This is a genomic window from Halopseudomonas salegens (assembly GCF_900105655.1).
Taxonomy (GTDB): Bacteria; Pseudomonadota; Gammaproteobacteria; order Pseudomonadales; family Pseudomonadaceae; genus Halopseudomonas; species Halopseudomonas salegens.
Window position 1 is genome coordinate 2,643,673 of the sequence record NZ_LT629787.1, and the last position, 228,201, is coordinate 2,871,873.

The 228,201-nt window shown below is 58.1% G+C and carries 212 protein-coding genes, 4 tRNA genes, 1 other RNA gene, 2 pseudogenes and 1 riboswitch (2 of these 220 cut by a window edge); of the genes and pseudogenes, 100 read left to right on the forward strand and 119 right to left on the reverse strand.

Features of this window, described 5'->3' with window-relative positions:
* Positions 1–179: the 3' portion of a type II toxin-antitoxin system VapB family antitoxin gene (locus BLU07_RS12165; protein ID WP_092387315.1), read on the forward strand. The gene continues 16 nt to the left of window position 1, outside the view; 179 of the gene's 195 nt are visible here — the last part of the coding sequence; the start codon falls outside the window, past its left edge; it ends in the stop codon at positions 177–179.
* Positions 176–577: a type II toxin-antitoxin system VapC family toxin gene (gene vapC / locus BLU07_RS12170; RefSeq protein WP_092387317.1), complete on the forward strand. Its 402-nt coding sequence runs from the start codon at positions 176–178 to the stop codon at positions 575–577. The genes BLU07_RS12165 and vapC overlap by 4 nt, the downstream gene beginning before the upstream one ends.
* Before the next feature lie 156 nt (positions 578–733).
* Here vapC and BLU07_RS12175 read toward each other — a convergent pair.
* The 9 genes and pseudogenes from BLU07_RS12175 to BLU07_RS12210 form a co-directional block, all read right to left on the reverse strand.
* Positions 734–2,066: pseudogene (locus tag BLU07_RS12175) on the reverse strand (transposase).
* 127 nt (positions 2,067–2,193) lie between these two features.
* Complete coding sequence (locus tag BLU07_RS12180) at positions 2,194–2,835, reverse strand: Shedu anti-phage system protein SduA domain-containing protein (RefSeq protein WP_092387319.1); 642 nt, start codon at positions 2,833–2,835, stop codon at positions 2,194–2,196.
* A gap of 103 nt (positions 2,836–2,938) precedes the next feature.
* On the reverse strand, positions 2,939–3,289 hold the full coding sequence (locus tag BLU07_RS12185) for a hypothetical protein (RefSeq protein WP_092387321.1): 351 nt from the start codon (positions 3,287–3,289) through the stop codon (positions 2,939–2,941).
* Between the two features lie 118 nt (positions 3,290–3,407).
* Positions 3,408–4,202, reverse strand: coding sequence for a hypothetical protein (locus BLU07_RS12190; RefSeq protein ID WP_157719197.1), 795 nt, complete (start codon positions 4,200–4,202; stop codon positions 3,408–3,410).
* A 1-nt stretch (position 4,203) separates the two neighbouring features.
* Positions 4,204–4,839: a hypothetical protein gene (locus BLU07_RS17625; RefSeq protein ID WP_157719198.1), complete on the reverse strand. Its 636-nt coding sequence runs from the start codon at positions 4,837–4,839 to the stop codon at positions 4,204–4,206.
* Positions 4,840–4,931: 92 nt separating this feature from the next.
* On the reverse strand, positions 4,932–5,177 hold the full coding sequence (locus BLU07_RS12195) for an Imm32 family immunity protein (RefSeq protein ID WP_092387326.1): 246 nt from the start codon (positions 5,175–5,177) through the stop codon (positions 4,932–4,934).
* 96 nt (positions 5,178–5,273) lie between these two features.
* The gene (locus BLU07_RS12200) at positions 5,274–6,167 is read right to left on the reverse strand and encodes a DUF2971 domain-containing protein (RefSeq protein ID WP_092387328.1); all 894 of its coding nucleotides are present in this window, start codon (positions 6,165–6,167) and stop codon (positions 5,274–5,276) included.
* 108 nt (positions 6,168–6,275) lie between these two features.
* Positions 6,276–7,673, reverse strand: a complete 1,398-nt coding sequence (locus BLU07_RS12205) for a nucleotidyltransferase family protein (RefSeq protein WP_092387330.1) — start codon at positions 7,671–7,673, stop codon at positions 6,276–6,278.
* 126 nt (positions 7,674–7,799) lie between these two features.
* A complete protein-coding gene (locus BLU07_RS12210) occupies positions 7,800–8,138 on the reverse strand; it encodes a DUF1493 family protein (protein ID WP_092387332.1) in 339 nt (112 codons plus the stop codon).
* 101 nt (positions 8,139–8,239) lie between these two features.
* Here BLU07_RS12210 and istA point away from each other — a divergent pair, with 101 nt between their 5' ends.
* Both istA and istB read left to right on the forward strand, forming a co-directional pair.
* On the forward strand, positions 8,240–9,259 hold the full coding sequence (gene istA, locus BLU07_RS12215; RefSeq protein WP_092385633.1) for an IS21 family transposase: 1,020 nt from the start codon (positions 8,240–8,242) through the stop codon (positions 9,257–9,259).
* On the forward strand, positions 9,256–10,053 hold the full coding sequence (istB, locus tag BLU07_RS12220; protein WP_092385635.1) for an IS21-like element helper ATPase IstB: 798 nt from the start codon (positions 9,256–9,258) through the stop codon (positions 10,051–10,053). The genes istA and istB overlap by 4 nt, the downstream gene beginning before the upstream one ends.
* A gap of 159 nt (positions 10,054–10,212) precedes the next feature.
* Here the strand turns inward: istB and BLU07_RS12225 are convergent, their stop codons facing one another.
* The 3 genes from BLU07_RS12225 to BLU07_RS12235 all read right to left on the reverse strand — a co-directional run bounded on the left by BLU07_RS12225 (position 10,213) and on the right by BLU07_RS12235 (position 11,526).
* The gene (locus tag BLU07_RS12225) at positions 10,213–10,539 is read right to left on the reverse strand and encodes a DUF6968 family protein (protein ID WP_092387334.1); all 327 of its coding nucleotides are present in this window, start codon (positions 10,537–10,539) and stop codon (positions 10,213–10,215) included.
* A gap of 92 nt (positions 10,540–10,631) precedes the next feature.
* Complete coding sequence (locus BLU07_RS12230) at positions 10,632–11,204, reverse strand: hypothetical protein (RefSeq protein WP_092387336.1); 573 nt, start codon at positions 11,202–11,204, stop codon at positions 10,632–10,634.
* 106 nt (positions 11,205–11,310) lie between these two features.
* Positions 11,311–11,526, reverse strand: coding sequence for a hypothetical protein (locus BLU07_RS12235; protein WP_092387338.1), 216 nt, complete (start codon positions 11,524–11,526; stop codon positions 11,311–11,313).
* A gap of 650 nt (positions 11,527–12,176) precedes the next feature.
* On the opposite strand from BLU07_RS12235, the gene BLU07_RS12240 reads away from it, so the two are divergent.
* A complete protein-coding gene (locus BLU07_RS12240; RefSeq protein WP_092387339.1) occupies positions 12,177–13,142 on the forward strand; it encodes an integron integrase in 966 nt (321 codons plus the stop codon).
* A 354-nt stretch (positions 13,143–13,496) separates the two neighbouring features.
* Here BLU07_RS12240 and purL read toward each other — a convergent pair whose 3' ends face one another.
* Positions 13,497–17,390 (reverse strand): phosphoribosylformylglycinamidine synthase, encoded by a 3,894-nt coding sequence (purL, locus tag BLU07_RS12245; protein ID WP_092387341.1) that lies wholly within the window; start codon positions 17,388–17,390, stop codon positions 13,497–13,499.
* 142 nt (positions 17,391–17,532) lie between these two features.
* On the opposite strand from purL, the gene mltF reads away from it, so the two are divergent.
* Together mltF and BLU07_RS12255 are read left to right on the forward strand one after the other, a co-directional pair.
* Positions 17,533–18,993, forward strand: coding sequence for a membrane-bound lytic murein transglycosylase MltF (gene mltF, locus BLU07_RS12250; RefSeq protein WP_092389819.1), 1,461 nt, complete (start codon positions 17,533–17,535; stop codon positions 18,991–18,993).
* A 25-nt stretch (positions 18,994–19,018) separates the two neighbouring features.
* Complete coding sequence (locus tag BLU07_RS12255; RefSeq protein WP_197675005.1) at positions 19,019–20,524, forward strand: amidase; 1,506 nt, start codon at positions 19,019–19,021, stop codon at positions 20,522–20,524.
* Positions 20,525–20,613: 89 nt separating this feature from the next.
* Here BLU07_RS12255 and tadA read toward each other — a convergent pair whose 3' ends face one another.
* The 5 genes from tadA to BLU07_RS12280 form a co-directional block, all read right to left on the reverse strand.
* On the reverse strand, positions 20,614–21,084 hold the full coding sequence (tadA, locus tag BLU07_RS12260) for a tRNA adenosine(34) deaminase TadA (protein WP_231701633.1): 471 nt from the start codon (positions 21,082–21,084) through the stop codon (positions 20,614–20,616).
* Between the two features lie 55 nt (positions 21,085–21,139).
* Positions 21,140–23,047: a sulfate adenylyltransferase subunit CysN gene (gene cysN, locus BLU07_RS12265; RefSeq protein WP_092387343.1), complete on the reverse strand. Its 1,908-nt coding sequence runs from the start codon at positions 23,045–23,047 to the stop codon at positions 21,140–21,142.
* 27 nt (positions 23,048–23,074) lie between these two features.
* A complete protein-coding gene (gene cysD, locus BLU07_RS12270) occupies positions 23,075–23,992 on the reverse strand; it encodes a sulfate adenylyltransferase subunit CysD (RefSeq protein ID WP_092387344.1) in 918 nt (305 codons plus the stop codon).
* A gap of 160 nt (positions 23,993–24,152) precedes the next feature.
* Positions 24,153–24,878, reverse strand: coding sequence for a TrmH family RNA methyltransferase (locus tag BLU07_RS12275; protein WP_092387345.1), 726 nt, complete (start codon positions 24,876–24,878; stop codon positions 24,153–24,155).
* Positions 24,875–26,521, reverse strand: coding sequence for an NAD(P)/FAD-dependent oxidoreductase (locus BLU07_RS12280; protein WP_092387346.1), 1,647 nt, complete (start codon positions 26,519–26,521; stop codon positions 24,875–24,877). Before BLU07_RS12280 ends, BLU07_RS12275 begins: the two co-directional genes overlap by 4 nt.
* A gap of 160 nt (positions 26,522–26,681) precedes the next feature.
* On the opposite strand from BLU07_RS12280, the gene rlmE reads away from it, so the two are divergent.
* Positions 26,682–27,305 (forward strand): 23S rRNA (uridine(2552)-2'-O)-methyltransferase RlmE, encoded by a 624-nt coding sequence (gene rlmE / locus BLU07_RS12285; RefSeq protein ID WP_092387348.1) that lies wholly within the window; start codon positions 26,682–26,684, stop codon positions 27,303–27,305.
* A 5-nt stretch (positions 27,306–27,310) separates the two neighbouring features.
* On the opposite strand, the gene BLU07_RS12290 is transcribed toward rlmE, so the two are convergent.
* Positions 27,311–28,069 carry a Nif3-like dinuclear metal center hexameric protein gene (locus tag BLU07_RS12290; RefSeq protein ID WP_092387350.1) on the reverse strand — a complete coding sequence of 253 codons (759 nt, stop codon included), beginning with the start codon at positions 28,067–28,069 and terminating at the stop codon, positions 27,311–27,313.
* Between the two features lie 142 nt (positions 28,070–28,211).
* On the opposite strand from BLU07_RS12290, the gene BLU07_RS12295 reads away from it, so the two are divergent.
* Positions 28,212–29,348, forward strand: a complete 1,137-nt coding sequence (locus tag BLU07_RS12295) for a S1C family serine protease (protein ID WP_092387352.1) — start codon at positions 28,212–28,214, stop codon at positions 29,346–29,348.
* A gap of 6 nt (positions 29,349–29,354) precedes the next feature.
* Here BLU07_RS12295 and hisC read toward each other — a convergent pair whose 3' ends face one another.
* The 3 genes from hisC to BLU07_RS12310 all read right to left on the reverse strand — a co-directional run bounded on the left by hisC (position 29,355) and on the right by BLU07_RS12310 (position 34,274).
* Positions 29,355–30,413: a histidinol-phosphate transaminase gene (gene hisC, locus BLU07_RS12300; RefSeq protein WP_092387354.1), complete on the reverse strand. Its 1,059-nt coding sequence runs from the start codon at positions 30,411–30,413 to the stop codon at positions 29,355–29,357.
* Between the two features lie 84 nt (positions 30,414–30,497).
* A complete protein-coding gene (gene secA, locus BLU07_RS12305) occupies positions 30,498–33,245 on the reverse strand; it encodes a preprotein translocase subunit SecA (protein WP_092387356.1) in 2,748 nt (915 codons plus the stop codon).
* Positions 33,246–33,359: 114 nt separating this feature from the next.
* Complete coding sequence (locus tag BLU07_RS12310; RefSeq protein ID WP_092387358.1) at positions 33,360–34,274, reverse strand: M23 family metallopeptidase; 915 nt, start codon at positions 34,272–34,274, stop codon at positions 33,360–33,362.
* Positions 34,275–34,345: 71 nt separating this feature from the next.
* On the opposite strand from BLU07_RS12310, the gene BLU07_RS12315 reads away from it, so the two are divergent.
* Positions 34,346–34,816, forward strand: coding sequence for a DUF721 domain-containing protein (locus BLU07_RS12315; protein WP_092387360.1), 471 nt, complete (start codon positions 34,346–34,348; stop codon positions 34,814–34,816).
* A gap of 45 nt (positions 34,817–34,861) precedes the next feature.
* Here BLU07_RS12315 and lpxC read toward each other — a convergent pair whose 3' ends face one another.
* From lpxC to rnpB, 17 genes are all read right to left on the reverse strand, one after another.
* Entirely contained in the window at positions 34,862–35,773 is a 912-nt protein-coding gene (gene lpxC / locus BLU07_RS12320) for a UDP-3-O-acyl-N-acetylglucosamine deacetylase (RefSeq protein ID WP_092387363.1), read from the reverse strand.
* Positions 35,774–35,883: 110 nt separating this feature from the next.
* Complete coding sequence (gene ftsZ, locus BLU07_RS12325; protein WP_092387365.1) at positions 35,884–37,056, reverse strand: cell division protein FtsZ; 1,173 nt, start codon at positions 37,054–37,056, stop codon at positions 35,884–35,886.
* A gap of 75 nt (positions 37,057–37,131) precedes the next feature.
* Positions 37,132–38,364 carry a cell division protein FtsA gene (gene ftsA, locus BLU07_RS12330; protein WP_092387367.1) on the reverse strand — a complete coding sequence of 411 codons (1,233 nt, stop codon included), beginning with the start codon at positions 38,362–38,364 and terminating at the stop codon, positions 37,132–37,134.
* A 9-nt stretch (positions 38,365–38,373) separates the two neighbouring features.
* Entirely contained in the window at positions 38,374–39,237 is an 864-nt protein-coding gene (locus BLU07_RS12335; RefSeq protein WP_092387369.1) for a cell division protein FtsQ/DivIB, read from the reverse strand.
* 9 nt (positions 39,238–39,246) lie between these two features.
* Positions 39,247–40,164, reverse strand: coding sequence for a D-alanine--D-alanine ligase (locus BLU07_RS12340; protein ID WP_092387371.1), 918 nt, complete (start codon positions 40,162–40,164; stop codon positions 39,247–39,249).
* Positions 40,157–41,566: a UDP-N-acetylmuramate--L-alanine ligase gene (murC, locus tag BLU07_RS12345; RefSeq protein WP_231701745.1), complete on the reverse strand. Its 1,410-nt coding sequence runs from the start codon at positions 41,564–41,566 to the stop codon at positions 40,157–40,159. Before murC ends, BLU07_RS12340 begins: the two co-directional genes overlap by 8 nt.
* 37 nt (positions 41,567–41,603) lie before the next feature.
* Positions 41,604–42,677, reverse strand: coding sequence for an undecaprenyldiphospho-muramoylpentapeptide beta-N-acetylglucosaminyltransferase (gene murG, locus BLU07_RS12350; protein WP_092387373.1), 1,074 nt, complete (start codon positions 42,675–42,677; stop codon positions 41,604–41,606).
* Entirely contained in the window at positions 42,670–43,851 is a 1,182-nt protein-coding gene (gene ftsW / locus BLU07_RS12355; protein WP_092387375.1) for a putative lipid II flippase FtsW, read from the reverse strand. Before ftsW ends, murG begins: the two co-directional genes overlap by 8 nt.
* On the reverse strand, positions 43,845–45,194 hold the full coding sequence (gene murD, locus BLU07_RS12360) for a UDP-N-acetylmuramoyl-L-alanine--D-glutamate ligase (protein WP_092387377.1): 1,350 nt from the start codon (positions 45,192–45,194) through the stop codon (positions 43,845–43,847). Before murD ends, ftsW begins: the two co-directional genes overlap by 7 nt.
* Positions 45,195–45,206: 12 nt before the next feature.
* Entirely contained in the window at positions 45,207–46,289 is a 1,083-nt protein-coding gene (gene mraY / locus BLU07_RS12365; RefSeq protein ID WP_092387379.1) for a phospho-N-acetylmuramoyl-pentapeptide-transferase, read from the reverse strand.
* 1 nt (position 46,290) lies between these two features.
* Positions 46,291–47,667, reverse strand: a complete 1,377-nt coding sequence (locus BLU07_RS12370; RefSeq protein WP_092387381.1) for a UDP-N-acetylmuramoyl-tripeptide--D-alanyl-D-alanine ligase — start codon at positions 47,665–47,667, stop codon at positions 46,291–46,293.
* On the reverse strand, positions 47,660–49,129 hold the full coding sequence (locus BLU07_RS12375; protein WP_092387383.1) for a UDP-N-acetylmuramoyl-L-alanyl-D-glutamate--2,6-diaminopimelate ligase: 1,470 nt from the start codon (positions 49,127–49,129) through the stop codon (positions 47,660–47,662). The genes BLU07_RS12370 and BLU07_RS12375 overlap by 8 nt, the downstream gene beginning before the upstream one ends.
* The gene (locus BLU07_RS12380; RefSeq protein ID WP_092387385.1) at positions 49,126–50,856 is read right to left on the reverse strand and encodes a peptidoglycan D,D-transpeptidase FtsI family protein; all 1,731 of its coding nucleotides are present in this window, start codon (positions 50,854–50,856) and stop codon (positions 49,126–49,128) included. The genes BLU07_RS12375 and BLU07_RS12380 overlap by 4 nt, the downstream gene beginning before the upstream one ends.
* The gene (gene ftsL / locus BLU07_RS12385) at positions 50,853–51,176 is read right to left on the reverse strand and encodes a cell division protein FtsL (RefSeq protein WP_092387387.1); all 324 of its coding nucleotides are present in this window, start codon (positions 51,174–51,176) and stop codon (positions 50,853–50,855) included. Before ftsL ends, BLU07_RS12380 begins: the two co-directional genes overlap by 4 nt.
* Positions 51,173–52,114 carry a 16S rRNA (cytosine(1402)-N(4))-methyltransferase RsmH gene (gene rsmH, locus BLU07_RS12390; RefSeq protein WP_092387389.1) on the reverse strand — a complete coding sequence of 314 codons (942 nt, stop codon included), beginning with the start codon at positions 52,112–52,114 and terminating at the stop codon, positions 51,173–51,175. Before rsmH ends, ftsL begins: the two co-directional genes overlap by 4 nt.
* The gene (gene mraZ / locus BLU07_RS12395) at positions 52,111–52,566 is read right to left on the reverse strand and encodes a division/cell wall cluster transcriptional repressor MraZ (RefSeq protein ID WP_092387391.1); all 456 of its coding nucleotides are present in this window, start codon (positions 52,564–52,566) and stop codon (positions 52,111–52,113) included. Before mraZ ends, rsmH begins: the two co-directional genes overlap by 4 nt.
* Positions 52,567–52,929: 363 nt before the next feature.
* Positions 52,930–53,283, reverse strand: an RNA gene (gene rnpB, locus BLU07_RS12400) — RNase P RNA component class A.
* Positions 53,284–53,556: 273 nt separating this feature from the next.
* A riboswitch (guanidine-I (ykkC/yxkD leader) is annotated at positions 53,557–53,656 on the forward strand.
* A 45-nt stretch (positions 53,657–53,701) separates the two neighbouring features.
* Between rnpB and BLU07_RS12405 the strand changes: the two genes are divergently transcribed.
* The 6 genes from BLU07_RS12405 (at position 53,702) to atzF (ending at position 62,274) form a co-directional block, all read left to right on the forward strand.
* On the forward strand, positions 53,702–54,520 hold the full coding sequence (locus tag BLU07_RS12405) for an ABC transporter permease (RefSeq protein ID WP_092387393.1): 819 nt from the start codon (positions 53,702–53,704) through the stop codon (positions 54,518–54,520).
* 1 nt (position 54,521) lies between these two features.
* Complete coding sequence (locus BLU07_RS12410; protein ID WP_092387395.1) at positions 54,522–55,325, forward strand: ABC transporter ATP-binding protein; 804 nt, start codon at positions 54,522–54,524, stop codon at positions 55,323–55,325.
* A 2-nt stretch (positions 55,326–55,327) separates the two neighbouring features.
* Positions 55,328–56,056 (forward strand): urea amidolyase associated protein UAAP1, encoded by a 729-nt coding sequence (locus BLU07_RS12415; protein WP_092387397.1) that lies wholly within the window; start codon positions 55,328–55,330, stop codon positions 56,054–56,056.
* A gap of 13 nt (positions 56,057–56,069) precedes the next feature.
* The gene (locus tag BLU07_RS12420; protein WP_092387399.1) at positions 56,070–56,705 is read left to right on the forward strand and encodes an urea amidolyase associated protein UAAP2; all 636 of its coding nucleotides are present in this window, start codon (positions 56,070–56,072) and stop codon (positions 56,703–56,705) included.
* Positions 56,706–56,869: 164 nt separating this feature from the next.
* Complete coding sequence (gene uca, locus BLU07_RS12425; protein ID WP_092387401.1) at positions 56,870–60,475, forward strand: urea carboxylase; 3,606 nt, start codon at positions 56,870–56,872, stop codon at positions 60,473–60,475.
* Positions 60,472–62,274 (forward strand): allophanate hydrolase, encoded by a 1,803-nt coding sequence (atzF, locus tag BLU07_RS12430; protein WP_092387402.1) that lies wholly within the window; start codon positions 60,472–60,474, stop codon positions 62,272–62,274. Before uca ends, atzF begins: the two co-directional genes overlap by 4 nt.
* Before the next feature lie 187 nt (positions 62,275–62,461).
* Here atzF and rsmI read toward each other — a convergent pair whose 3' ends face one another.
* On the reverse strand, positions 62,462–63,325 hold the full coding sequence (gene rsmI, locus BLU07_RS12435; protein WP_092387403.1) for a 16S rRNA (cytidine(1402)-2'-O)-methyltransferase: 864 nt from the start codon (positions 63,323–63,325) through the stop codon (positions 62,462–62,464).
* Positions 63,326–63,474: 149 nt separating this feature from the next.
* Here rsmI and BLU07_RS12440 point away from each other — a divergent pair, with 149 nt between their 5' ends.
* From BLU07_RS12440 to BLU07_RS12455, 4 genes are read left to right on the forward strand one after another with little or no spacing between them, the layout of a single operon-like run.
* Complete coding sequence (locus tag BLU07_RS12440) at positions 63,475–65,301, forward strand: penicillin-binding protein activator (protein ID WP_092387405.1); 1,827 nt, start codon at positions 63,475–63,477, stop codon at positions 65,299–65,301.
* Entirely contained in the window at positions 65,298–65,675 is a 378-nt protein-coding gene (locus tag BLU07_RS12445) for a YraN family protein (protein ID WP_092387407.1), read from the forward strand. The genes BLU07_RS12440 and BLU07_RS12445 overlap by 4 nt, the downstream gene beginning before the upstream one ends.
* A gap of 10 nt (positions 65,676–65,685) precedes the next feature.
* Positions 65,686–66,279, forward strand: coding sequence for a phosphoheptose isomerase (locus tag BLU07_RS12450; RefSeq protein ID WP_092387409.1), 594 nt, complete (start codon positions 65,686–65,688; stop codon positions 66,277–66,279).
* Complete coding sequence (locus BLU07_RS12455; protein ID WP_092387411.1) at positions 66,276–66,845, forward strand: BON domain-containing protein; 570 nt, start codon at positions 66,276–66,278, stop codon at positions 66,843–66,845. Before BLU07_RS12450 ends, BLU07_RS12455 begins: the two co-directional genes overlap by 4 nt.
* 142 nt (positions 66,846–66,987) lie before the next feature.
* Here the strand turns inward: BLU07_RS12455 and BLU07_RS12460 are convergent, their stop codons facing one another.
* From BLU07_RS12460 to rplM, 7 genes are all read right to left on the reverse strand, one after another.
* On the reverse strand, positions 66,988–67,374 hold the full coding sequence (locus BLU07_RS12460) for a ClpXP protease specificity-enhancing factor (RefSeq protein ID WP_092389827.1): 387 nt from the start codon (positions 67,372–67,374) through the stop codon (positions 66,988–66,990).
* Between the two features lie 84 nt (positions 67,375–67,458).
* On the reverse strand, positions 67,459–68,088 hold the full coding sequence (locus tag BLU07_RS12465) for a glutathione S-transferase N-terminal domain-containing protein (RefSeq protein ID WP_092387413.1): 630 nt from the start codon (positions 68,086–68,088) through the stop codon (positions 67,459–67,461).
* 155 nt (positions 68,089–68,243) lie between these two features.
* Positions 68,244–69,026 carry a cytochrome c1 gene (locus BLU07_RS12470; protein ID WP_092387415.1) on the reverse strand — a complete coding sequence of 261 codons (783 nt, stop codon included), beginning with the start codon at positions 69,024–69,026 and terminating at the stop codon, positions 68,244–68,246.
* Positions 69,026–70,249 carry a cytochrome b gene (locus BLU07_RS12475; protein ID WP_092387417.1) on the reverse strand — a complete coding sequence of 408 codons (1,224 nt, stop codon included), beginning with the start codon at positions 70,247–70,249 and terminating at the stop codon, positions 69,026–69,028. Before BLU07_RS12475 ends, BLU07_RS12470 begins: the two co-directional genes overlap by 1 nt.
* Entirely contained in the window at positions 70,249–70,842 is a 594-nt protein-coding gene (gene petA / locus BLU07_RS12480) for a ubiquinol-cytochrome c reductase iron-sulfur subunit (RefSeq protein ID WP_092387419.1), read from the reverse strand. The genes BLU07_RS12475 and petA overlap by 1 nt, the downstream gene beginning before the upstream one ends.
* Before the next feature lie 194 nt (positions 70,843–71,036).
* Positions 71,037–71,426: a 30S ribosomal protein S9 gene (rpsI, locus tag BLU07_RS12485; protein ID WP_092387421.1), complete on the reverse strand. Its 390-nt coding sequence runs from the start codon at positions 71,424–71,426 to the stop codon at positions 71,037–71,039.
* 12 nt (positions 71,427–71,438) lie between these two features.
* Entirely contained in the window at positions 71,439–71,867 is a 429-nt protein-coding gene (rplM, locus tag BLU07_RS12490) for a 50S ribosomal protein L13 (protein WP_092387423.1), read from the reverse strand.
* Positions 71,868–72,173: 306 nt separating this feature from the next.
* Here rplM and BLU07_RS12495 point away from each other — a divergent pair, with 306 nt between their 5' ends.
* A complete protein-coding gene (locus BLU07_RS12495) occupies positions 72,174–73,214 on the forward strand; it encodes an NADP(H)-dependent aldo-keto reductase (RefSeq protein ID WP_092387425.1) in 1,041 nt (346 codons plus the stop codon).
* 33 nt (positions 73,215–73,247) lie between these two features.
* On the opposite strand, the gene zapE is transcribed toward BLU07_RS12495, so the two are convergent.
* Both zapE and BLU07_RS12505 read right to left on the reverse strand, forming a co-directional pair.
* Complete coding sequence (gene zapE / locus BLU07_RS12500) at positions 73,248–74,345, reverse strand: cell division protein ZapE (RefSeq protein ID WP_092387427.1); 1,098 nt, start codon at positions 74,343–74,345, stop codon at positions 73,248–73,250.
* Between the two features lie 64 nt (positions 74,346–74,409).
* Complete coding sequence (locus tag BLU07_RS12505; protein ID WP_092387429.1) at positions 74,410–75,042, reverse strand: alpha/beta hydrolase; 633 nt, start codon at positions 75,040–75,042, stop codon at positions 74,410–74,412.
* A gap of 173 nt (positions 75,043–75,215) precedes the next feature.
* Here BLU07_RS12505 and BLU07_RS12510 point away from each other — a divergent pair, with 173 nt between their 5' ends.
* The 5 genes from BLU07_RS12510 to BLU07_RS12530 are packed head-to-tail and all read left to right on the forward strand — an operon-like array spanning position 75,216 to position 79,226.
* Complete coding sequence (locus tag BLU07_RS12510; protein WP_157719199.1) at positions 75,216–75,674, forward strand: YhcB family protein; 459 nt, start codon at positions 75,216–75,218, stop codon at positions 75,672–75,674.
* A 42-nt stretch (positions 75,675–75,716) separates the two neighbouring features.
* A complete protein-coding gene (locus BLU07_RS12515) occupies positions 75,717–76,853 on the forward strand; it encodes an MlaE family ABC transporter permease (protein ID WP_092389829.1) in 1,137 nt (378 codons plus the stop codon).
* Complete coding sequence (locus BLU07_RS12520) at positions 76,850–77,653, forward strand: ABC transporter ATP-binding protein (RefSeq protein WP_231701634.1); 804 nt, start codon at positions 76,850–76,852, stop codon at positions 77,651–77,653. The genes BLU07_RS12515 and BLU07_RS12520 overlap by 4 nt, the downstream gene beginning before the upstream one ends.
* Positions 77,653–78,591 carry an MlaD family protein gene (locus BLU07_RS12525; RefSeq protein WP_092387433.1) on the forward strand — a complete coding sequence of 313 codons (939 nt, stop codon included), beginning with the start codon at positions 77,653–77,655 and terminating at the stop codon, positions 78,589–78,591. The genes BLU07_RS12520 and BLU07_RS12525 overlap by 1 nt, the downstream gene beginning before the upstream one ends.
* Positions 78,588–79,226 carry an ABC-type transport auxiliary lipoprotein family protein gene (locus BLU07_RS12530; RefSeq protein ID WP_092387435.1) on the forward strand — a complete coding sequence of 213 codons (639 nt, stop codon included), beginning with the start codon at positions 78,588–78,590 and terminating at the stop codon, positions 79,224–79,226. The genes BLU07_RS12525 and BLU07_RS12530 overlap by 4 nt, the downstream gene beginning before the upstream one ends.
* 30 nt (positions 79,227–79,256) lie before the next feature.
* Here BLU07_RS12530 and BLU07_RS12535 read toward each other — a convergent pair whose 3' ends face one another.
* On the reverse strand, positions 79,257–80,366 hold the full coding sequence (locus BLU07_RS12535; RefSeq protein WP_197675006.1) for a GGDEF domain-containing protein: 1,110 nt from the start codon (positions 80,364–80,366) through the stop codon (positions 79,257–79,259).
* A 116-nt stretch (positions 80,367–80,482) separates the two neighbouring features.
* Positions 80,483–81,247: a Crp/Fnr family transcriptional regulator gene (locus BLU07_RS12540; protein ID WP_092387439.1), complete on the reverse strand. Its 765-nt coding sequence runs from the start codon at positions 81,245–81,247 to the stop codon at positions 80,483–80,485.
* A gap of 472 nt (positions 81,248–81,719) precedes the next feature.
* Here BLU07_RS12540 and BLU07_RS12545 point away from each other — a divergent pair, with 472 nt between their 5' ends.
* The 5 genes from BLU07_RS12545 (at position 81,720) to BLU07_RS12565 (ending at position 87,584) form a co-directional block, all read left to right on the forward strand.
* Positions 81,720–82,445, forward strand: coding sequence for a peptidase (locus BLU07_RS12545; RefSeq protein ID WP_092387441.1), 726 nt, complete (start codon positions 81,720–81,722; stop codon positions 82,443–82,445).
* Positions 82,446–82,447: 2 nt separating this feature from the next.
* Complete coding sequence (locus BLU07_RS12550; RefSeq protein ID WP_197675007.1) at positions 82,448–83,200, forward strand: N-formylglutamate amidohydrolase; 753 nt, start codon at positions 82,448–82,450, stop codon at positions 83,198–83,200.
* A 38-nt stretch (positions 83,201–83,238) separates the two neighbouring features.
* Positions 83,239–84,087, forward strand: coding sequence for a transglutaminase-like domain-containing protein (locus tag BLU07_RS12555; protein WP_092387443.1), 849 nt, complete (start codon positions 83,239–83,241; stop codon positions 84,085–84,087).
* 287 nt (positions 84,088–84,374) lie between these two features.
* A complete protein-coding gene (locus BLU07_RS12560; protein WP_092387445.1) occupies positions 84,375–84,986 on the forward strand; it encodes a PAS domain-containing protein in 612 nt (203 codons plus the stop codon).
* 12 nt (positions 84,987–84,998) lie between these two features.
* The gene (locus BLU07_RS12565) at positions 84,999–87,584 is read left to right on the forward strand and encodes a chemotaxis protein CheB (protein WP_092387447.1); all 2,586 of its coding nucleotides are present in this window, start codon (positions 84,999–85,001) and stop codon (positions 87,582–87,584) included.
* A gap of 289 nt (positions 87,585–87,873) precedes the next feature.
* Here the strand turns inward: BLU07_RS12565 and BLU07_RS12570 are convergent, their stop codons facing one another.
* The 3 genes from BLU07_RS12570 to BLU07_RS12580 form a co-directional block, all read right to left on the reverse strand.
* Positions 87,874–88,107, reverse strand: coding sequence for a hypothetical protein (locus BLU07_RS12570; protein WP_092387450.1), 234 nt, complete (start codon positions 88,105–88,107; stop codon positions 87,874–87,876).
* A gap of 334 nt (positions 88,108–88,441) precedes the next feature.
* On the reverse strand, positions 88,442–90,559 hold the full coding sequence (locus BLU07_RS12575) for a catalase (RefSeq protein ID WP_197675118.1): 2,118 nt from the start codon (positions 90,557–90,559) through the stop codon (positions 88,442–88,444).
* Between the two features lie 408 nt (positions 90,560–90,967).
* A complete protein-coding gene (locus BLU07_RS12580) occupies positions 90,968–91,516 on the reverse strand; it encodes a porin family protein (protein WP_092387452.1) in 549 nt (182 codons plus the stop codon).
* A gap of 413 nt (positions 91,517–91,929) precedes the next feature.
* Between BLU07_RS12580 and BLU07_RS12585 the strand changes: the two genes are divergently transcribed.
* Positions 91,930–92,109 carry a CsbD family protein gene (locus BLU07_RS12585; RefSeq protein WP_092387454.1) on the forward strand — a complete coding sequence of 60 codons (180 nt, stop codon included), beginning with the start codon at positions 91,930–91,932 and terminating at the stop codon, positions 92,107–92,109.
* Positions 92,106–92,495 (forward strand): PRC-barrel domain-containing protein, encoded by a 390-nt coding sequence (locus BLU07_RS12590; RefSeq protein ID WP_092387456.1) that lies wholly within the window; start codon positions 92,106–92,108, stop codon positions 92,493–92,495. The genes BLU07_RS12585 and BLU07_RS12590 overlap by 4 nt, the downstream gene beginning before the upstream one ends.
* A gap of 80 nt (positions 92,496–92,575) precedes the next feature.
* On the opposite strand, the gene BLU07_RS12595 is transcribed toward BLU07_RS12590, so the two are convergent.
* Both BLU07_RS12595 and BLU07_RS12605 read right to left on the reverse strand, forming a co-directional pair.
* Positions 92,576–92,851, reverse strand: coding sequence for a DUF883 family protein (locus BLU07_RS12595; RefSeq protein WP_092389837.1), 276 nt, complete (start codon positions 92,849–92,851; stop codon positions 92,576–92,578).
* 1,259 nt (positions 92,852–94,110) lie between these two features.
* On the reverse strand, positions 94,111–94,890 hold the full coding sequence (locus tag BLU07_RS12605) for a polymorphic toxin type 44 domain-containing protein (protein ID WP_092387460.1): 780 nt from the start codon (positions 94,888–94,890) through the stop codon (positions 94,111–94,113).
* A 253-nt stretch (positions 94,891–95,143) separates the two neighbouring features.
* On the opposite strand from BLU07_RS12605, the gene BLU07_RS12610 reads away from it, so the two are divergent.
* From BLU07_RS12610 to BLU07_RS12630, 5 genes are read left to right on the forward strand one after another with little or no spacing between them, the layout of a single operon-like run.
* Positions 95,144–96,058 (forward strand): ABC transporter ATP-binding protein, encoded by a 915-nt coding sequence (locus BLU07_RS12610; RefSeq protein ID WP_092387462.1) that lies wholly within the window; start codon positions 95,144–95,146, stop codon positions 96,056–96,058.
* Positions 96,055–97,218 carry an ABC transporter permease gene (locus tag BLU07_RS12615; protein ID WP_092387465.1) on the forward strand — a complete coding sequence of 388 codons (1,164 nt, stop codon included), beginning with the start codon at positions 96,055–96,057 and terminating at the stop codon, positions 97,216–97,218. The genes BLU07_RS12610 and BLU07_RS12615 overlap by 4 nt, the downstream gene beginning before the upstream one ends.
* A complete protein-coding gene (locus tag BLU07_RS12620) occupies positions 97,211–97,477 on the forward strand; it encodes a phosphopantetheine-binding protein (RefSeq protein WP_092387467.1) in 267 nt (88 codons plus the stop codon). The genes BLU07_RS12615 and BLU07_RS12620 overlap by 8 nt, the downstream gene beginning before the upstream one ends.
* Positions 97,477–98,661 carry a beta-ketoacyl synthase N-terminal-like domain-containing protein gene (locus BLU07_RS12625; protein ID WP_092387469.1) on the forward strand — a complete coding sequence of 395 codons (1,185 nt, stop codon included), beginning with the start codon at positions 97,477–97,479 and terminating at the stop codon, positions 98,659–98,661. The genes BLU07_RS12620 and BLU07_RS12625 overlap by 1 nt, the downstream gene beginning before the upstream one ends.
* Positions 98,649–99,545, forward strand: coding sequence for a hypothetical protein (locus BLU07_RS12630; RefSeq protein WP_092387471.1), 897 nt, complete (start codon positions 98,649–98,651; stop codon positions 99,543–99,545). The genes BLU07_RS12625 and BLU07_RS12630 overlap by 13 nt, the downstream gene beginning before the upstream one ends.
* Here the strand turns inward: BLU07_RS12630 and BLU07_RS12635 are convergent.
* From BLU07_RS12635 to BLU07_RS12650, 4 genes are all read right to left on the reverse strand, one after another.
* Positions 99,511–100,509: a BtrH N-terminal domain-containing protein gene (locus tag BLU07_RS12635; protein WP_092387473.1), complete on the reverse strand. Its 999-nt coding sequence runs from the start codon at positions 100,507–100,509 to the stop codon at positions 99,511–99,513. The genes BLU07_RS12630 and BLU07_RS12635 overlap by 35 nt on opposite strands.
* Entirely contained in the window at positions 100,506–100,913 is a 408-nt protein-coding gene (locus tag BLU07_RS12640) for a hypothetical protein (RefSeq protein WP_092387475.1), read from the reverse strand. Before BLU07_RS12640 ends, BLU07_RS12635 begins: the two co-directional genes overlap by 4 nt.
* 91 nt (positions 100,914–101,004) lie before the next feature.
* Complete coding sequence (locus tag BLU07_RS12645) at positions 101,005–102,156, reverse strand: beta-ketoacyl-ACP synthase III (protein ID WP_092387477.1); 1,152 nt, start codon at positions 102,154–102,156, stop codon at positions 101,005–101,007.
* A 22-nt stretch (positions 102,157–102,178) separates the two neighbouring features.
* Complete coding sequence (locus BLU07_RS12650) at positions 102,179–103,117, reverse strand: hypothetical protein (protein ID WP_092387479.1); 939 nt, start codon at positions 103,115–103,117, stop codon at positions 102,179–102,181.
* A gap of 102 nt (positions 103,118–103,219) precedes the next feature.
* Between BLU07_RS12650 and BLU07_RS12655 the strand changes: the two genes are divergently transcribed.
* Positions 103,220–103,678, forward strand: coding sequence for a DUF2141 domain-containing protein (locus BLU07_RS12655; RefSeq protein WP_092387481.1), 459 nt, complete (start codon positions 103,220–103,222; stop codon positions 103,676–103,678).
* Here the strand turns inward: BLU07_RS12655 and BLU07_RS12660 are convergent.
* Positions 103,675–103,983: a hotdog family protein gene (locus BLU07_RS12660; protein ID WP_092387483.1), complete on the reverse strand. Its 309-nt coding sequence runs from the start codon at positions 103,981–103,983 to the stop codon at positions 103,675–103,677. The two genes, BLU07_RS12655 and BLU07_RS12660, sit on opposite strands and share 4 nt — an antisense overlap.
* A 48-nt stretch (positions 103,984–104,031) precedes the next feature.
* On the opposite strand from BLU07_RS12660, the gene BLU07_RS12665 reads away from it, so the two are divergent.
* A complete protein-coding gene (locus tag BLU07_RS12665; RefSeq protein ID WP_092387485.1) occupies positions 104,032–104,496 on the forward strand; it encodes a hypothetical protein in 465 nt (154 codons plus the stop codon).
* Positions 104,497–104,544: 48 nt separating this feature from the next.
* On the opposite strand, the gene BLU07_RS12670 is transcribed toward BLU07_RS12665, so the two are convergent.
* From BLU07_RS12670 to guaB, 5 genes are all read right to left on the reverse strand, one after another.
* On the reverse strand, positions 104,545–105,069 hold the full coding sequence (locus BLU07_RS12670) for a DUF1254 domain-containing protein (RefSeq protein ID WP_092387487.1): 525 nt from the start codon (positions 105,067–105,069) through the stop codon (positions 104,545–104,547).
* Positions 105,066–105,674 (reverse strand): DUF1214 domain-containing protein, encoded by a 609-nt coding sequence (locus BLU07_RS12675; protein ID WP_092387489.1) that lies wholly within the window; start codon positions 105,672–105,674, stop codon positions 105,066–105,068. The genes BLU07_RS12670 and BLU07_RS12675 overlap by 4 nt, the downstream gene beginning before the upstream one ends.
* Before the next feature lie 148 nt (positions 105,675–105,822).
* Positions 105,823–106,395: a methyltransferase family protein gene (locus tag BLU07_RS12680; RefSeq protein WP_092387492.1), complete on the reverse strand. Its 573-nt coding sequence runs from the start codon at positions 106,393–106,395 to the stop codon at positions 105,823–105,825.
* Positions 106,396–106,554: 159 nt separating this feature from the next.
* A complete protein-coding gene (gene guaA / locus BLU07_RS12685; protein WP_092387494.1) occupies positions 106,555–108,132 on the reverse strand; it encodes a glutamine-hydrolyzing GMP synthase in 1,578 nt (525 codons plus the stop codon).
* 122 nt (positions 108,133–108,254) lie between these two features.
* Positions 108,255–109,727, reverse strand: a complete 1,473-nt coding sequence (guaB, locus tag BLU07_RS12690; protein ID WP_092387496.1) for an IMP dehydrogenase — start codon at positions 109,725–109,727, stop codon at positions 108,255–108,257.
* A 91-nt stretch (positions 109,728–109,818) separates the two neighbouring features.
* On the opposite strand from guaB, the gene xseA reads away from it, so the two are divergent.
* From xseA to BLU07_RS12705, 3 genes are all read left to right on the forward strand, one after another.
* A complete protein-coding gene (xseA, locus tag BLU07_RS12695; RefSeq protein ID WP_092387498.1) occupies positions 109,819–111,201 on the forward strand; it encodes an exodeoxyribonuclease VII large subunit in 1,383 nt (460 codons plus the stop codon).
* 260 nt (positions 111,202–111,461) lie between these two features.
* Positions 111,462–113,126 carry a 2-isopropylmalate synthase gene (gene leuA, locus BLU07_RS12700; protein ID WP_092387500.1) on the forward strand — a complete coding sequence of 555 codons (1,665 nt, stop codon included), beginning with the start codon at positions 111,462–111,464 and terminating at the stop codon, positions 113,124–113,126.
* A 180-nt stretch (positions 113,127–113,306) separates the two neighbouring features.
* On the forward strand, positions 113,307–114,419 hold the full coding sequence (locus BLU07_RS12705) for an alkene reductase (protein ID WP_092387502.1): 1,113 nt from the start codon (positions 113,307–113,309) through the stop codon (positions 114,417–114,419).
* A 97-nt stretch (positions 114,420–114,516) separates the two neighbouring features.
* Here BLU07_RS12705 and der read toward each other — a convergent pair whose 3' ends face one another.
* The 12 genes from der to trmJ form a co-directional block, all read right to left on the reverse strand.
* The gene (der, locus tag BLU07_RS12710; protein WP_092387504.1) at positions 114,517–115,941 is read right to left on the reverse strand and encodes a ribosome biogenesis GTPase Der; all 1,425 of its coding nucleotides are present in this window, start codon (positions 115,939–115,941) and stop codon (positions 114,517–114,519) included.
* A 102-nt stretch (positions 115,942–116,043) separates the two neighbouring features.
* Entirely contained in the window at positions 116,044–117,159 is a 1,116-nt protein-coding gene (gene bamB / locus BLU07_RS12715; protein ID WP_092389839.1) for an outer membrane protein assembly factor BamB, read from the reverse strand.
* Between the two features lie 26 nt (positions 117,160–117,185).
* On the reverse strand, positions 117,186–117,827 hold the full coding sequence (locus tag BLU07_RS12720) for a YfgM family protein (protein WP_092387506.1): 642 nt from the start codon (positions 117,825–117,827) through the stop codon (positions 117,186–117,188).
* 41 nt (positions 117,828–117,868) lie between these two features.
* Positions 117,869–119,146 carry a histidine--tRNA ligase gene (hisS, locus tag BLU07_RS12725; RefSeq protein WP_407920076.1) on the reverse strand — a complete coding sequence of 426 codons (1,278 nt, stop codon included), beginning with the start codon at positions 119,144–119,146 and terminating at the stop codon, positions 117,869–117,871.
* 15 nt (positions 119,147–119,161) lie between these two features.
* Positions 119,162–120,274, reverse strand: coding sequence for a flavodoxin-dependent (E)-4-hydroxy-3-methylbut-2-enyl-diphosphate synthase (gene ispG, locus BLU07_RS12730; protein ID WP_092387508.1), 1,113 nt, complete (start codon positions 120,272–120,274; stop codon positions 119,162–119,164).
* Between the two features lie 9 nt (positions 120,275–120,283).
* Positions 120,284–121,237 carry a helix-turn-helix domain-containing protein gene (locus BLU07_RS12735; RefSeq protein ID WP_092387510.1) on the reverse strand — a complete coding sequence of 318 codons (954 nt, stop codon included), beginning with the start codon at positions 121,235–121,237 and terminating at the stop codon, positions 120,284–120,286.
* A complete protein-coding gene (gene pilW / locus BLU07_RS12740; RefSeq protein ID WP_269434157.1) occupies positions 121,234–121,998 on the reverse strand; it encodes a type IV pilus biogenesis/stability protein PilW in 765 nt (254 codons plus the stop codon). The genes BLU07_RS12735 and pilW overlap by 4 nt, the downstream gene beginning before the upstream one ends.
* Before the next feature lie 23 nt (positions 121,999–122,021).
* Positions 122,022–123,173, reverse strand: a complete 1,152-nt coding sequence (gene rlmN / locus BLU07_RS12745; protein WP_092389845.1) for a 23S rRNA (adenine(2503)-C(2))-methyltransferase RlmN — start codon at positions 123,171–123,173, stop codon at positions 122,022–122,024.
* A gap of 35 nt (positions 123,174–123,208) precedes the next feature.
* Positions 123,209–123,640, reverse strand: a complete 432-nt coding sequence (gene ndk / locus BLU07_RS12750) for a nucleoside-diphosphate kinase (protein ID WP_092387512.1) — start codon at positions 123,638–123,640, stop codon at positions 123,209–123,211.
* 130 nt (positions 123,641–123,770) lie between these two features.
* A complete protein-coding gene (locus tag BLU07_RS12755) occupies positions 123,771–124,919 on the reverse strand; it encodes an IscS subfamily cysteine desulfurase (protein WP_092387514.1) in 1,149 nt (382 codons plus the stop codon).
* 5 nt (positions 124,920–124,924) lie between these two features.
* Complete coding sequence (gene cysE / locus BLU07_RS12760) at positions 124,925–125,728, reverse strand: serine O-acetyltransferase (protein WP_092387516.1); 804 nt, start codon at positions 125,726–125,728, stop codon at positions 124,925–124,927.
* A gap of 2 nt (positions 125,729–125,730) precedes the next feature.
* Positions 125,731–126,510 (reverse strand): tRNA (cytosine(32)/uridine(32)-2'-O)-methyltransferase TrmJ, encoded by a 780-nt coding sequence (gene trmJ, locus BLU07_RS12765; RefSeq protein ID WP_231701636.1) that lies wholly within the window; start codon positions 126,508–126,510, stop codon positions 125,731–125,733.
* A gap of 125 nt (positions 126,511–126,635) precedes the next feature.
* Here trmJ and suhB point away from each other — a divergent pair, with 125 nt between their 5' ends.
* Positions 126,636–127,451, forward strand: coding sequence for a type III secretion system regulator SuhB (gene suhB / locus BLU07_RS12770; protein WP_092387520.1), 816 nt, complete (start codon positions 126,636–126,638; stop codon positions 127,449–127,451).
* A gap of 298 nt (positions 127,452–127,749) precedes the next feature.
* On the opposite strand, the gene secF is transcribed toward suhB, so the two are convergent.
* The 5 genes from secF to queA all read right to left on the reverse strand — a co-directional run bounded on the left by secF (position 127,750) and on the right by queA (position 133,168).
* Positions 127,750–128,664 carry a protein translocase subunit SecF gene (secF, locus tag BLU07_RS12775; RefSeq protein WP_092387522.1) on the reverse strand — a complete coding sequence of 305 codons (915 nt, stop codon included), beginning with the start codon at positions 128,662–128,664 and terminating at the stop codon, positions 127,750–127,752.
* A 10-nt stretch (positions 128,665–128,674) separates the two neighbouring features.
* Positions 128,675–130,543 carry a protein translocase subunit SecD gene (gene secD / locus BLU07_RS12780; RefSeq protein WP_092387524.1) on the reverse strand — a complete coding sequence of 623 codons (1,869 nt, stop codon included), beginning with the start codon at positions 130,541–130,543 and terminating at the stop codon, positions 128,675–128,677.
* 62 nt (positions 130,544–130,605) lie between these two features.
* Positions 130,606–130,935: a preprotein translocase subunit YajC gene (gene yajC / locus BLU07_RS12785; RefSeq protein ID WP_092387526.1), complete on the reverse strand. Its 330-nt coding sequence runs from the start codon at positions 130,933–130,935 to the stop codon at positions 130,606–130,608.
* A gap of 59 nt (positions 130,936–130,994) precedes the next feature.
* Positions 130,995–132,113 carry a tRNA guanosine(34) transglycosylase Tgt gene (gene tgt / locus BLU07_RS12790; RefSeq protein ID WP_092389847.1) on the reverse strand — a complete coding sequence of 373 codons (1,119 nt, stop codon included), beginning with the start codon at positions 132,111–132,113 and terminating at the stop codon, positions 130,995–130,997.
* 5 nt (positions 132,114–132,118) lie between these two features.
* Positions 132,119–133,168 (reverse strand): tRNA preQ1(34) S-adenosylmethionine ribosyltransferase-isomerase QueA, encoded by a 1,050-nt coding sequence (queA, locus tag BLU07_RS12795; protein ID WP_092387528.1) that lies wholly within the window; start codon positions 133,166–133,168, stop codon positions 132,119–132,121.
* Positions 133,169–133,291: 123 nt separating this feature from the next.
* On the opposite strand from queA, the gene BLU07_RS12800 reads away from it, so the two are divergent.
* The 21 genes from BLU07_RS12800 to BLU07_RS12900 all read left to right on the forward strand — a co-directional run bounded on the left by BLU07_RS12800 (position 133,292) and on the right by BLU07_RS12900 (position 150,634).
* Positions 133,292–133,378, forward strand: a tRNA-Leu gene (locus BLU07_RS12800).
* Between the two features lie 171 nt (positions 133,379–133,549).
* Positions 133,550–134,218, forward strand: coding sequence for a beta-ketoacyl synthase chain length factor (locus BLU07_RS12805; RefSeq protein WP_092387530.1), 669 nt, complete (start codon positions 133,550–133,552; stop codon positions 134,216–134,218).
* A complete protein-coding gene (locus BLU07_RS12810; protein ID WP_092387532.1) occupies positions 134,215–135,051 on the forward strand; it encodes a lysophospholipid acyltransferase family protein in 837 nt (278 codons plus the stop codon). Before BLU07_RS12805 ends, BLU07_RS12810 begins: the two co-directional genes overlap by 4 nt.
* Positions 134,972–135,241 (forward strand): phosphopantetheine-binding protein, encoded by a 270-nt coding sequence (locus BLU07_RS12815; RefSeq protein WP_092387534.1) that lies wholly within the window; start codon positions 134,972–134,974, stop codon positions 135,239–135,241. The genes BLU07_RS12810 and BLU07_RS12815 overlap by 80 nt, the downstream gene beginning before the upstream one ends.
* A 4-nt stretch (positions 135,242–135,245) precedes the next feature.
* Positions 135,246–135,494 carry an acyl carrier protein gene (locus BLU07_RS12820; protein WP_172830144.1) on the forward strand — a complete coding sequence of 83 codons (249 nt, stop codon included), beginning with the start codon at positions 135,246–135,248 and terminating at the stop codon, positions 135,492–135,494.
* Positions 135,495–135,499: 5 nt separating this feature from the next.
* Entirely contained in the window at positions 135,500–136,033 is a 534-nt protein-coding gene (locus BLU07_RS12825) for a COG4648 family protein (RefSeq protein WP_092387538.1), read from the forward strand.
* Positions 136,030–137,709, forward strand: a complete 1,680-nt coding sequence (locus tag BLU07_RS12830) for an AMP-binding protein (protein WP_092387540.1) — start codon at positions 136,030–136,032, stop codon at positions 137,707–137,709. The genes BLU07_RS12825 and BLU07_RS12830 overlap by 4 nt, the downstream gene beginning before the upstream one ends.
* Positions 137,706–138,455 carry a glycosyltransferase family 2 protein gene (locus tag BLU07_RS12835; RefSeq protein ID WP_092387542.1) on the forward strand — a complete coding sequence of 250 codons (750 nt, stop codon included), beginning with the start codon at positions 137,706–137,708 and terminating at the stop codon, positions 138,453–138,455. The genes BLU07_RS12830 and BLU07_RS12835 overlap by 4 nt, the downstream gene beginning before the upstream one ends.
* Positions 138,452–139,396 carry an LpxL/LpxP family acyltransferase gene (locus tag BLU07_RS12840; RefSeq protein WP_092387544.1) on the forward strand — a complete coding sequence of 315 codons (945 nt, stop codon included), beginning with the start codon at positions 138,452–138,454 and terminating at the stop codon, positions 139,394–139,396. Before BLU07_RS12835 ends, BLU07_RS12840 begins: the two co-directional genes overlap by 4 nt.
* Positions 139,365–140,924 carry an HAL/PAL/TAL family ammonia-lyase gene (locus BLU07_RS12845; protein WP_092387546.1) on the forward strand — a complete coding sequence of 520 codons (1,560 nt, stop codon included), beginning with the start codon at positions 139,365–139,367 and terminating at the stop codon, positions 140,922–140,924. The genes BLU07_RS12840 and BLU07_RS12845 overlap by 32 nt, the downstream gene beginning before the upstream one ends.
* On the forward strand, positions 140,911–141,351 hold the full coding sequence (locus BLU07_RS12850) for an acyl-CoA thioesterase (protein WP_092387548.1): 441 nt from the start codon (positions 140,911–140,913) through the stop codon (positions 141,349–141,351). Before BLU07_RS12845 ends, BLU07_RS12850 begins: the two co-directional genes overlap by 14 nt.
* Positions 141,351–141,842, forward strand: coding sequence for a LolA-like protein (locus BLU07_RS12855; protein WP_092387550.1), 492 nt, complete (start codon positions 141,351–141,353; stop codon positions 141,840–141,842). The genes BLU07_RS12850 and BLU07_RS12855 overlap by 1 nt, the downstream gene beginning before the upstream one ends.
* A gap of 56 nt (positions 141,843–141,898) precedes the next feature.
* On the forward strand, positions 141,899–144,097 hold the full coding sequence (locus BLU07_RS12860) for an MMPL family transporter (protein ID WP_197675008.1): 2,199 nt from the start codon (positions 141,899–141,901) through the stop codon (positions 144,095–144,097).
* Between the two features lie 4 nt (positions 144,098–144,101).
* Complete coding sequence (locus BLU07_RS12865; protein WP_092387554.1) at positions 144,102–145,391, forward strand: NAD(P)/FAD-dependent oxidoreductase; 1,290 nt, start codon at positions 144,102–144,104, stop codon at positions 145,389–145,391.
* Positions 145,392–145,940: a DUF3261 domain-containing protein gene (locus BLU07_RS12870; RefSeq protein WP_092387556.1), complete on the forward strand. Its 549-nt coding sequence runs from the start codon at positions 145,392–145,394 to the stop codon at positions 145,938–145,940. It begins immediately after the preceding gene.
* The gene (locus tag BLU07_RS12875; RefSeq protein ID WP_092387558.1) at positions 145,925–147,115 is read left to right on the forward strand and encodes a beta-ketoacyl-ACP synthase; all 1,191 of its coding nucleotides are present in this window, start codon (positions 145,925–145,927) and stop codon (positions 147,113–147,115) included. Before BLU07_RS12870 ends, BLU07_RS12875 begins: the two co-directional genes overlap by 16 nt.
* Positions 147,112–147,600 (forward strand): ApeP family dehydratase, encoded by a 489-nt coding sequence (locus tag BLU07_RS12880; protein WP_092387560.1) that lies wholly within the window; start codon positions 147,112–147,114, stop codon positions 147,598–147,600. Before BLU07_RS12875 ends, BLU07_RS12880 begins: the two co-directional genes overlap by 4 nt.
* Positions 147,597–148,322 carry a 3-oxoacyl-ACP reductase FabG gene (fabG, locus tag BLU07_RS12885; RefSeq protein WP_092387562.1) on the forward strand — a complete coding sequence of 242 codons (726 nt, stop codon included), beginning with the start codon at positions 147,597–147,599 and terminating at the stop codon, positions 148,320–148,322. Before BLU07_RS12880 ends, fabG begins: the two co-directional genes overlap by 4 nt.
* Complete coding sequence (locus tag BLU07_RS12890; protein ID WP_092387564.1) at positions 148,322–149,575, forward strand: beta-ketoacyl-ACP synthase; 1,254 nt, start codon at positions 148,322–148,324, stop codon at positions 149,573–149,575. The genes fabG and BLU07_RS12890 overlap by 1 nt, the downstream gene beginning before the upstream one ends.
* A gap of 29 nt (positions 149,576–149,604) precedes the next feature.
* The gene (locus tag BLU07_RS12895; RefSeq protein ID WP_197675009.1) at positions 149,605–150,051 is read left to right on the forward strand and encodes a hypothetical protein; all 447 of its coding nucleotides are present in this window, start codon (positions 149,605–149,607) and stop codon (positions 150,049–150,051) included.
* Positions 150,052–150,055: 4 nt separating this feature from the next.
* A complete protein-coding gene (locus BLU07_RS12900; RefSeq protein ID WP_092387566.1) occupies positions 150,056–150,634 on the forward strand; it encodes a 4'-phosphopantetheinyl transferase family protein in 579 nt (192 codons plus the stop codon).
* A 78-nt stretch (positions 150,635–150,712) separates the two neighbouring features.
* Here the strand turns inward: BLU07_RS12900 and trxB are convergent, their stop codons facing one another.
* Positions 150,713–151,660, reverse strand: coding sequence for a thioredoxin-disulfide reductase (gene trxB / locus BLU07_RS12905; RefSeq protein WP_092387568.1), 948 nt, complete (start codon positions 151,658–151,660; stop codon positions 150,713–150,715).
* Between the two features lie 211 nt (positions 151,661–151,871).
* Here trxB and cysZ point away from each other — a divergent pair, with 211 nt between their 5' ends.
* A complete protein-coding gene (gene cysZ, locus BLU07_RS12910) occupies positions 151,872–152,621 on the forward strand; it encodes a sulfate transporter CysZ (protein WP_092387570.1) in 750 nt (249 codons plus the stop codon).
* Here the strand turns inward: cysZ and BLU07_RS12915 are convergent, their stop codons facing one another.
* The 3 genes from BLU07_RS12915 to BLU07_RS12925 form a co-directional block, all read right to left on the reverse strand.
* Positions 152,622–153,731, reverse strand: coding sequence for an NADH:flavin oxidoreductase (locus tag BLU07_RS12915; protein ID WP_092387572.1), 1,110 nt, complete (start codon positions 153,729–153,731; stop codon positions 152,622–152,624).
* Positions 153,732–153,808: 77 nt separating this feature from the next.
* Positions 153,809–154,396, reverse strand: coding sequence for a TetR/AcrR family transcriptional regulator (locus BLU07_RS12920; RefSeq protein ID WP_172830115.1), 588 nt, complete (start codon positions 154,394–154,396; stop codon positions 153,809–153,811).
* A gap of 298 nt (positions 154,397–154,694) precedes the next feature.
* Complete coding sequence (locus BLU07_RS12925) at positions 154,695–155,180, reverse strand: FKBP-type peptidyl-prolyl cis-trans isomerase (RefSeq protein WP_092389853.1); 486 nt, start codon at positions 155,178–155,180, stop codon at positions 154,695–154,697.
* A 169-nt stretch (positions 155,181–155,349) separates the two neighbouring features.
* On the opposite strand from BLU07_RS12925, the gene BLU07_RS12930 reads away from it, so the two are divergent.
* From BLU07_RS12930 to BLU07_RS12940, 3 genes are read left to right on the forward strand one after another with little or no spacing between them, the layout of a single operon-like run.
* Positions 155,350–156,543, forward strand: coding sequence for an acetate kinase (locus BLU07_RS12930; RefSeq protein ID WP_092387574.1), 1,194 nt, complete (start codon positions 155,350–155,352; stop codon positions 156,541–156,543).
* Positions 156,544–156,561: 18 nt separating this feature from the next.
* Positions 156,562–158,709, forward strand: coding sequence for a phosphate acetyltransferase (gene pta / locus BLU07_RS12935; RefSeq protein WP_092387576.1), 2,148 nt, complete (start codon positions 156,562–156,564; stop codon positions 158,707–158,709).
* Between the two features lie 22 nt (positions 158,710–158,731).
* Complete coding sequence (locus tag BLU07_RS12940) at positions 158,732–159,637, forward strand: acyltransferase (RefSeq protein ID WP_092389855.1); 906 nt, start codon at positions 158,732–158,734, stop codon at positions 159,635–159,637.
* Between the two features lie 30 nt (positions 159,638–159,667).
* Here the strand turns inward: BLU07_RS12940 and BLU07_RS12945 are convergent, their stop codons facing one another.
* From BLU07_RS12945 to BLU07_RS12960, 4 genes are all read right to left on the reverse strand, one after another.
* Positions 159,668–160,330, reverse strand: a complete 663-nt coding sequence (locus BLU07_RS12945) for an OmpA family protein (protein WP_092387578.1) — start codon at positions 160,328–160,330, stop codon at positions 159,668–159,670.
* 163 nt (positions 160,331–160,493) lie between these two features.
* Positions 160,494–162,044, reverse strand: a complete 1,551-nt coding sequence (locus tag BLU07_RS12950; RefSeq protein ID WP_092387580.1) for an MFS transporter — start codon at positions 162,042–162,044, stop codon at positions 160,494–160,496.
* Between the two features lie 116 nt (positions 162,045–162,160).
* Entirely contained in the window at positions 162,161–163,510 is a 1,350-nt protein-coding gene (locus tag BLU07_RS12955; protein WP_092387582.1) for a DUF1329 domain-containing protein, read from the reverse strand.
* Positions 163,511–163,737: 227 nt separating this feature from the next.
* The gene (locus BLU07_RS12960; RefSeq protein WP_092387584.1) at positions 163,738–165,420 is read right to left on the reverse strand and encodes a fatty acid--CoA ligase; all 1,683 of its coding nucleotides are present in this window, start codon (positions 165,418–165,420) and stop codon (positions 163,738–163,740) included.
* A gap of 204 nt (positions 165,421–165,624) precedes the next feature.
* Here BLU07_RS12960 and BLU07_RS12965 point away from each other — a divergent pair, with 204 nt between their 5' ends.
* The 3 genes from BLU07_RS12965 to BLU07_RS12975 all read left to right on the forward strand — a co-directional run bounded on the left by BLU07_RS12965 (position 165,625) and on the right by BLU07_RS12975 (position 169,886).
* Positions 165,625–166,806, forward strand: coding sequence for an acetyl-CoA C-acyltransferase (locus tag BLU07_RS12965; protein WP_092387586.1), 1,182 nt, complete (start codon positions 165,625–165,627; stop codon positions 166,804–166,806).
* Between the two features lie 268 nt (positions 166,807–167,074).
* Positions 167,075–168,814, forward strand: a complete 1,740-nt coding sequence (locus BLU07_RS12970) for a Na/Pi cotransporter family protein (protein ID WP_092387588.1) — start codon at positions 167,075–167,077, stop codon at positions 168,812–168,814.
* 166 nt (positions 168,815–168,980) lie between these two features.
* Positions 168,981–169,886, forward strand: coding sequence for an SDR family oxidoreductase (locus tag BLU07_RS12975; RefSeq protein ID WP_092387590.1), 906 nt, complete (start codon positions 168,981–168,983; stop codon positions 169,884–169,886).
* 65 nt (positions 169,887–169,951) lie between these two features.
* Here the strand turns inward: BLU07_RS12975 and BLU07_RS12980 are convergent, their stop codons facing one another.
* The 3 genes from BLU07_RS12980 to BLU07_RS12990 form a co-directional block, all read right to left on the reverse strand.
* Positions 169,952–170,182, reverse strand: a complete 231-nt coding sequence (locus BLU07_RS12980; protein ID WP_092387593.1) for a hypothetical protein — start codon at positions 170,180–170,182, stop codon at positions 169,952–169,954.
* A gap of 3 nt (positions 170,183–170,185) precedes the next feature.
* Positions 170,186–170,935, reverse strand: coding sequence for a hypothetical protein (locus tag BLU07_RS12985; RefSeq protein ID WP_092387595.1), 750 nt, complete (start codon positions 170,933–170,935; stop codon positions 170,186–170,188).
* A 183-nt stretch (positions 170,936–171,118) separates the two neighbouring features.
* Complete coding sequence (locus BLU07_RS12990; protein WP_092387597.1) at positions 171,119–172,282, reverse strand: type III PLP-dependent enzyme; 1,164 nt, start codon at positions 172,280–172,282, stop codon at positions 171,119–171,121.
* A gap of 690 nt (positions 172,283–172,972) precedes the next feature.
* Here BLU07_RS12990 and BLU07_RS17890 point away from each other — a divergent pair.
* From BLU07_RS17890 to urtE, 7 genes and pseudogenes are all read left to right on the forward strand, one after another.
* Positions 172,973–173,089: pseudogene (locus tag BLU07_RS17890) on the forward strand (biotin carboxylase N-terminal domain-containing protein); the annotation flags it as partial.
* A gap of 89 nt (positions 173,090–173,178) precedes the next feature.
* Positions 173,179–173,916: a GntR family transcriptional regulator gene (locus BLU07_RS13000; protein WP_231701637.1), complete on the forward strand. Its 738-nt coding sequence runs from the start codon at positions 173,179–173,181 to the stop codon at positions 173,914–173,916.
* Positions 173,917–174,063: 147 nt separating this feature from the next.
* Positions 174,064–175,362, forward strand: coding sequence for an urea ABC transporter substrate-binding protein (urtA, locus tag BLU07_RS13005; protein ID WP_092387601.1), 1,299 nt, complete (start codon positions 174,064–174,066; stop codon positions 175,360–175,362).
* Between the two features lie 95 nt (positions 175,363–175,457).
* Positions 175,458–177,134: an urea ABC transporter permease subunit UrtB gene (gene urtB / locus BLU07_RS13010; protein WP_092387603.1), complete on the forward strand. Its 1,677-nt coding sequence runs from the start codon at positions 175,458–175,460 to the stop codon at positions 177,132–177,134.
* A 36-nt stretch (positions 177,135–177,170) separates the two neighbouring features.
* Positions 177,171–178,265: an urea ABC transporter permease subunit UrtC gene (gene urtC, locus BLU07_RS13015; protein WP_407920112.1), complete on the forward strand. Its 1,095-nt coding sequence runs from the start codon at positions 177,171–177,173 to the stop codon at positions 178,263–178,265.
* Between the two features lie 53 nt (positions 178,266–178,318).
* A complete protein-coding gene (gene urtD, locus BLU07_RS13020) occupies positions 178,319–179,098 on the forward strand; it encodes an urea ABC transporter ATP-binding protein UrtD (protein ID WP_092389857.1) in 780 nt (259 codons plus the stop codon).
* A 5-nt stretch (positions 179,099–179,103) separates the two neighbouring features.
* Entirely contained in the window at positions 179,104–179,799 is a 696-nt protein-coding gene (gene urtE / locus BLU07_RS13025; RefSeq protein ID WP_092387607.1) for an urea ABC transporter ATP-binding subunit UrtE, read from the forward strand.
* Between the two features lie 184 nt (positions 179,800–179,983).
* On the opposite strand, the gene nhaB is transcribed toward urtE, so the two are convergent.
* Complete coding sequence (gene nhaB / locus BLU07_RS13030; RefSeq protein WP_092387609.1) at positions 179,984–181,489, reverse strand: sodium/proton antiporter NhaB; 1,506 nt, start codon at positions 181,487–181,489, stop codon at positions 179,984–179,986.
* Between the two features lie 552 nt (positions 181,490–182,041).
* On the opposite strand from nhaB, the gene BLU07_RS13035 reads away from it, so the two are divergent.
* From BLU07_RS13035 to BLU07_RS13060, 6 genes are all read left to right on the forward strand, one after another.
* Complete coding sequence (locus tag BLU07_RS13035; RefSeq protein ID WP_092387611.1) at positions 182,042–185,773, forward strand: DUF1631 family protein; 3,732 nt, start codon at positions 182,042–182,044, stop codon at positions 185,771–185,773.
* Between the two features lie 116 nt (positions 185,774–185,889).
* Positions 185,890–187,476 (forward strand): peptide chain release factor 3, encoded by a 1,587-nt coding sequence (locus tag BLU07_RS13040; protein ID WP_092387613.1) that lies wholly within the window; start codon positions 185,890–185,892, stop codon positions 187,474–187,476.
* Between the two features lie 129 nt (positions 187,477–187,605).
* The gene (locus tag BLU07_RS13045) at positions 187,606–188,388 is read left to right on the forward strand and encodes a substrate-binding periplasmic protein (RefSeq protein ID WP_157719200.1); all 783 of its coding nucleotides are present in this window, start codon (positions 187,606–187,608) and stop codon (positions 188,386–188,388) included.
* A 33-nt stretch (positions 188,389–188,421) separates the two neighbouring features.
* Positions 188,422–189,222, forward strand: coding sequence for a TatD family hydrolase (locus BLU07_RS13050; protein WP_172830117.1), 801 nt, complete (start codon positions 188,422–188,424; stop codon positions 189,220–189,222).
* A gap of 53 nt (positions 189,223–189,275) precedes the next feature.
* On the forward strand, positions 189,276–189,737 hold the full coding sequence (locus BLU07_RS13055; protein WP_092387619.1) for a hypothetical protein: 462 nt from the start codon (positions 189,276–189,278) through the stop codon (positions 189,735–189,737).
* 34 nt (positions 189,738–189,771) lie between these two features.
* Positions 189,772–190,599, forward strand: a complete 828-nt coding sequence (locus BLU07_RS13060; protein ID WP_092387621.1) for an SDR family oxidoreductase — start codon at positions 189,772–189,774, stop codon at positions 190,597–190,599.
* Between the two features lie 35 nt (positions 190,600–190,634).
* Here BLU07_RS13060 and BLU07_RS13065 read toward each other — a convergent pair whose 3' ends face one another.
* Genes BLU07_RS13065 through BLU07_RS13075 form a run of 3 tightly spaced genes read right to left on the reverse strand, consistent with a single transcriptional unit; the run spans position 190,635 to position 193,533 of the window.
* Positions 190,635–191,663 (reverse strand): Leu/Phe/Val dehydrogenase, encoded by a 1,029-nt coding sequence (locus BLU07_RS13065; protein WP_092387623.1) that lies wholly within the window; start codon positions 191,661–191,663, stop codon positions 190,635–190,637.
* A gap of 48 nt (positions 191,664–191,711) precedes the next feature.
* Complete coding sequence (locus BLU07_RS13070; RefSeq protein ID WP_092387625.1) at positions 191,712–192,266, reverse strand: response regulator transcription factor; 555 nt, start codon at positions 192,264–192,266, stop codon at positions 191,712–191,714.
* Positions 192,259–193,533: an ATP-binding protein gene (locus BLU07_RS13075; protein WP_092387627.1), complete on the reverse strand. Its 1,275-nt coding sequence runs from the start codon at positions 193,531–193,533 to the stop codon at positions 192,259–192,261. The genes BLU07_RS13070 and BLU07_RS13075 overlap by 8 nt, the downstream gene beginning before the upstream one ends.
* A gap of 152 nt (positions 193,534–193,685) precedes the next feature.
* Between BLU07_RS13075 and BLU07_RS13080 the strand changes: the two genes are divergently transcribed.
* Positions 193,686–194,408, forward strand: a complete 723-nt coding sequence (locus tag BLU07_RS13080; RefSeq protein WP_092387629.1) for an SIMPL domain-containing protein — start codon at positions 193,686–193,688, stop codon at positions 194,406–194,408.
* A 31-nt stretch (positions 194,409–194,439) separates the two neighbouring features.
* Here the strand turns inward: BLU07_RS13080 and BLU07_RS13085 are convergent, their stop codons facing one another.
* Both BLU07_RS13085 and BLU07_RS13090 read right to left on the reverse strand, forming a co-directional pair.
* Complete coding sequence (locus tag BLU07_RS13085; protein WP_092387631.1) at positions 194,440–194,655, reverse strand: hypothetical protein; 216 nt, start codon at positions 194,653–194,655, stop codon at positions 194,440–194,442.
* Positions 194,656–194,733: 78 nt separating this feature from the next.
* Positions 194,734–195,420, reverse strand: coding sequence for an energy-coupling factor ABC transporter permease (locus BLU07_RS13090; protein WP_092389859.1), 687 nt, complete (start codon positions 195,418–195,420; stop codon positions 194,734–194,736).
* A gap of 156 nt (positions 195,421–195,576) precedes the next feature.
* On the opposite strand from BLU07_RS13090, the gene BLU07_RS13095 reads away from it, so the two are divergent.
* Together BLU07_RS13095 and BLU07_RS13100 are read left to right on the forward strand one after the other, a co-directional pair.
* Positions 195,577–195,753: a DUF3094 family protein gene (locus tag BLU07_RS13095; protein WP_092387633.1), complete on the forward strand. Its 177-nt coding sequence runs from the start codon at positions 195,577–195,579 to the stop codon at positions 195,751–195,753.
* Between the two features lie 53 nt (positions 195,754–195,806).
* A complete protein-coding gene (locus BLU07_RS13100) occupies positions 195,807–197,135 on the forward strand; it encodes an NAD(P)/FAD-dependent oxidoreductase (protein WP_092387635.1) in 1,329 nt (442 codons plus the stop codon).
* 160 nt (positions 197,136–197,295) lie between these two features.
* Here BLU07_RS13100 and BLU07_RS13105 read toward each other — a convergent pair.
* The 6 genes from BLU07_RS13105 to BLU07_RS13130 all read right to left on the reverse strand — a co-directional run bounded on the left by BLU07_RS13105 (position 197,296) and on the right by BLU07_RS13130 (position 200,908).
* Positions 197,296–197,371, reverse strand: a tRNA-Lys gene (locus tag BLU07_RS13105).
* 16 nt (positions 197,372–197,387) lie between these two features.
* A tRNA-Pro gene (locus tag BLU07_RS13110) sits at positions 197,388–197,464 on the reverse strand.
* 20 nt (positions 197,465–197,484) lie between these two features.
* Positions 197,485–197,560 (reverse strand) — tRNA-Asn (locus tag BLU07_RS13115).
* 222 nt (positions 197,561–197,782) lie between these two features.
* The gene (locus BLU07_RS13120) at positions 197,783–199,327 is read right to left on the reverse strand and encodes a phosphoenolpyruvate carboxykinase (protein WP_092387637.1); all 1,545 of its coding nucleotides are present in this window, start codon (positions 199,325–199,327) and stop codon (positions 197,783–197,785) included.
* A gap of 212 nt (positions 199,328–199,539) precedes the next feature.
* Positions 199,540–200,427, reverse strand: a complete 888-nt coding sequence (hslO, locus tag BLU07_RS13125) for an Hsp33 family molecular chaperone HslO (RefSeq protein WP_092387639.1) — start codon at positions 200,425–200,427, stop codon at positions 199,540–199,542.
* 70 nt (positions 200,428–200,497) lie between these two features.
* Positions 200,498–200,908, reverse strand: coding sequence for an RNA-binding S4 domain-containing protein (locus BLU07_RS13130; RefSeq protein WP_092387641.1), 411 nt, complete (start codon positions 200,906–200,908; stop codon positions 200,498–200,500).
* 82 nt (positions 200,909–200,990) lie between these two features.
* On the opposite strand from BLU07_RS13130, the gene rimB reads away from it, so the two are divergent.
* A complete protein-coding gene (rimB, locus tag BLU07_RS13135) occupies positions 200,991–201,476 on the forward strand; it encodes a retropepsin-like aspartic endopeptidase RimB (protein WP_092387643.1) in 486 nt (161 codons plus the stop codon).
* Entirely contained in the window at positions 201,473–202,378 is a 906-nt protein-coding gene (gene rimK, locus BLU07_RS13140; RefSeq protein WP_092387645.1) for a 30S ribosomal protein S6--L-glutamate ligase, read from the forward strand. The genes rimB and rimK overlap by 4 nt, the downstream gene beginning before the upstream one ends.
* A gap of 373 nt (positions 202,379–202,751) precedes the next feature.
* On the opposite strand, the gene yrfG is transcribed toward rimK, so the two are convergent.
* A complete protein-coding gene (gene yrfG, locus BLU07_RS13145) occupies positions 202,752–203,420 on the reverse strand; it encodes a GMP/IMP nucleotidase (RefSeq protein ID WP_092387647.1) in 669 nt (222 codons plus the stop codon).
* A 66-nt stretch (positions 203,421–203,486) separates the two neighbouring features.
* On the opposite strand from yrfG, the gene nudE reads away from it, so the two are divergent.
* The 3 genes from nudE to msrA are packed head-to-tail and all read left to right on the forward strand — an operon-like array spanning position 203,487 to position 205,523.
* A complete protein-coding gene (nudE, locus tag BLU07_RS13150) occupies positions 203,487–204,053 on the forward strand; it encodes an ADP compounds hydrolase NudE (protein ID WP_092387649.1) in 567 nt (188 codons plus the stop codon).
* On the forward strand, positions 204,050–204,853 hold the full coding sequence (gene cysQ, locus BLU07_RS13155; protein ID WP_092387651.1) for a 3'(2'),5'-bisphosphate nucleotidase CysQ: 804 nt from the start codon (positions 204,050–204,052) through the stop codon (positions 204,851–204,853). The genes nudE and cysQ overlap by 4 nt, the downstream gene beginning before the upstream one ends.
* Positions 204,854–204,875: 22 nt before the next feature.
* On the forward strand, positions 204,876–205,523 hold the full coding sequence (msrA, locus tag BLU07_RS13160; RefSeq protein ID WP_092387653.1) for a peptide-methionine (S)-S-oxide reductase MsrA: 648 nt from the start codon (positions 204,876–204,878) through the stop codon (positions 205,521–205,523).
* Positions 205,524–205,538: 15 nt separating this feature from the next.
* Here msrA and BLU07_RS13165 read toward each other — a convergent pair whose 3' ends face one another.
* The 4 genes from BLU07_RS13165 to BLU07_RS13180 are packed head-to-tail and all read right to left on the reverse strand — an operon-like array spanning position 205,539 to position 207,721.
* Positions 205,539–206,717, reverse strand: coding sequence for an AI-2E family transporter (locus BLU07_RS13165; protein ID WP_092387655.1), 1,179 nt, complete (start codon positions 206,715–206,717; stop codon positions 205,539–205,541).
* Complete coding sequence (locus BLU07_RS13170) at positions 206,714–206,992, reverse strand: hypothetical protein (RefSeq protein WP_092387657.1); 279 nt, start codon at positions 206,990–206,992, stop codon at positions 206,714–206,716. The genes BLU07_RS13165 and BLU07_RS13170 overlap by 4 nt, the downstream gene beginning before the upstream one ends.
* Positions 206,961–207,431 (reverse strand): hypothetical protein, encoded by a 471-nt coding sequence (locus BLU07_RS13175; RefSeq protein WP_092387659.1) that lies wholly within the window; start codon positions 207,429–207,431, stop codon positions 206,961–206,963. Before BLU07_RS13175 ends, BLU07_RS13170 begins: the two co-directional genes overlap by 32 nt.
* Complete coding sequence (locus BLU07_RS13180; protein WP_092387661.1) at positions 207,428–207,721, reverse strand: hypothetical protein; 294 nt, start codon at positions 207,719–207,721, stop codon at positions 207,428–207,430. The genes BLU07_RS13175 and BLU07_RS13180 overlap by 4 nt, the downstream gene beginning before the upstream one ends.
* Before the next feature lie 245 nt (positions 207,722–207,966).
* Here BLU07_RS13180 and BLU07_RS13185 point away from each other — a divergent pair, with 245 nt between their 5' ends.
* Positions 207,967–209,145 (forward strand): saccharopine dehydrogenase family protein, encoded by a 1,179-nt coding sequence (locus BLU07_RS13185; RefSeq protein ID WP_092387663.1) that lies wholly within the window; start codon positions 207,967–207,969, stop codon positions 209,143–209,145.
* A 67-nt stretch (positions 209,146–209,212) separates the two neighbouring features.
* On the opposite strand, the gene BLU07_RS13190 is transcribed toward BLU07_RS13185, so the two are convergent.
* Together BLU07_RS13190 and argA are read right to left on the reverse strand one after the other, a co-directional pair.
* Positions 209,213–210,508: an OprD family porin gene (locus BLU07_RS13190; RefSeq protein ID WP_092387665.1), complete on the reverse strand. Its 1,296-nt coding sequence runs from the start codon at positions 210,506–210,508 to the stop codon at positions 209,213–209,215.
* A 165-nt stretch (positions 210,509–210,673) separates the two neighbouring features.
* Positions 210,674–211,963, reverse strand: coding sequence for an amino-acid N-acetyltransferase (gene argA, locus BLU07_RS13195; RefSeq protein WP_092387667.1), 1,290 nt, complete (start codon positions 211,961–211,963; stop codon positions 210,674–210,676).
* 111 nt (positions 211,964–212,074) lie between these two features.
* On the opposite strand from argA, the gene amn reads away from it, so the two are divergent.
* Entirely contained in the window at positions 212,075–213,544 is a 1,470-nt protein-coding gene (gene amn, locus BLU07_RS13200; protein WP_092387669.1) for an AMP nucleosidase, read from the forward strand.
* Positions 213,545–213,748: 204 nt separating this feature from the next.
* Here amn and argE read toward each other — a convergent pair whose 3' ends face one another.
* Positions 213,749–214,897 carry an acetylornithine deacetylase gene (gene argE / locus BLU07_RS13205; protein ID WP_092387671.1) on the reverse strand — a complete coding sequence of 383 codons (1,149 nt, stop codon included), beginning with the start codon at positions 214,895–214,897 and terminating at the stop codon, positions 213,749–213,751.
* Between the two features lie 162 nt (positions 214,898–215,059).
* Here argE and BLU07_RS13210 point away from each other — a divergent pair, with 162 nt between their 5' ends.
* The 3 genes from BLU07_RS13210 to BLU07_RS13220 all read left to right on the forward strand — a co-directional run bounded on the left by BLU07_RS13210 (position 215,060) and on the right by BLU07_RS13220 (position 219,240).
* Positions 215,060–216,463, forward strand: coding sequence for a CYTH domain-containing protein (locus tag BLU07_RS13210; RefSeq protein ID WP_157719201.1), 1,404 nt, complete (start codon positions 215,060–215,062; stop codon positions 216,461–216,463).
* A gap of 70 nt (positions 216,464–216,533) precedes the next feature.
* Complete coding sequence (locus BLU07_RS13215; RefSeq protein WP_407920113.1) at positions 216,534–218,327, forward strand: GspE/PulE family protein; 1,794 nt, start codon at positions 216,534–216,536, stop codon at positions 218,325–218,327.
* A gap of 70 nt (positions 218,328–218,397) precedes the next feature.
* Positions 218,398–219,240, forward strand: coding sequence for a 23S rRNA (adenine(2030)-N(6))-methyltransferase RlmJ (locus tag BLU07_RS13220; RefSeq protein ID WP_092387677.1), 843 nt, complete (start codon positions 218,398–218,400; stop codon positions 219,238–219,240).
* A 3-nt stretch (positions 219,241–219,243) separates the two neighbouring features.
* Here BLU07_RS13220 and BLU07_RS13225 read toward each other — a convergent pair whose 3' ends face one another.
* From BLU07_RS13225 to chrA, 3 genes are all read right to left on the reverse strand, one after another.
* Complete coding sequence (locus BLU07_RS13225) at positions 219,244–220,323, reverse strand: AraC family transcriptional regulator (protein ID WP_092387679.1); 1,080 nt, start codon at positions 220,321–220,323, stop codon at positions 219,244–219,246.
* Between the two features lie 93 nt (positions 220,324–220,416).
* Positions 220,417–222,015, reverse strand: coding sequence for a carboxylesterase/lipase family protein (locus tag BLU07_RS13230; RefSeq protein ID WP_092387681.1), 1,599 nt, complete (start codon positions 222,013–222,015; stop codon positions 220,417–220,419).
* A gap of 224 nt (positions 222,016–222,239) precedes the next feature.
* Positions 222,240–223,592 (reverse strand): chromate efflux transporter, encoded by a 1,353-nt coding sequence (chrA, locus tag BLU07_RS13235; protein WP_092387683.1) that lies wholly within the window; start codon positions 223,590–223,592, stop codon positions 222,240–222,242.
* Positions 223,593–223,850: 258 nt separating this feature from the next.
* Between chrA and ilvD the strand changes: the two genes are divergently transcribed.
* Together ilvD and BLU07_RS13245 are read left to right on the forward strand one after the other, a co-directional pair.
* Positions 223,851–225,689 (forward strand): dihydroxy-acid dehydratase, encoded by a 1,839-nt coding sequence (ilvD, locus tag BLU07_RS13240; protein WP_092389861.1) that lies wholly within the window; start codon positions 223,851–223,853, stop codon positions 225,687–225,689.
* Between the two features lie 220 nt (positions 225,690–225,909).
* The gene (locus BLU07_RS13245; RefSeq protein WP_092387685.1) at positions 225,910–227,586 is read left to right on the forward strand and encodes an EAL domain-containing response regulator; all 1,677 of its coding nucleotides are present in this window, start codon (positions 225,910–225,912) and stop codon (positions 227,584–227,586) included.
* Here BLU07_RS13245 and BLU07_RS13250 read toward each other — a convergent pair.
* Complete coding sequence (locus BLU07_RS13250) at positions 227,556–228,077, reverse strand: dihydrofolate reductase (RefSeq protein WP_092387687.1); 522 nt, start codon at positions 228,075–228,077, stop codon at positions 227,556–227,558. The genes BLU07_RS13245 and BLU07_RS13250 overlap by 31 nt on opposite strands.
* Positions 228,074–228,201, reverse strand: the final stretch of a protein-coding gene (locus tag BLU07_RS13255; RefSeq protein ID WP_092387689.1) for a thymidylate synthase. Its footprint extends 667 nt past the window's final position; the window shows 128 of its 795 coding nt (coding positions 668–795); the start codon falls outside the window, past its right edge — the gene reads right to left on this strand; it ends in the stop codon at positions 228,074–228,076. Before BLU07_RS13255 ends, BLU07_RS13250 begins: the two co-directional genes overlap by 4 nt.

The window sequence follows — 228,201 nt, forward strand, 5'->3', positions numbered from 1 at the left end:
TCATTGACGACCAGTTGATGGCCGAAGCCCTCAAAGCCTCTGGCTACGAAACCAAAAAAGAAACCGTTGAGGAAGGCCTGAAACTTCTGGTCCAGTTGAGCAAGCAGCAGGAAATTCGAAAGCTGCGCGGCAAGGTCAAGTGGGAAGGCGACCTGAATAAAATGCGGAGCGCCGGATGATCCTGGTGGATACCAGCGTCTGGATTGACTATTTCAACGGAGTCACTAACCCACATACTGACCTGTTGGATGCCTCGATAGTCCAAGGATCTGTCGCTATCGGGGACCTAATATTTCTGGAAATCCTGCAAGGCATCCGCAACGACAAACAATATCGTCAGACCAAACAAAGCCTGATGGCGCTGGAACAATATGAAGTGTTTGGCAAAGATATGGCAGCCAAGTGCGCCGACAATTATCGAGCCCTTCGTAAAAAGGGCATCACGATCAGAAAGACTGCCGATGTGATCATCGCGACATTTTGCATAGAGAAGGAGCTACCCCTGTTGTTCCTAGATCGCGACTTTATTCCCTTTGTTGATCATCTTGGACTCGAGCCCGCCCTGAGAGAAACATAACGAGGCTGTAGAAAAACCCATTTCGGACTCATCCAGCCGCCGTCTTCCTGTTCATGTGTGACCCCGAATCATCAGGGTTGTGTTTTCTCAGTTGCCGACCAAAAGCTGACTTTATCGCTGTACTGGTGTTCTGGCAGGCTTGGCAACCCAGTGCTATCAGCCATATTGTCCGTAATTCGCCAGCTTCTCAATGTTGTGTATCAGGCAATACAGCTGCCATTGGCCCTGGACCTTTCTACGGCCCCGCAAGCTGAAGCGACTCAGCCGCTTGTTGGTGCCGATATTGCCAAACACAGGTTCCACCACTGACATCCTGTGGCTGAAGATCGCCCTGCCTTCAGGACTATCCACCCGGTGCTTCATCCAGTCGGTGTAACTGGGTGGCCAATTAGCTTCCAAGCGGAATGAAACCTGTCTTCCTGCCCCCTTGCGGTGTTCTGCCGATTGCGGGTTATGCATGCACGCTTCGCGCTTGGGGCAGTGTCGGTATTGCAGCAGTCGGCCTTCGAAGTAAGCGACTGGGATGCCGTTGTCATTTGCACGTACGCCCCGGTGGCTGAGCTGTTGTCCGGCGGGGTAGATGCTGTCGGCGATGCCCAGCTTCTTATAGCGAGCTTCGGCCGTTTCCAGCACTGGTTGCAGGGTGTGGTGCTCCTTGCTCCTGCCCTTCGCCAAAGGCCTGAGCATCGATGATGACCTGGTATTTCTTGTCCACTGTGGCCACGCCGTTATAACCCTGGATCGTGCCCTTGCTGGTGGTCATCTTGGCGCTTTCGTTATCGGTGATGTTGCTCTTCACTTCCTTGCGGCGTTTACCCTGACCCATCCTTGGACTCTGGGTCTTTAAAAAGCGATCGACCTTTTCCATGGCCTGATCCAGCGAGAGGATCATCTTGCCATGACGGATGGCGCGTTCCATCTCAGCCTCCGTCTCGGCGGAGTCGTGCTGACGATGCTCAGCCAAGTGGTGGCGTATCAGTTTGCGTAGCTTGTCGCGCTTGGCCTTCAGTTCCTTGAAGGTGCCTGACCACTCCTTGGCGGCATTGGATGAGGTCTTGCAACCGTCGATAGCAAACAGCTCGTTTCCCAGCAAACCCTGCTGGTGACAGACCAACAGCACCTGCTCAAACACAGCTTCGATAGCTTCTGCATTCTCGCTGACAAAGCTCGCCAGCGTGGTGAAGTGCGGAACCGTATCGCAGGACAGGGCCTTGAACAGAATGTTGGTTTCACAGCACCACTGAATCTGGCGGCTGGAGGTAATGCCCTTGGAGTAGGCGAACAGAACGATCTTCAACAGGATGGCTGGATCGTAGGCCAGGCGGCCAGTGTCGTCATTGCGATAGCGCGGGTGAAATACCGACAGATCCAGCTTGTGTTCAATCAGGTAGTGAACGGCGTACTCGAACGTACCTGGCTGGAGCTGTTCCTGGTAGTTGATCACTACCATGCTGTGCTGGCTGTATTCGTAGGGCTTGAAGCGAGGCATGCAACACTCCTTGTTGGTCTGCCAAAATCCTAGCAAATCAGGGGTTTTTCTACAGCCTCAACGCCCGCCATAAACGGCCGAGTGAAACGAGGTCCGGCGACCGACGGGAGCGAATTTAATGGCTTTGTTAGCTCTTTTCACGAAGCCACGGCTCAGGATCCTGGTACCTTAAATCGACCAAGTCTTTAATTCGATCATAAGTAACTATTTCAATTCCATGCTTCGCTGTATAAGTCGCTTTTCGTTTGTGGGATGCACGACTAATATCGTCACGCCTACCAACTACGATATGAAAACTCTCTTTCAGGTAGCTTTCAGGATCTGCCAAGTAGTCCCCAGACATATTGCTAATGACATCAGGCGAGGAGTAACCAAGAATATCTTTGCTCTTTGCCCACCGCACTAATTCTGACCTGACATGGCTCTTGTGCATATCGAAATATTCAGCCCAATCATCAACTTGCTTAATTGCACCTGCCAAGCGTTTGGACGGAACCCCTTGCTGAGTAAAGACATTGTCGTCAACTGGTTCCATTTCAATGAACATCACCTCCCAAACACCAGAGTATGAATTCAGGATAACGAAATCGGCTTTATACTGGCTTCCAAGGGGAAACTCCTTGAAAAGAAAACGGCAATGCCCGCCCGCTCTGCAGAATGTCCAATATAGAGTTTGAGGCCGATTCGAAAAGAACTCCAACGCCCCACGCTCTCCCGACTGTTCGTCAAGCCAGTTCTTAAAATCATTTGGATGAATATATTCAGTCAAAGCAAAATGTCCAGTTGAGAGCTAACGCGGAGCTTTGCGGCAATTTTGTAGCCGCGGAGCGGTGGAGAAATTGTCCGACAAAAGCGAATTGTTAACTCCTTGGTCAGAACACAAATGCATGATCAATGACGAGCCTCCCGTTTTCCTCTATAAAAACCGCTTCAGCGACGTACTCGTCTGGCGTTTTGGAGCAATACTGCTTCCAGATTACCGCAACAGAGGTTTCTCTCCGGAACAGAGCTACGAACTCTCGCTTCTGGAAAATTCCCCACCTGCTCTGATAATCCTTACAGATCTCCTCTAGCATGCTTGGCGACATTTGGCTCTTTATGCGCGAGGAAAAGTCTCTGGTGTGCTTCTCATAGTCAATTTCGGTGGAGCCTTCCATCAGGTTGTCCATCAAAGGATTCACGGCTTGCAATATCGCCTCATCCGACTTCGCTAACAGCTCCATATTCGGTCCTTAGAGTTAACGCCGCTATAAATTGCGGCTTTGGAGTTGATTGTTTTGTGGTAGCGTAGCGTTAAGCCACAAAACAAGCAACGGAAAAGCCGTCAATTTGATAGCTTTGTTAGCACTTGCTGCTGAGATACTGTTTGCGGCCTTCATAGTCACTCATATTGTTTGGAAATGGTCTTTTGCATCTAGAACATATTGCTCTTTGCGTTTGACCTCGATTGTAAATCAGCCTGAACAGTTTATCTGGCAACCAAGGCTTATCAATCACCTCAGATTCGCTTTCTCCGATATGACCGCACGCTGGGCAGGCGCTCAATTGGAAGAAACGCTCCGGCAACTGCATTTCAAGAAGCTCGATAAACTGAGCCGCCACCCCTTTTATGTATTCATTTTTGTTTTCCGTCGATAAACCGGTATTAAAAATACAGCCGTCGCGGTCGCTTACCATCCAAAGATCTTCACTTAGCTCATCCCAAATACTATAAATTGCTTCATAGTCGGACCTAGAATAAAAGGTTTCTAAAATGCTTACTCCTTTCTCCGGCTCCAAATCACCAGATACAATCTGCTCACAAAGGGCTTTAGCATATCTTCTTAATCCGTCTTTTTCAGACGGCAAAGTTAAATCAAGATCCCTTATAGATTTCAGAAAATATTTCTCTATTTCTTCTGAGTCAGGATCACGTTCGCACCCCATACTTGCCAGAATTGCTACATTTTCCGAATCGACATCTTCATACAATAAAGACTCAGCCCATTCTGTGTAGTCTCTAGAGTAGGCAGTCCCTAGAGCTCGCTTTCCTGTAAGAAGTTCGAATTTCATTTGAGTGCTAACGCCCGCAGCACGGGCAAATTTTAAGCGCAGTGAAAAATTTGTCCCTGTGCCTGCGATTGTTAGGACATTCAAGTTAGCAGCTCCGCTGCACGAATATGGATTTCACAATACGTTCAAACTCAATAATTCGGCGACGTATTTCATGTTCGGATAAATCAAGCTGCGCAGCATGAAAATCTGATTTTCTTTGTCGCCCAGAAAATCTGCGGTCAAGCTTTCTTTTAATCAGTTCGTAGCGTCGCGATGCATGATAAAGCCAATGAATAAAAACAAATTCATCCTCTACCCTCAATATAAAACTACGCCTAAGAGACCATTCTGATTTCAGATTTACTTCTTTTTCTTCCAGCAACTCAACTGAGCTTGGCTTTGAATAGCAAAGCTCATAACTTGTGCTTTCTCTTAGGCTCTCCCAGTGCGCTACGTATTCTGCCCACAAATCCATTTTATCCAGCATATTGAGTTTGAGCGTATGAATGGACTTGAAAAATTCATCAAATTCATTCTGGCTTATGTCATCTTTATGTTTTTGTAGAATTTCAGACAGCCTTTCCGCCCCCTCAAGCCCTGCATCGTATGATCTAGTTCTTATAAGCAGTTCAACGACGAACCCCCACACACTTGAATCGAGTAACTTCCGCAAGTCATCTATAGAGTGAACAGTACTTATTCCTCTTGCGGTCGGCAGCATATCTTGTCGCGTACCCAAGTGGCTCACCCTGTCCTAACGCCCGGCACACGTGCCGCTTTGTAGCCGCGAAGCGGCGGAGAAGCGGTCACCGTGGTGCCGCTTGTTAGCGGTTACTCGCTGAGCTCTGAATTGAAGACTACAAAATGAGGAGAGCCCTCAAACCCAGGTTGCTTGTCAGACAAGTGCTCATGAGTATAAGAGGTTCCCATTCTTTCCATGTTATCGGCAGCGGCCTGGAGAAAGGTTGCGAGCTTTCGGAGCTCTTCTGGGGTTGCCTCCACTCCGACTTCTGCCAGGTCGAAGAACCTTATTTCTTCAATTGGGAGCTCTCCGTTTTCATAACCGTTGATCTTCATGGAACGCTCCTCTTAGAGACCCGCTAACGCCCGCAACAGCGGAAATTTAGGAGCGCTAGCGAGTAAATTTTCCGACTGCTTGCGCTTGTTAACACTTTACAGCGTATGGTTAGCAACACTGCTCAACTTATGCTCTTTTATCATCCAGCGAGCCATTTCGCCAAAATCATTTTCAAGTTCAGAAAATATATGGGCCGTTCTTGGGCTAATCAAAGGATTCATATCAGAAACGGGAAGATTATACTTAATCGGTTCTTTTCTAAATTCGTAACCCCAGTTTGCGATAGCTGCAAGATTCAACGAGATGTTCGTATTTTTGATTTTATTCCAGATATCTCTTTGAATTGCTACAGGCATCCTTTCGCCAAGCGTAACGGACTTTATCGCTTCTAAGGGGATATCCATGACATAAACAGGGAAACCATCATATTCACCAACCGGTTTACAATCGGAAAGATTTCTAACAATTCTATATTCTTTCTCATATTCCCAGTCCTTTGGTTTTACACAAAGCTCGGCAATAGGAATTGGTAATTCACTACTCAAATAAGAACTGATGTCTTTTTTAGGCCTATGCTCTCGATACTCTACATTAAATAGGCCCGTGAAAAATTCATGCTCTTCATCAAACTCAATAACGGCCCCTGAGTATTCACCAGCATAGTGAGACCACATTAGCAGAGATGACTCATTTTTAGATAAGCATAGAATGCCAATGGATCTATTCAGTGAGCTTAAAATATTTCTAGAATTGATGTCATTGCAATGGTCAGATTCAAAGTCAACGGCTAAATCACCAACACTCGGTTGCCTTCTGGGTGCGAGGACGTCAAAGCTGATAGATATGTCTTTAGGTTCGAAATCTACCGGAACATGTAGCTCCGGCACCATTTCAAACGGATCATTGAAAGCCCCCGGCTGAGTAAACCTTACACTACCGTCTAAAACCCTCAAGGTATTTTCAGGTGTCAAATACTTGTATAGAGGCACAGTTTCTCCTTGAGTGTTAACGCGAAGCTTTGCGGCAACTTTGGAGCCGCGCAGCGGTGGAAAAGTTGTCCGACAACAGCGCATTGTTATGCGCGTCCACCTCTTATCTCATGAAGCATAAACCTTAGTTAAATTATCATTCGTAAGTTTCAGCGCTGAAAACTCTTCGGCAGAGCAAATGGTCAAATCTATCTTTTCAGCTTGCTGTCTTAATTCTGATTTTAAAATTCCGGAAACTCGCTCAACCGCATCTTTCGCCTGAAAATTCGAGTAAACGATAACTGCATCAATATCTTCGTATAGCTTTCGCCGTAGGTAAGACCCAAAGAGGTATACTTGGAGGCCTTTTGGCAGACTTGTACGCTCGAGCGGCCGTTTAAAGGAATTTATTCGATTTTCGCGTTCGGATCTAAGCAAATAATTTAAGAAATGTTCGCCAGTCTTCCTTAACGCTCCCATAAACTCCCCAAACATGAAAAGCCCTATTCCATGTTCGATGCATAGCTGCTTGGCACCTTCAGCGTATTGCCCTGCTGGGCAAGAACAAATAATAACTTCTACTTGTGGATCGACAGCCATGACCTTTTCGAGAGTGTATTCAGTAAAATAATAAGTATTTGTCACAAACACCCGCAGCTCCCTGCCATCCTTTAATGTGATGGACATTGTAGCTCGATTAAGCTCTTCCATTTGATCTATAAAGTCATGATTGGCCAAGAACCGGTTTATAAACGTAGAAACTTGGTTGTGGCGGAACTCAAGTTCTTCTTCCCCTCTTCTTTCGAGAGGAGGCATTTCTACGCCTAACTTTGTTTTCACAAAGTGATCAAACTCTACAGGAAATAGCTTATAATCATTAACTCTTTGTCCCAGCAGACAGTTATCTTCAAAAGCATCAACGTGAAGCTTATAATTAAGCATTGCCCTGTAGACATCCCAAGGATACGGAAAATTTCTTTTATTTTTCTCTATTAAATTAACAATGCGGCGATTGTTTGGAAGAATAGTATCAAGGCACCTCCTTCGCCAAATAGTTAAGGCGTCACCAGATTCCCCCTCTAGGACCCTCTGTGAATATGGACCATATTCTCGAAAAATCGCTCCGTTCTCATCTAGAAGCTCACTCACATCAATCAACAATTCGCGCTCATCTGTCACTCTCGGAATATTGAAGAACTGCCTAACTTTCCTCTCATGATCAGATTTCCATATTCGAATTGTCTCTACGCTATATTCCTTCTCCAACTCATCTACGATTTTGTGACATTCAAGGCAGAGCATAATTAAATTGTCGAGACCATCTCGATCTATAAACTCTGCTAGCTCATGGTCACTTCGAGGCCCATTTTCACCATGACCAATAATATGTGCTACGTTGGCCAGACTTACACTATCGTCCCCTACAGTGGCGAATAAGAAGCGGTTACAACTGGGGTTTTGACAATATCCGCCACAACCTGCCCAAAGCTGCCTCGCGACGTTAACAGGTATAGATTTTCTGGCCATTCTAAGGTTTTTCCTATATTTGCTTTGTGCCTAAATTGCTCAGCCTATGGAAACGCATAACGTGTGAACTCATGGGCCGGTTTGTAGCCGCGGAGCGGCGGAGAAGCGGTCCCATGCAGTGACTGGTTATACGTCATATTGCCAAGCCTTCTTTTCGCATGCGCTAACCAACTGCGCGACCGTTATAGGCTCCTTCCTAGCGGCAACGTGCTCATCGCGATATTTAAGCTTGCGCATGAAAAACAGAATCCCCTTGAAGCAAGGTTCACATCTGAAGTGCCTGTCGAATTCAAATGAGGAAATATCGACGCCGAATTTGCTCGGTAATGCCTCAAATACTTCCCGTGCGTCATCTCCGTCTAGACCCAGATCGCCAAGAAGGGTGCTCTCTAAAGTCACGTACTCCTTGCGGATTCCAGACTCCGCTGCAACTAGCTCTATCAAATCGGCTTCAAGTTTAGTCATGACTGTCACCGCCGGAGTAATACTGACCCACCAACGTCGACTTAAAATTGACCCACCTGAAGCAAAATGGCCGCCTAATCAAATGACCAGAGCGGCGGCCGATGTTGACTCAGGAGAGACTCGTGGAAATTCATGTATTACATGGCCAAGGCAACAGCATTCGCGCCATCGCAAAGCAGCTCGGAGTGTCGCGCAATACGGTGCGGAGGTATCTGCGGGATCTGACGGTTGTACCTAGCTATCCGGACCGGGCTGCTCGCCCAGCAAAGCTAGAGCCCTACAAAACCTATCTGTTAGCACGGATCGAGGCGGCCAAACCGCACTGGATACCGGCAACGGTTCTGTTCAGCGAGATTCAGGATCGTGGCTATGCTGGCGGAATCACTCAGCTCAAGAACTATCTCGCCGAGTTCAAGACGGCCGTGCCTGATCCGGTAGTTCGTTTCGAGACGCCTCCAGGCAAGCAAATGCAGGTCGATTTCACGACCATCTCTCGCCACCGGCGCACGATCAAAGCTTTCGTCGCCACGCTGGGATATAGCCGCGCTACCTACGTCCGGTTTTCCGAGCATGAGCGTCAGGATGACTGGCTGCGCGGGATCGAGGAGGCATGCCATTACTTCGGCGGGGTACCCCAGGAGATCCTGTTCGACAACGCCAAGACCATCATGATCGAGCGTGATGCTTACGGCGAAGGCCAGCATCGTTGGAATGCGCAACTGCTGGCGACTGCGCGTGATTATGGCTTTATCGCCCGCGCTTGCCGACCCTACAGAGCTCGCACCAAGGGCAAGGTCGAGCGCTTCAATGGTTACTTGAAAAACAGCTTCATCACGCCCCTGGCAGCCACTCTGAATCAGGCTGGGCTTCGGCTGGATGTGGCCACGGCCAATGCCCATATAGGTCCCTGGCTCGAGCGTGTGGCGCACCAGCGTATCCATGGCACCACCGGCATCAAGCCTCAGATATTGCTGGATCAGGAGCGCTTCCAGCTCAGGCCATTGCCACGGCGGGCAAAACGGGGCTTAGAGCACATACCCGCCGCCGCACGGCCTGTGCCCAGGGAGAGCTTCCAGCATCCGCTGAGCACCTATGATCGGCTGCTGGAGGCACGTCCATGAACCTGCAACATCAGCGTATCCAACACGCCTGCGCGAACCTAAAGCTCGACACGTTAGCCAGCGAATGGTCAGCCATGGCCGACCGTTGCGCCTCGCAAGAAGACACCTTGGCCGACTTCCTTGAGCAGCTATTGCGCTTGGAACTGGACGCACGGTCCCTGCGCTCCCGTGAGACCTTACTCAAGTTTGCCGGCTTCCCTGGGCGCAAGCTCTTCGAGGACTATGACTTTAAATTCGCCAGCGGAGCGCCGCGCAAACAGCTGAACGAACTGACAAGCTTGGCCTTCGTAGAGCGAGCAGAGAATGTCGTACTCCTCGGCCCCAGTGGCGTTGGCAAGAGTCATCTCGCCATCAGCCTAGGTCACAAAGCCGTCGCTCAAGGCATCAAGACACGCTTCATCGCCGCAGCCGATCTGATGCTGCAACTGGCAACAGCCCGCAAACAGGAACGCCTAGAGCAATACTTGAAGCGCAGCGTGCTAGCTCCGCGGCTGCTGATCATCGACGAGATCGGCTATCTGCCGTTTGGCCGCGAAGAAGCCAATCTGTTCTTCAATGTCATCGCCAAGCGGTACGAGCAAGGCAGTGTCATCGTAACCAGTAACCTGCCGTTCTCGCAGTGGTCCCATGCCTTCGCCGATGACACAACCTTGACGGCAGCGCTGTTAGACCGGTTGTTACACCATGCGCATATCGTGCAGATCCGTGGCGAAAGCTACCGCTTGAAGGACAAGAACGCTGCGGGTATCGCGCCGGTCTCGGGCAGCAGCCAAGGTCTATTAACCAACAATTAATCGCCAAGGGTGGGTCAGTTTTAAACCGACGATATCGCCGATAAGTGGGTCAGTTTTGAACCGTCGTTGACACATGACGTATAACGTTTGAGCTCACGGGCCAGTTTGTAGCCGCGGAGCGGTGGAGAACTGGTCCCGTGCAGGGACTTGTTATGCATTTTATACCTGCTTGCTTTTTGGAAAGCAGTGCCCGGGCTCGCCCGAAAAATGGAATATACCTCCACGTTTGCGCTCGAGATATTCCAAGTATGGCGCAATACTTTTGATCGATAATTCTAGCGCTTGAAATGGATCTACGCCGTGAATATTGATGATTTTTTCAAATGTTTCCGACAAGAATTCATGTGCGCAAACATAGCTATCTCTGGTCTCGGCTAACTCCGGCCTTGCTATGCTTACGAGATATGTTTCTTTGGCTCCATCTTTAAGCACAAGCTCGATTTCTCTTGTTGCAATAACATCGCTGAGTTTTGAGACTAGAGCCATGGGTCAATTCCAGCGTATGCATAACGCTTTGCTCACCGGAAAATTGGGAGCGTAGCGAGTAATTTTTCCGCGTGCAGCAATTTGTTAGGCGTCTACTTGGGAATGCTGTTAATCGCTAGCTGCATAACTGCGACATCTAGGATTAACATAATGATTAGTGATGAAAACACGATAGCTCCTTTATTTAAGGCGCCATGTACGGCTTTTGTAAAAATCAACCCATAAACAGTGATCATTAAAAATAATAAAATTGATATTGCGAGGGACGAAAAAGATATGCCTAGAATATTGACTGATTTTCTGAAAAACACAGCTAAGACCGCCATGATTACGCCCAAAGAAGCAACGTTTCCATAATGAGCAAGCATGAAGTCAATATATTTTTTATCTTGCAGTTCCTTTAGGTCGATTATTTTGTTTATGTACTGATGGATGTTTATATTTTTTTCTCTAACAAAATAAAAAGCAAGGCTAAATAGAATAAATATAAACGCAGTAAGTAGAGATATTGATGAGTCTTTTCGTGTCCATTCTTCTGGATTTAGAGTTCCGTATGCCGTGGATAAAAGAAGGTAGGGTGTGCATGCAACCATAGGTACAAAAATAACCACAAAAAGACTAATTAGCCAGTTAGTGCTTTCAGCGTTTTTATCATGTGTTGTCACTTTGTCAGTCCTGGGATAGATGCCTAACGCCCGCCATCACCGGTGGCAAAACCGGAGCAAAGCGGAGGTTTTGGCATCCGGTGGATGGCCTGGTTATGTGTTTTCACTAGTCTTCTGGCTCAGGGTGTACCAAAACCAAAACACCATCATCTACCGTGCAGCTTTCATAATGTTCAAAATGGGCATCCAGTGCCTCAATGACATCATCCGCTAGCGCTGCCTCTGGTAATTTACACCGAGTAACTTTAGCACCTGCCTGAAAATCATCTTTCACTTCAAGCGTTATCGAAAGAATCAGGTCACTTAGTTCGTCATTTGTCATGTCACTTCCTTAATCTGGATTTGGCCGAAGCCATTCGAATTTCAATTTGACACATAACGCCCGGCACACGTGCCGATTTGTAGCCGCGGAGCGGCGGAGAATCGGTCACTGTGCTGCCGATTGTTATGTGTTTAGGTGGCATAAAAATGAAAACCAAAACTAAGAGCTAAGCAAAAAATGGTTGAACCCAAAATCAACCCTGCAGCTTTCGCAGGTACTTCTGCTACTGGGTGCCTATACTTCTGCTGCCGGCCAAACACGGTTGTATGAGTTCGTAACCCGTACGGTGCGAACACCATGAAATAGCCCATAGAACCTACAGCGATCGAAAATCCAAGCCAACCAAAGGAATTCGAAACGGTAACTTCGTTTATGGCACATATAATGGCCACGAAAATCGTCAAAATTAATAGTAGTGCGTAGATGGTACTTTTCATCTGCTTTTACACATAACAGTGATTAGACCGCACGCGGCACTAATACATAATAGTTTGTTCGATATAGCTCCAGCATAGCCGAACTTCTGAAATCTTAGAAGCCAACAAAATCAAGCATTTACTCGACCTGAACAAGCCATCAGGTGTATTGGCTTGACATCTTCTTTTTGCTCAACCAATACTACTGTATAAATAACCAGCCAAGAGGTTTGCATGGACAGCTTACCCCCAAAACCCCGTTTGCGGGAGCAATTCCGTGCCGTCATGCGTGTGCACCGATACAGCATCCGAACTGAAAAAACCTACTGGTACTGGATTCGGTACTTTCTGCGTTTTCATCAATTGCGCCACCCTCTGGAGCTTGGGCCAAGAGAAGTAAACGAGTTTCTCAGTTGGCTAGCGTCTGATCGTCAGGTTGCTGCTTCAACACAAAACCTGGCATTGAATGCAATCGTTTTTCTTTATGCTCGAGTACTTGAGCAACCTTTGGGGGACATTGGCGATACCATCAGGGCCAAGCGTCCGCCTCGGCTACCGACTGTGCTTTCTCATCAAGAGGCCATGGCAATCATTTCTCGCCTTGCTACGCCATACGATTTACTGGCATCACTCATGTATGGCGCGGGGTTGAGAGTCGTCGAGTCAACCCGACTTAGAGTCAAGGATATCGATTTCAACCGCCAGATCATTACTGTCCGCGATGGAAAGGGTGGTAAAGATCGCACCACTCTTCTCCCGGTCAGCATGATTGAACCCCTTCAACTGCGTTTACAAAGGCTGCAAGCCGCCTGGAAAGCTCAGGACCCTTTTTTCAAAACCCCGGTTTCACTGCCTTTCGCCCTGCGGCGCAAATACCCGCGCGCTCCCTATTCACTGGAATGGCAATGGCTTTTTCCTTCCGGCGGCGTTTGCCTGGATGATGAAGGCCAGTGTGTTCGCCACCATGTTCACGTAAGTACTGTTCAGCGCGCGGTAAAAATCGCTGTAGGAAAGGCCGGTATTGCTAAGCCCGCTGGCTGTCATACCTTTCGCCACACCTTTGCTACCGAGTTGCTGCGGCGTGGCAGCGATATTCGCACCGTACAGACTTTGCTCGGGCATGCGGATGTGCGTACTACGCAGATCTACACCCATGTCCTCGGTCAGGGGTTTGCCGGAGTGCAGAGCCCATTGGGCTGACTTTCAGTGGTTCGAAGACGCTACCGCCCTACCCTGTTTACGCGAGCATGCCGGAATGCAGTTACTTGGATTGTGAGCAGGAAGGTGGCCGTCCGTGCCGATAGGCGGGATGTCAGCATTCCTTGCTGTATTGAACATAGCGTGACTTTTGGGTGGATGTAAAGGCGTCTACCTCAGCCCATACCCGCATTTGGTCCACGGCCTTTCGCGGAGCTCAGGGTGTTTGAAAACCTTCCCCCTCTCCCCAACCCCGCCTGCAGCCCCCGGCCCTTCGCAGAGCTCAGGGCGTTCGAGCGGGCGAAGCGGTGCTTCGCTGTTTACCGCCCTCACCCCGCAAGGGGAGAGGGGCTAGATTTAACCTACCCAGGCGCGGGCGTTGCGGAACATGCGCATCCAGCCGCCGTCTTCGTTCCAGTCATCGGGGTGCCAGGAGTTCTGTACGGCGCGGAATACGCGCTCGGGGTGCGGCATCATGATGGTGACACGGCCGTCGCGGGTGGTCAGGCCGGTGATGCCGCGGGGCGAGCCGTTGGGGTTGGCCGGGTAGCGTTCGGTCATGCGGCCACGATTGTCGATATAGCGCAGGGTCACGCTGTTGCTGGCTTCGCAGGCATCAACAGCGGTGCTGCTGCTGAATTCGGCGTGGCCTTCGCCGTGGGCGATGGCGATGGGCAGGCGGGTGCCGACCATGCCATTGAGGAAGATCGACGGTGAGGCTTGCACTTCGACCAGGGCAACGCGGGCTTCGAACTGCTCGGACCGGTTGCGCACAAAGTGCGGCCAGTGCTCGCTGCCGGGTATCAGTTCACGCAGGTTGGATAGCATCTGACAGCCGTTGCACACGCCGAGGGCAAAGGTGTCAGTACGCTGGAAGAACTCACTGAAGGCTTCGCGCGCGTCGGCGTTGAACAGGATGGATTTGGCCCAGCCCTCGCCGGCACCCAGTACGTCACCGTAGGAAAAGCCGCCACAGGCAACCAGGCCACGGAAGTCGGCCAGATCGACACGGCCCGCCAGAATGTCGCTCATATGCACATCGATGGCATTGAAGCCGGCGCGGGTAAAGGCGGCGGCCATTTCAATCTGACCATTGACGCCCTGCTCGCGCAGGATGGCAACTTGTGGTCGCATGCCACTGTTGATGTAGGGTGCGGCGACGTCTTCATCAACGTCATAGCTGAGCAGTACCTGCAGGCCGGGGTTACCGTCATCGGCCAGGCCTTCGAATTCCTGATCGGCGCAATCGGCATTGTCACGCAGGCGCTGGATTTGCCAGCTGGTTTCGCTCCAGGCTTGTTGCCAGGCTGCGCGGGTGCCGCTGAGCAAGACCTCGTCATTGAAACTGAAGTTGAGGACCTGGGCACTCTGTGGCTGGCCGATGACGGCGCTGCAATCACCCAGGCCGGCGCCGGAGAGTTGCGCCAGTACGCTTTCAGTGTCGCTCTGCCGCACCTGAATCACCGCACCCAGCTCTTCGTTGAACAACACGGCAGCCAGTGCGCTGGCATTATCGGCCAGAACGTCCAGGTTGATCGTCAGGCCGCAGTGGCCGGCAAAGGCCATTTCCGCAACGGTGGCGAGCAGCCCGCCATCGGAGCGGTCGTGATAGGCGATCAGTTGCCCATCGTTATTCAGGCCCTGGATCACGGCGAAGAAGGCTTTCAGGTCTTCGGCGTCGTCCAGGTCCGGGCCTTGCTGGCCGAGTTTGTTGTAGACCTGGGCCAGGGCCGAGCCGCCAAGACGGTTCTGGCCACGGCCGAGATCAATCAGGATCAGATCCGTATCACCCTGGTCCATGCGCAGTTGCGGGGTCAGGGTCTGGCGGGCGTTCTGCACCGGGGCAAAGCCGGTGACGATCAGTGACAGCGGCGAGGTGACGCTCTTGTCATCACCGCCATCGTTCCAGCGGGTTTTCATCGACATCGAGTCTTTGCCGACCGGGATGGTAATACCCAGTTCGGGGCAGAGTTCCATACCTACGGCTTTCACCGTATCAAACAGACGCGCATCTTCACCCGGGTGACCGGCAGCGGCCATCCAGTTGGCGGAGAGTTTGATATCGGACAGTTTCTCGATACGCGCAGCGGCCAGGTTGGTAACGGTTTCAGCGACCGCCATGCGACCGGAAGCCGGCGCATCCAGCAGCGCCAGCGGGGTGCGCTCGCCCATGGCCATGGCTTCACCAGTCAGCACATCGAAGCTGCTGGTGGTGACCGCACAATCGGCGACCGGCACTTGCCAGGGGCCGACCATCTGGTCGCGGGCGACCATGCCGGTAATGCTGCGGTCGCCAATGGTAATCAGGAAGTTCTTGCTGGCGACTGCCGGCAGGCGCAGTACGCGCAGGGCGGCTTCTTCCAGCGGCATATCGGCGCTGAAATCATCCTGCGGCGAGGCTTCGCGCGTCACATCCCGATGCATGCGCGGCGGCTTGCCAAGCAGAACCGACAGCGGCATATCCACCGGCTGGTTCTCGAAGTGCTCGTCGTTGAGCAGCAGCAATTGTTCTTCGGTGGCTTCACCGACCACCGCGTGCGGGCAACGCTCGCGCTCGCAAATCGCCTGGAAGCGCTCATAGTCGGCATTGTCCACCGCCATGACGTAACGCTCCTGGGATTCATTCGACCAGATTTCCGCCGGGCTCATGCCGGGTTCGTCATTGGGCACCTTGCGCAGTTCGAAGCGACCACCACGGCCGCCATCATTGACCAGCTCAGGGAAAGCGTTCGACAGCCCGCCGGCACCTACGTCATGAATAAAGGCAATCGGGTTCTTGTCGCCCAGCTGCCAGCAGCGGTCGATGACTTCCTGACAGCGGCGTTCCATTTCCGGGTTTTCGCGTTGCACGGAGGCAAAATCAAGATCTTCGGCACTGGCACCGGTGGCCATGGAAGAGGCCGCGCCGCCGCCCAGACCGATCAGCATTGCCGGGCCGCCGAGTACGATCAGCTTGGCGCCCACGGTAATCTCGGCTTTCTCGACGTGATTGGCGCGGATGTTACCCAGCCCGCCGGCAATCATGATCGGCTTGTGGTAGCCGCGAATTTCCGGGCCACGGGGTGACTGCACCGTGTGCTCGAAGGTACGGAAGTAACCGGTCAGGTTGGGGCGACCAAATTCGTTATTGAAGGCCGCGCCGCCCAGCGGGCCTTCAATCATGATCTGCAGTGGGCTGACGATACGACCGGGTTTGCCGTTGTCTTCTTCCCAGGGCTGCAAAAAGCCGGGAATGCGCAGGTTGGATACGGTAAAACCGGCCAGGCCGGCTTTTGGCTTGCCACCACGCCCGGTAGCGCCTTCGTCACGGATCTCACCGCCGGAGCCGGTCGCAGCGCCGGGGAAAGGGGCAATCGCGGTCGGATGGTTGTGAGTTTCCACCTTCATCAGGATATGCACGGACTCTTCCTGTGCGCGGTATTCACCGCTACCCGGCTGCGGGAAGAAACGCCCGGCGGTAAAGCCTTCGATCACGGCGGCGTTATCCTTGTACGCCGAGAGCACCCCTTCGCCATGCATCTCGTAGGTGTTCTTGATCATGCCGAACAGGCTCTTGTCCTGCGCTTCACCGTCGATATCCCAACTGGCGTTGAAAATCTTGTGTCGGCAGTGCTCGGAGTTGGCCTGGGCAAACATCATCAGCTCGACATCACTGGGGTTGCGCCCCAGATCAGTGAAGCTGGTCAACAGATAATCAATTTCATCATCCGCCAGCGCCAGGCCCAGCTCGGTGTTGGCCTGTTCCAGTGCGGCACGGCCATTGGCCAGAATATCGATGCGCTGGAAGGGTTTCGGCTGGGTATGGGCAAACAGGCCGCTGGCCGCTTCCAGTTCATCCAGCGCCACTTCGGTCATGCGGTCGTGCAGCAGTTGCTTGACCTGCGCCAGCTCCTGGCTACTCATGTCCCCGGTGACGTGCCAGGCAATCCCGCGCTCGAGCCGCAGTACATTGCTCAGCCCGCAGTTGTGGGCGATATCGGTGGCCTTGCTCGACCAGGGAGAGATGGTGCCGAAACGCGGCAACACCAGCACCAAAGTGCCTTCCGGCTCTTCCACATCCACCGAGGGACCGTAGGTCAGCAACCGGCTGAGCACCAGGGCCTGTTCGTCATCCAGCGGCGCATCCAGCTCGGCAAAATGCACGAATTCGGCATACACATGACTGACGCCCGGCGCTTTGGCCTGCAAGCGGGTCAGTTGCTTGAGACGGCGAAAATCGGAAAGGGCTGGGGCTCCACGCAGAATTTGCATGCTGTAACGGCCTCGAGGAAATAATTGGAAAAAAGAAGGCACACAGGATACCTCAACCGCTGCCCTGGGGCCATGCTGACGGGTTATTCGTTATGACGTTTTGGGGATATGGTCAGTGACGGATTTTGCCTATACTGCTGACATGAGACTGACGCCGCACTGCCGACTCCTGACGTTTTTCCTTGCCTGGGCCCTTGCGGCGCTCATGCTGACCGGCTGTAGCCAGGAACCGGAAGACCGCCTGGAGCTGATTCGGGAGCGCGGCAGCCTGATTGCAGTGACCCGCAACACACCGACCACTTTCTATCAGGATCGCCACGGCGATACCGGTCTGGAATTCGAGTTGGCCCAACGCTTTGCCGAGCATCTCGGCGTTGATCTGGATATGCGCATCAACAGTACGCTGGATGAGCTCTACGCCAGCATTGCCGAGCCTGCCGATCAGCTGGACAGCGCCGATCTGGCGGCTGCCGGCCTGGCCCGCAACAGCGCACGCATTGACCAGGTCCGTTACGCGCAACCCTACCTGCATGCCACGCCACAGGTTATCTACCGTCGCGGCAACCGTCAGCCAAGCAGCCTGGAAGATCTGTACGACAAGCGCATCATGGTACTGGCCGGCAGCAGTCTGGTTACCCTGCTGCGTGAACTGCAGGAAAGCCATCCGGAGTTGGTGTTCGAAGAATCCGAGCAGGTCGAAGTGGTCGATCTGTTGCGCCTGGTGAATGACAACGAAATCGACCATGCCGTGGTCTATTCCAATGAACTGGTAGTCAATCAGGCGTTTTATCCGGCCATTCACGTTGGCTTTGATCTGGGCGATGCACGCCCCATCGCCTGGGCGCTACCACGTGGCACAGAGAATGACACGCTGGCCGCGGCGGTTGACGAGTTTTTCCAGGACATTCAGGCCAACGGCACTCTGGATCAACTGATCGAGCGCTTCTATGGCCATGCCGACGTACTGGATTATGTCGGGGCGCGAGCCTTTGCCCGGCACATGCAGCAGCGCCTGCCGCGTTTCGAGTCACTGTTTCGTGAGGCGGGTGACCAGTACGGCCTGGACTGGCGACTGCTGGCGGCCATGGGCTACCAGGAATCGCTCTGGGATCCCGATGCGCGCTCCTTCACCGGCGTCCGCGGGCTGATGATGCTGACCTTGCCGACGGCCCAGTTTGTCGGTGTTACCAACCGGATTGATTCCCGGCAGAGTATTTTTGGCGGTGCCCGTTACCTGATCTGGGTCCGCGACCAGATTTCTGCCGACATTCCCGAACCGGACCGCACCTGGTTTGCCATGGCCGCCTACAATGTCGGCCTCGGCCACCTGAATGATGCCCGCATCCTCACCCGCAACAATGGCCGCGACCCGGACCGCTGGATCGACGTCAAGGATCACCTGCCGTTGCTGGCAAAAAAGGAATGGTACAGCCAGACCCGCCATGGCTATGCCCGTGGCTCGGAGCCGGTGCATTACGTGCAGAACATCCGCCGCTATTACGACATCCTGCAATGGGTGACCCAACCGCCCAGTGAATCGACCCAGCTGCCGTCCGGTGAATATCACTCACCCGGCATTCTCGAACAGCTGCCGCAAATCTGAACAACAATAAAGGCGAGCCCCGACCATGCCCCTGACGCAAAGCGAATACCCGCAACATGACGCCACCGGCCTGGCCGAACGGGTCGCCGCGGGTGACACCAGCGCGAGCGAGCTACTGGAACTGGCCATTGCCCGCTACCACGCTTTGAACCCGGCGCTGAATGCCGTGTGCCAACCCATGTTCGATATTGCCGCCGAGCGGGTAAATCAACCGCTACAAGGCCCACTGGCCGGGGTACCGATACTGATCAAGGACGTGATTCAGGATTACGCCGGACTGGCCTCCAGTCGCGGCAACAAGGTGTACAGCCAGATCAAGGCGAAGCAGCATGCCCACCTGGTTCAGCGCCTGCTGGATGCCGGCGCCGTTATCATGGGCAAGACCAATACCCCGGAACTGGCCCTCAAGGGCGTGACCGATCCTGCCCTGTTTGGCCGCAGCAACAACCCCTGGAATCTGGCGCATACCACCGGTGGCTCCAGTGGTGGTTCGGCTGCGGCGGTAGCAGCCGGCATAGTCCCCATGGCCGGAGCCAACGATGGCGGCGGCTCGATCCGCATTCCCGCTGCCTGCTGCGGACTGTTCGGCTTGCGTCCGAGTCGCGGCCGGGTTTCAGTCGGACCGGCCATCGGAGAAGTCTGGGAAGGCGCCAACAGCGACCTGGTAGTCAGCCGCAGCGTGCGTGACAGCGCTCTGGCGCTGGACATAATGAGCGGCAGCAACCCGGGCGACCCCTTTGTCATCCAGCCTCCCAATGGTAGTTACCGTGAACTGGCGCAACGTGAGCCGGGCAGACTGCGCATCGGTTACAGCACCCGCTCACCGGTGGATACCCCGGTACACCCGGAAGCCGTCACAGCCGTTGAACGCAGTGTGGAACTGCTCCGTAGCCTTGGCCACGAGGTAGAAGAAGCCGCACCGGATTACGACGGCCAGCAACTGGCGCGCTGTTTTCTCGATATGTATTTCGGCCAGACCGCTGCCACCGTCGACGAAGCCCATGCGCTGGGCGCCAAAGACAAGGATTTTGAACTGCTGACACGCACCCTCGCCGCCTTTGGCCGCGCCATGAGCAGCAGCCAGTACATTCGCAGTCATCGACAGTGGAATGATTTCAGCCAGTCGCTGGGGCGCTATTACCAGCAGTATGACCTGTTCATGACCCCCACCATCGCCCACCCACCGATGCGCCACGAGCGCGGCGATATTCCGCGCAAACAGGCGCAGGTACTGGAGTTATTGCTGGCTACCGGGCTACTGCCTTTGATGGCACGCTGGGGCCTGCTGGAAAACATGGTCAATGACATGGCCCGACGCAACCTGACCTACGTGCCCTTCACCCAGCTGGCCAACCTGACCGGCACCCCGGCGATGACCGTGCCCCTGCACTGGACCGAACAGGATTTGCCACTCGGGGTGCAATTCAATGGGCCGTTCGGCAGTGAGGCATTACTGCTGCAACTGGCCAGCCAGCTGGAACAGGCGCAGCCCTGGGCTGGGCGCTGGCCGGCCATGGCGTTATCAGGCTGAGTCAGACACTGCAAACAAGGTCGGCATCCGCTATCCGGTCAATGGCATGAAAGTGCCCGGCCGGCTAGATGATGTTGGCATGCCGCGGTTCAGGATGGATCGGTTTTCGCGCGTCGCGCACGGAAGAACTCGGTCAGCACCGCGCCACATTCGTCGGCCAACACCCCGCCTTCGACCTCAATGCGATGGTTCAGCCAGGGTTGCTGCAGGATCTGGCTGCGGCTGACCACGGCGCCCGAGCGCGGTTCACTGGCGCCGAACACCAGGCGCTGGATACGGCTATGCACCAGCAAGCCGGTACACATGGTGCAGGGTTCGAGGGTTACGTAGAGGGTAGTGCCGGGCAGACGGTAATTGGCCTCTGCCGCTGCGGCCTGGCGCAGGGCAACCATTTCCGCGTGGGCACTGGGGTCGTGGGAACTGATGGGCTGGTTGAAACCACGGCCGATAATCTGGCCAGCACGCACCAGGATCGCACCTACCGGCACTTCACCAGCCGCAGCGCCTTTGCGCGCCTCATCCAGCGCCAGGCGCATAAAGTCGATATCTGCCGGTTTCATAACGTCATCCTCTGCCAGTAGCGGCAGAGGATAAACCATTCACCGGCAATCGGCATCAGACCAGCTTGCGCTCACGCAGCAGGCCAATCACCTTGTCGACACAGGACTCAAGATCGAGGTTGGCAGTATCCAACACCAGATCGGCGTCTGTCGGTGCCTCGTAGGGGTAGGACACCCCCGGAACAGTGCCCGGCACGTTGGCAGCGTAAAGCCCGGACGGATCACGTGACTGACACACATCCAGCGGTGTATCCAGATGCACCATCAGGCAACGATCACCCAGAATATAGCGGGCCGTAGCGCGGCTTTCCTCGGTTGGCGCCACAAAGGCACCCAGCGCAATCAGACCAGCTTCATTCATCTGTCGGGCAATGCGGGCACCCTTGTGCAGGTTTTCGGCGCGACCAGCTGCGTCCTGGGTCAGACCTTTGCTCAGATCCTGACGCAACACCTTGCCATCCAGCACATAGCAGGCACGGCCAGCGTCGAACAGCTTGCGCTCAAGCGCATAAGCCAGGCTGCTCTTGCCCGAGCCGGACAGACCGGTAAACAGAATGGTCACCGGCTCCTGGCCAAAGCGCTCGGCGCGCTCACGCGCACTGACGTGAGCAAAGCGGCCATGCTGACTGCCACTGGTGTTCTGCCCCATCAAGGGTTTGGCGACAATCATGCCGGCAGCGACAGTTGCGTTGGTCATGCGGTCAATAACGATAAAGGAACCCGACGTCGGGTTGCTCAGGTAGGCATCATAAGCAATCGGGCGTTCCAGGCTCAGTTCGACCACACCGATCTCATTGAGCCCCAGCTCGGCGGCGCTTTGCGCCTCCAGCGTATTGACATCAATACGTTGCTGAATACGGGTAAAGGAACCCGGGCTGTAACTGGTTGCACGTTTGATATCGTATTTGCGCCCTGGCTGCATTGGCTGTTCGGCCATCCACACCAGGTTGGCGACAAACTGGTCGCCGACCAGCGGGCGGTTATCCACGTGGGCCAGCATATCGCCACGGGAACAATCGATTTCGTCTTCCAGCGTCAGGGTAACCGCCTGGCCGGGGCCGGCTGCTTCAAGCTCGCCATCAAAGGTAACGATGGATTTGACCCGGCTGCTCTTGCCCGAGGGCAATACCACCAGCTCATCGCCCTTGTGCACGATGCCGGAGGCAATGGTGCCGGCAAAGCCGCGGAAGTTGAGGTTCGGGCGGGTCACCAGCTGCACCGGGAAACGCAGATCCTTGAGATTGCGATCAGCGGCGATTTCCACTGTCTCGAGGATTTCCATCAGTGTCTGGCCTTCATACCACGGGCTCTGTTCGCTGCGGTTGACCACGTTGTCGCCTTTGAGCGCCGACATGGGCACAAAGTGCACACTGTTGCCATCAAGGGTATCCAGCCCGGCAGCGAACTGGCGATAGTCATCGCAGATACGCTCGAACACGGCCTGATCAAAGCCCATCAGATCCATCTTGTTTACCGCGACAACAATGTGTTTGATGCCCAGCAAGGAGGCGATAAAACTGTGCCGCTTGGTTTGCGTCTGCACGCCGTGTCGGGCATCAATCAGGATGATCGCCAGATCACAGGTCGACGCACCGGTTGCCATATTCCGCGTGTACTGCTCATGGCCGGGGGTATCGGCGATGATGAACTTGCGCTTGGCCGTAGAGAAATAGCGGTAAGCCACATCAATGGTGATGCCCTGCTCGCGCTCAGCCTGCAAACCATCCACCAACAAGGCCAGATCAACTTCTTCACCGGTAGTACCGGATTTTTTCGAATCCTTGGTAATGGCTTCCAGATGATCTTCATAAATCATCTTGGAATCGTGCAACAAACGCCCGATCAGCGTGCTCTTGCCGTCATCCACATTGCCACAGGTCAGAAACCGCAACAGTTCCTTGCGCTCGTGCTGGGCGAGGTAGGCCAGGATATCCTGGCCGATCAAATCGGATTGGTGACTCATGTAATTCTCTCCGGCCGCATGCTGCGCTTAGAAGTAGCCTTGACGTTTCTTTTCTTCCATCGAACCCGCCGAGTCATGGTCAATGACACGACCCTGGCGCTCGGAGGTTTTGGCCAGCAGCATTTCCTGAATGATGTCAGGCAGGGTGCTGGCGGTTGATTCGACGGCGCCGGTCAAGGGGTAGCAACCCAGAGTGCGGAAGCGCACCATCTTTTTCTGGATACTGGCCTTCTGTTCCGGGGTCAGGTGCTCGAGGATGCGATCATCATCGATCATCACCTGGGCTCCATTGAGTTCGACGACTTCGCGCTCGGCCGCATAATACAGCGGCACAATCGGGATACTTTCCATGTAGATGTACTGCCAGATATCCAGCTCGGTCCAGTTCGACAGCGGGAAAACACGGATGCTTTCGCCCTTGTGCACCTTGCCGTTATAGATATTCCACAGTTCCGGACGCTGATTCTTCGGGTCCCAGCGGTGATGCTTGTCACGGAAGGAATACACCCGTTCCTTGGCGCGGGATTTTTCCTCATCACGCCGGGCACCACCGAAGGCGGCATCAAAGCCATACTTGTCGAGTGCCTGTTTGAGGCCCTGGGTTTTCATTACATCGGTATGCACCGCGCTGCCATGGGTGAACGGGCCAATGCCCTGGTCCACACCCTCCTGGTTCTTGTGCACCAGCAGATCGAGATCCATTTCCTCGACCATTTTCTCGCGGAAGGCGTACATTTCACGGAATTTCCAGCCGGTGTCCACATGCAACACCGGGAAGGGCAAACGCCCCGGATAAAAAGCCTTGCGGGCCAGGTGCAGCATTACAGCCGAATCCTTGCCGATCGAATACAGCATCACAGGATTCTGAAATTCGGCTGCCACTTCACGAATGATGTGGATGCTTTCAGCTTCCAGCTGCTTGAGATGAGTCAATTTTTCCAGCATGGCACACTCGCGGATTCTAAAAGGGGTGTCCAGCACCCCGAAAACAGGATGCGGGGATTGTAGCAAAGGGTAAAGCTTATAATAAGCGCTCAATCTAGACTCTTGAGGCATAAGCATATTCGGAAGTGATTGGCAGTTCTCGCCGATCAGGCCCTGCCGTTCATCGATTCAACTCATACACCGCCATATTCACGGCGGAAGCCAGATTCAACGACTCCACTGCGGCAGCACCAGGGATAGTGAACCGCCGGGCGTCAAGCCGGGCCAGTGCCTGGTCCGGCACACCGCGAGCCTCGTTGCCAAACAGGTAGCAATCATGCTGCTGAAAGTCTGCACTGGTAATGGCATCACCATCGATATCCAGGCAGGCAATACGCGGATAGCGGCTGGCCAGCCCATCCAGACTGACCTCGGTTTCCAGCGGCACGTGGAAGATCGCACCCATGCTGGCACGCACCACCTTCGGGTTGTACGGGTCGACACTGCCGGGGCTGAGCAGGCAACGAAAGCCACCGAACCAGGCCAACGTGCGCAAGATGGTGCCCAGGTTGCCGGGGTCCTGGACTTCATGCAGGTAGACGGCCCTTTCCCCGGCCAGGGCTGCAGTGCTGGCCGCCGCTGGCAAGGGAGCAACCGCGATAATACCCTGCGGGTTCCTGGTATCGGCCAACTGTGCCATTTGCTTGTCGCTGAGCATTTGCCGGGGCCAGCTACCGGGCCAGTCCTGATAGGCGCTGGTGACAAACAACTGCGCCTGTTGCCAGTACGGGTTGCTGGCAGCGGCTTTTTCCAGCTCCAGCACCAGATGCTCGCCTTCGACCAGAAAATGCCCGAGGGACTGGCGGTATTTCTTCTGCTGCAGTTTTTTTGCGTCATCCAGCTTCACGGGCGCGCTTCCTGCACCTGAGCTGTCAGACCGGCATCGGCCAGCATGGCTTTGGCGACAGCTTCGGCAACCTTGATGCCGTCTACCCCGGCAGACAGGATGCCGCCGGCATAGCCCGCGCCCTCACCGCCCGGATACAGCCCACGGGTGTTCAGGCTTTGCAGGCTCTCGCGATCGCGGGTAATGCGCACCGGTGATGAGGTACGGGTTTCGATGCCGGTCAGTAGCGCATCGGCACGGTCAAAGCCGCGAATTTGCCGGCCGAATGCCGGCAAGGCTTCGCGAATGGCTTCAATGGCGTAATCCGGCAGGGCAGACGCCAGATCACCCAGCAGCACGCCGGGTTTGTAGGAAGGCTCGACCTTGCCGAGTTTTTCCGAGGGCTTGCCGGCAATAAAATCCCCGACCAGTTGCGCAGGTGCGCAGTAATCGCTGCCGCCCAGCTCATAGGCTTTGCTTTCCAGCTGCTCCTGCAGCACAACGCCAGCCAGGGCATCCCCCGGAAAATCCCGCTCGGGATCAATATTCACCACAATGCCGGAGTTGGCATTGCGTTCGTTACGCGAGTATTGACTCATGCCGTTGGTGACCACCCGCCCGGGTTCGGAGGTTGCGGCAACCACGGTACCGCCCGGGCACATGCAGAAGCTGTACACGGCGCGACCATTCTTGGCGTGATAGACCAGTTTGTAGTCAGCCGCGCCCAGCGCCGGGTGCCCGGCATATTTACCCAGCCTCGCGCGGTCGATCAGACCCTGCGGATGCTCGATGCGAAAGCCGATGGCGAAGGGCTTGGCTTCGAGAAATACGCCGCGCTGGTGCAGCATGCGAAAGCTGTCGCGGGCGCTGTGCCCCAACGCCATGACCACATGCCGACTCTCGATCTGCTCGCCATTGGCCAGCTCAACGCCACGCACCTGGCCGTTGTCCAGCAGCAGGTCTGTCACCTTGTGTTCAAAGCGGATCTCGCCGCCGAGGCTGATGATCTCTTCGCGCATGCGCGAGACCACACCGGTCAGGCGGAAGGTACCGATATGCGGTTTGCTGACGAACAGGATTTCTTCCGGCGCGCCGGCCTTGACGAATTCCGCCATGACCTTGCGGCCGTAGAACTTCGGGTCCTTGATCTGGCTATACAGCTTGCCATCGGAAAAAAGACCGGCACCACCTTCACCGAACTGCACGTTGGATTCCGGCGATAGCTGCTTGTTGCGCCACAAGGCCCAGGTGTCCTTGGTCCGCCGGCGCACGTCCTTGCCGCGCTCCAGCACAATCGGACGAAAGCCCATCTGCGCCAGCAACAAGGCCGCAAAGAGCCCGCATGGGCCGAGGCCCACCACAATCGGACGTTCGGTGAAGTCAGCCGGCGCCTGGGCGACCGGATAGTAAGCCGTGTCGGGTGCCGGAAGCACATGCGTATCGTCGGCAAAACGCGCCAGCACCGCCGCCTCATCCTGCACGCTAAGGTCGATGATGTAGACGAACTTGATCTCGCTGTTCTTCTTGCGCGCATCGTAGCTGCGTTTGAACACGGTAAATTGCAGCAACTCCTCATCGCGCAGTTGCAGGCGTTGCAATATCGCCGCGCGCAGCGCTGCTTGCGGATGATCAAGGGGTAATGCCAGTTCGGTAACGCGAATCATGATAGGTCCTGACGCCGCAGCATGGCTCGGCAGGCTGCAAGAAAAAAGTGCGCCTATTGTACTGCCGCGCCGGTTGCCTGTCAGGCGCTCGGGTGCTTTTGCCGCCAGCCGGGTGGCGGCGTACAATGCGGGCTTTCCCGCAGCGAACAGAAGATAGCCCATGGCCCGTTCCAAAAGCAGCAAACGCTGGCTCGACGAGCACGTCAACGATCCCTTTGTGAAGCAGGCCCAGATAGACGGTTACCGCTCCCGCGCCAGCTACAAGCTGATCGAGATCAACGACAAGGACCGTCTGATCCAGCCCAATATGCTGGTGGTCGATCTGGGTTCGGCGCCGGGCGGCTGGTCCCAGGTCGCGGCCAAACTGGTGGGCCACAAGGGCCGCGTGGTGGCTTCGGACATTCTGGAAATGGACACCATCGCCGGAGTCGAATTCATCCAGGGTGATTTCACCGAACAGGCCGTGTTTGACCAGATCATGGCCACCCTGGATGGTGCCCTGGCGGATGTAGTGATCTCGGATATGGCACCCAACATCAGCGGCGTCAATGCGGCTGACCAGGCTGCGTCCATGTATCTGGTCGAGCTGGCCCTGGATATGGCCTGCCAGGTACTCAAGCCCAAAGGCAGCTACGTCGCCAAACTCTTCCATGGCGAAGGCTATGATGAATACGTGAAGCTGGTACGTGAGTCCTTCGACAAAGTATCGGTTCGCAAGCCAGACTCTTCACGCGGCCGGTCGCGCGAAGTCTATCTGGTAGCCAAAGGGTTCCGCGGGGCTTGAGGCAGTCAGACCGGATTATCAATATCGATAAACACGTGTTGCAGTCCAAAGCGCTCCGCCAGATGCTCGCCTAATGCGCGCACGCCGTAACGCTCGGTAGCGTGGTGACCAGCGGCAAAGTAATCAATGCCATTTTCCCGCGCGGCATGCACCGTCGGTTCCGAGATTTCACCGCTGACAAAGGCGTCCACACCCAGGGCAATCGCTTTGTCGATATAGCCCTGGGCAGCACCGGTGCACCAGGCAATGCGTTTGATCGGGCGGTCATGCCCGGCAATATGCAGCGGTGAGCGCTCCAGTACCTGATCCAGTTGCAGCGCCAGTTCGGCTCCGCTGCAGGCATGCAGCAATTCGCCGTGTAAGCCAACCGAACGCGGATTGCCTGGCTCCAGCCCACCGCTGATCTGCCAGCCCATAAGCCGGGCCAGCTGCGTGTTGTTGCCTACCTCAGCATGCACATCCAACGGCAAATGGTAAGCCAGCAGATTAAGTTCGTGACCCAGCAACGCCTTGAGCCGGCGTTGCTTGCTGCCTACGACGGCCGCAGGCTCACCTTTCCAGAAATAGCCGTGATGCACCAGCAGCAGGTCAGCATCGGCGGCAATTGCGGCATCAACCAATGCCTGGCTGGCGGTTACGCCGCTGACGATCTTGTGCACGCTGTCACGTCCTTCAACCTGCAAACCATTCGGGCAGTAATCGGCAAAGGCTTCACTGTCCAGCAGTTGATTGCAGTAGGCGACCAGTTCATTTCGCGCGACCATTCGAGCTTTCTCCCGTGTTGATACCGCCATTGTCCCGACTCGCCGGGCGACTGACAAGCTACGGGCTGCAGACGCTTGACATCGGTCGTATACTACCGCCATGTGGGTGCCAGGCGCCTGAACTTTGACGGACACCAAATTGATGAAAGAGCTTGTGCGCAATCTGGCCTGGCCGGCCCTGTGTGGCTTGCTGCTGGCCATATTGATCATCCAGACACAACCGGGCTGGCTGGGCCTGCCGGACTCACCTGACGGCCAGTATTCATCCGGCGGGCAATTGCTGATGAGTGACGGCCCGGTGTCCTACAGCCGGGGCGTGCAGCGGGCAGCACCAGCCGTGGTCAATATCTACACCAGCACCCAGGTCAGTCAGAGCGAAACCCTGCCCTTTGCCAATCCGACCCTGGGCGACTACGCCGAAACCATCCCCAGTCCTTTGCGTCGCCAATCCAGCCTGGGCTCAGCCGTTATTCTCAGTTCTAACGGCTATCTGCTGACCAACAACCATGTGATTGCCGGAGCAGACGAAATCCTGGTTGCCATGCAGGATGGTCGCGAAGCCCTGGCCGAGCTGATCGGTACCGATCCGGAAACGGATCTGGCCGTTCTGAAAATCGACCTGCCCAATCTACCCAGCGTGTCGATCAGCAACAGCGATCAGCAGCGTACCGGTGATGTGGTCATGGCGATTGGCAATCCCTTTGGCCTGGGACAAACCGTGACCATGGGCATCATCAGCGCCACGGGGCGCAATCAGCTTGGCCTGAATACCTACGAAGACTTTATTCAGACCGATGCAGCGATCAACCAGGGCAACTCCGGCGGGGCATTGATTGATGCGCACGGCCAGCTGATCGGTATCAATACGGCGATCTTTTCCCAGTCGGGCGGCTCGCAAGGCATTGGCTTTGCCATTCCGGCCCGCCTGGCGGTCGAAGTGATGCAGGCTATTATCGAGCATGGCCGGGTAATTCGTGGCTGGCTTGGGGTTGAAGTTCAGCCCCTGACGCCCGAACTGGCTGAGTCCTTCGGGCTGGAAATTCGTCAGGGCATCGTAATTTCCGGTCTGTATCGCAACGGGCCTGCGGCCCAATCCGGCTTGTTGCCCGGCGATGTGATTCTGAGCATCAATAATCAGCGCGTTTCTTCCGGACGCCAGGCAATGAACCAGGTGGCACGCACACACCCCGGTGACCGGATCGACATTCAGATCCTGCGTGATGGTGAGCCACTGCAATTTGAAGCCGAAGTGGGCATTCGCCCCAGCTTCGGCAGCTGAACAGGATCAGTCGAGTAGCTGCTCCAGCGCCGATACCAACGCCTGATTCTGTTCTTCGGTACCGATGGTAATACGCAGAAACTCGCTGATACGCGGCTTGTTGAAGTGACGCACGATGACGCGTTGTTCACGCAACCCCTGAGCCAGCTTGGCACCCTGGTGTAGCGGGTGACGGACAAATACGAAATTGGCGGCCGAGGGCAACACCTCAAAGCCCAGCCGGATCAGTTCAGCCGCCAACCATTCGCGACTGTCGATCACCCGTTGCCGAACGCTGTCAAACCACTCACGATCGGCGAACGAAGCCGCTGCACCGGCAATTGCCAAACGATCCAGCGGATAGGAATTGAAGCTGTTTTTCAAGCGCTCCAGCGCCTCGATCAGCTCCGGATGCCCGACGGCCAGACCAACCCGCAAACCAGCCAGTGAGCGCGATTTGGACAGTGTCTGGGTAACCAGCAGATTGGGGTAGCGATCAACCAGCCCAATGGCGGATTCACCACCAAAATCGACATAGGCCTCATCCACCACCACAACTGAATCCGGATTGGCTTGCAGTATCTCTTCGATCTGCGGCAGGCCGAGCAGAATACCGGTCGGCGCATTCGGGTTGGGGAAGATAATGCCACCATTGGGCTGCTGATAATCCGCTACCCGCAAGGTAAAATCGTCGGCCAATGGCTGCGGACGGGCGTCGATGCCGTAGAGGCCGCAATACACCGGGTAAAAGCTGTAGGTGATATCCGGATAGAGAATCGGTTCAGTGTGGCGGAACAGCCCATTGAATACATGGGCAAGGACTTCATCGGACCCATTGCCGACGAATACCTGAGCGGTCGTGACCTGATAGAAGTCGGCAATGGCTTGTTTCAGCAGATCCGCATCCGGTGCCGGATACAAACGCAAGCGATCATCCACCTGCTGACGTATGGCCTCCAGCACCCGAGGTGAAGGGCCATAGGGACTTTCATTGGTATTCAGTTTGACCAGGTTGTCCAGCTTGGGCTGCTCGCCCGGCACATAGGGCACCAGATCGTGAACAAAAGGACTCCAGAACCGGCTCATGGCCTGACTCCTGCTGGGAGGCTGACAAAACACGACCTGCGCTGGCGCAGGTCGACTCAATACACTACGGCTGGACTGCCCGGTCTAATCGATACGCCCGTGACAATGCTTGTATTTCTTCCCGGAACCACACGGGCAGGGATCGTTGCGCCCGACCTTGGGCCCGTCACGCGTGACCGGAGCGGCATTCGGCGTACCCGCAGCCGGCTGCTCAGGTGCTTCCGATTGACCCAGGGCGTTGGCCTCATCATGCTTGAATTGCATGCGTCGAGCCAGATCTTCGGCTTGCTGGCGCAGACGAGCTTCCTCTTCAGCCGGATCTTCACGACGCACCTGTACATGACTGAGGACACGAATGGTGTCGTGCTTGATCGACTCCAGCATTTCTTCAAACATGTTGAAGGCTTCGCGCTTGTATTCCTGCTTGGGGTTCTTCTGCGCGTAGCCGCGCAAATGAATCCCCTGACGAAGATGATCCATGGTCGCCAGATGCTCTTTCCACAGGTCATCCAGCACCCGCAGCAGCATCTGTTTCTCAAAGGCGCGCAAATTCTCTTTGCCGGCCACTTCTTCCTTGGCTGCGTAGGATTCGATATGGGCATCCAGGATGCGTTGACGCAAACCTTCTTCGTGCAATGCACCATCTGCATCCAGCCACTCGGAAATCGGCAGCTTGAGACCCAGCTCTGAATTCAGGTGGTTCTCCAGACCTTCCACATCCCACTGCTCCGGCATGCTTTGCGGCGGAATATGCTGACTGACAGCATCGCTCACTACGTCTTCGCGAATAGCCTGAATCGTGTCGCTGACATCATCGGCAGCCAGAATTTCGTTGCGCTGCCGGTAGATCACCTTGCGCTGTTCGTTGGCAACGTCATCGTACTCCAGCAACTGCTTGCGAATATCGAAGTTGCGTCCTTCAACCTTGCGCTGAGCTTTTTCGATGGCGTTGGTGACCATGCGGTGTTCGATCGCCTCGCCCTTCTCCATACCCAGCGCTTTCATGAAGTTCTTCACCCGGTCAGAGGCAAAGATGCGCATCAGGCTGTCTTCCAGCGACAGATAGAAACGGCTGGAACCGGGGTCACCCTGACGACCGGCACGACCACGCAACTGGTTGTCAATCCGACGCGATTCGTGACGCTCGCAGGCAATAATGTGCAAGCCACCGGCATCGAGTACGGCCTGATGACGCTGCTGCCATTCAGTATTGATCTGGGCAACCTGCTCGTCAGTCGGGTTCTCCAGCTTGGCGACTTCCGCCTCCCAGCTACCACCCAGAATGATATCGGTACCGCGACCGGCCATATTGGTGGCGATGGTGACGGCACCCGGGCGACCGGCCTGGGCAATAATCTCGGCTTCTTTCTCGTGGAACTTGGCGTTCAGGACCTGGTGCGGAATATTGGCCTTTTTCAGTTCACCGGAAACAATCTCCGATGACTCGATAGACGCAGTACCAACCAGAATCGGACGGCCCTGGGCCATGCTTTCCTTGATGTCGGCGACAATGGCAGCAAATTTCTCTTCGATGGTCAGATAGACCAGATCGTTGTAGTCCTTGCGCGCCATCGGCTTGTTGGTCGGAATCACCACCACGTCGAGACCGTAAATCTGGCGGAACTCGAAAGCCTCGGTGTCGGCTGTACCGGTCATGCCCGAGAGCTTGTTGTACAGACGGAAGTAGTTCTGGAAGGTGGTTGAGGCCAGGGTCTGGCTTTCGGCCTGAATATCCAGACCTTCCTTGGCTTCAATCGCCTGATGCAGGCCCTCGGACAAGCGCCGGCCCGGCATGCTGCGTCCGGTATGCTCGTCAACCAAGATGACCTGATTGTTCTGCACAATATATTCCACATTACGATGAAACAGCGTGTGCGCACGCAAGCCGGAATGCACATGATGCAACAGGCTCAGGTTACTGGCCGAATACAGGCTTTCACCTTCCGGCAACAGGCCTTCCTTGATCAGCAACTCTTCAATGAACTGGTGGCCGCTTTCGTTCAGTTCGACCTGACGGGTTTTCTCGTCAATGTAGTAATGACCGTCTACTTCTTCCTGCTCGCCCTCACCTTCTTCGGCGAGGTAACCACGTGTCAGCCTGGGAATCAGCTTGTTGATTGCCGCATAGAGCTTGGAGCTGTCCTGAGCCGGGCCGGAAATGATCAGCGGCGTACGCGCCTCATCGATCAGAATGGAATCGACCTCATCGACAATGGAGAAATTCAGTTCACGCTGGAATTTGTCCTCGAGACGGAAAGCCATGTTGTCGCGCAGGTAATCAAAACCGAATTCATTATTGGTGCCGTAGGTAATATCACTGCGATAGGCGGCACGCTTTTCTTCCGGATCCTGAAAGGGCACTACGATGCCGACCGTCATGCCGAGAAACTCATACAGCGGGCGCATCCAGTTGGCATCCCGCTTGGCCAGGTAATCATTCACCGTCACCACATGAACGCCGCGACCGGACAAGGCATTCAGATACGCCGGCAAGGTGGCCACCAGGGTCTTGCCTTCACCGGTTTTCATCTCGGCAATCTTGCCTTCGTGCAGGGTGATCCCCCCGATCATCTGGGCATCAAAGTGACGCATACCCATAATGCGCTTGCTCGCCTCACGCACCACTGCAAAAGCTTCAGGCAGAATATCGTCCAGGCTTTTGCCATCTGCCAACTGGGCTTTCAGGGCATCCGTCTTGGCCTTCAGCTGTTCGTCACTGAGCCCGTTCAGGGCTTCCTCGTGCGCATTGATCGCATTGACAACTTTGCCCATGCGCTTCAACTCGCGCTCGTTTTTGCTTCCAAACAGTTTTTTCAATAAAGGCGCAAACATATTCGATTCGGATTTCCGTTTGATGAGAGGACCGGCCAACGACATCCTGGGACCAGGTCAGTGATCGGGCATTCTACTCTGATTCGATGACAGGCATAAACTGCTCTGATCAACTCAACGCAGGGCAATATACCGCGCCGGGTTGACCGCCATGCCATTACGACGAATTTCGAGATGCAAATGGGGGCCGGTGGAACGACCACTGGTGCCAACTGTCGCAATTTCCTCACCTTTCTGCACCAGATCACCGGTCTCGACGACCAGTTGGCGTGCGTGGGCATATCGTGAGGTATAACCGTTGCCGTGAGTGATTTCGACCATATTGCCATAGGCGCCATTACGTCCGGAAAAAGTCACCACGCCGGCGCCTACTGCATATATGGGCGTGCCGTGTGGTGCGGCAAAATCCAGACCGGTATGCATTGCGGTACGGCCACTGATCGGATCAGTGCGACGTCCGTAGCCGGACGACACATAACCTTCATGCACCGGCATGAAATCCAGCAAGGCATTGGCGTCGGTTTGCCGGGTCAGCATCAGCTCTTCCAGCAGCCGCAGCTGCCGGGTGCGATTATCAACCCGGGCAGACAATTGCTCGAGCAGAGACTGCACATCAGGCTGTTCGATGGTCAAATTGCTCTGCGGGCGCTCGGGGCCACCGACCCCGGGCTCCAGATCAAAGTCAAACTCACCATCGGACAGATCGGCCAGCTCGGTCAGCCTCTGGCCCAACGCGTCCAGCCGGCTGAGGCGGGTTTGCAGGCGGGCCAGCTGCTGGGTCATGCGTTCCAGCTGGGCATGCGAACCATCCAGCTCGGCCTGCAGATCCGGCTCGTCACTCACGTCCAGAATGTCGGCTTCGACAATCGCTTCATAACCGGGTGACGGCGCGGACATCACCTTCCAGGTAAAACCCGCGAGCATGACGGGCAGTGTGAGCAGCAAGAAGCCGGCAGCCAGAAGCCAGGGAGCCGTCAGCGTCAACGAACGCGCCGCTCCATGCCGGCCAGTCAGAATAATGATGTTCACTCGTTTCCCCCAACGCGTGCCTGAGACGATTCTGCTAGGATGATCGCACTCGTTCAATATCAGGCAGTCAAATGTCTTTATATCCACTTTCTGCGCGCCAACCAGGCGACTTGCTGCGTACCAGCAGCACGTTGCGCGGCCTGTTTCAGCAGGCACGGCAGCTCGAGCGACTGCAACTTTTGCTGGATAGCCAATTGGAACCAGCGGCCCGTGAACATTGTCGAATTGCCTCGCTGCGCGATGGCGTCATGCGCCTGATTGTCAGTAACGGCCACTGGGCTACCCGGCTGCGTTACCAGCAACGACGCCTGATTCGTCAATTACAGGCTTTTAATGAATTCGCCACCTTAACCAAAATCCACTGCAAGGTACAGCCCGTTAAGCCGCCACGCACTGTGCCGCCGCGCGTTATGCGGCCGTCAAAAGTGGCTGCCGAAAGCTTGCAAACAACTGCCGAGGGCATTGAAGACCCCACGCTGAGGTCTGCGCTTGAGCGCCTGGCGCGCCATCACCGGCAGAACGCCGGGACTGCTGAGGAATAAAAAACGGCCACCGAGGTGGCCGTAAAAAAACGAAACGAGTCAGGGTCAGACGGCGGCAGCCGGGCGCATGAAGGAGATCGGCGCAGTGCCGGAATCCTCGAAAGTCACTATGTCCCAGGCATCCTGATTGGCCAGCAATGAACGCAACAACTTGTTGTTCAGTGCATGACCGGACTTTTCGCCACGGAACTCGCCAACCAGGCTTTTACCCAGCAGATACAAATCACCAATCGCGTCCAGAATCTTGTGTTTGACGAATTCGTCCTCGTAACGCAGGCCGTCTTCATTCAATACACGGTACTCGTCGACCACAATGGCGTTGTCCACACTGCCGCCCAGGGCCAGATTCTGTGAGCGCAGGTATTCGATATCACGCATGAAACCGAAGGTGCGCGCACGACTGACTTCCTTGACGAAAGAGGTGCTGGAAAAGTCGACACTGGCGAACTGGCTGCGGCCACGGAAAACCGGGTGATCGAAGTCAATGGCGAAGGACACCTTGAATCCCTCGAAGGGAACAAAAGTGGCTTTCTTGCCATCTTCTTCAACGCTGACTTCGCGCTTGATGCGAATGAACTGTTTCGGTGCATCCTGCTCCTCGATGCCAGCAGACTGGATCAGGAACACGAAAGGCCCGGCACTGCCATCCATGATTGGCACTTCCGGGGCACTCAGTTCAACGACGGCATTGTCGATACCCAAACCAGCCATGGCTGACAGCAGGTGTTCAACGGTATCGACTTTGGCGCCATCCTTGACCAGGGTGGTAGACATGGTGGTTTCACCGACATTCTCGGCACGCGCCGGAATATCCACCATTGGCTCCAGATCAACTCGTCGGAACACGATTCCGCTATCTACCGGCGCCGGCTTCATGGTGAGATAGACCTTTTCACCGGAGTGCAGCCCAACACCGGTTGCCCGGATGGTGTTCTTCAATGTGCGCTGTCTGATCATAGATACCTGGCCTTCGCTCAATTGCGAATTATTGTCAACAAACGGCGTGCATCATAGCAAAGTCAACCTTGCTTGGATACCAAACCGCCCTATGCCACCGATTGACCCGATCAATCAGCCTGCCGCCGCAGGAACGCCGGAATATCCAGATAATCCAGATCATCCGCCGGTTGATTCTGCCGCTGCACCGCGGCGTTGCCACCGGCCGGCTGGTTGCGCATAACGGTCGGGCGATCCAGGTCACGGTAGTTTGGCGCACTGGCTTCGTTACGCGACGGAGCGGCGGCCTGAGCAGTATTGTCTACCACCTTGACCGGCTTGTCGGACTTGTTGCCAAGCCCCGTGGCCACCACGGTAACGCGCAACTCATCACGCAGTTCCGGATCAATGACGGTGCCAACCACTACTGTAGCGGTTTCCGAGGCAAATTCCTCAACTGTATTACCCACTTCGGAGAACTCGCCCAGCGACAGGTCAGGGCCGGCGGTAATGTTGACCAGAATCCCGCGTGCGCCCATCAGGTTGACGTCTTCCAGCAGCGGGCTGCGGATGGCGGCTTCAGCGGCTTCACGGGCACGGTTCGGACCACTGGCGTGACCGGTACCCATCATTGCCATGCCCATTTCGCTCATGACGGTTTTCACGTCGGCAAAGTCGACGTTGATCATGCCCGGACGCATGATCAGATCAGCAATGCCCTGTACCGCGCCGAGCAATACGTCGTTGGCCTTGCTGAAGGCTGCCAGCAGACTGGCGTCCTTGCCCAGTACGGTGAGCAGTTTCTCGTTCGGAATGGTGATCAGCGAATCCACGTGCTGACTCAGTTCACGAATACCTTCTTCCGCCACCTGCATGCGCTTGCGGCCTTCGAAGGGGAACGGGCGGGTGACGACGGCCACGGTCAGAATACCCATTTCACGCGCCACTTCGGCAACGATGGGTGCTGCACCGGTACCGGTACCACCGCCCATGCCTGCGGTAATGAATACCATGTCGGAGCCCTGCAGAACTTCAGCAATACGCTCGCGATCCTCGATCGCCGCTTCGCGACCGATCAGCGGGTTGGCGCCGGCGCCCAGACCCTTGGTGACCGTAGATCCCAGCTGCAGAACGGTTCGTGCGCTGACATTTTTCAATGCCTGGGCATCGGTATTGGCGCAGATGAAATCGACGCCTTCGACATTGTTGGTCACCATGTGCTGCAGGGCATTACCACCACCACCACCAACACCAATGACTTTGATCACTGCATTTTGCGGTACGTTATCGATCAGTTCGAACATGATCTTTCTCCTTGAGTACAGACTCGTTTCGTTGCGTTTCGTTGTCGTGCATTTGCCTGCTTGACGCAGGTCTGGTTAAAAATTGCCCTTGAACCAACGGGTCAGACGTCCCCACAGTGGATCCTTGGAAGAATCCGGGCCGCCAGCTGAATGACCACCGTGATGCTGGTGGCCGTAATGCAGCAGACCGACACTGGTGGCGTAAATCGGATTACGCACCACATCGACCAGCCCCTTGAACTCCTGCGGCACGCCAAGGCGTACCGGCATATGGAAAATCTCTTCGGCCAGCTCCACCGCGCCTTCCATCTTGGCGGTGCCGCCGGTCATGACGATGCCGGCCGGTATCATGTCTTCGTACCCGGAACGACGCAGCTCAGCCTGAATCAGGGTGAACAGCTCGTCGTAGCGTGGCTCGACCACCTCCGCCAGGGCCTGCCGCGACAGGTCGCGCGGCGGGCGCTCACCCACACTGGGCACCTTGATGGTTTCTTCCGGACCAGCCAGCTTGGCCAGGGCGCAGGCATAGCGAATCTTGATTTCTTCGGCATACTGGGTCGGCGTACGCAGCGCCATGGCAATGTCATTGGTGACCTGATCACCGGCAATCGGGATCACGGCGGTATGCCGGATGGCCCCTTCGGTGAAAATCGCGATGTCCGTGGTACCACCACCGATATCCACCAGACAGACGCCCAGTTCCTTTTCGTCTTCGGTCAGCGAGGCATAGCTTGAGGCCAGTTGCTCGAGGATCACGTCTTCGACTTCCAGACCACAGCGGCGGATGCATTTCTCGATGTTCTGCACCGCGTTCAGGGCGCAGGTCACCACATGAACCTTGGCCTCCAGACGCACGCCGGACATACCCAGGGGCTCGCGAACGCCTTCCTGGTTATCAATCACGTATTCCTGCGGCAACGAATGCAACACTTTCTGATCCGCAGGGATGGCCACCGCCTGACCGGCCTCCAGCACCCGCTCGATATCGGCCGGGGCCACTTCACCATCGCGAATCGCAACGATGCCGTGGGAGTTCTGACTGCGAATATGGCTACCGGCAATGCCGGCATACACTGAGTGGATCTGGCAGCCAGCCATCAGCTCGGCTTCCTCGATCGCGCGCTGAATCGATTGCACGGTGGATTCGATATTCACCACCACGCCTTTTTTCAGACCGCGCGACGGGTGCGAACCGATACCGACAATTTCCAGCTCGCCATCAGCACTGATCTCGCCCACCAGGGCAACCACCTTGGAGGTGCCAATGTCCAGCCCGACAATCATCTTGCTCCCCTGCTTGTTCGCCATAATGCTCCGTTACTCCCCTGCGGTTGTGCTGGTGGGTGAACGCCAGGCCACCGCCATTGCGTTGCTGTAGCGCAGGTCAACCCGCGCAATCTGATCACGCCGCTCACTGAGCAGGCGCTGATCAACCGTCAGAAAACGTTCCAGCTTGTCATTCAGTCGCTCGCGTCCGAGGCTGATCACAATTCCCTCCCGCGTGGTCAGGAACCAGCTGCCTCGTTCACGCAACTCAAGTTCGGCAATGCCGAACCCCTGATCACGCAGCTGCCGGTTGAACTGCTGGTACTGTTGCAAGACGCGTTCTCTCGAGCGCTCCGGACCATTCAGCTGTGGCAAATGGATAAAGCCACTCAGGTCATCCGGGGCGAATGTACGTCCGGCACTGTTCAGCAAGGCGCCCTCGCCCCAACGCGCAATCGGCAACTGCTCTTCCAGGTGAACCACCAGTTGATCCGGCCATACGCGCTGTACCGTCGAGTCCGCCACCCAGGGCATTGCCGCCAGATCCGTGCGCAGTGCATGAACATCCAGACCAAAAAAACTGGCCGTCAGGTACGGCTGAACCACCGCCTGAATTGACGTCTGATCGATGTACTGCAACTCACCCTGCACGCTGACCAAAGCGATCGGCCGATCAGCCAATGGCAACAGTCGTTGACCCAACTCGAACAGGCCGACACCGAGGCCCACCAGTAACAGCGGCCAGACGACCTGTTGCAGTTTCGCCCCCAGCCCGCTGAACGCCGGCAAACGCCAGCGTGGCAATCTGGGCTGCCGCTGCACGGGTGGCGCCACACGCACAGCGCCCCGGCTCGACGCTTTGCGTCGAGTCGAAGCGCCGGCGGCGGCGCGATCGCGAATCAGCGGCCCAAACATGGCTCAGCCTCAGTAGCGGGCACTGGCAAGAATTGCCAATACCAGTTCAGTGAATGTCATCCCGGCGGCCTTGGCTGCCATGGGTACCAGGCTGTGGTCAGTCATGCCGGGCACGGTATTGACCTCCAGCAGTTGAAAATTGCCCGCGCCGTCCTGCATCACGTCTACCCGACCCCAACCCCGGCAGCCGACGGCATCGAAGGCACGCAAACAGAGATCTGCCAGCTGATGCTCCTGCTCGGTGCTCAGGCCACAGGGCAGCAGGTAGCGCGTATCGTTGGCGACATATTTGGCGTGGTAGTCATAAAAGGTATGCGTGGTTTGCAGACCGATGGCCGGCAATGCCTTGCCATCCAGGATGGCCACGGTAAACTCGCGGCCGGTCATCCACTGCTCTACCAGGGCGCAATCGTCATAACGCCTGGCTTCGGTCCAGGCCTGCTCCAGCTCGTCCAGACTGGTGACCTTGGCCATGCCGATGCTCGATCCCTCATGAATCGGCTTGACGATCAGTGGCAAGCCCAGACGCTCGACGATGGCGGCGCAATCACTCCGGTCACGCAGCACGGCATAAGCCGGGGTCGGCAAATCAAGACCCTGCCAGACCAGCTTGGTGCGCAGCTTGTCCATCCCCAGTGCCGACGCCAGTACGCCACTGCCGGTGTAGGGCAGCTTGAGATTTTCCAGCAAGCCCTGCAGGCTGCCATCTTCACCACCACGGCCGTGCAGGGCGATAAATACCCGGTCCGGTTGCTCGGCGATCAGCCGCGCGGCCAGATCACTGCCGGCATCGATACCAAAAGCATCCACGCCGCCCTCTTGCAGCGCCTTGAGCACTTCAGCACCGGATTTCAGGGACACGTCGCGTTCAGCGGAACTGCCACCGAAGAGCACTGCGACACGACCGACATTGATTACCTCAGTCATCGCCGGCCTCCTGTTGCAGGGTGGCCAAAGCAGCGGCAATGCGCGGTGCCAGACCGCCGATATCACCGGCACCCTGCGTCAGCAGGATGTCACCGGGCTGCAGGAGTTTCTGCAGCAAGGGCATGGGGTCGGCATCGCGCTCGATATAGATCGGATCCACCTGTCCGCGCTGTCGAATACTGCCGCACAACTGTTTGCTGTTGGCACCCGGAATCGGTTCTTCGCCTGCCGGATAGACTTCCATCAGCAAGAGGGCATTGTTCTCGCTCAACACCTGCACAAAGTCCTCGTACAGGTCATGGGTACGGCTGTAGCGGTGCGGTTGATAGATCATTACCAGGCGGCTTTCCGGCCAGCCTGCACGCACAGCCTTGATCACTGCCGCCACTTCCCGTGGATGATGCCCGTAATCATCCACCAGCATGACTTCTCCACCGGCTACCGGGTAATGGCCATAGACCTGGAAGCGCCGACCGACACCGGCGAATTCGGTCAAACCCTTGATAATGGCCTGATCGCTGATCATTTCATCAGTGGCTACGGCGATGGTCGCCAGGGCATTCAGCACCATGTGTTCACCCGGCATATTGACGAATACCCGCAAGGGGTCGCGCCCTTCACGCAATACGGTGAAATGCGTTTGCATGCCGGTTTGGCGGATATCAACTGCACGGATATCGGCATCCTCAGCCATCCCGTAGGTAATGACCTGACGGTTGATCTGCGGCAGAATCTCGCGCACCACCGGATCATCAATGCATGCCACGGCAAGCCCATAGAACGGCAGGTTGTGCAGAAACTCGATAAAGGTGCGCTTGAGCTTGTTGAAATCACCGCCATAGGTCGACATATGGTCGGCATCGATATTGGTCACGATTGCGACCATCGGTTGCAGATGCAGGAAAGAAGCATCGCTCTCATCCGCTTCCGCCACCAGATAACGGCTTTCGCCCAGTTGCGCGTTGGTGCCGGCGCTGGTCAGGCGGCCACCGATAACAAAGGTCGGGCTCAGGCCTTCGGCGGCCAGGACCGAGGCAATAAGGCTGGTCGTAGTGGTTTTGCCATGGGTACCCGCTACGGCGATACCGTGGCGATAGCGCATCAGCTCGGCCAGCATCTCCGCCCGTGGTACTACAGGAATACGACGACCCAAGGCAGCCGACACTTCGGGGTTGGCCGTATTGATGGCGCTGGAAACCACCAGCACATCGGCTTCCTGCACATTTTCCGCGCGGTGACCGATATCTACCCGAGCGCCGAAAGTCTCCAGCCGCTCGGTTACCGCGCTGCGCTTGAGGTCGGAGCCGGAAACCTGATAACCCAGATTCATCAGCACTTCAGCGATACCGCACATGCCGGCACCACCAATGCCGACAAAGTGGATACGCCGGATTCGCCGCATCTCCGGCAAGGTAAAAGTAGCCTGGGGCATTTTGCTGTTAGCGCGCACGGGCAACCTCCTGGCAGGCCTTGACCACGTCGTCGGTGGCGTTGGGTTTGGCTTGTTGTCGTGCATTTACGGCCATCTGCTGCAGCATCTCCGGGTGAGAAAACAGGGTCATCAGTCGCTGCGCCATATCGTCAGTGGTCAGACCATGCTGAGGCAGCAGTTCGGCTGCCCCCTGACTGGCGAGATAACGGGCATTGGCGGTCTGGTGATCGTCGATGGCATGCGGCAGCGGTATCAGCAAGGAAGGCCGGCCTGCAGCGGCCAGTTCGGCCACAGTCAGCGCGCCTGCCCGGCAAACCACCAGATCGGCCCATTCGTAGGCGCCGGCCATATCGGCAATAAATGCTTCGACATGCGCATGCACGCCGGCTTCCTGATAGGCCGCACGGGCCTGCTCAAGATGCTGCTTGCCGCACTGATGGACCACTTCCGGGCGTGATTCCGGCGCCAATTGCGCCAACGCCTGCGGCAGCAAGCGATTGAGCGGCAATGCCCCCAGGCTGCCGCCAAGAATCAGCAAGCGCGGCCGCCGCTCACCCTGCCAGCCCATATCCGGAACCAGCAGAATCTCGTCACGCACCGGGTTACCTGTGCTGCGCCGTTTGGCATCGCCAGCAAAGCTGCCCGGAAAGCCTTCGCAGCGGCGTGACGCAAGAAAAGCGAGCAAACGGTTGCTGGTACCTACGACAGCGTTCTGCTCATGAATCACCAGGGGAATCCGTTTCAGCCAGGCTGCCAAACCACCGGGCCCGGTCACATAACCTCCGGCGCCCAGTACCACCTGTGGTTGCAACGTCCCGAGCAAGCGCAATGACTGCCACAGCGCGCGGCTAACCCGCCAGGGCGCCTTCAGCAGGTCCAGCTTGCTCTTGCCACGCAACCCCTGAATATCGATGTAATGAATCGGCAGCCCCGCCTGGGGAACCAGCTCGGCTTCAATGCCCCGGCGTGTACCCAGCCAATGCACTTCGTAGCCCTGTGCCGCCAGGGCACGAGCGCATGCCAGCGCGGGAAACACATGTCCGCCGGTACCACCGGCCATGACCAATACGCGCTTAGGCATGGGTCACCTCCCGCTCGGCTTGACGTCGCTCCCAGTCAATCCGCAACAGAATGCCCAGGCTGATGCAACAGACGATCAACGAACTACCTCCGTAACTCAAAAATGGCAGGGTCAGGCCCTTGGTTGGCAACAGGCCGGTGTTCACCCCGACGTTGATCAGTATCTGTCCGCACCACATGATGGCGATGCCATAAGCCAGATACGCCGCAAACAGCTGATTGCTGCGCTCGGCCCACAGGCCGATGTACAGGCTGCGCAAGGCAACGAACACCAGCAGGGCAAAAGCCGCCAGCGCCCCGATCAGACCCAGCTCTTCAGCCAGTACGGCAAAGACGAAATCGGTATGCGCTTCCGGCAGGTAAAACTGTTTCTGGATGCTGTTACCCAGCCCGGCACCCAACCATTCACCGCGCCCGAAGGCAATCAGTGCCTGGGTCAACTGATAACCGCTACCGTAGGGGTCATCCCAGGGATTGAGGAAGGCGGTAAGCCGCTGCATGCGATAGGGCGCGGCAGCGACCATTGCGGCGCCAGCAGCGGCGATGGCACCGAACAGAACGGTAAAGCGCAGCAAGCCAACGCCGGCGAGAAACAACATGCCGACCGCCGCACCCATGAGAATCACGGTGGCACCAAAGTCCGGCTCAGCCATCAACAGGGCGCCAATCGGAAACAGGATCAGGAACGGCTTGATAAAGCCCATCCAGCCCTCTTCCACTTCATTCTTGCGGTGCACCAGATACCCAGACAGGAAGACCACGGCAAACAGCTTGGCCAGCTCTGAAGGCTGCACATTGATGGGGCCCAAGGCGATCCAGCGCCAGCTGCCGTTTACTTCACGGCCAATGCCGGGAATCAGCACCACAACCAACAGCACAATGGCCAACCCGAGCAGCACAAAACGAAACTGCTCCCAGAACCGCAGCGGTATTGCCAGTGCCGCCAAAGCCGCACTGACAGCCAACACCAGATAGATGAGCTGACGAATCATGTAATGCAGCGGGTTGCCCAGCGTACCGGCGGCAACTTCCATCGAGGCCGAGGACACCATCACCAGTCCAAGACCGAGCAAGACAATCACTGCCAGCAACAGACGCCAGTCAAAATCGAGCCGGCGCGGCCCGATCAGCGGGCCAGCCCAGCTCACAATCAGAGGTCGCAAGCTGATCAACATGGCAGCGCCTCCACGGCATCGGCAAAGCGTTGCCCACGCTCCTCAAAACTACTGAACATATCCAGGCTGGCACAGGCCGGCGACAACAAAACCAGATCGCCGATCTGTGCCAGATCAACCGCAGCAGCAACCGCCTGCTCAATACCGGCGACTTCAATCAATGGCACCCGCCCGTTCAATATCCGGGCCAGCGATGGCGCATCCTTGCCCAACAAAATCACTGCACGGCAGTGCTGACTGATCGGCTCGACCAGAGGCACCAGGTCAGCGCCCTTGGCATCGCCACCGGCAATCAGCACCTGTTTGCCGGAAAAACCGGCGGCAAGACCCTGAATCGCAGCCAGCGCGGCGCCCACATTGGTCGCCTTGGAATCGTTGTACCATTGCACCTGACCACGCTCAGCCACCCATTGGCAGCGATGCGGCAAACCCGTGAAACTCTGGAGTGCAGCCAACATCGCCGACATCGGCAAGCCGGCCGCATGGCCCAGTGCCAGCGCTGCCAGCGCATTGGCCTGGTTATGCGCACCACGCACCTTCAAGGCACTGACTGGCAGCAAGGGCTTGAACTCGAAGGCCAGCCAGGTTTCTTCGTTATGACTGAGCAACCCGAAGCCGCGCAAGTCAGGCCTGGACAGGCCAAAGCTCCAGCGTGGCAGCTGATCGGCCACCAGCGGTTGCGACAAGGCATCATCACGGTTGATCACGATCTGCCTGGCACCCCGGAAAATCCGGTGCTTGGCCTGGTGATAGCTGACCAGATCGACATAACGGTCCATGTGGTCTTCGCTGATATTGAGTACGGTGGCCACTTCGGCGTTCAGCCGCTCGGTAGTCTCCAGCTGAAAGCTGGAGACTTCCAACACATAGAGCTCGGCTTTCTGGTCCAGCAAATCCAGGGCTGGCGTCCCCAGGTTGCCACCAACAGCGACGCGGATACCGGCTGCCTTGGCCATCTCACCAACCAGCGTCGTAACTGTACTTTTGGCGTTGGAGCCGGTGATGGCAACAATTGGGGCTTTGGCTTCACGGGCAAACAGCTCGATATCACCGACCAGACTGACACCCGCTGCCTTGGCTGCCTGCAGGGCCGGGATCGACAAGGCAATGCCCGGGCTGACAATCAACTCGTCAGCCGTGCTCAACAGCGCCGCGTTCAGCTCGCCCAGGTGCAGGTCAGCCATGGGCGCAAAGCGCTTGAGCTGCTCCAGTCCCGGCGGTTGTGAACGGGTGTCGCAAACAGCAAAGGGCACACCCCGGCCGGCCAAATAGCGGGCGACCGCAAGCCCGCTACTACCGAGCCCGACGATGATCCGCTGTTTGTCCGTGCTGATAAGTGCCACAGAACCTTCCTTTTAGCGCAATTTCAGTGAAGCCAGCCCGACCAGCACCAGTACCACGGTGATGATCCAGAAACGCACGATCACGCGCGGTTCCGGCCAGCCTTTGAGTTCAAAATGATGATGAATCGGTGCCATGCGAAAAACCCGGCGCCCGGTCAACTTGAATGACGCCACCTGGACAATCACCGACAGGGTTTCCACAACGAATATCCCGCCCATGATGAAGAGCACGATCTCCTGCCGCACGATCACCGCGATCACGCCCAGGGCAGCGCCCAGTGACAGTGCTCCGACGTCACCCATGAATATCTGGGCCGGGTAGGTGTTGAACCAGAGAAAGCCCAATCCGGCACCAATCAACGCACCACAGAAAATAATCAGCTCACCGGAACCCGGAATATGGGGAATCAGCAGGTACTCGGCAAACTGGACGTTACCCGAGAGGTAAGCAAAGATGCCCAACCCCCCACCGACCATCACCGTCGGCAGAATTGCCAGGCCATCAAGCCCATCCGTCAGGTTTACCGCATTGCTCGACCCGACGATGACAAAATAGGTCAGCACGATGAACAGCAAACCAAGCTGGAATTCCAGCTGCTTGAAAAACGGTACGATCAGGGTGGTTTCCACCGGCGTACTGGCTGACCAATAAAGAACGATGGCGGCAATCAGACCAAACACCGATTGCCACAGATATTTCCAGCGCGAAGGCAGGCCACGCGAGTTTTTCTCGATCACCTTGCGGTAGTCGTCTACCCAGCCTATGGCCCCGAAACTGATGGTGACGCCAAGCACAACCCAGACGTAAAGATTGCTCAAATCAGCCCACAGCAAGGTACTCAGGGCAATCGCAACCAGAATCAGTGCACCGCCCATGGTGGGAGTGCCCTTCTTGGACAAATGCGATTGCGGGCCGTCATTGCGTACCGACTGGCCGATCTGGCGGATCTGCAGGGTACGGATCATCCAGGGGCCGAGAAACAATGCCAGACCCAATGCCGTCAATACGCCGAGAATGCCGCGCAGGGTCAGATACTGGAACACGGCAAAGCCGCTGTGAAACTGTTGCAGGTACTGTGCTAGCCATAACAACATGTCAGCCGGCCCCTTGATGATTGTCTTGTGGGATGAGCAGACCGGCGACTACCTGTTCCATGGCAGCAGTGCGCGACCCCTTGATCAACACCCGGGTATCCGGACCCAGTTCGGGACGCAGCGCGTCCAGCAATGCCTCTTTGTCAGTAAAGGCCTGAGCCCCGGGGCCAAATGCTTCCGCGCTCAGGGCTGCCAGAGGACCGCAGGTAAAGAGTGCCTGCAAGCCACGGTTGCGGGCATAGTCGCCGACTTCACGGTGGCTGCTGACTTCCCACTCGCCCAGCTCGCCCATATCTCCCAGCGCCAGAATACGCTGGCCGGGCAAGCTGGCGAGCAGGTCGATCGCCGCTTTCACTGAAGCCGGATTGGCGTTGTAACTGTCGTCAATCACCAGGGCACCTTGCAGCCCACGCTGCGGAAAGGTGCGGCCAGCCACCGGAGTTACCTGCGCCAGCCCACTTGCAATCTCACCGAGACTGAAGCCCAGCAACAAGGCAGCCGCAGCGGCAGCCAGGGCGTTGGAAACATTGTGCTCACCCAGCAACGCCAATTGCACTGGCTGGCGCTGCCCAAGATGGCAGAGCGTGAAGTATACGCAGCCGTCAGCATTGCAGCCGATAGCTTCAGCACGCAGTTCGGCACTCGGGTTTTCAACGGCAAACACCATTGTCTGCCGCTCACCCAGCGTCTGATACCAGGTTTCAAACCATGGACTGTCGAGGTTGAGTACGGCTTTACCATCCGCTGGCAAGGCGGTCAGGATTTCGCCTTTGGCCTTGGCCAGCTGTTCGGGTCCGCCGAAACGGCCGACATGCGCCATGCCGGCATTGATCAACACACTGATCTGCGGTCGCGCCAGGCTCATGCTGTAAGTCAGGTCACCCGCCTTGGCGGCGCCCATTTCGATCACGGCAAAATCATGCTCGGCGCCCAGCTCCAGTAGCGTCAGTGGCACGCCCAGTTCGTTGTTCAGGTTACCCCGCGTGGCCAATACCCTGCCGCGCTGGCGCAAAACCGCCGCGAGCATTTCTTTCACGGTGGTCTTACCGCTGGAACCGGTGATCGCCACCATTGGCTTCAGGTAATCCTGCCGTGCCAGGGCTGCCAGCTGGCCGAGTGCATAGGCGCTGTCCGCTACCAGAAGCTGCGGCAAAGTATCATCCACCGCGTGCTCGACCAGAGCTGCTGCCGCACCTTGCTCCCGGGCCTGAGCCAGAAAATCGTGGCCATCGACCCGCTCGCCGGGCAAAGCGACGAACAGGCACCCGGGGCCGGCCTGACGCGAGTCAATCACCACCCGATCAAACTGGGCATCAGTATTCAGCAACCGTCCGGACAAGGGTTGCACCAGGCTGCTCAAGGTCATTGCTTCAAGCATGTGCAGCCCTCCATGTCGCCAGTGCACTGGCCGCTTCCTGCAGGTCACTGAAGGGATGACGCACCCCGTCGATCTCCTGATAATCTTCATGCCCCTTGCCGGCCAGCAAAATCACATCGCTGACAGAAGCATGGGCAATGGTTTGTTGAATGGCGATACTGCGCGGTGTGATGGCAGCCGCCTTGTCGGGCTGCTGCAAACCGGCGCGCATATCGGCAATGATTTGCGCGGAAGGTTCCGTGCGCGGGTTGTCATCGGTCAGCACCAGCGCGTCGGCATGCGCTTCTACCGCCTGGGCCATCAATGGACGCTTGCCGCGATCGCGGTCTCCACCACAACCGAAAACACATACCAGACGACCATTGGTGTGATCACGCAGGGCAGTCAACACCTGGGTCAGGGCGTCCGGAGTATGTGCATAGTCCACCACCACCAATGGCTGATCGGTGCCACCGAATCGTTGCATACGACCGGCCGGTGCCTGCAGGCAGGACAGCTGTTCAAGCGCTTGTTCGGGCTCGATCCCCAGTGCCAGCAGGCCGGCACCCACCGCAAGCAGATTGCTCAGATTGAAACGTCCCAGCAATGAACTGTGCAGTGGATAACTCTGATCCTGATAACACAGACGGGCGTGCAGGCCACCGGCATCCTGCCTGACGTCAGCCGCATAGAGTTCTGCCTGGGGGTCCTGCTGGCTGAAGCGAATGACCGGAGCCGAGCAGTCCAGCAGCATGCGCGCAGCAGCCTGATCATCGGCATTGACCACGGCGGTGTGCAGCGGGCGAGCAAACAGCTGCGCCTTCGCGGCTGCATAAGAGGTCATGTCGCCGTGGTAATCCAGATGATCACGGCTCAGGTTGGTAAAAATTGCCACGCTGAAATCGACTGCAGCGACGCGCTCCTGATCCAGCGCATGGGATGAGACTTCCATGCTGACCCAACGCGCCCCATCGGCATGCATCTGCGCCAATTGCTGTTGCACACTGATGGCGTCCGGCGTGGTCATGCCATGTGTCTGCAGCCGGTCCAGCAGACCACTACCCAGCGTACCAATCACTCCGCAGGGTTGGCCCAGGCGAGTCAATGCCTGCGCCAGCATCTGACTGACACTGGTTTTGCCATTGGTACCGGTAATGCCGATGACACCCAAATCGCGATCGGGCTGCTGATAGAAGCGCCCGGCAATGGCAGAGACCTGGCCGGCCAGGCCAGCCACTGGCAGGTACGGGATATCATCAGTTGCCGCGCGTTCCGGCTGAAAACCGTCAGCACACTCATAAGCAACCGCAACGGCGCCCTGCTCAATTGCCCGGGCAATAAAATGCCGCCCGTCATGACGGGCGCCGGGCACAGCAAGAAACAGACAGCCTGGAGCCACCTGACGGCTATCCAGCGTCAGACTGGCAACCGACACATCAGTGCCTTGCCAGGACGGGAACAGGGTGGTCAAGGAGATATTCATCCAGCCTCCCCCGTGGTAACCGGAGGCAATTCCACTTGCTGCAGAGCAGGAAGATCATCCGGAGCGACATTCAGCAAACGCAGGGTGTCGGCCATCACCTGGCCAAAAATCGGAGCAGCAACCAGACCGCCGTAATACTCGCCCGACGTCGGCTCATCAATGACCACCACGGCGGCAAAACGCGGATTGCTTATCGGTGCGATGCCGGTAAAAACCGAGCGATAACGATCACTCGAATACCCACCGCCCGCTGCCGTCTTGTGCACAGTGCCGGTTTTGCCGCCAATCTGATAACCCGGTACACGAGCGCGTGAGCCGGTACCGTTCTCACCATCCACAGCAGCGCGCAGCATAGCTAGTACCTGAGCACTCACTTGCGGGTCAATCACTTGTTGCCCAGCGGGTATTTCATCCACCTTGAGCAACGACAGCGGTACCTTGCGTCCCTGGTTGCCCAGTACGGCATAGGCCTGAGCCAGTTGTGTGGTCGTGACTGCCAGCCCGTAACCATAGGACAGCGTGGCGGTTTCCACCGGCCGCCAGCGCGGGTGATTGGGCAGATTGCCGACACTTTCGCCAGGGAAGCCCAGCCCGGTGTATTCGCCCATCCCCAGATCGCGCAGCAACGTATAAATCTGTTCAGCACCAATATCCAGCGCGATTTTGGCCACACCGACGTTGCTTGACTTGGCCATCACCCCGGTCAGATCAAGCAGGCCGTAGTTCCGGATATCGCGCACCGTCATGGTCGCTACGCGCATAGTCCCGGGGCGAGTATCCATCGTGCTCGCGGGCGTGTAACGGCCGGACATCAGGCCGGCGGTCACGGTAAACGCCTTGATTGGTGAACCCGGCTCGAACACGTCAATCAGGGCGCGATTGCGCATCGTCGAGGGCTCAAGGCGGCTGCGATTGTTCGGGTTATAGCCGGGCTGATTGACCATGGCGAGAATCTCGCCGCTGCGCACATCGACGATCACGACCGATCCGCCGCGCGCTCCATAGCTCTCGACAGCATCGCGCAGCTCACGGTGGGCGACATACTGCACACGCAGATCAATCGACAAGGCCAGGTCATTACCTGGCCGCGCATTGCTGACTACCTGCACATCCTTGATCAATCGACCGCGCCGGTCCTGCAATACCTGTCGGCTGCCGGGCACCCCCTTGAGCCAGTCTTCATAGGCCAACTCAAGGCCTTCCTGACCCACTTCATCCACATTGGTAAACCCGACCAGATGAGCGGCCACCTCCCCCGCAGGGTAGAAACGGCGATATTCTTCCAGCGCGTTCACGCCGGGAACGCGCAAAGCCATGACCGCTTCACCATCCTGCGGAGTCATGTGCCGGCGTAGATAAATGAACTCGCGAGTAGCATTGGCCTGCAGGCGCTCCCCCAGGGTAGCCGTATCGGTACCCAGCGCAGCAGCCAGTTCCGGCCAGCGCTGTGGATGCTCTACCAATTGCTGCGGGTTCGCCCACAGCGTCATGACAGGCGTACTGACGGCCAGAGGCTCGCCGTGGCGATCGGTAATCTGGCCACGGTGGGCGGTGATCGGCAGATGGCGCACGCTACGCTTGTCACCCTGGGTTTTCAGGAAGCCCTCGTCCAGCACATGCAACTCTACGATGCGCCAGCTGATCAATATTGCAGCTACCAGTAGAAATCCCGCCACCAGTCGGAAGCGCCAGGGATAACGGCCGCCAGCTCCCGGAAGCGTGATCATGGCACCACCATAATGATGTCGCTGGCTTGCGGTACGCGCATATCCAGCTCCTGACCAGCCAACGCCTCAACACGTGCATGCGCGGTCCAGGTACTTTGCTCCAGAACCAGCCGCCCCCATTCCGCCTGGGACTTCTCCCGCTGACTGATTTCGGCGGCCAGCTCGTTCAACAGCACGCGGCTCCAGTGGGTGCTGTAGCTGACGGCCAAGCCGGTCGCCAACACCAACAGCCAGACCAGCAACAACCAGCCAGCACTGCGCGGCAACGCGCGCGGGGCGGCTGCGGCTGATGCCTGATTGATCTGGTCCGGCGCGTTCATGCCTGTTTCTCCGCAATGCGCAGCACGGCGCTGCGTGCCCGTGGATTGACCGCCAGTTCGGCAGTACCGGGCTTGATCGCTTTACCGATCAGGGTCAGACGCGTGTGAATATCGCTGTCACGCACTGGCAACCCACGGGGAATCGGTGCTCCTCTGGATTCCAGACGCATGAACTGCTTGACCAGCCGATCCTCCAGCGAATGGAAGCTGATGACAGCCAGGCGTCCGCCAGGCTTGAGAACGTCAACGGCAGCAGTCAGTCCCAGTTTGAGATCATCCAGTTCGCGATTGAGAAATATCCGCATACCCTGAAAAGCGCGCGTGGCCGGATGCTTGTGTTTTTCCCAGGCCGGGTTGGCGTGTCTGATGACTTCGGCCAGATCCAGCGTGCGGGTAAAGGGCTCCTGGGCCCGGCGCGCGACTATGGCCTTGGCCATGCGACGGGAGAAGCGTTCTTCGCCGTATTCATACATGACATTGGCGATGTCTTCTTCCGCTGCGGTATTGATCCATTCGGCCGCACTCTGGCCACTGCCCGGATCCATGCGCATATCCAGTGGGCCATCCTGCATGAAGCTGAATCCACGCTCGGGATCATCCAGTTGCGGCGATGAAACCCCCAGGTCCAGCAATACGCCATCGACTTCGCCGTACAAACCGCGAGCTTTCAGCTCTTCGCCCAGATCGGCAAATGAGCGTTTAACAACGACAAAGCGGCCGTCTTCGGCCGCCAGTGCTGTACCGGCCCGGATGGCTTCCGGGTCCTTGTCGAAGCCGATCAGCCTGCCTGCAGAGCCCAGTCGGGCCAGCACCTCCCGGCTGTGCCCGCCACGACCAAAGGTGCCATCCACATAGAGACCATCCGGCTTTACCGCCAGAGCCTCCAGGGCTTCGTCCAGCAATACGCTGGTGTGTTGATAGGGTGTTGTACTGGTCATAAGCTCAAGTTCTGCAATGCGTCCGGCAAGGCACCGAAATCCTGTTCCTGATCCAGGTAGGCACTGGTCGTGGCTTCCCAGACGTCCTCACTCCACAGCTCGAATTTATCCAGCTGGCCAACCAGAACGACTTTCTTGTCCAGCCCGGCATGCTCGCGCAACATCGGCGGCACAACGAAGCGCCCACTGTTGTCCAGCTCAATTTCGTTGGCATTACCGACCAATAGCCGGTTCAGGCGCTTCACCGCTGGGTTCATGTTGGGGGCGATGCGCAACTGGTCTTCAACCTTGTTCCAGGCCGGCATCGGATAGATCCACAGGCAGCGCTCTTCAAGTGCAATAGTCGCAATCAGTTGCCCCTGGCACAGCTCAAGCACGCGGTCGCGATAACGCGCCGGCATTGCGAGCCGCCCCTTGGCATCCAGATTGATTGCATTTGCTCCACGGAACACGAGTGCGCCTTCCCCTGCTTAGGTGACTATCCTTGCCATTATTTCCCACTTTTTCCCACTTCACACCACTTCGGCACACTATAGGAACACGACCCTACAGCGTCAAGCCGGCAATTGCGGAAAAATCCTTTAATGGCAGGGAGTTACGACGAACGGCAGGGATTCAGGTTGAGCAATGGAGGTAAAAACCGAACAAGATCATCCACCCGAAACACAAAGTTAAAGTGAATTATCAAGAGTAAGATTATTTCGTTCTGAGGGGAGAGGTTTTTGCGCAAAAAATAACCAATAGCGAGCAGTCATGCCACAAGAAGGCGCTTACCGGCCCGAGCCTGACGGCCCGATAGCCGCCAGGATAGAAAAAATCAGAGTTGGCCTGTAAGCCGGGTTCTGTCGAGAACAGTCATTCGTCTACGATTGCCATCACTGACAACCTCTAGCAACCTACCCGAACCCAGTGCGGGCCACACCGATGGGTTCCTATTTGGTCTTGCTCCGAGTGGGGTTTACCGTGCCACGAACTGTTGCCAGTCGCGCGGTGCGCTCTTACCGCACCCTTTCACCCTTACCTGATCCCCTTGCGGGGCCATCGGCGGTCTACTCTCTGCTGCACTTTCCGTAGGCTCGCGCCTCCCAGGCATTACCTGGCACTCCGCCCTGTGGAGCCCGGACTTTCCTCCCTTCCGCAAGCGGAACGGCGACTGTCCAGCCAACTCTGCCACTAGGTTAGCCTGCTGGCAGCCCGCCAGCAAGCACGATTGGCAACCCGAGGACAAAATGCACCACAAACCCGCGACCGGAGCGCAAAACGCACCAAAAACGTGCGCAAGCGGAGCAAGAATCAGTCGTCTGAACGGCTCATGCGCCGACCCATCTTGTATACAAGCTTGTACACCAGGTTGGCACGGCGCCTGCATTAACTCCTGTGCATCGAGATCCAGGCCTTAAGGGTTCTGAGCATGCCGAGCCTTGCGCTCGCACATATGGGTACCAATGGACATCTAGGGTTCCGACCTGCCAGGCAGGTGACTGGACCGAGAGTTGTCGACCTCCAGCGGGGGTTACACGGCGGGATAAAAGCCCGGGAGACACTCAGACGCCTGAGATCTCTTACCTGTAACCATTGGAGACCGCCATGCCCCGACTGATGAACCGGCAACCAGGACGCCCGCTCAAACTGGCACTGGTCCTGCTGCCCTTCGCTCTGCTCCTGTTGCTGTACGTGTACAACTCGCAGGCGCGGCTGGCAGAAAACCCCAATGACAAGCTGCTGCCCAGCTTTTCCCAGATGAGCGACGCCGTTGAACGCATGGCCTTTACCGAGGATCGGCGCAGCGGACGTTATCTGCTGTGGGATGATACCGCCGCCAGCCTCAAACGCCTGGGTACGGGTTTAGGCATCAGTGCAGCCGTCAGCCTGGTGTTCGGCCTGGCCATGCTGATTCCCTTGCTGCGCATGCCTTTCTCACCCTTGATTACCGTCATCTCGATGATCCCGCCCCTCTCCATACTGCCGATTCTGTTTATTGTGTTGGGGCTCGGCGAACTGTCCAAGGTGATGCTGATCGTGATCGGCATCACCCCGGTACTGATACGTGACCTGCAGCAACGGGTCAGCGAGATTCCGACGGAAACCCTGGTCAAAGCGCAAACGCTGGGCGCCAATACCTGGCAAGTGGTCATCCGCGTAGTCTTGCCTCAACTGCTACCACGCCTACTGCTGGGTCTCAGCCTGGCACTGGGCCCGGCCTGGTTGTTCCTGATTGCCGCCGAGGCCATCGCCTCCACCGAAGGCCTGGGCTACCGCATCTTCCTGGTACGTCGCTACCTGGCGATGGACGTGATCCTGCCCTACGTGGCCTGGATAACCCTGCTCGCTTTCATCATGGACCGGATTCTCAAAGGCACCGGCCGTTTGCTGTTCCCCTGGTTCGAACCCAAAGGAGCTCACTGATATGAGTGCCATCGAAATCAAGGGCGTCTGGCAGCAATATGCCGACCTGGTCGTACTGGAAAACATCAACCTTAACGTCGACAGCGGTGAATTCATCACCATGGTCGGCGCCTCCGGCTGCGGCAAGTCCACGTTCCTGCGTCTGCTGTTGGGTCAGGAAGCACCCAGCAAAGGTGAGTTGCTGCTGGACGGCAAACCGCTGGCAAAAGAGCCCGGCCCCGATCGTGGCGTGGTTTTTCAGCGTTACTCGGTATTCCCGCATCTGACTGTGCTCGGCAACGTACTGCTTGGGCTGGAGCTACAGGAATCCCCATTCCTGGGCCGCTTACTCGGTGCCAAGCGCCGCGAAGCACGCGAAAAAGCCGTCGCCATCCTGGAAAAGGTCGGCCTCGGGCATGCCCTGAACAATTACCCACATGCGCTCTCCGGCGGCATGCAGCAACGCCTGGCGATTGCCCAGGCACTGGTCAAAGCGCCGCGCATCCTGCTACTCGACGAGCCATTCGGCGCGCTGGACCCGGGCATTCGCAAGGACATGCACGACCTGCTGCTGGACTTGTGGAAACAGACCGGTCTGACTGTGTTTATGGTCACCCATGATCTGGCCGAGGGTTTCACCCTGGGCACGCGTCTGCTGGTCTTTGACAAGACCCGCGTCGATCCTCAAGCACCCGGCGCCTATGGCGCCCGCATCACCTATGACATCCCGCTGAACAGTGACCGTAAGGCGGCCAAAGCTGCCGTTGACGCTCTGCCTGAAAGCGTCACCCGTTCACTGTCCACTAGCCCAGCGCAAGGAGCCTGAAGATGACTCTGCCTGCACCCGTTCGCCCCACCCTGTACCGGGAAGTTCTACCCGGCGGTGGGCATACCTCTTTCGTACTGAAACGCGGCCAGTTGCTGCGCCTGACCGATATCGAAGGCGGCGCCAACGTCGGCCTGCTGCTGTTCAACGCACAGGAGAAAAGCGAACGCCTGAACCTGCCCGACAGCCTCAAGTGCCAACACACCGCCAAACTGACCGCCGGCCACTGCCTGTACTCGGATATGGGCCGGGTGCTGGCAGCCATCGTCAGCGACAGCTGCGGCTGGAGCGACAGTTTCGGTGGTGTACTGAATGCCGATGAAGTGCAGGAGAAGTATGGCGACGGCAACTATCAACAGCTGCGCAACGGCTTTTACCGCAATGGCGTCGACAACCTGCTGGTGGAAATGGGCAAATGGGACATGCAGCTGCAGGACCTGCTGATGACCCTGAACCTGTTCAGCAAGGTCACCGTGGATGCCAACGGCCAGTTCCAGTTTCACCCCGGCAACAGCAAAGCCGGCGATGTCATCGAACTCTATGCCCCCATGGATACCCTGGTGGTACTGACCGCTCTGCAACACCCGCTGGACCCGAATCCCGAGTATGCACCCAAGCCGGTCAAGCTGAGCTGGCATCGGGTCAGTGAAGACGGCATCACCGTACTGTGTCGCCGCACCCGCGAGGAAAATGTTCGCGGCCTGCACAACACCGACCGTATCTTTCTCTGATGAGGGCCAGACCATGACCTTGACCCACAGCGACAAACAGATCGAGCAGGCCAGCTTCCGCAGCACCATTGCCGCGGGCGAGCCCTTCATGCATGACCTCAAGGCCGGCCAGACCCTGCGTCTGCTCGATCTGGAAGGCAATCAGGCGGTCGATACACTGTTTTTCAGTGCGACCAATCCGCGCGAGCGCTATGACGTGCAACGCACCCTGCGCAAACAGAATGCCGTCTACCTGACCACCGGCAGTGTGCTCTACAGCAACCTGGGCAACCCGATGCTGACGATTACCGCCGATACCTGCGGCCGCCACGACACCCTGGGCGGTGCCTGCGCCCAGGAAAGCAACACCGTGCGCTACGCCCTGAACACCCGCTACATGCACAGCTGCCGCGACAACTTCCTGCGCGCCGCGCTGCACGACGGTCGCCTGCGCAAGGCCGACATCAGCCACAACATCAATTTCTTCATGAATGTGCCGGTGACGCCCGAAGGCGGACTGACGTTTGAAGACGGCATCTCCGGCGCCGGCAAGTACGTTGAACTGGTCGCGCACATGGACACTATAGTCCTGATTTCCAACTGCCCCCAACTCAACAACCCTTGCAACGGCTACAACCCGACGCCGGCGGAATACATCGTTTGGGACTAACCCAAAAAGCCGCTGAAAGCTGGAGGCCGAATGCCGCAAGCAGCCACTCACTGCACGCGCAACCTTCCAGCGTCCAGCCTTGAGCCTCCAGCGTTGTAACGCTCACCGGGACGACCCGACGGGCGACGAAAAAGGAACCGGGACGACCCGGTCGAGGAAAGACCATGTTCAACACCCTGCTGATTGCCAACCGTGGTGCCATTGCCTGCCGCATCCTGCGCACCCTGAGAACCCTGGATGTGCGTGGCGTGTCGGTGTATGCCGAAGCGGATGCCGGCAGCCTGCATGTACAGCAGGCCGACCAGGCAATTGCCCTCGGTGAAGGCGCCGCCTCAACCACTTACCTGAATGTCGACAAGATTCTCGCCGCCGCCCGTGACAGCGGTGCCCAGGCCATCCATCCCGGGTATGGTTTTCTCTCGGAAAATGCCGCCTTCGCCGAAGCCTGCGAAGCCGCCGGGATTGCCTTTGTCGGCCCGACGCCCGAGCAACTGCGCGTATTCGGCCTGAAGCACACTGCCCGCGCGCTGGCGAAAAAACATGGCGTACCCATGCTGGAAGGCACCGAGCTGCTGGATAGCCTGGACGAAGCACTGACCGCCGCCGAAGACGTCGGCTACCCCATCATGCTGAAAAGCACCGCTGGCGGCGGCGGTATCGGCATGCGCGTGTGCCAGTCAGCCAGTGAACTGAGCGAGGCCTTCGAGGCGGTCAAACGTCTGGGACAGAACAACTTCAGTGATGCCGGCGTGTTTATCGAAAAATACATCCAGCGCGCCCGCCATCTGGAAGTGCAGGTCTTTGGTGACGGTCAGGGCGAGGTGTTGGCCCTGGGCGTACGCGACTGCTCGGTACAGCGCCGCAACCAGAAAGTGCTGGAAGAAACCCCCGCGCCCAACCTGCCTGAAGGCATGGCCGAGGCTTTGTGCGAAGCGGCCATTCAATTGGCCAGCGCCATCAACTATCGCAGCGCCGGCACCGTGGAGTTCGTCTATGACAGCGCCGCCGCGCAGTTCTACTTTCTCGAAGTGAATACCCGCCTGCAGGTCGAGCACGGCGTCACCGAGCAGGTCTGGGGTGTGGATATCGTCGACTGGATGGTACGTCTGGCTGCCGGTGACCTGCCCCCGCTCAGCGAGCTCGGCAAGGACCTGCAACCGCGTGGCCACGCCATCCAGGCACGCCTGTATGCCGAAGATCCGGGCCGCGACTTTCAGCCCTGCCCCGGCCTGCTGACCCAGGTCGACTTCCCCGCCGCTGACGGTCAGCAGGTCCGTATCGATACCTGGGTCGAAGCCGGCTGCGAGATTGCCCCCTACTTTGATCCCATGATCGCCAAACTGATCTGCTGGCAGCCCAGCCGCGAGCAGGCCAGTGCCGCACTCGACCAGTTGCTGGCCGACACCCGGCTCTACGGCGTGGAGACCAATCAGGGCTATCTGCGGCAAATTCTCAATGATGCCCCTTTCACCAGCGGTGAACCCTGGACCCGCTGCCTGGAAGACCTGCAGTATCAGGCAACCACCTGCGAAGTGCTGATTGCCGGCACTCAAACTACGGTACAGGATCTGCCTGGCCGTGTTGGCTACTGGGCCGTTGGCGTACCGCCATCCGGCCCGATGGATAGCCGCGCCCTGGCATTGGCTAACCGCCTGCTGGGCAACGCAGCGGACGCTGCCAGCCTGGAAATGACCATGAGCGGCCCGACCCTGACATTCAATACAGCTACCCAGGTGGTGATTACCGGTGCCCCCATGCCGGTCAGCCTGGATGGCGTGGAACAACCCATGCAGCAGGTGCTTGATATTCCCGCCGGCAGCACACTGGGCCTGGGCACCATTGCCGGCGCTGGCGCACGCAGCTATCTTGCCATTCAGGGCGGCTTGCAGGTCCCGGATTACCTGGGCAGCAAGAGCACCTTTACCCTCGGCCAATTTGGCGGCCACGGCGGTCGTGCCCTGCGCGCCGGAGATGTGCTGCGCCTGCTGCCACTGGAACAGGTCGCTTCAGCCAGCCTGCCGGCTGACCTGGTTGCACCCCTCGGCGAGGTGCGCGAGCTAAGGGTCATCTATGGCCCCCATGGCGCGCCGGAATATTTCACGGCTGACTATATCGAGCAGTTTTTCGCCATCGAATGGGAAGTGCATTTCAATTCCAGCCGCACCGGCGTGCGCCTGATCGGTCCCAGGCCGGAGTGGGCGCGCGAGGATGGCGGCGAAGCCGGTCTGCACCCGTCCAACATTCACGACAACCCCTACGCGGTGGGCGCTGTCGACTTTACCGGGGATATGCCGGTGATTCTCGGCCCGGATGGCCCCAGCCTGGGCGGCTTTGTTTGCCCGGTAACCATCATCGAGGCGGACCTGTGGCAGATGGGCCAGCTCAAGGCCGGTGACAAGATCCGCTTTACTCCGGTCAGCATTGAAACTGCCCGCGAACTGGCGCAGCTGCAAAAAACCGAAATCGCTGAACTGCAGCCACACTGCCCCACGCAAAGCCCGGCTATCGCCCTGGCCTCACCGATTATTCTGGATACCGGCAAGGACGATACCCGCCTGGTCGCGCGGCTGTCCGGCGATACTCACTTATTGCTGGAAATCGGCCCGCCGGAGCTGGATCTGGTCCTGCGTTTCCGCGGCCATGCCCTGATGCAGGCACTGGAAGCCGAGCAACTGGATGGCATTATCGACCTGACCCCGGGCATCCGTTCGCTGCAGGTACATTACCAGCCGGAAACCCTGACGCTGGAGAAGCTGCTACGCATCGTCGGCAAGCTGTGGGAACAGGTATGCAGCGCCGAAGATCTGCGCGTGCCCTCACGCATCGTACATCTGCCGTTGTCCTGGGATGACCCGGCCTGCCAGCTGGCGATCGAGAAATACATGACCACGGTGCGCAAGGATGCGCCCTGGTGCCCGAGCAACCTGGAATTTATCCGCCGCATCAATGACCTGCCGGATCTGGAGGCGGTCTACCGCACGGTGTTCGAGGCCAGCTATCTGGTGATGGGCCTGGGTGATGTGTATCTGGGCGCACCGGTAGCCACTCCACTGGACCCGCGCCACCGCCTGGTCACCACCAAGTACAACCCGGCACGCACCTGGACCGCCGAAAACTCGGTGGGTATCGGCGGCGCCTATATGTGCATCTACGGCATGGAAGGCCCAGGCGGTTACCAGTTTGTCGGTCGCACCCTGCAGGTGTGGAATCGCTATCGCGAAGTCGAGGCCTTTGGCGGCAAGCCCTGGTTGCTGCGCTTTTTTGACCAGATCCGCTTTCACCCGGTATCGGCTGACGAGTTGCAACAGATTCGCAGCGACTTTCCGCTTGGTCGCCACTCTGTGCAGATCGAAGACACCGAATTGCGCCTGCAGGACTATCAGGACTTTCTGGATAGCGAAGCCGATGGCATCAGTTCTTTCCGCCAACAGCAGAAAGCCTCTTTTGAAGCCGAACGCCAGCGCTGGATCGCCAACGGCCAGGCCGACTACCAAAGTGAAGAGGCGGTCGCCGAGACCGGTGATGAAGAGCCCTTGCAAGCTGGTCAGCACAGTATCGACAGCCATATCGCCGGCAACCTGTGGCAGGTCCAGGTCAGCGAAGGTGACCAGGTCAACGCCGGCGATGTGCTGGTGATTCTCGAATCCATGAAGATGGAAATACCTTTGACCGCGCCTTGCAGTGGCGTGGTCAGAACCGTTCATGCCCAACCAGGCTCTCCGGTTCGTGCCGGGCAGCGGGTCCTTGTTCTGGAGGAATACCCTCAATGACGCACTTTGTTCATGACTTGCGCTTGCCCCAACTAGCGGCCAGCTACCGATCTGGTGCCCTGACCCCGCGCCAACTGCTGCTGGGGCTGCGTACTCAGGCGGAACAACTCAATGAAAGCAACCCGCTGTTTATTCACTTGCTGACCGAAGCCGAACTGGAGCCATATCTGACCGCGCTGGAGAACAACAATCCGGAAGAGCTGCCGCTCTATGGGGTACCCTTTGCGCTCAAGGACAATATAGACCTGGCCGGTATCCCGACCACCGCCGCCTGCCCGGCTTATGCCTATACCCCGGAAAAGTCAGCAACCCTGGTACAGCAGCTGATTGACCTGGGCGCGGTACCGCTGGGCAAATCCAATCTGGACCAGTTTGCGACCGGACTGAACGGCACCCGCTCACCTTACGGTGCCTGTCACAACGCGACCCATCCGGACTATCCTGCTGGCGGCTCCAGCTCAGGTTCCGCCCTGAGTGTCGCCCTCGGGCTATGCAGTTTTGCTCTGGGTACCGATACTGCAGGCTCCGGCCGGGTGCCGGCAGCACTGAACAATCTGGTCGGGCTCAAACAGACCCGGGGCTTGCTGTCAGTCGCCGGCGTTGTACCCGCCTGCCGCACCCTCGACTGTGTGACCTATTTTGCCGCGACCGCTGCCGAATGCTCAACGCTCCTCGGCCTGACCGCCAAACAGGACAGTGCTGACGACTATAGCCGCACCAATCCGCTATGGAACGCAGCTGATGCCTTCGGCACCCCCCGACCGTTCCGCTTTGGCGTGCCCAAAGCGGTCGAGTTTCTCGGTTGTACCGAAAGCCCCGCCCTGTTTGACCAGGCCATCGAACACCTCAAGGCGATCGGTGGCACCCCGGTAGAGATTGATCTGACGCCTTTTATGGCCGCCGCCAAACTGCTCTATGACGGCCCCTGGGTGGCCGAGCGCTACAGCGTCGCAGGTCCGTTGATCGAGAGCGATCCCGACGCAGTGCTGCCGGTGATCCGCGCCGTGCTGGAAAAAGCGCCCGACTTCACTGCGCAGGACAGCTTTGAAAACCAGTACCGTTTGCAGGCGTTCAAGGTCATTTGCGACCGGGTTCTCTCCGACGTTGACTGCATACTGACCCCGACCATTCCGCGCCCGGTCACCCTGGCCGAACTGGATGCCGAACCCGTAGCCCGCAACAGTGATCTGGGCTATTACACCAACTTCATGAACCTGCTGGACTACACTGCTGTGGCGGTACCCAGTGGTTTTATGGCCAATGGCTTACCCTGGGGCGTGACCCTGTTCAGCCGCGCCTTTACCGATCACTATCTGCTCAGCCTGGCAGCCGCCGTGCAACAGCACAGCGGCTTGCCCTTGAGTGGTGAACGCTCGCTGGATAGCAGCCTGCCGACGACCCCGGCGCGCAACGATATGGCCCGCGTGGTGGTCTGTGGCGCGCATCTGGATGGCTTGCCGCTGAACTGGCAATTGCGCCAGCGCGGCGGGCGTTTGCTGCAAGCCACCAAGAGTTCACCCGATTACAAGTTGTATGCTCTCGCTGGTGGGCCACCCATGCGCCCAGGCATGCTGCGCGTCAGTGAAGGGGGTCAGGCAATCAAGGTGGAAGTCTGGGAATTACCCAGCCGCGAGCTGGGTTCGTTTTTGACTGGAATTCCAGCGCCGCTGGGGCTGGGCAAGGTACAGCTGGCCGATGGGCGCTGGGAAACCGGCTTTATTTGCGACCCCTATGGACTTGAGGGGGCTAGCGATATCACGGAATTTGGTGGCTGGAAGGCTTGGTTGGCCAGTCGTTGAGGTTAATGCGCGGTAATTACAATCTTGAATTGACCGCGCAGGCCTGGAGCGGCTCACAAGCTCATCTGACGCTGACCTGTTGTAGACCGTTAGATGCCAGGGATGGCATCTACGAGCCCCCAGGGAAGGGTTCACGGCGTGTCTACAACAGGTCAGCGTCAGATGGGCGCTCCAACCTTATGCACGACTAATCTGCTTCACCCGATTTAGCATTTTTTACCAAAGCCCACTGATACAAACGGTTCTTCTTCTCACCGGTCAACTTGGCCGCCAGGGCTGCTGCTTGCTTAAGCGGCAACTCTTCCAACAAAATCTCCAGCGTACGCAGCACCTCGGGCGAGAGGGCATCCTCACTATCCGGCACTGGTGCCCCTTCAACCAGCAATACGCACTCACCCCGCTGTTGATCGCTATCCGCTCGCACCCACTCCAGCAATTCGGCCACTGGCGCACCCTTGATGGTTTCGAAGGTCTTGCTCAGCTCGCGGGCGAGTACCACCTGGCGCTCGGGTCCCAGTGCGCTGAGCATGTCCTCGAGGCATTCGAGCAGGCGGTGCGGCGCTTCGTAGATCAGCCAGGTGCGCGACTCATTGGCCAGGGCCTGCAGACGGTCACGCCGGCCCTTGCTCTTGGCCGGTAAAAAGCCTTCGAAGGCAAAGCGGTCTGAGGGCAGGCCGGCGGCACTGAGGGCGGCGATCAGAGCGCAAGGGCCGGCGACAGGACACACTTGCACACCGGCTTCACGGGCCTGGCGCACCAGGTGAAAGCCCGGATCGGAAATCAGCGGTGTGCCGGCATCGGAAATCAGTGCGATGGATTCGCCAGCGAGCAGGCGTTCGACCAGTCGCTGGCTCTTGTCACGTTCGTTGTGATCATGGCAGGCCGTAGTTGCCGTGCTGATGCCGAAGTGCTGCAGCAGGCGTGCGCTGTGGCGGGTGTCTTCGGCTGCAATCAGGTCGACATCGCGCAGGATGGCCAACGCTCGCGGGCTGATATCCTGCAGGTTGCCGATCGGCGTTGCCACCACATAAAGGGTTCCACTGACTGTCATCTGGCCGCTCTCGAAAAAAACTGTGATCTATTGTACATAAGCGGGCCTGCCGTGCGTGTCCGTATAGAGATTGACCGCCCCCTTGGTTACAATGCCAGTCCATTGATTCATGGTTTCGCCGGAAGCCCTGCCGTGTAAGGACAACACCGATGCGCCGCTCCTATTGCCTACCACTGGCCCTGATCAGCTTTGCCCTGGTGCTCAGCGCCTGTGCGCCACGCCCCACCCAGCTGTCAGATCTACCGCGTACACCTCAGGCCAGTGTTGAGCAGATACTCAAAGACGCTGATCGCCGCTCGGGGGTCGAAGCCAATCTGCTGCGGCTGCACGCGGCACAAGCAGCTTTGAATGCTGGCCAACCAGAACGTGTGCAACAGATTCTCGCTCAGATACCACAAAGCGAATTACCTGCCGACCAGCAAATTCGCTTTATCAGCCTGCAAGCGCAAAGCGCCCTGGCACTGGATCAAGTGCGAGTGGCTCTGCAGGCCATTCGACATCCATCGATCCAGCAACTGGACAGTCAACCGTTGGCTGACCAGATTGCCATCCACAAATTACGCGCCAATGTTCTGGAAGCGAGCGGCGATCGTGTGGCAGCAGTACGTGAACGCATATACGTAGACGGCCTCCTCAGCGGCAGCGACCAACGCAACAATCGACTGGCGATCTGGGAAATTCTTGAGCACATGGACAGCGCTGCCCTTCGGCAGGCCGCTGACGACGCGGACGGCGAACTGGCTGGCTGGCTGGAGCTGATACTGGCCAGTCGCGAAGCCGGCAGCCTTGATTTGCAAGTCAGCCGTATACAGCGCTGGCAGCAAGCCAACCCGGATCACCCGGCCAATCAACCCTTGCCCGCAAGCATTCGCCAACGCCTGGAACTCTATGCGCAGCGACCGCAACATATCGGCCTGTTATTGCCTTTCCAGGGTAGCCTGGCAGGTCCGGCTCAGGCACTGCGTGATGGGTTTCTTTCTGCGCAATACCAGATTCAGGAACAGGGACTGCCGCAGCCTCGCGTCAGCCTGTATGACAGCACGCAGTATGCAGACCTGAACCAGTTTTACCGGCAAGCAAAAATTGACGGCGTGCAATGGGTAATCGGCCCGCTGGAACGTGACAAGGTCACCCAGCTGGCACAGATGAAGCCCTTGCCGCTGCCTACACTGGCGCTGAATTATACCGACGTCGATGTATCCGGCCAGGATGACCTGTTCCAGTTCGGCCTGGCGCCGGAAGACGAAGCGCGCTCAGCCGCTCAGGCTGCCTGGCTTCAGGGATACCGCAGCATGGCTGTGGTGCAGTCGCAAGGCGACTGGGCCGAACGCTCTTACGCTGCCTTCGAACAGGCCTGGCAAGAATTGGGCGGGCAACTGCTGGGGCGAGAGGTGATTGACCAACCAGTAGACATGGCGGGCCAAATTGGCAGCCTGTTGCGTATTCGTCAGAGCGAACAACGTGGCCAACGCATTCAACGCCTGCTGGGCAACAGTGTAGTGGTGCAACCGGCACCGCGCGCAGACCTGGATGCCCTGTTTGTGGCCATTACCCCGCAACAGGGCCGTCAACTGAAACCCATTCTTGCCTTCCAGTATGCGGCCGACTTGCCGGTAATGGCGACCTCACACGTCTTTCAGCCCGGCAGCGACCCGGCTGACAATCTCGATCTCGAAGGCGTGCTGGTGGCTGAAACGCCCTGGCTACTGCACCAGACGGATGCGCTGTACCAACCGGTTGTCGACAGCTGGCCTCAAGCCAGCGGCGCTCTGGGTCGCCTGTTTGCCATGGGCGTGGATGCCCAGCGAATATTCACCTTGCTGCCGCAAATGCAGCTGGATCAGAGTACCCGACTTGAAGGCGCCACGGGCGTGCTCACTCTGAAAGCCGACGGACGAATCAGCCGCCAGGTCCCTTGGGGCATAGTGCACGATGGCCAACTCAGCGAATGGAAGCCCTTGACGGTAGAACAATGAAGCAGCCTACTCAACGTCAGGAGAGTGGCAATCTGGCCGAGCGCCAGGCTGAAAAGCTCTTGCTGCGCAGCGGTATGCGCTGCCTGGCACGCAACTTTCGCTGCAAGCGCGGCGAGCTTGATCTGGTCATGCGTGACAGGGATACAGTAGTATTTGTCGAAGTACGCAATCGACGGCACAGCCAGTGGGGCAGTGCCGCCGAAAGTGTAGACTGGCGCAAACAGCAGAAACTTATCGCTGCTGCGCAGTTCTATATTCTCAGTCATCCGCATCTGGCCGACAGCCCCTGTCGCTTTGATGTCGTTGCCGCCGACGGCGATCCGGCGGATCCAGCAAACTACCACTGGATCCGCGAAGCCTTTATCTGCCAGTGAGTCCCTGTTTATGGATATGCAACACCGTATCAAGCAACTCTTTACCGACAGCATCGAAACCAAGACCCGCGCCATGGACGAACTTGGGCCAAGTATCGAACAGGCCAGCCAGGCCATGGTCAACAGCCTGCTCAGCGAAGGCAAAATCCTTGCCTGCGGCAATGGCGGCTCCGCTGGAGATTCACAGCATTTTTCCTCCGAGCTGCTCAATCGCTTCGAGCGTGAACGCCCTAGCCTGCCAGCCATCGCCTTGACGACAGACAGCTCAACCCTGACCTCGATCGCCAACGATTACAGCTACGATGAAGTGTTTTCCAAACAGATCCGCGCTCTGGGTCAGCCGGGCGATGTACTGCTGGCTATCTCCACCAGCGGCAATTCCGGCAACGTGCTGCAGGCAATCCAGGCCGCGCATGACCGTGACATGCTGGTCGTCGCCCTGACCGGTCGTGATGGTGGCGCCATGGCCTCGCTACTTCTCCCGGAAGATGTTGAGATCCGCGTTCCAGCCAGATCTACCGCACGCATTCAGGAAGTCCATCTACTGGCCATCCACTGTCTGTGCGACCTGATTGACCGGCAATTGTTCGGGAGTGAAGAATGAAAGCGCTTACCGCTCTCCTTCTCGGCCTGACGCTCATCAGCGGCTGCAGTACTTTTCTGACCGCGACCCGTGACGGGCCGATTGAAGACAATCAGGGAACCCGGACTCTCGGCAGTGTGGTCGATGACGGGCTGATTGAAACCAAGGTAACCGTCAACGTCAACAAAGCGCATCCGGACATGCAAAGCGAGGCACGCATTCAGGTGACCAGCTTCAACGGCATTGTCCTGATTGTCGGCCAGGTACCCAGCGCCGATATGAAGCCTTTGGCTGAGCAGGCTGCTGCGAATGTGCAGCGCGTCAAGGTCGTTCACAATGAGTTGACCGTCGGTGAGCGCTTGTCAATTCTGGCCCGCAATCAGGACTCGCTGATCACCACCAATGCAAAGACCCGCATGCTCGCCGATAGCAACGTTCCCGGCCGCCGCATCAAGGTCACTACCGAAGCGGGGATCGTTTACCTGCTCGGCCTGGTGACCCGCGCCGAAGCCGACCTGGCCGTTGAGTCAGTCAAGCAGGTCGCTGGCGTGCAACGGATCGTCAAGTTGTTTGAGTATATCGACTAAAGACTTGAAAACGCTGGAGGCTGAAGGCAGGAAGACAGGGCGCCGCGTTAGCGTTGAGCACTGTTCCGGGGATACATGCCTTTGAACACATCAACCAGCCACTCACGCGGGCATTTACCTTGAAGCCTCAAGCCTTCAGCCGTTATTTAACGACCTTCAGACTCGGCTTGCCGCCAGCGGGGGGCGTTGGTGGCGTATCGTCTTCCGGCGGCGGGGAGGCAGGCTCCAACTCGAATACCATGCCCTGACCATTTTCACGTGCGTAGATGGCCATGACCGCACCAATGGGGATCCAGACCTGTTGCGCAACGCCACCAAAGCGACCGTCAAAGCACAACTTGTCGTTGTCCATTTCCAGCGCACGAATCGCGCTGGGTGACAGGTTGAGTACTATCTGGTTGTCCTCGACAAAACCTTCTGGAACCACGGTATCCGGATGGGCGGCATTGACCAGCACATAGGGAGTACAGTCGTTGTCCAGAATCCACTCGTAAAGAGCACGGAGCATGTAGGGACGGCTTGGGCTCATGTCGGCCATAGGGCAAACTCCTTGGCTGGGCTGGGCCCGCACGCTGGCAAAAGCCAGCGGCAGGAAGCGGAAAAACGCTGATGCTTACTGCATATCCTTTTCCTGCGCGGACAGGCTGGCAAGAAAACCCTCACGCTGGAAAATCCGGTCCATGTAATCAAGCAAAGGCTTGGCTGGTTTGGGCAACTCGATACCCAATGTCGGCAGACGCCACAAAATGGGCGCGATGCAGCAATCGACCAGGCTGAACTCCTCGCTCATGAAATAAGGCATCTCGGCAAACACCGGGGCTACGCCGGTCAGGCTTTCACGCAATTCCTTGCGCGCCTGGGTAGCCTGCGCCGCTGTTGTCGACGAGTTGTTCAACAAATCAACCAACTGGCACCAGTCGCGCTGCACGCGGTACATCAAGAGACGGGTATTCGCGCGGGCCACCGGATAGACCGGCAACAACGGCGGATGTGGAAAACGCTCATCGAGATACTCCATCATGATGTTCGGCTCGTAGAGCACGAGATCACGATCAAGCAAGGTGGGTACGCTGTTGTAAGGATTGTTTTCTGCCAGTTCCTGAGGGATTTCCCCCGGCTGGACATTGATAACATCGACAGTTACGCCTTTCTCCGCAAGTACGATACGCACCCGGTGGCAATAATGATCGGCAGGATCAGAGAAAAAAGCCATCGAAGAACGCTTGTTGGCGGTAACGCCCATATATCAGTCCTCACTGTCAGCGATTACCCGGTCAACCAAGCTACGTTGGCCGCAAACGGGCAATCAGCCCTTGCATGCAAAGAAGCATTATACCCCAGAAACAAGCACGCGCCCCAAAAGGGACGCGTGTTTTTTACTGCAAACCAGCTACGGGGTTAGTGAATATCTTTCCAGTATTCCCGCTTGAGCAATACGGCAAAGATAAAGAAGAAGGCCAGATACAGAAGTACGTAGGTACCGATGCGATGGCGCTCCAACTTGATCGGATCAGCCGAGTAGGCCAGGAACGCAGCCAGGTTGCGCACCGTGGTATCGAACTCTTCCGCAGTCTGGGTACCGGTCCCCTCTTCGACATAGAGCACGTCGCACTGCTCTTCCATAACCACTTCACCGGTCAACGGATCCCGCTGTACGCTGCCACCTTCGCGAACCGGAGCCTGGGCACAGCCTTTCAGCTGACGACCTTGCAACTCCATGAGCACATTGGGCATACCAACATTGGCAAATACTGCATTGTTGGCACCCAACGGACGCGACAGATCCTCATAGAAGCTTTTCAGATAGGTATACACCCAATCTTCGCCACGCACGCGGGACACCATGGTCAGGTCAGGTGCCGGAGCACCCAACCAGGCAGCAGCATCCTCACGGCGCATACCGTTTTTCATGTGCTCACCAATCAGAGTGCCGTCGGTAAAGATCAGGTTTTCCACCATCAGCTCTTCCGAGATACCCAGATCGTCAGCCACGCGCTGGTAGCGCTGATGTTCAGCCGAATGACAGCCCATGCAATAGTTCACGAAAGTACGCGCCCCATCCTGCAGCGACGCCTTGTCGCTGAGGTCGATATTGGCTTCTTCCAGCGGGACACCCGCTGGTGCGGCAAGCACCATGCCGGGCATCAGAGCGAATACCAGTGCAGTCAGATATTTTTTCATTAGCCAGTAACCCTCTCCGGAACGGGTTTAGTCTTCTCCATCCGCGTATAGAACGGCATCAGAATAAAGAAGGCGAAATACAGAGCGGTACAGATCTGCGATATCAAGGTACGGACTGGCGTGGACGGAATGGCACCCAGAATCCCCAGAATCACGAAGGATACACAGAACGCCAGCAGGGCGATCTTGCTCAACCAGCCCTTGTAGCGGATTGATCGCACCGGACTACGGTCCAGCCAGGGCAGCACGAACAGCACGGCAATCGCTCCCCCCATGGCCACTACACCCGGGAACGCGGAACCACCGATCGCAGGCACTGCGCGCAGAATCGCGTAGAAGGGCGTGAAATACCAGACCGGAGCAATGTGGTCAGGTGTTTTCAATGGGTTGGCCGGCTCAAAATTCGGGTGCTCGAGGAAGAAACCACCCATTTCCGGGAAAAAGAACACGATGGTCAGGAACACGAAGAAGAAGACGACGACACCGACCAGATCCTTGACCGTGTAATAGGGGTGAAACGCAATGCCATCAAGCGGCTTGCCGTTCTCATCCTTCAACTTCTTGATGTCGACACCATCCGGGTTGTTCGAGCCCACCTCATGCAAGGCAATGATATGCAGCACTACCAGACCAAGCAGCACGATCGGCAGAGCAACCACATGCAAGGCAAAGAAGCGGTTCAGGGTAATGCCCGAAATCAGGTAATCACCCCGCACCCACTGGGCCAGATCAGGACCAATGAAAGGAATGGCACCGAACAGCGAGATGATCACCTGGGCACCCCAGTAGGACATCTGCCCCCACGGCAGCAGATAACCCATGAAGGCTTCCGCCATGAGGATCAGATAGATCAACATACCGAACAGCCAGACCAGCTCGCGTGGTTTCTGATAGGAACCGTACAACAAGGCACGCAACATGTGCAGGTAAACCACCACGAAGAACATCGAGGCGCCAGTGGAGTGCAGGTAACGCAGCAACCAGCCGTACTCAACATCACGCATGATGTATTCGATCGAGGCAAATGCACCTGCAGCCGAGGGCTCATAGCTCATGGTCAACCAGATACCGGTGACAATCTGATTCACCAGAACCAGCATCGCCAGGGAGCCAAAGAAGTAGAAGAAATTGAAGTTCTTCGGCGCCCAGTACTTGGTCAGGTGATCTTCGACCACCTTGGAGACGCCCATGCGCTCGTTGACCCAGTTCATCAATTTACTCATCAGGCAGTCTCCTCATCCACGCCAACCACGATGACATCATCGGTCTCATAGGAATGCGGCGGAACCGGCAGGTTCAACGGAGCAGGCTGCCCGCGCCAGACGCGACCAGACATATCGTAATGCGAACCGTGACAGGGACAGTAGTAACCACCCTTCCAGTCAGCTCCCATATCGGCGGCACCCACTGTCGGACGGAACAGCGGCGAACAACCCAGGTGTGTGCAGATTCCGACCACTACCAGAATTTCGGGCTTGATCGATCGAGTACGCGGATCAATGTAGTCCGGACTGTCACAGGCCTGCGATTGCGGATCTGCCAGGATGGCCTCATTCTCAGCCAGAATCTCCAGCGCTTCAGCACTGCGCCGGGTAACAAAAATCGGCTGACCGCGCCATTCGGCAACGATTTGCTGACCTTGCTCCAGCTTGCTGATATTCACACTCACCGGCGCACCCGCTGCCCTGGCCCGGGCGCTGGGGAACCATGAACCCACAAAGGGAACAGCCGCCCCAACAGCTCCGGCAGCGCCCACCACAGTGGTGGCGGCTACCAGGAAGCGACGCCGGCCACTATTCACGCCGTCATTACTCATCCAGTCGTCTCCCATCAGCTAATCAGCCCCTTGCCGGGGCCTTATAAAGTTTCAACAGCATGCACAAAATGAATCAGATGGTAATGAAAAACCCCTTTTTTGACAAGGCGATAGTGCATGCTGTAACGATTGAGCAAAAAAAACGCCCGGCCCCGTAAACGGGTTGCCGGGCGTTCTGTGCGCTATGCCGAAGCTTAACGCTTGGAGTATTGCGGACGCTTGCGCGCTTTACGCAGACCGACTTTCTTACGCTCGACCTCACGTGCATCACGGGTAACGTAACCCGCTTTACGCAGTTCGCCACGCAGAGTCTCGTCGTATTCCATCAGAGCACGGGTGATGCCATGACGGATAGCACCGGCCTGACCGGTAGTTCCACCACCGCGAACGGTGACAAAAACATCAAACTTTTCTGTGCTCTCGGTCAGCTCCAGCGGCTGGCGTACGACCATGCGCGCTGTTTCGCGGCCGAAGAAGTTCTCCAGCGAACGATTGTTGACGGAGATATTGCCGTTGCCCGGACGCAGGAACACCCGAGCGGTGGCTGTTTTACGACGGCCAGTACCGTAGTTTTGCGACGCCATGAGTAGCTCCTGTTAGATCTTCAGTTCTTGGGGTTGCTGAGCAGCATGAGGATGCGCAGCGCCTTTGTACACTTTCAGCTTGCGGTACATGGCACGACCCAAGGGATTCTTCGGCAGCATACCCTTTACGGCAGACTCAATGACACGCTCGGGTGCACGCTGGATCAACTTCTCGAAGTTGATCGACTTGATGCCGCCCGGAAAGCCGGAGTGGCTGTAATAAATCTTGTCCTGAGCCTTGTTGCCGGTCACATGGACCTTCTCGGCATTGACAATAACGATGTAATCACCGGTATCAACGTGCGGGGTGTACTCGGCCTTGTGCTTGCCGCGCAAGCGACTGGCAACTTCGGTAGCCAGACGACCCAGGGTCAAGCCCTCGGCATCAAGTACGTACCAATCGCGTTTTACTGTTTCCGGTTTGGCGCTGAAGGTTTTCATTAATCCTAGCCTCAGAGGCCCACTATTTAGAAGAGGGCGAATCTTACAGAATGAAATGTGTTTTTACAAGTCAACAAAGCCTAGACAGACACTCAGTGGGGGCTCTGTGGGTCTGGTGGCATCTGCGCTGTAACAACAACGACAGGCTAGGCATCCTGTCGAAAGTGGACCGGCATTATGCCAATGGCGTGAGAAATTACAACTATTATTTCATTCGCATGCCACTTGAATGATTACCCCGCGTGGCTCGGCTTTTTGCTATCGTCAGCTATGCTCTTTTCACTTTGCCATGCCAAGGAGTTTTCCATGCAATACCGCCCGCTGGGTGACAGCCCCCTCAAGGTCAGCGCGCTATGTCTCGGCACCATGACCTGGGGCGAGCAGAATACCCGCAATGATGCCTTTGCCCAGATTGACCGCGCCCGCGGCGCCGGCGTCAATTTCATGGATGTGGCCGAAATGTATCCGGTACCGCCCATCGAGCCGACCCAGGGCGAGTCCGAACGGATAATCGGGGAATATTTCGCCAGCAGAGGCAAGCGCGAGGACTGGATTCTGGCCAGCAAGATCACCGGCCCCGGCGCCTGGATGCCGCACATTCGCGAGGGCAAGACCCGCTTTACCCATCAGCACATCCAGAGTGCCGTGGAAGGCAGCCTGAAGCGACTGCAGACTGACTATATTGACCTTTATCAACTGCACTGGCCTGACCGCAATACCAATTTTTTCGGCAATCTGGGCTATCGTCACAAGCCGGATGAAGAAATGACCGCGATTGAGGACACCCTGGAAGCACTGGATGTGCAGGTACGGGCCGGCAAGATTCGCAATATCGGCCTGTCCAACGAGACGCCCTGGGGTGTCATGCGCTTTCTGCAGGTTGCCCGGGAACGCGGCTGGCCGCGCATCGTCTCGGTTCAGAATCCCTACAACCTGCTGAATCGCAGCTACGAAGTGGGCCTGGCCGAGATTTCCATGCGCGAGAACGTTGGCCTGCTGGCTTACTCCCCGCTGGCCTTTGGCACCCTGAGTGGCAAATACCTGGGTGGCAAACGACCGGAAAAGGCCCGGCTGACGCTGTTCGAACGTTTCAGCCGCTATACCAACCCGCAAGCCCAGCGCGCCATTGAGGACTACGTCAAACTGGCGCGGGAGCACGGCATTGACCCGGCGCAAATGGCTCTGGCCTTTGTCACCCGGCAGCCCTTTGTCACCAGCAATATTATCGGTGCCACGACCATGGATCAGCTGAATCGCAACCTGAGCAGCATCAATCTGGGACTGAGCGATTCCCTGCTGGAAGCGATTGCGGCGATTCACACCGCCAACCCCAACCCGGCGCCCTAGCGCCGGGAAACAGAGGATCCGTCAATTCTGGCGTCAGGGTTTGTGCGCGCGGGCAAGGAATTCGTGGGATTGCATTTCCAGCAACCGACTGAGGGTCCGCTGGAACTCGAATTCCAGCCGCCCGCCGGCATACAGATCCTTGAGCGGCACTTCAGCCGAGATGATCAGCTTGACGTTCCGGTCATAGAATTCGTCGACCATATTGATAAAGCGCCGGGCCATATCGTCCTTGCTGGCATCCATGCGTTCAACATTGGCAATCAGTACTGCGTGGAAGATACGCGCAAGCTCAATATAGTCGTTCTGGCTGCGTGGCCCGTCACACAGGGCGCGAAACTCAAACCAGGCAACATCCTCACAGACCCGCAGCGAAGGAATGGAGCGATTTTCCACCGCCAGCACTTCAGCCTCGACCACTTCATCCATATCCGGCACCAGTGAATCAAAACTGCGGCGCAGACTCTCATCGGCTTCCGGGTCCAGGGGCCAGTGGTACAACTCGGCCTGCTCCAATGCACGCAAGCGATAATCAACGCCGTTGTCGACATTGACGACATCGGTATGCTCATTGATCAGGGCGATCGCCGGGAGGAAGCGCGCACGCTGCAAACCATCCTTATAGAGGCCGTCAGGGACGATATTCGAGGTGGCAACCAGGGTCACCCCATTATCGAACAATTCTTCCATCAAGGTAGCCAGAATCATCGCGTCGGTGATATCCGACACGAAAAACTCATCGAAACAGATCACTCGTGCTTCGTCGGCAAAGTTGCGGGCAATCAGGGTCAGCGGGTTTTTCTCACCCTTGAGGCCTTTGAGTTCGTGATGCACGCGCTGCATGAAGCGGTGAAAATGGGTGCGCATCTTGCGCTCAAAGGGCAAGGCATCAAAAAAGGTATCCACCAGATAGGTCTTGCCGCGGCCTACCCCACCCCAGAAATACAGGCCTTTGACCAGGGGCGGACGGCGCCGACGCAATTTACCGAACAGACCGGTGACGCCTCGCTGCTGCTCGCTGGCTACCAGTTCATCAAACAGGCGCTGCAAATGCTTGACCGCTTGCTCCTGAGCCGGGTCATGCATGAAATCGGGGCGTTTGAGATCAGCCTGATAGCGTTCAATGGGCGTCATGCGGAGATACCCTGCGAGGATGAAAATGGGGCGCTACTGTAACGCCATGACCTGACCTTGGCAATCAGCCAGCACCATTGAGTACCGCTTCCGCTGCCGCCTTGAGCTCCACCAGTTGACCATGGAAGAAATGTCCGGCAGCCGCAAACGCCTGCAACTGTGCATGATCCTCTGCCGCCAGCATGCGGCGGGTGGCAGCCGGCGAAACCACTTCATCCGCCTCGGGTACAAAGACCGTAGTGGCCCCGGCCAACGGCAGCAAATCAGCAAAGGGCATGCGCTCGACCGAAGGTGCAACCAGCAACAGGCGATCCGGCCAGCGCTCCAGCCTGGCGCCGGCTGCGGCAGCCACATAGCCCCCAAAGGAAAACCCCATCAACCAGAGTTTGCTGACCCCCAGTTCCGTACGCACCCATTCAATGGCAGCCAGGCAATCCTCGGTTTCACCCACGCCATCGGCATAGTCACCGTCGCTCTTGCCGACGCCACGGAAATTGAAGCGCAGAGTATGTGCACCAAGATCCCGGGCTGCGCGTTGCAGGGTATGTACTACCTTGTTCTGCATGGCGCCCCCGTGCAGCGGATGAGGGTGGCAGATCACTGCAACAGTGTCGGCCCCTGGTTCGCGATGCAGCAGGGCCTCCAGGCCGCCGACAGGACCGTTCAGAGTGATGCGTTCTTCCAGCGGGCGACTCATGAAAACTCTCCTGAATGGGTAGCGTGACTCCGGGCATCGAACCTGCGTCCTGATAGACTGTCACAGTGACAGGAATTGCACCAGCCAGAGCCCCGGAAACAGCACTGGTCATGGGCGGAAAATGTCGTTACCGTAGGCGACAGGCATCACATTGAACCATGAGGGATCTCACCGTGGAAGCAAGCGAAAATCTCTGGATTGCAGCCGCCATTGCCTTGGCTATCGGCATCATTATCGGCGTTGTACTGACCCAGATTGCCCGACGCGTCAGCAGCGGCCCAAGCTCCAGCACGCACGCCCAACTGGAAAGTCTGCAGCTGCGTTTCGAGGAATATCAGCAAGAAGTGGCCAGCCACTTCAAAACCACTGCCGGGCTGGTTTCGCGCCTGAATCGCGATTACCAGGACATCCAGCAACACATGACGAAAGGTGCCGTCGATCTGGCACCGGACGAGATGACCCGGGAACGACTGCTCGCCAGCCTGCACCAGGACACCCCACTGGTTGAAAGCAAACCGCGCGGTAGCGCCCCCAGCGTTTTCGACAGCATGGAGCCACCCCGGGATTATGCACCCAAGCAGGAAGGCCCCGGCACATTGTCGGAAGACTTCAACTTGAGCAAGAAAGCCTGAGTGCGCGGCGCTGCTGACACCAGCGCCGCATCTCATCAACTCATGCCCAGCCTGCCCGACAACCCTTTCCTCAGTCCCGACCCCGAGCAGCCGGAACGCTGGTTGATTCAGGGTGACTGGACACTGGCCGACTACGGCCGCCTGCGGCATCTGGTCAGCCAGGCGAAAGCGCATGCGATCCACCAGTTCTCGCTGGCGAACCTCGGCCGACTGGACACGGCCGGCGGCCAGATGCTGGTCGAACTTCTCGGTGCCGATGGCTTGCAGCGCGCCTGTACCGAGGCGGATCTATCGATTGAACGGCAAATCCTGCTACAGCGCATTGCCGACAGCCAGCAGCAGGCACTGCACAGCAACGACAACGTCAACCAGCCCGGCCTGGTGTCTGAAATTCTTGCCCGCATCGGTCAGGCCATGGTGGTATTCTGGCACCACCTGATCGACCTGCTCGGCTTTCTCGGTTTGACCCTGGCCAGCTTCACTCGCCTGGCAGTGCAGCCTGCGCGCTGGCGGCCTACTGCAGTCGCCGCACAAATCGAGCAAACTGCGTTGAATGCCTTGCCAATTGTAGCCCTGCTGACTTTTATGGTCGGGGCTGTCGTCGCCTTCCTCGGCGCTACCGTGTTGGCAGACTTCGGCGCCACGGTCTTCACCGTCGACCTGGTCGCTTTTGCTTTCTTGCGCGAATTTGGCGTTCTGCTTGCCGCCATCCTGCTGGCCGGGCGCACTGCCAGCGCCTTCACCGCGCAAATCGGCTCAATGAAGGCCAATGAAGAAATCGATGCCATCCGCGCCATTGGCCTCAACCCGATGGATCTGCTGGTATTGCCGCGCGTGCTGGCCATGCTGATTGCCTTGCCGCTACTGACCTTCGTCGCCATTATCAGCGGTATCTTCGGTGGCGCCATGGTCTGTGCCCTGGCGCTGGATATTTCACCGACCATGTTCCTCAGCCAGATGCAACAGAATGTCGAGATGCGCCACTTTCTGCTCGGTATGGCCAAAGCGCCCGTGTTTGCTCTGCTGATCGCAGTGATAGGCTGCCTTGAGGGGTTCAGGGTGACCGGCAGCGCCGAGTCGGTCGGCGAACACACGACATCCAGCGTGGTGCAATGCATCTTTGCCGTCATTCTGGTCGATGCCCTGGCGGCCCTGTTCTACATGGAGATGGGCTGGTGAGCACAACAACGCAACCGCTGGTCCAGGTCCGTGGCCTGGTCAATCGCTTCGGCACCCTGGCCGTACATGAAAACCTCGATCTGGACATCATGCCCGGGGAAATTCTCGGCGTAGTGGGTGGCTCGGGCACCGGCAAATCGGTCCTGCTACGCTCGATAGTAGGCCTGCATCGGCCAAATGCCGGTAGCGTGCGCGTCTTTGATGTCGACTTGCAAGCACTCAACGGCGAAGAGCGCAGCCAGTATGAACGCCGCTTCGGCGTGCTGTTCCAGCGGGGTGCCTTGTTCTCGTCCCTGACCGTCAACGAAAACATTGCGCTGCCACTGATAGAACATGCCAAGCTCAGCCGCAGTGACGCCGAACATCTTGCCGGTATCAAGCTGGCCCTGTCCGGGCTGCCTCCTCACGCGGGCAACAAATACCCCTCGGAACTGTCCGGCGGCATGGTCAAGCGTGCCGCACTGGCCCGCGCCCTGGCACTTGACCCGGATATCCTGTTTCTGGATGAACCCACCGCCGGGCTTGACCCGATTGGTGCAGCCGCCTTTGACCAACTGATCAAAACGCTGCGCGATGCGCTTGGTCTCAGTGTCTTTCTGGTCACCCATGACCTGGATACCCTGTACGCTATCTGCGACCGCGTGGCGGTGCTCTCGGAGCGCAAGGTACTGATCGCCGACCAACTGGACCGTGTTGCGGCCACCGACAACGACTGGATTCAGGACTATTTCAATGGCCCCCGTGGCCGAGCGGCAGCGAAAACCGCTGGCGACAATGCAAACAGGGAGGTATCCGCCTGATGGAAACCCGTGCCCATCATATTGTCATCGGCCTGTTCACCGTACTCGGTGCCCTGGCTGCGATTGTCTTTGCCATCTGGTTGAGCAATGCCAGCACCCAGCGAGATCAGCAATACTACACAGTGATCTTCAATGAGGCTGTGACCGGCCTGTCACGCGGTAGCGCTGTGCAATACAGCGGCATCCGTATCGGTGATATCAGCGAGCTGCGACTGGATGCTGACGACCCGCGCCGCGTGATTGCGCGTATTCGCGTAGATGCCGACGTACCGATCAAGATCGACACCCGCGCCCGCCTCTCCTTTACCGGCATTACCGGCTCCTCAGTGATCGAACTCAGCCAGGGCGATCCGGAAAGCCCACGCCTGTCCGGTCAAAACGGCGAGGACCCGGTCATCATTGCCTCGCCTTCGCCCATTTCCACCCTGCTGGCCAACGGTGAAGATCTGGTCACCAATATCAACCAGCTGGTATCCAGTGCGCGCTCGATTTTTTCCGAAGAAAACACGGCAAGAATCAGCAATACGCTGAGTGCCGTTGAGCAGGCATCCACCAGCATTGCCGACCAGGGTGACAACCTGGGAGAACTGATCAGTGAGCTGACGCTGGTGACCCGCCAGGCAGGTGAAACCCTGAACCACACCAGCGAACTGATGGCGAGTGCCAATCAGCTGCTGAACAATCAGGGGCAACATACTCTGGATGGGGCGGAAGAGGCTCTGGAGTCGATCGCGCGGACCAGCAAGGCGCTGGAACAGATGGTCGATGACAACAGTGATGCCCTGAGCAGCGGCCTGCAGGGCCTGGCCCAGCTGGAACCGGCGATCAACGAACTGCGTGGCAGCCTGACCTCGTTGCGCAGCATAACCCGCCGCCTGGATGACAACCCCAGTCGTTTCCTGCTCGGGCGCGACAGCATGGAGGAATTTGAACCATGAATCGCCTGCACCGATTACTGCCGATATTGCTCGCGACCACTGTATTGAGCTTGAACGCCTGCTCGATCTTGCCGGAAGCCGAACCAATCAACGTGTACCAGTTGCCCGACGCTCAAGTCGAGCCACTGTCGCAGCCGTCACTGCCCCTGGCATTGCGTATCAACACGCCAAGCGCCGGTTTTGTGCACAGCAGCCCACGCATGCTGGTCAATCCGCAAGGCAATCAATTGAGCACCTACAAAGGTTCGCGCTGGAGTGACCCGGCACCGGCGTTGATACGCGATTATCTGGTTCACGCGTTCAATGGTGCCGGCCTGGTCTCGGATGTGAGCACCGATGAGCAGGCCCTGCATGCCGATGTGCATCTGGGCAGTGAATTACGCCGCTTTCAGGTGGTGTATCCGGATGGGCCGATTCGGGTAGTGATCGACTTCAAGGCACGCCTGATTGACCCGGGCAGCCGGCGCACCCTGGCCAGCGAAAACTTTTTGATCGAACAACCCTTGAGCGACCCGCACGTGGCCAGCGTGGTGGAAGGGTATGGGCTGGCTGCCCAGCAACTGGCTGAACAGTTATTGGCCTGGGCAGCCAGAACGCTGGAACACCATCAGGCTGACAGTCCATTTGAACGCTGACAGGTGTGCCCCGCGGTTCAGCGCCTGGACTTATCGCTTGTCCTGATGCCACAACAGGTAGGTGTTCCGGCCCATATTCTTGGCGCAATACATCGCCTGGTCAGCTTTCAGCATCAGGCTGTCGGCATCAGCACCATCATCAGGAAAGACGCTGATGCCAATACTCAGGGTTATCTGCAGGGCATGCCCGTCAATGACCCGCGGCACAGCAAATTTGGCCAACAACTTTTCCGCAATCAGGGCAGCATCCTGGCGATCCTCGATTTCGCTCAACAGGATAACGAACTCATCACCGCCGTGGCGGCTGACGGTATCGGTAGCGCGAACACAACCAATCATGTCTGCAGCCAGGTCACGCAACAAGTGATCACCTACCGCATGGCCAAAGGAATCATTGATGGGCTTGAAATGATCCAGGTCGAGGAACATCAGCGCAACCTGCTTGCCGTGCCGCTTGGCAATGCCTATGGCCTGGGTAAGTCGCTCAACCAGCAACATCCGGTTGGGCAAACCGGTGAGGCCGTCATGCTGGGCAAGATGGCTCATCTCCTGCACAACCGAGCCGGACAGGCGGGCATCATGAAAAACGATCACCGCACCGGTCATCCTGCCATGTCGATTATGAATCGGCGCGGCTGAATCTTCGATTGCCATGTCGGTCCCATCGCGCCGAATCAGCATACTGCCGAGTGCCAGGGCTACAATGCGGCCTTCGCTGATGGCTCGCTGGGATGGGCTCGTTACCCGTTGCCGGGTAACGCCATCAACGATGCAGAAGACCTCATCCACTGAGCGTCCCAGTGCCTGTTCGCCCGACCATCCGGTCAGCAGTTCGGCAACCTTGTTGAGATAGATCACAGTGCCTTGCGGATCAACCACCAGTACCGCATCACCAATTGAATCCAGGGTGATTTGCGCCATATCCTCGAATGAGACATTACCGACAACACGCGCCGATTTAAAAATCCATGGGTTATCCCTTTCCGTCAGGTAACGCACCAGATGTATCCAGGTTTTGCGCAGTTGGCGGATAACCCGCATGCGGGCTGTTTGCGGGCAAGCGGGTTCCTTCACAGTGCCGGAAGCCGCCGCTGAAGGTAATTTTGACTTGCGCACACCGGGTTTGGAAGAGGTATCCATGAGAGCCATCCTAGGCAGGCGATACGCCCCGGTCTGTTCGCGAAACCACACAGAAGAAGAATGATTCCAGGCCAGTCAACTCTGGCAACCTGCCCCGACGAACCGGGCGAGCAGCGTCAGTGCATATGGTTGCAGGCATTGCCCTTCCTGGGCAGCACCTGTCCCGGCAAGCTGGAGCACTTCAGCAAGCGATCGGTTTCCCGCTTGACCACTTCGTAGCACTCGCAGCTCAGCAGCTCAAGCTTGGGGCGGTCCAACACTTCGATATGGCCACGACTATACTTGATGACCCCAAGCTTTTGCAGTCGCCCCGCTGCTTCAGTCACCCCTTCACGGCGCACACCCAGCATGTTGGCGATCAGTTCCTGGGTCATCTGCAAATGGTTCGACGGCAAACGATCCAGCGAGAGCAGCAGCCAACGACACAACTGCTGGTCAATCGAGTGATGACGATTGCATACCGCCGTCTGCGCCATCTGGGTAATCAGTGCCTGCGTATAGCGCAGCACCAGCGACATCAAATCGCCGTGACGGTTGAATTCTTCAACCAGCCGCTGCGATGGCAGCCGGTAAGCGCTACCACCGCTTTGGACCACAGCACGACTGGAGGTGCTGTCCCCTCCCATAAACAGAGAAATACCCACCAGCCCCTCATTACCGACCACGGATATTTCCGCCGAGGAACCGTTTTCCATCACGTACAGCAAGGAGACAATGCTGTCGGTTGGAAAGTACAGGTGCCGCATCTTGTCGCCGGGTTCATAGAGCACCTTGCCCAGCGGCAGGGCCGTCAGTTCAAGATAGGGAAACAGTCGCAGACGTACATCAGCCGGCAAGGCATTGAGGATATGGTTGTGCGTGGGCGATACGACAATGGTCATCTGCTGACATTTCCTTTTGGGAGCAAGCCATGAATGTAATGACGAGTGACTGGTCGCGGGTACAACAAGACAACATACACCGGCTAATCGCCCCGAAAAACGCTGCTTTCGAGGCAACACATCAACCGGGCTCATTGCCTGACCTGCAGAACAATCGCACCAGCTGGTTACAGCACGATAGCAGATAACCACAGCGGGCTATGTTCGCTACACCACATAGCGGCAAAGAGCATCCGGTTGAGCGCCTGCCGAATGGGCTACTCACCTGTGTGGTTCAACGCACAGATAAGCGCCCGGGCGGCACGCATACTGGCGGTGCAAGCATCACCGCAGCTGGCCCAGGAGATTCGTTGGCAGTGGGGACGGTGCCGGCCTTCCCAGCAGGGTTCCAACGCTGTCCGATCTATCCAGGAGATTCTTCCTTGCAGACTGAATTCAACCAGACGCACTTTCGATCCTCGCGGTGGATGCCATGACCTATTGTGTCGGCGTAATGCTGGAAAGCGGTCTGATCTTCGCTTCGGATTCCCGTACCCATGCCGGCATCGACAATGTTGCCAGTTTCACCAAGCTGAGCCTGTTCGAGCAGGCCGACCAGCGGGTTATCGTGCTGCTCAGTTCGGGAAACCTGGCAAGCACCCAGGCTGTCATCAGCACCCTCAGGCAAAACGAGGTCAGACCAGACTGCCCCAGCCTGGGCAACGCCGAGTCCATGTTCGATGCTGCCCTGCTGGTGTCGGATGCCATGCGCCTGGTCAATCAGCGCGACAACCTGCAAACAACCACCAAGGCTGTTGATTTCAACGGCTCGTTTATCCTTGGCGGCCAGATCAGGGGGGAGCCACCGCGCCTCTTTCGCATCTACAGCGAAGGCAATTTCATCGAGGCCGGAGACCAGACACCCTACTTTCAGATCGGTGAAACCAAATATGGCAAGCCCATCATTGACTGGGCGATCACCCGCTCGAGTACGCTCAATGACGCCACCAAATGCATCCTCGTCTCCTTTGACTCGACCATGCGCAGCAATCTGTCCGTCGGCATGCCGATAGACCTGATTTGCTACCAGGGTGACAGCCTTGCCGTCAGCATGCGCCGGCGCTTCGACCCGGGTGACAGCTATTTCAGCGCCCTGAGCAAAGAATGGAACGCCGGCATCTGCGAGGTTCTCAGTGAGCTGACGGACCTGGAGTGGTAACGGTGTCGAACACAGCCTACAGACTCCTCGAGCCAGACAAGCAGAATGCGGAGATCGCGCTGGTGATCACCTGCGAACATGCAAGCAACCAGGTGCCTGCAGCTTACCGGAATCTGTTCGTCAATTGCCGCGCCATACTGGCCAGTCATCGCGGTTTTGATCCAGGCGCCCAGGTCATGGCCAAGGCCATGGGCATACACTTCGGCGCACCACTGCTGAGCGCCGTGACAAGCCGCTTGCTGGTAGACCTGAATCGCTCCCTCGGGCACCGACACCTGCATATGGACAGCGTTCGTCAACTGCCGGCCGGCATTCGGCAAGACATCATCGAGCACTATTACCTGCCTTACCGGAAGGAAGCCGAACGACTGATCAAACAGCAGATTGCGCAACGGGGCAAGGTTGTTCACCTCTCCTGCCACAGTTTTACCCACACTCTCAATGGCGTGGTACGCCACGCCGACATCGGCCTGCTCTATGATCCGGCCCGATCCGGTGAAAGAACCCTCTGCGCAAGCTGGCAAGCCGCGATCAAGGCCTCGGCTCCCTGCCTTGCAGTGCGGCGCAACTTCCCCTATCAGGGGCGTAACGACGGGCTCACCACGGCGTTGAGGAAAGACTTTCCGCCCGAGGCCTACCTGGGCATCGAGCTGGAACTCAACCAGAAAAATCTGGCCCCTGCCCAACACTGGGCCGCGCTGCAAAAAACCATTACCACCACTTTGGCAACTGTACTCAGGGGCTATATCTCATGACACCTCAGATTACCCAACTTCAGCACAGGTCTCACAATATGAAAATACGTATTGGCTATGAACTGGAATTCCATTGCCCCAAACCGACGCCGATGATCCTGACGCTGAATGTGCATTCAACCCGGATCGCCGATCTGATTACCCCGGATCGCGTGGTCACCGACCCGCCCATCCCGGTCGAGGCTTTTTTTGACCATCACGGCAACCAGCGCGCACGCATCATTGCGCCCGGCGGCAAGCTGCGGATCACGAACGATACCTGTCTGCATGACAGCGGGCTACCTGATACGGTGAATCCGCAGGCACGCCAGACAGCTGTTGAGCAATTGCCCAATGAAGCCCTGCAGTTTCTGAGTGGCAGCCGATACTGCGAAACCGATCTGCTGTCCGGGATAGCATGGCAATTGTTCGACAATGACCCTAGTATCACCGGTTGGTCACGCGTTCAGGCCATATGTGATTACGTTTACCAGCATATTGAATTTGGCTATGGGCATGCGCGCGTGACCAGAACCGCCTGGGAGGTGTGGCAGGAAAGGCAAGGGGTATGCCGCGACTTTGCTCACCTGGCCATCGCCTTCTGCCGCTGCATGAATATTCCAGCGCGCTACTGCACCGGTTATCTGGGCGATATGGGTATTCCGCCGCCGCATGGCGAAATGGATTTTGCAGCCTGGTTCGAAGCCTATCTCGATGGCAGGTGGTACATCTTTGATCCACGCAACAATATGCCGCGTATCGGGCGTATTCTGGTTGCTCGCGGCCGGGATGCCACTGATGTCGCCATCAGCACTGCGTTCGGTGCCAACACACTGACAGCATTCAAGATACGCACCGACGAAATTCTGGAGACCGAGTACAGCCCGATGCTGCGGAGTGCTCTGTAACTCGAGGTGTACGCGCGTACCGATGGCGGTGTGGTTTTCCAGGCTCAGTCATATATGTGACTTGGCGCACGGAACAACGCGCAACTATCCGGCATAATCCGGAGGTGATTCTGCTTCTCCGGCAGGTGCTGCCGGAGTACTCTGCTCTTGCCGGGCGAGTGCTCATCACCGCTCTCAACAACGTCATACCTGTGCTGTGCTGAATCGTTGCATGAGATATTGCTACTTAACCCATCGCGATAAGCTACCATCACAGCACTATCCCGATAGCAAGTCCGGAGTCAGGAATGACCACCCCCCTTGAGCAATCCAATGTCTATCGACAACTGCGCCACAAGGCTGAAACCCAGTTGCAGACAGGAACTACGCTAGCAACCGGTGACTGGTCAGTCGGCGTTGACGCCCTGAGCCTGCTGCATCGGTTGTCCAGCGCCCCCGAAAGCGCGGAAGACGCTCTCAAGCTGCTGCATGAACTCCAGGTACATCAGGTCGAACTCGACTTGCAGAACGAAGAACTGGCCGCCAATGAACAGGGGCTTGTCGATGAAGTGCAGCTCTATCAGGACCTTTTCGAAGCTGCCCCCTTTGGCTATTTTCTCATCGACCTGGAAGGCAGGATTATTCAGGCCAGCAGCGTCGCCGCCGAACTCCTCGACGTTGCCCATGAGGAGCTGGCTGGTCGTACTATCGACAGTTTTTTGCGCGCAAAAAGTCGGCCACAGCTATTGGACTTGCTGCAGCAGGTTGGCCTGAGTGGCACCAGAGATAGCTGCCTGGCAGAAACCAGCAGAGGCCTTGAGGGGTCCCGGCGTCTGCATTGTCTGGCCTCTACCCGCCCAGGACACAGGCAGATTCTGTTAGCCTGTTGTGAATCCATCCAACTGGAGCAACCCCATTAACCGCTCATCACCATGGCAGCCCTGACCAACCTGGATGCTCCGGCTACCCCTCCTGCCAGTGCCCGTATTGTAGGCATTGGCGCCTCGGCCGGCGGCCTTGCACCGCTGGAAGCATTTCTCGCTCAGATCCCGCCGCATAGCCACATGGCCTATGTAGTCGTGCAACATCTCGACCCCAACCATAAAGCCATGCTCACTGAAATACTCCAGCGGGTTACCAGCATGCCGGTACGCGAAGCGACCCAGGGCATGCCGATTGAGGCTGACTGTGTCTACGTCATTGCACCCAATACCGAACTCAGTGTGGTTGCCGGCATGCTCAACCTCGCCAAGCCCTCGGAGCCGCGTGGTTTGCGACTGCCGATCAACGTCTTGTTTTCTTCCCTGGCCAGCCATCAGGGCGAACAAGCCATCGGCGTGATCCTCTCCGGCATGGGATCGGACGGCACTCTGGGCCTGCAGGCGATCAAGGCCGTGGGCGGCCTCACCGCCGTGCAACAGCCCGATACGGCGCAATCTGACGCCATGCCCTGTAGCGCCATCGAGGCCGGCTGTGCGGATATCATTGCGCCACCCGACGAATTGCCGGCCCGCATTTTCGCCTGCCTGAGTCAGGCACCTGACATGAATGATGCCGACGCGGGGGAACCTGAACCGGAATCCCCCCCCATGCAGCGCATCCTCCGCTTGCTGCAGGAACGCACGCAACACGATTTTTCACTGTACAAGCCAAGTACCCTGAACCGCCGTATGGAACGTCGCATGGTGATTCACGATATCGCCAGCCTGTCACTCTATGCCGACTTCCTGCAGCATAATCCCCAGGAACTCGATCTGCTGTTCAAGGAAGTGCTCATCGGGGTGACCCGTTTTTTCCGCGACAGCAAAGTCTGGCAACAACTGGCGGAAACGACCCTCCCGGATCTATTGGCGCGGCCAGGCTGCGATCCGCACCTGCGTGCCTGGGTGGTGGGTTGTTCAACCGGTGAAGAGGCCTACTCCCTGGCCATGGTTTTTACCGAGGTCGTGGAAGAGCTGTCATCCGCACACCACTTCAGCCTGCAGATTTTTGCCTCTGATCTGAGTCCGGATGCCATTGCCACGGCCCGCCGTGGCGAATACCCGGCGGGCATCAGCGACAGTGTCTCGCCAGGACGTCTGACGCGTTTTTTCAGCCGGCATAACAACGGCTACAAGATCAACAGCGCAATACGTGACATGGTGCTGTTCGCCCAACAGGATGTAGTGCTTGACCCGCCCTTTACCCGACTCGACCTGATCTCCTGTCGCAACCTGCTGATCTATTTCGACCAGAGCCTGCAACGCCGGCTGATTCCCCTGTTTCACTACAGCCTGCGTTCCGAGGGGGTATTGTTGCTCGGCAATTCGGAGACAGTCGGGCGCTACACGCAACTGTTTAGCCCAAAGCAAGCGACATTGCGCCTGTACCAGCGTCAGGACAATGTACCGAACAGCGGCAATCGATTACCGGTAAAGTCTTTCCCTCCCCTGTCCCGGATCACCAAGGAGCCTGACGTGTCCACCAGCAAGCCACCCCAGCAACCCTCCGACAACCTGCAGACGGCAGCCGACCAGGTCCTGTTGCAGGTCTACGCGCCCGCCGCGGTGGTGGTCAACGATGAGGGGGATATCATCTACATCAGCGGGCGTACCGGGAAATACCTGGAACCGGCTGCCGGCAAGGCCAACTGGAACCTTCATGCCATGGCGCGTGAAGGGCTGCGCGCCGCCATCGGCAATGCTCTGCGCCAGAGCACACGACAGAACGAGCCGGTGCAACTGTCAGGCCTGCAGGTGCAACTGCCAGGGGGTGGCATACAGAGCGTTGATGTGACCGTTCAGGCATTGCGTGAGCCAACCGCTCTGCGCGGCATGACAATGATCGTTTTCCGTGACATCACTCTGGCGCAGGCCAATGCCAGCGACTCGCGGGAAAAAGGCAGCTCGGCAACAATGACCCGGGAAGCCCATGCCGCAGAACTGCAGCAGTGTCAGGAAGAAATCCTGTCCCTGCGGGAAGAAAATCGTGTGTCCCGGGAGGAGCTGCAGTCAGCCAATGAAGAGTTGCAATCAACCAATGAAGAACTGCAATCAACCAATGAAGAGCTGACCACCTCGAAAGAGGAAATGCAGTCGATGAATGAAGAACTGCAAACCATCAACGCGGAAATGCAGACCAAGCTGGACGATCTGGCCCTCGCCCAGAGCGACATGAAGAACCTGCTCAACAGCATCGAGATCGCCATCCTGTTCCTTGATCAGAACCTGAATCTGCGGCGCTTCACTGACCGGGCATCAAAGATCATCAGCATCCGCGAGGGCGACATTGGCCGGCCACTCAGTGATCTCACCACCAGTCTGGAATATCCAGATCTGATCGACGATGCCCTGAATACTCTGAGTACTCTGGCCTTTTCCGAAAAGCAGGTCACTACCACTGACGGCCGCTGGTTTACCGTAAGGATCATGCCCTACTGCCGACTGGACAATATGATCGACGGGGTCGTCATCACCATGCTCGACATCACCGACACCAAGGAACTGGAGCAGGATCTGCGCAACAACGTGCCAGGCTAGGCAGCCTCTGACCATTGCCTGACAGGCCTACCCGTTTCACCACACACACCAGCCCCTGCCAACCCCGGCAGATCCCGGCTTTGCACCGGCCTTGGTGCGACAGCGAACCGACAGGGCAACACCCACAGCGTAACCTCGAATCTCATCCTGAATCCCGCGTCTTATGGCGATTCAGTCAACTTCCCGGTTCTGTTGCCGAGGAAGAAAGAGCCGTGATGATCTGAGCTCTGCAGAGGCTTATACAGCACGGAATTGAAGTCCGGCGAGGCTCTCTCAGGCCAGCTTCCAGTCATCCCCGCGTCGTCAATCTGTCCGGATTCAAGCCCAGTTCGGCGAAGACCTTGAGCAAAACCTGCTCCTGGCTCCGCGTCTGCTCAAGATAGTTCTGCCATGAGTATCCAAGAGACTCATCCTGGGCATGTGACAGTGCTGCCGCATAGATTTTCAGGCCTCCAAGCTCCGTTTTCAGGCCCTGATACAGCAACTCATGCAGTTGCGTCTCCATATAGAGTTTCTTGTTCATTGTGTCCTCCTGAATGCTGTCAGTCAGCATGCCAACGGGCGCGACGCCAGATTGGACTTGCCTGGTCAGCCCCGCCGATGACCGGGCTGTGTCATATGGTAGCCAGCAACACGCCGCCCGGTCGGTACTCTAGCCCACATAAACAGGAGGTATCAGCAGCCGCGCCTGGCAACGCTTATTGCAGAGTGCGCTAACGCACAGTGGTCGCAAACTGTCGGCGGTATGCTTTATTTGCTGGCGCCAGGTGCGTCAAAATCATTGGAGGAATCATTATGGTGATTATCATTTGACCCATGCGTGGCTGGCATCCATTCTGAACACCCGAAGCGCAGATTTATTTACCCGGCTGGTCGCACTCGCGTGATGGGTGTCGATGCGCAGCAATGGCCTCGATAAATACCGGCGCGATCTCGATCATATCAGTACCCGTTGCCAGCAAAATCCCCGGAACCTTGTCCCTGGCTGCTGCAATGCCGGCCATCTCCAGCAACGCCTGCCCTGCACCCAATGCCAGAATTGTTTTCCCGTGCCTGAACTGATCCTTGATGCAGTCCAGGGTATCTATATTGCTGCCGAGCGCCTTGACCGCTTCAGCGCCATCAGGCAAAACCAGGGCATCGAACAGCACCCCCGGAGCATTTTCCAGCGACTTGTTCGCTTCAATTATCTCCTCGCCTGAGCCGGTAAACAGCCCTACCCGAGGTCCTACGAAGTGAACCACTGCACCCGCATTGGTCAATGCCAGATGTAAATCGGCAAGTGCGGCATGATGCACCCCATCCTCAACCAATACGGCAATTTGTCGCGTACGTATTCCTCGCTCACCTGGCAAGGCTGTCAGCGACAAGGCTGGCGAAACACTGATCTCGGCTGGCTCTGCATCGGCTATGGCTTTTGGCATTGCCGCCGGCACCTGCATGCCCAGACCCGCCGCGACCTCGGCTGCCAGCTCTGTGGATACGTTCACCAGCGAAGACAGCATGCGCTCACGTATGGCGGGGACCTCGACCTTGCTCAGCTCAAAGCGAAAGGCAGCAGCAATATGCGCTTTTTCCACCGCCGTCTGACTGTTGAAAAACAGGGTAGCTTGCGCATAGTGCTCGGCAAACTTCGCCGGCTTGCCGCGAACCTTGTCTTCGGTGTTATTTTCAGGGAAGGAGACAAAACCGGCTGTCCCGGCCTGGAAGGGGCAGCCACCCGCCAGAGAATTCGGTTCATAGGCAACACGGCCACGGTTCAGGGACTGGCGGTGTATACCATCGCGTTGATTGTTCTGTACCGGTGCCAGTGGCGTATTGATTGGCAATTCATGGAAATTGGCGCCACCGAGCCGGGTAATCTGGGTATCCACATAGGAATGGATACGACCGGCAAGTAACGGATCATTGGAGAAGTCGATGCCCGGTATGATGTGCGCCGTGCAGAAGGCGACCTGCTCGGTCTCGGCAAAGAAATTATCCGGATTGCGATTCAGCACCATACGTCCGACGGGCGTCAATGGCACCATTTCTTCTGGTATCAGCTTGGTTGAATCAAGCACATCGAAACTGAAACTTTCAGCTTCTTCCTCGGTGAAGATCTGCAGCCCCAGTTCCCATTCCGGAAATTCGCCGGACTCGATCGCTTCCCACAAATCCCGTCGATGAAAGTCAGGATCGGCGCCCGCGATTTTGACTGCCTCGTCCCAGACCAGTGAATGGGTGCCCAGCAGCGGTTTCCAGTGGAATTTGCAGAATACCGATTCCCCCTGCTCATTGACCAGGCGAAAGGTATGCACGCCGAAGCCTTGCATCATCCGGTAGCTGCGCGGTATGCCGCGATCCGACATCACCCACATCAACATATGCGTGGATTCCGGCATCAAAGAGACAAAGTCCCAGAAGGTGTCATGTGCGGAGCCCGCTTGCGGCATACCGTGATGCGGCTCGGGCTTGATGGCATGAACCAGGTCGGGAAACTTCATGGCATCCTGAATGAAGAATACCGGTATATTGTTGCCGACCAGATCCCAGTTGCCTTCATCGGTATATAGCTTCACCGCGAACCCACGGGCATCGCGGGCGGTATCTTTCGAGCCGCGCTCGCCGGCCACGGTAGAAAAGCGTGCGAATACCGGGGTTATCTTGCCCTTCTCGGCGAACGGCGCAGCGCGCGTGTATTTTCTCAGCGCACCATAGGCCTCAAAGTAACCGTGCGCGGCGGAACCACGGGCATGAACAACCCGCTCCGGGATGCGCTCGTGATCAAAGTGCGTGACCTTTTCGCGCAGAATGAAATCTTCCAGCAACGAGGGTCCGCGCAGCCCGGCCTTCAGGCTGTTCTGGTTATCGCTGACAGGTACACCTTGATTGGTGGTCAGCGGTTGTTCACTGGCATCGACCCTGACCCGGTCAAGCGACTCGACCGTCGCGTTGCTGCCAAGCCGTGCAGCACCACCTGTTTTTGCAGTCATGGCACTTTCCGTCAAGGTGCTCGCGGTCAAGGCACTGGAGTCAGGTTGTGCCGTAACTCCGGGCGGTGGCACCACGGCATTAGCATGACCGTGCTCACGCTTTTTCAGGCTGTTATAAGGGATCTTGCCGACCAGCTCATCACTGGCTCTGCCTTGCATCGCGACTATATCGTTGGATCTGAGTACGCTGTCGACACCTTGCTCAGATGTAACGGACTTACTGCCCTTGCTCTTCGCCTGCCGCGATTTGGCAGATGCCTTCTTGATGCTCATGCATGTTCTCCACAGAACTGATACAAATGCGGCGGCCGGATCGGCCGCCGCATGATCAACGCCCTGGCTTAAAGGATCAGGGACCGGGCGCAGCAGATGTCAGAACCTGTGGTAGTCGGTCCGTACGGGCTGGTTTCAGAAGTTGTAACCCAGGCCGACCGTGTAGGCCCAGACACCGTCGTCCTGGAAGGAGTCAGAGGCCTCACTGGTGCTGCTGAAGAGAAACTGGTATTCAACGCGGGTGAGCAGATACGTCTTATCACGCACGTAATACTTTACGCCTGCTTCCAGACCCGCAAAGGCACTGTCCTTGACGCCATCACCATAGATCCCGCCAAGGCTGGCACCGATAAACGGACGGGCACGCTCGGTCATGAATTGATAGTTGAAATAGCCACGGGTCGAGCCGTTCCAGAAATCATCCTTGATGCTTTCACCTTCAATGCTGGCGTAGTTGATGCTTTGGCGGAAACCGGCAACCATGTGATCCTGCATATACCAGCCGAGATCACCCGTCACGCCGAAGCTGCCACTATCCATATTGCGGTCACTGTTGCCGGTTCCGGAAATCGAGAACTCCCGGTCGCCCTTTTCGGGGCCGAAATTGCTGGATTGGGCGGATGCTGCCAAGGGAAATGCACCAAGAACACAGAGGGTGATTGCCGCAGTGTTTAGTCTGATCATGAGAAGTTCCTTGCTTGTGTGGTTCAGAATGCCTGTTCGGAGGGCGCCCTTACCTGTCTGACACCTACCGACTCGCAGCGAATAACAAGGCCGTCAGCCATTGCAGACGCACCCCCGCATCATCAAGGTCTGCCCCATCGCTGTCTGTTCGTAAGCGCACCCAAACCAAATATCCTGCGCTGCACACAAGCCAACTGGCGGCGATCAATGATCTGATATTCGTTTCAGCTCCGCAGCGCGGCAGAGTCACAAGGCCTGCCGGCAACCCGAAAAAAATGCTTCGCCTACGTTAGCCACCGCACCGACCAGACCTTGTGCTGCTATTAACGTGGGAGCCTCATCCTGCTTTTGCATGCATCTGTGCATGACGTGAGGCAGGCCTCGGCTTCAACAATCATCCGGATGAGCAACCCATGAACAAGAACCAAATCAAAGGCAAAGCAAACGAAGTCAAAGGCAAAATCAAAGAAATTGTCGGCAAAGTCACCGGTGACAAAAGTACCGAGTACGAGGGTAAAGCCGAGAAAATTGGCGGCAAGGTTCAGGGAAAGGTTGGCGATATCACGAATGACGCCAACAAGGAGAAAAAATGAACAACCCAATCACGCCTACCCGACATGGTTACCCCGGCGATGGCGTTCGGGCCACGGTGAACTTGCTCAGTGCCGAGAGCATTACCGGTGACGAGGTCTGCAATATGCAGAACGATAAACTCGGCAAGATACAGAACATCATGCTCGATTTGACTGAAGGCAAGATCCGTTACGCCGTTCTGTCATCCGGTGGTTTCCTGGGTATGGGTGATCACCTGTATGCCATTCCATGGAAGGCCCTGAAACTGGACAAGCAAAACAAGCGCTTCCTGCTCGATATCGACCAGGACCAGTTGAAAAATGCCCCCGGCTTCGACAAGGATGAATGGCCGAACATGGCTGATCCAGACTGGAATGCCAAAGTCGAGTCCTACTATATCCGCTGACCGGTTTGCATCCCACGCTGAACAAGAAAGGCCCGGATAGCGGTTATCCGGGCCTTGCTCATTGTCGTGGTCAATAAAGGTTATGACCGGCGCCTGAACCAACACACCAGAGCACCTGCGGCAAATGCCAGGCCAACGGCTGCCAGGGGATTCTCACGCACCAGAGTGCTTACACTATCGGAGCGCTCCTTGACTTTCTCTCCGGCATCCCTGACCCGATCTTTCGCCCCCGCGGCTTCGTGGCGAAAGCGTTCCTCGGCCTTTCCCGCACTCTTGGCGAACTGATCCACCGACTCATGCGCCAGCTCGGAAAGACGATCTGTGGTTGCGTGATCGCTATTGGACGATTTACTCATAAAATTCTCCATTACTGTGACAGGACATGAGTGGAGATCACTCGACTTCCACTGGTTAGCAATGGAAAGTCTCGCGCACATGCCAACAGCTGTCTGCGCGGCAACGCACAAAGCGCCCATTTACTGCATCCGTTCTCGGGAGATTTTGCCGGCAGGAAGGTTTCCTGCCGGATTGGATGGCCCATAGCTTTTCCAGGCGCGATATGCCCCGACGGCCTGACCGCTTTCCGAACAGAATTCGCCCCCTCGCGCAGCTCCTCAGTCAGGCAACGAGCATGGCTTTATGCAGTAGCTGGTTTCCACATGGCCGTCCGGATGTATGCCGATAAAAGCCCTATAGCTCACGTCATTGGGCAGCTCAGGGCCTGTCCACCCCAGAAACTCGTCCCTGGGCTTGCCATCAATAAAGTAGCGCATTCGAAGACGCCGCTGGTCAGTGTCCACCACGGCAGCACTGGGATATAGCCTGACCCGCCCGGACTGGCCAGGTTTAAGCCCGTACTTCCTGTAAGGGTCTGTGCCAGCAGTCATATACAGATACACAACAGTAGGCGTTCCTGCCTCGCCAAGGTGACGGTAACGAACATCTATATGGGGTTCGCGAACGCCACAAGCTGAGAGCGCAAGCGCACACGCTAGCAAAAGCACCGCTGCCCGGCTCAATGCGGGAACTCATCAGTGATCAAATCGTCCTTTCGCAGCACTACCCTCGACATCCACTGCATCAATGAGAAATCAGGCGAGCCTGCTCCAACCAAACTCAATAGTGCAACGGTTGGACGAGAAAACCCCGTGTTCAGACCCAATTGATAAACGCTCCATGTACCAATACCAATCCTCTTGATAATTGTCTGCAGGCCCTCAGTCCGACAGCGAACATGGCTTTATGCAGTAGCTGGATTCGACGCGCCCGTCCGGATGAATGTTGATCGCGATCCGATAACTTACATTCAGAGGCACGTGAGGGCCAAACCAACTTAGCGGCTTATCCCTAGGCTGCCCTTCGAAGTAGTAGAACATATGGAGATTACGCTCCTCAGGGATTACCACAGCAACACCGGGAATAAGCCTTGCGCGCCCAGACCGTCCCGGTTCAAGCCGGGGCATCCGATAGCGGTCCTTGCCTGCAGTCAACCGCAACTCCACGACCGGGTCACCCGCCTCGCCGAGGTATCGATATCTAACATCTACATGGGGTTCGCGAACGCCACACGCTGAGAGCGCTAGGACACAAGTCAGCCAGAGTATCTTTATGCGGATCACTGTGGATAAGGCCTTGTGATCAGATCATCTCTACGCGCTACTATTCTAGACACAAGTTGCGAAGCATTGACGCACTCAGACGGAAGATTGTAGAGCTCTATCCCCATTTCAACCGATACTCGGTCTTCTGGGTGATCGAGTGTGCGCATACCGCTAAACCAGCCATCATTAGGCCAAGGGACCCTGCGGTTCAGCATGTCCGAAGGGATCTGCTCCAACCCGGCGCCATCCAGCAGCTCGGATTCGCTGAAACCGCAGGCGCGGCCAACGTAGCCATAGTGAATATTGGACCAGACGTCATAGAAATACACGCGATCATGGTAGCGATGAAAGTGCTGCGGCACCCCGGGATCCACGGCGGGAGTGAAGCGACGGGCGATGATCGGCTTGTGGTCCCAGGGGCCGTCCTGACGAACCAGCATTGCCCAGGCAATATAGGCTGGAACCTTGGTCCTTGCTGCGCCGCTTAGGCATATATATTGTCGCCCGTTAATTTTCTTCCACAGTGGCCAGTCGCGCATTTCTCCCGCACAGGTATCATAAGTCCAATTGCTGTTGCGGTTGAGGATAGAAATCTTCTGAGCGTCTTCGCCACTGGCGTTACGCAGCATTTCCTGAGCCATCCACTGGGCGATCGGTGTCAGCTCGTCCAGGGCACGCGACGGTTGCTGCAGGCCTGCGGGTGCAGGGGCGTGGAAGAATGACAAGGGGGCCGAGGCACCAGGATCGTTGCACCACGGATCGGAGATACCTTGGGGACCAGGCAATCGGCTCATGTTTGACTCGCAATGATGGACATTGCGGGGGAGTATAAATACCCAATTCTCATGGAGCCACACGCTGAGCAAACTCAACGTTCAAACTGCGCAGCCCGTCACACTTTTTCATCATTTACACGACAACACGGGGCGAAAAACCTGTGCCCACAACCCAGATTGCACAACATCCACACCGGGGTTTGGTCACCCGCCCACTATCGGCATTGACAGTCAAAGCAGGTATAATTACAGCTTTTTGACAGCGAGTGCGATGACGTTGCTGGACATTGATCAGCTGACATTTGGCTACCGTCAACAGCCTGCCCTGCTGGCTGACATAAGCCTGCGGCTTGCCGACGGCGACATGCTGGGGCTGCTCGGTCCCAACGGCGCGGGCAAGACTACGCTGGTGTCACTGATTACCGGCCTGCTGAAGCCTGGTCACGGCAGCATCACGCTCAATGGCAAACAGGTAGCGCTGGGTGACCGTCGTATTGCGCTGGTGCCTCAGGAATATGCTTTTTATCCACGTCTGAGCGGGCGGGAAAATCTGACCTTTTTTGCCGGTGTGCAAGGCTTGAAGGGCAACACGGCCAAACAGGCGGTCGACAGAGTACTGGCGCAATGTGCGCTGACTGACACACAACACCAACGTGCAGCCCGGTATTCGGGCGGGCTCAAACGCCGACTGAATTTTGCCATCGCCATATTGACCCATCCGCAGTTGCTGATTCTGGACGAACCGACGGCCAACGTGGACCCGCAAACCCGCAAGCTGTTATTGGACATTGTCCGCGAGCTGCACCAGGAGGGCGTCGGCATTATCTACACCTCACACCTACTGGGTGAGGTGGAAAACCTGTGCAACCAGGTTGCCCTCTTGCACGGGGGCAGACTGGTGCTGCACGGCAGCATGGATGAACTGCTCAGGGATGCGCAGCAGTCCGTATCCCTGAAACCGACACAAACACCTTCTGCCGAACTGGTCTCGCGCTTCAACGCCTGTCAGCAAGCCGACCACTGGTGGCGCTTTGAACTCCCCGCAGGCACGACCGTGGCTGGCTTGCTCAGCACGCTTGAACAGGCAGGCCTGCATTACACGCATATTCGCTACGGCACCCAGGCGCTGGAAGATATTTATCTGGCGCTGACCAGTGATACCCACCCTGCAAGCGCTGCTTCATGACTGCCTTTATCGCCGCACTGCGCAAGGAACTGCGGCTGCTGCTGCGTGACTGGCATGCGCTGCTGTTGTTGTTTTTGATGCCCAGTGCTTTTGTGATCATCATGTCACTGGCATTGGCCGACAGTTTTGGCGATGGCCAGCAACTGCAACTCAAAGGCTACCTCGTCAGCCCTGACACGTCCTCTGCAGCCAGCGATGATTTTCTGGCAACCCTGCGCACTTCCGGCTTGTTCGACCTGGAATCCGCGACGCTGTCCGCGCCACTCAGGCTCAGCGGGCGTAGTTTTGTTCTGCGGGTACACGATGATTTTGCCACCAGCCTGGACACCCCTGGCGCCAGCGGCTTGAGCCTTGGTTTTGCCGCCGAGATGGGCGCCCGCGAGCGCGAGCTGATCCGCGCCGCCGTGCAACAGGCATTTGCCAGGTATTACACGCACCTGATTGCCTACGAACTGGGCTACGATGATGACTATGCCCGCGAAGAATTGCTGCGGGAAGGTTTTATCAGCGACCTGCCCGGCACGTCTGCCGACAGCCCGAATGCCGTGCAGCAGAACGTTTCCGGCTGGCTCATCTTTGCCATGTTCATTATTGCCATTCCGCTCTCAACCACGGTCATTCAGGAGCGCAGTGAACGCACACTGATGCGCCTGCAAACGCTCGGCGCTTCATTGACCAGCATCTATCTGGCCAAGCTGCTGCCCTATGGCATCGTCAATGTGCTGCAATTGATGCTTATGCTGGCCCTGGGCGCATGGCTGCTGCCTCTGCTGGGCGCGCGCGGCCTGTCCCTGCAGGTCAACCTGCCCGCCCTGTTGCTGATGGGGCTGGCCACCAGCTTTGCCGCCCTGTGCATGGCCAGCCTGGTCGCCACCGCCGCCCGTACCGTGGAACAGGCTACGGTGTTCAGTGGTGGCCTGAACATTTTGCTCGCTGCCATCAGCGGTATTATGATTCCAACCTTTATCATGCCGCCGGCTATGCAAACCATTGCCGCGCTGTCACCGATGAACTGGGCCCTCGAAGGTTTTCTCGAGGTGCTGGTCAGACAAGGCGCTCCGGGCGATATAGCACACACCTGTTTTCGTTTATTTCTGTTTGGCCTCCTGATCGGGACGCTGGCAGCATTTCTGCTGAAAAGGAACAATCATCATGGCTGAGTCAGATGCCGAGCTGAAACACGCACTGAAAGTATTGGTCATTGAGGAATGTGACAAGGATGAACTGAGTCCGGAAGACATCAGCGATGATCAGGCTCTGCTGGGTGGCGATCTGGACCTGGATTCACTCGATGTGCTGCAAATCTGCATGGCGATAAAAGCCCAGTACGGTGTGCGCATCGAGGGCTCTTCGGAGGCACGCAAGGCGCTGAGGTCAATCAATACCCTGGCGCAAACCATTGTTGATCGCCGCAACTGATGCAAGTCTGCCTCTCAGCCTATGACGCGCATTGTGCGCTGGGTCGCGGCGTCGATGCCTGTGTCGATCAGTTGCTGGCTGGCGGTGTGGCCGTCGGCCAGCGCCAGTTTGACGATCTCAACGAACCCCTGACCCTGCCCTACTTTGGCATCCCTGCAGCCGGTGACAATGACGCGGATAACGAGCCAGACCTGTACCGCTGCCTCAATCAGATTGCCGCCGGCGTTCTGGCCAAAGCCGGACTGGATGCAGCGGCCAGGCAGCGCACGGCGATACTGCTCGGCTCGTCTTCATTTGACGTGCAAGTCTCCGAACAGCGCTATCAGGCCGACCTGCAGGAACGTGGCGATGCAGCAGTACCCATGCCGATTGTCGGTTACGGCAAGCTGGCCGAGCGCCTGGCCAGTGAACTGGCGCTGAGTGAATACCGTTTTACCTACAGCACTGCCTGTACCTCCAGTGCCAACGCCCTGCTCTATGGCCAACGCCTGATCAGTGCAGGACTGGTTGACCATGCGCTGGTCATAGGTCTGGAGTGGAGAAACCTCACCAGCATCCTGGGCTTTGCCGGGTTGGGGCTGCTCAGCCCGACGGCCAGCATGCGCCCCTTTCAAAGTGGCCGGGACGGCTTGCTGCTCGGCGAAGCTATCGGCTGTGTACTACTCAGCCATCCGCAATACGCAGCCACAAACACGCCTCGCCTGGCCGGTGGCGCCATCGCCACCGACAATCACAGCCTGACTGCTGCCAATATTGACGGTTCAGAGCTGGCCATGGTCATCCGGCTGGCATTGCAGGACAGCGGCATTGAAAGCGCGCAAATAAAAGGCATCAAAGCCCATGCAACCGCTTCCCTGAAAAATGACGAAGCCGAATCTGCCGCTATCCGGCAGGTGCTGGGTGACACACCGCCGCCCCTGTTTGCCCTGAAACCCTTTTGCGGGCACACACTGGGGGCCTGCGGTGCTCTGGAGCTGGCACTGACGCTGGGCTGCATGTCCCGCGGGGTGTTGCCTGGAAACCGGAATATCCAGTGTGATGAATCGCTCGGCATCAGCCTGTTGGGAGAAACCATCCCGGCCGACAGCGGCTATTACCTGCTCAACTCGTTTGCCTTCGGCGGGAACAATAACGCCCTGGTGATCCATTATTCGGGCAGCGAGGCACCTCCATGCGCATCGTAATCAGCAGCCACTACAGTTTGCTGCACAGCATCGATGCAACCGAGCAGCAATTGCCTGACATTCAGGCATTGATCAAACGCTGGCACCCCGAGCGTATCCGCCGTATCGATCGTTATATTCAACTGTGCGTGGCCGGCGGGCTGAATTGTGTGGCTGGTCGTCAGTTGCCTGCCGACACCGGCGTGTATCTGAGCTCAAGCGCTGGCGCAGTGAGTACTTCAAGCGCCGCCATGCGGCATATCCAACGGCAGGGCGAACTGCCCAAGCCACTGCATTTCGTGAACACCCTGGGCAACTCTGCCGGCTATTACCTGACCCGGCTACTGCAGCTCAATGGCAATGCCTTGCTGGTTTCAGACGAGGAACTGTCTTTTGAAGCGGCCCTGCTGCATGCTGGCATGGACCTGCTGGCCGGCCGCATCAGCACGGCACTGGTGGGCGGTTTCGATGAGGTGGCGATGCCCATTGCGCAGCACCTGGAACGACTGCAGGCGCCAGCCGATACTGCCAGCCTCTATGAAGGCAGTCATTGGTTATTGCTGGAACGGCAGGACGACAATCACAGCCCCAACCAGCCACACGGCGAGCTGGAACTACCCTGCTATCTGCGCGGCACCGGGCAACTGAGTCAGTGGCTGGCCCAACACCCCGGGCTGCCGCTGCAACTGAGCTTCAGACCGGATGCAGACGAATGCGAGCTGTTGGCCGACAGAGAGTGGCAAGCCTTTGGTGGCCGGGCATTGCCGCACGGTGTCTTTTCCGGCGCGGCACTGAGTGCATTGGCTGGCGGGGGGCGGTCAGCGATTCACCTGAGCAAAAAAAGCGGTGGTAGCTACTGCGCAGTGATGGTCAGCGTTTTGCAGTCGCCTGAACCCAGCCTTTGAGCCCCTGCCAGGCAGCATTTTCCTGTTCCGCACACGCTCGCAGCTTGTCGGCCAGCACCTGACGATTGATCGGCTGATCGCGCTTGCACTGCTTGGCCACCAGCAAAGCAAACTCGCGCCAACCATCACCCACTGCAGTCATGTTTTCCGAGGCATCGGCCAGCGCCTGATCACCCAGTATATTGGCCGCTTCCTGCAGGAACGAGGCATAGATAAACCTGAAGCCGGCGCCACCGGTACCGATCTCTTCCTGCATGCGCACAATGTGGCCCAGAAACAGTCGCTGCTCCTGATCAGTACCTTTGAGCCGCTCGATCTTGCCCGCCAGGTACCGGATGCCGCGCACACCGATTATTGGCAAGGGCGCGCCGGTCATGACCTTGACGTTCTTGCGGATGGCGTCATGAATCAAACGCGGATAGTCCAGCTGCTGCGGCACCGATTCAATGGTGTACATCAAGCCTTTGGGTGCCAGCGGACCGCGCACAAAACGCGCCTTGTTCAGATCACGCGGCGCGATCTGCACAGGTTCTTCAAAGATCGGGTCGCTGACCAGGTAATTTTTATCCTGTTTGCCATACACCAGCAAATTATGCGCATTGAAATGAAAACGCATTTCCTCGGGAAAGTACGGCAGGTAGTACACGGACGTCTGCAAGCCTACCGGCGTGTTGGCTGCCAGCAAATCGTCCAGCGCATTGGCCGCACGCAGCGGATCCTTGAATGTGTGGAAGCCAACCTGCACGCCCAGGCGCTTGCACAGATTCTTGATGATAAAGCGCGGCGGCAGGCGATAGGCAATCAGCGGTTGACCGGCCAGCTTCACGATCGGTATGTAGGCAAATGCCAGCGCATTGGACAGGCCAAAAGCCATCGGCTCGGAGATCGGCAAACCATGATGGGTAAGCAAGGCAGAGATAGCGCCACTTTCACAGTGAGCTGACTGGGTGTGCTGAAATGTCATGGGCGTGGTTCCGGCAGGGTTTTCAGTTCACTGATCGATTTATCCATGGCCCGCGCATAACGCGACAGCACGCGGTCACTCAAACCGGCAAAGACTGCCGGTCTGAAATGGCGATTGACCCGCCACCGCCAGAACCCGGTGAGCTGACAAAGCAGCGGCGGGTCGATTCGGCAATCGTACATGTGAAAATACAAGGGAGATTTTTCTCCGGCCTCAACTTGCGCACGCGCCTGATCGGCCCAGGCCTGGTATTGAGCCACAGCATCCAGCGTTGCATTGGCCTCGGCTTCCCAGCCGGAAGACTGCACACCGGTGTAAGCGCCGGATTCGTCCTTGGCATACAGCAGCTTTTTATGTCCGGCGTAGGTACTGGACTGATCTTGTGGCACTTCATCAACGCGCATGCAAGCCTCACTGGGCGGTAAATTCAGACGGCCATTTTTTTATCGGATTGCCAACTGGCGCCGAGCCGCCGGCAGTGGCGCTCGCACGGTCTCAAACCACGGTCAACAACATATAGGAGACGGTGAAACGCCCGCTTTCCGGGATATAACACAGGATTTTCTCGCCGCTTTGCAGGCGGCCACTTTTGAACAGCTCGTCAATCATGATGTAAATGGACGCAGCACCCGTATTGCCCTTTTCCGAGAGGTTACTGAACCAGCGCGACTGATCAATACCAAAGCCGACTATCTGCATGGCCTGATCAAGCTTGTCGCGGAAATAGTGCGAAGAAAAGTGCGGTACAAAATAATCAATCTGTTCGGCTGCAATAGCGTACTTTTCCTGCAGCACAGGGAGCGTGCGTGAAGCCGTGTAAGCAATGATATGCTCGTTGAGCTGTTTGACATCCTGCTTGATCGACAAGAAACTTTCGCCGTTGCAAACCGACCGGTCCACCGCCTGCCAGCCCGTAAGCGAACCATCCGCTTCCTTGCGACCACCGGCATACATGCACACCTTCATTTCATTGGCGTAGGACAGGTTGTCGATCCAGTCAATCCGCAACGCCTGCCCCTGCGCTGGCTTTTCGGATTGCAACAACACAGCACCGGCGCCATCAGAAAGCATCCAGCGCAAAAAATCCTTTTCAAAGGCAATTTCCGGATTGCTTTCCAGCGCGGCAATCTTGTGCGCCAGCTCCGGCTCGAAGTTCTCTGCCTTCAACGCGTAGGATGCGGCTTCCGAGGCTGCCGCTACCGCACTTGGATGCTGACCGGCAGCCACGTTCAACCAGGCATATTTCATTGCCGTCATGCCACTGACGCATACGCCGGAAGCACTGGCCACCTCGCAGGGCGGCGAGCCCAACTCACCGTGCACCATCGAAGCATGGCCGGGCATGATCTGATCGGGAAGGCTGCTGGCCGCGGCCAGGCAACTGATATCGTTCAAAGCAAAACCTTCGTCAGCCAGACGGCGAATTGCTTCAGCGCACAGTTGCGCATTGGTGTAGTTATGCTTGCCGGTGACCGGATCAATCGCGTAATAACGCGTCTTGATCTGATTGCTGCGCAAAATCATCTTGCGCGAGCGCGAAGGACGCTCACCCACCTGGCCAAGAACGCGCTCCATGCTGTCGTTATCGACCGGGGCATTGGGCAAGAAACTGGCTGTACGCGTGATATAAACAGATTGAGCTGACATTATTGCAACAAGTCCTGATGTATTAATCGCCGGTGGGCCCGGCATAATAAGCCTTCTGCCGGGCAATACGTTTTTTCAACAACGGTGAAAACAGGAGTTTCAGAATCGCCGTTATCGGCACCACAGTTACAATCATCAGCAGCAGGAACACCGTGTAGAGTGCTGCGAGAGGCTTGCGGATCCAGCTGTCCGGTGTACCGCAGGCCAAAAACAATTTGCCCCACAGGTAGAAGCTGCGGGTAGCAATTTTTTCGCTGAGTATCAGCTTGTCATTGACCGGGGCCGATCCCAGCCCCTGCAGCACGTCGACATCCAGCGCTTGCGTGCCCGTCAGCCGTTGGCGCAGTGCCTCGCCAAAGCGCTGGGCACCCTCGACGTCGCGGTCTGACACACCGGCCGGCGGCACCAGCCCAAACCAGTGGGGACCCTTGCGACCAGTGAGCACCCACAACGGGGTGGCAAAAAAACTGGCAATACTGCCAGCCGCATCCACCAGTACTATATTGCCGACCAGTTTGGCACCCAGTTTGTGTAGATGCGCCTTCACCTTTTCCTGTGCCTGCAGCCACATATTGCGGCAGGCGATCACGGTAACCACCGGCGTATCGGCCAAGAGTGTCGCAGCCAGATCGGATTGCAAAAATGAAGACACCGGAATCGAAGGCGCCAGATACCAGACCTGATAGGCAAGAATCACCAGATCGTAATCTGCCTGCAAACCTTCAGTCTGCATATCCAGCGCACAGGGAACCTGATGCGCTGACTCGGGAAAGGTGTTGATAAATTGCAGAAACGGCCAGGGAAAAGGAAAAGCCTCTACCGGCTTGATGGGCAAAAAATCCACCTGCACGGCTTCATCATTCAGCAAGGGAGTCGCTACTGAACGTGCCACACGATCGATTTGACCGGTCTGTGAGTAGTGAATGACCAGCACGCGTTTTTTTGTATTCGAATCCTGCAAACCTTACCTCTCCACACATCGCGCCTGCCGATGAATATCGTGCGAGAGCCATGCTAAACTGCGCGAAAGTTTATCATAGCTTGGCAAACTGACGGTAACAGCATGCAACATTCAGGACAGTGGCGTAGCACTTTATTGGCGAGCCTGACGGGCATCGCTGCCATGCTGGCCTGCGTATCGGTCGCAGCCAGCCCCCTTTGCCTGCTGATCACTGACAACCGCTCGCCGGCACTGCCCCTGTACCTGGCCGTCTATCCAGCCAGCGCTGAAGACTGGGGCAATGAGCCGCACCTGCTTCTGCAGGACATCCTGCCAGAGACGGACACCGTGGAGATCGCGCTGGAGATTCCGCCCGGCGATTACGCCATCCGCGCGTTTGTTGACCTCAATGGCGATGGAGAGCTGAACCTGAACCACAAGGATCGGCCGACAGAGCCCTTTGCCAGCAGCCTGAGCCACGATCGCAACCGCCGCAGCCAACGCTTTGAACATGCCATCATCAGCCTGTCCGCAGACGAACCCTGCGCAAGACTCAATCTGACTTATCCACGCGGCAGTTAAGCCGCAGACATCACAAAAGAGGCGTCCAGGATCTGCACGGTGTCCGCCGCCTCAATCGGGTGCTCAACACTCACGTGCACACGTGGCCAACGACGGTCATCAATGCTGATCCGGGCTGTTTGATCGGGCAACAGCGGGGCCAGAAACTTGACTTTCTTCAACGCCTCAACGCGGCAGTCCGGATAACGGGCCAGTAACGCGGCGTGTACTTTGCCGAGTACCCAGGCACCCGGCACCACCGGCATCCCTGGGAAGTGACCCTGCACACAGGGTGCATCGGCTTCAACAATAAATGGTTCAGGCATGGGTTATGATTAGCCCCTCAATTAACGACAGCGCTCCGATTGAACACTATGGATACCAGCACATTGTCTGCACCCTTGCCACCGATTGCCGACCTGTTGCCACACAGCGCCCCTATGGTGCTGCTGGATTCTATCACCCAATGGGATGAGCAGAATATTCGCTGCCAGGCGCACAGCCACCTGCAGCCCGACAACCCTCTGCGCGATGCCGGCGTGTTGTCGGTATTTGCCGGGGTCGAATATGCCGCTCAGGCGATGGCAGCGCATGCCCGCTTGCTCAGTCCGGCGGCCGCAGGCGGCCCACCACGCAAGGGCTTTCTCGCCGTCGCCTCAAAACTCAACGCCAGCGTCGATGTGCTCGACAGCCTCTCCGCGCCCATGCACATCGAGGCGAACATGCTGGCCCACAATGCCGACAGCTCACTCTATGCTTTCAGCCTGACGGCGGACGGTCAGACATTGCTCACCGGTCAGCTGACGGCCGTTACCGTCAGCGATAACAGCACGGATTGACGCAAAGGCAGGTCGGAAAATCCCCGTTGCCATGCCAGCCGGAAAGCGTCAGATCTCTTCACAGCTGGTCTCGGCCACCGCAGCCTCCACCTCCGGCAGCGCTACATCGGAAGAAATGAGCGCGCGGACCAGAGCGAGGCCGGTGGGGGTGGGAGAAATCACCGGGGAACCCCCTTGCGACAATGACTGCGCCTGATCTTCCGTCTGGAGGATGACCGAGGCTGTGTCGCCGTGCGTCTGCCGATCATTGAGGGTAAAGAAATTGTCGGTGTTTGATGCATACAGTGAAATCGACCAATAACTGTCCGGCACGGGTGAGGAAATTCTTACCGGCCCTTTTGCAAGGTCAAACGCACAGACCGAGTAGAGCAGGTCCGGGCTCGGTCGAACCACGCCGCGCGAGGAGGCATTCGGGCGCGGCGGATACAGCATGGTATTGACGCCCCCCGCCTGATCCTCAACGCTGCGGTGTACGATCGCCATCAAAACATGCGGAAAGGCCTGCACGGCGGCAATATGAATCGTCAACGCAAGAGCCAGTGTGCCTGCGATCCAGAAGGGCCAGTATTTCATCGGCAGCGCTCCTTCGTCAGGATCGGCAGATCAATGGCGCCCGGCGTCTCGATCACTTGAGGTTCGGGGTTGTAGAGCCGCAGCGTCAGCGAGAAGGGCGCTCCCTCCCCGGAGTCATGGCCAGTCGGAATGAAGTCACCCTCCTGCGCGTCGGGACCGAGGGCAAAACGAAACCGCCTGCCCTCCCCCACACCCTGCCAGGAAAGACTGTGCTTGTTTTCAGAGTATTTGTCGTGCCCGTTCGGGATCAGATAATGGTTGGCGCCATAAGCCGTAATACTCCACCAGCGCGCAGGCAGGGGCGTGCCGGAAACAGCATAGGTGCAATCAGTCTTCAGCGGGGCGCCGTCATCATCCGTAAAAGCCGTGAAATAAACAGTCTCGCTTTTGGCCAGCGCGAGCAACCCGGCCCGCGCGACGATGGCGCGCGTGTAAGGGGTCGCCGCACTGGAGCCGATGAGGAGACTGGTCGTCCAGGCCCCGTTCTGAATCATGCCGCCACGCCCGGCAATCGGCGACATAGCGTTGATCACCACCCAGGCGGAGCCAATCCCCAGTACGAGCGCAACGAGAAAGGCGGCGGCTAGCTTGCCGATGAGTTTCACCTGCGGGCCCTCCCGAGACAGTTAATTCATCCTGGTGTCAGCATTGACGGAGGCACCCATAACGACCCACTGGCCAACTGACGCCATGATCACCAGCGCCTCCAGCGCGGACCTTTGGTACGGAAAGGCCTGCCCGTCTGAAAAAAACCTACCAGAGATACGGCAAAAACATTTTGCTGTGCTGCAAGTAGTCGCGGTAACTGCTGCCAAAAAAGTCACAGTTCTCGCGTTCTTCCGTGCGGGCCGTCAAATACAGCGCCAGTGTGACCAGGAGCGCAACTGCGATGGCGTCGAGCTCTGGTCGCTTGAGCACCAGCCCCCCATTCAACAAGAGCAATGAACTGTACATGGGATGGCGGATATACGCATAGATACCCCGGGTCACCAGGGTGCTGGTATTTTCAAAGCGGAAATTCTCTTCTGCCTGCCGCCGAGCACTGGTACCGCCATAACAACGCAACCCATACACGCCGCCGATCAACAGGCCCAGCGCGGACAACATCAACAACAATGACAGTATTTGCGAGATCGAGGTTATATCGTGATGCCACAACTGCAGGGCGTTGAGGAACAGCCAGAGGATACCCGCAAAGGCAAAAAACCGGTAAAACCCGTGGCAACCTGGATTGACTAATTGCCGCCGGCACACCCAGGCCAGCACAGAGCCAAGGACGATAAAGAGCGGCAAAATGGCCGCCTGCAAATTAATCGCTACAGCCATATCAGCAACCCCAGGACCTGAGCGTCAATGGTGAACCAATACCACCAGCAGCCACGCTGCATTTTTTTATCATTCTGGCTTGGTCTCGATAAAGCCCGCAATGACGCGGGCTTCGGTGCATCCCATGCAATCAACTGCCTGACAGCACCAGGCGTGGGATCACTCCCACTCAATAGTAGCCGGCGGTTTGGAGGAGATATCGTAGGTCACCCGTGACACACCGGTGATTTCATTGATGATGCGGTTGGATACCGTTTCCAGGAAATCATAGGGCAGATGCGCCCAGCGTGCGGTCATGAAGTCGATGGTTTCCACCGCGCGCAGGGCAATCACCCATTCATAGCGGCGGCCGTCACCCACTACACCGACCGACTTGACTGGCAGGAAGACCGCAAAGGCCTGGCTGACTTTCTGGTACAGATCAGCCTTGCGCAACTCTTCGATAAAAATGTAATCGGCGCGGCGCAGGATATCGGCGTAATCCTTGCGCACTTCGGCAAGGATGCGCACACCCAGGCCCGGACCCGGGAACGGGTGACGGTAGACCATGTCATAAGGCAAACCCAGTTCCAGACCGATCTTGCGCACCTCATCCTTGAACAACTCGCGCAGCGGCTCGACCAGTTCGAACTGCATATCATCCGGCAGGCCACCGACGTTATGGTGCGACTTGATCACATGCGCCTTGCCGGTCTTGGCACCGGCCGACTCGATCACATCGGGGTAAATAGTGCCCTGAGCCAGGTACTTGATGCCCTGCAGCTTGGTCGCTTCCTCATCGAAGACTTCGATAAAGGTGCGGCCGATGATTTTGCGTTTCTCTTCCGGATCGGTCACGCCCAACAGGCGTGAAAGGAACTTGTCTTCGACATTGACGCGAATCACCTTGACACCCATGTTCTCGGCAAACATGGCCATCACCTGCTCACCCTCATGCAGGCGCAGCAGGCCATTATCGACAAACACACAGGTCAGCTGGTCGCCGATGGCCTGGTGCAACAGGGCCGCCACTACTGAAGAGTCGACACCGCCGGACAGGCCGAGCAAGACCTTGGCATCACCGACCTGGGCACGCACGTTGGCAATCGCATCCTCAACAATATTGGCGGGCGTCCAGAGCGCTTCACAACCACAGAGTTCATGGATGAATCGCTTGAGAATCCGCAGACCCTGCTTGGTGTGGGTGACTTCCGGGTGGAATTGCACACCGTAGAAATGGCGCGTTTCATCACCCATGGCGGCAATCGGACAGCTCGGTGTGCTGGCCAGAATATGGAAGGCCGGCGGCAGCTCGATCACCTTGTCCCCATGGCTCATCCACACATCAAGGCTGAACACACCATCATCATCGATATGGTCTTCAATGCCGGCGAGGAAGTCGCTTTTGCCGACCACATCCACGCGGGCATAGCCGAACTCCTGCTTGTCCGAGCCCTGCACCTTGCCACCCAGTTGCTCAGCCATGGTCTGCATGCCGTAACAGATGCCCAGTACCGGAACGCCCAGTTCAAACACCAGTTGTGGCGCACGCGGGCTGTCAGCCAGGGTCACTGATTCCGGCCCACCGGCCAGAATGATGCCTTTGGCGGCAAAATCAGTGATCGCACGCGGCTCGACATCCCAGGGATAAATTTCGCAGTACACGCCAATCTCGCGTACGCGGCGGGCAATCAGCTGGGTGTACTGGGAGCCGAAATCGAGGATCAGGATGCGATGAGCGTGAATGTCATGGGACATGGGGGTTCCTCAGAAAAGAAATAAGGCTGAACGCCGAAAGCTACAGGCTGGAAGGTTTGGCTCCGCGCATGCAGAGCGCTCAACCGTCCAGCTTTCAGTCTCAGGCATTCAGCGACCGAGCCTCAACCGACGCGGTAGTTGGGTGCTTCCTTGGTGATCTGCACATCATGCACGTGGGATTCGCTCATGCCGGCGCCGGTAATACGCACAAACTGTGGCTTGCTGCGCATCTCATCCATGTCGGCACTGCCGGTATAACCCATGGCTGCACGCAACCCGCCCATCAACTGATGAATAATCGCGGACAGCGGCCCCTTGTAGGGGACCCGGCCTTCAATCCCTTCCGGCACCAGCTTTTCCGCACCGGCACTGGAATCCTGAAAATAACGGTCAGCCGAACCGCCACCGGCATTCGACATGGCACCCAGTGAACCCATCCCGCGATAGGCCTTGTAGGAGCGACCCTGAAACAGTTCGACCTCACCCGGCGCCTCTTCGGTACCGGCAAACATCGACCCCATCATCACCACGTATGCACCAGCGGCAATGGCTTTGGCCAGATCACCGGAAAAACGGATACCCCCATCCGCGATCAAGGGGACGCCCGTGCCTTCCAGCGCTGCCGCTACATTGGCAATCGCGGAAATCTGCGGCACACCAACACCGGCAACAACCCGTGTCGTACAGATAGAACCGGGGCCAATACCGACCTTGACGCCATCAGCGCCAGCAGCGACCAGGGCCATGGCTGCGTCACCGGTGGCAATATTGCCGCCAATGATCTGAATGTCAGGGAAATTCTCTTTCGCCCAGCGCACGCGATCGATCACACCCTTGGAATGGCCGTGAGCGGTATCGACGATAATCACGTCAACGCCGGCGGCGGCCAGTGCGGCAACCCGTGCTTCGGTTTCGGCACCCGTGCCCACGGCAGCACCGACGCGCAGGCGGCCCTGGTCGTCCTTGCTGGCATAGGGATAGGCGCGAGCTTTTTCAATGTCGTTAACCGTCATCATCCCGCGCAAGCGGAAGGCCTCATCGATAATCAGTACGCGTTCGATGCGATGCTTGTGCAGCAACTTGCGCACTTCCTGCATGTCGGCGCCTTCCTTGACCGTGACCAGGCGCTCTTTCGGCGTCATCACATCGCGCACACGGGCGTCCATGTTGGTTTCGAAGCGCACATCACGGGACGTTACTATGCCGACCAGGTGACCGTTGTACATCACCGGCACACCAGAGATATTGTTTTGACGGGTCACATCGAACAGCTCACCGACGGTGGCATCGGCTTCAATGGTGATCGGATCACGCACCACGCCGGACTCGTAACGCTTGACCTTGCGCACTTCGGCCGCCTGCTGGTCAATGGTCATGTTCTTGTGAATAATGCCCATGCCGCCTTCTTGCGCCATGGTGATGGCCAGACGGGCTTCGGTTACCGTGTCCATCGCTGCCGAGAGCAGGGGCATGCTCAGCTCGATGTTGCGGGTCAGGCGGGTTTTCAGGCTGACCTGATTCGGCAGCACCTCGGAATAACCGGGTACCAGCAGGACATCATCAAAGGTAAGGGCTTCTTGGCTAATACGCAGCATCGCAGGGGCTCCCGAGCGGGAAAATGGAAGCGCGTCATTATACCTGCCAGCGGCTGCGCACTCAATCGGATTCGGGTGTTAACATAGGCAAATGACCGACGATCTGCTATTTAAGCGCCTCAACCAGACAACCGAGACCCTCAGCGTCAGCCAGCTTAACGCCCGTGCGCGTGGATTGCTGGAAGATGTGTTTCCGCGTGTCTGGGTCGAGGGCGAACTATCCAACCTGGCACGCCCCTCGTCCGGGCATATGTATTTCAGCCTGAAGGACAGTAAAGCACAGATTCGCTGCGCCTTTTTCCGCCAGCATGCCAATCGGGTACGCCTGACCCTGCGCGATGGTTTGCAGGTGCGTGTGCGCGGCCGAGTCAGCCTGTATGAAGGTCGTGGCGACTATCAACTGATTGTCGATGCGCTGGAAACCGCTGGCGATGGCGCCCTGCGCCAGGCCTTTGAAGCCCTGAAGGCCAAGCTGGAGCAGGAAGGCCTGTTTGCCCAGTCGCGCAAGCAAGCACTCCCGGGCTTTCCCCGCCGTATCGGGGTGGTTACCTCGGCCAGTGGCGCGGCGGTGCGCGATATCATCAGCGTGTTTCGTCGCCGGGCACCCTTTGTCGAGCTGACCATCATTCCCAGCGCCGTCCAGGGCAATGAAGCTGCCGGACAGCTGGTACAGGCCTTGCAGCTGGCCGATCAGGCCGGCTTTGACGCCCTGATCATCAGCCGCGGCGGCGGTTCACTGGAAGATCTCTGGCCGTTCAATGAAGAAAGCGTGGCGCGCGCCGTGGCGGCCTGTTCAACCCCCATTGTCAGCGCCGTCGGGCATGAAACGGATATTTCCATCTGTGATTTTGTGGCCGACCTGCGGGCACCAACGCCCTCGGCTGCCGCCGAACAACTCAGCCCGGACGGCGCTGGCCTGCTGCGCCAGTTCCGCCAACTGCAGCAGCAATTGCACAATCGTTTGCGTGAGCGGCTGGAGCGCGACAGGCTGCGTTTGCAGACCCTGCGTCAGCGCCTGCGCCACCCCGGTGAACGCCTGGCCCAGCAGGCGCAACGACTGGATGAACTGGAACTGCGCCTGAAACGCGCCCTGCAGCAGACGCACAACCTTCAGCACACCCGCCTGGAGCGCTTGCAGGCTCGCCTGCAACAGCAACACCCTGGCCGCCGGCTGGATTTGCTGCGCCAGCAATTGCTGCACCTGCAGCAACGCTTGCCACGCAGCATCCAGCAGCGCCTGCAGCAGGAGCGTCAGCAGTTTGCGCAAGTCAGCCACAGCCTGAACCTGGTCAGCCCTCTGGCCACGCTCGGTCGTGGCTACAGTATTCTGCTGGACCGCCAGGGCCATGCGGTGCGCCAGGCTGACCAGGTACGCCCCGGCGATCAGCTGCAAGCACGCCTGGCCAACGGCCAGCTTGACCTGCAAGTGGTCGATCAGTGCCCGCCGCAGCAGCAATTACCGCTGGATGACTGAGAAGGCTCTGCAAAAACCACCCGGGCTGCCGTAACTGGCCGCCTCGCCCGGTTTTTTCAACACCGGCATGAGCATCTTTCCGCAACAACACCCTGCCTGCTTTGTTTTTATTGCGCATAAAACGCCTATACAGGCGATTAATTTCTTTTTACGAGAAATGATTGCAATGCAATAGATGCTTTTCGTAGATTTACTGCAACAGATACCACTTTTCATGACTGCCACTCACAAGGTGGCGTCGTCGCAATGAGGAACCACCCATGCTCCGCGATCCGTCTCAACGCTACCGCCCTTTCGCCCCGGTCAATCTGCCTGACCGCCAATGGCCGTCCCGCACCATCACCGACGTGCCGGTGTGGTGCAGTTCTGACCTGCGCGATGGCAACCAGTCACTGATCGAGCCCATGGACCCGGAAAAGAAACTGCGCTTTTTCCAGACCCTGGTAGCGGTCGGCGTCAAGCAGATCGAGGTAGCCTTCCCGTCGGCATCACAGAACGATTTCGATTTCGTGCGCCGGCTGATCGAAGACGGGCATATTCCCGATGACGTGACCATTCAGGTACTGACCCAGGCACGGGATGATCTGATTGCGCGCACCTTCGAGTCCCTGCGGGGTGCCAAGCGTGCCATTGTGCATGTCTACAATGCCACCGCCCCCAGTTTCCGCCGCATCGTGTTCAAGCAGGACAAGGCCGGCGTCAAGGCGATCGCAGTCAATGCCGCGCAGACCATCCAGCGTCTGGCTGCCGAACAGCCCGACACCGAGTGGACCTTCCAGTATTCGCCGGAGATTTTCACCTCCACCGAACTGGATTTTGCCGTGGAGGTCTGTGATGCCGTGCTGGATGTCTGGCAACCGACCCCCGAGCGCAAGGTGATTCTCAATCTGCCGGCCACGGTGGAAGTGGCTACGCCGAACATCTACGCCGACCAGATCGAATGGTTCTGCCGGCATATCAGCCGGCGTGACAGTGTGCTGGTCAGCCTGCATACGCATAACGACCGTGGCACCGGTGTTGCGGCCACAGAGCTCGGTTTGCTGGCCGGCGCCGACCGGGTTGAAGGCTGCCTGTTCGGCAACGGTGAACGGACCGGTAATGTCGACCTGGTGACCCTGGCCTTGAACATGTACACCCAGGGCCTGCATCCGGGGCTGGATTTCTCCGACATTGATGCCGTTCGCAAGGTGGTCGAGGAATGCAACCAGTTGCCGGTACACCCCCGTCACCCCTATGTCGGCGACCTGGTGCATACCGCGTTTTCCGGCTCGCACCAGGACGCGATTCGCAAGGGCTTTGCCGTGCAATCGGCCGAGGGTATCTGGGAAGTCCCCTATCTGCCGATTGATCCGGCGGACATCGGGCGCAGCTATGAAGCGGTCATCCGCGTCAATAGCCAGTCCGGCAAGGGCGGCATTGCCTACCTGCTGGAGCAGGAATACGGCATCAGCCTGCCCCGTCGCATGCAGATCGAATTCAGCCAGGTGGTGCAGGGCGAAACCGACCGCCTCGGGCTGGAAATGACCGCACGACAAATCCACGATCTGCTCGACCGTGAGTACCTGCAAAATACCAGCCCCTACCAACTGCTCGGGCACCGTTTGCAGGAAGAAAACGGCACCAGCGTCGTCGATCTGCGCGTCAGCTACCGGGGTGAAGAGCTGCATTGGCATGGTATGGGTAAAGGCCCGCTGGAGGCCGTGGTTGCCGCTCTGCCGATCAAGACCGAAATCATGGATTACCATGAACACGCCATCGGCTCCGGCACTAACGCCCAGGCCGCCGCCTATATCGAGCTGCGCCTCGAGGGCGAGCGCTCGCTGCACGGCATCGGCATCAATGAAAACATTACCACAGCGAGCTTTCGCGCCCTGTTCAGCGCCCTGAACCGGGCACTGCAGCAGGCCGACGCCCAAGCGGCCTGAGTGGCGCTATGAAGCCCCTGGTTATTCCTGTTTCAGGCCCCGGCAGACATCGTCTCCCGGGGCCTGATAACAAGTGATACCGGATATTTATCGAGCCTTGCCAGCTTTCCGGAGCCGACGTATTGTCTGCGCACTGCCGCGCACTCGTCTGCGGTCCCGTCTGACTGCAAGGAGTTTCGCATGTCTGCATTCACTTTACTGCAACCCGCCAAGGTGGGTTCTCTGGATTTGCCCAACCGCGTCATCATGGCGCCTCTGACCCGTCAACGCTCGCAACAACCCGGCAACATCCCCCATGCGCTGAATGCCACCTATTACAGCCAGCGCGCCAATGCCGGGTTGATCATCAGCGAAGCCACTCAGGTGTGTCCGGAAGGCCAGGGCTACGCCTGGACCCCGGGCATCTACAGTGACGAGCAGATTGCCGGTTGGCAGCAAACCACGCAGGCGGTACATGATGCCGGTGGGCGTATATTCCTGCAGCTGTGGCATGTCGGGCGCATTTCGCACAACCTGCTGCAACCCGCTGCGGCTGACCCTGTCGCCCCTTCGGCCATCCAGGCCAAGGCTGAGTGTTTTGTTCAGGAGGCCAGCGGCAAGGCTTACAAGACGGCTACCGCCAAGCCCCGCGCACTGACCAGCGAAGAACTGGCCGGCGTGAAACAGGCCTATGCCGACGCCACCCGCAACGCCTTGCAGGCCGGCTTTGATGGCGTGGAAGTGCACGCCGCCAACGGCTATCTGCTGGATCAGTTTCTCTGCCCGAACAGCAACCAGCGCGAAGACGGCTATGGTGGCTCGATCGAGAACCGCGCCCGCTTTGTACTGGAAGTGCTGGATGAGGTCATTGCAGCCGCCGGCGACAGTGGCAAGGTGGGAATTCGCATTTCGCCGATGGGCACGTTCAACGGTGTGGCGGATGACAACCCGCAGGCCACCTTTGCCTACCTGGTCGGTGAACTGAACCAGCGCAATCTGGGTTATCTGCACGTCAACCGCCCGGACTGGGTTGGCGGTGTCTATGAAGGCTTTGACGAGCTGCTGGCGGAGATCCGCCAGGCCTATCAGGGCACCCTGATTCTGGCCGGCGGCATGACCGCAGAGAGCGGCGCTGCCGCCATTGAATCCGGGCTGGCTGACCTGATTGCCTTTGGCCGCCCTTATATCGCCAACCCGGATCTGGTGCAGCGCATCGAAGCCGGTGCCGAGTGGAACCAGATCAACCCGAAAACCCTGTATGGCGGGGCTGCCGAAGGCTATACCGATTACCCAGCCATGAGCCAGCAGGCTTAAGGCCGGCAGTCGCTGGAGGCTGGAGGTCTCTTTCTTGGGTGAGTGGCTGATATCACGCTAACAGTCAGCCACCCATACCAACATCAGGCTTCCGCTTTCAGCGTTTTTTCTTCTTCTTGCTATCCGCCATCAAACGCCGTTTCTTGTTCACCTGGCGATCCGACAGTTTGACCTTCTTCTCGGCAAAGGGGTTGTCGCCGCCCTTGTATTCGACCCGGATCGGCGTACCGGCCAGCTTGAGCACCTTGCGGAAGGTGTTTTCCAGGTAGCGGGTATAGGACTTGGGAATCGAGTCAACCTGGTTGCCATGCACGATAATGATCGGCGGATTGGAGCCGCCCAGGTGGGCGTAACGCAGCTTGATCCGACGGCTGTTGACCATCGGCGGCTGATGCTCCTTGACCGCATCCTCGAGGATTTCAGTCATGCGTTTGGTGGGCACTTTGGTCATTGCGCTGGCAAAGGCCTTGTCGACGGACTTGTAGAGCAAGCCGACACCGCTACCATGCAGGGCAGAGATAAAATGAATCTCGGCAAACTGGGCAAAGTGCAGGCGGCGTTCCAGCTCGATCTTCACGTAGCGCTTTTCACTGTCATCCATCCCGTCCCACTTGTTCACCGCCAGCACCAAGGCCCGGCCGGAGTCGATGACGAACCCAAGCAGGTTGAGGTCCTGCTCCACCACACCTTCACGGGCATCGATCACGAAGATCACCACATTGGCGTCCTTGATCGCTTGCAACGTCTTGATCACTGAAAACTTTTCCACCGTTTCGGCGATCCGTCCGCGCTTGCGCACCCCAGCGGTGTCGATCAACGTGTAGGGTTTTTCATGGCGCTCGAAGGGAATATAGATGCTGTCGCGCGTGGTACCGGCCTGATCAAACACCACCACACGGTCCTCACCCAGCATGCGGTTGACCAGCGTGGATTTACCCACGTTCGGCCGTCCGATCACGGCAATCCGCGTACCTATGGCTTCTACGCCCGGCAATACCCGACCCTCTTCGTCGGTACTGATCTCATCAGCCGCTTGAGGCTCGTTCAGCACAGCGTCCAGCAAGGGGTTGATATTGCGCCCGTGGGCAGCGGCAATACCGATGGGCGCTCCCAGGCCCAAGTGCGCAAATTCACCCAGAATGGAGTCCGGATCAGCCCCATCAATCTTGTTGGCAACCAGAAAGGTATGTTTGTTGCGTTTGCGCAGGTGGGTGGCAATGAGTTCGTCGCCCGGTGTACGCCCGGCGCGGGCATCGACCATAAAGAGCACGGCATCAGCTTCTTCAATCGCCTGCAGCGATTGCCCGGCCATCAACTCGTCAATGCCCTGCTCATCGCCGGTAATACCGCCGGTATCGATGACAATATAGTCCTGACCCTGCCAACTGGCCTCGCCATACTTGCGATCACGGGTAAGGCCGGCAAAATCGGCCACCAGGGCGTCGCGACTCTTGGTCAGGCGGTTGAACAGGGTGGATTTGCCGACATTCGGCCGCCCCACCAGGGCAATGACAGGAACCATGCTTTCTCCGTGCGCTGGGCACTATAAAAAATAAAACCGGCCGTGGCATCAGGCCACGGCCGGTAAAGTATAACCTGTTCCGTTGCGCGCGGGCGCTACGGCTTATTCGATGCGCAAGGCAACCAGATTGCCGCTGTTGCCATAGACAAACAAACGGTCGCCAACGGCAATCGGGGCGGCTCGCACACCCTTGCGATCCACTCGGGTGCGAGCGACCAGACGACCATCGGTTTGCGCCAACAGGTGCACATAACCCTCAAAGTCCGCGACCGCCACATAACTGCTGAAAGTCGTCGGCGCGGTCAACTGACGCCGGGCCAGACTGTCGTTGCTCCAGGCCGAAGCCCCGCTATTCTGATCAAAAGCTTCAACCGTGCCATCGGCACGGCTCAGGTAGACCTGACCGAAACCCGCTGCCGGGCCGTTGTGACTGGACGCCGAGCGTTGCCAGCGAAGTTCACCTGAGTTGCCATCAATGGCTGCCAGGTTGCCCTGAAAACTGGCGGCGTACACATTCTGCCCGCTGAGCAGCAAGTCACCATCGATATCCACCATCCGTTCCAGTTCGGAACGACCCTGCGGCTGGGCAATGCGTTGGTCCCATTGCAGCAAGCCGGAGCTGGCTTCCAGGGCCACGACACGGCCACCGGACATACCTGCAAACACCTGACGCAGCGTGGCGACTGGAGCAGCATGGCCTCGCACCGACAGTACCGACTGACTGGCTTCATAAATCCAGCGCTGCTCGCCGGTGGTAATGTCCAGGGCGGTCACCTTGTCATCCTGGGTCTGCACGACTACCACATCACCATTGGTCTGCGGCGGCGCCAGGACTTCACTGGTCATTTGCGCGCGCCAGGCTTCACTACCGTCATTGCTATCGAGCACAATGACCTCACCTTCACGCGTCCCCAACATGACGACGCCGGAACCGCTGCCCACCGCACCGGTGAGCGGCTCGTCCACGCGAGCTTGCCACTGTACCGAGCCGTCATCCCGGTCTACAGCCACAACCCGCCCGCTGGCGTCGGCGGCATACAGGGTAATACCGTCCAGTGAGGGCTGCAGGCGATTGAAGCCCCGCCCCTGTCCGCTGCCGACGTTGCGCCGCCAATCACGCTCCAGCTCGACTTCAGCAGTAAAATCTTCCAACTCAGCTGGCGGCAGAGTGTTGCCTGAGCTGCCACAGCCGGCCAGGACCAGTGTCGAGAGTCCCATTACCAAGGCAGGGTACTTGAAATTCACTAGGCTTCCTCCGCCAGATCGTCGAGTTTGAATTGCAGTTGCGGACGCGAGCGTGGATCGTTCAACGCCGCCAGGGCCGCCTTGTAGGCGGCGCGTGCATCAGCATCACGCCCCAAGGCCAGCAGCAAATCGCCGCGGACTTCTTCACGGCCGGCCAGCAGCTCGCCACTGACCGAGTCAGTGAACAGTGCAAGGGCTTCTTCATGCCGATCCTGCTCAGCCATCACGCGTGCCAGGCGTTGGCGGGCGACCTCTTTCAGTGCCGGATCCTTGATATCCCCAAGCACTTCCTGCAGCAGTGTTTCCGCCGCTGCAAAGTCACCGTTGTCGACAGCCAGACGCGCCTCCATCAAGGCGGCAAAGTTGGCATAGCGAGTGCCTGGATACTCTTCACGCAGCTGCTCAGCCAGTGCCTTGCCCTGGGTGCGCGCGGCTTCCGAATCCTGGCGCAAAACCACTTCCAGCATATTCTGATACAGGGTCGAGGCATTGGCTGCCTGGTTTTCCTGATAATTATTCCAGCCCTGCCAGCCAAACACGCCAGCCAGAGCCAGCACCACCCCGGTCAGCAGCGGCATGCCGTGCTGCTGCCAAAGCTCCTTGATCTTGGCTACCTGTTCTTCTTCTGTTTGGTAAGTCACCCGTCACTCCTTGCGCCCGGCGTTTGGCCCGAGCTTGTCTGTCATAGTAATTGTTGCAGCCGCGCGGCGATATCGGCCCAGGCCAGTTGTTCCTGCTCGCCGCCATCACGCAACGGCTTGAGACCGATGGTCTGCTCCAATGTCTCTTGCTCACCCAGAATCAGGGCATAAGGTGCGCCCGATTTATCCGCCTTCTTGAACTGGCTCTTGAAACTGCCGCCGCCACAATGCACCAGCATGCGTAGCTGCGGCAAGTCATCACGCAGCTGTTCGGCCAACTGCAGACCAGAGCGCTGGGCAGCCTCACCCACAGTGACCAGATAGACATCAAGCTGATTGGCCAGTTCAGCCGGCACCTGCTCCAACGTCTGGATCAACAGCAGCAAGCGCTCCAGCCCCATGGCAAAGCCAACCGCTGGAGCTGGCTTGCCACCCAGTTGCTGAACCAGCCCATCATAACGACCACCAGCACACACGGTACCCTGCGCACCCAGACGATCAGTCACCCATTCAAACACTGTCAGGCCATAGTAATCCAGACCACGCACCAGACGCGGATTGATACGGTACTCGACGCCAGCGGCATCCAGCAAAGCGCACAGTTGGGAAAAGTGTGCACGGGCCTCGTCATTCAGATAGTCGGCGAGCTTCGGGGCATCCACCAACAAGGCCTGGGTATCCGGATTCTTGCTGTCGAGTACACGCAACGGGTTGCTGTCCAGACGACGCTGGCTGTCAGCATCCAGTTGCTCGAAGCGTTCACGCAGGTAGGTTACCAGCGCATCGCGGTAACGGGCCCGATCTTCACTGCTGCCCAGGCTGTTGAGCTCCAGGGTAACCGCGTCCTGCAGCCCCAATTGACGCCACAGACGCGCGGTAAGCACGATCAACTCAGCGTCAATATCCGGGCCAGTCAGATTGAAGGTTTCCACGCCGATCTGGTGGAACTGACGATAGCGCCCTTTCTGGGGACGTTCATGACGAAACATCGGGCCGGTGTACCAGACCTTCTGTGCGACACCGCTGCCCAACAGACCATGCTCAAGCATGGCGCGCACACAGCCCGCCGTCCCTTCCGGACGCAACGTGAGCGAATCGCCATTGCGATCATCGAAGGTATACATTTCCTTTTCTACGATATCGGTCACTTCACCGATCGAGCGCTTGAACAGCTCGGTCGGCTCGACAATCGGCATACGGATCTGCTGATAACCGTAACCAGCCAGCAGTGTGGCCACCTTGGTTTCCAGATACTGCCAAAGAGCGCTGTCAGCAGGCAATATGTCATTCATGCCGCGCACGGCTTGCAGGGTTTTCACGTGGATATTCCTTTCTCAGCCGCGGACGATGGTATTGGCGTCCAGCGCCTGTTTGGCAGCGATCTTGTCGCGGATAATCTGTTCCAGATGATCAACCAGGTTGGCATTGTCGACCTTGCCGGCCGGGCTGCCATCCAGATAAACCAGGTTATTCGGGCTGCCGCCGGTCAGGCCGATGTCAGCCTCACGGGCTTCACCCGGGCCATTGACCACGCAACCAATCACAGCGACATCCAGAGGTACCAGGACATCGTCGAGCCGTGATTCCAGCTCGTTCATGGTCTTGACCACATCAAAGTTCTGTCGGGAACAACTCGGACAGGCAATGAAATTGATCCCGCGCGAACGCAATTGCAGGGATTTGAGAATATCAAAGCCAACTTTGATTTCTTCAACCGGGTCGGCGGCCAGGGAGACGCGGATGGTATCACCTATCCCTTCGGCCAGCAGCATACCCAGGCCAACGGCAGACTTCACCGTGCCCGAGCGCAGGCCGCCTGCCTCGGTAATCCCGAGGTGCAGCGGCTGCTCGATCTGCTGGGCCAACAGCCGGTAGGCCCCCACGGCCATGAACACATCAGACGCTTTGACGCTGACCTTGAACTCCTGAAAGTCCAACCGATCCAGGTGTTCGACATGCCGCAGTGCTGACTCCACCAGTGCTTCCGGCGTCGGCTCACCGTATTTCTTCTGCAAATCCTTTTCCAGCGAGCCGGCATTCACTCCGATTCGGATCGGAATTCCATGGTGCCGGGCCGCATCCACAACGGCCCGGACACGATCTTCGCGGCCGATATTGCCGGGGTTGATGCGCAGGCAATCAACCCCGAGCTCGGCAACCCGCAGGGCAATCTTGTAGTCAAAGTGAATATCCGCCACCAGCGGCAGATTGACCTGCTGGCGGATTTTGCCAAAAGCGTCAGCGGCTTCCATGCTCGGGACGGATACCCGCACGATGTCGGCGCCTGCAGCTTCCAGACGCTGAATCTGGGCCACGGTGGCTGCCACATCACAGGTTTCGGTGTTGGTCATGCTTTGCACCGAAATCGGAGCATCGCCGCCAACGGCAACCGAACCTACCTGTATCTGTCGTGATTGCCGACGCTTGATCGGGGAATGCTGATGCATGAATGCCTCTTACTCGCCCAGTCGAACTCTGACCACGCCTGATGCCTGGCCATTCCGGGTCAATTGAATGTCTTCATCATTGAAGCGCGCACTGGCAACTGCCTCAGCCGCGCCAAGTACCAATGCCATGCCACTGTCGTGCTGAAGATCCAGTGTCTGTCCGGCACGCATCAACTCGCTGTGCAATACCTGACCACCCAGACTGCTGACCTGGACCCAGCAATCGGCACTGAAGCTGAGCTGCAAGCGATTGTTCGCCCCCGCGACTACCAGCTCAGCGGTGGCGGGCGGCTCAACAATGTCAGCCGTTTCCGCTGTCTCTGCATTTGCCGAACCAGTCAGCTCGCCAGACTCGGTGACATCGGCAGATTCGCTTGTTTCTGCCTGCTCAATGTCAGGTGCAACCGCTACCGGGCTATCAGCTCCCTCGCTGGCAGTCATGCCATTTTGCAGCGGCTGCGGCAAGTCAAGCGAGTCAACGGCAATATCCCGGGTATCCGTCAGGGGGGTATCTTGCGGATACGACGAACGCTCACTGAGACTGGTCGGCTGATGCTCACGCCACCAGAAAAACAGCGACAGCAAGATTGCCAGCATGATCGCCAGGGTGCTCAGTTTGAACAGGGTATGGCTGCTGTTGGCCGGCGTCACCTTGCTGATGCCACTGACCTGGCGTTCACGGCTTTCAATCCCGCGCAGACGGTCGTAATCCAGCGCCAGACGGTTGGCATCCAACCCGAGCAAGCGGGCATAACTGCGGATGTAGCCGCGAGTAAAGGTGTCCCCCGGCAAACGATCGAAATCGCCACTCTCCAATAATTGCAGCGTGCGCGGCGACAGCTTCAGGCTGCTGGCCACGGCCTCCAGACTCAGTTGTTTTTCCTCCCGGCAAGCCGCCAGGACACTGGCAGGGTTATCCGGTAACGGCTGCTGCACATTGGGCTCGGCAACGGTATCGGTCATGGTTTGTCAGCTCCACCCAGGGCCTGGGCTTCAATACTTGCCGGATACAGTCTGCGCAACTGCAGGGCATAGCTGGCCGCCCGGTTGTGGTCTTCGAAACGTCGCGCCAATTGATAGCCAAGCCACAGGCTTGAGGCGTTCTGGCCGGACAACTGGGTAAAACGCAGATAGTTATCCCAGGCCCCGACATAATCCTGTTCGGCGAACTGGAGTTTCGCCAGTTCCAGCAAAGCCAGCGGCTGCCGGCTGTTCAGGCGCAATGATCGCTCAAAACTGGCCTTTGCAGCCGCTTGCTCGTCCAGAGCCAACTCGGTAAGGCCCAGATTGGCAAATACCCGTGAGCGCTCACCGTACAGTGGGTTGTCTGCTGCCTTGGTAAACAGCTCCCTGGCTTCCTCATAGCGCTCGCGCTCGAGCATGAAGGCACCAAAATTGTTCAGGATGCGCGGATTTTCCGGCTCGCTGGCCAGCGCCGCACGGAAGTGCTTCTCGGCATCGGCATATTCACCTTCCTGCTGGAACACCAGGGCCAGGGCAACATGCGCCGAGGCTGACTTGCTGTCCAGCTTCAATGCCTCAGTCAGCGGTGACTTGGCGCGCTCGGTTTCGCCTTGCTGCATATAGCCCAGACCCAGTTGAATATAGGCATCTGCGGCTGCCGCCGGGTCACTTTTTCGGGTCGGCTGCTCCATGGTCGTGGTGCAGGCCGTTATCATCAGGGCCAGACTCAGACTTGCAATCTTCAACATCGTCGTGCTCATCAGGCTTGCTCCTTGGCTTGATGCTATCGCCGGGACGGTGTGGTTGCAGCCGCATCCTCGACCTGTTCGGCCAACTGGCGAACTGCGATGTAACGCTCGCTACGGCGCGTCTTGTCCATTACCTGGCCAACCAGCTGGCCACAGGCAGCGTCGATATCCTCTCCACGCGTGGTGCGCACGGTAACATTGTATCCAGCCTGATACAGACAATCCTGAAAACGGCGAATGGCATTGTTGCTTGGCCGCTCGTAGCCGGAATGCGGGAAGGGATTGAAAGGAATCAGATTGATCTTGCACGGCGTCTCGCGCAGCAGGGCAACCAGTTCTTCGGCATGCTCGGGCTGGTCGTTGACGTCCTTGATCAGGGTGTATTCGATGGTCAGAAAACGCTTTTCGCCGAGACCCGCGATATACCGGTTGCAGGCCGGCAGCAGCACTTCCAGCGGGTACTTCTTGTTCAATGGCACCAGCTGATTGCGCAATGCGTTGTTCGGCGCGTGCAGCGACAGGGCCAGGGCCACATCGGTGTCCTTACCCAACTGTTCGATCATCGGCACGACACCCGAGGTCGACAGCGTCACCTTGCGCTTGGATATGCCATAGCCCAGATCATCCATCATCAGACGCATGGCATCCAGGACGTTGGCATAATTGAGCATGGGTTCACCCATACCCATCATCACCACATTGGTGATCGCGCGGTCAATTCTCGCCGGCACACTGCCAAAGGATTTATTGGCAACCCAGACCTGACCGATAATTTCTGCTGCGGTCAGGTCGCTGTTGAAGCCTTGCTTGCCGGTAGAACAAAAACTGCAGTCCAGGGCACAACCGGCCTGGGAGGAGACACACAGGGTGCCGCGCCCGTTCTGCGGAATATAGACAGTTTCCACGCAGCTGCCAGAGGCAACGCGCACCACCCATTTACGGGTACCGTCGGTGGAAATATCCTCGCTGACCACTTCCGGGCCGCGAATGTCAGCACAGGCGCGCAACTTCTCGCGCAGCGCCTTGCCCAGATTGGTCATCTGGTCGAAATCATCCACCCCGAAGTGATGGATCCATTTCATTACCTGACCGGCACGGAAACGCTTCTCCCCGATCTGCTCGAAAAATGCTTCGAGCTTGGGCAAGGTAAGGCCCAGCAGATTGGTTCTGGCGGTTGGCTCGGTCATGGTCATCACATCACTCGGGGTTGATGGTGCGTCCCTTATCGGGTACGCGGGCACAGCTCGGTTTCAGCGAAGAAGTAAGCGACTTCACGCGCCGCCGAGGTCGTGGAATCGGAACCGTGTACCGCATTGGCGTCGATCGACTCGGCGAAATCAGCACGAATGGTGCCGGCATCCGCTTCTTTCGGGTTGGTAGCCCCCATCAGCTCGCGGTTTTTCAATACTGCATTTTCGCCTTCCAGCACCTGCACAACAACCGGGCCAGAGGTCATGAAGCCAACCAGATCCTTGAAGAAGGGGCGCTCTTTGTGCTCGGCATAGAAGCCTTCAGCATCAGCTTGCGACAGCTGAACCATTTTCGCCGCAACGACGCTCAGACCAGCGTTTTCAAAACGGCTCAGAATCTGGCCAATCACGTTTTTGGCAACAGCATCGGGCTTGATAATCGACAGGGTGCGTTCTACAGCCATGGGTTTCTCCGGTTAAAGTGGATCAATGGGTTATATAAACTTGTTAACCTACGGATTATACGCAGGTTCAGTGCAAATGCGTAACAGGCTGCACCGGGTGTGCGCAAGTTTTATTCAGGCCTGATGCCGGTCAGCGACGCAAAGCGGCCAATGCCCGAGACAGACTATCGACTGCTGCGTCCACATCCGACTCACTGGTGAACCGACCCAGGGATAACCGCAGCGAACTCTGGGCCAATGCATCCGGCACACCTATGCCGCGCAGCACGTAGGAAGGCTCTACCGCCGCCGAGGTGCACGCCGAACCGGTAGACAGCGCCAGGTCTTTCAAGGCCAGCAGCAACAACTCGCCATCGACATCAGCAAAAGCCAGATTGAGGTTATGCGGGACCCGCTGCTCGGCGCTCCCGTTCAGGGTGACGCCCGGTACCTCAGCGATACCGGACAACAAGCGATCGCGCAGCCCCGCAATGCGCACCGTTTCGGTGGACATTTCAGCATCGGCGAGAGCGAAAGCAGCCCCCATGCCGACAATCTGATGGGTCGGCAAGGTGCCGGAACGCAGCCCCCGCTCGTGTCCGCCGCCATGGATCTGTGCCTGCAGCTGCAAGCCTGCCGAGCGCCGCACATAAAGCGCACCAACACCCTTTGGCCCGTAGCTTTTGTGTGCACTGAAGGACATCAGATCCACCGGCAAGCTGCGCAAATCAATCGCCAGCTTGCCGGTGGACTGTGCCGCATCCACATGCAGGGGGACGCCATGATCTCGCGCTACCTGACCCAGGGCAGCAATATCATTGATGGTGCCGATTTCGTTGTTGACGTGCATCAGTGATACCAGCAGGGTATCGTCGCGCAAGGCTGCAGCCAACTGCTGCGGCCGGATAACGCCACTGGCATCGGGACGCAAGTAGGTCACTTCGAACCCCTCGCGCTCCAACTGCTGACAACTGTCCAGCACCGCCTTGTGTTCAATGGCCGAGGTAATCAGGTGCCGACCACGCTCGCGCCCGGCCTGGGCAATGCCCTTGATCGCCAGGTTATTGGACTCGGTAGCGCCTGAGGTCCAGACGATTTCGCGCGGATCCGCCTTCACCAGATCGGCGATTTGTCGCCGCGCCAGCTCGACCGCCTCCTCCGCCTGCCAGCCATACAGGTGCGAGCGTGAGGCCGGGTTGGCAAAATTGCCATCCATGGTCAGGCAGGCCGTCATCTGCTCGGCAACTCTGGGGTCGACCGGCGTGGTTGCAGCGTAGTCAAGATAAATCGGTTTTTTCATGCCACTCAGCCCTGTTTGCCGGACGCGGGCGCGGAACCGACAGGCGCATCATCCTTGAGCGCTTCGAAATCGTGATCATCCAGCGATGGCAGATCCTTGGCGCAGTAATCACTGCCCAGCTCCTTCAACGCGCCGCACATGCCTTCGATACGGCTGTCCACCGCATGCATGTGGTCGAGCATCTGGCCAATCGCCTTGGCCACCGGATCCGGCGTGTCCTGGCTGACACCATAGGCGTCGAAACCCAGCTTTTCCGCCATGGCCTGTCGCTTGCGGTCCTGCTCATCGCCCTGCGGCTCACGCATGATCACCCGTCCCGGAATACCCACGACCGTCGCTTCCGCCGGTACTGCCTTGGTGACCACGGCATTGGAGCCTATCTTGGCATTCTTGCCGACAGTGAACGGCCCCAGCACCTTGGCCCCGGCACCCACGACCACGCCATCTTCCAGCGTCGGATGCCGCTTGCCCTTGTTCCAGCTGGTACCGCCCAGGGTAACTCCCTGATACAGGGTGACATCGTCACCAATCTCGGCAGTCTCGCCAATCACCACACCCATGCCATGGTCGATAAAGAAGCGGTGCCCGATTTTCGCCCCGGGATGAATCTCGATACCCGTAGTCCAGCGCGCAAAATTGGATACCGTTCGCGCCAGCCAGAAAGCCTTGCGGGTCCATAACGCATGTGCCAGATGATGCCACCACACCGCATGCAGCCCCGGGTAGCAGGTCATCACCTCGAAAGTGTTGCGCGCTGCCGGGTCACGATGGAAAACGCTGGCAATATCTTCTTTCATGCGTTTGAACATGTTCAGTCTCTCCGCGCACCGGCCGGTTTGACGCCGATGGCTTTCTGGGTTTCGGTCAGTATCCCCCGCAGGATATTCATTTCCATGCGGTTCAGCCCGCTGCGGCTGTACAGACGGCGCAAACGCGGCATCAGTTGTCGTGGTTTCTGCGGGTTGTGGAAGCCGATTTCAACCAGCACCTGCTCCAGGTGCTGAAAATAGTTCTCCATATCCGCCACACTGACCGGCAAATCATGTTCCCGTGCAGTGACCGTGGCTTTTTCCAGTTTGGTCGGCTGCTGCGCCCACTGCAACCAGAGCATGCGCAACTCATAGCTGACCACCTGCACCGCTGCCGCGAGATTCAGCGAGCTGAACGCCGGGTCCGAGGGGATATGAATGTGATACTGGCAACGCTGCAGCTCTTCACTCGTCAGGCCGGAATCTTCACGCCCAAAGACCAGCGCAACATCGCCCTGCGGCATATCACGCAGATGTTCCAGACTGGTTTGCGCCGCCTCGCGCGGATCGAGTACCGGCCAGGGAATGCGTCGATCACGGGCACTGGTACCCAACACCAGCTGGCAATCGGCAATCGCTTCTTGCAGGCTGCCGACGACTTGCGCGTGTTGAAGGACATCATCGGCACCCGACGCACGGGCACTGGCGTCGGCATCCGGGAAACGCCGTGGCTCAACCAGCACCAGACGCTGCAGACCCATATTCTTCATCGCCCGGGCAGCAGCACCGATATTACCGGGATGGCTGGTATTGACCAGAACCACTCGAATTCTTTCCAGCACAGACACCTCCGGGGGAAAACGGACCCGACATCTTACAAAAGCCAGGACATAAAGACCATTCATGTATTGTTCAGTGTCTGCTACAATTTCCGGCTTTTCACCATTCCTCAGTTGAGATACACCCTATGCAGCCCATGTTGAACATCGCCCTGCGCGCCGCCCGCAGCGCGGGAGAATTGATTTACCGCTCCATGGAACGCCTGGATGTGCTCAGCGTCAGTGAAAAAGACGCTCATGATTACGTGTCCGAAATCGACCACTCGGCGGAGCGCACCATCATCCAGCACCTGCAGAAAGCCTACCCCGATCACGGCATCCATGCCGAAGAATCCGGTTTTATGCCCGGCCGCGGCGAAGGCGCAGATACGGTCTGGATCATCGACCCGCTGGATGGCACCACCAACTTCCTGCGCGGTGTGCCGCATTTTGCCGTCAGCATTGCCTGTCGGGTCAAAGGCCGCCTCGAGCACGCGGTAGTACTTGATCCGGTGCGCCAGGAAGAGTTTACTGCCAGCCGTGGCCGCGGTGCCGGATTGAATGGCCGTCGCCTGCGGGTGACCAACCGCAAAAGTCTGGATGGTGCTCTGCTGGGTACCGGCTTTCCGTTCCGCGACAACCAGATGGACGGCCTGGACAACTATCTGGCCATGTTCCGTGACCTGGTCGGCCAGACCGCCGGCATACGTCGCTGCGGTGCAGCGAGCCTGGATCTGGCCTATGTAGCCGCCGGGCGCTATGACGCCTTCTGGGAATCCGGGCTGGCCGAGTGGGATATGGCTGCAGGCAGCCTGCTGATTCAGGAAGCCGGCGGGCTGGTCAGTGATTTCAGTGGTGGCCATGGTCACCTAGAGAAAGGGCACATTGTTGCCGGCAACCCGAAGTGTTTCAAAGCGGTATTGACGGCCATCCAGCCGCATCTTACGCCGGCCATGAAACGCTAGGAAACCGCTTAAAACCACCTGCGCTCCAAGCGGCTTCTCGCTATATCCACTGCAAAAAAACCACAGCTGGCTGTGGTTTTTTTATGCCTGCGCAAACGATCAGAGCCGGAAGCGACCGACCAGATCGCTCAACCCCACCGGCAGGCGCGACAACTCACGACTGGAGCTGCTGGTCTGCTCGGCACCCGCTGCCGGCTGGGTCGGCCGACATTGGTGCCGGCTTGAAGATTTTTCTCCTTTGAAAACAAAACAAGCAGCCCATGGGCTGCTTGTCAGTGTAGAACATACGGGCTCATGTTCAGGGCCGTGCGTCTTCCTCTTCTTCCAGCTGTGGCGGAATCAGATCTTCCCGTGTCAGTCGCATGGTCATCAGCAAACCATTGGAAACGTAAATGGACGAGTAGGTACCGATAATCACACCGATCAGCAGCGCAAGGGCAAAGCCGTAGATGTTTTCGCCACCAAAGATCAACAGGGCCAACAACACCAGAATGGTGGATGCCGACGTCGCCAGGGTTCGTGCCAAGGTCTGGGTTGTCGAGACGTTGATCACTTCTTCCAGGTCGGCCTTGTGCATCAAGCGCAGGTTTTCCCGTACCCGGTCAAACACCACGATAGTGTCATTCAACGAGTAGCCGATCACCGCCAGCAACGCAGCCAGAACAGTCAGATCAAAAGACAGACCGAAGATGGAAAAAACACCCAGGGTAAAGATGACGTCGTGCACCAATGCAACAATGGCGCCTACGGCAAACTTCATCTGGAAGCGCAGAGTCACGTACAGAAGCACGCCAGCCATGGCCAGCAGCAACCCCATACCCCCTTTATCACGCAGTTCTTCCCCTACTTGCGGGCCGATAAACTCGACCCGACTGACCGTCAAGTCACCACCCTCTTCTCGCTGCATCAGATCGGCGATCTCGCTACCCAGGTTGGGGTTATCGCTGGCGAGGCGAATGATCACATCCTGCGACGAGCCAAAGTTCTGCACGATGGCATCTTCCCAGCCGGCGCCCTGCAGCGTCTGGCGAATATTCTGCAGGTCTGCAGCCTGGCTGTAATTCAGTTCAACCAGAGCCCCACCGGTAAAATCGAGACCCAGATTGAGCTGTTTGTAAGCCAGGCTGGCAATGGATCCCACCATAAGCACAATAGCTATCGCGAAGAACAGCTTGCGCAGCGCCATGAACTTGATCGTTTTCTTGGTAATCATAGGGCGCTCCTTATAGCCAGAGTTTCTTGAGGTCGCGACCGCCGACACTCAAGTTAACCATGGCCCGGGTAACAATAATGGCACTGAACATGGAAGTCAGAATGCCTAGCGACAGCGTTACCGCAAAGCCCTTGATCGGCCCGGTACCCATGGCGAACAGAATCACGCCGACCAGCAAGGTGGTCAGGTTGCCGTCGATAATCGCCGAGAACGCCTTGTCGTAGCCCTCATGAATGGCACGCTGAATCGCCACACCCGAGGCCACTTCTTCCTTGATCCGCGAAAAGATCAACACATTGGCATCCACCGCCATACCCAGGGTCAAAACGATCCCGGCAATGCCTGGCAGGGTCAGAGTAGCGCCCAGCATGGACATCAGTGCCAGCAACAACACCAGGTTGAAGCTCAGGGCGATCCCGGACAACACACCAAAGGCCTTGTAGACCACGACCATGAAGGCCAGCACCAGCAAAAAGCCGATTTGCGTAGCAGTGATGCCGCGGGCAATGTTTTCTGCGCCCAGGCTCGGACCGATAGTGCGCTCTTCAACAAAGTACATGGGCGCTGCCAGACCACCGGCTCGCAACAACAGCGCCAATTCGGACGCTTCCGCCGGCGAACTCAGACCGGTAATACGGAACTGGTTACCCAGAGTGCTCTGAATGGTTGCCAGGCTGATGATCGACTTTTCTTCAACGAAGGCCGGTACCTCGACCTCCTGCATCACGCCATCCACTTCCTGCTGCACGGTACGACTGATCTGCCGCTGCTCAATAAAGAGTACCGCCATGCCACGACCGACATTGGTGCGGGTAGCGCGGGTCATCAATTCGCCGCCGTGACCATCCAGGCGAATGTTTACCTGCGGACGGCCATTTTCATCAAAGTTGGACTGGGCATCAGTCACCTGATCACCGGTCAGGATGATACTGCGCTCGACGTCCGCCGGGGGACGGCTGCCATCACGGAACTCAAAGGTTTCTACCGTAGCCCTGGCCGCACCGCGGTCTGCCGCCAGACGGAACTCGAGATTGGCGGTTTGCCCAAGAATACGCTTGGCTTCGGCGGTATCCTGTACCCCCGGCAGCTCCACCACGATACGGTTGGCGCCCTGACGCTGAACCAGTGGTTCAGCCACACCCAGTTCATTGACCCGGTTGCGCACGGTGGTCAGGTTCTGGCGCACGGCGTATTCGCGGATCTCCTGCATTTCGGCATCGCTCAGGGTCAGCCGCAGTACCTCCAGCTCCTCACGCTCAACCGTTTCGAACTGGAATTGGGTGTAGTTGCGGTTGATTTCACGTTGCGCCTCGCTCAACTGCTCGCTGTCAGTAAAGCCGAATTGCAGCACGTTTCCCTGGCTGGGCAGGCTGCGATAACGCACACGAGCCTCGCGCAGGGTTGTGCGCAGCTCGCTTTCATAAACGTTAACGCGATTCTCGATCGCCCGCTCCATGTCGACTTCCAGCAGGAAGTGCACACCGCCGGAGAGGTCCAGACCCAGGTTCATCGGGCCAGCACCGATATTGACCAGCCAGTCTGGCGTGGTTGGTGCCAGATTCTGCGCCACCACATAGCGCTGACCCAGGGCATCACGCACCACATCCTGAGCCGGCAACTGATCGGCACGATTGACCAGACGAATCAGGCCGGAACGGTCATTGGCGCCCAACTCGGTGCCCTTGCTCTCGATACCCGCTTCGCGCAGGGCTTCTTCCATGAGGATCAGGTCAGAGGTTTCGATGGTCTGTGCCGAGCTGGCACCAGAAATCTGGATCGCCGGATCATCCGGATACAGGTTCGGCAGGGCGTAAACAACGCCCAGGGCAAGTACCAGCACGACCAGCAGGTATTTCCATACAGGGTAACGATTGAGCATAACAGGGCCCGATAACGATCAGGGCGCCCTGAAGGCGCCCGAATACGATGAAAACAGGAGAATCAGATGGCTTTCAGCGTGCCTTTGGGCAATGCTGCGACCACTGAGCCTTTCTGGAATTTGAGTTCCTGGCCATCAGCCACTTCCAGCACGATAAACTCGTCAGTGACTTTCTTGATCTTGCCAAGAATGCCACCACCGGTGACCACTTCATCACCGACACTGAGGCCGCCAATCAGATTTTTATGCTCTTTGGCCCGCTTCGCCTGTGGGCGCCAGATCATCAGATAGAAGATGACCAGAAAACCGACCAGAAAAATCCACTCGAAACCAGCGCCACCGGCCGGTGCAGTCGCAGACTGCGCCATGGCGTCAGAAATGAAAAAACTCATGTGATACTCCCGTCAAACGTCAATAATAGAAAAGGTTAATGGGGCAATCCGGGCGCAATTCAAGTCGCTAGCGGCGGAACCGGCAGACCGAGTCGGGCGTAGAAGTCGTCCACAAAGTCGCTCAATGTACCCTGTTGGATGGCACCACGCAAACCGGCCATAAGCCGCTGATAATGCCGCAGGTTATGGATCGTGTTGAGCATGCTGCCGAGCATCTCGCCACACTTGTCGAGATGGTGCAGATAAGCCCGGGAAAAGTGCTGGCAGGTATAACAGTCACAAGCCGCGTCCAGCGGATTCTGGTCATGCCGATGCACGGCGTTGCGAATCTTGATCACACCGCTGTCGATAAACAGATGCCCGTTGCGCGCATTGCGCGTCGGCATCACGCAGTCGAACATATCCACACCCCGACGCACACCTTCAACCAGGTCCTGAGGCTTGCCGACCCCCATCAGATAGCGCGGCTTGTCCGCCGGCATCTGACCAGGCAGATAATCCAGCACCTTGATCATCTCTTCCTTGGGCTCACCCACCGACAGACCACCGATTGCCAGACCGTCAAAGCCGATCTTGTCCAGCCCCTCGAGCGAGCGCAGGCGCAGATCCTGATACATACCACCCTGAACGATGCCGAAGAGGGCCGACGGATTGCCCTCGTGGGCATTCTTCGAGCGCTGCGCCCAGCGCAGCGACAGCTCCATCGAGCGCGCAGCAACATCATGCTCCGCCGGATAGGGCGTGCACTCGTCAAAGATCATCACAATGTCCGAGCCCAGTTCACGCTGTACCTGCATCGACTCTTCCGGCCCCATGAACACCTTGGCGCCGTCGACCGGTGAGGAGAAGTACACGCCCTCCTCCTTGATCTTGCGCATAGCCCCCAGGCTGAACACCTGAAAGCCGCCGGAGTCGGTCAGAATCGGCCCTTGCCACTGCATGAAATCATGCAGATCGCCATGTTCCTGAATCACCTGGGTACCCGGGCGCAGCCACAGGTGAAAGGTATTGCCCAGAATGATGTCGGCACCAATGGCCGCCACATCACGCGGCAACATACCCTTGACCGTGCCGTAGGTGCCCACCGGCATAAAGGCCGGGGTTTCCACGGTACCACGGGGAAAGGTCAGCCGGCCGCGGCGCGCTTTGCCGTCCGTAGCCAACAATTCGAATTGCATATCACTCATGACACATCCTCGGGGCCGCTCGGCGCCGGATTGCGGGTAATGAACATGGCATCCCCGTAACTGAAAAAACGGTATCCTTGGTCCACGGCGGCGGCATATGCCGCCATGGTTTCCGGATAGCCGGCAAAGGCCGACACCAGCATCAGCAAGGTCGACTCGGGCAAATGAAAGTTGGTGACCAGGGCATCGACCACATGAAAGGGCCGACCCGGATAGAGGAAAATATCGGTATCACCACTGAAGGGCTGCAAAGTACCGGATTGCGCTGCCGTTTCCAGTGAACGCACGCTGGTCGTACCTACCGCGATCACCCGTCCACCGCGCGCCTTGCAGGCATCGACGGCGGCAACCACCTCCGGGCTGACGTCAAGCCACTCACTGTGCATATGGTGCTCTTCGATCCGCTCCACACGCACCGGCTGAAAAGTACCGGCGCCAACATGCAAAGTGACTTCTGCCATCTCAACGCCTTTGGTCTTGATTGCTGCCAGCAGCGCCTTGTCAAAATGCAGGCCCGCCGTCGGCGCTGCCACAGCACCCGCTTTCTGAGCGTACACCGTCTGATAGCGCTCACGGTCAGCCGTTTCGTCCGGACGATCGATATAAGGCGGCAACGGCATATGCCCGATACGCTCCAGCAGCGGCAACACCTCATCAGCAAAGCCCAGCTCGAACAGCGCATCTTTACGCCCCAGCATCTCCACCCGGCTGCCATCTTCCAGCAGGATCTCGCTACCCGGTTTGGGTGACTTGCTGGCTCGCACATGGGCCAGCACCCGATGACTGTCCAGCACCCGCTCGACGAGAATTTCCAGCTGCCCACCCGTGGCCTTGCGACCAAACAGGCGCGCCGGTATGACCCGAGTGTTGTTGAACACCATCAGATCGCCCGGCTGCAGTTGGTCCAGCAAATCAACAAACTGCCGATGCGCCAGGGCGCCGGTCGGCCCATCCAGACACAACAAGCGGCTCCCACGCCGCTCCGCCAGCGGATGGTGGGCGATCAAGCGTTCAGGCAGTTCAAAGTGAAAATCACGCACACGCATGGCAGGCGCTTCATCCAGCTGAAAAAAGGGCGAGTATCTTAACGGAAAAGCGTTCCACTCACCACGCAAAGGATTGACCACCCGAATCAGGGTTCGTATACTCCGCGCCAGCCTTCAGTACAGGCCTCGGTGGCGGAATTGGTAGACGCGGCGGATTCAAAATCCGTTTCTGGTGACAGAGTGGGAGTTCGATTCTCCCCCGAGGCACCATCTGATCTTCTCGGATGGTTCCAGCTTTATCCCCTCATTGCTGTAGCTGCTGAAAACCAACCGGAAACCGGCTTTAATTCTCACGAAAAGCCCGTCACCTGTTGAACTCAGGTTGACCCCCCTTCCCGGTAAGTTACAATTTGCAACCTCTTGCCCGAAAATAGTTTGAGTATGGAAAAGCTTGCCCACATAGAAGACTGGGTTGCATGGAGTAATGCGCCTTCGGCAGCCTTCCGCTCGGCAAATGGCCAGACTACCGCGCTGTCAGGCCAATCCTTGCCGCCCATGCTCAAGCGTCGCTTGAACGCGCAGGGCCGTGCCTGCTGCGAAATCCTCAACCAGCTGATCCCGAATGCTGACTTGCCGGTTATTCATGCGTCACGCCATGGTGACTTGCAGACATCCCTGACGCTGCTGAGTGACATCGTCAGTGATGGCCATGCATCGCCTGCCCGGTTTTCCCTCTCGGTGCATAACGCGGTGCTGGGCGTCTATTCCATTGCCAGCGGCAATCAAAACAGCATGCAGGCTCTCGCTGCTCGCGGCGGCGAGTTCGATGCGGCCATGGAAGAAGCGGCAGGTTACCTGCATGACGGCCATCCCGCAGTCGTTGTGCTGTTGAGTGACGATGCAGCGCCTGTGCTGTTGTCCGGGCATCTTTCACAACCCCGGCACGCCTGTGCGGTTGGTTTGCGACTGACCTTGAGTAGCGGGCAACCCCTGTGTCGGACAGCTGCCCCCGATGTCGGCAATCCCGGCCCGATCGATGTGCTTGAATGGCTTGAAACACCTTCAGCCGAGTTGCCGGCACGCGCCCTCTGGACTCTGGGCTCGTTATGACAGTTGACCAGCTCAAGCGCGGTGTCGGCACGGCATTGTCATTCAGTGTTTTTGGCCTTGGCGGGTTGCTGATCACCCTGCTCAGCTACCCGATGCTGCTGATACCCGGCATCGAGCGTCGGCACCATTACGGGCGCAAGCTGATCCAGCTGGCTTTTCGCGGCTTTATTGGAGTGATGCGCTGTTGCGGGGTACTGGACTACCGGATTGACAATCAAGAGCTACTCAACCAGCGCGGCCACCTGATCATCGCCAATCACCCATCATTGATTGATGTGATATTTCTGGTCGCCAATGTGCCCAATGCCGATTGCGTGGTCAACGGCCACCTGGCGCGGAATATTTTTACCCGGGGACCCATTCGGGTCGCCGGATTCATTACCAACACCGACCCCCAGCAAGTCCTGGAAGCCGCACGCAGCAGCCTGGCCCGGGGCAACTCACTGGTCGTGTTCCCGGAAGGCACGCGCACGGTACCCGGAAGGCCGCTGCGCTTTCGCCGCGGCGCAGCGAATATCGCCCTGCATACCCGGCCACCTGTTACACCTGTACTGATCAGCTGCAGCCCGACCACGCTGACCAAGGGGGAACCCTGGTATCACATCCCCCGCAAGCAGGTTTTCATGCACTTCAAGGTTCTACCGACCCTGCATGATCATCTGACCGACGAATGGCCCTGTAACCGGCATGGCGCAAAGGGCCTGACGCACTGGCTGAATGATTATTTTATTCGAGAAATGGAGCAGTTCAATCATGAGCGACACCCCGAAGCGTACCCAGGAAATCAAGCAGATGATCATCGACGTGCTGGAACTGGAAGATATTCAGCCTGACGATATCGAAGCTGACGCCCCCCTGTTCGGTGAAGGCTTGGGGCTGGACTCGATTGACGCGCTGGAAATAGGCCTGGCGCTGCAAAAGCGTTATGGCATTAAACTGGACGCTGAAGATGAAAGCACTCGCACCCATTTTGCCAGCATCAACAGTCTGGTAGCACTTGTGGAGGCGCATGATGGCAACTGACGCACTGCAAAGTCGTGAGCAGATCCTGGACGAATTGCGTCGCATACTGGTCGACCTGTTTGAACTGGATGCCGACGACATCACCCCGCAAGCGAAACTGTACGAAGACCTTGATATCGACAGTATCGACGCCGTCGATCTGGTGGTCGAACTCAAGCGCGTCACCGGCAAGCGGGTCAACCCGGAAAACTTCAAGGCCGTGCGTACAGTTGATGATGTTATAGACGCGGTAGCCGGCCTGATGGCCAACTGAACTGCATGCCCGTGACACTGCGCATTCTGCTTGGCATCTTGCTGGCGTGCTGGCCATTGGTCGTCTATTTCGGACACGCCTGGCTGGGGCCCTGGCCGCTTTTGATCGCCGGTGCCCTGCTACTTGCCTGGCGCCTGCCACAGGCGCGCGGCATTGCCGTTTTCTGCGCTGTCGGACTGGTTGGCCTGGGGCTGCTCGGCCATGCCGAACTGGGAGTGCGCGCCTACCCGGTAGCCGTCAACCTGATCATGCTGGGAGTGTTCGGCAGCAGCCTGCTGCACGGCCAGCCGCTGGTCGAACAGTTCGCCCGGCTGCAGGAGCCTGACCTCCCGGCAGCCGCCGTGGCCTATACCCGCAGAGTCACCCAGGCCTGGTGTCTGTTCTTTATAGTCAACGGTAGCCTCGCGGCCTGGACTGCCCTGTACGCCGAGCTCAGCACCTGGGCGCTGTATAACGGTGTCATCAGCTACATCCTGATCGGTATCATGTTTGCCGGTGAATGGATGCTTCGGCACCGGCTGCGCCAGGAGGCGAAATGAGTTTTACCCCACTGCATGAAATGCCCTGGCGCCGGTGTGCGGCCAACTCCCCTTCCCCGGGGCCTGCCTGGGTCAATCTGGCCGAACTGAACCGCTTGATTGATCGATGGCACGCCTGGCTGCACGGGCAGCCGGACGGCAACTGGTTGTTGATCAATCGTGACCCGCTGCACTTCACCGCGGCCCTGCTGGCACTGTGGGAAAGCGGGCGCAGCGCGGTGCTGCCCGCCGACGACCGGCCCGACACCCTGCAGCGCATCGAAGAACTGGTCTCCGGCAACCTGCCGGCCTTGCCGCCGGAATATCCGGCAGACGGCGCCGTCGACATTCCCCGGCAACTGTCGCCGTCCCATCCAGCCGTTATTCTGTTCACCTCCGGCAGTAGCGGTCTGCCGGTTGCCTTGCCGAAACGGCTCGAGCAGCTGGATGCCGAACTCCAGGTGCAATCGCGGCTGTGGCCGCTGGGTACTGGCGCCGCCGTCATTTCACAGGTCAGCCATCAGCATATTTATGGTCTGCTGACCGGACTGCTGCACCCGTTGTGCAGTGGCACGCCTTTCTGTGGCAATACCAGCCACTACCCCGAAGTGCTGCTCAAACGCCTGCAGGAAGCCAGCGCTGCCACACTGCAGGCCACGGTGATCAGCTCACCCTCGGTACTGTCGCGGCTCCCCGAGAACCTGGACTGGAACGCACCGCCAGACCGACTCTTTTCCTCTGGTGCCCCCCTGGCATCAACCGATGCACAGCGCTGTGAAAGCCTGTTGCAGGCGCCGGTCATTGAAATCTACGGCAGTACCGAGACCGGTGGCATTGCCTGGCGACAACAATCCCGCCGGGCCGACTGGCGACCACTGCCCGGAGTCGAGCTCGACTTTACTCAGCCTTGCCTTGCCATTCGCTCGCCCTTTCTCGCCGAGCCTGAACAATGGTGGCGGCACAGCGATCATGCCCAGCCGACAGAGCAGGGCTTTCAGCTCCTGGGGCGCGCCGACCGCATTGCCAAGGTTGGCGGCAAACGCATCTCACTGACCCGGATCGAACACGACCTGCAGCAGGCAACCGGCGTACTGACCGCCTGCTGCTCCAGCCTGGATGAACGTGATGGCCGCCTGGTTGCCGTGGTGGCAATGGAGGACAGCTGCCTGCCTCATTACCGCGAGCAGCGCCTGCAACTGACCCGGCAGCTGCGGCACCAGCTTGCTCAGTCGCTGGAGCCGATCGCCATTCCGCGGCTATGGCGGTTTGTCCGCCAGCTGCCCAGCAATGCTCAGGGCAAGCTTGACCGCAGCCTGCTGGAAAAACTCTTTGCCGACCGGCATGACAGAACGCGCCCCCGCTGGCTTGGACTGACAACCCTGTCTCCGCACCACGCCAGGCTGGAACTGGAAGTCCCCGAACACCTGGTATATCTGGAAGGCCACTTCGACAGTTACTCACTGGTTCCCGGCGTGGTGCAGATTCAATGGGCCATCGACCTGGCGGAAGAGCAATTTGCCTGCTGCTGTCAGGTCGCCGACATGGACCGTCTCAAATTCCAGCAGCCGCTGCGCCCGGGCATGCGATTCACCCTGGAACTGGAGCTCAGCGCCAGCGCCCTGCGTTTCAGCTTCGACTCCTGCGAGGGGCGCCATAGCAGTGGAACACTCAAGCGCCGGGCGGAAACGAGCGCATGAGTACTCTGCAACCCTGCTTTCTGATTCCGGTATACAACCATCCGCAAACGATCGCTGCCGTGTGTCAGGAGCTCGCCGTCTATGATCTGCCGATTCTCCTGGTAGATGACGGTTCCGATCCTGCCTGTGCGGCAGTACTCGATGAGTTGCAGGCCAACCAGGGTCACAGCTTGTTGCGTCTGCCACACAATGCCGGCAAGGGGGCGGCTGTTCGGACCGGCCTGTTTGCTGCCCAACGCCAGGGTTTCACCCACGCCCTGCAGGTGGATGCCGACGGCCAGCATGACATAGCCGACCTGCAGGCCTTTCTCGAGGGTATGCAGCAGCAACCGAATGCGCTGATTGCCGGTTATCCGCAGTATGATGACAGTGTCTCGCGGCTGCGCTTCTACGGCCGCTACGCCACCCATATCTGGGTCTGGATCAATACCCTGTCGCTGGACATCAAGGACACCATGTGCGGCGCCCGCCTGTACCCCCTTGATGCATTGATACCCATGCTTGAACGGCATAGCTGTGGCAATCGGATGGACTTCGATACCGAGGTACTGGTGCGCTGGCACTGGGCCGGGCATGCCGTCTGCAACCTGCCGGTCCATGTACGTTACCCCGCTGACGGCATCAGCCATTTCCGCCTCTGGCGTGACAACCTGCTGCTTACCCGCATGCATACCCGGCTGTTTTTCGGCATGCTCCTGCGCCTGCCCCGACTATTGGCGCGCAAGCTGCGACGGAGCCGGGCATGAATCAGCATTGGGCACAGATCGGCGAACGCGGCTCACTCCTGGGCATGCGGATCATGATCACCATTGATCGCTGGTTCGGTCGCTGGCCCTTTCAACTGGTGCTGATGCCGGTGATTCTCTGGTATTTCATCAGCCACCCGCTGGCCAGAAAAGCCTCGCGCGAATATCTGCAGCGCCAGAACCCGGCCCTGCGCAGCAGGCGCCTGTATTGCCATTGGTTGAGTTACCGTCATTTTCTCGCCTTTGGCGCCAGCCTGATGGACAAGATTCGTGCCTGGAGTCGCGGCGTCAACGATGATCTGATCTGCGGCACAGGGCTCAGCGACTTTTCCCGCGCGGTGGCCGGAGGCCAGGGTGGCCTGGTGCTGGTTGCCCATCACGGCAACCTCGACATTGCCAGTGCGCTGACCGAACGGCATCCGGACCTGGAAATCACCATCCTGATGCACACCGCCAATGCCGGGAAATTCAATCAACTGATCGAACAGGTCTCCGGGCGACGCCGGCCAGACATTCTCGAGGTCAGCCAGATCACACCGGCAACGGCACAGAAGCTGGATGCGCTGATTTCCCGCGGTGGTTTTGTCATTATTGCCGCAGACCGGACTCCACATAGCAGCGGCCGAAGCAGAACACACAATTTTCTTGGCGCTCCAGCACTGTTTCCCGAAGGCCCGTTCCTGCTCGCCAGCCTGCTGCGCTGCCCGATCTACACCCTCAGCTGTGTCCGATATGGCGAGCGTTTCCGGATTGATTTCGAGCCTTTCGACGACACCCGGCAACTGAAACGCCAAGAACGGGCGCAATGGCTGCATACTGCCGGCGAACAGTTCGCCCAGCGACTGGAACAACAGGTCAATCAAGCGCCACTGCAATGGTTCAATTTTTATCCTTTCTGGCACATACACGATGACGAGCACGACAATGCAACATCCCGATAAACCGCTGATTCTCGACGGCAGCGACCTGCGCATCGAAGATATTCTCGCCATAGCCCAGGGGCAAAGCGTCCGTCTCGACAGCAACCCGCAATTCCGCCAGCGCATTGAAGCCGGCAACCAGTTTCTTGAACAACTGCTTGCCGAGGACGGCGTTATCTACGGGGTGACCACCGGCTACGGTGACTCCTGTACGCGGGCGGTACCCAGTGAAGATCTCGCGCTGCTGCCGCAGCAGCTGTATACCTTTCACGGCTGTGGGCTGGGGCAGGTACTGTCACCGAGCATGGCCCGTGCGGTGGTCGCGGTTCGACTGGTATCGCTCTGCCGGGGTTACTCAGGCGTCAGCATGGAATTGCTTGAACGGCTGGTCTGGCTGCTCAATGAAGATCTGATGCCGGTCATTCCCGAGGAAGGTTCAGTCGGAGCCAGTGGAGACCTGACTCCCCTGTCCTATCTGGCGGCGGTGCTCTGTGGCGAACGGGACATCTACGTTGCCGGAGAACGCCGACCCACCGCCGAGGTCTATGCCGAACGCGGTATCCAGCCCTACCAGCTGAAACCCAAGGAAGGCCTGGCGCTGATGAACGGCACGGCGGTGATGACCGCCTTGGCGACCTTTGCCTGGCAGCGCGCAGACTATCTCAGCCGCCTGGCGGCACGGATCACGGCACTGACCGTCTATGCCATTGATGGCAATCCCTACCATTTCGACCCGCAGCTGTTTGCGGCCAAACCCCACCCGGGCCAGAACCTTTGTGCTGCGCGTATTCGTGCTGATCTGCATGCGCCGGTAGCGCCGCGCAACTCCCCGCGCTTGCAGGACCGCTACTCGACCCGCTGCGCACCGCATGTCATCGGCGTGGTTGAAGACGCCCTGCCCTGGTGGCGGCAATTTCTCGAAAACGAGATCAACAGTGCCAACGACAATCCATTGATTGATATCGAGGCCGGCCGGGTCATGCATGGCGGACACTTTTACGGTGGGCATGTCGCCTTCACCATGGACAGCATGAAGCAAGCCTGTGCCAATATTGCCGACCTGCTCGATCGGCAACTGGCGCAACTGGTCGACACCCGTTTCAATCACGGCCTGCCCAGCAACCTGAGCGGTGCCGAACCCGCCCGCGCGGCACTCAACCATGGCTACAAGGCGGTTCAGATCGGTGCCTCGGCCTGGACCGCAGAAGCGCTCAAGCTGACCATGCCGGCCAGCGTTTTCTCGCGCTCGACCGAGTGCCATAATCAGGACAAGGTCAGCATGGGCACTATCGCCGCCAGGGATGCGTTGCGCGTACTGACCTTGTGCGAGCAGGTTACCGCAGCAACACTGCATGCTGCCTGCCAGGGCGTGGAGTTGCGCAGCCAGCTGCCCGACAGCCCCGAGGTGCCCGAACAACTGGCGGCTTTTGTTGCCGAGTTCCGCCAGCAATTTCCCAGGCTGGGTGAGGATCGAGCGCTGGAAGCCGAACTGCGCCAGCTTTGCCAACAGATCCTCGATCGCCACTGGAGACTCTATGACGCCGAATGATCGCCCGTTACCGCGCTGTGAAATCGAGCTGGAAATCCCCTTCCATGACGTCGACATGATGCGCGTTGTCTGGCATGGCCATTACGTTCGCTATCTTGAAATCGCCCGTTGCGCGTTGCTCGATATGCTCGACTTCAACTATCTGCAGATGTGCGAGGCTGGCCACGCCTGGCCCGTCATTGATATGCGCCTGCGTTATGCCGCACCGGCAACCTTTACCCAGACAATTGCCATAGAGGCCCGGCTGACCGAATGGGAGCACCGGCTCAAAATCGATTACACCATTCGTGATGCACAAACGCGGCAGCGCCTGAACCGGGCCTGGACCGTTCAGGTCGCGGTTGGTATCGAAGATCAGGAAATGCGCCTGGTCTCACCCCCGGTGCTGGAACAGCGACTGCTGGCCTGGCAGGAGCAGCAAACCTGATGCGCTTCACCGCCATGCTGTTGCTGGGCTTGCTGTCGCTGGCGGTCAGCGCCAGTGAACTGCCTGCCTTGCCTGACTGTGGTCGCTTCGAGCAGGAGCGCTGGCTGGCCGACCTGGAAATGAGCATTGCGGCACGCGGCACGTTCAGACGCGAGAATGATGGCCTGATCTGGCATTTGCGCGAACCCATCGAGCGGCAACTGCAGTTGCACCCGGAGAATAATGAACTGGCCATCGACCAACGCCTGATTGCCGATTTCATGCATGCATTGCACAGCGGTGATACCCACGCAGTCAGTGACCATTTCGCGCTTGATGACAGCCAGAATGATGGCCTGCTGCTGACGCCACACAGCGATGAGTTGCGCAGCATGCTGGAGCATATCCGGGTCAGCGGCCAGCCGCTGGTAGAGCAGATCGAATTGCAGTTTGCCGATGGCGACCGCTTGCACCTGCAGCTTTCACCGTCCGCCTGCGCGGAGACTGACTGAGCATGTTGCCGGCCCCTGAGTCGAACCGGCGGTGGGCAATTCTGTGGCTAATCATATTGCTGCTGAGCACCTTGCTCCTGGTGTTTCAACTCTGGCGCGGTGCGGCATGGGATACCCGCATAACCGCCTTGCTGCCAAGCGAGACCCGTAACACCCTTCTGGAACAGTATGCGCAGCAACAGGATGAACTCGGCAGCAACCGCTTCCTGCTGTTGATCAGCGGTGAACAGGCCAGCGCCGCTGTCGCCGACCTGGAAAACCGGCTGCAACAAGCGCAGTTGATTCACGACCAGAGCCAGGCCCGCAACGATTGGCTGCCGGCCATTCAACCCCACATGGCTTATCTGCTGGCTGATACCCTGCGCGACCTGCCCGCCAGAGAATGGGCCGACCATGCGCTCGAATCCCTGTTTGCACCAGGCCGCGGCCGCAATCTCAGGCAAGACCCCTTTGCTCTGCAGACGGCCTGGATCGAGCAACTGCGTCCTGCCGGCATAGAGTGGCAAGATGGCTACCCGTTGCTGCATGCCAATGCGCAAAACTGGCTGGTCTTCAACGCTGAACTCCGTGGCAGTGCCTATGATATGGACACCCAGCAGCGGCTGAGCCACGCCCTGGCAGAGTTCGGGCAGCAGCACCCCGACTTGCAGACCATGCGCGCCGGCCTGGTATTTCATGCCGCCCATGCAGCACAACAGGCTCAGTGGGAGGTCAGTATTATTGGTGGCAGCTCATTGCTGCTGATCACCCTGTTGCTATGGAGTGTATTTCGCCGACCGACCAGCCTGCTTAGCCTGCTGTTGCCGGTTGTGTGCGGCGTGCTGTTTGCCCTGCCATTGACCTGGCTGATCTTCACGCGACTCAATCTGCTGACCCTGGCTTTCGGCATCAGCCTGATCGGCATCGGCATTGACTATGCCCTTCACGTGCAATGCTACCGGCTGACGCATCCTGACAGCGCCCTGCATAAACTCTGGCCGGCACTGCGACTGGGGCTTTTATCCAGCCTGCTGGCCTATCTGGCACAGTTGCTGACTCCTCTACCGGGCCTGCGGCAGATGGCCTGTTTTCTGATGCTGGGACTGATCGGAGCCTGGTTGACTGCTCGCCTGTGGCTGCCCCGCTGGCCGTTGCAGGGGCATAGCGGCAACCAGCGCATGGTCGCGCACTGCAACCGGTTGCGCCTGCCTGCCCGCTGGCAGGCGCCCCTGGCATTTGGCTTGATGCTCGGTTTGCCGCTCCTGCTGATCACTGCGGACGTGCGACCCAACAACGACCTGCGCCAACTGAATCCTTCTCCGGACAGCCTTGTTGCCGAGCAGAAAACGGTCATGCACTGGTTGCAGCAAGCATCCGGTCAGCGCTTTGTGCTGCTGACAGCGCAGCAGCCGCAAGCCTTGCTGGAGCGCCTGGAAGCACTGCATCCCCTGCTCAGCGAACTGCAGGCCAGCGACGAGCTGAGTGCCTTCAGTCATATTGCGCAACGGGTGCCATCCTTGCAGCAACAGCAGGCGGATCATGCCCTGATCAATCACGCCTATGCTGAAGCACTGCCCTTGCTGCTTGAGCAGGCCGGCTTGCCCAGCGAACTGATGCAACCGATCAATGCCGAGCTGGAACGGTCACAGCCCCTGTTCCCCGAACAATGGCTGGCACGTGCAGCCGGCGAGCCGGATCAGAATCTGTGGTGGCAGTCATCGGCGGGCACGCATGCAGTGATCCTGTTGGGCGATCTGAGCAACTCGGGCGAACAGCGGTTGCTTGACGCCCTGCATCAGCGCGAGATCTATCACGACCGGGTTGCCGCACTGGGGCAGAAACTGGGGCAATTGCGCGACACCGTCAGTTATTGGCTGCTGGCCGCCTGTCTGTTGCTGCTGCCACTGCTGCTCTGGCGCTACCGCCGACAAGCCTGGCGTGCGCTCTTGCCACCGTTTGGCGCCTTGCTGCTGACGCTGACCATACTGAGCTGGTCTGGGCAGGGCATCACCCTGTTTCACCTGCTGGGTCTGCTGTTGGTACTTGGCATCGGCCTGGATAGCGGCATCTTCAATACCGAACACGGGGAGCAAGGGGCCAGTTGGCTGGCCATTACCCTGTCTTGTGCTTCCAGTCTGATCGCTTTCGGGCTACTTTCTTTCAGTAGTACCCCGGCGCTTCAGCAGCTCGGCCTGACCTGCCTGATCGGCCTGTCCTCAGCCTGGATTCTGACGCTGATCAGCCGTCCTCCACTCGCCACCACACATGGAATCTGACCAGATGGAACTCAAACCCGACACCCAAGCATCCACCACCGAACATGTTGATGTCGCCATCATCGGAGCCGGCCCCTCTGGCGCCGGCGCTGCTGCCTGGCTGGCCAATCAGGGCATCACCGTCAAGGTCATCGAGCGGCAACACTTCCCCCGCTTTTCGATCGGTGAAAGCCTGTTGCCCCAGTGCATGGAGCATCTGGCCACCTGCGGTTTGCTGGAAGCAGCCACAGCCGGTGGCTATCAGAGCAAAAACGGGGCCGCTTTCACCTGGCGCGGAACCGAAACCTGCATTGATTTTCGCAACAAGTTCAGCCCAGGGCCCGGCACCACCTGGCAGGTACCACGGGCCGATTTTGATCAGCGCCTGATTCAGGCGGCTCAGGACAAAGGTGCCATGGTCGAGTTCGGCTCTCTGGTCGAGCATTTCGTTGCCGACGAGAAACAGCCCCAATTGCGAATACGTCGTGAAGATGACTCCTGCTACCAGCTGGTCAGCCGCTTCGTCCTGGACGCCAGTGGCTACGGCCGCATTCTGGCACGGCAGACAGGCCTTGCGTGTCCCTCGGTACTTGATCCGCGCTGCGCCCTGTTCACCCATGTCGCCGATCACATCGACTGCCCCAAGCATGACCGCAACAAAATCCTCATCAGTCTGCATCCGGAACTGTCCGGAGTCTGGTACTGGCTGATTCCGTTCAGCGATGGCACCGCCTCGGTCGGCGTGGTCGCCAGCCGCGAGACCCTGGAAGCCGCCGGCAGCGAAGATCGCGAGCGCTTGTGGCATCTGATCAAGGCCGAGCCGCGTCTGGGCAGCCTGCTGACCCGGGCGGAACAGATCCGCGATACCGGCCGACTCGAGGGCTATTCGGCGGATGTCGAACGCCTGCATGGCCCCGGGTTCGCCATGCTCGGCAATGCCGGCGAGTTTCTGGATCCGGTCTTTTCTTCCGGCGTGACCATCGCTCTCGATTCCGCCGTCAGGGCTGCACCACTGGTTCAACGTCAGCTGCAGGGAGAAACCATCGACTGGGATCTGGCCTTCGAACAGCCCCTGCGCCGCGGGGTCGCAACCTTCCGGGAATTTGTTCTGGCCTGGTACGACGGCCGCTTGCCAGACATTATTTTCCATCAGCAGCAGTCACCGCGTATCCGGGAGATGATCAGCTCGGTATTGGCCGGGTATGCCTGGGACCAGGAAAACCCTTTCGTAGCGGCCAGTGCGCGGCGGCTGACCAGCCTGGCTGAAGCCTGCCGTCAAAGCCCGGAGCAAACCATCAGTGAGCAGGTACTCTGAGTGACCGGCAATCGTCTACTGGTCGGCATGTTGCTGACAGTGCTGAGCCTGAGCGGATGCGCGCTGGTTCAGCAGGCGCCGGGCATACCCGCCTTGAGCACTCTGCCCGGCGAACTACCGCCAACCCAGCGGCTGACGATCAAGCACCAGCAGCAACACGAGTTGTTGGTGGCTATCGGTCAAGGGGAAGACAGTTTGCGGGTGGTACTGCTCACCGCGGAAGGTCAGCGCTTGCTGACCCTGGTGCATGATGCCGAGGGCAGCCGGTTTATCACTCAGCAAGCGTGGCAGCCGCCATTTTCCGCCGACTGGCTGATGAGCCGGCTGGCCTGGGATATATGGCCAGCAGCCACGCTCAATCAACACTGGCAGAGAAGCCGCTGGCATGCCGATGAACAGGGCGCAACAAAACGCATCTGGCGCGGCCGTACGCTGGTTTCCCGCCACCGGTCGGTGGCACAATGCCGAATAATTGAAGACTTCGAGGCAGGATACACCTTGTATCTGCAGCCGCTTGATCGCTCGGAAACAGAATGCCAACTGCCATGACCCATCACCCCGTTAAGGGCTGTCGTTTATCCGCTCCGGCCATCGTCTGCTCACTGGGGCACCGCAATGAACAGATCACTGCGGCCTTGCTGTCAGGCCAGCGGGGCCTGACCAGAAACAGTCACTGGCTGGCCGGAAAAACCCTGTCACTGGGCGAAGTTGACTACCCCTTGCCTGACCTGAGCGACATGCCCGAGAGTTTTCGTTCGCGCAACAACCAGTTGCTGGAAATGGCCTTGCAACAACTGCAGCCGGCCGTTGATGCCTTCAAGCGTCAGCAACCGCAGGCTCGCATCGGTGTGGTTCTGGGCACCAGCACATCGGGTATCGCGGAAACCGAACAAGTAATCGGCGAGCGTGTTCAGACCGGGCAGTGGCCTGCCGGCTTCCAGTACGCCCGTCAGGAAATCGGTGCCCCCGCTGAGTATGCTGCGCTTCGCCTTGGCGCCAAAGGCCCGGTCTACACCTTGTCGACGGCCTGTACGTCAAGTGCCCGCGCGCTCGCCAGCGCGCGAAGGTTGTTGCGCGCTGGCCTCTGCGATGCCGTTATAGCGGGTGGGGTCGACAGCCTCTGTTCGCTCACCGTGCACGGTTTTGCTGCCCTCGAGGCACTCAGCCCGGCCCCCTGTCAGCCATTTGCCGCCACTCGCAAAGGCATCAACCTTGGTGAGGCCGCAGCACTCTTCCTGGTGACCCCGGAATCCGGCGGCATCCAGCTCAGCGGCGTGGGTGAAAGCAGCGATGCCCATCACATTTCTGCCCCGCATCCCGAGGGGCGCGGCGCACTGAGCGCCATGCAAGCGGCCCTGAAAATGGCCAACAGAGCAGCGAACGAGGTGGGTTACGTCAACCTGCACGGAACCGCCACGCTGCAAAATGACCGCATGGAAGCCCGTGTCGTCAACCAGCTGTTCGGCGCAGACATCCCCTGCAGCTCAACCAAGGCACTGACCGGCCATACCCTCGGCGCCTGCGGCGCCCTGGAAGCCGCATTCTGCTGGCTGGGCCTGGCGGCCGGCGAACGGCTGCCACATACCCTGGATGTACCGGTTGACCCCGACCTCGCGCCGATTCACCTGGCCCGCTCGGGACGTTTGGAGACGCCTGTCATCCTGAGCAATGCCTTTGCCTTTGGCGGTAACAACGTAGCACTTTTGCTGGAGGGTGAAGCATGAGTTTAACCGCAGCCTACCCTTCCACGCCCTGCCCTGTTGCCCCCTATGTTCCGCACAGGGGTGACATCTGTCTGCTCGAACGCCTGCTGGAAGTCAACGATGATTATTTGCTGGCCGAAGTGATACCGACGGAAAACAACCTGTTTGCCCGTCCGCAAGGCATCCCTGCCTGGGTCGGAATCGAATGGCTGGCTCAGGCGGTTTCTGCCTGGGCCGGCGTACAATCCGCGCTGCACAACCAGGCACCGCAGATCGGTTTTCTGCTGGGGACGCGGCGCTATCGCTGTGACCCCCTGCACTTTGCTTTCAACCAGCCGGTCCGGGCGCAGATCATTCCCGACTTTCGCGCCGACAACGGGTTGGGTGCATTCAATGGCTGCCTGCTGGATGCCGAGGGCAATCAACTGGCCGTCGCCACCCTCAGCGTATACGAACCGCCCAACGCCGATGCCCTGCAGGCTCTGCAAAAAGGAGAAAAACCATGACCGATACCATTCTGGTAACCGGTTCCAGCCGTGGCATCGGTCGCGGCATCGCTTTGCGTCTGGCGCAAGACGGCTTTGATGTCGTGCTGCATTGCCGGCAGCAACGCAGTGCGGCCGAAGCCGTGGCCGAAGAGATTCGCGCCCTTGGCCGCCAGGCACGCATTCTTTGTTTCGATATTGCCGATCGCGAAGCTGCCAACCGCGCACTACTGGACGATATCGAGCAGCACGGCCCTTACTACGGCATTATCTGCAATGCCGGCATTACCGCAGACGCTGCCTTCCCGGCCCTCAGCGACGATGACTGGGATTCAGTCATCCACACCAACCTCGATGGCTTCTACAATATTGTCAAACCCTTGGTGATGCCGATGATCCAGCGTCGCAAGGCCGGACGCATCGTTATCATGTCATCGGTCTCCGGTATCATGGGCAATCGCGGTCAGGTCAATTACAGTGCTTCCAAGGCGGGGCTGATTGGCGCCGCCAAGGCGCTGGCGATTGAACTGGCCAAGCGCAAGATTACCGTCAACTGTGTCGCTCCCGGCCTGATCGAAACGGATATGGTTGACGAGCATGTGATCGGTGAAGCCATGAAGGCCATTCCCATGCGGCGAACCGGGACTGTCGAGGAAGTAGCCGCAACCGTCAGCTTCCTCTGCTCGCCCGATGCCGGTTACATTACCCGCCAGGTAATTGCGGTCAATGGAGGCTTGTGCTGATGTCAGCAGGATTTCGCGAGGATGGGTTAGGACGTCGCGTGGTCGTTACCGGTATGGCTGGTTTTTCGCCGATCGGCAATGACTGGCAGAGCATCCAGGCCAACCTTCAGCAGCTGCGTACCGGTGTGCGCTTCATGCCCGGCTGGGACGAATACGACGGGCTGCACACCCGACTGGGCGCGCCGGTCGACGACTTCTCCTTGCCCAGACATTACAACCGCCGCGCCCTGCGCAGCATGGGGCGCGGCGCCCGTATGGCAACCCGTGCCAGTGAGCTGGCACTGGAACAGGCAGGCCTGCTGGATCCTGACTTTCTTGGCAGCGGCAACATCGGCATTGCCTACGGCGCCTCCGCTGGCGAACCGGATGCGGTGGCCGACTTCGGCAACATGCTGATCAACAAGTCCACCGATGGTCTCAATGCCAACTCCTATATCCGCATGATGGCCCATACGGCACCGGTCAATATCGGCGTTTTTCTGGGTATTCGTGGACGTGTACATACCACCTCGAGCGCCTGCACCTCGGGTAGCCAGGGCATCGGCTATGCCTATGAGGCCATTCGTTTCGGGCGTCAGCTGGCCATGGTGGCGGGAGGCTGCGAAGAACTGTCCGCCGCTGAAGACGCAGTGTTTGACACCCTGTTCGCCACCAGCACCTGCAACGACACGCCAGAGCTCTCGCCACGTCCATTCGATGTCGCGCGGGACGGCCTGGTAGTGGGTGAAGGGGCCGGCACACTGATTCTGGAAGATCTGGAACATGCCCAACAACGCGGGGCAACCATCTATGCCGAACTGGTCGGCTTCGGCACCAACAGCGACGGCCGGCATGTGACCCAACCGGATGCCGCGATGATGGAGCAAGCCATGCGTCTGAGCCTGGCGGATGCCGGCCTGACGGCCGACAGGATTGGCTATATCAGCGCCCATGGGACTGCCACTGATCTGGGTGATGTTGCAGAAAGCCATGCTACCTATGCTATTTTCGGCAACAAGGTCCCGGTAAGTGCCTTCAAGAGCTTTACCGGCCACACTCTGGGGGCTTGTGGCGCGCTGGAAGCCTGGGTCGCCATCGAAATGCTGCGCACCGGCTGGTTCCACGCCTGTGCTAATCTGGACAATCCAGACCCGGCCTGTGCGCCGATAGATTTGATCATGCATGAAGCACGCTCAATTGACTGTGATTACATCATGAGCAACAACTTTGCCTTTGGCGGTATCAACACATCGCTGATATTCCGCCGTTGGTAATTTGCCCTCGTATGCAACAGGAGAAAACCATGAAAAAAGGAATGACTTGTCTCGCTATCGCCCTTGTCGGCCTCACCATGATCGGAACTGCGCAGGCCCGCGATACCCAACACCTGCTGCCGGTTGAAGAGGCCATGAACACCTCGGATGCCCGTGCAAAGCTGGATCCGAACATCCGCTTTTTCTTTGCGGATACCCCGCATCCCCGCGTAGTGCGCGATCATGGCAATTTTGTCACCAACAAGAAAACCAATGCCTTTGGCAAGTCCGATGAGGAAGCATGCAAGTGGGTCATGCTGTCGGCACTGATCAGCCTGCAGGATCGGGTCAAGACCGAAGGCGGCAATGCGGTCATCAATATTGAAAGTTATTACAAGTCCAACCCGATGGTCTCCCGCACTGAATACGAGTGCCAGGCCGGTGCCATCATGGCCGGTGTCGCGCTGCGCGGCGATGTAGTCACCCTCGCCGAATAACCCGGTGCCCATCCAGTTGCTGGCAGCCAGCCTGCCGGCCGGACATGATGGAGCCGCCGCCTCGCAACTCGGACGGCAATTGCTGTCCGGGTTGTGCCGGCAACGGGGCTGGGACTGTCCGCAGGAAGACTGGAGCCCAAGAGGGCAACCACCTGATCACCCGCTGCTGCCTGACGGTCAATATGCCGGCATCAGTCATAGCGCCCGTCTGGTCATTGCCGGGCTGGCAAGCGAACCTTTCGGACTGGATCTGGAATATCACCGCCCCCGACGTACCAGCCGTCTGCCGGAGATGCTTGAATTTCTCCCCGAGGCCGCAATCCGCAAACGCATCCAGAACGCGCAGGACCCCACAGCCGCCTTTTACCGCTACTGGACTGCCCGGGAAGCCATTTTCAAACAGGCAGGCAGCCGTTATGCACACCTGTTTGCCGTTGATCTCGAACAGGCACTGGAAAAGACGGATCTGAGCATTCGCGTCTGGCAGAGCGAGCAATGGAGCTTTGCTCTGACCAGCAACAGCCCGCTAGCCATTACATTGCCTGCACCGCTGGATACTCTGCAAGCGGCGATTCTTGACTGACCACGACCGACCAGGAACGGATGGCAGCACACTAAAAAGCCGCCCATCAGGGGCGGCTTTTTGTGCACACCACAGGGCTCACTGCTCGTCGAGAAAGCGCTCGGCGTCCAGTGCGGCCATACAGCCGGAACCGGCTGAGGTGATGGCCTGGCGATAGACGTGATCGGCCACGTCACCCGCTGCAAACACACCCGGGATCGTGGTCTGGGTTGCGTTGCCCTGGGTGCCGCTCTGGATCGTCAGATAGCCGTCTTTCATCTCCAGCTGGCCGGCAAACAGGTCGGTATTGGGTTTGTGGCCAATCGCGATAAAGACCCCGGTCAGGTCGAGCTCTTCAGTACCGCCGGCATTCAGCTTGATGCGCATGCCCGTCACGCCCATCTCGTTACCCAGAACTTCATCCAGGGTCGCGTTGAGCTTGAGTTCAACCTTGCCTTCGGCCACTTTGGCCATCAGCTTGTCGACCAGGATCTTTTCCGCGCGGAAGGTATCGCGGCGATGCACCAGGGTGACTTTTTTGGCGATATTGGCCAGGTAGAGGGTTTCTTCCACGGCAGTATTACCACCCCCTATCACGGCAACGTCCTGGTTACGATAGAAAAAGCCATCACAGGTCGCACAGGCGGATACGCCCTTGCCCATAAAAGCGTCTTCCGACGGCAGGCCGAGATATTGCGCGGAAGCACCGGTAGCAATAATCAGGGCATCGCACTGGTATTCACCACTGTCGCCCCAGAGGCTGAACGGGCGTTTGTTCAGGTCGACCTTGTTGATATGATCAAAAATGACCTCGGTCTCGAAGCGCTCGGCATGCTGGCGCATACGCTCCATCAGGTCCGGCCCCTGCAAACCTTCAACATCGCCCGGCCAGTTGTCGACATCAGTCGTTGTAGTGAGCTGGCCGCCCATCTGCATACCGGTGATCAATACCGGGGTCAGGTTGGCGCGGGCCGCGTAGACAGCGGCAGTGTAACCGGCTGGACCAGAACCCAGAATGATCAGACGGGAATGGCGTACCTCGGACATAAAGCCTCCAGAAACAATACGTTAAAAGCATGCAGGGCCGAAACTGGCACATCGACGACAGTCGGCCGAAAAAAATTTGTCAGGCATGGTATGCCAAAATCAACGTCAAGGGGTATTTCAATAGCTTCATTGGCGGCATAGTTTACCGCTATGATCACGCCTTCACAGCCCTTGGACGGGTGATAGCCATCGTTTCCAGAATGGAGTTCACATGCCAGAACAACCCCAAGTACTCAGTGGCAGCAATTACCTGCGCGCCGGCTGGCAAGCCATGTGGCAACCCGGCTTGCGGCGTTACGTGTTGATTCCCGCTGCGCTGAACACGGTATTGTTGATCAGCCTGATCAGTTGGGCCGGGCACACGTTCAATGTCTGGCTGGGCCAGATGATGAATTCCCTGCCTGAGTGGCTGGGGTTTCTGCAGTGGTTGCTATGGCCATTGTTTGCGCTGCTGATACTGGTAATGCTGTTCTTCACCTTCAGTATGCTGGCAAACCTGATCGGCTCACCCTTCTATGCGCTGCTGGCGGAAAAACTGGCGCTGCGTCAGCGTGGTGAGGCACCTCAGCCCGGCAGCTGGCGCGACTGGGTCTGGCTGGTACCACACAGCATTGGTCGTGAGCTGGCCAAGCTGGTTTATTATTTCCCGCGTTTGCTGGCTTTGCTGCTGTTGAGTCTGGTACCACTGGCCAATGTGTTGGCCACGCCGCTGCTGCTGGTATTCGGCGTGTGGATGATGGCAGTGCAGTATCTGGACTATCAGGCGGACAACGATGGTGTCAGCCTGGGCCAGCAACTGGGTTGGATGCGCCAGCGACGCAGCCTGATGTTCAGCTTCGGGCTGCCCGTGTATGTGGGCAGCCTGATTCCCTTGCTGAATGTTCTGATCATGCCGGCTGCCGTAGCTGGCTCGACCCTGCTCTGGGTCGAGCACTATACCCGGCAGCCGAAACTCATTTGATCAGGACAGTTCGCCTAGGGCTTCGCGACTGAACGGCAGGATGTCGGTATAGCGACCTTCACGCACCTTGGCCGACCACTGCGGATCAACGATCAGTGCGCGGCCGACGGCGACCAGGTCAAACTCACCCTGATCCAGACGCACCAGCAGATCATCAAGGTTGGCGGTTTTCGCCACCTTGTCAGTCTCGACCATGTACTCGAGAAACTCACTGTCCAGGCCAACGCTGCCCACGGTGATGGTCGGTTTGCCGGTCAATTTTCCGGTCCAGCCGGCCAGATTGAGGTCGGAGCCTTCAAACTCTGGCTCCCAGAAGCGACGCTGCGAGCAATGGAAGATATCCACGCCTGCGGCGACCAGCGGGGCAAGGAACTGCTCCAGCAGTTCGGGAGTCGGCGCCAGCCGGGCGGTGTAATCCTGCTGCTTCCACTGCGAGAAACGGAAAATGATCGGGTAATCCGGGCCCACTGCGGCCCGCACGGCCTCGATAATTTCCACGGCCAGTCGGCCACGGTTTTCCATGCTGCCGCCATACTTGTCGGTACGCTGGTTGGTTCCTTCCCAGAAGAACTGGTCAATCAGATAACCGTGAGCGCCATGCAGTTCGACAGCATCAAACCCGATGGCCTTGGAGTCCGCAGCAGCCTGGGCAAAAGCCTGGACCACATCATCAATATCAGCCTGGGTCATGCCGTGTACCAGCACAGTATCGCCCTTGACCTTCTCCATCGGGCCATAACCGGGTACATCTTCATCCGGCTTGGTGCCCAGGCGGCGGGTGTTACCCACGTGCCACAGCTGCGGAGCAATCTTGCCGCCCACGGCGTGAACCTCGTCAACCACCTTCTTCCAGCCGGCCAGTGCGTCTTCACCATGGATACGCGGAATGTTCGGGCTCATGGTCGCCGCCGGGGTCCCTACCGTGGTGCCTTCGGTGACGATCAAACCCACACCGGCTTCAGCACGACGACGGTAGTACTCGGCCACATTGTCACCCGGCACACCATTGGGAGAAAACTGGCGGGTCATGGGTGCCATGACGATGCGGCTATTCAGGGTCAGCGGACCGTACTGGAAAGGGGCAAACAAGGAACCGGTATCAGCGGACATAGATAACTCCATGGTTAGTGTTCGACGCCAGCCAGCAAGCTGTTCAGTTACCTGCCTGACCGGTCGTCTGGAAGAATTCAGCCGTGCAGCAAACGCTCGAGCTGGTCGATAAATACACGCAAGGGGCCGATCTGGCGATCAATTTTCATCCGCAGCAAGGCACCTTCCCAGGCCGAGCCGATGAAATGTGCCAACGCCTGCGGATCCTGCCCTGCCGGCAACTCACCCGCATCCCGCGCTTGCGCCAGGCAACCGGCGAGTACTTCACTGGAACGTTTGAGAATGGCGCTGGCGGCATAGCCGATCGGCTGACTTTCATCAGCCTTTTCATGACACAGGCTGCCGATAAAGCACTGATGGGTCGGCTCCTGCTGATTGGCGAAGTAACCTACCAGGTCACGATAGAACTGCAGAATACGCTCGCGTGGCGAGTCATTGCCCGCTTCAAGCGCACGGGCAAAGCGCTCCAGACGCGGCGTGTAATAGTAGTGCAGCGCCTGGATGGCAAAGTCTTCCTTGCTTTCAAAGTAATGATAGAAGGAGCCTTTGGGTACACCGGCTCCCTTGGTGATCTCCTGCACGCCAGTGCCGTTATAGCCCTTGCGCAACATCACCTCGGTACCGGCCGCCAGAATGCGTGCACGTTTGTCTTGAATAGCGTTCATGCCGAACACTATACGACCGGTCAACTCTTTATAATAGAGAAAATATTTATTATTGATTTTACTGATAACAGGGAATCAGTTGCGCGTCGATGGATCGCCACGGCCCGTGACACGAACACGAGAGCTATGACTTGGTACAGGGCTTTACCCTTTGCTCCACACCATCATCATTGCGAGGAACGTAGCGACGCGGTAATGCAGCCACCCCAACCCTGACAACAACCGATAATCAGACACAAAAAAACCGGGAGTATCCCGGTTTTCTTGAGGCTTGAAACGCGCAGCCAGAGGCAGCGACTCAGTGCTCAACACCGCCTTCACCATGGACGTGGCCATGGGCAAGCTCTTCTTCATTCGCATCACGGATGTCGACCACCTTGACCTCGAAATTGAGACGCTGGCCGGCCAACGGATGGTTGCCATCCACAGTGACTTCATCGCCTTCTACAGCCTTGATGGTAACAATCTGCATGCTGCCATCCGGACCGGAAGCATGGAACTGCATACCCTCTTCGAGAGTATCAACCCCTTCAAACATGTGGCGGCCGAGAACGGCAACCAGCTCGCTATTGAACTCACCATAGGCTTCAGCCGGCTCAACGCTTACCTTGACTTCATCGCCTTGCTGTTTGCCTTCCAGCGCCTTTTCCAGACCCGGGATGATGTTGCCAGCGCCGTGCAGATAAACCAGCGGAGCACCGCCGTTGGATGAATCCAGTACGTCGCCGGAATCGTTGCTCAGGGTATAGTCAATCGATACGGCTTTGTTGGCAGTTACTTGCATAGTTTGCATACCTGTTTATTGCTTGAAAAAGCCTCAGTGTACGCAGGTTATCGCAAAAACGCACGGCTTGACCGACGCATGACAGCAACCCAAGATAGCAGTCAGGGTTGCATTGCTCCTTGTCAGCCGCCCGGAGGCGGCCCCTCACTCTTCAAGCAACGAGTATTTCATGGCTCAACGTCTGGTTCTGGTGGTCAATTGCGGTAGCTCATCCATCAAGTTTGCCCTGCGCCGGGAAGGCAGCAGCGCTGCCCTGCTCAGCGGACTCGCCGAGCAGCTGGAATCACCCAAAGCGATTCTGCACTGGCACACAACTGACGGCAAACAGAGTCAGGCACTGTCACCCGGTGGGCATGCCGACGCGATGGCTTCACTGTTACCCCTGATTGATGAATATGCCGATCAACCGTTGAGCGCAGTCGGCCACCGCGTAGTGCATGGCGGTGAGCATTTTACCGGTGCCGCACTGATCAACCCGGAAGTCATCGCTGCCATTGAGGCCAATGCGCCCCTGGCACCCTTGCACAACCCGGCCAATCTGATTGGCATTCGCGCCGCTCAGGCCGTGTTGCCGCAGATTCCACATGTGGCCATTTTCGATACGGCCTTCCATCAGAGTATGCCGCCGTACGCCTACCGCTATGCCTTGCCGGATGAGCTCTATGCAGTTCACGGTGTGCGTCGCTATGGTTTTCATGGCACAAGCCATCAATATGTCACTCAGCAAGCGGCCTTGTTGCGGGGCTGGCCCGCCACCCAGGGCGCCTGGCTGAGTGCACACCTGGGCAATGGCTGCTCCAATTGCGCGGTACTGGATGGCAGCAGCCTGGATACCAGCATGGGCCTGACGCCCCTGGAAGGCCTGGTCATGGGTACCCGCAGCGGTGACGTTGATCCCAACCTGCATGCCCACCTGGGCCGGACGCTGGGTTGGGATCTGCCGCGCATTGAACGCCTGTTGAACCGTGAAAGTGGCTTGCTCGGCCTGTCCGGCCTGTCCAACGACATGCGTGAACTCGAACAGGCGCGCAAGGACGGGCATGACGGTGCCAAACTGGCCATTGAGGTCTTCTGTTATCGCCTGGCTCGCTCACTCGCCGGCCTGGCCGTGGCATTGCCGCGACTTGACGGACTGATCTTTACCGGCGGCATTGGCGAGAACTCCGCACTGACCCGGGCCCTGACACTGAAACACCTGGGCATTCTCGGCCTGCAGGTTGATCCGGATGCCAACAGCAATCTGCCGCGAGGCGAGGCTGGCAACATTGAAGCCGCTGGCTCAACGACTATTCTGGTCATACCCACTGACGAAGAACGCCAGATAGCTGAAGAAAGCCTGCACCTGCTGGATGCGTCGAACTGAACCTTACAGGGAGTTGCCATGCACACTTTTTTCATTGCGCCCACCGGTTTTGGCGTCGGCCTGACGTCAATCAGTCTGGGGCTGATTCGCGCCCTGCAACGCACTGGCCTCAAGGTACATTTTCTCAAACCGATTGCCCAACCGCACCCGGGTGACGAAGGTCCGGAGCGTTCCAGCGAACTGATCAGCCGTACCCTGGGGCTGACACCCCCCGAACCCCTCGCCCTGCCCGCAGTAGAACATCGTCTGGCCAATGGCAACCTGAGCGAGGTACTGGAAGATATCGTCAGCCGCTATCGGCAGGCAGCTGCGGATGCCGATGTGGTGGTGGTCGAAGGCATGGTACCCACCCGTCAGGCCAGCTACGCTGCCCGGATCAACAACCATCTGGCAAAAACCCTGGACGCAGACATCATCCTGGTCAGCGCGCCGGACGATGACAGCATGGCAAGCCTGGCTGACCGCATTGAGATCCATGCGCAGACCTTTGGTGGCCCGCAGGATCCGAAAATGCTCGGGGTTATCGTCAACAAGGTCCGCGATCTGGAGTTGGCGGAAGACCCACCCAGCAACCGCGATGCCCTGAAGCGCACACTGAAAGACTTTGCCGCAGCGCTGAAACAGGAATCCACGGTGCTGGATACCGAGGACTTCCGCCTGATCGGCTGCATCCCCTGGCAGGACGAACTCAATGCCCAGCGCACCCAGGATGTGGCCGAACTGCTGCAAGCACGCATTGTGCACCCTGGGCAGATGCAGGAACGTCGAGTGATGGAAATCGCCCTCTGCGCGCGCACCGTGCCCAACATCATCGACCGACTGAAGCCCGGCACCCTGATTGTCACCCCCGGTGACCGGGACGATATCATTATCGCCAGTAGCCTGGCCGCGCTCTCCGGCACCCCGTTGGCCGGCCTGCTGCTGACGGGGGGCATGCCGCCGGATCCACGGGTTACCCGCCTGTGCCAACCCGCGCTGGATGGCGGACTACCCATGATGGTGGTCGACAGCAACAGCTTCAACACCGCCACCCGGCTCGACCGCATGAACCGGGAAATACCCATTGACGACCAGGAGCGGGCCGAGCGGGTCACCGACTATGTCGCTTCACATATTGACCATGCCTGGCTGCAACGTCGTTGCGGTACGCCACGAGAGCTGCGCCTGTCGCCTCCGGCTTTCCGCTATGAGCTGGTAAGCCGGGCACATCAGGCGCACAAGCGCATCGTTCTGCCCGAGGGCGACGAACCACGCACCGTTCAGGCTGCAGCCATTTGCCAGCGCCGGGGGATTGCCGACTGCATACTGCTGGCCAAGCCCGAATCCGTCGAGGCAGTCGCCCGCGCGCAGCACATTACCCTGCCTGAAGGTTTGCAGATCATCGACCCGGAAACCGTGCGCGAGCGCTATGTCGAACACATGGTCGAACTGCGCAAAGGCCGCGGCCTGAATGCGCCCATGGCACTGCAACAACTGGAAGACAACGTCGTGCTCGGCACCATGATGCTGGCGCTGGATGAAGTCGACGGCCTGGTGTCGGGGGCCATTCACACCACCGCCAACACCATTCGCCCGGCATTCCAGCTGATCAAGACCGCACCCGGCTACAACCTGGTGTCCTCGATCTTTTTCATGCTGCTGCCGGACCAGGTGCTGGTGTACGGTGATTGTGCCGTCAACCCGGATCCGAATGCCGAAGAGCTGGCTGAAATCGCCATCCAGAGCGCCCGTTCGGCCGAGTCCTTCGGCATCCCGCCGCGGGTCGCCATGATCAGCTACTCCACCGGCAGCTCCGGCACCGGGGTTGATGTGGAAAAAGTCCGCGAAGCGACGCGTCTGGCCCAGGAAAAGCGTCCGGACCTGCTGATTGATGGCCCCTTGCAGTATGATGCTGCCGCGATTGCCAGCGTCGGTCGGCAAAAAGCCCCGGACAGCCCGGTTGCTGGCCAGGCCACCGTCTTCATATTTCCCGATCTGAACACCGGCAATACCACCTACAAGGCAGTGCAGCGCAGCGCCAACGTCGTTAGCGTTGGCCCCATGCTGCAGGGTTTGCGCAAGCCGGTGAACGATTTATCACGCGGGGCATTGGTCGATGACATCGTTTACACTATTGCCTTGACTGCCATTCAGGCGGACGACCAGGCCAAGGATGCGGCAGGCTGACGCCACCGACGAGACCCGATTGATGCTGTATTTTTTGCCGGCTTTCCTGCGCGGGGCTATCTCGGCCCTGCTGCTGGTGCTCAACACCCTGTTGAGCTTTTCCTTACTGGTGCCCTTTGCACTGATCAAACTATTGCCCATCCAGACACTACAGCAGGCCAGTACCCGCACCATGATTCGTATCGCGGAAAACTGGATGCGCTGTAATAGTGGCTGGATGCATCTCAGTGGCCGCATCCAGTGGGATACGCAAGGCCTGGATCAATTGCGCTATGGTGGCTGGTACCTGGTGACCAGCAACCATCAGAGCTGGGTTGATATTCTTGCCCTGCAGCATGTACTCAACCGACGCATGCCGATGCTCAAGTTTTTTCTCAAGCAAGAACTGATCTGGGTGCCCATCATTGGCCTGTGCTGGTGGGCACTGGATTTCCCCTTTATGAAGCGCTACACCAAAGCCTACCTGGAGAAGCACCCGGAAAAAGCCGGGCAGGACCTGATCACCACACGCAAGGCCTGCGAAAAATTCAAGACCACGCCAGTGGCCGTATTCAACTTTCTTGAAGGCACTCGCTTCGAGCAAAGCAAGCATGACGCTCAACAATCGCCCTATCGCTACCTGTTGAAGCCAAAATCAGGCGGCATAGCCTTTGTACTGGATGCCATGGGTGAGCAGTTGCAGGCGTTGGTCGACATCACCCTGCATTATCCGGACGGGGCCCCGAAATTCTGGGATTTGCTCAGTGGGCGGGTACGCAAAGTCGTATTGCGCTGCCAGTTACGCGAGATTCCAGGGGAGTTTCTTGGCCGTGACTATCAGCAGGACGCCGATTTCCGTCAGCAGTTTCATGCCTGGGTCAGTCAGTTGTGGCGGGAGAAGGATGCGCAGCTCGATGCGCTGCACAAAGACTACCCGCCCGGCAGCTGATCGCTGCGAGCGGATAGTTGGCAGTAGTCGTTACATGGGACGCAAGTTGATTTCTACGCGACGATTCTGTGCGCGACCATCCGACGTATTGTTGCTGGCAATCGGGTAGTCCGGACCAGCCCCGGCGGTACCGATACGCGCACCAGATACACCCTGGCCGGTCAGGTAGGATGCCACACTGCCGGCACGTTCACGCGACAGACGCATGTTCAGTTCACGCGAGCCGGTGCTATCGGTATGTCCGACAATTTCGACACCGTTGCGGTCAAATTCCTTGAACACCTTGACCAGCGAGTTCAGCGTTGGGTAGAAGTTGCTGGCAATATCGGATGAACCGGTAGCAAAGGTAATATTGCCCGGCATCACCAACTGAATGAAATTACCGTCACGCACCACCTGAACGCCCGTACCGGTGAGCTCCTGACGCAGCCGCGCCTCCTGACGATCCGCATAGGCGCCATAACCGGCACCGGCAGCGCCACCTACCGCAGCGCCAATCAATGCGCCGCGGCCACGGTCACTGCTGCCCGACGTCGCCGCACCGACTGCCGCGCCAGCAACTGCACCACCGAGGCCATAGAGAGTCGAACGACTGGTTTTCTGTTCACCGGTATAAGCGTCCTGGGTGGCGCAACCGCCAGCCAGCAAAAGCGTAGACGCGAGACCAGCTACCAACAAAGCATGTTTTTTCATCACTGCATTTCCTTATTCATTGTTGAGCGTCACCTGCGCGGAGCAGGCAATAGATAAACGTACCTGACAGCATAGACCATGCTGCAGCGGATTATTTCCGCAGAGCAGGGGATAAATTCTTTCAGCATGTGGAAAGCCGGTGGATACTTTGCTCCTGCCGGAGTCAATGACTGCTCGCGCCCAACTGTACCCGCCGCAATAACCAGGCAGTGAGGCAGGCTGTCAACAGCATGATGCCGGCGGCAACCCAGGCGTTGATATGCACAGCGGCCGTAAAGGCCTGCTGCATACTGATGGTGACCGGAGCAGCCAATTGCGCAGGCAACTCGGCAATCAGGCCCAGCGCACCGCCAATGGTGTCACTGGCAACAATACGCTGGGACTCACTCAAACCGGATGGCAGGCTAACCAGCATGTGCTGGCGGTACACGGTAGCACCCAGGCTGCCAATCAGGGCAATGCCCAGCGCCATGCCAAGTTCCGCAGCGGTTTCCGAGGTGGCAGCGGCAGAACCGGCTTTTTCCGGCGGCACCGCACTGACCACCAGATCAGTCCCCAGGATCAGCATGGGCATAACCCCGACGCCGAGGACGACCGAGCCGAGCAACAACAGAAACAGGCGATCACCCTCCCCGACCAGGGCGACACAGACAAAACCCGACACGGCAAGCAACATACCGCCACTGACAAAAGTCGCCGGCGGCAACCAGCGCGACATACGCGGTACCAGAAGTGAAGCGCCCGTTTGCACGATAGCTGCCGGCAGCATAAAGATACCGGCCTGCAGAGCACTCAGCCCGGCCACCCCTTGCAGGTACTGAAAGATCAGCAGCCAGGCACCGGAGAGCGCGAGTATGGTCATCAATATGGCGCCGACGGAAACACTGAAAGCCCGCCGCTGAAACAGACTGAGGTCGAACATCGGATCAGCCAGGCCGCGCTGCCGACGCACGAAGAGCCAACCCACGGCCAGCCCAGCAAGCAAGGGCAGAATGTTCAGCAGGGCCGGACCTTCCCGCGCCATATCCTTGAGCCCGTATATCAGCAGCAAAAAGGTGCACACACACAACAACGCACTGGGAATATCCAGTCGACCGGCCTGCGGGTCACGGAACTCCGGCAACAACCAGGGCCCCACCAGCAGTAACAGCAGCATGACCGGCACTGCCAGCAGAAACACCGACCCCCACCAGAAGAACTCCAGCATCAAGCCACCGACCAGCGGTCCGATGGCGCTGCCAACAATAAAACTGGTCATCCACAGAGTAATCGCCAGGGTACGCTCGTGGTCGAGCTGAAACATATTGCGGATCAGCGACAAGGTCGAGGGCATCAAGGTCGCACCGGCGATGCCCAGCAATGCCCGTGCCGCAATCAATTGACTGGCGGACGTCGCCAACGCGGCCAGGATCGAGGCCAGACCAAAAGCCAGAGCACCGAAGAGCAGCAAGCGGCGGCGACCAATTCGATCACCCAGGCTACCCATTGTGATCAGAAAGCCGGCAATCAGAAAACCGTAGATATCCAGAATCCACAACAATTGCACACTGGTTGGCTTGAGATCGGCACTCAGGTGTGGGGCTGCCAGATGCAGCACTGTCATATCCAGCGCCAGCAGCAGTGTGGGTAACATCAGTACGGCAAGACCCCACCATTCCCGTGCGCTGGCCGCGCTATATCCGGGGTTTGGGGAAGCAGAAGAGCTGACAGACATGACGGACTCCAGAGATCAGAGTCGTGTTATACGCCGGGTACCGGTGTGAAACAAGCGCCGCACCGGCCGGCCTGCAAGGAATACGGGCGCCATTGAACGGCGCCCGCAACAAGGGCTCAGCGTACGCCGGCTTGACGCAATGCAGCAGCGGTAAAGTCGGCTGACGACGTACGATAGCTGTAATCGTAATCGTTGCGCTCCTGATTGTTCAGCCCCATGACCAGATAACGGCCGGCAATCAGGTCATACAGGGTTTCTGCCGCAAAGCCTGCCACCTGGCTGTTGTAGCGATGCATGGCATGCGCTTCGGCAACGCGCCACAGGGTGCCACGGGCATCGTAATGATCGATATGGGCAGCCTGCCAACTGTCTTCGTCAATAAAGAAATGACGCTTGGCATAGATATGCCGGTGCTCGGGTTTGACCTCGGCTTCAACTTCCCAGACCCGGTGCAACTCGTATCGGGTGTGATCCGGATTCAGGTGACCCGCTTGGACGATATCGTCATAGGTCAGCTCTGGCGAAGCCATCGCATAGCTGTTGTAGGGGATCAGCATCTCGCGCTTGCCCACCAGGTTCCAGTCATAACGGTCCGGAGCACCATTGAACATATCCAGATTGTCCGAGGTACGCATGCCGTCAGCGGCAGTACCGGGGCCATCGTAGGATACCTGCGGTGCACGGCGCACACGACGCTGGCCAGCATTGTAGATCCAGGCGTTACGCGGGCTGGCTACCTGATCAACCGTCTCGTGAACCAGCAGTACGTTCCCGGCCAAACGCCCCGGATCGGTTACCTGCTGCTTGAAGAAATAGAGCATGTTGGCGTGATTGCCAGCCTGGAAGTCAGTCAGGTATTCAGGCAGCACATACTCTTCAACAAAGCGAACGATTGTGTAGCTGCCATTGACCTGCGGCGTGGCCTGCACGACAACGCGCTGCATGGATCCACCGCGGAAGCGGGTAATGTGGTTCCAGATGACTTCCAGGCCGTTGTCCGGCAGCGGAAACGCGTGCGCCAGTTGGTAATTGCTGACGCCATTGCCCCCTTCGACCAGGCTGGCATTGTTCGCGTTGTAAGCGGCAGCCTGATTGATCTCTTCCGGCAGTGCGACACTGCGGCGCGACTCATAAACCGGCATGCGGAAGCTGTCCGGGTAGCGCTGGAACATGGCGACCTGACCCGGGGCCATCTGATCTTCGTAATCGCGGTAGTTGTCCGCAGTGATCACGAACAACGGCTGGTCATCGGCATAGGGGTTGCCCATGAAAGTATCGTTGCGCAGCGGAGCAGCATCAGTGGGCAGGCCACCAGTCCACTCGGGGATAGTGCCGGCAGCGTTGCCGGCACGTTCAGCGCCGATGGGAGTCAGCGAACCGCCGAGCTGCTCGGCATTGGTGTCCGCTTGAGCGGCACTGGCCAGCAGCAGAGTTGCGGCCAGGGTAGTCATAACGCGTTGTTTCATTGCAATCGTCGCCTCCCGGTCTGACTCGCACACGCGAGCACCGGCAAGCCGGCACACAAAGTGACTGAGCTGGACCGGTGTAGTTGTTTGGGTAGTCCGGGATGGTCGAGACAGGAGCTGGCCCCGACTCGAAGCGCGACACTATAACGAAATCACCCGTTTGGGTGAAGCACATTGAGCAAATAAAGTGGAAAGCCCCGACTGCCGGCAGCAGCCGGGGCAGAGACTCAGAGCGAGGACAGGAAAGACTCGTCGTTCTTCTGCCATTCGGCGATTTCGCCCCGAATGCGTTTCTTGTCGAGCTTGCCAACGCTGGTCTTGGGAATTTCACTGACCACGGCAATCTGACTGGGAATCGCCCACTTGTTGATACGCCCTTCGGCAACGTAGCCTTTCAGGTGATCGCTCAGCAAACGGGCACTGACGTCCTGGCCCTGAGCGGGAACCACCAGAGCAAACGGCCGCTCATCCCACTGCGGATCCGGCACCCCGACCACCGCAACTTCGGCAACTGCCGGGCTCTGGCTGATCAGATCCTCCAGCTCCAGCGAAGAAATCCACTCGCCGCCCGTCTTGATCACATCCTTGATGCGGTCACGAATTTCAATTGCACTGTGCTGGTCAATGGTGGCCACATCTCCCGTGTGCAGCCAGCCGTGCAGCCATAGCTCGTCGCTCTTCTCCGGCTCACGGAAATACGCCTGGGTCAGCCAGGGCGCGCGCAGCACCAACTCACCCTGAGTGGTGCCATCGTGCGGCAGGAAATTGCCCTCCGGATCCATCAGACGTGCCTCCACCAGCGGCACCGGCAAGCCGGCCTTGATCCGCGCCTTGACGCGATCATCCTCACTGCCTGCTTCCAGTTCCTGATTGAGGTAACCACTGGAAATCAACGGACAGGTTTCCGACATGCCATAGGCCGCAGTGAGCTGCATACCTTTGGCCTTGGCCGCTTCATACAGGCTGCGATTCAGGGCACTGCCACCGATAATGACCTTCATGCCGCCGAAATCATGTTCTTTGGCGCTGGACGTGTTCAACAGCATGCCCAGAATGGTTGGCACGCAATGGGAAAAAGTGACCTTTTCCTGCTTGATCAGTTTCATCAGCAGTTCCGGCTCGTAACGGCCTGGATAGACCTGCTTCAAACCCAGCATGGTGGCGGTATACGGAATACCCCAGGCGTGAACGTGGAACATCGGCGTGATCGGCATATAGACATCGCGGTTACCCAGCAAGCGCACGGAATCGAGGGCACCCATGGAGCCGGCCTGAGTCAGGGTATGCAGTACCAGTTGACGATGGGTGAAATACACCCCTTTCGGGTTGCCGGTGGTACCGGTGGTGTAGAAAGTAGTCGCAACCGAATTTTCATCAAAATCAGCAAACTCGTAGCTGGTCGGCTCGGCAGCCAGCAGCTCTTCGTACTCACCCACCAGATTGGGCAGATCAGCCGTTTTGTCCGCCTCGTCAGTCAGCAGAATGGTTTTCTCGACCGTGGTCAACTGCCCCTCGATGGCCTTGTAGATCGGCACAAACTCACTGTTGACCAGCACGAAGATATCTTCAGCATGGTTCATGGTGTAGAGAATCTGTTCCGGCGACAGGCGGATATTGATGGTGTGCATCACTGCACCGATCATGGGTACCGCAAACATGCATTCCAGGTAACGATGGCTATCCCAATCCATGACCGCCACGGTATCCCCTGCCTTGACCCCTGCCTTGGTCAAGGCGTGGGCCAACTGACAGATACGCTGATTGAAGGTTGTGTAATCGTAACGGCTGATGTCGCGATAAACGATTTCGTGCTGACTTTCGTAGCGACGACCGGAAAGCAACAGATTCTTGATCAGTAGCGGTGTTGAATGGGCTTCATCTGCGGGTTTGAGTACGCGTGTCTTGAGCATCGATGACCTACCTGTTGTTGAGATTGTCGGGCCGGGTGAGCATTTCTGGTTACTATAGCCGCTCACGCTGAGCGCGGAACACAAACGGAAGAAAATACACCAGAATGCTGCGTCTGTTTAGGGGTCGGTTAAAATCAGACCAATGATATAGTGTACAATTTGTGACCGTAAACACCATAAAAGTCATGTACCAGGAGTCTCAGCATGTCGGATAACGATATCGTCATTGTCAGCGGTGCACGCACCCCCATGGGTGGCTTCCAGGGCAGTCTGTCCGCACTCAGTGCCGTCGAACTCGGCGCTATCGCCATGCGCGAAGCCGTCAGTCGTGCCGGCATTGCTGCCGCCGATGTACAGGAAGTAATCATGGGTTGCGTACTGCCGGCCGGGCTGAAACAAGGCCCGGCGCGCCAGGCCAGCCTGCAGGCCGGCATGCCTGCCAGCACCGGCTGCACCACCATCAACAAGCTCTGTGGCTCAGGCATGAAAGCCTTGATGCTGGCCCATGACAGCCTGAAAGCCGGCAGCAACCAGATCATGCTGGTGGGTGGCATGGAGAGCATGTCCAATGCACCCTACCTGATGGAAAAGGCGCGGGGCGGCCTGCGCATGGGCCATGGTGAAATCAAGGACCACATGTTCTTTGATGGCCTCGAAGACGCCGCGACGGGACGCCTGATGGGCTCTTTCGCCCAGGACACCGCTGCACAGCATGGCATCAGCCGCGAAGACATGGACGCCTATGCCATCGAATCGCTGAAGCGCGCCCAGGCGGCCATCGAAAACGGCAGCCTGGACAGCGAGATCGTTCCGGTCACCGTCAGTACCCGCAAGGGCGATGTTGTGGTCAAAGATGATGAGCAGCCGCACAAGGCCAACCTGGACAAGATTCCCGAGCTGAAACCGGCATTCGGAAAAGGTGGCAGTATTACCGCCGCCAATGCCAGCTCGATTTCCGACGGTGCCAGTGCATTGGTATTGATGACCGCAGCCGAGGCCAGCAAGCGAGGGTTGCAGCCGCTGGCCCGAGTCGTTGGCCATGCAACCCAGAGCCAGGCCCCGAGCGAATTCACCCTGGCCCCGGTCGGCGCCCTGCACAACCTGTTCAGCAAGACCGGTTGGAACAAGGACGATGTCGATCTGTTCGAAATCAACGAAGCCTTTGCCATGGTCACCATGCTGGCCATGCGCGAACACGGCCTCGAACACAGCAAGGTCAACATCTACGGTGGCGCTTGCGCCCAGGGCCACCCGGTCGGCTCAACCGGCTCGCGCATTATTGTTACCCTGTTGAATGCCCTGCAGAAAACCGGCGGCAAGCGTGGCGTTGCCTCCCTCTGCATCGGCGGTGGCGAGGCAACCGCAGTGGCAATCGAACTGCTCTGAACCGGGTATAAACAGGCGGCTGCAGGGTCATGGATCGACCCGACCGCAACTGCCGGTACCCAAGCCATCCAGGCCAACCGCAACGTCAGTGAATTGACTCCCGTCAGCTCTTGGGCAAAAAAATCCCCGCAAGGGCAGCCGAATCAAGTATCGGCCGCTATAATGCGCGCACGTTACGAAAACATGACGTTTTCATGAACCCACCCAGCCTGCCAAACCACGCGTTTGCAGCCTGGTTGTAGCCATGCACAGCACTAAGCGGTGACCCATGACGTATACGTTGTTTGACTTTCTGCAACTGGTTGGCTCGCTGGGGATTTTTATCTTCGGCATGAAGATTTTCAGTGAAGGCCTGCAAAAGATTGCCGGCGGCAGGCTGAAGGCCATCCTCAGTGGTATGACGCGCAACCGCCTGACGGGGGTAATCACCGGGTTTGGCACCACCGCAATTACCCAGTCATCGACCACCACCACGGTCATGGCGGTGAGTTTTGTCAACGCAGGCTTGTTGACCTTTGTGCAGTCAACCGGCGTCATTATGGGCGCCAACATCGGTACTACCATTACCGCCTGGCTGGTAGCCTTGTTCGGCTTCAAATTTCAGATTACCCCGATCGCCATTGCACTGATCGGGGTATTTTTTGCCTTCCTGTTTTCCAGCAACAGCCGCATGCGCAACATTGCCGAATCCATGGTCGGCTTTGGCATCCTGTTTATCGGCCTGAGCTTTATCAAGGATGCAGTGCCGGACATCAACAGCAACCCGGCCATCTTTGCCTTCCTGGACGGCTTTACCGAGTACGGTTATTTCTCACTGCTGCTGTTCATCGTCGTCGGTACAGTGCTGACGTTGCTTACCCAGTCGTCTTCAGCAGCAACCGCAATTACCCTGGTGATGCTGTTCGAGGGCTGGATCTCATTCCCGATTGCCGCCGCCATGATCCTCGGCGAAAACATCGGCACCACGGTAACGGCCAATATAGCCGCGTTGGTGGGTAACGTGCATGCCAAGAGAGCGGCGCGTTTTCACTTTTTCTTCAACATCATCGGCGTCACCTGGATGATGATCGTCATCTTCCCCATGCTGCACCTGATGGATATCGTTGTGCAGCTGTTTACCGAAAATCCGATTTCGGTCATGGCCGGGGAGGTCGAATCACGCGCCAATGCCACCCTGGCGCTCTCGCTGTTCCATACCACCTTCAATGTGCTCAACGTGATCCTGCTGTTTGCCTTCGTGCCTTACCTGGTGCGCTTTGTCGAGTATGTGCAGCCGGACCGCGGCAAAAAGGATGAAGACGACTTTCACCTGCGCTACATCAGCACCGGGGTCATGAATTCACCACTGCTCGCCATCGAGCAGGTCCAGAACGAGATCCAGCAGTTCACCGGTATCGTTGAAGAAATGCACGGCAAAGTACACGAGCTCCTGTTCGACCCCAAAGCGGACCATGAAAAGCTGAAGGATCGCATTCACAAGCTGGAGCAGGACACCGACTTGCTGGAAATCGAGATATCCGACTTCCTGGTGCGCATCAGCGAACACGCCAACATGGAGCACGAGCTGACAGAGCGCATGCGGTTCATGCAGATGATGATCAATGACCTGGAGCGGATTGCCGATATCTACTACCAGATCTCCAAGCTCTTCGTGAAAATGCATGATGGCAAGCTCAACTGGCCGGATGATGCGCAGGCGGAAATGGTTGAAGTCATGAACGCCCTGCGTGCAGCCATCAACAACATGCACGAGAATGTCAGTAAAGAGCCACACACTGTCAATCTTGATCACGCCATCGAGCTGGAAGATGCGGTGGATGACCTGCGTGACAAGTTCCGCGACACCCACTACGCCCGACTGGAAAGCGGCGTTTACTCGACCCGTGCCGGTGTGATCTTTATTGATGTGCTCAATCGCCTGGAGCGGATCGGTGACCATGTACTCAACGTCAACGAATCCGCCTCCGGCCGCCGTCTCAAGGCCATGCGTATTCAGGGCAAGATCTGAGCCGCACTGCTTCCCGGGCTGCCGCAATGGCAGCCCGGCTTGCTGCCCGAAGAACGCATGCTGACTTATTGCCCACCATTCATCCGGTGAGCGGTACTTGCCTTGTTCGAACGACTGTTTGACACTGACTGCCCTATTTTCCTCTGCCCTTAATCAGGAGATTTCCATGAGCGATATCCGTTTTGACGACAAGGTCGTCATCGTTACCGGTGCCGGCGGTGGTATTGGCCGTGCCCATGCCCTGCTGTTCGCCAAGCATGGTGCCAAAGTTATCGTCAACGATCTGGGCGGCAGCGCACAGGGTGAAGGCGCCAACAGCGAAGCCGCCCTGAAAGTAGTGGAAGAGATCAAGGCCGCTGGCGGCACCGCCATCGCCAATCCGGAAAACGTCATCAACGGTGATCGCATCGTCGAATGCGCCATGGACAACTTCGGTCGTATCGATGTCGTGGTCAACAACGCCGGCATCCTGCGCGACAAGAGCTTTGCCAAGATGACCGACGAAGACTGGGACCTGATCTACAAGGTTCACGTTGAAGGCGCCTACAAGACGACCAAGGCTGCCTGGCCGCACATGAAGGACAACAACTTCGGTCGCATCATCTTCACCTCGTCCACTTCGGGCATTTATGGCAACTTCGGCCAGGCCAACTACGGTATGGCCAAGTTGGGCCTGTATGGTTTTACCCGCACCCTGGCGATTGAAGGCCGCAAGAACAACATCTTCGTCAATGCCATCGCCCCTACCGGCGGCACCCGCATGACCGAAGGTCTGTTCCCCGCTGGCGCCTTTGACAAGCTCAAGCCCGAACTCGTCAGCCCGCTGGTTACCTACCTGTGCTCGCCTGATTGCCAGGAAACCGGCAGCCTGTTTGAAGTCGGCGGCGGCTGGATGGGTAAAGTGCGCTGGGAACGCTCACTGGGTATCGGCTTCAACCCCGATGAAGGCTTCACCCCGGAAGATGTTGCCGCCAACTTCGAGCAGCTCTGCAGCTTCGAAGGTGCCGTGCACCCGAAAGACAATATCGAAGCGTTGAAGGAACTGATGGAGAATATCCAGAAGTTTGCATAACGACAGCTGAAAGTTGAAAAAGCCCGCGCAGGTTGTCCCTGCGCGGGCTTTTTTATGAGTTCAGTTCACAGGTCGGATTCGACCGTTTCGGCTGGCAGCAGTTGCTCACTGTACTCAAAGCAACGTCCGCCAGGCCAGCGCACATCCACTTCGTTCGGTTCCAGCGGAAAGGGCGGTTCGACTACCTCGCCGATACCAACTCCCCTGCCCCAACGATCAAAATCATTGGCCTGCCAGGTGCGGGGATTCTTTATCACCCGGGCACCAGGCTTGAATACAGGTATCGCATCAACCATGCGTCACCCCTCCTGAAGAATTTTCCGGCCACGCCGTTCGGTAATAAACCCCCAGATAGCGCGACCAGGCAATACCGCCCGCCAGGTCATGGTCAAGGCACCACGCAAGGTCAGGGTACGCTTGCCATCGGCACCCACTTCGGGATGCAGCAAGCCCTTGGCCAACAAGGCATCCGACTCGCGGCGAAAAAAACGTTCGATTTCAGTAAAACCCTGCTCTACCGGGTAATCCACCGGCTGCATGTTGTTTTTCAATCGCTGGCGCAACTGGCTATGGTATGACAACAGCTGATTGACATCGCTGACCCCGGGGAAACGAAAACTCCGCTTCACCGGCAAGTCCGGGTAGCCTTCAGGGCGCGGTGAGTTCGAGACGTCCAGAATACTGTCATCGGTGTATTTCTGGGAGAATTCGCAATAGGTCATTACCGGCTGATTCAACGCATCAATGCAGACCACCATGCCGGCTACCTTGAGCCCCGAATGCCAGTAAAGCCGGAAATAACTGTCGGTATGAGTATCGTGCATGGATGAAGCGCCCACTTCGCTGAAACCCAGCTCTCGAATGGCGTCATCGTAGAAGATGAACTCGCCGCTGCAGACCTCGGCAAAATCACCATCGTCGATTGGCTCGAACTGCACATCGGTAGGAATTTTCTGGGTTTTCCAGACAATAAACGGACCAACAATATTCATGAACAGCGGCACAGCCAGCACCAGGCCGAGCAACAGAAGCAAGATGGTGTCGAGCATACGAGTCCCTATACGCAGTGATTGATTCCCGGTTTGACTATAGCAACATCTGTTTTATTGAGGGTAGCCAATTATCTCCAGCCACAAACACCCTGTCGGATTGGTGACGGCGCTACCCAGAAAAAACCCGCCCTGATCGGGCGGGCTTCTCTTCAGTCAGCTTGCTGCCGGGTGCACATCAAGTCAGACGTAAAAAGCTTCCAGCGGCGGGAAGCCGTTGAACTCGATCGAGCTGTAGCTGGTAGTGTAAGCCCCGGTCGACAACCAGCACAGGCGGTCACCAATGGCCAGATTCAACGGCAGGCCGTACTTGTAGCTTTCATACATGATGTCGGCACTGTCACAGGTCGGCCCGGCCAGCACCACTTCTTCCAGCTCACCCTTCTTGTCCGTCCAGATCGGGAACTTGATGGACTCATCCATGGTTTCGACCAGCCCGGAGAACTTGCCGACATCGGTAAACACCCAGCGCTCCAGCGCAGTGTGTGATTTACGCGAGACCAGCACCACTTCACTGAACAGGATACCCGCATTGGCAATCAACGAGCGGCCGGGCTCAAGGATGATTTCTGGCAGATCATCACCAAAATCTTCCTGCAGAAAGCGGGTAATTTCTTCCGCGTAGGTCTGCATGGTATTGGTCTTGGTCAGGTAGTTGGCCGGAAAGCCGCCACCCATGTTGATCATCTTCAGGCTGATGCCATCCTCTTCTTTCAGGCGCTCGAAGATCACCTTGACCTTGGCGATCGCGGCATCCCAGGCGCCGATATCACGCTGCTGCGAACCGACATGGAAAGACACCCCATGCGGCTCCAGCCCCAACTCTCTGGCCAGCACCAGCAAGTCCATGGCCATATCGGTCTGGCAACCGAATTTGCGCGACAACGGCCAGTCGGCGGTGGTCGAGCCTTCGGTGAGAATGCGCACATACACCTTGGAGCCCGGCGCAGCCTTGGCAATATTGCGCAGGTCGGCTTCCGAATCAGTCGCATACAGACGCACACCCTTTTCATAGAAAGCACGGATGTGGCGTGACTTCTTGATGGTGTTGCCAAAGCTGATCTGTTCCGGCTTGACGCCCAGCGCCATGACCTTTTCCAGCTCATAGATAGAGGCAATATCGAAATTCGAGCCCTTGTCCTGCAGCAGGCCAAGCACTTCATTGGACGGGTTGGCCTTGACCGCGTAATACACCTTGGCAAAGGGAAAACCCTCAACCAGCTCATCGTAGGCACGCTCGATGGTTTTGAGGTCCACTACCAGAAAGGGTGTCTCATGCTGTTCGGCAACCGCTTGCATGCGGTTGAAGGTTTCGCGGTCGAAGTAATCTTCCAGTTTGACGGTCATGGCGTCGGCTCCAAAGCAACAAATTTTTGAATCGGGCCGCGTGAGGACATGTCGATCAGATGCAGAGCGGGCAAACCCTCATGGCTGTATCCAGTATAGACACAGCGGCATGACAGCTCGCTTACCGACGGCAGCAACGCTCAGCCAACACACAACCCGGGGGTGCGAACGTCTGATCAGTATCCCCACTTTGGTTCGCCTACTTCCCAAGGCGTGCGCCGAAAGCAATAAGACCCCTGTTCAGGCGGTCTTGCTGTCTCGTCGTCAGTACTTGAGCCGTATGGATCGTGCCAGCCTCAACGTTCGTCGCGAACCATAAGACCAAGCGATCCTGCGGTCAATAGGGATGGAAGAAAATGCACCAAAAGCAAAGATACCGAGTGTATCAATGCACCATTTGAGCGCATGGCAGAAAACACGGCATCCGTTCTCACCCGCTATTGCTTGCTCGAACAAACCACCCAGCCCATTGAGTTAAAAGGAAAAATAAAGAACACGTAAACGTACGGTCACATTCTGGCACGATCCCTGAATACAGCCCTGTATACAAGATGGCATGCAGCCGCCAACAGGGAAGAGTCAGTATGCTCCGGATCAACCACACCTGCACCAGTGAGCACATCACCACAGACCCGCAGCCCAGCTCCGGGGACTTCTCCCTTGCCCCTGTTCCGCCAAAGACACGCCGCCATGCTTGATACCGTACTGATTGCCAACCGCGGCGAAATCGCCGTGCGTATTGCCCGCACCCTGAAACAGATGGGTATCCGTTCCGTTGCCGTATATTCCAATACTGACCGCGACGCGACCGTCAGCGCCATCCGCTGTGATCCGGGCAAGCACTTCAATGCCGGTGACCTGCTGCTGGTAGTGCAGGGATGAAGGAGAACCGAGCCGTGCGCCCGAGTGATATTGCCTCGGTCAAGCCACCGGCCAGCAAGCGCCAGAACCTGACCGAACGTATCTATCAGGAACTGAAAGAGCGCATCTTTGACTTTCAGCTGCTACCCGGTGATCGCTTCAGCGAGAACGAAATGGCCGAAAGCATGCAGGCCAGCCGCACGCCGGTGCGCGAGGCATTGACCCGTTTGCAGCGCGAAGGCTTTGTCGAAGTGTCTTTCCGCAGCGGCTGGCAGGTCAGACCCTTTGATTTCGAGCAGTACGAACAGCTGTATGACGTGCGCATCGTGCTGGAAATGGCAGCGGTCAAACGCCTGTGTGAAATGGAGCCGGGACCGGATCTGGAACAGTTGAAAGCCACCTGGCTGGTGCCGGAAGACCAGCGCCTGGATCACGGCCCCACCGTCTGCGCCATGGACGAACGCTTTCACGAGCAACTGGTAGAAGCCACCGGCAACGGTGAAATGGCCCGCATTCACCATGATGTGACCGAGCGTCTGCGCATTGTGCGACGCATCGACTTCACCAAACGCCCGCGCATTGAAGCCACCTACCGCGAGCACGGCGAAATTCTGCGCACCATTATCAAGCGCCGCGCCGATGAAGCGCAGTTATTGCTGAAGACCCATATCGAGGAAAGCAAGGCAGAGGTCCGCAAGATCACCCTGCACATGATCCACGAGGCTCGGCTAAACCCGCATAACAGCTTGTTGGCCAATGATGCCGGCAACTGAGATACGACCTGCCTATGCAGCAGGCCGACAACCGCAGGCAGTGATGCCTGCAGCACAACACAGGGAGGACTTCGTGCATTCAGACACCCACAGCTTGAACACTTTTTTCACCCCGGTTGAACCCACACATATTTTGGAGATTGACCCATGCAACTGAAAAAAATTGTCAAACAGGCCAGCGCTGTTGGCCTTGCATGCAGCCTGGCTGTCAGCAGCCTGACCGCCATGGCAGAAACCATCAAGGTCGGTGTACTGCACTCCTTGTCCGGCACCATGGCCATTTCGGAAACCACGCTGAAAGACACCATGCTGATGCTGATTGAAGAGCAGAACAAAAAAGGTGGCCTGCTCGGCAAGCAACTGGAAGCCGTCGTGGTTGACCCCGCCTCGGATTGGCCGCTGTTCGCCGAACGCACGCGTGAACTGATCGAACAACACGAAGTGGATGCCATCTTTGGCTGCTGGACCTCGGTATCGCGCAAGGCAGTATTGCCGGTGATCGAAGAGCTCAACGGACTGCTGTTCTACCCGGTACAGTTCGAGGGTGAAGAGTCCTCGCGCAACGTCTTTTACACCGGCGCCGCGCCGAATCAACAGGCCATTCCGGCCGTTGATTACCTGAAAGACGAAATGGGCGTCGAGCGTTGGGTACTCGCTGGCACCGACTACGTCTACCCGCGAACCACCAACCGCATTCTCGAAGCCTACCTGAAATCGAATGGTGTGGCCGAAAGCGACATCATGATCAATTACACCCCGTTCGGTCACTCCGACTGGCAGAACATTGTTGCCGAGATCAAGCGCTTTGGCGGTACCGGCAAGAAAACTGCCGTGGTCTCCACCATCAATGGCGACGCCAACGTACCCTTCTATCGCGAACTGGGTAACCAGGGCGTGTCATCGCTGGACATTCCGGTAGTGGCATTCTCGGTCGGTGAAGAAGAACTGTCCGGTATCGATGCCCGTCCGCTGGTCGGTCACATGGCCGCCTGGAACTACTTCATGAGTGAAGAAACCGCAGAAAACGAAGCCTTCATCAAAACCTGGCACGCCTTTATCGGCGACACCGACCGGGTTACCAATGATCCGATGGAAGCCCATTACGTCGGCTTCAACATGTGGGTAAAAGCGGTGGAAAAAGCCGGCACTACCGACAGTGATGCAGTGATTGACGCCATTGTCGGCGTGGAAGTGCCCAACCTGACCGGTGGCGTCAGCACCATGCTGCCCAACCACTACATCACCAAGCCGGTGCTGATTGGTGAAATCCAGGAAGACGGCCAGTTCCTGACTGTGTCGCAGACCGACGATCTGGTGCCCGGCGAGTCCTGGTCACGTTATCTGGAAGGCAGCAAGGATCTGGTTGCCGACTGGACCGCACCGATCAACTGCGGCAACTACAACACCGAGACTGAAACCTGCCTGGGTAGCGAAGCCCAGCAATAAGCACCATCGCCTTGCTCCGACCGCCGAACCGGCGGAGCAAGGCCCCTTTTTTTGCTTCGGCCTGGCCGAAGCTTTCAGCGCACGAGACTGCCGTTATGACCCGATATCACCCGACGGATGCCCTGCCAACCGCCCCACCCGTCAGCGCCAACCTGTGCCAGCGCCTTGCGGCACTGGTCTTATGCCTGCTGCTGGGCCTGGGCTTCAGTTACCCCGCTGCCGCCGAAGAAGCCGCTGCCGAACCCTCCACGGAGCCGGACTTCACCAGCCTGGTGCAGCAGTTGCCGCAGGGCAATCTGGCCAAACGGGCACAAACGGTAACGGCCCTGTCCGAGTTGGAGCATGAACGCCTGATCGATGTGTTGACGGCGTTGCAGGAAGGCAATTTGCTCGCCACTCGCGACGAGCCGCCGATCGTGGTCATCCGTCAGAACGACAACGTCTTCGACGCGATCAGTGGTGACACCATCGATGAGCCGGAAGGCCTGCGCCGGGTACCCGTCAACAACCGCCTGCGCAGCGAGCTATTGACGCTGATTGCCCGCCTGAGCCTGAATCATCCACGTCCCCAGGTGCGCTATGACGCCGTGCGACGTTTTATCGATGACGGCATCGACAGTAACGCGATCAATCTGCTGATTGAGCGCAGGGCCCTGGAAGATACCGCGCTGGTCAATGGTGCCATCGATACAGCCTTTGCCCTGTTCCAGCTGCAGGGAGACGATCGGGAAGAACGCCTGCTGGCGGTCAGCACCCTCAGCGGCTCTCTCGAACGTGCGGCGCGCAATGCCCTGCGCGGCATCGCCGACAATGATGTTGACCCGGAGCTGCGCCTTGCCGCCAGTGAAGCACTGGATTCAATCCAGACCAAAATGGGTTTTTACCGCTTTATCGAGAATCTGTTCTTTGGCCTCAGCCTGGGATCCGTATTGCTGCTGGCCGCGATTGGTCTGGCGATCACCTTTGGCGTCATGGGCGTGATCAATATGGCCCACGGCGAACTGATCATGATAGGCGCCTATACCACCTGGGGCGTACAGGTGCTTTTCCCCAGCCTGATTGAATGGAGCCTGCTGATTGCCATACCGTCCGCTTTTGTGGTCGCCGGGCTGGTCGGCATCCTGATCGAACGCGGGGTAATCCGTTTTCTCTATGGCCGACCGCTGGAAACCCTGCTGGCCACCTTTGGCCTCAGCCTGGTGCTGCAACAGGCCGTACGTACCTTGTTCAGCCCCTTGAACCGCTCGGTGAGTTCCCCTGAGTGGATCAGCGGCATCCTGACCATCAATCCGGTACTGTCGATTACCTACACCCGCCTGTACATCCTTGCTTTCGGCCTGATGGTGTTCTTTGCCCTGCTGCTGGTGATGAAAAAAACCAGTCTTGGTCTCAAGGTCCGTGCCGTGTCACAGAACCGGGCCATGGCCCGCGCCGTCGGGGTCCGTTCGAGCTGGGTTGATGCCCTGACCTTTGGCCTGGGCTCCGGCATTGCCGGTATCGCCGGGGTCGCACTGTCGCAGATCACCAACGTCGGCCCCAACCTGGGTCAGGCCTACATCATTGATTCCTTCATGGTGGTGGTGTTTGGTGGCGTCGGCAATCTCTGGGGCACGCTGGTCAGCGCCATGACGCTGGGCCTGATCAACAACTTCCTCGAACCCTATGCCGGGGCCATGCTGGCCAAGGTGCTGGTGCTGGTGATGTTGATCCTGTTCATCCAGAAAAAACCCAAGGGCCTGTTTCCACAGAAAGGCCGTGCGGCCGCCGACTGAGCCGCCATCACTGGCAAGGAATGAGAGAACTCTATGCTGACTCAACGTTTATTACTCAGTGATCGCGGCGGCATGATCGTGCTCGGCCTGGTGGTCCTGATGGCCATCCTGGTACCGATCTGCAACCTGGCGCTGCCAACTGACTCGCCCTTCTACGTGTCCAACTTCAGTGTCGCGCTGCTGGGCAAGTTTCTGTGCTTTGCCCTGCTGGCCCTGTCAGTCGACCTGATCTGGGGCTACGCCGGCATCCTGTCACTCGGCCATGGTGCCTTTTTCAGTCTGGGTGGGTATGGCATGGGCATGTACCTGATGCGTCAGATTGGTGACCGCGGCGTGTATGGCCATCCGGAGCTGATGGATTTCATGGTCATCCTCAACTGGGAAAGCCTGCCCTGGTACTGGCAGGGTTTCGACATGTTCTGGTTTGCCGCGCTGATGATCCTGCTGGTACCCGGTCTGCTGGCACTGGTGTTCGGCTGGCTGGCCTTTCGCTCGCGGGTAACCGGGGTGTATTTCGCCATCATCACCCAGGCCCTGACCTTTGCCCTGATGCTGGCCTTCTTCCGCAATGAAATGGGCTTTGGCGGCAACAACGGCCTGAATGACTTCAAGGAAATCCTCGGTTTTGATCTCAGCGCCAAGGGTACCCGGGTCGGCCTCTTCATCGCCTCGGCAATCGCTCTGCTGCTCGGCTATCTGGCCTGTCGCTATATCGTCACCTCGCGTATGGGGCGGGTGATTATCGCCATTCGCGATGCGGAAAGTCGTACCCGTTTCAGCGGCTATCAGGTGGAATACTACAAGCTCTGGCTGTTCGTGTTTTCCGCCATGTTGGCGGCGGTGGCCGGTGCCCTCTATGTCCCTCAGGTCGGCATTATCAATCCCGGCGAGTTCTCGCCGTTGAACTCGATCGAGATGGTCGTCTGGGTCGCAGCCGGTGGCCGTGGCACCTTGTTCGGCGCCATTGTCGGAGCCTTTGCGGTCAACTACGCCAAAACCTTCTTCACTACTTTCTCGCCGGAAACCTGGCTGTTCATTCTGGGCGCCCTGTTCGTGCTGGTTACCCTGCTGCTGCCACGCGGCATTGTCGGCCTGCTCGACCGCTTTACCCGCAAGGGAGACAAGTCATGAAAACTCTCGAACAATTGCGTGAAACCTGGCGCCGTGATCAGGTCTTCGACTTCATGCTGCCGACACCGGAATATGATCAGGTGGTGGATACCAGCCATGGTCCGATTCTGTATGTCGAGGATATCAGCGTCAGCTTTGACGGCTTCAAGGCACTGAACAACCTCAACCTCTACGTCAACGATGGTGAGCTGCGCTGTATCATCGGTCCCAATGGCGCCGGCAAGACCACCATGATGGATGTGATCACCGGCAAGACTCAGCCGGATACTGGCAGTGTCTGGTTTGGCCAGCGTATCAACCTGCTCAAGCAATCCGAGCACAGCATTGCCCGTGGCGGTATCGGACGCAAGTTCCAGAAACCCACGATTTTTGAAGCCCTGAGCGTGTTCGAGAATCTGGAACTGGCCAGTGCCGGCAGCAAGCGCGTCTGGTCTACCCTGCTGCACGATCTGAGCAGCCTGCAGCGTGATCGTATCGACGAGGTACTGGAGCTGATCGGCTTGCAGGAACTGGTGCGTCGCGATGCCGGTGAATTGTCCCACGGCCAGAAGCAATGGCTGGAAATCGGCATGTTGCTGATGCAGAACCCGCGCGTGCTGCTGGTCGACGAGCCGGTCGCCGGGATGACCGGTGAAGAGGTGGAAAAGACGGCCGAACTGCTGACCTCACTGGCCGGCAAGCACTCGGTCATTGTGGTCGAACACGATATGGCCTTTGTGCGCTCGATCGCCCGCACCGTCACCGTCCTGCACCAGGGTTCAGTGCTGGCCGAAGGCAGCATGGATCAAGTACAGAACGACCCGAAAGTGGTCGAAGTCTATCTGGGAGAATAACGCCTGTGCTCAGCATCAAGTCAATCAACCAGTACTACAACCAGAGTCATATCCTCTGGGACCTGGATCTCGAGCTCAAGGCCGGCACCTGTGGCTGTCTGCTCGGACGCAACGGCGTGGGCAAGACCACGCTGCTCAAGTGCGTCACCGGGCTGCTGCCGATCCGTGATGGCCAGATCATATTCGATGGCAAGGATATCAGCCGCATGAGTACGGAAAACCGTGCCCGTTCCGGCATCGGCTATGTACCTCAGGGGCGGGAGATTTTCCCGCTGCTCACGGTGGAGGAGAATCTGAAAATCTCCCTGGGTGCGCGCAAGGACCGCGCGCGGCAAATACCCGGGTTGATCTATGAGCTGTTTCCGGTACTCAAGGAAATGAAAAACCGCCGTGGAGGTGATTTGTCCGGCGGCCAGCAACAGCAGTTGGCAATTGGCCGCGCCCTGGTACTCGATCCCAAATTGCTGATTCTCGATGAGCCGACCGAAGGTATCCAGCCGAATATCGTGCGCGACATCAGTGACGTGATCCGTCGCCTGAATGAGGAACTTGGCCTGACCGTGCTGCTGGTCGAGCAGAAACTGCCCTTCGCACGCCGCGCTGCCGATGATTTTTTTATCATGGAACGCGGCCGGGTAGTTGCCGACGGCCCCATGCCAACCCTGGATGATGCTCTGATCAAGCAATACCTGACAGTCTGAGTTGCGGCGGTCAAACCCGACCGCCTGTCTGCTGCGCTATGGCGCTTTACTGGTCGGGCGCCCCTGCTACCCGGCTGGCTGCAGGATCTGCAAGCGCCCATTCAGTGGGGTCTGCTGATCAGTGCCAGGCTGTTACTTGGCCGTATGCTGCTCTCAAGCCTGGCAAATGGCTGCTGGCAGGCACCTACAACCAGTTGATCACTGCATACAGGCCGACAGCCCCCATAACGACCGTGTAGGGAAACGCCATGACCACCATGCGACCATAGGACAGACGCACCAGAGGGGCGATGGCCGAGGTCAGCAGGAACAGGAAAGCAGCCTGACCATTGGGCGTAGCAACACTGGGCAGATTGGTACCGGTGTTGATGGATACGGCCAACAGGTCAAAGTGCTCACGGCTGATCTGGCCAGCATCCAGTGCCTGCTTGATTTCACTGATGTATACCGTCGCGACAAACACGTTGTCGCTGACCATCGAGAGAATCCCGTTGGCCAGAAAGAACATCCCCGGCTGGATATCTTCCGGCATGGCCAGTACCGCAGCAATAATCGGAGTAAACAGGTGCTGTTGATGAATCACCGACACGATGGCAAAAAACACAACCAACAATGCCGTAAAAGGTAGCGCCTCCTGAAAGGCCTTGCCGATCTGGTGCTCATCCGTCACGCCATTGAAGCTGGTCATCAACACAATAACCAGCAAGCCAATCAAGCCGACCTCGGCGACATGAAATGCCAGGCCCAGTACCAGAATGACCGCTGCCAGCGCCTGAACGATCAACTGCGCGCGCTGCTGGTTGGTCCGCTTGGCTTGCTCATTGGCGGCGAATTCTTCCAGTACCCGGCGCACCGAGCGCGGAATCTTGGCGCCATAGCCAAACCAGCCAGTTTTCTCCAGCAATACGCAGGTCAATGAGCCCGCCAGCAGAACCGGCAGGCTGACCGGAGCCATACGCATAAAGAACTCGACAAAGCTCCAGCCCGCTATGCGAGCAATCAGCAGGTTCTGGGGCTCACCCACCAGCGTTGCCACACCGCCCAGAGCGGTACCGATGGCGCCATGCATCAGCAAGCTACGCAGGAAAGCACGGAATATTTCCAGGTCGTCACGGTGCAATTCCAGCGGCTCATCGTCCGCATGCACCAACTGGTCGGGCTGGGCTTTACCCGGCGCCGAAGCCACCTTGTGATACACCGAATAAAAACCGACCGCTACACTGATGATCACTGCTGTCACTGTCAGTGCATCCAGAAAAGCCGATAGCAACGCAGCGGTTAGACAAAACAACAGGCCCAGACTGGACTTCGATCGCACCCCCAGCAAAATGCGGGTGAATACCAGCAGCAACAGGCCCTTCATGAAGTAAATCCCGGCAACCATGAACATCAACAGCAAAATGACCGGGAAATTGGTCAGCATCTCCGCATACAGCGCTTCCGGAGTCGCCATGCCAATAATAATGGCCTCGATCGCCAACAGGCCACCCGGCAACAGCGGGTAGCACTTGAGCGCCATGGCCAGCGTGAAAATGAACTCGATGACCAGAATCCAGCCCATCACATAGGGCCCCAGCAACCACAGTGCCAATGGATTGAGCAGCAAGAAGGCAACAATGGTCTGTTTGTACCAGACGGGGGCATTGCCCAGAAAATTATGCGCAAAAGCACGGGGTAAGGAGAGTGTCATGGGTCAGTTTTCCGCGATCGGATTCCGTCAGGCCATAAAAAACGCGCACGAGCAAAAGGCTATGGCGCGCGCTCTCGTTGATTTTTTCGCGTAGATGAGTCGATAAACAACAGCCCTCGCAGAAGATGACTGCAGGCCGCAACCAAAACAACCCGACCGGAGATCAAGTCAAGGCAGACTTGCGCTGGGCTAAAAAAACAGATGATTCTTCTGCAAGCAACAACTGAATGGCGCGGAAATTTACCACACCCGGTTAACGGATAGCCAGCCAACCAATACAAGTAATCCGGCCAAACAGCCTTTTTCCAGCCAGGAGTTCAACATTTTCCCGAGTAGCAGCTCACAGACTGCTGACTGATAATCAATAGCCGTCACTTCGGGCTGCAAGCACGCATTTTTCGACTAGTATGAAACGACACTCTGGCTGCTGTGTTCAGGTCAAGTTGACCTCTTCGAGCTATTACAAAATCCTGCCATTAGCGCGATACTCGGTTTGGCAATAAATACAAAGCCTGTTGCCAACTGGCTTGCCTCAGGAGCAGCACTTGATTTATGGATAAGCGGCAGCACCATCGACAGCTCGCCAATCTTGAAGCCCTGTTGAAAAATGATCAGGATTTCAAATCGGCCGGCTGCATCAAGGATTACAGCAGTGGTGGCGTACTACTGGAGTTGACTGCTCCGCTCTCGCCAGCCCAACAGAGCACCCTGGCAACTGCCAGGGAACTGCAGCTCTTGTTCTTTGCCGCGCAAGGTCCGCAAGCCATGCCAGTGGTCATTGCTCACCAGTCCAGCCAGTTTCTTGGTTTGCGCTTTACGCGCGCCACCCGCAGCCAACTGGCGTGCCTGGCCACGGCTGCGCAGGAGCTGGCACAATCCACTGCGCCGGCTCCTGCGCAGGGCAGCGCTGCGGCACCCATCAGCGCCGCTCTCGCAAACGCCATTGTCACTTTGAAAAAGTTCATGGACGACCATCTCAGCCACTTTTTCGAGCTGACTGACAACGCCCTGCTGACCGTTGCCGAACAACAGAAAACCCAGGTCGAGCAACAGCGCCTGTTCGACGCCATGCTGCAGCTTCGCACCCGGCAATACAGCATTTGTCAGCAGGTACTGCATACCTTGAGTCATGCCCTGGATCAACCGGCCGCCCTCGCCATTATCAGTGCGCAGCCCGGGAGCACCAGCAAAAAGCCTGGTCTCAGTCTGGTCGGCAAGGAAGCCTTTGAAGACTGGCTGTTGGTCAGGGTTGCCATTTCTCGCGCCGAGTTGCTGTGGCGTGAGGACCTGATTGCTCTGCAAGTGCGACTGGATGATACCTGCGCCCTGCGCCATGGAATGCACTGCCCCAACCCTTTCGCACCCTCAGCCATTTGCCATGCCCTGCATGCCGCTCTGACACCCTTGCAGTTACCGCACAGCGCGCTGCGGATTATTTATGAATGCCTGCAAGCCCACCTCCTCAGCCGCCTGCACCCTTTGTATCAACAGCTGAATCAAAGCCTGGCCGCCGCTGGCGTGTTGCCGGATCTCGACGCCACGCAATATCTGGCTGACCAGGCATTGCAAAAGCAGCGTCAACTGGCCAATGCAGAGACGCCCGACCAGCCAAGCGACAGCATAACGGACAGTGCCGCCACCCCGGAGCCACCTGAACACCAACCCGCCCCCCGGTCGCAGCTGATCAACCGTTTGCAGCAGTCCCGGCGGGAACCGCACAACAACCAGTCCACCGACCAGCCTCAGGTCAGTGAAAGCAGCCTGAACAGCCTGCTCGACCTGCAACAACAGCTGTCCGATTCGCCCGAGTCATTCGACGGCGATCACGCATTGCGTGATCTGATACAACAGCAGTTACCGGAATTGAGCAGCCAGTCAGCCGATACCATCGAACTGGTCGAAGAACTTTTTGCCAGCCTGACTGCTGGCGAACATATTGCGCCGGAATTGCAGGCACAGCTGCGCAAGTTACAACTACCCGTGTTGCGACTGCTACTGAGCAATCCCGAGCTGATTGACCAGGAGCAGCATCCGCTGCGCAAGACCATCAATCACCTGGCCTTGCTGTCCGACAGGAACAGCCTGAATGCCGAGCACAACCGGACTGCGGTAACCCAGGCGGTTCAGACGATTCTTGGCAATCCGGAACAACAGGCCGGCTTGCAAAGCGTCGATGCCGCGCTCGAACGCCTGGTTCAGCGCGAACAACGATTGACCGTGCGCAACCTTGATCGTCTGCGTGACAGCTGTGAGGGTCAACAGCGGCTGCAGCAGGCCAACCAGGCGATTGAAAGTATTCTGGCATCAGTCCTGCCAAGCACAGTGCCGCAGCCCCTGCTGGATCTGCTCGAGTATGGATGGAAAGCACTGATGCGCCTGACCTGGTTGCGTGAAGGGGCCGATAGCCAGGCTTGGGCAATGTGCATCAAAGCGGTGTCTCAGCTAGGTGATTCGGTGCGCGAGCCACCGTTGACCCAGGAGCCACTGGCGCAACAGGACCTGCTGAAACTGTTGCGTATCGGGCTCTCCAAAATGCCCGACGAGCTCGGCCGGCACGCTCGCCTGCTGAGTGATATTGAACTCTTGCTGAACGAGCCCGATGCCTTCCCGCAAGCGCTTTACCAGGCACCCATTGAGGAAAGCGAGTTGCGCGCGGCACGGCTGCATGCACTGGCAGAGAATGACAGCGAGCAGCGACCCTGGCTGCAACGGGCCCGCAAACTCAAGCCCGGACAATGGTTTGAAGTGACCCGCGGCCCCTTCCAGCACCAGCCAGCGCAGATAATCTGGCAATCGGCTGATTGCACACGGTTCTTGCTGGCCAACCGACAGGGCACTCGCAGCCTTTCTCTGGACCTGGACGAAGCCGCACAAATGCTGCGCGACGGCAGCCTGTCCAGCCGGCCAGAATTCAGTCAACAGCCGGTGGAGCAAGGGCTGGATGCCTTGGTACAAAAAGTCTATGCACGGCTGGCCATGGACGCGAGCCAGGATCCGCTGACCAACCTGCTGACCCGCCGCGAATTCATCCAGCGCCTGGATAAAGTGGTCAATGCCTGTGCCGGCGGCGAGCATGAGCACACGCTGGTATTCATCAACCTGCTGCAGTTCAAGCTGATCAACAATACTTGTGGTTATGCCGCTGGCGATCGGCTGTTGCGGGAGTTGTCGGAACGCATCCGCAGTGCCCTGCCCGCCGACGCACTGGCCGGGCGCATTGGCGCCGATCAGTTTGCCTTGCTGCTGCCCGGCGGGCCTGATGAGGGTGGGCAGGCCCTTGCGCAAACGCTGAAACAGTCACTGGAAGCCGAGCGTTTCCACCACGGTGAAGACCGCTTCGTGATCAACACCGCAGTGACCCTGCTGGGTTTCAGGGACGCCAACCATAGCGCCATGGAATTGCTGCGCAACCTGGAAACCTCCGCCAGCCTGGCCAAGCAAGGGGGGCGCACCAAGGTACAACAGGTGCGCCCCGGTGATGAACAGCTGGAAGCACTGGATGAAGTCATGCACTGGATTACCCGGATCAACCGGGCTCTGGACGAAGACCAGCTGCAGCTGATTTGTCAGCGCATTCAGCCACTGACCGGCAGCAACGGCTTGCCGCACTTCGAAATCCTGCTTCGAGTCCTTGACGAACAAGGCCAGGCCATGCCGCCTGCAGCCTTTATTGAGGTCGCAGAAACCTATCACCGGATGAATGCGGTGGATCGCTGGGTAATCGAGCATGTGCTGGCATGGATGCAGACGCATGCGTCATTGCTGCCCCGGTTTGGTGGGTTTTCCATCAACCTGTCCGGCCATTCACTGAACGATGAAAGCTTTCTGGAATTCCTGTTTTCTGCCCTGTCGCGCTATCCGGTACCCCGCGACAAGCTGATTTTCGAAATCACTGAAACCACGGCGGTGGCCAATCTTGAAGAAGCTGCCGACTTCATCAGCGAATTGCGCGGTATTGGCTGTCGCTTCTCACTGGATGACTTCGGCGCCGGCCAGTCTTCGTATACCTACCTGAAAAGGCTCCCGGTCGATTACCTGAAAATCGATGGTGCCTTTATCCGCGACATCACTCGCAACCCGGTGGATTATGCGCTGGCCCGCTCGATTACTGAAATGGGTCACCACCTGAACAAACTGGTCATTGCCGAATACGTCGCCAATAACGCTACCTTGCAAGCGGTGACCACCATTGGTGTCGATTACGCGCAAGGCTACCAGTTCGGCTTGCCGGTCAAGCTGGACGATCTGGCGGATGAATTGCGGCGACCATCAGCAACCCATTGAATCAGACCGCCTGTGCATTCCCTTTGTCATGCCTTGCCGAATCGGCCACAATACCGCCCAATTCCACTTACTGCTGACCGCTGCGCAAGCTGCGGCCACTCTGGTCTGAACCCGATATGTCCAACAGCATCGCCCAAGAAGTTGCCAAACGCCGTACTTTCGCCATTATCTCGCATCCGGATGCGGGTAAAACCACCATTACCGAACGCCTGCTGCTGATGGGCCAGGCGATCAATGTGGCCGGCACAGTTAAGTCACGCAAGTCCGACCGTCACGCTACCTCGGACTGGATGGCGATGGAGAAGCAACGCGGGATATCGGTCAGCACCTCGGTGATGCAGTTCCCTTACCGCGAGCACATGATCAACCTGCTCGATACCCCCGGTCACGAAGATTTCTCGGAAGATACCTACCGCACCCTTACTGCCGTCGACTCGGCTTTGATGGTACTGGACGGTGGTAAAGGGGTTGAGCCGCGCACCATCGCGCTGATGGATGTCTGTCGTCTGCGTGACACGCCGATTGTCAGTTTTATCAACAAGCTCGACCGCGATATTCGTGACCCGATCGAACTGCTCGACGAGATCGAGGCGGTACTGAATATCCGTGCTGCCCCGATCACCTGGCCGATCGGCTGTTATCGCGACTTCAAAGGTGTGTACCACCTGAAGGACGACTGCATCATTGTCTATGCAGCCGGCCATGGGCACGAGCGCACCGAGCAAAGGCGCATTCAGAACCTGGATTCGGATGAAGCCCGTGAGCACCTGGACGATCTGTACGACAACTTTCTCGAAGAACTGGAACTGGTTCAGGGTGCCTGCCATGAATTTGACCAGGACGCCTTCCTCAAGGGCGAACTGACCCCGGTATTCTTTGGTACAGCGCTCGGCAACTTCGGTGTCGATCAGGTACTGGATGCCGTGGTTGACTGGGCGCCCGCCCCCCTCGCTCGCGCCAGCCATGAACGCGTGATAGAACCGACCGAAGAGCCCTTTACCGGCTTTGTTTTCAAGATCCAGGCCAATATGGATCCCCGGCACCGCGACCGTATCGCCTTTATGCGCATCTGCTCCGGGCAATACCAGAAAGGCATGAAGCTGCATCATGTACGCACGGGTAAAGAGTTGCGCATACCCGATGCATTGACCTTTTTCGCCGCCGAGCGCGAGCATCTGGAAGAAGCCTGGGCGGGCGATATCATCGGCCTGCACAATCACGGCACCATCCAGATTGGCGATACTTTCAGCGAAGGCGAGAAGATCGGCTTTACCGGTATTCCCCATTTCGCCCCGGAATTGTTTCAGCGTGTGCGTCTGAAAGACCCGCTCAAATCCAAGCAGTTGCGTCAGGGCCTGCAGGAGCTGGCGGAAGAAGGCGCCACTCAGGTGTTTTTCCCCGAACGCAACAATGACATCATCCTCGGCGCCGTTGGCGTACTGCAGTTCGATGTGGTCGCCAGCCGCTTGCAGGATGAATACAAAGTGGAGTGCCTGTACGAGCCGATAAACGTCTGGTCCGCTCGCTGGGTCAGCTCGGACAATGCCAAGAAGCTGGATGAGTTCAAGAACAAGGCGATGGAAAACCTGGCCATCGATGGTGGCGGTCACCTGACCTATCTGGCACCGACCCGGGTCAATCTCAACCTGACCGCAGAACGCTGGCCGGATATTCGTTTCAGTGCTACCCGCGAGCATCACTAGAATGGGTGATATTTACCTCTGACCGCTTTTTTTGACTCGCTACTGCGCTATATTGGTCCTCGCACCCGTGACCAACTGACGGCCTGAACAGAAACTCGTTCAGGCCGTCGTCCCATGCAGGCAATTCCAATGACAACAGCCCCGCGTCGCTGGCCACTCCTTCGGGTGGTCGCACCCTTGACAGTCTGCGCCTTGCTCTGGGCCGCAACCAGCCTGGCAGTGGCTGACGAGACACGGCAACTGCGTGCCGCCTATATACATTTCCCGCCCATGGCCTGGACGGACGAGCAGGGGCAACCGGCTGGTTACATGATTGAGCTGACCAATCGTCTGGCTGCCGACAGCGGTTATCAACTGCAATGGACCGAGTACCCGATCAAGCGTATCCGACTGCATCTGGAACAGGGGCAGATCGATCTCTGGCCTGGCTCGGCAGCGTTACCGGCGCTGGAGCCCATTACTGTGGAAACCCAGCTCGATTTGACCGTCACCCTGTGTGCCTATTATCTGGATGGCACACCACCGATCGAACAGCTGGATGACCTCAAGCAGGGTCGGCTGATCCTTATTCACGGTTACACCTATCGCGAACTGCTGGGCGAAGTACTTGCCGACAACCCGAATCGCCCCCTGAGCGCACCCAATGAACGCGCAGCGCTGGAACTGCTGGCCCGGGGCCGGGGTGATTATCTGCTCAATTTCACCCATCCGCTGGAAACCGCTTTGCGTGATTTCCCGGTTGATGACCTGCAGTGCACTGTTCTGGATGAATGGCCGATTGCCTATATCGTTTCGCGCCAGACACCCGATGCACAAGAGATAGTCGACAAGTTGGAACAGGCCTACAAGCGTCATCAGATCACTGCAGCACGCAATCACCAGCAACCGGATATCACGAACAAAGACCCTTGACCCCTTGCCAGCCAGCGCTTTTACGCCGAAGCTGTGTTAATGCGCTACATCGACACTCACACCCATTTTGATTTTCCCGACTTTGCCGCTGATCGTGCGCAGGTACTGTCCAACTGCACCCAAGCGGGCATAGAGCGCCTGGTGGTGGTTGGCGTAACCGCCACCCACTGGCCACGACTCTGGGGCCTGGTAACCAGTGATCAACGACTCTCTGCCGCTTTTGGCCTGCATCCGATGTTTCTTGCCGAGCATCAGCCTGACGATGTGCGGCAGCTGAACGCATGGCTGACCAGGCATGTCGCTCACCCGCAATGCTGTGCCGTTGGAGAAATCGGGCTGGATTATTTTCTGCCCGAGCTGGACCCGGCACAGCAGCGCGATTTGTTCGAGCAGCAACTGGCGCTGGCGGCTGAGTTCCAGTTACCGGCCCTGCTGCATGTGCGTCGCGCCCATGCCGACACCATTGCTGCCCTCAAACGCTTCCGGTTGCCTCGCGGCGGTATCGTGCATGCTTTTGCCGGCAGCCTGGAAGAAGCCCGTGAATACCGTAAACTGGGCTTCAAACTGGGACTGGGTGGCGCGGTCACCTGGCCGCAGGCCAAGCGCTTGCGCCGGGTGGTGGCTGAGCTGCCAGCCGACAGCCTGGTACTGGAAACCGATGCTCCGGACATGGCACCGGCCTTCGCCGCCAACCAACGCAACAGCCCTGAGCACCTGCCACGGATTGCCGCTGTCATTGCCGAGTTGCGCGCAGAACCGCTGCACCAGCTGGCCGACCAGTGCTGGCATAACAGCTGTGAATTATTCAACTGGCCATCCATGACGGTGCCTTGAAGGCGCCGCTCTGGTAGAGTCAATAACGACTTTCGTTTGGCGGGGGACTGGGCATGGCCCTGGGTATCATTCTGTTGTTGATCTGGCTGGTATTACTGATCCGCTTTCCGCGCGTGATGGTGCCGGCCAGCGCTGGCGTAGTAGCCGTTGCACTTTTATTGGCCGCGCTGGTAGCTCTCTGGCAATGGTTCAACCAGCGGCACACCGATGAGCTGGACTTCAATTTTCGTTACGCCCCTGCTGAATGCGAACCCGGCCAGCCACTGCAACTGGTGTTGGTCAACCAGAGCAGCCGTGGCATCAGCAATATTACCTGGCAACTGATCGGCAGCCCCGCGGGGATGAATACCAACATGCTGGACGTCGGTGGTGCCGGAGCCAATTATCGCTATGACGGACCACTCCCAGCGGGTGAAGAATGGCAGCAATGCTATGAATTACCCCGCCTGCGTAGCGGTTATCGCGCTCAAGACCTGAATTTTCGCGCGGAGCATATCCGCGCCGACGTCAATTGAATCCACCAAACAGAACAACAAGAAGGACTCTCTCATGACTCAAGCTGTAGCGCTGATTACCGGTTGTTCCACCGGTATTGGTCGGGCCCTGGCTGAGGTATGCCTTGAACAGGGTTATCAGGTATGGGCCACGGCAAGACGACCGGAAACCCTGGAGCCCCTGGTCGCCAAAGGCGCCATTGCCATGCAACTGGACGTGAATGACAGCGAACAGTTGCTGGCCTGCGCTGAACGTATCCGAAATGAAGCCGGTCGCCTGGACTTGCTGATCAACAATGCTGGCTATGGCGCCATGGGACCTCTGCTGGATGCCGACCGCGACACCCTGCTCAAGCAGTTCGATACCAATGTGTTTGCTCCGATTCAGCTGACCCGTGCCTGCGCCGATCTGCTGCGCGAAGCCAAAGGCCTGATAGTCAATATCGGCAGTGTATCCGGTATCACCACAACCCCCTTCTCCGGGGTCTACTGCGCTTCCAAAGCAGCCCTGCACGCCCTGTCGGAAGCGTTGCGCATGGAGCTGCATCCATTTGGCATCAAGGTGCTGACGGTACAACCAGGCGCGATTGCCTCGGACTTCGGCAACAATGCCTCTGCGGCCATTACCCTGCAGGAAGGCTCCTGGTTCAAACCCTGGGAAAAAGCCGTGCAAGCGCGCGCCAAGGCATCACAAAAGGCCAGCTCGACCAGTGCCCGGGATTTTGCCGTTGAGCTGATGCGCTATGTGAAAAACCCCTTGCGCCCGGAGACTGCGCTGATCGGAACCAGCAGCCGCAGCATGGTTCGCATGAAACGCTGGCTGCCGACCTCGATTCTGGAAGCTCAGCTACGCAAGCGTTTCGGCCTCGACAAGCAGGTCTGACTGAACTCACGCCCGAGCCCGAGCCAGCCCCTGACTCAGCCCTGCTCGGGATAAAGAATAGCTTCCGCCTGGCGGTCGGCAATGACCGACGGTGAGCGGCTTTCCGCCTGACTGTCGGCAAAGATCATATCCAGCCGCTGGCCAATCCCCTTGACCCGCTCGGCAATCTCGCCGGGGCTTGTCTGCTGGTGGGTCAGGGCGACATGCAACAGCCCGCCAGCATTGATCACGTAGTCCGGTGCATAAAGGATGCCACGGGCATCCAGCGCATTGGCAGCCTCTGGATCGGCCAGCTGATTGTTGGCCGCCCCCGCCACCACCGCACAGCGCAGCTGCATAATACTGTCGTGATTGAGCACCCCGCCCAGACCGCAGGGGGCGAAAATATCGCAGGGCGTTTCGAAGACAGCATCGGGGGCAACCGGCTGACCTCCGTACTCATCCACCAGCAAATGTACCTTGCCGGTATCCAGATCGGCGACCAGCACATCGGCCCCTTCAGCGGCCAGCATGGCGACCAGCGCGCTACCGACATTACCCGCCCCCTGCACGCAAATACGGACACCGTCCAGGCTGTCAGAACCCAACTGAGCCCGGGCAGCAGCCCGAATCCCGGCGAGCACGCCCAGAGCGGTATGTGGCGACGGATCACCCGCTGCCGTAGTGCTGGTTACATGCCCGGTGTGCTGGGCAATACAGTCCATATCCTGATTGCTGGTGCCACTGTCCATGGCAGTGATATAACGCCCGCGCAGAGACTCGATGGCTCGACCGTAGGCTTCGAACAACGCAGCCCGGTCGTCCACGTGCGGTGGGCGCAGAATCACCGTCTTGCCGCCCCCGTGGGGGAGCCCGGCCAGTGCAGCCTTGTAACTCATGCCTCGGGCCAGACGCATGGCATCGGCCAGGGCCAGGTCGAGGCTGCCATAGGGCTGATAACGGCAGCCACCCAGCGCCGGCCCGAGCCGTGTATTGTGAATGGCGATAATGGCTTCCAGCCCGGTCGCGGCATCACTGAACAGATGCACCGCCTCCATTCCGAAAGATCGCATGGCTGCAAACATAGTCACCTCGAATCGATTGATTGCTTACACCATAGCAGGCCATCCGCCTCAGCGACGTACCGGGCGCTTCTGCAACTTGCGTTGCAGGGTGCGTCGGTGCATGCCCAGCGCCCGCGCAGTGGCAGAAATATTACCCTCATGTTCGGACAGTACGCGCTGAATGTGCTCCCATTGCAAGCGATCAACCGACATCGGGTGTTCCGGCACCAGGGTATCAGGGTCGGCCTGCTCGGACAGCAGCGCGGTCAATACATCATCAGCATCTGCCGGCTTGCAGATGTAATTGGTTGCACCGCGCTTGATCGCCTCCACTGCCGTGGTAATGCTCGAATAGCCGGTCAGAATGACCACTTTCAGATCGGGATAGAGTTCGCGCAGACGCGGCAACAGCACCAGTCCCGAGTCGCCTTCCATTTTCAGGTCAAGCACGGCAAAGTCAGGCTGCTCTTCTCGGGCACGCTGCATTGCCTCCTCCGCGTCCGCGGCGGTGGTCACGCGCAGGCCGCGCCGGCTCAATGAACGCGCCATGACGCGAGTAAAGGTCGGGTCATCATCGACCAGCAGCAACAAGGGCTGTTGCTCCGGTGCATTGTCATCAGTCATCAGCCGTTTCCTCGTCAATCGGCAATACCACTTCGGTCAGGGTGCCACCGCCTTCCTGGTTGAACAAGCGCACACTGCCGCCCAAACGCTCAACCGCCGCCTGACTGAGAAACAACCCCAGACCCAGGCCTTTTTTGCCTTTGGTGGTGAAAAAGGCCGTGCCCAGTTGCTCGGCAATATGCAGTGGCACGCCCGGCCCCTGATCACGAATACGTACAAACAGCTTGTGCCCATGCCAGTCCAGGGTAATGGTAATCCCTTCCGGGCAGGCATCGGCAGCATTGTTCAGCAGGTTCAACATTGCCTGACCCAGTTCGGGAGTTACCCGCAGCGGGGGAATCGGTCCCGCTGGCAGCGGCAACCACTGCCAGGCGGCTTCCGGGCGCATCAGTTGCCAGCGCGCCAGCAAGCTCTTCAGCCAGGTATCCGCTGCTTCGAGACGTTGTGGCTGTCGCCGGCTATCTTCGGCACCACGCACCATCTGCTGCAAACTCACCTTGCACTGACTGACCTGCTGCTGCAACAAAGCCAGATCTTCGCGCATGTCGGCATCCTGACAGTCATGCTGCATGTCCTTGAGCAGAACGCTCATGGTTGATAACGGCGTGGACAACTCATGCGCAGCGCCAGCAGCAACGCTGGCAATCCCCAGCAACTGGGCATCGCGCAGACTCTGTTCACGGCTTTCCGCCAGGCGCTGGGCATGCTGGCGCAGGGCATCCGCCATGCGCACGACAAACAGACTGATCAGCCCCGCACTCATGGCAAAGTTAAGCCACATGCCGATTACGTGCAGATTGATCCCGGGGGGGCCCACCGGCATCTGAAACGCCGGTAAAGGCTCGTACCAGATCAGCACGATACTGAAGGCCGCTACCGCCATACTGGCCAGAGCCAGGGTATACAGCCAGGGCAAGGTGGCAGCGGCAATGGTCAGGGGCACCAGATAATAAGACACAAAGGGATTGGTCGGCCCGCCGGAAAAGTGCAGCAAGACGCTGTGAATCAGAATATCGAACAGCAATTGCAGACTGAACTCCTGATCCGTCACGGGCCAGTCGCGCATCAGTCGCACCAGCGTCATCAGGGTGACCAGTGCGGACACTCCGAGAGTCAACAGCAACGCCGTCCACGGCAGAGGAAACCAGCCACTCAGATAGGCGCCCAGTACCGACAGGCTCTGCGCCAGCAATACCAGCACGCGAACCAGCAAAAGGCGCCAGAGATTTTGCCGCGAAGGTGACAGGGCGAGGGCGTTGGGGCTCATGAAAAACCGCTGGGACACGAGAAAGACTCCAGTATAGGCGCTGCCATTGGCTGATTTCTGCGACACAGCGTCGCACAAAGTTGCGTCGACGTCAGCGGGAACCTGTTGCAAAACATCAGGTCTGACAGGCAACTACCTCAAAGGAAAATACCATGCGCCCTGCTCCGTTTACTCGCAACACACTGACCCGGACTACCGCTGTGATCGGACTGCTTGCCAGCCTGCTGCTCACTCTGCCAGCTCAAGCCGAGACTACCCGTTACAACCAGATTTCATTGCGTGCAGAAGCTCAGCAGGCGATCAATAACGATACCCTGAGCGTGGTGTTGTATGCCGAAGAGCAACACGCTGACCCGGCAACACTGGCCGAGCGCATCAGCCAGCGGGTCAATCAGGCGCTGGACACTGCCCGCGAGGTCGAGGGCGTTCAGGTCGCCAGCGGCAGCCGCCGCAGCCACCCGGTTTATGATGACAAGCGCAAAAACATTGTCGCCTGGCGCGAGCGCGCGGAAATCCGCCTGGAAAGCAATGATTTTGCCACCCTGTCCATACTGACCGGCGAATTGCTCACGGATTTGTCACTCTCCGGCATGCAGTTCAGCCTGTCACCCGCTGCCCGTCAGGCCAGTGAAGACGCCTTGCTGGCCGATGCCATTGACGCGTTTCGCCAGCGTGCCGACCTGGTAACCGAACAGCTGGGCGGCAGTGGATACCAGATTGTCAGCCTCAACCTGCAGACGCAGTCTGCCGGCCCGCACTACCCGCGTGCTGCCACGATGATGCGGGCTGAAGCCGACAGTGTCACTCCCGACCTCGAAGCCGGTGAAGCCAGCGTCAGCGTGCATGCCGACGGTGTCATCGAAGTAGAACTCTGAACAGAACTGCAGCGGACCTTGCGGCCCGACATCAGGGCCGCATGAAGGTGTAATCGGCGTCGTCATCCAGGTTGTCGGCGAGAAACTCAAGCTCATGGCGAATGTCCGCCTGACTGCGACTGCGTTTGTACACCGTAATCACTTCCGCCAACAGTGCTCTCGCGATCGCTTGCTCATCAAACCCCTGTTGTTGACCCTGCGCCAACGCTTGCTGCATGACCTCTTTGGCCAGGCTGAATGCTGTCATGTCTATCTCCCCGGATGGGCATAAAGTGGGCGAAAACCCGATTAAAGCAAATTCTCGTCAGCCGACCCTTGATCTGGCTCAGGATTCTGGTGGCGGATCAAAGGGTTCCTGCAGATAGCGATCGTCATCAAACGTGTCGACCCATTGCGGATAGAACACCACCAGCCCGGCAATCAGCATGCCATTCACAAAGGCTTCCGGAAACAGTATCAATAGCAGGTAGGCAAAGTACTCCCACAGCGCGTAAAGCTCGCCCAGCGCACCGGACCACCAGAGCAGGAACATAGCCCCCAGCAAGCTGGCCAGGCCGGCCAGCGCAGCCCCGAAAAAGCCGCAAACGAAAATATATACAAACAGGTTGCGCGGCTGCCAGCGCTCCAGTACCTGCCAGACCAGCATGGTTACCAGCACCGGCAAGCCAATGCGAATCAGGGCATTGGCGCCCAGCCCAGCCAGCTCATCCTGCCCCAGCACAAGCAACAGCAGCTGGGCCAGAGTGCCCGCGACCACCGCCAGAGGCCAGTTGAGCAACAACACCACAGCCGTCATACCGAGGAAGTGAAACGTCAGGCCATTATCGAACTCACGCCGTACCAGCCACATCAGCAGCAGGAACAACGCGGCCCCGAAAAGCAGGTGCTGGCGCCGGCTGTCGGCCAGCAATTCCACCCAGCGCACGCGAATCAAGGCCCAGCCAAGCAGCGCAAGATACATCGCAAGGGTCAGCACCACCTGAACCGTGGTAAGCAAGCTGGCAGTGAACATGACAACTCCGCGCAACAGATATAGTGGAAAACAGTTTATCAGCCACGCCATCCGGGTATAGCTGGAAAAATGGCCAGTAGCGAGTAGAATGATGACAAAGTCAGTCAAGCCTGCCGCGCGGCACCGCATCGCGCCCGAAACAACAAAGGTCATCCCATGCCCGGCAAACTCTATCCTGAAGATCAGAAACGTGTTGAGGAATACCTGAGCTCCCCGACCCACCAGGTTGAGCGCAAGCCCTTCAACGTCTGGCTGCTGCTCGGCGGCATCACCCTGATGGTTATCTTCATGGGTCTGCTGTCCCGCCTGCTGTCCTGGTTCGCATTGGGCTGAAGACCACCACGCATCGACTGACGTTCGCTTCCATAGTCTAGTGAGTCAACATCATGTCGCATGCACACACTTCATCTTCCCCACCCCACATTGTCGTGGTCGGCGGCGGCGCGGGTGGCCTTGAACTGGCCACCCGCCTCGGCCGCAGCCTCGGACGCAAGAACAAAGCCCGCATCACACTGATTGATGCCAACATGACTCACATCTGGAAGCCGCTTCTGCATGAAGTGGCGGCCGGTTCACTGAACTCCACCGAAGACGAACTCAACTATGTGGCCCAGGCCAAGTGGAATCATTTCCACTTCCAGCTGGGCCGCATGTGCGGGCTTGACCGCGAACGACGCGAGATTCAACTGGAGCCGATTGCCGACGAACAGGGCAGCGAGCTCATCCCCTCACGCTGCATCAGCTATGACTACCTGGTGATAGCCGTCGGCAGCACCACCAATGATTTCAATACGCCCGGAGCGAATGCGCATTGCCTGTTCCTCGACACCCGCACCCAGGCCGAACGCTTTCACCGCCGGCTGCTCAATCAGTACATGAAAGCCCATGCCCGCGGGGTCGACATGACGCCGGAAAAAATCAATCTGGCAATTATTGGTGCTGGCGCCACAGGTGTCGAGCTGGCGGCCGAACTGCATCACGCAGCACGGCTACTGAGCACCTATGGCATGGAAGGCATAAACCCTGAAGACCTCAACATCCACCTCATCGAAGCCAGCGAAAGGGTCCTGCCCGCGCTGCCGGAACGTATCAGCGAGCCGGTGAGCAAGATACTCAAGGATCTTGGCGTGCGCGTGATCACCGGCTCCCCGGTGGCAGAAATCACCGCAGATGCCCTGATTCTGAAAAATGGTCAGAGTATTCCTGCATCGCTGAAAGTCTGGGCTGCCGGCATACGGGGTCCAGGCTTTCTGGCCGAGCTGGGACTGAGCACCAACCGGATTCAGCAAATCCATGTCCACCGGACGCTGCAAAGCGTGGACGACCCGCGCATCTTTGCTTTCGGTGATTGTGCCGCCTGCCCAATGGATGACAGCGAGAATTCACCTATGGTGCCGCCGCGTGCCCAGGCTGCGCACCAGCAGGCCAGCCTGATGTTCAAGAACTTCAAACGCCTGCTGGCCGACAAACCGCTGCAGGCATTCGAATACCGCGACTATGGCTCGCTGATTTCACTGTCCAGCTTCAGTGCCGTCGGCAACCTGATGGGCAACCTGACCGGCAACGTAATGCTAGAAGGCAAGTTGGCGCGAATGTTCTATGTCTCCCTCTACCGGCTGCACCAGATGGCCCTGTACGGCGTTTCCCGCACCATACTGCTGATGCTCAGCGACCAGATCGGACGCAGTACCGAGCCGCGTCTGAAGCTGCACTGAGGGCGTTTGATTGCCGCTTGCCGCAGCAGATCGCCGGCCAGCGGCAATACTGAACGCAGTTCGGAAATTAACCGGAAAATCAGGCTTTCAATCAGCAGGAAAAAAGCGAAGACTTGCGCGAAGCGCGCTGACAACGGATCGCCCGAGCACGGCGAGAGAATGGTGGGTCGTGTAGGATTCGAACCTACGACCAATTGGTTAAAAGCCAACTGCTCTACCAACTGAGCTAACGACCCGTATGCTCATTCAAGATGGTCGGGGTAGAGGGATTCGAACTCTCGACATCCTGCTCCCAAAGCAGGCGCGCTACCAGGCTGCGCTATACCCCGATCTTGTATCTTGTATCAGATGGCTCCGCGACCAGGACTCGAACCTGGGACCCAATGATTAACAGTCATTTGCTCTACCAACTGAGCTATCGCGGAATTACCTTCTAAATACTCAGCCGGGTATTCTGTATGGCTACATATCCCCTGCCGAGGCGCGCCATTTTACCGGTCCGGGCGAAGCTGTCAAGCTTGAAATTACCTTTCTTGGCAATGACTTGGCGAAGCAGCAAAAACGTCTGCCATTTTCCTTCCAAACAACGGCCAGATACGACAAAACCCGCCATTCGGCGGGTTTTGTCAGTCAACCAACGGGCTCTATCAGAGCTGTGGGCCGGCAGCCACGATGCCAGGGTCCACCTCGAACTTCTTGAAGTTCTCGATAAACTTGCCAGCCAGCTCCTGCGCCGCTGCATCATAGGCAGCACCATCTGACCAGGTGTTGCGCGGGTTGAGCAGACGGGTTTCCACGCCTGGCACAGCTACCGGTACATCCAGATTGATCACCGGTACGTGCTCGGTGGTGGTACCCGCCAGCACACCGGACTGGATAGCAGCAATAATGGCCCGAGTGGTGGGAATGCTGAAGCGCTTGCCAACCCCGTAGGAGCCACCGGTCCAGCCGGTATTGACCAGGTACACCTTGCTGTTGAAAGCATTGATGCGCTTGATCAGCAGCTCGGCATACTCACCAGCAGGGCGCGGGAAGAAGGGAGCGCCAAAGCAGGTAGAGAAGGTCGACTTGATGCCGTCACCGGACCCCATCTCGGTAGAACCAACCAGCGCGGTGTAACCGGACAGGAAGTGATAGGCCGCCTGTTCGTTGTTGAGGATAGATACCGGCGGCAGAACGCCGGTCAGGTCGCAGGTGAGGAAGATGATCGCATTCGGTTCACCGGCCCGGTTGGCCTCGACCCGCTTCTCGACGTGTTCCAGCGGATAAGCGACCCGGGTGTTCTGGGTCAGGCTGACGTCAGTGTAATCAGCAGTGCGTGTTTCCGGGTCGATCACCACATTCTCGATGATGGAGCCGAACTTGATTGCTTTCCAGATCACCGGCTCGTTCTTTTCCGACAGGTCGATGCACTTGGCGTAGCAACCACCTTCGATGTTGAACACGCTGCCTGTCGCCCAGCCGTGCTCGTCATCACCAATCAGGTTACGAGCCGGATCAGCCGACAGGGTGGTCTTGCCGGTACCGGACAAGCCGAAGAACAGGGTGGTATCACCCTCGTCACCGACGTTGGCGGCACAATGCATGGGCAGTACGTCCTTGGCCGGCAACAGGAAGTTCTGTACCGAGAACATGGCTTTCTTCATTTCACCGGCATACTGCATACCGGCCAACAGCACCTTGCGCTGGGCGAAGTTGATGATCACGCAGCCATCGCTGTTGGTGCCATCGCGTTCCGGCTCACAGGTAAAATGCGGTGCGTTGATGATCTGCCACTCACCCTTGTTCGATGGATTGAACTGTTCCGGGTTGATGAACAAGGTACGACCAAAGATGTTGTGCCAGGCGGTTTCGGTCTGCATCACGATCGGCAGATAGTGCTCGGGATCGGCACCCACGTGTACATGGGAAACGAAACTGTCGCTGGCCTTGAGGTAATCGGCAACACGCGTCCACAGGGCATCGAACTTGTCCGCCGGGAAGGGGCGGTTGATCGCACCCCAGGCAATCGCATCCTGGGTAGACGGCTCTTCGACAATAAAGCGATCCATCGGGGAGCGACCGGTGCGCTCGCCCGTCTTGACCACCAGGGCGCCAGTATCAGCCAGTCGACCTTCATTGCGCTGAATGGCCAGTTCGATCAGGTGAGCAATACTCAGATCGGTATAAACGGTATTGGTTGCTTGCGTCATCAAACGTCGTCCTCTTCGGCTCTGACCGAACTCTCCATAAGACCGCAAACGGTCTCGGCACGGGGGATATCTGGGTTTGTACTGCTCGTGTTCAGCGCTGGGTCAGCGCGCAGGCGCGCCATTATGCCAAAAAAAACCGGACGGCGCTAAACCCTTGCTGAACTATCTGTTCAATAACGCCAATAGGCTCTTGCTATTTATCAGCCAGGACCTCAATGCAGCCGCTGGGCCTGCTCAGCAGCGCGATCAAACAAGGTTTCCAGCGCAGCAGCATCAAACAGGTAACGCTGGTTGCAGAACTGGCAGTCAATTTCAATTTCGCCCTCACGCTCGGCCAGCAGCGCCATGGCATCTTCGCGTCCGAGGCTGATCAGGGCATTGCCCGAACGCTCGGCCGAGCAACTGCAATGGAAACGCACCGGTCGCGGAGTGAACAGACGCACTGCTTCCTGATGGAACAGCCGATGCAGAATGGTTTCATTGTCCAATGCCAGCTGTTCTTCCGGCGTCAGACTGGCAGCCAGCACCGTTAGATGCTCCCAGGCTATGGCACGCGCTTCGGGGTCGGTCACCCGGTCCGCCGGCAAGGCCTGCAGCAGAAACCCACGCGCCTTGCGGCCATCGGCCTGCAAACGAAAGCGCGTTGGCAGCTGCTCCGAGGTAGCAAAATACCCGTTGAGCGCCTCCGCCAGGGTGGTGCCTTCAAGCGAGACAATGCCCTGATAGCGTTGACCGTTTTCCGGATCGATGGTGATCGCCAATACGCCACCCGGCATCAGTTCATGCAGTGCCTGCGAAGACTGCACATTGTCGTCGTAACGGGCAATGCCACGCACTTCCTGATCACTTGAACACTCCACCATCAGCGTGGATACCGGCCCGGAAGAGCGCGCCTGCAATATGAGCAAACCGTCAAACTTGAGCGTGGTCGAGAGCAATACGGCGGCTGCCAGCATTTCCCCCAGCAACACCTTGACCGGTTCCGGATAAGGGTGGCGGGAAAGAATGTCCTGGTAGCTGTGCTCCAGGGTGGCGATTTCGCCACGCACGTCCTGATCGTCAAAAAGAAAGCGTTGCGTGGTATCCAGAGCTGCGGACATGGCGATAAACCTGCAAAGGGAAAGATTATACCTCATGCACCCATAAAATCAGTGCGTTGCCTACCAAGCGTCAGTCATCACCCAGATCCCGCTGATCACGGAAGCGGTGAATTTGCCGACGCTGTTTTTTTGTCGGCCGCTGTTCACTGATCACTGCCCCGGCGCCCATGGCCTTGCGCTGGGCCGCAGCCGCTTCCCGGCGCTGCATACTGGCCTCGGTCTCGCGATACAGCAGCTGAGCTTCCGGCGCGCCACGACGCTGACCGCTCAATGCCAACACTTCCACCTCGCGGTTATCAAAACCCTGGCGAATGGTCAGCAAGTCGCCCAGGCGCGGCTCTTTCGAGGGCTTGCAGCGCTCACCCTGGCACTGCACCTTGCCGCCTTCTATAGCGGCCTTGGCCAGATTGCGGGTCTTGAAAAAGCGCGCGGCCCACAACCATTTGTCCAACCGCACCTTGTTGTCATCTTTTTCTGCCATCTGTTGCGCTCTGCTATCTTGTCGTAAACCCCATCATGCCCCATGATGCGCGCCAAGCCGCTGGGCACTTGCGAGGTCCGTGATGAAAACCTTTGACCATCTTAACGTGATTGGCCTGCGCGAGTGGATCGCCCTGCCCGATCTGGGCCTGGAACTGATTCTGGCCAAGGTCGATAGCGGAGCAAAAACCTCCGCGTTGCATGCCAGCGAGATCACCACCTTTCAACGCGATGGCCGCACCTGGGTCAGCTTCAATGCGCATATCGGCAGCCGCAAGCAGCAGCGCCTGCAGCGCTGTGAGGCCGAGTTGATAGAAATCCGGCCGGTTACCAGTTCCAACGGTCAGACCCAGGAGCGCATGACCATTCGCACAACGATGGTACTGGGCGATCGCAGCTGGCCGGTAGAATTTACCCTGACCTGCCGCAAGGCAATGCGTTACCGGGTATTGCTCGGTTGTACCGCGATGGTTGATGGCGACCTGGTGATCAATCCCGGTCTGCGTTTTGTGCAAGACAAACCGAATATGACTGCCCGCACCGCGCGCAACAACGAGGACACCCCATGAAAATCGCGATTCTGTCACGCAACCCGCGGCTGTATTCTACCCGCCGCCTAGTGGAAGCTGCCGAGGCCCGTGGGCATGAGATCCACGTGATCGATACACTGCGCACCTACATGAACATCACCAGCCACAAGCCGTCGATACACTACAAGGGTGAGGAGCTGACCGGCTATGACGCGGTGATTCCCCGTATCGGGGCATCGGTGACCTTTTACGGCGCTGCCGTGCTGCGCCAGTTCGAGATGATGGGCGTGTATCCGCTCAACGAGTCCGTGGCCATTACCCGCTCGCGCGACAAGCTGCGCTCATTGCAGTTGCTGTCGCGCCGTGGCGTCGGTCTGCCGGTTACCGGCTTTGCCCACTCACCGGATGACATTCCCGACCTGATCAGCATGGTTGGGGGCGCGCCACTGGTGATCAAGCTGCTGGAAGGCACCCAGGGTATCGGCGTGGTCCTGTGTGAGACCGAGAAAGCTGCCGAGTCGGTACTGGAAGCCTTTATGGGCCTGAAAGCCAACATCATGGTGCAGGAATACATCAAGGAAGCCGGCGGTGCGGATATCCGCTGTCTGGTGGTCGGTGACAAGGTGATTGCGGCAATGAAACGCCAGGCCAAGGCCGGCGAGTTTCGCTCCAACCTGCACCGTGGCGGCAGCGCCAGCCTGATCAAGATCACCCCGGAAGAGCGCATGACGGCGGTCCGTGCGGCCAAGGTGATGGGGCTGAATGTAGCCGGTGTAGACATCCTGCGCTCCAACCATGGCCCGGTGGTGATGGAGGTTAATTCCTCACCCGGACTGGAAGGCATTGAAACCACCACCGGCAAGGATGTCGCTACGCTCCTGATCCAGCATATCGAGAAAAACGCCCGCCCCCATCAGACCCGGACCAAGGGGAAGGGTTGAGCAAAAAAACCACCTGACTTAACGAGTTCAGCACTGGTTCAGTTGCCGCTGACCGGTCCTGGACACGCCGTGAACCCTTCCCTGGGGGCTCGTAGATGCCATCCCTGGCATCTAACGGTCCAGAACCGGTCAGCGGCAACTGAGCGATATAGCTTGGTTTTGACTTCCTGTTAACTACTTGAAAGAAGCTTCTAAAAACGTAGACGACGACTACACGGATGCAGGAGTTAGGGCGCAGCAGGAGCCAGAGCCAAGGCAGGCGCAGCAAGGCAAATCAGCCGAGAAAGCGCAGTTTACGTGTTGTAAATGAGCATTTCGATCGGACTCGCGCACGAGGCTGCTTTTAACGCAGCTGCGGCAACGCAGGTAGTTTTCAGAGGCTTCTCAGCTCAGCTGAAAGCTGCGCATAATCCTCTACGGCATCAAACTCCTCGGTATCACGTAATGCACTGCGACTGTCCGGCTGACGCACGGCGAGCAGGTGCGCGACGCCATAATCGCGCGCGGCGCGCAGAATAGGCAGGCTGTCGTCGATAAACAGGGTGGTGGCGGGATCAAAGGGGACTTCTGCCTGCAGTGATTGCCAGAAAGCCTGAGCCTCTTTGGGGTAGCCAAAGTCGTGCGAGCTGATCAGGCGTTGAAAATAGGTACGCAGCTCGACCCGTTCCATTTTCAGTGACAAGGCATTGCGGTGCGCATTGGTGATCATGATCACCTGCTTGCCGGCGCTCTGCAGTGCCTGCAAGAAGGTGTCGGCATCCGGACGCAGGCTGATCAGGTGCGCCACTTCGCGCTTCAGCTCGACAATCGGCAGCTTGAGTTCACGCTCCCAGTAGTCCAGGCAGTACCAGTCCAGTTGGCCTTGCTTGGCCTGCATGAGCGGGTAAATCTCGGCTTTGCCCCACTCCACCGGTTGGCCGTGGTGCTCGGCATAGCGCCGAGGCAGGTACTCAACCCAGAAATGGTTGTCAAAGTGCAGATCAAGCAGGGTGCCGTCCATATCCAGCAGGACGGTGTCTATCGTATTCCAGTTCAGCATCATGGTTGGGTTTGCAGCGAATGTCGGTCTATCATACGTCAGCCCCCGTCCATTCACCATGGAGCCAGCATGCCACAAAAACCCGAAACCCTGGATGCGCGTATCGTCGCCAAAAGCCGGCTGTTTACTGTTGAACAGCTGCAATTGCGCTTCAGCAACGGGGTTGAACGCACCTACGAGCGCCTGGTCAACAAGGGCCAGGGCTACGGGGCTGTTATGGTTGTCGCACTCCACGATGCGCGCACCGCCGTTCTGATTGAAGAGTATTGTGGCGGTACCGGCGACTATCAGATATCGCTGCCCAAGGGGCTGGTTGAACCTGGCGAGGATGTGCTTGATGCGGCCAATCGCGAATTGATGGAAGAAGCCGGACTGGGTGCCGAGCAACTGGAATTGATCGGCAAGCTGTCGCTCTCGCCAGGTTATATGAGCCAGAGTATTTCCGTAGTGCTGGCACGCAACCTGTATGAAAAACGCCTGCCCGGTGATGAGCCCGAGCCCATCCGGGTCGATCAGGTCGACCTCTATGCACTGACCGATTTATTGCAGCAGAGCAACTTTACCGAAGGCCGTGCCCTGGCGGCGCTGTATCTGGTGCGCGACCTGCTGGAACAACGCGGGGAGCTCAGCCGATGAATCTGCCATGCACCATCGAACAGCTGGCCCAGCTGGCCCGCGAAGCCGGCGCTGCAACCCTGCGCTATTGGCAGCAGAATCCCGACGTGCAACACAAGGCTGACGACTCGCCGGTCACCGCAGCCGATCTGGCGGCGCATGACCTCTTGCTGGCCGGGCTGCGAAAGCTTACCCCGGGTATTCCGGTTATCTCGGAAGAGGCGGCAGACATACCGCTGGCCGAACGCGCCGACTGGCCGCGCTTCTGGCTGCTCGATCCACTGGACGGCACCAAGGAGTTTATCGATGGCAGTGACGAGTACACGGTCAATATTGCCCTGATCGAGAACGCCCAGGTGCGTTTCGGCCTGGTCGGTGTGCCGGCGCGCGACACCCTGTATTGGGGTGGTCACGGCCTGGGCGCCTGGCGTCAGCGGGGGCAGCAGAAAGCCACACCCTTGCATACCCGCCAACCGGGAGCCGAGATCAGCGTGGTTGCCAGCCGTCGTCACAGCGGCCCGGAACAGCAAGCGCTACTGGACACCATGGCGCAGAAGCGCACACTGGAGCTGGTTTCCATTGGCAGTTCACTCAAGTTCTGTCTGCTGGCCGAAGGTGCTGCCGATTTCTACCCGCGCCTGGCCCCGACCTGCCAATGGGATACTGCCGCCGCCCAGGCAGTCCTTGAGGGGGCTGGCGGACAAGTGCTCAAGCTGAACGGTCAGCGCTTTGATTATCCCAGTCGGGACAGCTGGCTGAATCCGCATTTCATTGCCTGTGGCTGGCCTGATCCGGCCTGGCTGCAGTTACTGCGGGGCTGAGCCCCGCCACGAGGTGTAACCCATGTTTTTCCGTCGCCAACCACCCGAACACAAAATGCGCCTGCCCAGCGCCGATGAAGCACTTCCCGGCCGCGATACGCCGATTGCCACCAGCACTCTGCACGCGGTACTCAACACCCGTATTCAGCCACCCTTCCCTGAAGGCATGCAGCAGATCGTATTCGGTATGGGGTGTTTCTGGGGCGCTGAACGTCGCTTCTGGCAGCAGCCCGGCATATTCACCACGGCGGTAGGCTACTGCGGTGGCTTGACCCCCAACCCGACCTACGAGGAAGTCTGCTCAGGCCTGACCGGGCACAACGAAGTCGTGCTGGTGGTGTTCGATCCCGAGCAAACCAGCCTGGAAAGCTTGTTCCGGGTATTCTGGGAATCGCATGATCCGACCCAGGGCATGCAACAGGGCAACGATGCAGGTACCCAGTATCGCTCGGGCATCTACGTCAGCAACATGCATCAACGCACCCTGGCGGAAGTCAGCAAGGCCAATTATGCCAATGCGTTGCAAGATGCCGGTCTGGATCCGATCACCACCGAAATCCTGCCCGCCGATGCATTCTATTATGCCGAGGATTACCACCAGCAATACCTGCACAAGAATCCGAATGGCTATTGCGGACTGGGTGGTACTGGCGTGAGGTTGCCCGGCTGAAAAGCCGAGGACTGATCAGGCGCGGGTTTCGATCAACCTTACCCAGTTACCGAGAACATTCAACTGCCCCGCCGCCAGCTTCAGACAGACCAGCAGCGGGACTGCGAGCAGCACCCCCACGGCGCCCCACATCCAGCCCCAGATCATCAGCCAGAGCATGATGATCAAGGGGTTGAGGCGCATATTGCGCCCGAGCACCAAAGGCGTCACCAGCTGTGCCTCGAACATATTGATGGTGAAGTAGACCACTGCGGGCAACAGCGCCATCAATTCCAGGCCATATTGGGCAATGCCAGCGAGGCTGAGTACGGCCAGGCTGACCAAAGGCCCGACATAGGGGGCAAAGTTGAACAAGCCAACCATAACGCCCCAGAGCAACGGGTCTTCCATACCGAGCAGCCAGAGCACCAACGCCGTGGTCAGGCCAAGGCCGGTATTGATCAGGCTGACTGTCACGATATAGCGCGACAACTCGAGCTGCATGCCCCCGACCAGGCGGATAGTCTGGCGCTTTTCCCGCACCAATGAGAAGCTGTCGACAAAGGTCTCGAACAGGCGTGGGCCGAATATCAGCAAGAACAGGGTCAGAATAATGCTGGTCACCAACTGGGCAATGACCAAGGGAGCGGCTGCCAGCATGTTCACCAGCATTTCCAGCCCGCCCTCTTTCAGCTTGGCACTGACCGGATCTTCATCGCTGTCTTCCTCTGCCCTCTCGGCGGGTGGAGGGTCGGCTTCTTCCTCTTCGTCGCCATGAAACCAGGAAAAAAAACCACCAGAGTCCTGCTCCTCGGCGCGGGTTTCAATCAACGGCCCGCGCCTGGTTTCCTCGCCCTGGGTCAAGGTAGAGATCTGTTCGGTTACCTTGGCCGTCAGCTCGGGAACCTGTTTCACCCAGCGCTGGGCCGGTTCCGACAGCTCCACTGCCAGCAGCGTGAATGGCCCACCAATCGCGCACAGCAACAGCACTGCCGAGATTGAGCGCGGCACGTGAAAGCGCTTGAGCCAGGCCACTACCGGCCCCAGCAAAAGGGTAAACAGGCCCGCCACCACGATCAGCATCAACAGGGTTTTGGCGAAATACAGGGTATACAGCAGGGCCAGCCCCAGCAGCCAATACAATGCCCTGGATGAACCGTGCCTGCCTGACGGCAAGTCGGCATGATCCGTTGCCGACTCAGCCTGTTCTGTCATTCGCCAGCGCCTCCGACAAGGCTGGGCAGTATCACTTCGTACAAGCGCCAGATTTTCAGGCCACCCAGTGTCAACGCATAGGCTGCGTGCTGGCCAGAGTGCACAAAACGGCCCGTCAGGACGCCGGCGGCAAGGCCACCCACCAACAACCAGAGCGGAGAAATACTTTTCAACACTGTCACGCGCTGCCGGGTATTCAACTGCAAGGTGGCGCGCTGCAAATTGAGTTGCTGTTCCAGGGCATCAACCCTGGCGATCAACTGACGCGTGCTCATCCGAGGTAGCTCCTTGCATGAAGGACTTGAGTTGTTCCCGCGTGGCCGGCAACTGCATTCGGCGCTGCAGCACCTTGGCCTTCCTGACCAGCAAGGCCATTACGACCACCTGCCAGAGGGTAAAGCCAAGCAAGCCAAGCAGCACCGAGTCAGAGGCGGCATAGGCCAGCCAGCCGACAACGACCGACAGACCAACCCAGGCCAGCAGTGCCAGCGGCAACATCAACAGCACTATCACAGCCAAACCAGTGGCACTGCGCAAGGCCAGGCGCAACTCGGCCTGAACCAACAGTGCAAACGTACTACCCGCTTCCGTAGCCTGCTGCACCCAGGCCCACCAGGCGTTCAGCTCATGCTGAACGCCTGCAGGTTGTTCACTGGCTGCATCATCTGATGCATTCTCGGCATCAGGTGGTAACTGGCCGGGTGGCACACTCATTTACGTGAAAATAGCTGGGAAAACACGAAACCGGCAATAAAGGCAACACCCAGTGTCGCCAGGGGCTTTTCGTTCATGTAACGACTGGCTTCATTGCCCAGCGCTTCGGCCTTGTCCTTGCCTTTGAGCAGTTGATCGGTAGCTTCAGATTTAAGATCCATTCCAGCGGCCTCCGCAGCTTTGCGAAAATGTGTTTTGGCTTCCAGCAGGTTCTGATAAGCCTGCATGGCTTCTTCCTTGCTGGTTTCCAGAACCTTGTCCTGACTTGCGGCTTCTTTGCTTGCTGCCATGGTTCTCTCCTGATTGATTATCGGATCGTACCTGCATCAGCCTAATACAGGTCGCGCTACATTGCCATTTACTGCCATGCAGGCAGTTGATGAAGCGCCATTCGCAGCGGCGAAATGATACCCCGAGGGCTTTATCTGAACGGCGCGAATGACCGACCCTAGTCGTTTCCCTGGCAGCTACGCCAGCCTGTGCCAGACTGTCAGGGTTTCAGCCGTTCATTTGTCAGCATTATGGGAATACACACATGAGTACAGCACGGGAATATGACCTGATTGTTTATGGTGCCAGCGGCTACACTGGTCGCCTGGTCGCCGAATACCTCAGCCAGGAGTATGCCGATGATGGCAACCTGCGCTGGGCAATGGCTGGCCGAAATGCCGAGAAACTGGCCGCAGTGCGGGATGAAATCGGCGCGCCGGCAGATATTCCTCTGGTGATTGCCGATACCAGCGACCCGGCCAGCCTGAAAGCCATGGTCGCCAGCAGCAAGGTCATTCTGACCACTGTTGGCCCCTACCAGCTGTATGGCTCCGAGCTGGTCGCCGCTTGCGCCGAACTGGGCACCGACTATGTCGATCTCTGCGGCGAACCCGCCTGGATGCGCCAGATGATTGATGCCCATGGCGAAGCGGCCAAACAGAGCGGCGCACGCATCGTGTTTTCCTGTGGTTTTGATTCCATTCCTTTCGACCTTGGCGTCTGGTTCCTGCAACAGGCCGCCAAGCAAAAACTCGGCACTACCCTGCCGCGGGTCAAAGGCCGGGTACGCAAAATGAAGGGCACCTTCTCCGGCGGCACCGCCGCCAGCCTCAAGGCGACCCTGGTTGCAGCCAAAAAAGACCCGAAAATATATCAGCTATTGAGCGATCACTTTGCTTTGGCACCCGGATTCAGCGGTCCCGAACAACCGCCAGCAGACAAGCCGCAACACGAAGACGAACTGAACAGCTGGGCAGCACCCTTCGTCATGGCAGCAATCAACACGCGCAACGTTCATCGCTCCAACTTCCTGCTTGGCCATGAATACGGCAAGGATTTCGTATACGACGAAATGATCCTTACCGGTCCCGGCGAGCAAGGCAAGGCGACAGCCGAGCATGTCGGCAATGACCGCTCACTGGCCAGTGACAAGGCACCCAAGCCGGGTGAAGGGCCGAGCAAGGAAGAACGAGAGAACGGTTTCTATGACGTGCTCTTTATTGGCGAAGGTGAAGGCGGCAAGAAGCTCAAGGCCAGTGTATCCGGCAAGCGCGATCCCGGTTATGGCTCGACCTCACGCATGATCGCTGAAAGCGCACTCTGCCTGCTGCGCGATGCCACTGACACCCCCGGCGGTATCTGGACCACCGCACCGGCCATGGGCGACAAGCTGATCAAGCGCCTGCAAGAACATGCCGGCCTGACGTTCAAGCTGGAAGACTGATCACCCGACAGCAAAAAGCCCCGCCAGCCTTGCGGCTGGCGGGGCTTTTTGTTCGCCTTGCCTCCGACTAAAGCAGCTTGAAGCTATAGGTCAGATAGATGCGAGCTTCGTCGATATCGCGCTGGCTCGGGACGCTGCTGCGCAAACTGGCATGGCGCACTGACAACCCCAGGTTCTTCAGCAACCCCTCTTGCACCGTGTAATCCACCCGCAAGTCACGCTCCCTTTCCTTGTCCTGTCCCGAAGGCTGCCCGCTGACATTGTCACCACGGAGATACTTGGCACTGGCACGCAGGCCGGGAATGCCCGCCTCGGCAAAGTCATAGGCATACTCCGCCACCCAGGTGCGTTGACCGGCACGCAGGAACTTGCCGATCTGCGAGTCGGTAATCAGGTAAGCGATAGCACCGTCACCATTATTGACGAACGGAAAGCTGCTGTTGCCACTCATGTGCTGACGCCCCAACCCCAGGCTATGACCCGAGCGGTGATAGGTAAACAGGGCGCTGACTGCACGGTTATCCACCTTGCCACCAAAGCCGGGCGCTCCATTGCGGTTGGCGCCGTAGGCATTACTGTCGAAGTAACGCAAGTCAGTATCAAGACGCCCGTCACCCAGGGGCAACCGATGACGCACGCCAAGAAAATGCTGGCGATAGTAGTCCTGCAACTGGCCAAAGTAGTAACTGGTGGTCAGGTTCTCGTTGAGCTGATAATCACCCCCGACAAAGCGGAACTGATTGACCCGTTCGCTGCCACCGGCAATGCGCAGGTTCTCGTAATCGGTCGACGCACGGCCGCTGGCGCGCTCGATCTGGCCCAGCTGCAGGGTCAACCCATCGACATCCCTGGATACCAACTGGCCGCCACGAAAGGTCTGCGGCAGCAAGCGACCATCGTTGCTGGCCAGCACTGGCAGGCGCGGACGCAAGACACCAACATGCACGGTCGTCTCGGCAACCTGCACCTTGCCTGTCAGATCAAAACGACCGAACTCACTGGCTGCACGGCCGTCACTCTCCAGCGGAAACAACTGCCCAGGTCGGCGAGTAATCCCGCTCTTGCCGGCACGCCCACCACCATCCAGACGCAGGCCATACTGCCCCAGGGCATCGAGCCCCAGTTTCACACTACCAACGTCCACCCAACCCGACTGGAACTGCAGCAAAAAACCCTGCCCCCACTCCTCGCTGCGGGAAAATCCCGGATTGCCGCTGCGCTGATCCTGGTTGTGGTAAAAATTGCGCAGCCCCAGAGTCAGCGAACTGTCGCTGATAAATCCATTGCCGGCGTGCGCCTGAGCGCTGAGGGTTGTTGCCAACAGGCTGGCGGTAATAGCCCCGGCCAGGGTGGTCTTGTTCATCACGCGTGCTCCTGAATAATCATTGTTGTATCCCGCTGCCGAGTACAGGGGCGGTAATATAAATGAAACATCAGGGGAAACATAAAAGAACAGGCGACTGACGCGTTATTCGACCATGGTATGAGACGTGACCGAGCAGTCATGCCGGAAGGCGGAAAAGGCCCGTTACAGAGCCTTTTCGAACACTTTCGAATTACGCTGATAATTGTACAGAGAAGCGCGTTTGGCGGGTAACCGCTCCACTGTGCTGGGCACAAAACCCCGCTCACGGAACCAGTGCGCAGTCCGCGTGGTGAGCACAAACAGAGTGTCCAGCCCCAACTGCTTGCACTGCCGCTCGATATGCGTCAGCAACTGATCGCCACGCTGACCGTGGCGGTATGCCGGATCAATCGCCACGCACGCCAGCTCCCCTGCCGTCGAGCCCTCCAACGGATACAGGGCGGCGCAACCAATCAATGCACCGTCACGCTCAATCAGCGTGAACTGGCCAATCTCGGTCTCCAACATCTCGCGCGAGCGGCGCACCAGAATCCCGGCCTCTTCCAGCGGCCGCAGCAACTCGACCAGCCCGGCAACATCATCAATGGTCGCCGGGCGAATACTCTCGAAAGCTTCCTGACTGACCAGCGTACCGCCGCCATCCCGGGTGAACAGTTCGGTCAGGATGGCACCATCTTCGGCAAAGCTGACTATATGGCTGCGCCGCACGCCATTGGCGCAGGCCTTGCACGCTGCTTGCAGCAGGTTGCCGGGCAAGCTGTGCCCCAGCTGCTGCAGCAAAGGCGTCGCCTGGGTGGTCCGCAATTCCCGCTGCAGGTTACCCTCGCCATCAAGAATACCGATATCCGGCCCCAGCAGGATCAACTTGTCTGCCCCCAACGCAGCCGCCGCACTGGTCGCCACATCTTCACAGGCCAGATTGAACACCTCGCCAGTCGGCGAATAGCCCAGAGACGACAAGAGCACTATCGCCTGCTCGTCCAGATGCTGACTGATCGCCTTGCGATCAATCCGCCGCACCTCACCGGTATGATGATAATCCACACCCTCGACCACCCCGATAGGCTTGGCCGTGACCAGGTTGCCGCTGACCACGCGCAAGCGCGAGCGCTGTCCGGACGGTGCCGTACACAGTTGCGCCTCGATACTGATGCGCAAACTGCCCACCGCCTCCATGACGGCGGCCAGGGTATCCATATCGGTTATCCGCAGATCATCATGGTAACGCGATGGCAAACCACGCAGGCTCAAGCGCTCCTCGATCTGTGGGCGCGAGCCATGAACCAATACCAGGCGCACACCCAGGCTGTTGAGCAGCATGATGTCATGGATGATATTGGTAAAATTCGGGTGCGCCATGGCCTCACCCGGCAACAGCACAACGAACGTGCAATCCCGATGGGTGTTGATATAAGGCGTAGAGTGACGAAACCAGTTGACGTAATCAGGCATTCGCTGCGTTCCGGGCAAAAACGCAGTGTAGGGAGTTTTCACCCTGCGCAGCAAGCCCGCGCTAGCTGCTAGTATCGGGTAATCATCAATGAAACAGTTAGAGATGCCTGCATGTCGACACCCGATCTCGATTTCCAACCCGTTACCACCGCCAGCGCAGCGGTCGACCGTCTGGCCGAGCTGTACCAATTTGCCACCGAGGCACTGGAACAGGCCCTGCACGATTATTTGCGCCAGCGCAGCCAGCCCGACGCCGAACAACTCCGCCAATTCTGCTACCCCGAACTCCGTCTGGACTACCATGCCCAGGGCGAAGCCCCCAGCACCGTGCGCGCCTTCGCCCGCGTACAGTTAGCCGGCACCTACAGCCTGACCGTGACCCATCCACAGGCGTTTCGCAAGTATCTGCTGGAACAGCTTGAACCCCTGCTGCGCGACTTCAGCATTGAACTCAGCGTCGGCCTGAGCGACCAGCCAATCCCATATCCCTATGTGCTGCCCCACGATGAACTGGCCCGCTCAGGGATTACCGCCGGCGAATTGTCCCGCGTTTTTGCCGGCACCGACCTCGCCGCCATCACCGACCGCTCCGCCGATGGTCAACACAGCTGGGAAAACCTCGACACCCTGCCGCTGGCCCTGTTCGACGCCGCCCGCGTCGACTTCTCCCTGCGCCGCCTGGTGCATTACACCGGCAGCGACTGGCAGCACGTACAACCCTGGATACTGCTGACCAACTACCACCGCTATGTGGATCAGTTCATCCGTTACAGCATGGACATGCTGCTCAGCGAATCACGCTTTGAACGCCTGGTGTTGCCCGGCAACGTCATGCTTGAACGCGGCATGGCCGAAGACGACATGCAGGCCGTGGTCGACAGCGTCGCCTGGCACCGCTTCCAGATGCCCGCCTATCATCTGCTGGCTGCCGATGGCGACGGCATTACCCTGGTCAATATCGGCGTCGGCCCCTCCAATGCCAAGAACATCACCGACCATCTGGCCGTACTGCGTCCACACTGCTGGCTGATGATTGGCCACTGCGGTGGCCTGCGCCAGTCACAAACCATCGGCGACTATGTACTCGCCCACGCCTACATGCGCCGCGATGGCATCCTCGACCGGGTACTGCCGCCCAATATTCCCTTGCCCGCACTGGCAGAGGTGCAGCAGGCGCTGCAAGTCGCCGCTGCAGAGGTCACCGGCGATCAGGGCGATGCGCTGAAACGCCGCCTGCGCACCGGCACGGTATTGACCTACGACGATCGCAACTGGGAACTGCGCTGGGCGCAGGAACGGCCACTGATCAATCAGGCCCGGGCGATTGCCGTAGATATGGAAAGCGGCACCATCGCCGCCCAGGGCTACCGCTTCCGCGTGCCCTACGGCACCCTGCTCTGCGTCTCCGACAAACCCCTGCACAGTGAAATCAAACTGCCCGGCGCCGCCGGCGCCTTCTACCAACGCGCCGTCACCCAGCACCTGCATATCGGCATCGCTGCGCTGGACTTGCTGCGCAGCCAGCTGAATGCATTGCACTCACGCAAATTGCGCAGCTTTGATGAGCCGCCGTTTAGGTAAATCAAACACGATGGGAGCAATTTGCATGGTTTGGGTTGTCGTGACAGCTACGCAATTGCCAGTGAGGGGTGTTGCCAGCCACCTGCCCCAGACCGTCGATGTACAGGGATGTACATCGACGAGCCCCAGGGAAGGCTTGTAGCGTGTCTGGGGCAGGTGGCTGGCAATGCCCCGCAGACACAAGACTAAACTAATCAAGGCCACCTACTTCAAACAAAACTCCCGAATCAACCCACGCAAAATCTCCACCGTCGGATTGATCCGCTCCATCTCCAGAAACTCATCCGGCTGGTGCGCCTGGTCAATATCACCCGGCCCCAGAATCAACGTCTGCATACCAATCTGATTCAGATAGGGCCCCTCAGTCGCAAAAGCCACACTACCGGCTGTATGCCCAGTCAAACGCTCACAGGCCGCCACCAAAGGCGCATCGGCAGCAGTATCCAACGGTGGCACGCCAGGGAACAGCGGCGTCAGCTGGATATCCACCGCCCTCTCCGCCGCAATCAACGCCAGACGCTGGCGAATCTGAGCACGCAACTCATCCGGATCCATCCCCGGCAACGGCCGAATATCAAACTCCAGCGCACACTTGGCGCAAATCCGGTTCGGATTGTCGCCGCCATGAATGCACCCCAGATTCAACGTCGGCGTCGGCACCCCGAATAACGGATTATTCCAGCGCTTCTGCCACTCGGTACGCAAGGCCATCAGATCACTGATCACATAATGCATCGCCTCCAGCGCATTGTTGCCCAGCGCCGGATCGGATGAATGCCCCGCCTGGCCGATAATATCCACCCGCTCCATCATGATGCCCTTGTGCACCCGGATCGGCTTCAGCCCGGTCGGCTCACCGATGACCGCATGCCTTGCCTTCGGCTGCCCACTGGCGACCAGCGCCCGCGCACCACTCATGGTGCTTTCCTCATCCGCCGTAGCAAGAATAATCAGGGGCTGCTTGAAAGGTTGATCCAGATAGCCTTTAACCGCCTCGATAATCAGCGGAAAAAAGCCCTTCATATCGCAGCTTCCAAGCCCGTACCAGCGGCCATCCGCCTCGGTCAGCTTCATCGGGTCATGCTGCCAACGCTCCGGATTGCAGGGAACGGTATCCGTATGCCCCGCCATCACCAGCCCACCGGGGCCACTGCCATAGGTCGCAATCAGATTGGCCTTGCCCGGATGGTCGGCAATCGGCTGGATATCACAGGCAAAGCCCAGATCGCCGAGCCAATCCGCCAACAAATGCACCACGCCCAGGTTGGACTGGTCCCAGTCCGGCTGGGTACAGCTGATCGACGGACTTTGCAGCAACTCGGCAAACTGGGTTTTCAGATCAGGCACAGCCATAGCAGGACTCCGGCAACAGAATTCGATTCCAGCTTACGCGCTCCGTGCAGCTGCGTCAGCCGCCACGCCACATACAGTAAAGAATCCGCCCCTTGCACTGGCGACTCCGGTAAACTGGGCGGCAGCAGATTTACCGTTCGCAACCACACCCTTGTGAGGCCTATGTTCAAGGAAACCGAAATCAAACTGCGTATCAGTGACGACACCCTGACCGCCCTTCGCGAACATCCACTGGTGCAAGAACGTCAGCAGACCACCTGGCAAACCAAACAGCTGATCAACCAGTATTTCGACACCCCACAGCAGTCACTGGCGGCCGCCAAAGTCGCCTTGCGATTGCGCCGTGATGGCGATCAGATCATCCAGACACTGAAAACCCGGGGCAACAGCGTGGCCGGGCTGTCCGAGCGCAATGAATGGGAATGGCATCTGGACAAGATGCAGCTCGATACCAGCGTATTGCACGGTGAATACTGGCCGGAAGCACTGGCCGGCTGTGACCTGGCCAGCCTGCAGCCGCTGTTCAGCAACGACTTCAGCCGTCAGCATTGCCTGCTGGCTTGGCAACGTGACGGCGAACAGGTAGTGGTGGATATGGCGCTGGACCAAGGCGCGGTAAAAACCGCCAATGGCGAAGAACCGATCAGCGAGCTGGAACTGGAAATGCGTGAGGGCAGCAGCCAGGCACTGTTCGAGCTGGCCGCCGAGCTGGCCGAAGACCTGCCGCTGATGCCCTGTGACATCAGCAAGGCCGAGCGCGGTTACCGGTTACTGGATGCCGGCAGCTATCAATTGCGCCCTGCACACCTGGGATGGTCCGCCGAACTGCCGGTGGACGAGGTCATTGCCCGCGCCGGCTGGACCCTGCTGGGCCACAGCCAGCGACTGGCCGAGCAATTCCGTTTCAGCGGTCAATGGCGCCACTTCCGCGAACTGGTAGTACAGCTGGATCACCTGCGCGCCTACTTCAGCGTCTTTGATCTGGCTCTGCCGCGCAGTGCCGGACAGCCCTTTGTCACCGCACTGGATGACATGCTGAATTATCTGCACCCATTGTATCTGGCCGGCTGGGCTGATGATGCCCAGGGACAGGACGCCCGGGCCGAAGCACCAGAAATATTTGCCCGCCTGAGCAATGAGCTGGCCTGGGGGCAACTGTTCATCGGCCTTGCCCTCTGGCTGCAACAAAAGCGTTGGACAGAAAACCGGCCACCCCGTGGTGAGCGCGTCGCCGCCCTCCCCATGGAACGTTGGCTGCTGGGTGCCGTCAGCAAGGAAATTCAGGCTCTGCGGGTACCGCACAACAATGATGGAGACGAACGCGTCAGTGAATGGTGTGACCAGCTGCCACGTTTGCAACGCCTGCATTTTCTGCTCAACCAGTTCCGCCGCCAACTCAAGGTTGCCGAAGCTGATCGTCTGTTTGGTGAGCTGAGCAAGCTGCAAGAACTCTTGCAACAGACCAGTCAGGTAGATGCCTCGCAACGCGATGCGCTGCTTGCTACCCTGCGCAAACAGGGACTACGCATCAGACGCCTGTCCGCCTGGCGAGAGCTGAACGGCTGACACGCGTCCAGCAGCTCAAGGACAGACAGGAACAAGGGCATTCAGCCCACAAGGAGAGGCAATGAACTCACTGGCAGACCTGGCTATAACCGGTCAGGATTGGCCGCTGGAGCTGGCCGACATTCTCAAAGTCCTGGTGGCGCAAAACCGGCTGACTCTGGATAGCGCCGAGCACTTGAGCACCCTGAGGCGCTCGGCTACCGGTGACACTGCACGTCTGCATCCCCTCGAATTCATTGCCAGCCAGGCCCCTGCCGATCTCAGCCGGCCGGGCAAACTGCTCGACCTGGAAACCCTCAGCCGCTGGCTGGCACTGGAAGCCAATCAACCTTATTACCGCATCGACCCCTTGAAGATTGACGTCGCCACCGTCACTCCGCTGATGTCCTTTGCCTTCGCCCAGCGGCACAAGATCCTTGCGCTGGAACTGACCGAACGCGATGTCGTGGTGGCCAGTGCGCAGCCCTTCGTCAACAGCTGGGAAGTCAACCTGACCCATGTGCTCAAACGCGAGATTCGCCGGGTGGTAGCCAATCCCGCGGATATCCAGCGTTACACCATGGAGTTCTACCGCCTGGCGCGCTCGGTACGTGGTGCCACGGCCGGCGGCCCCCAGGGCAACAGCAGCATTGCCAACTTCGAGCAATTGCTCAACCTGGGCAGCATGAGCCAGGAGCCGGATGCCAACGACGCCCATGTGGTCAACATCGTCGACTGGTTGTTCCAGTATGCCTTCGAGCAGCGAGCCAGCGATATTCATATCGAACCCCGCCGTGACAGTGGCAACGTACGCTTGCGTATTGATGGCGTGCTGCATACCGTTTACCAGTTCCCCTTGCAGGTATCCGTTGCCATCGTCAGCCGGTTGAAAAGCCTGGGGCGAATGAATGTCGCGGAAAAACGCAAGCCACAGGATGGCCGGATCAAGACCAAGTCACCGCAAGGCAGCGAAATCGAACTGCGCCTGTCGACTCTGCCGACCGCCTTTGGCGAAAAAATGGTCATGCGGATTTTCGACCCCGATGTCCTGTTGCGCAGCTTTGACCAGCTGGGCTTTTCCAGCGAGGACCAGCGCCGCTGGCAAAGTATGGTGCAGCAGCCCAACGGCATCGTCCTGGTCACCGGGCCAACCGGCTCGGGCAAGACCACCACGCTGTACACCACGCTCAAGCAATTGGCCACGCCCGAAGTCAACGTCTGCACCATTGAAGACCCGATTGAAATGGTCGAGGACAGCTTCAACCAGATGCAGGTACGGCACAATATCGAACTGGATTTTGCCAGTGGTGTTCGCGCCCTGATGCGCCAGGACCCGGACATCATCATGATCGGCGAGATTCGCGACCTGGAAACGGCGGAAATGGCCATTCAGGCCGCACTCACCGGGCACCTGGTACTCTCGACCCTGCACACCAATGATGCACCGACCGCCATCAGTCGCCTGATCGAGCTTGGCGTTCCCGCTTACCTGATTCGCGCCACCGTACTCGGCGTTATGGCCCAGCGTCTGGTGCGCACCCTGTGCCCGCACTGCAAGACCCCGGCGACACTCGATCAAGAAGCCTGGGGCGAGCTGGTCCGGCCCTGGAATGCCCCGCTGCCCAGCCAGGCGCAACAACCGGTCGGCTGCAACGAATGCCGCGACACTGGTTACCGTGGCCGCGCCGGGGTTTACGAACTCATGCCAATGAGTGACAACCTGCGCGACATGATCCGCACCGATACCGATTTCAGCGCCCTGCGCCGGCAGGCCTACAAGGACGGCATGCACAGCCTGCGACTGTCCGGCGCACAGAAAGTCGCCGCCGGGCTGACCACCATCGAGGAAGTACTGCGCGTGACGCCCAATAGTCAGCAGAAGTAGCTATCCCGGACTTCAGGCTGTCGTCCCCGGTCCAGCCTGCTAGAATGCCGGCCTGTTACCGGAGTCCCGCATGAATTACCGCCATAGTTTTCACGCCGGCAACCATGCCGATGTTTTCAAGCACGCCGTGTTGCTGCGTATGCTGCAGCTGATGCAGCGCAAGGAGACACCGCTGTGCTACCTGGATAGCCACGCCGGCACCTCACTGTATGATTTGCTGGGTGAGCAAGCCGGAAAGACCGGGGAGTACCGCGAGGGTATTGGTCGTCTCTGGCAGGCCGGGAATGTACCGCCGTTGCTGGCTGATTATCGTGCCGCTGTCGCCCGTCACAACCCCGACGGCGATCTGCAGCTGTACCCCGGATCGCCACAACTGATCGCTGACGCCCTGCGCGAGCAGGACCGCATGATCCTGAGTGAGCTGCACCCACAGGATGCCGATACCCTGAAAGTGCATTTTGCCGGGCAGGACGCTATCGCCGTACACCATCGCGATGGCTATGAACTGGGCAAGGCGTTTCTCCCGGTGGCGGAAAAACGCGCGCTCTGGTTGCTCGACCCGCCTTTTGAGCAGCCGGATGACTTGCTGCGCTGCCTGCAGGCGATGGATGCCGGCTTGCAACGCATGCGTCATTGCGTGATTGCGCTCTGGTACCCGATCAAGGATACCCGTGCGCTCAAGTCCTTTTACCAGCAGGTAGCCCAACGCGACTGGCCCAAGGTGCTGCGGATCGAATTCAATGTGCGCCCGGCGGATACCTCGCTGGGGCTGAATGGCTCCGGACTGATCCTGGTCAACCCGCCGTGGCCACTGTGGGAAGAACTGGAAACGGTATTGCCCTGGCTGAACAAGCTATTGACTCAGTCTGCCGGTGCCGATTGGCGCATGGACTGGCTGGTTGGTGCACCCTGACTCTCAGCGCCCCGTTCGCAAGGCGCTGATTGGCTGGCCGGTTGCCTGCTTGACGGTACGGCGCAGACTGGACACCGCACCGAAACCGGTCAGTTCGGCAATCGCTTCGACGGATAGCGGTGACACCCGCAACTGATAGAGACAGAAGCGCAAACGCACCTGATGCAGCAACTGTCGAAAACTGGTGCCCTCAGCGCTCAGACGCCGGCTCAGGACTCGCGGGCTCACATGCAGAGCAGCCGCCACGCTAGCCAGATCCGGCGGTCCGCAAGGTCGCTGGGTAGCTGCTCGCGCCAGCTCGCGATTGAAATGCAGGCTGATCTGGCTGCGTACCGCATCGCTTTGCGTCGGCACCAGCCCGGCCGCCTGAAGCTCGACCTCGCATTGATTAACCAGGTGCTGAAACGCCTGTGCTCGCCAGGGCCGCGAAGGTTGGTTGCGAAAGTCCTGATGTATCGATAACAGCGATTGCCGCGCACCAAAACGTACTGGCTCGCAGGGCAACTCACGAAATAGCGCAGCATAGGCCGGACGCGGACAGGCGAGTTCGGCCAGAATACGGTTGTCGTCGACCTGGTGATTGCCGCAGGCATCCCAATGCCGCACGGTTATAGCGAGACGAAATTCCAGCTCGAACTGCAGCATGTCCTGATCGGCATCCGGGGACGGAAAGCAACGCAACGGATAGACATAACGTTCGTTATTGCCGATGTAGCCCAGTGGCCTGCCAACCGAGAGCGCATAGAAGGGTTGCGCAATCATCTGGTAGCGCAGGAAGGCTTCTTCTGCCTCACGCAGACTGGGGCTGCAATGCACCGCATAACCAACGCTGCCATGAAAGCACCAGTCCAGCTCCAGGCCAATACGCAAACCGATTCCGGGCACCTGGCAGTGCCGCAAACCGTTTTGCAACAACCGTCGCTGCTGGGCATAGGAAATACATTGATCAGGCCGGGAAAACTGCTGTTCGCTGATGCCCGTACCCTGTAAAAGCTGTTTAAGGCCAACCCCGTGACGCAGAAAACCTTCGGCAAAACCGGCCGGGTATAACTGCAGCGGAATCACCTTGAGTGACGCATCCATCTGGCACACCTTTACTGCATGGTTGTGTGCAGTCTACAAAAGACAACGCCGGCTGGGGAGCCGGCGTTGTTCATTCAGTCAGACAATCCGGAATCAGCTTTCCGGTGCCCAAACTGCGCAACGATGTGCAGCACGGAATCCGGCACGGTTCAGTGGTTGTACATCAGGGGTTTCAAAGGAGGTGATCTCCCCGGTGCCCGAGACGTAAGGCACCCAGTTCAAGGTGCTTGAGCGCGGATCATCGCCGTGAGCGAAATCCGCCCAGGCACGGGTCATGGTCTGCGCCAACTCTACCTGTTCATCGCTGGCCCGAGCCCCGAAGCCTGCATCCGAGCCGAAGATATACTGAATCTCGGAAGCATGGGTCGCACCCAGCGTCAGCCAGCTCGGTGCATCAATGATCGGCGGCGCATTGCGGTCGGCGAACTCATACACATAAACCGGTGCGTTCGAATTGGCCGCAACCAGATCCGCCTGCACACTGGCCGGGCAAGAGAAGACGTAGTCAGTCATCACCGCTACGGCACGCTTGGCATAGTCATTGTCGAAGGCTGCCAGTGGATACAGCACATCGGCATTGGCGCCGAGTGCTGCCAACACCGGAGCGGCAGCAAGCTGGTTTGCAGCGGTAATCGGATTTTCCTCACCACGACTGGCAAAGAAGTAGCTCCACTCCTCGGTATTGGTACCCATGATCATCGGCACCTTGGCAAAGTTGCCCGATTGCAGCGCGGCGTTGACCGGTAGTGGCAGGATATCCGGACGCAGATTGGGCGTCAGGGTCGTCGGCAAACCCGCGGCCTGAAGGTCAGACACTGATTTACTGCGCAAACATGCTACCTGCTCGGCCGCCGTGCCAGCGCCACAGCCAGCAGTTTCGGCAAAATCAGTGCCCGTTGCTTCAGCGGCTGCCAGCGGTGTCTGCGCCGCGCTGTAGGAACCGCTTTGCACGATAGCCTTGTCAAACAAGCCATTGGAGGCCGGTGAGACCAGATGCGACAGCACACTCAAACCGCCGGCAGATTCGCCGAAGATGGTCACGTTGTCAGGATCGCCGCCAAAAGCCTCAATGTTGTCTTGTACCCATTTCAGCGCCAGCTGCTGGTCCATGATGCCCTGACTGCCGGAGGCTGGCTGAGCACCTGTTGCATTCGCCGTTTCGGCGCTCAGGCCTGGATGGGCGAGGAAGCCGAAACGGCCGAGGCGGTAATTGATCGAGACCACGACCACATCTTCACTGACCAGACGATTGGGCACATAGGTCTCACCCCCGGTACCGAAAACGAAGGCACCACCGTGAATCCAGACCATCACCGGATGTGGGCCTTCGTTCAGCGGCGAGTAGACATTCAGGTAAAGACAATCTTCGTTGGTGACCCCGGTTTGCGGACAGTCACTGGCATAGCTGTCAGCCTCCAGCACATCAGTCCAGGCGGCCGCTGGCTGAGGAGCAGCAAAGCGCAGATCACCCAAAGGTGGCTGAGCATAGGGGATACCCTTGAAAGAAACGAAGTCACTTTCCTTAACGCCCTTTACGTCACCCTGCAAGGTGGTGCGCACCAGAGGTGGCTCATAAGCGGTTTCGCTGGAGCCGCCACCGCCACCTGACAGACAGGCAGTCAAACCAGTGGCCATAACGGCAATCGCTGCTACGCGTACGGCGTTGGGCAGCAGGTGATCCATGGTCGGCATGTTACATCCTCATATTTTTATGCTTGTGTTGGGCCAAACACTGGCACATGGCCAGAGCTCGCACAGAACCATGCTAGAACCTTGGCGCAGCGTTGGATATGACCTGAGACACCATTTAGCCGGCTGTCTGGCAGAACCCGAATCAAAGTCATCACCCGTTCGGGTGAGCGTTGTTTTCACCCCGCCGTTCACAGCCTTGGTCGGCTGAATGAAAGCCCGAGCGGCTATAGAGGCAACAGGTAACTGTGCAGCAAACCGAGCACCGCGCAGACGCCCAACACATGCAGAATGCTGGCATTGAAGTGCCACAGGGCAATGAATGCAGCCAGCGCAACCAGGGCAGCAAACCACTCGAAACCGCCGGCAAAGGGTTGTGCCGCGTTGGCTTCCGGCCACAGCACATGCCAACCGAAAAACAACGCCAGGTTGAGGATTACCCCGACCACCGCGGCAGTAATTGCCGACAATGGGGCAGTGAACTTGAGATCGCCATGGGTCGATTCCACCAGCGGCCCACCGGCCAGAATAAATACGAACGATGGCAGAAAGGTGAAGAAAGTGGCCACGCAGGCGGCGACAAAGCCGGCGAGAAACAGGTGATCGGAGCCGAAGATGGCATGGGTCCAGCCCCCCACATAACCGACAAAAGCCACCACCATGATCAGCGGACCGGGGGTACTTTCACCCAGCGCCAGACCATCCACCATTTGAGCCCCACTCAACCAGCCATAGGTTTCCACACCGCCCTGGTAGACATAAGGCAGCACAGCGTAAGCCCCACCGAAAGTCACCAGCGCCGCCTTGGAAAAGAAAATCGCCATGTCGGTCAGGGTGCCAGCCGGCAGCAGCAGGATGACCAGACTCCAGAGCGCCACTGCAATCGCCACCAGCTTGAACAGATGAAGATGGCTGTGCCGGGTATGTGCCAACGGTGGCGTATCGTCATCGATCACCGCGGCACCGAAATGCTGGTCCGCCGCGCCATGGCCTCCGCCGAGCTGGAATTTACCCGGCAGCCATCGCCCACCCAGCATACCCAGGAGCGCGGCGCCGATAACGATAAAGGGAAAGGGCACATCGAACACGAAGATGGCAACAAAGGCTGCTGCTGCCAGGAGCCACATAACGTTGTTTTTCAGTGCCCGATTGCCTATGCGCCAGGCAGCAAAGAGCACGATGGCGACGACCGCTGGCTTGATGCCGGCAAACACACCTTGCACCAGAGTCAGGTCACCAAAGTCCAGATAGATCCAGGTCAACCCGGCCAGAATGAACAGGGAAGGCAAAACGAAGAGCACCCCGGCCACAATGCCTCCCCAGGTTCGGTGTAACAACCAGCCGAGATAGATTGCCAGCTGCTGAGCTTCCGGGCCGGGCAACAGCATGCAAAAGTTCAGCGCATGCAAAAAACGCCGTTCGGAAATCCAGCGCCGTTTCTCAACCAGCTCCTGATGCATGATGGAAATCTGCCCCGCCGGTCCGCCGAAACTGATAAAGCCCAGTTTGAGCCAGTACCAGAAGGCTTCGCGGAAGCCTGGGTGCTCGGGCCTGTCGGTTGGTGTCCCGGCTTCATTCATGCGTTTGAGCTCCTTGTCACTGATTGAATCAGGCTGGCTGCAGTTCACCAGCGGGGCACAGCATAGCCCAAATGCATGACACGATTAAGGCAGCTGCCGATCTCAGGCCTTGGGGCAGCCATTCCCCGGTTGTCAGACTTCGCTCTGAACGGATCGGGCTTCTGCTCGATCCCTGGTTTTACGCATGTCATCTGGCTGCGACAGCGCCGCCAAATTGGTATGATGGTCGGCTACTGCAACGCACACGAGATCATCGCCATGCCTGATTACCGCTCGAAAACCTCCACCTTTGGCCGCAATATGGCGGGTGCCCGCGCACTCTGGCGTGCCACCGGCATGAAAGATGAGGATTTCCAGAAGCCGATCATCGCCATTGCCAACTCCTTTACCCAGTTCGTACCCGGTCATGTACACCTGAAAGACCTGGGGCAACTGGTGGCGCGCGAGATCGAAAGAGCGGGCGGCGTGGCCAAGGAATTCAATACCATCGCCGTGGATGACGGCATTGCCATGGGGCATGACGGCATGCTCTATTCCCTGCCCAGCCGCGAGATCATTGCCGACTCGGTCGAGTACATGGTCAACGCCCACTGCGCCGATGCCATTGTGTGTATCTCCAATTGCGACAAGATCACCCCTGGTATGCTGATGGCTGCGTTGCGGTTGAATGTACCCGTGGTCTTTGTTTCCGGCGGGCCGATGGAAGCGGGCAAGACCAAGCTGGCCAGCCACGGGCTGGATCTGGTCGATGCCATGGTGGTTGCTGCTGACGAATCCGTTTCGGATGAAACAGTGGCTGAATACGAGCGCAGCGCCTGCCCGACCTGTGGCAGCTGCTCGGGTATGTTTACCGCCAACTCGATGAACTGCCTGACTGAAGCACTGGGGCTGTCATTACCCGGCAACGGCTCCACCCTGGCGACCCACAGCGACCGTGAACAACTGTTCCTGCGCGCCGGTCGTACCATTGTCGACCTGTGCAAGCAGTATTACGGTGAAGGCAACGAGAATGTACTGCCGCGTAATATCGCCAACTTCAAGGCGTTCGAAAATGCCATGACCCTGGATATCGCCATGGGTGGCTCGACCAATACCATCCTGCACCTGCTGGCCGCCGCCCAGGAAGCCGAGCTGGCCTTTGATCTGCGCGATATCGACCGCCTCTCACGCAAGGTGCCGCAACTGTGCAAAGTGGCGCCGAATATCCAGAAATACCATATGGAAGACGTGCACCGCGCTGGCGGTATTTTTTCCATCCTTGGATCACTGGCCCGGGGCGGCTTGCTGCACACCGAAGTGCCTACGGTGCACAGTGCGAGCATGGCCGAGGCGATTGCCCAGTGGGATATTACCCAGACCCAGGACGAAGCCGTGCACACCTTCTTCAAGGCGGGTCCGGCCGGCATCCCCAGCCAGGTTGCCTTCAGCCAGAGCACGCGCTGGGACACCCTGGATGATGACCGCGAAAACGGCTGTATCCGCAGTGTCGAGCATGCCTATTCACAAGAGGGTGGCCTGGCCGTGCTCTACGGCAATATTGCCGAAGATGGCTGCGTGGTGAAGACCGCAGGGGTTGATGAGTCCATTCACGTCTTTGAGGGCCGAGCGAAGATTTTCGAGAGTCAGGACAGCGCGGTCAAAGGCATTCTGGCTGATGAAGTCAAACCCGGCGACGTGGTGATTATTCGTTACGAAGGCCCGAAAGGCGGCCCCGGCATGCAGGAAATGCTGTACCCGACCAGCTACCTGAAATCCAAAGGCCTGGGCAAGGATTGTGCGTTGCTGACCGATGGCCGCTTCTCCGGCGGCACCTCGGGCCTGTCGATTGGTCATGCCTCGCCCGAGGCAGCCGCTGGCGGCGCCATTGGTCTGGTACGTGATGGCGACAAGATCCTTATCGACATTCCTCAGCGCAGCATCAATCTGCTGGTCAGCGACGAGGAGCTGGCTGCGCGTCGCGCCGAGCAGGACCAGAAAGGCTGGAAACCGGTTGAAGTGCGCCCGCGCAAGGTATCCGGTGCACTCAAGGCCTACGCCCTGCTGGCAACCAGCGCGGACAAGGGTGCCGTCCGCAACCTGGCGATGCTGGACGACTGACATCCGGGAAAGCACGTTGACGGGGCCTGGCCCCGTCAATTTCTCGCCAGAACAGCAATCCCGCCACCCTTATAACCTTTTTATGTCAGTTTCAAGTCGACTTTGGCCATTCGTCGGAAATAACCAGCACTTGGCCATCACCCGACTCCTACCCCCTGTACAAGCGCGTTAAGATGCGAGCAAGTTGAAGTTAAATTTCTTGCGCGCAGCGGTGCTTCATATGGATAGTGGCTGCCCCAAACTTTTGTTGGTCGAACCCGACCCGGTCAAGCGGCAACAGTTACTGGCAACTTGCCAGCCTGCCGGTGCGCCAGCCGATTTTGTCATCGACCTCTGTACCCGCCGCAGCGAAGCACTCAAGCGATTGAGTACGGAAAACTTCGATGCCTGCCTGATCCCTGCTGACCTGGACCTGTTGCGCGGCATTCGCCGAGGCGTGAATGACACCTTGTGTCTGGTCATCAGTGACAAAACCGGCCATCACGCAGATGCCGAGGCCATTGAGGCTGGCGCGGACGATGTACTGCCGCGCAACGATATCTGCCCCAGCAGCCTCACCCGGGCATTGGTTCACGGCCGTTGCCGACGCCTGCGAGGCGATCAGCTGGCTCTTGAGGCCCGTCAGGATCCGCTGACTGGTCTGGCCAATCGGGCGCGTCTGGAAGAAGAGCTCGACCGCATGCTGCTGCACAGTGCACGTAGCCACACCGGTTTTGCCCTGCTGTATATCGACCTCGACTATTTCAAGCAGATCAATGACAGCTTCGGTCACGGCCTGGGCGATTTGTTGCTGGCGGTCATTGCCAACCGCCTGCGCCGCACCATGCGCCAGAATGACCTGATTGCTCGCGTCGGTGGTGACGAGTTTGTCGCCTTGCTGAGTGACTTGCATGACCCCAATGATGCGGCACTGATAGCCAGCAAGATCATTCACACGCTGAGCGAACCCATTACCCTGAACAGCCATCACCTGCTGATTTCCGCCAGCGTTGGCATAGCCACCCACCCGTCCCACGGGCAAACCGCTACCGAGCTGTTGCAACATGCCGATCAGGCGCTCTATCGCGCCAAAGCCGCCGGGCGCAATGGCTACAGCTTTTACTCGCCACAAGATGATACGTACACGCGGCAGAATCTGGATATCGAGCAAGGCTTGCGCACTGGCCTGCTGGAAGGCGAGTTCCGTCTGCATTACCAACCCATCGTGGATACCCGGCATGGTGATACCGTGGCCTGGGAAGCTTTGCTGCGCTGGCAGCATCCACGACTGGGCCTGCTGACGCCGGATGACTTTCTTCAGTTGGCAGAACACAGTGGGTTGATTCTGCCCATGGGTCACTGGGTTATCGGCCAGGCCCTACAGGCGCTGCGGCAATGGCAGGCGGCCGGCATTGACTGCCGGCTGGCAATCAATATCAGTGACCGTGAGCTCAAGCAACCGCGGTTTGCCGATCAGTTGCAGCAATTACTGGTCAAGAGCAAGGTCCCGGCGCATATGCTGCAACTGGAGTTGCGCGAATCAACGCTGCTGCGGCACAGCCAGCAGGCCAGCAAACTCTGTCATGCATTGAGCGCACTGGGCGTATCCATCTGGCTGGATCGCTTTGGTGAGGAATACGGTGCCTTCGGCTACCTCTCACGCTTGCCGATTCAGGGCATCAAACTGGACGGGCGCTTTATCGAGGAAGACAGCGCAAGCGGCGATTACGTGCGCAACCTGATCAGCCTGTCACGCAGCATGGACAAGCGCATCACCGCGTCTTACATCGAAACGGCCGACAGCGCGCGCCAGGTATCACACTACGGGGGCGATTTCCTGCAAGGTTTCTGGATCGGACAACCACGACCGATTGACCAGGTGCTGAATCAGTCGCCTCGGCGGTCCCAGATCTGGTAGCTGTGCGCGGGATAATCGTCGCCGGCAGGTTTATTCTCGGCTTCCTGCAACTGCCATTGGCGTGAATCCCACTCGGGAAACCAGGCATCCCCCTGCGGTTCCAGCTCAACCTGGGTCAGATACAACCGATCAGCCTGCGCCAGTAACTGGGTATACAGGTTCTCCCCGCCAATGATCATCACTTCATCAACATCATCCAGAGCGGCCTGGGCGCGTGCCCTGTCCAGAGCATCTTCGATCGAGGCAACCACGACGGCGCCCGGCAATGACAGGCCTGCCTGATGACTCAGCACGATATTGGTTCGACCCGGCAGCGGGCGCCCCAGGGACTCAAAGGTCTTGCGCCCCATCACAATCGGCTTGCCCCAGGTACGCGCACGAAAATATTTGAGATCTTCCGGCAGATGCCAGGGCAACTGGTTATCCCGACCGATCACCCGGTTGCGCCCCAGCGCGGCAATCATCGCCAGACGGGGTTGGGCCTCACTCATACCGCCACCGGAGCTTTGATATGAGGGTGGGCCTGATAGTTTTCCAGCGTGAAGTCAGCAAAGGAAAAGGCAAACAGATCCTTGATCTCTGGATTCAGGCGCATCGTAGGCAATGGCAGAGGCT

What these genes read in the sequence shown, in the direction of transcription:
- vapC (WP_092387317.1), top strand. Translation starts at nt 176, where the DNA reads ATGATCCTGGTGGATACCAGCGTCTGGATTGACTATTTCAACGGAGTC.
- BLU07_RS12185 (WP_092387321.1), bottom strand. Translation starts at nt 3,289, where the DNA reads ATGGAGCTGTTAGCGAAGTCGGATGAGGCGATATTGCAAGCCGTGAAT.
- BLU07_RS12195 (WP_092387326.1), bottom strand. Translation starts at nt 5,177, where the DNA reads ATGAAGATCAACGGTTATGAAAACGGAGAGCTCCCAATTGAAGAAATA.
- BLU07_RS12205 (WP_092387330.1), bottom strand. Translation starts at nt 7,673, where the DNA reads ATGGCCAGAAAATCTATACCTGTTAACGTCGCGAGGCAGCTTTGGGCA.
- BLU07_RS12210 (WP_092387332.1), bottom strand. Translation starts at nt 8,138, where the DNA reads ATGACTAAACTTGAAGCCGATTTGATAGAGCTAGTTGCAGCGGAGTCT.
- istA (WP_092385633.1), top strand. Translation starts at nt 8,240, where the DNA reads ATGTTGACTCAGGAGAGACTCGTGGAAATTCATGTATTACATGGCCAA.
- istB (WP_092385635.1), top strand. Translation starts at nt 9,256, where the DNA reads ATGAACCTGCAACATCAGCGTATCCAACACGCCTGCGCGAACCTAAAG.
- BLU07_RS12225 (WP_092387334.1), bottom strand. Translation starts at nt 10,539, where the DNA reads ATGGCTCTAGTCTCAAAACTCAGCGATGTTATTGCAACAAGAGAAATC.
- BLU07_RS12235 (WP_092387338.1), bottom strand. Translation starts at nt 11,526, where the DNA reads ATGACAAATGACGAACTAAGTGACCTGATTCTTTCGATAACGCTTGAA.
- BLU07_RS12240 (WP_092387339.1), top strand. Translation starts at nt 12,177, where the DNA reads ATGGACAGCTTACCCCCAAAACCCCGTTTGCGGGAGCAATTCCGTGCC.
- purL (WP_092387341.1), bottom strand. Translation starts at nt 17,390, where the DNA reads ATGCAAATTCTGCGTGGAGCCCCAGCCCTTTCCGATTTTCGCCGTCTC.
- mltF (WP_092389819.1), top strand. Translation starts at nt 17,533, where the DNA reads ATGAGACTGACGCCGCACTGCCGACTCCTGACGTTTTTCCTTGCCTGG.
- BLU07_RS12255 (WP_197675005.1), top strand. Translation starts at nt 19,019, where the DNA reads ATGCCCCTGACGCAAAGCGAATACCCGCAACATGACGCCACCGGCCTG.
- tadA (WP_231701633.1), bottom strand. Translation starts at nt 21,084, where the DNA reads ATGAAACCGGCAGATATCGACTTTATGCGCCTGGCGCTGGATGAGGCG.
- cysN (WP_092387343.1), bottom strand. Translation starts at nt 23,047, where the DNA reads ATGAGTCACCAATCCGATTTGATCGGCCAGGATATCCTGGCCTACCTC.
- cysD (WP_092387344.1), bottom strand. Translation starts at nt 23,992, where the DNA reads ATGCTGGAAAAATTGACTCATCTCAAGCAGCTGGAAGCTGAAAGCATC.
- BLU07_RS12280 (WP_092387346.1), bottom strand. Translation starts at nt 26,521, where the DNA reads ATGATTCGCGTTACCGAACTGGCATTACCCCTTGATCATCCGCAAGCA.
- rlmE (WP_092387348.1), top strand. Translation starts at nt 26,682, where the DNA reads ATGGCCCGTTCCAAAAGCAGCAAACGCTGGCTCGACGAGCACGTCAAC.
- BLU07_RS12290 (WP_092387350.1), bottom strand. Translation starts at nt 28,069, where the DNA reads ATGGTCGCGCGAAATGAACTGGTCGCCTACTGCAATCAACTGCTGGAC.
- BLU07_RS12295 (WP_092387352.1), top strand. Translation starts at nt 28,212, where the DNA reads ATGAAAGAGCTTGTGCGCAATCTGGCCTGGCCGGCCCTGTGTGGCTTG.
- hisC (WP_092387354.1), bottom strand. Translation starts at nt 30,413, where the DNA reads ATGAGCCGGTTCTGGAGTCCTTTTGTTCACGATCTGGTGCCCTATGTG.
- secA (WP_092387356.1), bottom strand. Translation starts at nt 33,245, where the DNA reads ATGTTTGCGCCTTTATTGAAAAAACTGTTTGGAAGCAAAAACGAGCGC.
- BLU07_RS12315 (WP_092387360.1), top strand. Translation starts at nt 34,346, where the DNA reads ATGTCTTTATATCCACTTTCTGCGCGCCAACCAGGCGACTTGCTGCGT.
- lpxC (WP_092387363.1), bottom strand. Translation starts at nt 35,773, where the DNA reads ATGATCAGACAGCGCACATTGAAGAACACCATCCGGGCAACCGGTGTT.
- ftsZ (WP_092387365.1), bottom strand. Translation starts at nt 37,056, where the DNA reads ATGTTCGAACTGATCGATAACGTACCGCAAAATGCAGTGATCAAAGTC.
- ftsA (WP_092387367.1), bottom strand. Translation starts at nt 38,364, where the DNA reads ATGGCGAACAAGCAGGGGAGCAAGATGATTGTCGGGCTGGACATTGGC.
- BLU07_RS12335 (WP_092387369.1), bottom strand. Translation starts at nt 39,237, where the DNA reads ATGTTTGGGCCGCTGATTCGCGATCGCGCCGCCGCCGGCGCTTCGACT.
- BLU07_RS12340 (WP_092387371.1), bottom strand. Translation starts at nt 40,164, where the DNA reads ATGACTGAGGTAATCAATGTCGGTCGTGTCGCAGTGCTCTTCGGTGGC.
- murC (WP_231701745.1), bottom strand. Translation starts at nt 41,566, where the DNA reads ATGCGGCGAATCCGGCGTATCCACTTTGTCGGCATTGGTGGTGCCGGC.
- murG (WP_092387373.1), bottom strand. Translation starts at nt 42,677, where the DNA reads ATGCCTAAGCGCGTATTGGTCATGGCCGGTGGTACCGGCGGACATGTG.
- ftsW (WP_092387375.1), bottom strand. Translation starts at nt 43,851, where the DNA reads ATGTTGATCAGCTTGCGACCTCTGATTGTGAGCTGGGCTGGCCCGCTG.
- mraY (WP_092387379.1), bottom strand. Translation starts at nt 46,289, where the DNA reads ATGTTGTTATGGCTAGCACAGTACCTGCAACAGTTTCACAGCGGCTTT.
- BLU07_RS12370 (WP_092387381.1), bottom strand. Translation starts at nt 47,667, where the DNA reads ATGCTTGAAGCAATGACCTTGAGCAGCCTGGTGCAACCCTTGTCCGGA.
- BLU07_RS12375 (WP_092387383.1), bottom strand. Translation starts at nt 49,129, where the DNA reads ATGAATATCTCCTTGACCACCCTGTTCCCGTCCTGGCAAGGCACTGAT.
- BLU07_RS12380 (WP_092387385.1), bottom strand. Translation starts at nt 50,856, where the DNA reads ATGATCACGCTTCCGGGAGCTGGCGGCCGTTATCCCTGGCGCTTCCGA.
- ftsL (WP_092387387.1), bottom strand. Translation starts at nt 51,176, where the DNA reads ATGAACGCGCCGGACCAGATCAATCAGGCATCAGCCGCAGCCGCCCCG.
- rsmH (WP_092387389.1), bottom strand. Translation starts at nt 52,114, where the DNA reads ATGACCAGTACAACACCCTATCAACACACCAGCGTATTGCTGGACGAA.
- BLU07_RS12405 (WP_092387393.1), top strand. Translation starts at nt 53,702, where the DNA reads ATGCCCCGACTGATGAACCGGCAACCAGGACGCCCGCTCAAACTGGCA.
- BLU07_RS12410 (WP_092387395.1), top strand. Translation starts at nt 54,522, where the DNA reads ATGAGTGCCATCGAAATCAAGGGCGTCTGGCAGCAATATGCCGACCTG.
- BLU07_RS12415 (WP_092387397.1), top strand. Translation starts at nt 55,328, where the DNA reads ATGACTCTGCCTGCACCCGTTCGCCCCACCCTGTACCGGGAAGTTCTA.
- BLU07_RS12420 (WP_092387399.1), top strand. Translation starts at nt 56,070, where the DNA reads ATGACCTTGACCCACAGCGACAAACAGATCGAGCAGGCCAGCTTCCGC.
- uca (WP_092387401.1), top strand. Translation starts at nt 56,870, where the DNA reads ATGTTCAACACCCTGCTGATTGCCAACCGTGGTGCCATTGCCTGCCGC.
- atzF (WP_092387402.1), top strand. Translation starts at nt 60,472, where the DNA reads ATGACGCACTTTGTTCATGACTTGCGCTTGCCCCAACTAGCGGCCAGC.
- rsmI (WP_092387403.1), bottom strand. Translation starts at nt 63,325, where the DNA reads ATGACAGTCAGTGGAACCCTTTATGTGGTGGCAACGCCGATCGGCAAC.
- BLU07_RS12440 (WP_092387405.1), top strand. Translation starts at nt 63,475, where the DNA reads ATGCGCCGCTCCTATTGCCTACCACTGGCCCTGATCAGCTTTGCCCTG.
- BLU07_RS12445 (WP_092387407.1), top strand. Translation starts at nt 65,298, where the DNA reads ATGAAGCAGCCTACTCAACGTCAGGAGAGTGGCAATCTGGCCGAGCGC.
- BLU07_RS12450 (WP_092387409.1), top strand. Translation starts at nt 65,686, where the DNA reads ATGGATATGCAACACCGTATCAAGCAACTCTTTACCGACAGCATCGAA.
- BLU07_RS12455 (WP_092387411.1), top strand. Translation starts at nt 66,276, where the DNA reads ATGAAAGCGCTTACCGCTCTCCTTCTCGGCCTGACGCTCATCAGCGGC.
- BLU07_RS12460 (WP_092389827.1), bottom strand. Translation starts at nt 67,374, where the DNA reads ATGAGCCCAAGCCGTCCCTACATGCTCCGTGCTCTTTACGAGTGGATT.
- BLU07_RS12465 (WP_092387413.1), bottom strand. Translation starts at nt 68,088, where the DNA reads ATGGGCGTTACCGCCAACAAGCGTTCTTCGATGGCTTTTTTCTCTGAT.
- BLU07_RS12470 (WP_092387415.1), bottom strand. Translation starts at nt 69,026, where the DNA reads ATGAAAAAATATCTGACTGCACTGGTATTCGCTCTGATGCCCGGCATG.
- BLU07_RS12475 (WP_092387417.1), bottom strand. Translation starts at nt 70,249, where the DNA reads ATGAGTAAATTGATGAACTGGGTCAACGAGCGCATGGGCGTCTCCAAG.
- petA (WP_092387419.1), bottom strand. Translation starts at nt 70,842, where the DNA reads ATGAGTAATGACGGCGTGAATAGTGGCCGGCGTCGCTTCCTGGTAGCC.
- rpsI (WP_092387421.1), bottom strand. Translation starts at nt 71,426, where the DNA reads ATGGCGTCGCAAAACTACGGTACTGGCCGTCGTAAAACAGCCACCGCT.
- rplM (WP_092387423.1), bottom strand. Translation starts at nt 71,867, where the DNA reads ATGAAAACCTTCAGCGCCAAACCGGAAACAGTAAAACGCGATTGGTAC.
- BLU07_RS12495 (WP_092387425.1), top strand. Translation starts at nt 72,174, where the DNA reads ATGCAATACCGCCCGCTGGGTGACAGCCCCCTCAAGGTCAGCGCGCTA.
- zapE (WP_092387427.1), bottom strand. Translation starts at nt 74,345, where the DNA reads ATGACGCCCATTGAACGCTATCAGGCTGATCTCAAACGCCCCGATTTC.
- BLU07_RS12505 (WP_092387429.1), bottom strand. Translation starts at nt 75,042, where the DNA reads ATGAGTCGCCCGCTGGAAGAACGCATCACTCTGAACGGTCCTGTCGGC.
- BLU07_RS12515 (WP_092389829.1), top strand. Translation starts at nt 75,717, where the DNA reads ATGCCCAGCCTGCCCGACAACCCTTTCCTCAGTCCCGACCCCGAGCAG.
- BLU07_RS12525 (WP_092387433.1), top strand. Translation starts at nt 77,653, where the DNA reads ATGGAAACCCGTGCCCATCATATTGTCATCGGCCTGTTCACCGTACTC.
- BLU07_RS12530 (WP_092387435.1), top strand. Translation starts at nt 78,588, where the DNA reads ATGAATCGCCTGCACCGATTACTGCCGATATTGCTCGCGACCACTGTA.
- BLU07_RS12535 (WP_197675006.1), bottom strand. Translation starts at nt 80,366, where the DNA reads ATGGATACCTCTTCCAAACCCGGTGTGCGCAAGTCAAAATTACCTTCA.
- BLU07_RS12540 (WP_092387439.1), bottom strand. Translation starts at nt 81,247, where the DNA reads ATGACCATTGTCGTATCGCCCACGCACAACCATATCCTCAATGCCTTG.
- BLU07_RS12545 (WP_092387441.1), top strand. Translation starts at nt 81,720, where the DNA reads ATGACCTATTGTGTCGGCGTAATGCTGGAAAGCGGTCTGATCTTCGCT.
- BLU07_RS12555 (WP_092387443.1), top strand. Translation starts at nt 83,239, where the DNA reads ATGAAAATACGTATTGGCTATGAACTGGAATTCCATTGCCCCAAACCG.
- BLU07_RS12560 (WP_092387445.1), top strand. Translation starts at nt 84,375, where the DNA reads ATGACCACCCCCCTTGAGCAATCCAATGTCTATCGACAACTGCGCCAC.
- BLU07_RS12565 (WP_092387447.1), top strand. Translation starts at nt 84,999, where the DNA reads ATGGCAGCCCTGACCAACCTGGATGCTCCGGCTACCCCTCCTGCCAGT.
- BLU07_RS12570 (WP_092387450.1), bottom strand. Translation starts at nt 88,107, where the DNA reads ATGAACAAGAAACTCTATATGGAGACGCAACTGCATGAGTTGCTGTAT.
- BLU07_RS12575 (WP_197675118.1), bottom strand. Translation starts at nt 90,559, where the DNA reads ATGACTGCAAAAACAGGTGGTGCTGCACGGCTTGGCAGCAACGCGACG.
- BLU07_RS12580 (WP_092387452.1), bottom strand. Translation starts at nt 91,516, where the DNA reads ATGATCAGACTAAACACTGCGGCAATCACCCTCTGTGTTCTTGGTGCA.
- BLU07_RS12585 (WP_092387454.1), top strand. Translation starts at nt 91,930, where the DNA reads ATGAACAAGAACCAAATCAAAGGCAAAGCAAACGAAGTCAAAGGCAAA.
- BLU07_RS12590 (WP_092387456.1), top strand. Translation starts at nt 92,106, where the DNA reads ATGAACAACCCAATCACGCCTACCCGACATGGTTACCCCGGCGATGGC.
- BLU07_RS12595 (WP_092389837.1), bottom strand. Translation starts at nt 92,851, where the DNA reads ATGAGTAAATCGTCCAATAGCGATCACGCAACCACAGATCGTCTTTCC.
- BLU07_RS12605 (WP_092387460.1), bottom strand. Translation starts at nt 94,890, where the DNA reads ATGAGCCGATTGCCTGGTCCCCAAGGTATCTCCGATCCGTGGTGCAAC.
- BLU07_RS12610 (WP_092387462.1), top strand. Translation starts at nt 95,144, where the DNA reads ATGACGTTGCTGGACATTGATCAGCTGACATTTGGCTACCGTCAACAG.
- BLU07_RS12615 (WP_092387465.1), top strand. Translation starts at nt 96,055, where the DNA reads ATGACTGCCTTTATCGCCGCACTGCGCAAGGAACTGCGGCTGCTGCTG.
- BLU07_RS12620 (WP_092387467.1), top strand. Translation starts at nt 97,211, where the DNA reads ATGGCTGAGTCAGATGCCGAGCTGAAACACGCACTGAAAGTATTGGTC.
- BLU07_RS12625 (WP_092387469.1), top strand. Translation starts at nt 97,477, where the DNA reads ATGCAAGTCTGCCTCTCAGCCTATGACGCGCATTGTGCGCTGGGTCGC.
- BLU07_RS12630 (WP_092387471.1), top strand. Translation starts at nt 98,649, where the DNA reads ATGCGCATCGTAATCAGCAGCCACTACAGTTTGCTGCACAGCATCGAT.
- BLU07_RS12635 (WP_092387473.1), bottom strand. Translation starts at nt 100,509, where the DNA reads ATGACATTTCAGCACACCCAGTCAGCTCACTGTGAAAGTGGCGCTATC.
- BLU07_RS12640 (WP_092387475.1), bottom strand. Translation starts at nt 100,913, where the DNA reads ATGCGCGTTGATGAAGTGCCACAAGATCAGTCCAGTACCTACGCCGGA.
- BLU07_RS12645 (WP_092387477.1), bottom strand. Translation starts at nt 102,156, where the DNA reads ATGTCAGCTCAATCTGTTTATATCACGCGTACAGCCAGTTTCTTGCCC.
- BLU07_RS12655 (WP_092387481.1), top strand. Translation starts at nt 103,220, where the DNA reads ATGCAACATTCAGGACAGTGGCGTAGCACTTTATTGGCGAGCCTGACG.
- BLU07_RS12660 (WP_092387483.1), bottom strand. Translation starts at nt 103,983, where the DNA reads ATGCCTGAACCATTTATTGTTGAAGCCGATGCACCCTGTGTGCAGGGT.
- BLU07_RS12665 (WP_092387485.1), top strand. Translation starts at nt 104,032, where the DNA reads ATGGATACCAGCACATTGTCTGCACCCTTGCCACCGATTGCCGACCTG.
- BLU07_RS12670 (WP_092387487.1), bottom strand. Translation starts at nt 105,069, where the DNA reads ATGAAATACTGGCCCTTCTGGATCGCAGGCACACTGGCTCTTGCGTTG.
- BLU07_RS12680 (WP_092387492.1), bottom strand. Translation starts at nt 106,395, where the DNA reads ATGGCTGTAGCGATTAATTTGCAGGCGGCCATTTTGCCGCTCTTTATC.
- guaA (WP_092387494.1), bottom strand. Translation starts at nt 108,132, where the DNA reads ATGTCCCATGACATTCACGCTCATCGCATCCTGATCCTCGATTTCGGC.
- guaB (WP_092387496.1), bottom strand. Translation starts at nt 109,727, where the DNA reads ATGCTGCGTATTAGCCAAGAAGCCCTTACCTTTGATGATGTCCTGCTG.
- xseA (WP_092387498.1), top strand. Translation starts at nt 109,819, where the DNA reads ATGACCGACGATCTGCTATTTAAGCGCCTCAACCAGACAACCGAGACC.
- leuA (WP_092387500.1), top strand. Translation starts at nt 111,462, where the DNA reads ATGCTCCGCGATCCGTCTCAACGCTACCGCCCTTTCGCCCCGGTCAAT.
- BLU07_RS12705 (WP_092387502.1), top strand. Translation starts at nt 113,307, where the DNA reads ATGTCTGCATTCACTTTACTGCAACCCGCCAAGGTGGGTTCTCTGGAT.
- der (WP_092387504.1), bottom strand. Translation starts at nt 115,941, where the DNA reads ATGGTTCCTGTCATTGCCCTGGTGGGGCGGCCGAATGTCGGCAAATCC.
- bamB (WP_092389839.1), bottom strand. Translation starts at nt 117,159, where the DNA reads ATGGGACTCTCGACACTGGTCCTGGCCGGCTGTGGCAGCTCAGGCAAC.
- ispG (WP_092387508.1), bottom strand. Translation starts at nt 120,274, where the DNA reads ATGCATCAGCATTCCCCGATCAAGCGTCGGCAATCACGACAGATACAG.
- BLU07_RS12735 (WP_092387510.1), bottom strand. Translation starts at nt 121,237, where the DNA reads ATGACCGATACCGTTGCCGAGCCCAATGTGCAGCAGCCGTTACCGGAT.
- pilW (WP_269434157.1), bottom strand. Translation starts at nt 121,998, where the DNA reads ATGAGCACGACGATGTTGAAGATTGCAAGTCTGAGTCTGGCCCTGATG.
- rlmN (WP_092389845.1), bottom strand. Translation starts at nt 123,173, where the DNA reads ATGACCGAGCCAACCGCCAGAACCAATCTGCTGGGCCTTACCTTGCCC.
- ndk (WP_092387512.1), bottom strand. Translation starts at nt 123,640, where the DNA reads ATGGCTGTAGAACGCACCCTGTCGATTATCAAGCCCGATGCTGTTGCC.
- BLU07_RS12755 (WP_092387514.1), bottom strand. Translation starts at nt 124,919, where the DNA reads ATGAAAAAACCGATTTATCTTGACTACGCTGCAACCACGCCGGTCGAC.
- cysE (WP_092387516.1), bottom strand. Translation starts at nt 125,728, where the DNA reads ATGTTCAAACGCATGAAAGAAGATATTGCCAGCGTTTTCCATCGTGAC.
- suhB (WP_092387520.1), top strand. Translation starts at nt 126,636, where the DNA reads ATGCAGCCCATGTTGAACATCGCCCTGCGCGCCGCCCGCAGCGCGGGA.
- secF (WP_092387522.1), bottom strand. Translation starts at nt 128,664, where the DNA reads ATGATTACCAAGAAAACGATCAAGTTCATGGCGCTGCGCAAGCTGTTC.
- secD (WP_092387524.1), bottom strand. Translation starts at nt 130,543, where the DNA reads ATGCTCAATCGTTACCCTGTATGGAAATACCTGCTGGTCGTGCTGGTA.
- yajC (WP_092387526.1), bottom strand. Translation starts at nt 130,935, where the DNA reads ATGAGTTTTTTCATTTCTGACGCCATGGCGCAGTCTGCGACTGCACCG.
- tgt (WP_092389847.1), bottom strand. Translation starts at nt 132,113, where the DNA reads ATGCAATTCGAATTGTTGGCTACGGACGGCAAAGCGCGCCGCGGCCGG.
- queA (WP_092387528.1), bottom strand. Translation starts at nt 133,168, where the DNA reads ATGCGTGTGCGTGATTTTCACTTTGAACTGCCTGAACGCTTGATCGCC.
- BLU07_RS12805 (WP_092387530.1), top strand. Translation starts at nt 133,550, where the DNA reads ATGGAAAAGCTTGCCCACATAGAAGACTGGGTTGCATGGAGTAATGCG.
- BLU07_RS12810 (WP_092387532.1), top strand. Translation starts at nt 134,215, where the DNA reads ATGACAGTTGACCAGCTCAAGCGCGGTGTCGGCACGGCATTGTCATTC.
- BLU07_RS12815 (WP_092387534.1), top strand. Translation starts at nt 134,972, where the DNA reads ATGAGCGACACCCCGAAGCGTACCCAGGAAATCAAGCAGATGATCATC.
- BLU07_RS12825 (WP_092387538.1), top strand. Translation starts at nt 135,500, where the DNA reads ATGCCCGTGACACTGCGCATTCTGCTTGGCATCTTGCTGGCGTGCTGG.
- BLU07_RS12830 (WP_092387540.1), top strand. Translation starts at nt 136,030, where the DNA reads ATGAGTTTTACCCCACTGCATGAAATGCCCTGGCGCCGGTGTGCGGCC.
- BLU07_RS12835 (WP_092387542.1), top strand. Translation starts at nt 137,706, where the DNA reads ATGAGTACTCTGCAACCCTGCTTTCTGATTCCGGTATACAACCATCCG.
- BLU07_RS12840 (WP_092387544.1), top strand. Translation starts at nt 138,452, where the DNA reads ATGAATCAGCATTGGGCACAGATCGGCGAACGCGGCTCACTCCTGGGC.
- BLU07_RS12845 (WP_092387546.1), top strand. Translation starts at nt 139,365, where the DNA reads ATGACGAGCACGACAATGCAACATCCCGATAAACCGCTGATTCTCGAC.
- BLU07_RS12850 (WP_092387548.1), top strand. Translation starts at nt 140,911, where the DNA reads ATGACGCCGAATGATCGCCCGTTACCGCGCTGTGAAATCGAGCTGGAA.
- BLU07_RS12855 (WP_092387550.1), top strand. Translation starts at nt 141,351, where the DNA reads ATGCGCTTCACCGCCATGCTGTTGCTGGGCTTGCTGTCGCTGGCGGTC.
- BLU07_RS12865 (WP_092387554.1), top strand. Translation starts at nt 144,102, where the DNA reads ATGGAACTCAAACCCGACACCCAAGCATCCACCACCGAACATGTTGAT.
- BLU07_RS12875 (WP_092387558.1), top strand. Translation starts at nt 145,925, where the DNA reads ATGCCAACTGCCATGACCCATCACCCCGTTAAGGGCTGTCGTTTATCC.
- BLU07_RS12880 (WP_092387560.1), top strand. Translation starts at nt 147,112, where the DNA reads ATGAGTTTAACCGCAGCCTACCCTTCCACGCCCTGCCCTGTTGCCCCC.
- fabG (WP_092387562.1), top strand. Translation starts at nt 147,597, where the DNA reads ATGACCGATACCATTCTGGTAACCGGTTCCAGCCGTGGCATCGGTCGC.
- BLU07_RS12890 (WP_092387564.1), top strand. Translation starts at nt 148,322, where the DNA reads ATGTCAGCAGGATTTCGCGAGGATGGGTTAGGACGTCGCGTGGTCGTT.
- BLU07_RS12895 (WP_197675009.1), top strand. Translation starts at nt 149,605, where the DNA reads ATGAAAAAAGGAATGACTTGTCTCGCTATCGCCCTTGTCGGCCTCACC.
- trxB (WP_092387568.1), bottom strand. Translation starts at nt 151,660, where the DNA reads ATGTCCGAGGTACGCCATTCCCGTCTGATCATTCTGGGTTCTGGTCCA.
- cysZ (WP_092387570.1), top strand. Translation starts at nt 151,872, where the DNA reads ATGCCAGAACAACCCCAAGTACTCAGTGGCAGCAATTACCTGCGCGCC.
- BLU07_RS12915 (WP_092387572.1), bottom strand. Translation starts at nt 153,731, where the DNA reads ATGTCCGCTGATACCGGTTCCTTGTTTGCCCCTTTCCAGTACGGTCCG.
- BLU07_RS12920 (WP_172830115.1), bottom strand. Translation starts at nt 154,396, where the DNA reads ATGAACGCTATTCAAGACAAACGTGCACGCATTCTGGCGGCCGGTACC.
- BLU07_RS12925 (WP_092389853.1), bottom strand. Translation starts at nt 155,180, where the DNA reads ATGCAAGTAACTGCCAACAAAGCCGTATCGATTGACTATACCCTGAGC.
- BLU07_RS12930 (WP_092387574.1), top strand. Translation starts at nt 155,350, where the DNA reads ATGGCTCAACGTCTGGTTCTGGTGGTCAATTGCGGTAGCTCATCCATC.
- pta (WP_092387576.1), top strand. Translation starts at nt 156,562, where the DNA reads ATGCACACTTTTTTCATTGCGCCCACCGGTTTTGGCGTCGGCCTGACG.
- BLU07_RS12940 (WP_092389855.1), top strand. Translation starts at nt 158,732, where the DNA reads ATGCTGTATTTTTTGCCGGCTTTCCTGCGCGGGGCTATCTCGGCCCTG.
- BLU07_RS12945 (WP_092387578.1), bottom strand. Translation starts at nt 160,330, where the DNA reads ATGAAAAAACATGCTTTGTTGGTAGCTGGTCTCGCGTCTACGCTTTTG.
- BLU07_RS12950 (WP_092387580.1), bottom strand. Translation starts at nt 162,044, where the DNA reads ATGTCTGTCAGCTCTTCTGCTTCCCCAAACCCCGGATATAGCGCGGCC.
- BLU07_RS12955 (WP_092387582.1), bottom strand. Translation starts at nt 163,510, where the DNA reads ATGAAACAACGCGTTATGACTACCCTGGCCGCAACTCTGCTGCTGGCC.
- BLU07_RS12960 (WP_092387584.1), bottom strand. Translation starts at nt 165,420, where the DNA reads ATGCTCAAGACACGCGTACTCAAACCCGCAGATGAAGCCCATTCAACA.
- BLU07_RS12965 (WP_092387586.1), top strand. Translation starts at nt 165,625, where the DNA reads ATGTCGGATAACGATATCGTCATTGTCAGCGGTGCACGCACCCCCATG.
- BLU07_RS12970 (WP_092387588.1), top strand. Translation starts at nt 167,075, where the DNA reads ATGACGTATACGTTGTTTGACTTTCTGCAACTGGTTGGCTCGCTGGGG.
- BLU07_RS12975 (WP_092387590.1), top strand. Translation starts at nt 168,981, where the DNA reads ATGAGCGATATCCGTTTTGACGACAAGGTCGTCATCGTTACCGGTGCC.
- BLU07_RS12980 (WP_092387593.1), bottom strand. Translation starts at nt 170,182, where the DNA reads ATGGTTGATGCGATACCTGTATTCAAGCCTGGTGCCCGGGTGATAAAG.
- BLU07_RS12985 (WP_092387595.1), bottom strand. Translation starts at nt 170,935, where the DNA reads ATGCTCGACACCATCTTGCTTCTGTTGCTCGGCCTGGTGCTGGCTGTG.
- BLU07_RS12990 (WP_092387597.1), bottom strand. Translation starts at nt 172,282, where the DNA reads ATGACCGTCAAACTGGAAGATTACTTCGACCGCGAAACCTTCAACCGC.
- urtA (WP_092387601.1), top strand. Translation starts at nt 174,064, where the DNA reads ATGCAACTGAAAAAAATTGTCAAACAGGCCAGCGCTGTTGGCCTTGCA.
- urtB (WP_092387603.1), top strand. Translation starts at nt 175,458, where the DNA reads ATGACCCGATATCACCCGACGGATGCCCTGCCAACCGCCCCACCCGTC.
- urtD (WP_092389857.1), top strand. Translation starts at nt 178,319, where the DNA reads ATGCTGCCGACACCGGAATATGATCAGGTGGTGGATACCAGCCATGGT.
- nhaB (WP_092387609.1), bottom strand. Translation starts at nt 181,489, where the DNA reads ATGACACTCTCCTTACCCCGTGCTTTTGCGCATAATTTTCTGGGCAAT.
- BLU07_RS13035 (WP_092387611.1), top strand. Translation starts at nt 182,042, where the DNA reads ATGGATAAGCGGCAGCACCATCGACAGCTCGCCAATCTTGAAGCCCTG.
- BLU07_RS13040 (WP_092387613.1), top strand. Translation starts at nt 185,890, where the DNA reads ATGTCCAACAGCATCGCCCAAGAAGTTGCCAAACGCCGTACTTTCGCC.
- BLU07_RS13045 (WP_157719200.1), top strand. Translation starts at nt 187,606, where the DNA reads ATGACAACAGCCCCGCGTCGCTGGCCACTCCTTCGGGTGGTCGCACCC.
- BLU07_RS13055 (WP_092387619.1), top strand. Translation starts at nt 189,276, where the DNA reads ATGGCCCTGGGTATCATTCTGTTGTTGATCTGGCTGGTATTACTGATC.
- BLU07_RS13060 (WP_092387621.1), top strand. Translation starts at nt 189,772, where the DNA reads ATGACTCAAGCTGTAGCGCTGATTACCGGTTGTTCCACCGGTATTGGT.
- BLU07_RS13065 (WP_092387623.1), bottom strand. Translation starts at nt 191,663, where the DNA reads ATGTTTGCAGCCATGCGATCTTTCGGAATGGAGGCGGTGCATCTGTTC.
- BLU07_RS13070 (WP_092387625.1), bottom strand. Translation starts at nt 192,266, where the DNA reads ATGACTGATGACAATGCACCGGAGCAACAGCCCTTGTTGCTGCTGGTC.
- BLU07_RS13075 (WP_092387627.1), bottom strand. Translation starts at nt 193,533, where the DNA reads ATGAGCCCCAACGCCCTCGCCCTGTCACCTTCGCGGCAAAATCTCTGG.
- BLU07_RS13080 (WP_092387629.1), top strand. Translation starts at nt 193,686, where the DNA reads ATGCGCCCTGCTCCGTTTACTCGCAACACACTGACCCGGACTACCGCT.
- BLU07_RS13085 (WP_092387631.1), bottom strand. Translation starts at nt 194,655, where the DNA reads ATGACAGCATTCAGCCTGGCCAAAGAGGTCATGCAGCAAGCGTTGGCG.
- BLU07_RS13090 (WP_092389859.1), bottom strand. Translation starts at nt 195,420, where the DNA reads ATGTTCACTGCCAGCTTGCTTACCACGGTTCAGGTGGTGCTGACCCTT.
- BLU07_RS13095 (WP_092387633.1), top strand. Translation starts at nt 195,577, where the DNA reads ATGCCCGGCAAACTCTATCCTGAAGATCAGAAACGTGTTGAGGAATAC.
- BLU07_RS13100 (WP_092387635.1), top strand. Translation starts at nt 195,807, where the DNA reads ATGTCGCATGCACACACTTCATCTTCCCCACCCCACATTGTCGTGGTC.
- BLU07_RS13120 (WP_092387637.1), bottom strand. Translation starts at nt 199,327, where the DNA reads ATGACGCAAGCAACCAATACCGTTTATACCGATCTGAGTATTGCTCAC.
- hslO (WP_092387639.1), bottom strand. Translation starts at nt 200,427, where the DNA reads ATGTCCGCAGCTCTGGATACCACGCAACGCTTTCTTTTTGACGATCAG.
- BLU07_RS13130 (WP_092387641.1), bottom strand. Translation starts at nt 200,908, where the DNA reads ATGGCAGAAAAAGATGACAACAAGGTGCGGTTGGACAAATGGTTGTGG.
- rimB (WP_092387643.1), top strand. Translation starts at nt 200,991, where the DNA reads ATGAAAACCTTTGACCATCTTAACGTGATTGGCCTGCGCGAGTGGATC.
- rimK (WP_092387645.1), top strand. Translation starts at nt 201,473, where the DNA reads ATGAAAATCGCGATTCTGTCACGCAACCCGCGGCTGTATTCTACCCGC.
- yrfG (WP_092387647.1), bottom strand. Translation starts at nt 203,420, where the DNA reads ATGATGCTGAACTGGAATACGATAGACACCGTCCTGCTGGATATGGAC.
- nudE (WP_092387649.1), top strand. Translation starts at nt 203,487, where the DNA reads ATGCCACAAAAACCCGAAACCCTGGATGCGCGTATCGTCGCCAAAAGC.
- cysQ (WP_092387651.1), top strand. Translation starts at nt 204,050, where the DNA reads ATGAATCTGCCATGCACCATCGAACAGCTGGCCCAGCTGGCCCGCGAA.
- msrA (WP_092387653.1), top strand. Translation starts at nt 204,876, where the DNA reads ATGTTTTTCCGTCGCCAACCACCCGAACACAAAATGCGCCTGCCCAGC.
- BLU07_RS13165 (WP_092387655.1), bottom strand. Translation starts at nt 206,717, where the DNA reads ATGACAGAACAGGCTGAGTCGGCAACGGATCATGCCGACTTGCCGTCA.
- BLU07_RS13170 (WP_092387657.1), bottom strand. Translation starts at nt 206,992, where the DNA reads ATGAGCACGCGTCAGTTGATCGCCAGGGTTGATGCCCTGGAACAGCAA.
- BLU07_RS13175 (WP_092387659.1), bottom strand. Translation starts at nt 207,431, where the DNA reads ATGAGTGTGCCACCCGGCCAGTTACCACCTGATGCCGAGAATGCATCA.
- BLU07_RS13180 (WP_092387661.1), bottom strand. Translation starts at nt 207,721, where the DNA reads ATGGCAGCAAGCAAAGAAGCCGCAAGTCAGGACAAGGTTCTGGAAACC.
- BLU07_RS13185 (WP_092387663.1), top strand. Translation starts at nt 207,967, where the DNA reads ATGAGTACAGCACGGGAATATGACCTGATTGTTTATGGTGCCAGCGGC.
- BLU07_RS13190 (WP_092387665.1), bottom strand. Translation starts at nt 210,508, where the DNA reads ATGAACAAGACCACCCTGGCCGGGGCTATTACCGCCAGCCTGTTGGCA.
- argA (WP_092387667.1), bottom strand. Translation starts at nt 211,963, where the DNA reads ATGCCTGATTACGTCAACTGGTTTCGTCACTCTACGCCTTATATCAAC.
- amn (WP_092387669.1), top strand. Translation starts at nt 212,075, where the DNA reads ATGTCGACACCCGATCTCGATTTCCAACCCGTTACCACCGCCAGCGCA.
- argE (WP_092387671.1), bottom strand. Translation starts at nt 214,897, where the DNA reads ATGGCTGTGCCTGATCTGAAAACCCAGTTTGCCGAGTTGCTGCAAAGT.
- BLU07_RS13210 (WP_157719201.1), top strand. Translation starts at nt 215,060, where the DNA reads ATGTTCAAGGAAACCGAAATCAAACTGCGTATCAGTGACGACACCCTG.
- BLU07_RS13220 (WP_092387677.1), top strand. Translation starts at nt 218,398, where the DNA reads ATGAATTACCGCCATAGTTTTCACGCCGGCAACCATGCCGATGTTTTC.
- BLU07_RS13225 (WP_092387679.1), bottom strand. Translation starts at nt 220,323, where the DNA reads ATGGATGCGTCACTCAAGGTGATTCCGCTGCAGTTATACCCGGCCGGT.
- BLU07_RS13230 (WP_092387681.1), bottom strand. Translation starts at nt 222,015, where the DNA reads ATGCCGACCATGGATCACCTGCTGCCCAACGCCGTACGCGTAGCAGCG.
- chrA (WP_092387683.1), bottom strand. Translation starts at nt 223,592, where the DNA reads ATGAATGAAGCCGGGACACCAACCGACAGGCCCGAGCACCCAGGCTTC.
- ilvD (WP_092389861.1), top strand. Translation starts at nt 223,851, where the DNA reads ATGCCTGATTACCGCTCGAAAACCTCCACCTTTGGCCGCAATATGGCG.
- BLU07_RS13245 (WP_092387685.1), top strand. Translation starts at nt 225,910, where the DNA reads ATGGATAGTGGCTGCCCCAAACTTTTGTTGGTCGAACCCGACCCGGTC.
- BLU07_RS13250 (WP_092387687.1), bottom strand. Translation starts at nt 228,077, where the DNA reads ATGAGTGAGGCCCAACCCCGTCTGGCGATGATTGCCGCGCTGGGGCGC.